The 230,686-nt window shown below is 71.9% G+C and carries 166 protein-coding genes, 1 tRNA gene and 6 pseudogenes (1 of these 173 only partly in view); 101 read left to right on the top strand and 72 right to left on the bottom strand.

All coding sequences use genetic code 11. The features are described 5' to 3' along the window. A protein-coding gene (kstD, locus tag ACZ61C_RS32120; protein WP_465311608.1) for a 3-oxosteroid 1-dehydrogenase crosses the window boundary here: on the top strand, positions 1–1,476 show its 3' portion. The gene continues 246 nt to the left of window position 1, outside the view; 1,476 of the gene's 1,722 nt are visible here — the last part of the coding sequence; its start codon lies off the left edge, out of view; it ends in the stop codon at positions 1,474–1,476. Here kstD and ACZ61C_RS32115 read toward each other — a convergent pair. From ACZ61C_RS32115 to ACZ61C_RS32105, 3 genes are all read right to left on the bottom strand, one after another. Further along, positions 1,473–2,501, bottom strand: a complete 1,029-nt coding sequence (locus ACZ61C_RS32115) for an LLM class flavin-dependent oxidoreductase (RefSeq protein WP_465311607.1) — start codon at positions 2,499–2,501, stop codon at positions 1,473–1,475. The genes kstD and ACZ61C_RS32115 overlap by 4 nt on opposite strands. An 11-nt stretch (positions 2,502–2,512) precedes the next feature. Next, complete coding sequence (locus ACZ61C_RS32110) at positions 2,513–3,646, bottom strand: Glu/Leu/Phe/Val dehydrogenase dimerization domain-containing protein (RefSeq protein ID WP_465311606.1); 1,134 nt, start codon at positions 3,644–3,646, stop codon at positions 2,513–2,515. Positions 3,647–4,341: 695 nt separating this feature from the next. Beyond that, entirely contained in the window at positions 4,342–6,045 is a 1,704-nt protein-coding gene (locus tag ACZ61C_RS32105; RefSeq protein WP_465311605.1) for a TIGR03086 family metal-binding protein, read from the bottom strand. Positions 6,046–6,129: 84 nt separating this feature from the next. Here ACZ61C_RS32105 and ACZ61C_RS32100 point away from each other — a divergent pair, with 84 nt between their 5' ends. Both ACZ61C_RS32100 and ACZ61C_RS32095 read left to right on the top strand, forming a co-directional pair. Further along, a complete protein-coding gene (locus tag ACZ61C_RS32100) occupies positions 6,130–6,759 on the top strand; it encodes a TetR/AcrR family transcriptional regulator (protein WP_465311604.1) in 630 nt (209 codons plus the stop codon). Positions 6,760–6,935: 176 nt separating this feature from the next. Continuing rightward, positions 6,936–7,760: a hypothetical protein gene (locus ACZ61C_RS32095; RefSeq protein WP_465311603.1), complete on the top strand. Its 825-nt coding sequence runs from the start codon at positions 6,936–6,938 to the stop codon at positions 7,758–7,760. Positions 7,761–7,823: 63 nt separating this feature from the next. On the opposite strand, the gene ACZ61C_RS32090 is transcribed toward ACZ61C_RS32095, so the two are convergent. Both ACZ61C_RS32090 and ACZ61C_RS32085 read right to left on the bottom strand, forming a co-directional pair. Next, entirely contained in the window at positions 7,824–8,576 is a 753-nt protein-coding gene (locus ACZ61C_RS32090; protein ID WP_465311602.1) for a trypsin-like serine peptidase, read from the bottom strand. A 324-nt stretch (positions 8,577–8,900) separates the two neighbouring features. Beyond that, a complete protein-coding gene (locus ACZ61C_RS32085) occupies positions 8,901–9,545 on the bottom strand; it encodes a rhomboid family intramembrane serine protease (protein ID WP_465311601.1) in 645 nt (214 codons plus the stop codon). Positions 9,546–9,724: 179 nt separating this feature from the next. On the opposite strand from ACZ61C_RS32085, the gene ACZ61C_RS32080 reads away from it, so the two are divergent. The 3 genes from ACZ61C_RS32080 to ACZ61C_RS32070 are packed head-to-tail and all read left to right on the top strand — an operon-like array spanning position 9,725 to position 12,599. After that, positions 9,725–10,852 carry a hypothetical protein gene (locus ACZ61C_RS32080; protein WP_465311600.1) on the top strand — a complete coding sequence of 376 codons (1,128 nt, stop codon included), beginning with the start codon at positions 9,725–9,727 and terminating at the stop codon, positions 10,850–10,852. Then, positions 10,849–11,760: an ABC transporter ATP-binding protein gene (locus ACZ61C_RS32075; RefSeq protein WP_465311599.1), complete on the top strand. Its 912-nt coding sequence runs from the start codon at positions 10,849–10,851 to the stop codon at positions 11,758–11,760. Before ACZ61C_RS32080 ends, ACZ61C_RS32075 begins: the two co-directional genes overlap by 4 nt. Beyond that, on the top strand, positions 11,757–12,599 hold the full coding sequence (locus ACZ61C_RS32070) for an ABC transporter permease (RefSeq protein ID WP_465311598.1): 843 nt from the start codon (positions 11,757–11,759) through the stop codon (positions 12,597–12,599). The genes ACZ61C_RS32075 and ACZ61C_RS32070 overlap by 4 nt, the downstream gene beginning before the upstream one ends. Here ACZ61C_RS32070 and ACZ61C_RS32065 read toward each other — a convergent pair. From ACZ61C_RS32065 to ACZ61C_RS32055, 3 genes are read right to left on the bottom strand one after another with little or no spacing between them, the layout of a single operon-like run. Next, the gene (locus ACZ61C_RS32065) at positions 12,589–13,395 is read right to left on the bottom strand and encodes an esterase/lipase family protein (RefSeq protein ID WP_465311596.1); all 807 of its coding nucleotides are present in this window, start codon (positions 13,393–13,395) and stop codon (positions 12,589–12,591) included. The two genes, ACZ61C_RS32070 and ACZ61C_RS32065, sit on opposite strands and share 11 nt — an antisense overlap. A gap of 40 nt (positions 13,396–13,435) precedes the next feature. Beyond that, complete coding sequence (locus tag ACZ61C_RS32060; RefSeq protein ID WP_465311595.1) at positions 13,436–13,879, bottom strand: hypothetical protein; 444 nt, start codon at positions 13,877–13,879, stop codon at positions 13,436–13,438. Further along, positions 13,876–14,436: an RNA polymerase sigma factor gene (locus tag ACZ61C_RS32055; protein WP_465311594.1), complete on the bottom strand. Its 561-nt coding sequence runs from the start codon at positions 14,434–14,436 to the stop codon at positions 13,876–13,878. Before ACZ61C_RS32055 ends, ACZ61C_RS32060 begins: the two co-directional genes overlap by 4 nt. Before the next feature lie 205 nt (positions 14,437–14,641). On the opposite strand from ACZ61C_RS32055, the gene ACZ61C_RS32050 reads away from it, so the two are divergent. Continuing rightward, complete coding sequence (locus ACZ61C_RS32050) at positions 14,642–14,821, top strand: hypothetical protein (RefSeq protein WP_465311593.1); 180 nt, start codon at positions 14,642–14,644, stop codon at positions 14,819–14,821. Positions 14,822–14,877: 56 nt separating this feature from the next. On the opposite strand, the pseudogene ACZ61C_RS32045 reads toward ACZ61C_RS32050, so the two are convergent. The 4 genes and pseudogenes from ACZ61C_RS32045 to ACZ61C_RS32030 all read right to left on the bottom strand — a co-directional run. Further along, positions 14,878–15,602: pseudogene (locus ACZ61C_RS32045) on the bottom strand (leucine zipper domain-containing protein); the annotation flags it as partial. A 23-nt stretch (positions 15,603–15,625) separates the two neighbouring features. Continuing rightward, positions 15,626–16,252 (bottom strand): hypothetical protein, encoded by a 627-nt coding sequence (locus ACZ61C_RS32040; RefSeq protein WP_465311592.1) that lies wholly within the window; start codon positions 16,250–16,252, stop codon positions 15,626–15,628. A 103-nt stretch (positions 16,253–16,355) separates the two neighbouring features. Beyond that, a complete protein-coding gene (locus tag ACZ61C_RS32035) occupies positions 16,356–17,543 on the bottom strand; it encodes a glycoside hydrolase family 64 protein (protein ID WP_465311591.1) in 1,188 nt (395 codons plus the stop codon). A 37-nt stretch (positions 17,544–17,580) separates the two neighbouring features. Beyond that, complete coding sequence (locus tag ACZ61C_RS32030; protein ID WP_465311590.1) at positions 17,581–18,489, bottom strand: EamA family transporter; 909 nt, start codon at positions 18,487–18,489, stop codon at positions 17,581–17,583. Positions 18,490–18,563: 74 nt separating this feature from the next. Between ACZ61C_RS32030 and ACZ61C_RS32025 the strand changes: the two genes are divergently transcribed. Continuing rightward, positions 18,564–19,061 (top strand): MarR family winged helix-turn-helix transcriptional regulator, encoded by a 498-nt coding sequence (locus ACZ61C_RS32025; protein WP_465311589.1) that lies wholly within the window; start codon positions 18,564–18,566, stop codon positions 19,059–19,061. Here ACZ61C_RS32025 and ACZ61C_RS32020 read toward each other — a convergent pair. From ACZ61C_RS32020 to ACZ61C_RS32010, 3 genes are all read right to left on the bottom strand, one after another. Beyond that, entirely contained in the window at positions 19,058–20,002 is a 945-nt protein-coding gene (locus ACZ61C_RS32020) for an MBL fold metallo-hydrolase (protein WP_465311588.1), read from the bottom strand. The two genes, ACZ61C_RS32025 and ACZ61C_RS32020, sit on opposite strands and share 4 nt — an antisense overlap. 72 nt (positions 20,003–20,074) lie before the next feature. After that, on the bottom strand, positions 20,075–20,248 hold the full coding sequence (locus ACZ61C_RS32015; RefSeq protein ID WP_465311587.1) for an RICIN domain-containing protein: 174 nt from the start codon (positions 20,246–20,248) through the stop codon (positions 20,075–20,077). Between the two features lie 327 nt (positions 20,249–20,575). Next, complete coding sequence (locus tag ACZ61C_RS32010; RefSeq protein WP_465311586.1) at positions 20,576–20,923, bottom strand: hypothetical protein; 348 nt, start codon at positions 20,921–20,923, stop codon at positions 20,576–20,578. A 407-nt stretch (positions 20,924–21,330) separates the two neighbouring features. Here ACZ61C_RS32010 and ACZ61C_RS32005 point away from each other — a divergent pair, with 407 nt between their 5' ends. The 4 genes from ACZ61C_RS32005 to ACZ61C_RS31990 are packed head-to-tail and all read left to right on the top strand — an operon-like array spanning position 21,331 to position 25,150. After that, complete coding sequence (locus ACZ61C_RS32005) at positions 21,331–21,807, top strand: PTS sugar transporter subunit IIB (RefSeq protein ID WP_465311585.1); 477 nt, start codon at positions 21,331–21,333, stop codon at positions 21,805–21,807. A 6-nt stretch (positions 21,808–21,813) separates the two neighbouring features. Continuing rightward, entirely contained in the window at positions 21,814–23,427 is a 1,614-nt protein-coding gene (locus ACZ61C_RS32000; protein ID WP_465311584.1) for a PTS system mannose/fructose/sorbose family transporter subunit IID, read from the top strand. A gap of 11 nt (positions 23,428–23,438) precedes the next feature. Further along, positions 23,439–23,828 carry a PTS sugar transporter subunit IIA gene (locus tag ACZ61C_RS31995; RefSeq protein ID WP_465311583.1) on the top strand — a complete coding sequence of 130 codons (390 nt, stop codon included), beginning with the start codon at positions 23,439–23,441 and terminating at the stop codon, positions 23,826–23,828. After that, a complete protein-coding gene (locus ACZ61C_RS31990) occupies positions 23,825–25,150 on the top strand; it encodes a hypothetical protein (RefSeq protein WP_465311582.1) in 1,326 nt (441 codons plus the stop codon). The genes ACZ61C_RS31995 and ACZ61C_RS31990 overlap by 4 nt, the downstream gene beginning before the upstream one ends. Here the strand turns inward: ACZ61C_RS31990 and ACZ61C_RS31985 are convergent. Together ACZ61C_RS31985 and ACZ61C_RS31980 are read right to left on the bottom strand one after the other, a co-directional pair. Further along, positions 25,122–25,889, bottom strand: coding sequence for a GntR family transcriptional regulator (locus tag ACZ61C_RS31985; RefSeq protein ID WP_465311581.1), 768 nt, complete (start codon positions 25,887–25,889; stop codon positions 25,122–25,124). The genes ACZ61C_RS31990 and ACZ61C_RS31985 overlap by 29 nt on opposite strands. 364 nt (positions 25,890–26,253) lie before the next feature. Then, complete coding sequence (locus ACZ61C_RS31980) at positions 26,254–29,334, bottom strand: AfsR/SARP family transcriptional regulator (protein WP_465311580.1); 3,081 nt, start codon at positions 29,332–29,334, stop codon at positions 26,254–26,256. 86 nt (positions 29,335–29,420) lie between these two features. Between ACZ61C_RS31980 and ACZ61C_RS31975 the strand changes: the two genes are divergently transcribed. Further along, a complete protein-coding gene (locus tag ACZ61C_RS31975) occupies positions 29,421–30,050 on the top strand; it encodes a thioesterase II family protein (RefSeq protein ID WP_465311579.1) in 630 nt (209 codons plus the stop codon). On the opposite strand, the gene ACZ61C_RS31970 is transcribed toward ACZ61C_RS31975, so the two are convergent. After that, the gene (locus ACZ61C_RS31970; protein ID WP_465311578.1) at positions 29,984–30,181 is read right to left on the bottom strand and encodes a hypothetical protein; all 198 of its coding nucleotides are present in this window, start codon (positions 30,179–30,181) and stop codon (positions 29,984–29,986) included. The two genes, ACZ61C_RS31975 and ACZ61C_RS31970, sit on opposite strands and share 67 nt — an antisense overlap. Positions 30,182–30,339: 158 nt before the next feature. Here ACZ61C_RS31970 and ACZ61C_RS31965 point away from each other — a divergent pair, with 158 nt between their 5' ends. The 3 genes from ACZ61C_RS31965 to ACZ61C_RS31955 all read left to right on the top strand — a co-directional run bounded on the left by ACZ61C_RS31965 (position 30,340) and on the right by ACZ61C_RS31955 (position 32,160). Then, a complete protein-coding gene (locus ACZ61C_RS31965; protein ID WP_465311577.1) occupies positions 30,340–31,308 on the top strand; it encodes a methyltransferase in 969 nt (322 codons plus the stop codon). A 228-nt stretch (positions 31,309–31,536) separates the two neighbouring features. Then, positions 31,537–31,878 carry a hypothetical protein gene (locus ACZ61C_RS31960; RefSeq protein ID WP_465311576.1) on the top strand — a complete coding sequence of 114 codons (342 nt, stop codon included), beginning with the start codon at positions 31,537–31,539 and terminating at the stop codon, positions 31,876–31,878. A gap of 12 nt (positions 31,879–31,890) precedes the next feature. Then, on the top strand, positions 31,891–32,160 hold the full coding sequence (locus ACZ61C_RS31955) for an SH3 domain-containing protein (protein ID WP_465311575.1): 270 nt from the start codon (positions 31,891–31,893) through the stop codon (positions 32,158–32,160). Positions 32,161–32,194: 34 nt separating this feature from the next. Here the strand turns inward: ACZ61C_RS31955 and ACZ61C_RS31950 are convergent, their stop codons facing one another. Then, positions 32,195–33,106 (bottom strand): Kelch repeat-containing protein, encoded by a 912-nt coding sequence (locus ACZ61C_RS31950; RefSeq protein WP_465311574.1) that lies wholly within the window; start codon positions 33,104–33,106, stop codon positions 32,195–32,197. Between the two features lie 366 nt (positions 33,107–33,472). Between ACZ61C_RS31950 and ACZ61C_RS31945 the strand changes: the two genes are divergently transcribed. The 7 genes from ACZ61C_RS31945 to ACZ61C_RS31915 all read left to right on the top strand — a co-directional run bounded on the left by ACZ61C_RS31945 (position 33,473) and on the right by ACZ61C_RS31915 (position 40,052). After that, positions 33,473–34,453, top strand: coding sequence for an ABC transporter substrate-binding protein (locus tag ACZ61C_RS31945; RefSeq protein WP_465311573.1), 981 nt, complete (start codon positions 33,473–33,475; stop codon positions 34,451–34,453). 215 nt (positions 34,454–34,668) lie between these two features. Next, the gene (locus ACZ61C_RS31940; RefSeq protein WP_465311572.1) at positions 34,669–35,478 is read left to right on the top strand and encodes an ABC transporter ATP-binding protein; all 810 of its coding nucleotides are present in this window, start codon (positions 34,669–34,671) and stop codon (positions 35,476–35,478) included. Next, positions 35,471–36,178 (top strand): ABC transporter ATP-binding protein, encoded by a 708-nt coding sequence (locus ACZ61C_RS31935; RefSeq protein WP_465311571.1) that lies wholly within the window; start codon positions 35,471–35,473, stop codon positions 36,176–36,178. Before ACZ61C_RS31940 ends, ACZ61C_RS31935 begins: the two co-directional genes overlap by 8 nt. A gap of 28 nt (positions 36,179–36,206) precedes the next feature. Continuing rightward, positions 36,207–37,058: a branched-chain amino acid ABC transporter permease gene (locus tag ACZ61C_RS31930; protein WP_465311570.1), complete on the top strand. Its 852-nt coding sequence runs from the start codon at positions 36,207–36,209 to the stop codon at positions 37,056–37,058. Continuing rightward, entirely contained in the window at positions 37,055–38,125 is a 1,071-nt protein-coding gene (locus ACZ61C_RS31925; protein WP_465311569.1) for a branched-chain amino acid ABC transporter permease, read from the top strand. The genes ACZ61C_RS31930 and ACZ61C_RS31925 overlap by 4 nt, the downstream gene beginning before the upstream one ends. After that, positions 38,112–39,425, top strand: a complete 1,314-nt coding sequence (locus ACZ61C_RS31920) for an ABC transporter substrate-binding protein (protein WP_465311568.1) — start codon at positions 38,112–38,114, stop codon at positions 39,423–39,425. Before ACZ61C_RS31925 ends, ACZ61C_RS31920 begins: the two co-directional genes overlap by 14 nt. Before the next feature lie 60 nt (positions 39,426–39,485). Next, a complete protein-coding gene (locus tag ACZ61C_RS31915; RefSeq protein WP_465311567.1) occupies positions 39,486–40,052 on the top strand; it encodes a TetR/AcrR family transcriptional regulator in 567 nt (188 codons plus the stop codon). Here the strand turns inward: ACZ61C_RS31915 and ACZ61C_RS31910 are convergent. Then, entirely contained in the window at positions 40,049–40,642 is a 594-nt protein-coding gene (locus tag ACZ61C_RS31910; protein WP_465311754.1) for a DUF5753 domain-containing protein, read from the bottom strand. The two genes, ACZ61C_RS31915 and ACZ61C_RS31910, sit on opposite strands and share 4 nt — an antisense overlap. A gap of 33 nt (positions 40,643–40,675) precedes the next feature. Then, positions 40,676–40,942: pseudogene (locus ACZ61C_RS31905) on the bottom strand (helix-turn-helix transcriptional regulator); the annotation flags it as partial. Between the two features lie 247 nt (positions 40,943–41,189). On the opposite strand from ACZ61C_RS31905, the gene ACZ61C_RS31900 reads away from it, so the two are divergent. The 5 genes from ACZ61C_RS31900 (at position 41,190) to ACZ61C_RS31880 (ending at position 45,291) form a co-directional block, all read left to right on the top strand. After that, positions 41,190–42,080 (top strand): helix-turn-helix domain-containing protein, encoded by an 891-nt coding sequence (locus tag ACZ61C_RS31900; protein WP_465311566.1) that lies wholly within the window; start codon positions 41,190–41,192, stop codon positions 42,078–42,080. A gap of 20 nt (positions 42,081–42,100) precedes the next feature. Continuing rightward, positions 42,101–42,670 carry a hypothetical protein gene (locus ACZ61C_RS31895; RefSeq protein WP_465311565.1) on the top strand — a complete coding sequence of 190 codons (570 nt, stop codon included), beginning with the start codon at positions 42,101–42,103 and terminating at the stop codon, positions 42,668–42,670. A 14-nt stretch (positions 42,671–42,684) separates the two neighbouring features. Beyond that, positions 42,685–43,050 (top strand): hypothetical protein, encoded by a 366-nt coding sequence (locus ACZ61C_RS31890; protein ID WP_465311564.1) that lies wholly within the window; start codon positions 42,685–42,687, stop codon positions 43,048–43,050. 49 nt (positions 43,051–43,099) lie between these two features. Next, the gene (locus ACZ61C_RS31885) at positions 43,100–44,041 is read left to right on the top strand and encodes a GlxA family transcriptional regulator (RefSeq protein WP_465311563.1); all 942 of its coding nucleotides are present in this window, start codon (positions 43,100–43,102) and stop codon (positions 44,039–44,041) included. Between the two features lie 155 nt (positions 44,042–44,196). Next, positions 44,197–45,291 (top strand): Cmx/CmrA family chloramphenicol efflux MFS transporter, encoded by a 1,095-nt coding sequence (locus tag ACZ61C_RS31880; protein ID WP_465311562.1) that lies wholly within the window; start codon positions 44,197–44,199, stop codon positions 45,289–45,291. On the opposite strand, the gene ACZ61C_RS31875 is transcribed toward ACZ61C_RS31880, so the two are convergent. The 3 genes from ACZ61C_RS31875 to ACZ61C_RS31865 form a co-directional block, all read right to left on the bottom strand. Further along, a complete protein-coding gene (locus ACZ61C_RS31875) occupies positions 45,267–45,461 on the bottom strand; it encodes a hypothetical protein (protein ID WP_465311561.1) in 195 nt (64 codons plus the stop codon). The genes ACZ61C_RS31880 and ACZ61C_RS31875 overlap by 25 nt on opposite strands. Positions 45,462–45,532: 71 nt before the next feature. After that, positions 45,533–46,186, bottom strand: coding sequence for a response regulator (locus ACZ61C_RS31870; protein ID WP_465311560.1), 654 nt, complete (start codon positions 46,184–46,186; stop codon positions 45,533–45,535). Continuing rightward, on the bottom strand, positions 46,174–47,373 hold the full coding sequence (locus ACZ61C_RS31865; RefSeq protein ID WP_465311559.1) for a sensor histidine kinase: 1,200 nt from the start codon (positions 47,371–47,373) through the stop codon (positions 46,174–46,176). The genes ACZ61C_RS31870 and ACZ61C_RS31865 overlap by 13 nt, the downstream gene beginning before the upstream one ends. A gap of 125 nt (positions 47,374–47,498) precedes the next feature. Here ACZ61C_RS31865 and ACZ61C_RS31860 point away from each other — a divergent pair, with 125 nt between their 5' ends. Together ACZ61C_RS31860 and ACZ61C_RS31855 are read left to right on the top strand one after the other, a co-directional pair. Continuing rightward, the gene (locus tag ACZ61C_RS31860; RefSeq protein WP_465311558.1) at positions 47,499–48,233 is read left to right on the top strand and encodes an ABC transporter ATP-binding protein; all 735 of its coding nucleotides are present in this window, start codon (positions 47,499–47,501) and stop codon (positions 48,231–48,233) included. Then, positions 48,227–50,761, top strand: a complete 2,535-nt coding sequence (locus tag ACZ61C_RS31855; RefSeq protein ID WP_465311557.1) for an FtsX-like permease family protein — start codon at positions 48,227–48,229, stop codon at positions 50,759–50,761. Before ACZ61C_RS31860 ends, ACZ61C_RS31855 begins: the two co-directional genes overlap by 7 nt. Before the next feature lie 82 nt (positions 50,762–50,843). Here ACZ61C_RS31855 and ACZ61C_RS31850 read toward each other — a convergent pair whose 3' ends face one another. Continuing rightward, positions 50,844–53,693 (bottom strand): AfsR/SARP family transcriptional regulator, encoded by a 2,850-nt coding sequence (locus tag ACZ61C_RS31850; protein ID WP_465311556.1) that lies wholly within the window; start codon positions 53,691–53,693, stop codon positions 50,844–50,846. Positions 53,694–54,052: 359 nt separating this feature from the next. Between ACZ61C_RS31850 and ACZ61C_RS31845 the strand changes: the two genes are divergently transcribed. Continuing rightward, a complete protein-coding gene (locus tag ACZ61C_RS31845; RefSeq protein WP_465311555.1) occupies positions 54,053–54,595 on the top strand; it encodes a hypothetical protein in 543 nt (180 codons plus the stop codon). Between the two features lie 47 nt (positions 54,596–54,642). On the opposite strand, the gene ACZ61C_RS31840 is transcribed toward ACZ61C_RS31845, so the two are convergent. Continuing rightward, positions 54,643–54,873 (bottom strand): DUF397 domain-containing protein, encoded by a 231-nt coding sequence (locus ACZ61C_RS31840; RefSeq protein ID WP_465311554.1) that lies wholly within the window; start codon positions 54,871–54,873, stop codon positions 54,643–54,645. After that, positions 54,873–55,739 carry a Scr1 family TA system antitoxin-like transcriptional regulator gene (locus ACZ61C_RS31835; RefSeq protein ID WP_465311553.1) on the bottom strand — a complete coding sequence of 289 codons (867 nt, stop codon included), beginning with the start codon at positions 55,737–55,739 and terminating at the stop codon, positions 54,873–54,875. The genes ACZ61C_RS31840 and ACZ61C_RS31835 overlap by 1 nt, the downstream gene beginning before the upstream one ends. 138 nt (positions 55,740–55,877) lie before the next feature. Between ACZ61C_RS31835 and ACZ61C_RS31830 the strand changes: the two genes are divergently transcribed. From ACZ61C_RS31830 to ACZ61C_RS31820, 3 genes are all read left to right on the top strand, one after another. Then, positions 55,878–56,636 carry a hypothetical protein gene (locus tag ACZ61C_RS31830; RefSeq protein WP_465311552.1) on the top strand — a complete coding sequence of 253 codons (759 nt, stop codon included), beginning with the start codon at positions 55,878–55,880 and terminating at the stop codon, positions 56,634–56,636. 107 nt (positions 56,637–56,743) lie between these two features. Beyond that, complete coding sequence (locus ACZ61C_RS31825; protein WP_465311551.1) at positions 56,744–57,394, top strand: glycoside hydrolase family 11 protein; 651 nt, start codon at positions 56,744–56,746, stop codon at positions 57,392–57,394. Between the two features lie 57 nt (positions 57,395–57,451). After that, the gene (locus ACZ61C_RS31820) at positions 57,452–58,057 is read left to right on the top strand and encodes a polysaccharide deacetylase family protein (protein ID WP_465311550.1); all 606 of its coding nucleotides are present in this window, start codon (positions 57,452–57,454) and stop codon (positions 58,055–58,057) included. 42 nt (positions 58,058–58,099) lie between these two features. On the opposite strand, the gene ACZ61C_RS31815 is transcribed toward ACZ61C_RS31820, so the two are convergent. The 6 genes and pseudogenes from ACZ61C_RS31815 to ACZ61C_RS31790 form a co-directional block, all read right to left on the bottom strand. Further along, on the bottom strand, positions 58,100–58,768 hold the full coding sequence (locus ACZ61C_RS31815) for a hypothetical protein (RefSeq protein WP_465311549.1): 669 nt from the start codon (positions 58,766–58,768) through the stop codon (positions 58,100–58,102). A 13-nt stretch (positions 58,769–58,781) separates the two neighbouring features. Further along, positions 58,782–58,982, bottom strand: coding sequence for a hypothetical protein (locus ACZ61C_RS31810; protein WP_465311548.1), 201 nt, complete (start codon positions 58,980–58,982; stop codon positions 58,782–58,784). Position 58,983: 1 nt separating this feature from the next. Continuing rightward, positions 58,984–59,124: pseudogene (locus tag ACZ61C_RS31805) on the bottom strand (RNA polymerase subunit sigma-70); the annotation flags it as partial. A 6-nt stretch (positions 59,125–59,130) separates the two neighbouring features. Continuing rightward, entirely contained in the window at positions 59,131–59,715 is a 585-nt protein-coding gene (locus ACZ61C_RS31800; protein ID WP_465311547.1) for an LLM class flavin-dependent oxidoreductase, read from the bottom strand. A 73-nt stretch (positions 59,716–59,788) separates the two neighbouring features. Continuing rightward, a pseudogene (locus ACZ61C_RS31795) lies at positions 59,789–60,028 on the bottom strand (LLM class flavin-dependent oxidoreductase); the annotation flags it as partial. A gap of 45 nt (positions 60,029–60,073) precedes the next feature. Beyond that, complete coding sequence (locus ACZ61C_RS31790; protein ID WP_465311546.1) at positions 60,074–60,838, bottom strand: carbon-nitrogen hydrolase family protein; 765 nt, start codon at positions 60,836–60,838, stop codon at positions 60,074–60,076. 95 nt (positions 60,839–60,933) lie between these two features. On the opposite strand from ACZ61C_RS31790, the gene ACZ61C_RS31785 reads away from it, so the two are divergent. Beyond that, a complete protein-coding gene (locus ACZ61C_RS31785) occupies positions 60,934–62,094 on the top strand; it encodes a sensor histidine kinase (RefSeq protein WP_465311545.1) in 1,161 nt (386 codons plus the stop codon). Then, positions 62,087–62,782: a response regulator gene (locus ACZ61C_RS31780; RefSeq protein WP_465311544.1), complete on the top strand. Its 696-nt coding sequence runs from the start codon at positions 62,087–62,089 to the stop codon at positions 62,780–62,782. The genes ACZ61C_RS31785 and ACZ61C_RS31780 overlap by 8 nt, the downstream gene beginning before the upstream one ends. A gap of 28 nt (positions 62,783–62,810) precedes the next feature. Here the strand turns inward: ACZ61C_RS31780 and ACZ61C_RS31775 are convergent, their stop codons facing one another. Next, a complete protein-coding gene (locus ACZ61C_RS31775; protein ID WP_465311543.1) occupies positions 62,811–63,719 on the bottom strand; it encodes an ACP S-malonyltransferase in 909 nt (302 codons plus the stop codon). Further along, the gene (locus tag ACZ61C_RS31770) at positions 63,716–65,128 is read right to left on the bottom strand and encodes a class I adenylate-forming enzyme family protein (protein WP_465311542.1); all 1,413 of its coding nucleotides are present in this window, start codon (positions 65,126–65,128) and stop codon (positions 63,716–63,718) included. The genes ACZ61C_RS31775 and ACZ61C_RS31770 overlap by 4 nt, the downstream gene beginning before the upstream one ends. A 261-nt stretch (positions 65,129–65,389) precedes the next feature. Between ACZ61C_RS31770 and ACZ61C_RS31765 the strand changes: the two genes are divergently transcribed. The 9 genes and pseudogenes from ACZ61C_RS31765 (at position 65,390) to ACZ61C_RS31725 (ending at position 116,079) form a co-directional block, all read left to right on the top strand. Continuing rightward, positions 65,390–76,642 carry an SDR family NAD(P)-dependent oxidoreductase gene (locus ACZ61C_RS31765; protein ID WP_465311753.1) on the top strand — a complete coding sequence of 3,751 codons (11,253 nt, stop codon included), beginning with the start codon at positions 65,390–65,392 and terminating at the stop codon, positions 76,640–76,642. Beyond that, positions 76,639–82,731 carry an SDR family NAD(P)-dependent oxidoreductase gene (locus tag ACZ61C_RS31760; protein ID WP_465311541.1) on the top strand — a complete coding sequence of 2,031 codons (6,093 nt, stop codon included), beginning with the start codon at positions 76,639–76,641 and terminating at the stop codon, positions 82,729–82,731. The genes ACZ61C_RS31765 and ACZ61C_RS31760 overlap by 4 nt, the downstream gene beginning before the upstream one ends. 3 nt (positions 82,732–82,734) lie before the next feature. Next, complete coding sequence (locus ACZ61C_RS31755; protein WP_465311540.1) at positions 82,735–87,399, top strand: type I polyketide synthase; 4,665 nt, start codon at positions 82,735–82,737, stop codon at positions 87,397–87,399. A 139-nt stretch (positions 87,400–87,538) separates the two neighbouring features. Next, a pseudogene (locus ACZ61C_RS31750) lies at positions 87,539–90,136 on the top strand (type I polyketide synthase); the annotation flags it as partial. A gap of 60 nt (positions 90,137–90,196) precedes the next feature. Next, positions 90,197–93,037, top strand: coding sequence for a type I polyketide synthase (locus ACZ61C_RS31745; RefSeq protein ID WP_465311752.1), 2,841 nt, complete (start codon positions 90,197–90,199; stop codon positions 93,035–93,037). Between the two features lie 25 nt (positions 93,038–93,062). Continuing rightward, positions 93,063–98,444, top strand: a complete 5,382-nt coding sequence (locus ACZ61C_RS31740; RefSeq protein ID WP_465311539.1) for a type I polyketide synthase — start codon at positions 93,063–93,065, stop codon at positions 98,442–98,444. Between the two features lie 33 nt (positions 98,445–98,477). Then, positions 98,478–108,920, top strand: a pseudogene (locus tag ACZ61C_RS31735) (SDR family NAD(P)-dependent oxidoreductase); the annotation flags it as partial. Continuing rightward, positions 108,920–114,799: a type I polyketide synthase gene (locus ACZ61C_RS31730; protein WP_465311538.1), complete on the top strand. Its 5,880-nt coding sequence runs from the start codon at positions 108,920–108,922 to the stop codon at positions 114,797–114,799. The pseudogene ACZ61C_RS31735 and the gene ACZ61C_RS31730, both read left to right, overlap by 1 nt. A gap of 53 nt (positions 114,800–114,852) precedes the next feature. Then, a complete protein-coding gene (locus ACZ61C_RS31725; RefSeq protein WP_465311537.1) occupies positions 114,853–116,079 on the top strand; it encodes an HNH endonuclease signature motif containing protein in 1,227 nt (408 codons plus the stop codon). 1,080 nt (positions 116,080–117,159) lie between these two features. Here the strand turns inward: ACZ61C_RS31725 and ACZ61C_RS31720 are convergent. The 9 genes from ACZ61C_RS31720 to ACZ61C_RS31680 form a co-directional block, all read right to left on the bottom strand. Next, complete coding sequence (locus ACZ61C_RS31720; protein WP_465311536.1) at positions 117,160–119,889, bottom strand: helix-turn-helix transcriptional regulator; 2,730 nt, start codon at positions 119,887–119,889, stop codon at positions 117,160–117,162. A 1,150-nt stretch (positions 119,890–121,039) separates the two neighbouring features. Continuing rightward, the gene (locus ACZ61C_RS31715; RefSeq protein ID WP_465311535.1) at positions 121,040–122,287 is read right to left on the bottom strand and encodes a nucleotide sugar dehydrogenase; all 1,248 of its coding nucleotides are present in this window, start codon (positions 122,285–122,287) and stop codon (positions 121,040–121,042) included. A 49-nt stretch (positions 122,288–122,336) separates the two neighbouring features. Continuing rightward, entirely contained in the window at positions 122,337–123,059 is a 723-nt protein-coding gene (locus ACZ61C_RS31710) for a PIG-L deacetylase family protein (protein WP_465311534.1), read from the bottom strand. Between the two features lie 189 nt (positions 123,060–123,248). Continuing rightward, the gene (locus ACZ61C_RS31705) at positions 123,249–123,917 is read right to left on the bottom strand and encodes a response regulator (RefSeq protein WP_465311533.1); all 669 of its coding nucleotides are present in this window, start codon (positions 123,915–123,917) and stop codon (positions 123,249–123,251) included. After that, on the bottom strand, positions 123,914–125,083 hold the full coding sequence (locus ACZ61C_RS31700; RefSeq protein WP_465311532.1) for a sensor histidine kinase: 1,170 nt from the start codon (positions 125,081–125,083) through the stop codon (positions 123,914–123,916). Before ACZ61C_RS31700 ends, ACZ61C_RS31705 begins: the two co-directional genes overlap by 4 nt. 5 nt (positions 125,084–125,088) lie before the next feature. Then, positions 125,089–125,235, bottom strand: a complete 147-nt coding sequence (locus ACZ61C_RS31695) for a GGIII-like transmembrane region-containing protein (protein WP_465311531.1) — start codon at positions 125,233–125,235, stop codon at positions 125,089–125,091. A 35-nt stretch (positions 125,236–125,270) separates the two neighbouring features. Then, positions 125,271–125,513 (bottom strand): hypothetical protein, encoded by a 243-nt coding sequence (locus ACZ61C_RS31690; protein WP_465311530.1) that lies wholly within the window; start codon positions 125,511–125,513, stop codon positions 125,271–125,273. A gap of 336 nt (positions 125,514–125,849) precedes the next feature. After that, complete coding sequence (locus tag ACZ61C_RS31685) at positions 125,850–127,541, bottom strand: flavin monoamine oxidase family protein (protein WP_465311529.1); 1,692 nt, start codon at positions 127,539–127,541, stop codon at positions 125,850–125,852. A gap of 147 nt (positions 127,542–127,688) precedes the next feature. Continuing rightward, the gene (locus tag ACZ61C_RS31680; RefSeq protein ID WP_465311528.1) at positions 127,689–127,901 is read right to left on the bottom strand and encodes a DUF5988 family protein; all 213 of its coding nucleotides are present in this window, start codon (positions 127,899–127,901) and stop codon (positions 127,689–127,691) included. Positions 127,902–128,120: 219 nt separating this feature from the next. On the opposite strand from ACZ61C_RS31680, the gene ACZ61C_RS31675 reads away from it, so the two are divergent. The 5 genes from ACZ61C_RS31675 to ACZ61C_RS31655 all read left to right on the top strand — a co-directional run bounded on the left by ACZ61C_RS31675 (position 128,121) and on the right by ACZ61C_RS31655 (position 132,146). Continuing rightward, complete coding sequence (locus tag ACZ61C_RS31675) at positions 128,121–128,870, top strand: thioesterase II family protein (RefSeq protein ID WP_465311527.1); 750 nt, start codon at positions 128,121–128,123, stop codon at positions 128,868–128,870. Positions 128,871–128,958: 88 nt separating this feature from the next. Then, positions 128,959–130,155: a glycosyltransferase gene (locus ACZ61C_RS31670; protein WP_465311526.1), complete on the top strand. Its 1,197-nt coding sequence runs from the start codon at positions 128,959–128,961 to the stop codon at positions 130,153–130,155. Next, on the top strand, positions 130,152–131,126 hold the full coding sequence (locus ACZ61C_RS31665; RefSeq protein WP_465311525.1) for an ATP-binding cassette domain-containing protein: 975 nt from the start codon (positions 130,152–130,154) through the stop codon (positions 131,124–131,126). Before ACZ61C_RS31670 ends, ACZ61C_RS31665 begins: the two co-directional genes overlap by 4 nt. Next, positions 131,123–131,965 (top strand): ABC transporter permease, encoded by an 843-nt coding sequence (locus ACZ61C_RS31660; RefSeq protein ID WP_465311524.1) that lies wholly within the window; start codon positions 131,123–131,125, stop codon positions 131,963–131,965. Before ACZ61C_RS31665 ends, ACZ61C_RS31660 begins: the two co-directional genes overlap by 4 nt. 55 nt (positions 131,966–132,020) lie before the next feature. Then, on the top strand, positions 132,021–132,146 hold the full coding sequence (locus ACZ61C_RS31655) for a hypothetical protein (protein ID WP_465311523.1): 126 nt from the start codon (positions 132,021–132,023) through the stop codon (positions 132,144–132,146). 5 nt (positions 132,147–132,151) lie between these two features. Here ACZ61C_RS31655 and ACZ61C_RS31650 read toward each other — a convergent pair whose 3' ends face one another. From ACZ61C_RS31650 to ACZ61C_RS31620, 7 genes are all read right to left on the bottom strand, one after another. Then, positions 132,152–133,765 carry a helix-turn-helix domain-containing protein gene (locus ACZ61C_RS31650; RefSeq protein ID WP_465311522.1) on the bottom strand — a complete coding sequence of 538 codons (1,614 nt, stop codon included), beginning with the start codon at positions 133,763–133,765 and terminating at the stop codon, positions 132,152–132,154. After that, on the bottom strand, positions 133,765–135,150 hold the full coding sequence (locus tag ACZ61C_RS31645) for a carboxylesterase/lipase family protein (RefSeq protein WP_465311521.1): 1,386 nt from the start codon (positions 135,148–135,150) through the stop codon (positions 133,765–133,767). The genes ACZ61C_RS31650 and ACZ61C_RS31645 overlap by 1 nt, the downstream gene beginning before the upstream one ends. Continuing rightward, the gene (locus ACZ61C_RS31640; RefSeq protein ID WP_465311520.1) at positions 135,147–136,529 is read right to left on the bottom strand and encodes an FAD-binding oxidoreductase; all 1,383 of its coding nucleotides are present in this window, start codon (positions 136,527–136,529) and stop codon (positions 135,147–135,149) included. The genes ACZ61C_RS31645 and ACZ61C_RS31640 overlap by 4 nt, the downstream gene beginning before the upstream one ends. A 229-nt stretch (positions 136,530–136,758) precedes the next feature. Beyond that, positions 136,759–137,136 carry a nuclear transport factor 2 family protein gene (locus ACZ61C_RS31635; protein ID WP_465311519.1) on the bottom strand — a complete coding sequence of 126 codons (378 nt, stop codon included), beginning with the start codon at positions 137,134–137,136 and terminating at the stop codon, positions 136,759–136,761. Beyond that, entirely contained in the window at positions 137,133–137,582 is a 450-nt protein-coding gene (locus ACZ61C_RS31630; RefSeq protein WP_465311518.1) for a cupin domain-containing protein, read from the bottom strand. Before ACZ61C_RS31630 ends, ACZ61C_RS31635 begins: the two co-directional genes overlap by 4 nt. Before the next feature lie 16 nt (positions 137,583–137,598). Beyond that, complete coding sequence (locus tag ACZ61C_RS31625) at positions 137,599–139,089, bottom strand: flavin-containing monooxygenase (protein ID WP_465311517.1); 1,491 nt, start codon at positions 139,087–139,089, stop codon at positions 137,599–137,601. Between the two features lie 97 nt (positions 139,090–139,186). Next, positions 139,187–139,993, bottom strand: coding sequence for an IclR family transcriptional regulator (locus ACZ61C_RS31620; RefSeq protein ID WP_465311516.1), 807 nt, complete (start codon positions 139,991–139,993; stop codon positions 139,187–139,189). A 41-nt stretch (positions 139,994–140,034) separates the two neighbouring features. Here ACZ61C_RS31620 and ACZ61C_RS31615 point away from each other — a divergent pair, with 41 nt between their 5' ends. The 4 genes from ACZ61C_RS31615 to ACZ61C_RS31600 are packed head-to-tail and all read left to right on the top strand — an operon-like array spanning position 140,035 to position 143,169. After that, positions 140,035–140,811 (top strand): SDR family oxidoreductase, encoded by a 777-nt coding sequence (locus ACZ61C_RS31615; protein WP_465311515.1) that lies wholly within the window; start codon positions 140,035–140,037, stop codon positions 140,809–140,811. Positions 140,812–140,825: 14 nt separating this feature from the next. Next, on the top strand, positions 140,826–141,332 hold the full coding sequence (locus ACZ61C_RS31610) for a cupin domain-containing protein (protein ID WP_465311514.1): 507 nt from the start codon (positions 140,826–140,828) through the stop codon (positions 141,330–141,332). Then, entirely contained in the window at positions 141,329–142,240 is a 912-nt protein-coding gene (locus tag ACZ61C_RS31605; protein ID WP_465311513.1) for an alpha/beta fold hydrolase, read from the top strand. Before ACZ61C_RS31610 ends, ACZ61C_RS31605 begins: the two co-directional genes overlap by 4 nt. Beyond that, complete coding sequence (locus tag ACZ61C_RS31600; protein ID WP_465311512.1) at positions 142,240–143,169, top strand: DODA-type extradiol aromatic ring-opening family dioxygenase; 930 nt, start codon at positions 142,240–142,242, stop codon at positions 143,167–143,169. Before ACZ61C_RS31605 ends, ACZ61C_RS31600 begins: the two co-directional genes overlap by 1 nt. A gap of 11 nt (positions 143,170–143,180) precedes the next feature. Here ACZ61C_RS31600 and ACZ61C_RS31595 read toward each other — a convergent pair whose 3' ends face one another. The 5 genes from ACZ61C_RS31595 to ACZ61C_RS31575 all read right to left on the bottom strand — a co-directional run bounded on the left by ACZ61C_RS31595 (position 143,181) and on the right by ACZ61C_RS31575 (position 150,689). Further along, positions 143,181–144,545 (bottom strand): lamin tail domain-containing protein, encoded by a 1,365-nt coding sequence (locus ACZ61C_RS31595; RefSeq protein WP_465311511.1) that lies wholly within the window; start codon positions 144,543–144,545, stop codon positions 143,181–143,183. Positions 144,546–144,677: 132 nt separating this feature from the next. Beyond that, positions 144,678–145,292 (bottom strand): LysE family translocator, encoded by a 615-nt coding sequence (locus ACZ61C_RS31590; RefSeq protein ID WP_465311751.1) that lies wholly within the window; start codon positions 145,290–145,292, stop codon positions 144,678–144,680. 2 nt (positions 145,293–145,294) lie between these two features. Next, positions 145,295–146,056, bottom strand: coding sequence for a thioesterase II family protein (locus tag ACZ61C_RS31585; protein ID WP_465311510.1), 762 nt, complete (start codon positions 146,054–146,056; stop codon positions 145,295–145,297). Further along, a complete protein-coding gene (locus ACZ61C_RS31580; RefSeq protein ID WP_465311509.1) occupies positions 146,053–146,316 on the bottom strand; it encodes an acyl carrier protein in 264 nt (87 codons plus the stop codon). The genes ACZ61C_RS31585 and ACZ61C_RS31580 overlap by 4 nt, the downstream gene beginning before the upstream one ends. Further along, on the bottom strand, positions 146,313–150,689 hold the full coding sequence (locus ACZ61C_RS31575) for a non-ribosomal peptide synthetase (RefSeq protein ID WP_465311508.1): 4,377 nt from the start codon (positions 150,687–150,689) through the stop codon (positions 146,313–146,315). Before ACZ61C_RS31575 ends, ACZ61C_RS31580 begins: the two co-directional genes overlap by 4 nt. A 145-nt stretch (positions 150,690–150,834) precedes the next feature. Here ACZ61C_RS31575 and ACZ61C_RS31570 point away from each other — a divergent pair, with 145 nt between their 5' ends. The 3 genes from ACZ61C_RS31570 to ACZ61C_RS31560 are packed head-to-tail and all read left to right on the top strand — an operon-like array spanning position 150,835 to position 153,682. Continuing rightward, a complete protein-coding gene (locus ACZ61C_RS31570; protein WP_465311507.1) occupies positions 150,835–152,037 on the top strand; it encodes a MalY/PatB family protein in 1,203 nt (400 codons plus the stop codon). 11 nt (positions 152,038–152,048) lie between these two features. Next, the gene (locus tag ACZ61C_RS31565; protein ID WP_465311506.1) at positions 152,049–152,696 is read left to right on the top strand and encodes a winged helix-turn-helix transcriptional regulator; all 648 of its coding nucleotides are present in this window, start codon (positions 152,049–152,051) and stop codon (positions 152,694–152,696) included. Then, a complete protein-coding gene (locus ACZ61C_RS31560) occupies positions 152,693–153,682 on the top strand; it encodes a PLP-dependent cysteine synthase family protein (RefSeq protein ID WP_465311505.1) in 990 nt (329 codons plus the stop codon). The genes ACZ61C_RS31565 and ACZ61C_RS31560 overlap by 4 nt, the downstream gene beginning before the upstream one ends. On the opposite strand, the gene ACZ61C_RS31555 is transcribed toward ACZ61C_RS31560, so the two are convergent. Beyond that, a complete protein-coding gene (locus ACZ61C_RS31555) occupies positions 153,679–155,547 on the bottom strand; it encodes a HEAT repeat domain-containing protein (RefSeq protein ID WP_465311504.1) in 1,869 nt (622 codons plus the stop codon). The two genes, ACZ61C_RS31560 and ACZ61C_RS31555, sit on opposite strands and share 4 nt — an antisense overlap. Positions 155,548–155,620: 73 nt before the next feature. Between ACZ61C_RS31555 and ACZ61C_RS31550 the strand changes: the two genes are divergently transcribed. Together ACZ61C_RS31550 and ACZ61C_RS31545 are read left to right on the top strand one after the other, a co-directional pair. Then, complete coding sequence (locus ACZ61C_RS31550) at positions 155,621–156,742, top strand: serine hydrolase domain-containing protein (protein WP_465311503.1); 1,122 nt, start codon at positions 155,621–155,623, stop codon at positions 156,740–156,742. Beyond that, entirely contained in the window at positions 156,739–157,956 is a 1,218-nt protein-coding gene (locus ACZ61C_RS31545) for a GNAT family N-acetyltransferase (protein ID WP_465311502.1), read from the top strand. Before ACZ61C_RS31550 ends, ACZ61C_RS31545 begins: the two co-directional genes overlap by 4 nt. 9 nt (positions 157,957–157,965) lie before the next feature. Here ACZ61C_RS31545 and ACZ61C_RS31540 read toward each other — a convergent pair whose 3' ends face one another. Further along, entirely contained in the window at positions 157,966–158,448 is a 483-nt protein-coding gene (locus tag ACZ61C_RS31540; RefSeq protein ID WP_465311501.1) for a M15 family metallopeptidase, read from the bottom strand. A gap of 88 nt (positions 158,449–158,536) precedes the next feature. Between ACZ61C_RS31540 and ACZ61C_RS31535 the strand changes: the two genes are divergently transcribed. Both ACZ61C_RS31535 and ACZ61C_RS31530 read left to right on the top strand, forming a co-directional pair. After that, a complete protein-coding gene (locus tag ACZ61C_RS31535; RefSeq protein ID WP_465311500.1) occupies positions 158,537–159,220 on the top strand; it encodes a response regulator transcription factor in 684 nt (227 codons plus the stop codon). A gap of 10 nt (positions 159,221–159,230) precedes the next feature. After that, entirely contained in the window at positions 159,231–160,310 is a 1,080-nt protein-coding gene (locus tag ACZ61C_RS31530) for a sensor histidine kinase (protein ID WP_465311499.1), read from the top strand. A gap of 3 nt (positions 160,311–160,313) precedes the next feature. Here ACZ61C_RS31530 and vanX read toward each other — a convergent pair whose 3' ends face one another. Genes vanX through ACZ61C_RS31515 form a run of 3 tightly spaced genes read right to left on the bottom strand, consistent with a single transcriptional unit; the run spans position 160,314 to position 162,948 of the window. After that, positions 160,314–160,922 (bottom strand): D-Ala-D-Ala dipeptidase VanX, encoded by a 609-nt coding sequence (gene vanX, locus ACZ61C_RS31525; RefSeq protein ID WP_465311498.1) that lies wholly within the window; start codon positions 160,920–160,922, stop codon positions 160,314–160,316. After that, a complete protein-coding gene (gene vanA, locus ACZ61C_RS31520; protein ID WP_465311497.1) occupies positions 160,919–161,947 on the bottom strand; it encodes a D-alanine--(R)-lactate ligase in 1,029 nt (342 codons plus the stop codon). Before vanA ends, vanX begins: the two co-directional genes overlap by 4 nt. After that, positions 161,944–162,948, bottom strand: coding sequence for a D-isomer specific 2-hydroxyacid dehydrogenase family protein (locus ACZ61C_RS31515; RefSeq protein ID WP_465311496.1), 1,005 nt, complete (start codon positions 162,946–162,948; stop codon positions 161,944–161,946). Before ACZ61C_RS31515 ends, vanA begins: the two co-directional genes overlap by 4 nt. A 498-nt stretch (positions 162,949–163,446) precedes the next feature. Between ACZ61C_RS31515 and ACZ61C_RS31510 the strand changes: the two genes are divergently transcribed. The 9 genes from ACZ61C_RS31510 to ACZ61C_RS31470 all read left to right on the top strand — a co-directional run bounded on the left by ACZ61C_RS31510 (position 163,447) and on the right by ACZ61C_RS31470 (position 181,159). After that, positions 163,447–167,712: a LamG-like jellyroll fold domain-containing protein gene (locus ACZ61C_RS31510; RefSeq protein WP_465311495.1), complete on the top strand. Its 4,266-nt coding sequence runs from the start codon at positions 163,447–163,449 to the stop codon at positions 167,710–167,712. 53 nt (positions 167,713–167,765) lie between these two features. Further along, positions 167,766–174,716: a polymorphic toxin-type HINT domain-containing protein gene (locus ACZ61C_RS31505; RefSeq protein ID WP_465311494.1), complete on the top strand. Its 6,951-nt coding sequence runs from the start codon at positions 167,766–167,768 to the stop codon at positions 174,714–174,716. Between the two features lie 37 nt (positions 174,717–174,753). Continuing rightward, a complete protein-coding gene (locus ACZ61C_RS31500; protein ID WP_465311493.1) occupies positions 174,754–175,206 on the top strand; it encodes a hypothetical protein in 453 nt (150 codons plus the stop codon). A 70-nt stretch (positions 175,207–175,276) separates the two neighbouring features. Further along, positions 175,277–176,668, top strand: a complete 1,392-nt coding sequence (locus ACZ61C_RS31495; protein ID WP_465311492.1) for a hypothetical protein — start codon at positions 175,277–175,279, stop codon at positions 176,666–176,668. Positions 176,669–176,757: 89 nt separating this feature from the next. Beyond that, entirely contained in the window at positions 176,758–177,156 is a 399-nt protein-coding gene (locus tag ACZ61C_RS31490; RefSeq protein ID WP_465311491.1) for an ATP-binding protein, read from the top strand. 47 nt (positions 177,157–177,203) lie between these two features. Further along, complete coding sequence (locus tag ACZ61C_RS31485) at positions 177,204–178,412, top strand: L,D-transpeptidase (RefSeq protein ID WP_465311490.1); 1,209 nt, start codon at positions 177,204–177,206, stop codon at positions 178,410–178,412. A 4-nt stretch (positions 178,413–178,416) separates the two neighbouring features. Continuing rightward, positions 178,417–179,451 (top strand): EcsC family protein, encoded by a 1,035-nt coding sequence (locus tag ACZ61C_RS31480; RefSeq protein ID WP_465311489.1) that lies wholly within the window; start codon positions 178,417–178,419, stop codon positions 179,449–179,451. Positions 179,452–179,546: 95 nt separating this feature from the next. Then, positions 179,547–180,101 (top strand): RNA polymerase sigma factor, encoded by a 555-nt coding sequence (locus tag ACZ61C_RS31475; protein ID WP_465311488.1) that lies wholly within the window; start codon positions 179,547–179,549, stop codon positions 180,099–180,101. Positions 180,102–180,112: 11 nt separating this feature from the next. Next, entirely contained in the window at positions 180,113–181,159 is a 1,047-nt protein-coding gene (locus tag ACZ61C_RS31470) for a hypothetical protein (protein ID WP_465311487.1), read from the top strand. Positions 181,160–181,346: 187 nt separating this feature from the next. Here the strand turns inward: ACZ61C_RS31470 and ACZ61C_RS31465 are convergent, their stop codons facing one another. After that, the gene (locus ACZ61C_RS31465) at positions 181,347–181,577 is read right to left on the bottom strand and encodes a hypothetical protein (RefSeq protein ID WP_465311486.1); all 231 of its coding nucleotides are present in this window, start codon (positions 181,575–181,577) and stop codon (positions 181,347–181,349) included. A 112-nt stretch (positions 181,578–181,689) separates the two neighbouring features. Here ACZ61C_RS31465 and ACZ61C_RS31460 point away from each other — a divergent pair, with 112 nt between their 5' ends. Further along, on the top strand, positions 181,690–183,393 hold the full coding sequence (locus tag ACZ61C_RS31460; RefSeq protein ID WP_465311485.1) for a hypothetical protein: 1,704 nt from the start codon (positions 181,690–181,692) through the stop codon (positions 183,391–183,393). A gap of 343 nt (positions 183,394–183,736) precedes the next feature. On the opposite strand, the gene ACZ61C_RS31455 is transcribed toward ACZ61C_RS31460, so the two are convergent. Beyond that, positions 183,737–183,809 (bottom strand) — tRNA-Ala (locus tag ACZ61C_RS31455). A 273-nt stretch (positions 183,810–184,082) separates the two neighbouring features. Between ACZ61C_RS31455 and ACZ61C_RS31450 the strand changes: the two genes are divergently transcribed. From ACZ61C_RS31450 to ACZ61C_RS31385, 14 genes are all read left to right on the top strand, one after another. After that, positions 184,083–186,281, top strand: a complete 2,199-nt coding sequence (locus ACZ61C_RS31450; RefSeq protein ID WP_465311484.1) for an RICIN domain-containing protein — start codon at positions 184,083–184,085, stop codon at positions 186,279–186,281. Between the two features lie 227 nt (positions 186,282–186,508). Then, positions 186,509–187,642 (top strand): ABC transporter substrate-binding protein, encoded by a 1,134-nt coding sequence (locus ACZ61C_RS31445; protein WP_465311483.1) that lies wholly within the window; start codon positions 186,509–186,511, stop codon positions 187,640–187,642. Between the two features lies 1 nt (position 187,643). Beyond that, complete coding sequence (locus tag ACZ61C_RS31440; RefSeq protein WP_465311482.1) at positions 187,644–188,573, top strand: ABC transporter permease; 930 nt, start codon at positions 187,644–187,646, stop codon at positions 188,571–188,573. After that, positions 188,570–189,340 (top strand): ABC transporter permease, encoded by a 771-nt coding sequence (locus ACZ61C_RS31435; RefSeq protein ID WP_465311481.1) that lies wholly within the window; start codon positions 188,570–188,572, stop codon positions 189,338–189,340. Before ACZ61C_RS31440 ends, ACZ61C_RS31435 begins: the two co-directional genes overlap by 4 nt. Continuing rightward, entirely contained in the window at positions 189,340–190,404 is a 1,065-nt protein-coding gene (locus tag ACZ61C_RS31430; protein WP_465311480.1) for an ABC transporter ATP-binding protein, read from the top strand. The genes ACZ61C_RS31435 and ACZ61C_RS31430 overlap by 1 nt, the downstream gene beginning before the upstream one ends. 108 nt (positions 190,405–190,512) lie before the next feature. Then, a complete protein-coding gene (locus ACZ61C_RS31425) occupies positions 190,513–191,082 on the top strand; it encodes an HdeD family acid-resistance protein (protein ID WP_465311479.1) in 570 nt (189 codons plus the stop codon). A gap of 13 nt (positions 191,083–191,095) precedes the next feature. Then, the gene (locus tag ACZ61C_RS31420; protein ID WP_465311478.1) at positions 191,096–192,022 is read left to right on the top strand and encodes a ribonuclease Z; all 927 of its coding nucleotides are present in this window, start codon (positions 191,096–191,098) and stop codon (positions 192,020–192,022) included. A gap of 10 nt (positions 192,023–192,032) precedes the next feature. Continuing rightward, entirely contained in the window at positions 192,033–193,685 is a 1,653-nt protein-coding gene (locus tag ACZ61C_RS31415) for an FAD-dependent oxidoreductase (RefSeq protein WP_465311477.1), read from the top strand. Further along, entirely contained in the window at positions 193,682–195,103 is a 1,422-nt protein-coding gene (locus tag ACZ61C_RS31410; protein WP_465311476.1) for an ATP-binding protein, read from the top strand. Before ACZ61C_RS31415 ends, ACZ61C_RS31410 begins: the two co-directional genes overlap by 4 nt. Beyond that, positions 195,103–196,596 (top strand): carboxylesterase/lipase family protein, encoded by a 1,494-nt coding sequence (locus tag ACZ61C_RS31405; protein ID WP_465311475.1) that lies wholly within the window; start codon positions 195,103–195,105, stop codon positions 196,594–196,596. Before ACZ61C_RS31410 ends, ACZ61C_RS31405 begins: the two co-directional genes overlap by 1 nt. A gap of 92 nt (positions 196,597–196,688) precedes the next feature. Next, positions 196,689–197,768 carry a hypothetical protein gene (locus ACZ61C_RS31400; protein ID WP_465311474.1) on the top strand — a complete coding sequence of 360 codons (1,080 nt, stop codon included), beginning with the start codon at positions 196,689–196,691 and terminating at the stop codon, positions 197,766–197,768. 1 nt (position 197,769) lies between these two features. Continuing rightward, complete coding sequence (locus ACZ61C_RS31395) at positions 197,770–198,903, top strand: toxic anion resistance protein (protein ID WP_465311473.1); 1,134 nt, start codon at positions 197,770–197,772, stop codon at positions 198,901–198,903. Next, the gene (locus ACZ61C_RS31390) at positions 198,900–200,516 is read left to right on the top strand and encodes a substrate-binding domain-containing protein (RefSeq protein ID WP_465311472.1); all 1,617 of its coding nucleotides are present in this window, start codon (positions 198,900–198,902) and stop codon (positions 200,514–200,516) included. The genes ACZ61C_RS31395 and ACZ61C_RS31390 overlap by 4 nt, the downstream gene beginning before the upstream one ends. Continuing rightward, complete coding sequence (locus tag ACZ61C_RS31385) at positions 200,513–201,079, top strand: hypothetical protein (protein WP_465311471.1); 567 nt, start codon at positions 200,513–200,515, stop codon at positions 201,077–201,079. Before ACZ61C_RS31390 ends, ACZ61C_RS31385 begins: the two co-directional genes overlap by 4 nt. An 83-nt stretch (positions 201,080–201,162) precedes the next feature. On the opposite strand, the gene ACZ61C_RS31380 is transcribed toward ACZ61C_RS31385, so the two are convergent. The 3 genes from ACZ61C_RS31380 to ACZ61C_RS31370 all read right to left on the bottom strand — a co-directional run bounded on the left by ACZ61C_RS31380 (position 201,163) and on the right by ACZ61C_RS31370 (position 204,673). Continuing rightward, complete coding sequence (locus tag ACZ61C_RS31380; protein WP_465311470.1) at positions 201,163–201,975, bottom strand: LmeA family phospholipid-binding protein; 813 nt, start codon at positions 201,973–201,975, stop codon at positions 201,163–201,165. A 674-nt stretch (positions 201,976–202,649) separates the two neighbouring features. Further along, positions 202,650–202,904: a hypothetical protein gene (locus tag ACZ61C_RS31375; protein WP_465311469.1), complete on the bottom strand. Its 255-nt coding sequence runs from the start codon at positions 202,902–202,904 to the stop codon at positions 202,650–202,652. An 869-nt stretch (positions 202,905–203,773) separates the two neighbouring features. Next, a complete protein-coding gene (locus ACZ61C_RS31370) occupies positions 203,774–204,673 on the bottom strand; it encodes an ornithine cyclodeaminase family protein (protein ID WP_465311468.1) in 900 nt (299 codons plus the stop codon). A 46-nt stretch (positions 204,674–204,719) separates the two neighbouring features. On the opposite strand from ACZ61C_RS31370, the gene ACZ61C_RS31365 reads away from it, so the two are divergent. Genes ACZ61C_RS31365 through ACZ61C_RS31355 form a run of 3 tightly spaced genes read left to right on the top strand, consistent with a single transcriptional unit; the run spans position 204,720 to position 206,670 of the window. Continuing rightward, entirely contained in the window at positions 204,720–205,328 is a 609-nt protein-coding gene (locus ACZ61C_RS31365; RefSeq protein WP_465311467.1) for a pentapeptide repeat-containing protein, read from the top strand. A 29-nt stretch (positions 205,329–205,357) separates the two neighbouring features. Beyond that, positions 205,358–205,957 carry a sulfite oxidase-like oxidoreductase gene (locus ACZ61C_RS31360; protein ID WP_465311466.1) on the top strand — a complete coding sequence of 200 codons (600 nt, stop codon included), beginning with the start codon at positions 205,358–205,360 and terminating at the stop codon, positions 205,955–205,957. Beyond that, positions 205,927–206,670, top strand: coding sequence for a ferredoxin reductase (locus tag ACZ61C_RS31355; protein ID WP_465311465.1), 744 nt, complete (start codon positions 205,927–205,929; stop codon positions 206,668–206,670). Before ACZ61C_RS31360 ends, ACZ61C_RS31355 begins: the two co-directional genes overlap by 31 nt. Before the next feature lie 6 nt (positions 206,671–206,676). Here the strand turns inward: ACZ61C_RS31355 and ACZ61C_RS31350 are convergent, their stop codons facing one another. Together ACZ61C_RS31350 and ACZ61C_RS31345 are read right to left on the bottom strand one after the other, a co-directional pair. Then, a complete protein-coding gene (locus tag ACZ61C_RS31350; RefSeq protein ID WP_465311464.1) occupies positions 206,677–209,331 on the bottom strand; it encodes a helix-turn-helix transcriptional regulator in 2,655 nt (884 codons plus the stop codon). After that, positions 209,328–210,455: an Hsp70 family protein gene (locus ACZ61C_RS31345; RefSeq protein ID WP_465311463.1), complete on the bottom strand. Its 1,128-nt coding sequence runs from the start codon at positions 210,453–210,455 to the stop codon at positions 209,328–209,330. The genes ACZ61C_RS31350 and ACZ61C_RS31345 overlap by 4 nt, the downstream gene beginning before the upstream one ends. Positions 210,456–210,757: 302 nt before the next feature. Here ACZ61C_RS31345 and ACZ61C_RS31340 point away from each other — a divergent pair, with 302 nt between their 5' ends. The 3 genes from ACZ61C_RS31340 (at position 210,758) to ACZ61C_RS31330 (ending at position 214,829) form a co-directional block, all read left to right on the top strand. After that, positions 210,758–211,750: an IniB N-terminal domain-containing protein gene (locus tag ACZ61C_RS31340; RefSeq protein ID WP_465311462.1), complete on the top strand. Its 993-nt coding sequence runs from the start codon at positions 210,758–210,760 to the stop codon at positions 211,748–211,750. 101 nt (positions 211,751–211,851) lie between these two features. After that, a complete protein-coding gene (locus tag ACZ61C_RS31335; RefSeq protein WP_465311461.1) occupies positions 211,852–213,630 on the top strand; it encodes a P-loop NTPase family protein in 1,779 nt (592 codons plus the stop codon). Continuing rightward, positions 213,627–214,829, top strand: a complete 1,203-nt coding sequence (locus ACZ61C_RS31330; RefSeq protein ID WP_465311460.1) for a GTPase — start codon at positions 213,627–213,629, stop codon at positions 214,827–214,829. Before ACZ61C_RS31335 ends, ACZ61C_RS31330 begins: the two co-directional genes overlap by 4 nt. Here ACZ61C_RS31330 and ACZ61C_RS31325 read toward each other — a convergent pair. Further along, positions 214,826–216,220 carry a glycoside hydrolase family 28 protein gene (locus ACZ61C_RS31325; protein ID WP_465311459.1) on the bottom strand — a complete coding sequence of 465 codons (1,395 nt, stop codon included), beginning with the start codon at positions 216,218–216,220 and terminating at the stop codon, positions 214,826–214,828. The two genes, ACZ61C_RS31330 and ACZ61C_RS31325, sit on opposite strands and share 4 nt — an antisense overlap. Before the next feature lie 158 nt (positions 216,221–216,378). On the opposite strand from ACZ61C_RS31325, the gene ACZ61C_RS31320 reads away from it, so the two are divergent. After that, the gene (locus ACZ61C_RS31320) at positions 216,379–217,932 is read left to right on the top strand and encodes an acyl-CoA synthetase (protein ID WP_465311458.1); all 1,554 of its coding nucleotides are present in this window, start codon (positions 216,379–216,381) and stop codon (positions 217,930–217,932) included. Continuing rightward, positions 217,932–218,474, top strand: a complete 543-nt coding sequence (locus tag ACZ61C_RS31315) for a TetR/AcrR family transcriptional regulator (protein ID WP_465311457.1) — start codon at positions 217,932–217,934, stop codon at positions 218,472–218,474. Before ACZ61C_RS31320 ends, ACZ61C_RS31315 begins: the two co-directional genes overlap by 1 nt. A 32-nt stretch (positions 218,475–218,506) precedes the next feature. Here ACZ61C_RS31315 and ACZ61C_RS31310 read toward each other — a convergent pair whose 3' ends face one another. After that, the gene (locus ACZ61C_RS31310; RefSeq protein ID WP_465311456.1) at positions 218,507–218,920 is read right to left on the bottom strand and encodes a PPOX class F420-dependent oxidoreductase; all 414 of its coding nucleotides are present in this window, start codon (positions 218,918–218,920) and stop codon (positions 218,507–218,509) included. A 156-nt stretch (positions 218,921–219,076) separates the two neighbouring features. Between ACZ61C_RS31310 and ACZ61C_RS31305 the strand changes: the two genes are divergently transcribed. Further along, positions 219,077–220,282 carry a glycosyl hydrolase family 8 gene (locus ACZ61C_RS31305; RefSeq protein WP_465311455.1) on the top strand — a complete coding sequence of 402 codons (1,206 nt, stop codon included), beginning with the start codon at positions 219,077–219,079 and terminating at the stop codon, positions 220,280–220,282. Between the two features lie 192 nt (positions 220,283–220,474). On the opposite strand, the gene ACZ61C_RS31300 is transcribed toward ACZ61C_RS31305, so the two are convergent. Beyond that, on the bottom strand, positions 220,475–221,461 hold the full coding sequence (locus tag ACZ61C_RS31300) for a Gfo/Idh/MocA family protein (protein WP_465311454.1): 987 nt from the start codon (positions 221,459–221,461) through the stop codon (positions 220,475–220,477). Positions 221,462–221,557: 96 nt separating this feature from the next. Between ACZ61C_RS31300 and ACZ61C_RS31295 the strand changes: the two genes are divergently transcribed. The 6 genes from ACZ61C_RS31295 (at position 221,558) to ACZ61C_RS31270 (ending at position 227,477) form a co-directional block, all read left to right on the top strand. Then, on the top strand, positions 221,558–222,508 hold the full coding sequence (locus ACZ61C_RS31295; RefSeq protein ID WP_465311453.1) for an ABC transporter substrate-binding protein: 951 nt from the start codon (positions 221,558–221,560) through the stop codon (positions 222,506–222,508). Then, the gene (locus ACZ61C_RS31290; protein WP_465311452.1) at positions 222,495–223,373 is read left to right on the top strand and encodes an amino acid ABC transporter permease; all 879 of its coding nucleotides are present in this window, start codon (positions 222,495–222,497) and stop codon (positions 223,371–223,373) included. The genes ACZ61C_RS31295 and ACZ61C_RS31290 overlap by 14 nt, the downstream gene beginning before the upstream one ends. Further along, on the top strand, positions 223,366–224,133 hold the full coding sequence (locus ACZ61C_RS31285; RefSeq protein ID WP_465311451.1) for an amino acid ABC transporter ATP-binding protein: 768 nt from the start codon (positions 223,366–223,368) through the stop codon (positions 224,131–224,133). Before ACZ61C_RS31290 ends, ACZ61C_RS31285 begins: the two co-directional genes overlap by 8 nt. Next, complete coding sequence (locus ACZ61C_RS31280; protein WP_465311450.1) at positions 224,130–225,848, top strand: aminotransferase class V-fold PLP-dependent enzyme; 1,719 nt, start codon at positions 224,130–224,132, stop codon at positions 225,846–225,848. Before ACZ61C_RS31285 ends, ACZ61C_RS31280 begins: the two co-directional genes overlap by 4 nt. Before the next feature lie 53 nt (positions 225,849–225,901). Next, the gene (locus ACZ61C_RS31275) at positions 225,902–226,276 is read left to right on the top strand and encodes an effector-associated constant component EACC1 (RefSeq protein WP_465311449.1); all 375 of its coding nucleotides are present in this window, start codon (positions 225,902–225,904) and stop codon (positions 226,274–226,276) included. A gap of 220 nt (positions 226,277–226,496) precedes the next feature. Continuing rightward, complete coding sequence (locus tag ACZ61C_RS31270) at positions 226,497–227,477, top strand: hypothetical protein (protein WP_465311448.1); 981 nt, start codon at positions 226,497–226,499, stop codon at positions 227,475–227,477. Here the strand turns inward: ACZ61C_RS31270 and ACZ61C_RS31265 are convergent. Continuing rightward, positions 227,465–228,637 (bottom strand): macrolide family glycosyltransferase, encoded by a 1,173-nt coding sequence (locus tag ACZ61C_RS31265; RefSeq protein ID WP_465311447.1) that lies wholly within the window; start codon positions 228,635–228,637, stop codon positions 227,465–227,467. The genes ACZ61C_RS31270 and ACZ61C_RS31265 overlap by 13 nt on opposite strands. Before the next feature lie 297 nt (positions 228,638–228,934). Between ACZ61C_RS31265 and ACZ61C_RS31260 the strand changes: the two genes are divergently transcribed. Further along, positions 228,935–230,485 carry an alpha/beta hydrolase gene (locus ACZ61C_RS31260; RefSeq protein ID WP_465311750.1) on the top strand — a complete coding sequence of 517 codons (1,551 nt, stop codon included), beginning with the start codon at positions 228,935–228,937 and terminating at the stop codon, positions 230,483–230,485. Positions 230,486–230,686 lie beyond the last annotated feature (201 nt).

Here is a 230,686-nt window from a genome sequence, read left to right as displayed (position 1 = left end):
GGCGCCGGCATCTGGATCCCGAACAACCCCGTGCTGCTCGCCGCCGGGGTGCCGGACACCCCGGCGAAGGCCGCGCAGTACCTCGCCGCCGTGGTCGGCCCGAACGTCCCCGCCGCGCGCCAGGAAGCCTTCCTGCGCAACGGTCCCGCGATGATCGCGTCCGTGATGGCGAACAGCCCGCTGCGCTTCCGCTGGATGGAGGGCTACAGCGACTACTACCCGGAGCTGCCGGGCGGCCTGCCGAACGGGCGGTCCATCGAGCCCGACCAGTTCGACGGGAACCTGCTCGGCGCCGAGCTGGCGAACCTCAACCCGGCCTACCTCGCGACGCCGCCCGGGCTCGTCGTCTTCAGCGCCGACTACAAGTGGCTGAACCTGGCCGCGGTGAACGCCAAGGGCGCCGCGGTCGCCGCCACCTGCCTCGCGCGCGGCACGGCCGCCGCGCTCGCCGGGCAGAAGCCGCTCACCATGGGCCAGGCGCTGGCCGCCGGGCTGCGGGCCGGGCTGCAACGCGCGAACGTGCCGGTGTGGCTGAACACGCCGTTGCTCGACCTGAACGTCGAAAACGGCGCGGTGACCGGGGTTCTGGTGCCGCAGGGGCTCGTGCGCGCCCGGCGCGGGGTGATCGTCGGCTCGGGCGGCTTCGAGCACAACGCCGCGATGCGCGCGCAGTACCAGCGGCAGCCGATCGGCACCGGCTGGACGGTCGGGGCCAAGGAGAACACCGGTGACGGCCACCGGGCCGGCCAGCGCGCGGGCGCGGCGCTCGACCTCATGGACGACGCCTGGTGGGGCCCGGCGATCCCGACCCCGGGCGACCCGTACTTCTGCCTCGCCGAGCGCACTCTGCCCGGCGGCCTGATCGTGAACCAGGCCGGGCAGCGGTTCGTCAACGAAGCCGCGCCCTACAGCGACGTCGTGCACACGATGTACGACAAGAACGACATCCCGGCGTGGCTGGTCGTCGACCAGAACTACCGGAACAAGTACCTGTTCCGCGACATCCTGCCGCTGCTGCCGTTCCCGGACGCCTGGTACGCGGCCGGCGCCGTCTTCAAGGCGTCGAGCATCCACGACCTGGGCACGAAGATCGGCGTGCCGCCTGCCGCGCTGAAGTCCACTGTGGACCGGTTCAACGGCTTTGCCTGGACCGGAACCGACCGCGACTACCGGCGCGGCGCGAGCGCGTACGACCACTACTACACGGATCCGTTGGTACTGCCCAACTCCTGCCTGGCGCCGCTGTGGGCGCCGCCGTTCCACGCGTTCAAGATCGTCCCCGGCGACCTCGGCACGAAGGGCGGCATGCGCACGGACGCCCGGGCGCGCGTGCTGCGCCCGGACGGTTCGGTGATCCCCGGCCTGTACGCGGCCGGCAACGCGAGCGCGGCGGTGATGGGCCACAGCTACGCCGGCGCCGGCTCGACCATCGGCCCGGCGATGACGTTCGGCTACATCGCCGCGAACGACGTCTAGAACTCCTTTTCCACCAGCGGGAGCACCTCGGTGCCGAGCAGCTCGATGGCCCGCATGACGTCCTTGTGCGGCACACCCGACCAGTCCATCTGCAGCGCGTACCGGTCGGCGCCGGTGAGCTTGCCGACGGTGACCAGCCGTTCGGCGATCTCCTGCGGGCTGCCGACGAACAGCGCCTGCGCGCCGTGGGTGTACTGGTCGTACTCCGCGCGGGTCGGGATCGCCCAGCCGCGGGCCTTCGCGCCGTACTTCATCGTTTCGAGCCAGTACGGGTAGAACTTCTCCTTCGCGTCCTGGGAGTTCTCGGCGAGGAACCCGATGGCGCCCATGGTGACGTGGAGGTCTTCCTTGGTGTGCTCGCCGGCTTCGCCCGCCTGGCGGTAGAGGTCGACCAGCGGGGCGAAGCGCTCGGGACGTCCGCCGATCACGGCGTACACCACCGGCAGGCCCAGCAGCCCGGCGCGGATCGACGACTCGGGGTTGCCGCCGGTGCCGATCGAGATGCGCAGCCGCCGGTGGTAGGGCCGGGGCAGAATCCGCGCGTTCTCCAGCGGCGGCCGGAACTTGCCGGACCAGGTCAGCGGGTCTTCGCGGTCGATGCGCAGCAGCAGGGCGAGCTTCTCTTCGAACAGCTCGTCGTAGTCGCCGAGGTCGTTGCCGAAGAGCGGGAACGACTCGGTGAACGAGCCGCGCCCGGCGAGCAGCTCGGCGCGGCCGTGGCTGAGCTGGTCGAGCGTGGTGAACTGCTGGTAGACGCGGACGGGGTCCTCGGTGCTCAGCACGGTGACGGCGGAGCTGAGCGTGATCCGGCTGGTCAGGCTCGCAGCGGCGGCCAGCACCGTGCCCGGGCTGGAGATCGCGTACTGGTCGAGGTGGTGCTCGCCGAGGCCGTAGAAGGACAGGCCGAGCTCGTCGGCGAGCTTGATGCGTTCGAGGGTGTTGGACAGGGTCGTGGCGACGCTGGGTTGCTCGCCGGTGCGCGGGTCCGGCGCGCGGTCGCCGAAGCTGTAGATGCCGAGTTTCATAGAGCGTTCAACTATCTTGGTCGCCGGTTCGTTCCCCGTACCGGTCCTGGATGGCTTCGAGGTTCTGCTCCGAGAGCCTCAGGGCAGCGGCCCAGAGGCTGACGTTGTCGCGGGTGGCGTGGTCGAACATGTCGCTGACCAGGTCTTTCATCCGGTCTCGGACCTTGGCGAAGGCCTCGTCGGCGTCCGCTCCGACGTCCCCGAAGAGCGTCCACCACCACCAGGAGTTGGGCGCCGAGTTGGCGACGAAGTCCGGCACGACCCGGATGCCCCGGGCGTCGAGCAGCTCCTCGGCCTCCGCGGTCGGCGTCGACGCAGTAGGAGATGGCGGCGGGCACGAGCACCTCGGCCTCGACGTCGAGCCAGGCTTCCGGCGGGAGCAGCTCGTCGCCGGGCTTGAGGTTGTCGCGGTCGATGCCGCCGAAGCGGTCGCGGTGCCGGAGCAGGTTCTCGACGTCCAGGCCGGCCGGGTTGGTGACGACACCACGGACGTCCGAGACCCCGACGACCTTCAGCCCGGCCTCGGCGAGGAACCGGGCGGTGGCGCCGCCCATCGAGCCGAAGCCCTGGACGACAACCCTGTTCTCGCTGCTCAGGCCGAGTTGTTCGAGGCCGGTGAGGGTGGCTTGCGCGACGCCGAGGCCGCCGACCAGCTCGTCGAGCCCCAGGCCGCCGACCTCGATCCGGAAGGCGTCGGCGAGCCGTCCGGTCGCTTCTTCGCGGTCTTCGAGCAGCGGGTAGACGGCCTGGACGGAGCTGAGCAGGCCGATTTCGGTGATGATGCCGTCGATGACGTCCTGGCGCAGGCCGAGGTCCTCGCCCATGGTCCAGTACCGCTCGATCAGCGGCCGCATGGCATGAAGGAACCGTGCGACCACATCCCGGGCGCGGTCGTCGTAGGGGTCGAAGTCGATGCCGCCCTTCGCGCCGCCGAGGGGGATGTAGCGGCCGTGGGGGTCGTAGTTGAGGGCTTCCTTGAGGGTCATGCCGCGGGCGAGGCCGCGGACTTCGAAGAGCGTGCAGCCGCGGCGCATCCGGAGGCCGCCGCTGGCGACCCCGCGGACCAGGCGGTCGATCACGAGGTAACCGCGGCAGGCGGTGACCGGGTCGGTCCAGGCGATCTCGAGGAAGGCTGGTTCGGTCATCGCTGCTCCTGGGCGGGTTGGTTGGTGGGGGACCGCCTTTCGTGTCATGCGGGACACCGTACCTAGGGCGTCGGTCTGGGGGTGGGTTGTCCACAGTGGATCGTGCGGGGCGGGGCTGGTGGGTCGAGTGCCGGTGCTATCGCGAGAGCCGGGAGGCCGCGAGGGCGGCTTCCGGCGGTGGGATCGGGCGGAGAGATCCCGACGGCAAGCGTGGGCGAGGTAAGCCCAGGCGGGAGGGTGCTGGTGGAAGACTCGGGCCGAGAGACTGCGGCGGAGCGGCTCGAGGGGGGAGAGAGGCCGGTGAAGCAAGCCCGGTGGAGAAACCCGGCGGAGAGAAACCCGCGGGGCTTGCTCCACCGGGCCTCTCCGCCGGGGCAGGCCCGGTGCCGCAACCAGGAGGGCGCGCCCGGGCGGGGAGCCCCGCGTGGGCTTGCCCGGCAGAGCAGCCTGGCGGAGAGAACCCCGGCGAGGAACCCGGTGGTACGAACCCACGGGAGAGAACCCCGGCGAGGAGCCTGGTGGGAGCGGGCCCGGTGGTGCGAACCCACGGGAGAGAACTCCGGAGGGAAACCCCGGCGAGGAACCCCGTGGGAGCGGGCCCGGTGGTACGAACCCACGGGAGAGAACCCGGCGGGTAACCCCGGGGGCCCGGTGGTGCGAACCCCACGGGGAAGCCCCCGGCGAAACACCAGACCTCAAGCCGTCCACTGGGGGTTGCGGCCCAAGTACCGCAGCAGCGTCGAGACCGCGCTGTCCTCGGCCGGGCCCTCCAACGCCGCCGCGTAGGCGAAGCCGCGCAGCGGCTCGGCCAGCTCCCTTGCCACCGGGAGCAGCTCCGCCGCCATCTCCTCCGTCAGCGGGGAAACCTGGCCCGTCGCCACCGCGATGTCCCAAGCGTGGACCGCCGCGTCCAACGCCGCCGCTCCTACCGCCACCTCGGCCGGGAGGGCTCCTTGGGGCAGCGGCGTCGGGACCTCCGTTGCCGACCGTGACACCGTTGCGAAAGCCGCTGCCGACGCCGTCAAAGTCGGCTCCAGGAACGCCGATGCCGAGACCTCGAGGGCGCCCGACGGGGAGAACGGGTCGAAGTCGGGGCCGCCCGAGCCCGTGATGAATGCCGCGTAGCCCAGCTGGTCGCCTGCCGCGTGCTGGAGGACCTGGGTCACGTTCCACGCGTCGCACGGGGTGGGTGCCGTCCAGTCCTGGACCCCGGCCACCGCTGTGCGCAAGGCCGCGTGGGCCGACGCCAGCAGCGGCCACGTCGGCGCGCTCAGGCTCGCGAAGAACCCTCGGATGTCCGCCACCAGGATCTTCGGGGCCTCGTGCGCCGCGTAGTGGCCCGCCGCGTCGCGGGGGCCGGCCGAGCCCGCTCCCGCTTCATACGCGTTCCAGCTGACGATGTTCGTGTGGTCGCGGTCGGCGAACCGGCGGATCGACTGGAAGTCGCCCTTGAACATCGCCAGGGCCGTCGGGACCGTGGTCGGCTCCGCCGGGTGGGTCGCCGTGTGCGCGTCCTCGTAGTAGAAGCGGATCGACGAGCCCGCCGTGCCCGTCAGCCAGTACAGCGCCACGTTCGCCAGGACGAAGTCCGCGTCCAGGTGCTCGCCGAACAGCTGCGCGTTCCACGCCAGCAGGCCCAGCGGCGAGTCGGCCAGCGCGAACGCCAGCGTGTGCGGCTGCTGGCTGTGCAGCTGGTTGAACGAGAACATGTTCTCGTAGAACCACTGCAGGTGCGCGAGCGCCGCCTGGTCGGCCTCGCTCAGGTCCGCCATCTCGGCCGGGTCGCCGGACGGGAACGAGAACAGCTGCGTCACGTGCACCCCGACGACCTTCTCCGGCGCGATCCGGCCGAGCTCGGGCGAGATCATCGACCCCGCGTCGTTGCCGACCGCGCCGTACGACTCGTAACCCAGCCGGCTCATCAGCTCGGCCCACGCCGCCGCCGTGCGGTACTTGTCCCAGCCCGCCGACTTCGTCGGGCCCGAGAACCCGAAGCCCGGCAGCGACGGGACGACCAGGTGGAACGCCGGCGCCTCGGCCGACTCCGGCTCGGTCAGCGGGCCGATCACGTCGAGGTACTCCGCCACCGACCCCGGCCAGCCGTGCGTCAGCACCAGCGGCGTCGCGTCCGGCCGCGACGAGCGGACGTGCAGGAAGTGGATGGTCTCGCCGTCGATCTCCGTGACGAACTGCGGGTACGCGTTCAGCCGCGCCTCGAAGGCCCGCCAGTCGAACTTCTCCAGCCAGTACTCGGCCAGCGCGCGGACCCGCTCGTTCGTCACGCCGTACGCGGCGGGCAGGTCGTCCGGCCAGAGGGCGCGCTCGAGGCGGCCGCGCAGGTCGTCGAGAGCGGACTGGGGGACCTCGGCGCGGAACGGGCGGAGGGCGGGGACCGTCATGATGAGCTCCTCGGGCTGGAACGGAATGCTTCGTTCCGAACTGTAGCAGAGCGGAACGATCCGTTCCAGTGGTAATCTCCGCCCATGCCCGAGACAGCCCTGCCCGGCCGCCGCGGCCAGGCCGCCCGCAACGACGTCGTCATCCTCGACGCCGCCCGCGAGGTCTTCCTCGTCGACCCGAAGGCCCCGATCTCGCACGTCGCCGAGCGCGCGGGGGTCGGGATCAGCGCGCTCTACCGCCGCTACCCGAGCAAGGAGTTCCTGCTCTGCCGGCTCTGCCACGACGGGCTCCGCAAGTACATCGCCGAAGCCGAGGGCGCCGCCGAGGAGCCGGACGGCTGGACGGCGCTGACCGGGTTCCTCCGCCGGGTCGTCGACGCCGACGTGCACTCCCTGACCGTCCACCTCGCCGGCACGTTCACCCCGACGGCCGAGATGGGCGACGACGCCCGCCACGCCGGCGAGCTGTCCGCGCGCCTCTTCGCGCGGGCGCAGGAATCCGGCCGGCTGCGCGCGGACGCCGTCACCGAAGACCTCGGCATGATCCTCGAGTGCTGCGCGGCGATCCGCGTCGACGACCCGGAGCGCACCGCGCAGCTGCGGCGCCGCTACCTCGCCCTGCTCCTCGAAGGCCTGGCCGCGGGAAAAGGTGAAGAACTGCCGGGTCCGCCGCCGCGCCCGGGTGAGATGAACGGCCGCTGGCGTCCGTCCTGACGGCGGTTCCGCGGCACCGCCGGATGGCGGTAACGAATTCCGGGAGCGCGACGACTGATCAACGTCGGCTGTGCAACGAGACAAACGGAACATCTGTCAGAGCGCCATTCCCCGGACGGAACAGCGAGATCACGACTATGCAACGAAGCTGGCGACGGACCACGATCCTGTCTTCGGTGGCCGCGATGGCCACGGCTTTCCTCGCGGTGGCGCCCGCCGCGGAGGCGGCCCCGCCTCCCAGTTCGGTCGAGGTCAGCGCCACCACGGTGCTGCCCGGCCAGACCTTCACGGTCACCGAAACCCTTTACAACGAACTCGATTACGCGGTCGAAGGCGGGAAAGCGGCGATCTCCGCGAGACCGACCCCGCTCACCGACCTCGCCGACCTGGTGGAGTGCGTCGACACGACGGCGGACTGCTACACCTACGACGGCAGCTACCGCGCGCCGGTCGGCAACGTCGAGCCGGGCGGGACCAGGACGGCCACGTTCACCTTGCGGGTCAAGGAAACCGCGGCGCCGGGGCAGTTCACGCTGCGCCACCAGTTCGTCGGTGACAACTACGCCTACACGAGCACCGACGGCCCGGTGATCACCATCGGCCAGTCGACCACGGCCGCCGACGTCAAGGTCGCCCTCGGCGCCGTCGGGCACGGCGGGCTGAACGCGCGGTTCGACTACACGCTCACCGTGACGAACAACGGCCCGTCCGCGGCCGGCGGGATCCGTGTCGTGGCAACGTATCCGTCGGGTCTGTCGTTCGGCAGCGCGACCGGCTGCACCCGCGTGGGCAGCACCCGGACGCTGAACTGCGACGTCGCTTCGCTGGCGAGCGGGGCTTCGGCCACGGCCAAGTTCTCCCTCAACGGCGGCCTGCTCGCCGTGGGCTCGTACGTCACTTCGGTGCAGCGGACGGCCAGCACGCCGGCGGATCCCACCAGTGCCAACGACAACGCTTCGAAGAAGTGCTCGGCGTTCACCGGGCTCATCGTGTCCTGCTGAGGGTTCGCGAGAGGTGAACCGGGCCCGTGTCCTCCGCCAGGGACGCGGGCCCGGTTCGCGTTTTCAGCCGTTGACGGACGTGTACAGCTTCGCGATGTCGTCGTCGAAGTAGGCGCTGTAGGAGACGTCCGGGGTGTCGCCGCCGAGCTCGTAACCGCCGATGACCCCGACGACCGCGCCGTCGGTGACCCACGGGCCGCCGCTGGTGCCGTCGGGGAACCCGGGGCAGGCGACGCGTTGCTGGAACGTGTCGGACTGCGTGGTGTCCCCTTGGCAGACCACCGGTTTGTCGGTGGTGTCGGGGTAGCCCGTCAGGGTGATGCGGTGCGTGAACCCGCGGCCGGTGCCGAGCACGTTCGCGCCGGTGAGGCTTTCCACCGAAGCCGGGTTTCCGGGCTGCTGAACGGTGAGGAACGCAAAATCCAGGTCGGGATCGGCCGAAGCCGTCCACCCGGGAGCGACGGCGACGTCGGTGACCGTCCACATTCCATAAGGCGCGACGCCGTCGTGATATCCCGGCGCGAAAGCCATCCCGTCTTTGACGCAGTGGGCCGCGGTCAACACCAGATCACCGGTTCCGGAATGGACGACGCTCGCCGTGCAGAAATGGCTCCCGTTCGCGAACAACGCGCCGACCGGGGTGGCGATTTTCGCACCCGCGGCCGGCGCGGGCGAAGGGGCCGGAGTGGCCGGAGCGGGCGCGCCCGCGGCGTAGGCGTCGTCGGCCGTGGTGTTCGTGCCCAGGACGAGGCCGGCCGTCACCACCAGCACGCCCGTCGCGGCCGCGAGCGCGGGCCGCCAGTACTTGATCGCCACCCCTCCAGAGCACCACAACGGCGGCGTCCCGGCAGCGTGTGGAGCCGGATCCACAGAGACCTCACAGCGGCTGTGCGGGAGCTGGGTTCGACGCATGTCGCGCACGGTCAGGTCGCCGGACGGGACGGTTGCCGGGTTCGAGACGGCGGGATCCGGCCCGCCGCCGGACGCGCGCTCCTGCGGGAGGTGCTGCTCTTCGCCGCGAACGACGAGGTGATGCGGGCGACCCCGGTCCGGCCGGGATCACGTTCGCGTCCACCGGCGTCCGGCGCACGGACCCCGGGCTGGGATGACCCCGGCGAGCTGACGCGGAGCTCGAACCGCCTAGGTGAGGTCCTTGGGCAGCAGGGGGGTCGCCGCGTCGGGGGCGGCGACCGCCTTCGGCCGCCGGTCGCGGAACACCCAGCCGCCGACGATGCCGCCCACGAAGCCGAACATGTGGCCTTGCCAGCTGACCCGCTCGTCGCCCGGCAGCAGCGACGAGAACTGGTAGGCGAAGCACAACGCCATCACCAGCCCGATCACGATGTCGATCGGGTGCCGGTCGAACAGCCCGCGCACGATGATGTAGCCGAAGTAGCCGAACACCAGGCCGCTCGCCCCGACGGTGACCGAGGTCGACGGCGAGACGAACCAGACGCCCAGCCCGCTCGTGACGACGATCAGCAGGCTCACGCCCAGCCACTTCTTCACACCGCGGTAGGCCGCGAGGAAGCCGAAGACGAACAGCGGGCCGGAGTTGGCTTCGAGGTGGTCCCAGCCGAGGTGCAGGAACGGCGCGCTGAAGATCTCCGGCAGCGACGCCGGGTCGCGCGCCTCGATGCCGAACCGGCCGCTGATTCCGTACCCGTCGAGGGCGTTGACGATCTGGACCGCCCACAGCACCGCCAGCAGGCCCACCATCACCCAGAGGGCTTTCTTGGCCTCGGCGATCATTTCCTCGGCTTGGTTACGGGGCTCTTCGGTCACCGCGCCTCTCCCTCTTCGGCTGCGGTGAGGATAACCGGGGGCCGGCCCGGTCCGTGGTGTTCCGGACCGAGCCGTGACCTGGCGATCGGCCCGGCCGGGCCGATCGAGCCGGGAACGGGAGTCCGTCGTAGCGCCGGGGCCGGTGCCATGGCGTACAAAGGACGCAGAGGTGATGCCGGATGACGCCCTCGGTGGTGCGGCACGAAAAGCGGCGCCGGTGGGCGGTCGTCGCCGTCGTGGCCGCCGTGCTCGTGGCCGTGCCGTCCGTCGTTGCCGCGCTCTCGCCTGTCGGGGGCGCCGTCGACCCGGGGCGGCTGCGGGCTCTCGTGCTGACCTCCGGCGGGCAGCCCTACCAGGGTTACGCCGAAAGCGCCGGGTCGCTGGCCCTGCCGGAGCTGCCGAACCTCGCCCCGGTCACCGCGCTCTTCTCCGGCCGGACGCCGATGCGCGCGTGGTACGCCGGCCCGGACCGCTACCGCGTCGACATCCTCGGCACCGCCGGGGAGCACGACGTCTACCGGCTGCCCGATGGCGAGTACACCTGGGACTACGGCGACAACACCCTGACCAGGCTGATCGGCGACCCGACCGTGCGGCTGCCGCGGGCCGCCGACCTGCTGCCGCCCGCGCTCGCGCTGCGGATCTTCCAGGCGGCGAAGGACGACCCGGTGAGCACGCTGCCCGGGCGGAACGTCGCCGGCGTCGCCGCGTCCGGGCTGCGGCTCACCCCCGCCGACCCGGACACGACGATCGGGCAGGTGGACGTCTGGGCCGACCCGGTGACCGGGCTGCCGGTGCGGGTCGAGGTGACCGCCCGCGGGCAGCACGCGCCGATCCTGGTCAGCGAGTTCCAGCAGCTCGAGCAGACAACACCGGTCGTCGAGGCCCCGCGGCCCGTGCTCGGCTCCGGGTTCACCGTGGCGAGCGCCCCGGACATCTCGGACACGCTCGGCGCGTTCAGCCAGGTTCCTCTGCCTGGGACGCTGCTCGGCCGGTCCGTCGCGTCGTCGGACTTCGGCGGGATCGTCGGCGCCGCGCTGTACGGCGCCGGGCTGGCGTCCTTCGTGGTGGTCGCCGTGCCGCGCAACGTGGCGATCGCGGCGGCCGACGCCGCCGGGAAGGCCGGTGGCACGCAGGTCAGGCTGCCCGGCGGGACCGTGGTGCAGCTGTCGATCACCCCGCTGTCGCTCGCGATCGTCCGCTCGACCGTTTCGCGCCGCTCGTACCTGCTGGCCGGGTCGGTGACGGCGGACGTGCTGCGGTCGGCCGCGGACGAGCTCTCCCGGCTGCGCCGGAGCGGCCGATGATCGTCACGCGCGGCTTGACCAAGCGGTACGGCGCGACCGTCGCCGTCGACGCGGTCGACCTTGAGGTCCGCGAAGGCGACCGCTACGGCTTCCTCGGCCCCAACGGCTCCGGCAAGACCACGCTGGTCCGGATGCTGCTCGGGCTCGTCTACGCCACCAGCGGCGAGATCGAGGTGCTCGGCAAACCGGTGCCGAAGCGGGTCGCCGAGGTGCTGCCGGAGGTCGGCGCGCTCGTCGAAGGGCCGGCCGCGTACCCGCACCTGTCCGGGCGGCGCAACCTGACGCTGCTCGACGCCGCCGGGCGCGGCGGCGCCCGGCGGACCCGGCGGCAGCGGATCGAAGGGGTGCTGGAGCAGGTCGGCCTCGGCGGGGTCGACCAGCGGCCGGTGAAGGCGTACTCGCTCGGCATGCGGCAGCGGCTCGGGCTCGCCGGCGCGCTGCTGCGGCGGCCGCGGCTGCTGATCCTGGACGAGCCGACCAACGGCCTCGACCCGCAAGGCATCAAGGAGATCCGCGAGCTGCTGGTCGAGCTGAACGCGGGCGGCACGACGGTGTTCCTCTCCAGCCACCTGCTGGCCGAGGTGGAGCAGCTGTGCACGCGCGTCGGCGTGGTCGACCGCGGCCGGCTCGTGCTGGAGGAGGACCTCGCGACACTGCGGGCGGCGACCGGCCGGGTGCTGGTCGGCACGCCGGACCCGGCGGCGGCCGCGGCGGTCCTCGACGGCCAGCTCGAGTCCCGCGACGGCGACCGCCTGGTGATCCGGCACGGCGACCCGGCGGCGCTCAACGCGTTGCTCGTCGAAGCGGGGGTGCGCGTGACGTCGATCCACGCCGAACAGCGGACGCTCGAACAGGTCGTCCTCGACGTGACGGGTCCGGGCTCGGACCGGTTCGGAGCGGCCGGGTGATCGGCGTCGAGCTGCGGAAGCTGGTGCTGCGGCCGCGGGTGTGGTTCAGCGTGCTGCTGCTGTGCCTGCTGCCCGCGATCGTCGGGGTCTTCCTGGCGACGGCCGACTTCGCGCCGCCACCGGGGCAGGGCGGGGCGTTCCTCTCGGCGGTGGTGAACGACGGCGCGCTGTACCCGGCCGCGGCGCTCGCGCTGGTGCTGCCGCTGTTCCTGCCGATCGCGGTCGCCGTAGCAGCGGGCGACTCGATCGCCGGCGAGGCGTCCACCGGGACCCTGCGCTACCTGCTGGTGCGCCCGGTCGGCCGGACCCGGTTGCTGGGCGCGAAGATGGTGGCGCTGGCGGTGTACGTGACCGCGGCGATCGTGATCGTCGTGCTGACGTCCCTGGTGCTCGGCGTGATCCTGTTCGGCACCGGCGGGACCCCGGGGGTCGCCGGGCCGGGCGGCCAGCCGACCGGGGTGACGTCGCTGTCGGGGCAGTCGCTCAGCTCGTCCGCGCTCGGCCTGCGGCTGCTGGGCGCGGTGAGCTACATCGTGGTGTCGATGCTCGGGTTCGCCGCGATCACGGTGTTCCTGTCCACGGTGTCCGACTCGGCACTCGGTGCCGCGCTGGGCGGGCTGGCCGTGCTGATCACGAGCTCGGTGCTGGAGACCCTGGACGCGGCCGCGTCCGTGAAGCCCTACCTGCCGACGCACTACTGGCTGTCGTGGATCGACTTCTTCCGGGATCCCGTGCTGTGGCGCAACATCGACCACGGGCTGCTGCTGCAGGCCGGTTACATCGTGGTGTTCTTCGGCGCGGCGTGGGCGAACTTCGCGACGAAGGACGTCACGAGCTGACGCAGTCCGACGGAGCTTCGAGCGGGTTGGTGCCGAGGGCCTGCAGCACGAGCTCGGTGACGGCGGGATCGGTCGGCAGGTCGCCGTGCGCGGCCTGGTTCCCGGGGCAGATCTGCTGCAGCGAGACGTTGACGGCGCCGTCGAGCCGCGCCGACTCCGGCGGGGTGACCGTCTCGTCCTGCTCGGTCCAGACCGACAGCCACGGCAGTGTTGACGGGATCGGCTCGCGGTCGAGCTCCCGCAGCAGCGCGCTGCCCGGGGCCAGCTGGACGCAGGCGGTCGGGCACGCGCCGGGGACGAGCGCGCCGCCCGCGGCGGCCAGGCCGGTGCCGTGCAGCGGCGCGCCGAGCGTGACGACCCGGCGGGCCTGGTGGTCACCGCCGTCCCGGCTGACCCACAGCCGCGCCACGACCCCACCCGCGGAGTAGCCGACGACGTCGACCGATGGCGCTCCGCCCGCGTACGCCCGCTCGACGGCGTCGGCGAGGACGGCGGCCTGTTCGACCAGGTCACCGGTGCCGTCGCCGGCCAGGGTGAGCACCTCGGCGGTGCGGCCGGTGGACTGCCGGATCCGCTCGGCGAGGGCGTTGAGCGCGCCCTGGCCGCCGCCGTACCCGGGGACGAGCAGCACCGGGCCCGGCCGGGCCTGGTTCGGGGTGCCGCTGCGGGGCGCCGCGCTGCCGCCGGAGGTCGCGACGGCCGTCGCGGCCACCACGACCACGGCCGCCACCGCGACCCCGCCCATCAGGAGGCGCCGCCGTGGACTGATACCGCGCCACCAGGCCGTGATCCGCACAGCTCCATGATGACGGCGGCGGCGCTCGGCCGCCGTGTGCTCAGAGCCCGGCCCAGCCCGTGGTCACCGTGGTGCCGTCCGGCGCGGTGACCCGGACCCGCGTCGCGCCGCGGGGCAGGCCGGTCGCGGTGAACCAGCCGTCCTCGTCGATCGGCTGCTCGTGCCGTTCGCCCGGCGCCTCGATCACCGCGGCGCCGACCGCGCCGGTCACCAGCCCGCGCAGCACCACCCGGCCGTCGGCGTACTCCACCTGCAGCTCCAGCGACACCCGCGGCGACTCGAACGACAGCAGCCGGACGTCGTCCCCGTCCGCCCGGACCGCGCCCGCCTCGGCCAGGTCGGAGTCGAACGCGAGGTCGGCGAGCTCGGCGTCGAGGTCGCGGGTGACGAGCGCCGCGCGGGCCTGGCGCAGCACGAGGTCCGGCACCGGGTCGGCCTGGGCGGCGGCCGCGCGCAGCCGGTCGAGCAGCTCGTCGTCGTTCACGCGCCGTCCTCCGTCCCGAGCCCGGCGTGGCCGGCCCGCTCCCGCAGCCGGCCCAGGCACCGCTGCCGCGTCGGGCCGATGCTCCCGACGGGCATGTCGAGGGCGGCGGACACCTCCGCGTACGACGGCGGGGGAGTGGCCATGAGCACGCGCAGCAGCCGACGGCACTGCTCGGACAGCGTCGCCAGCGCTCGCCACAGCGTCGCGTCGCGCTCGTCGAGCAGCAGCGCGGCGTCGACGCCCGGGCCCGGCGCGGGCTCGGACTGCCAGGTTTCGTCGTCGACCGGGCGTTCCCGGTCGGCCCGGCGGATCTGGCGGAGGCACTCGTGCCGGGCGGTGGTGGCCAGCCACCCGGCCAGCCGGTCGGGCTCCTTGATCCGGCCGAAGTTCTCGACCAGCTTCAGCCAGGTCGTCTGGACGACGTCGGCGGCGTCGGCGTCGGAAAGCCGGTGGCCGCGGGCGATCGACCAGAGCAGGCTCGCGTACTGGTCGACAAGGGCGTCCCAAGCCGCCTGATCCCCGCCGGCGGCCTTTTCGAACAGCGTCGTGGTGTCCACTTCACCTCCGCTTGACCCGCTCAGCCTAACCAAGAGCGGCCCTTCGGACCTGTACGCCATCGGGGGACTCCTTCGCCGTATTTCCCCCCTTTCACCGATCCCCGAGACGGCCGGGAAATACACCCGTTCGCCCTGAACCGGCTCGCGACGGGTGCCGTGTGCCCGGTTGGGAGTGTGGAGAACTCAAAAACGGGGTGAGCCGATCATGCGGATGCGGATTACTGCGCTCGTCGTGCCGTTGCTGGTGTGGGAGGTGGCCGCCTGCGGCCAACCGGCGGTCATCGTGAAGACCGGCACGGCGGTGCCGGTGCCGGTGTACGCCGGGGAACCGGGGTGCGCGTGGCTGGGGGACACCCCGGTGGTGCCGGACAGGGTGAAGCTCTAGGTGTGATGTCCGGGGAGGTTGGTCAGCCGGGTGACCGGCGGCTTGCCGCCGGTTGAGCTGTGGTAGGCCGACCCCTTGTCCGACAGCACTCGTTCGACACTCACGCCGCGGGCGGCGAACCAGGCCATCGCCCGGCGCAGCACCGCGGTAGCGGTGACCGCGGTTTCGTCGGTGTGGATTTCGGCGTAGGCAACGCGGGAATGGTCGTCGATCACGGTGTGGACGAACGCGGTGCCGGTGCGGGGCTTGCGGTCGGCGCCGCGTGGCAGGCCGGGGTGGCTCGTTTGTTGCGGGCTCCCTGCTGCCGGCCGAGGTATCGGTGGCCGCCGCCGTCGGGAATGTTGCCGAACTTGGTGACATCGACGTGGATCAGCGACCCGGGGTGGTCGTGTTCGTAGCGGCGCAAGGGTTCGCCGGTGACCCGGTCGATCCGGGACAAGCGGTTGATTCGGCAGCGCACCAGGACCGCGTGCACGGCCGAGGACGGCAGGGTGAGCCGGCCGGCGATCTGGGCCGGGCCCAGCCGATGACGCCACCGCAGCCGCACGATCGCCCGGACCAGGTGTTCGGGGGTGCGAGTCGGGCTGCGATGCGGGCGTGAGCTGCGGTCAGCCATCCCGGCCGGGCCTTCGGTGCGGTAGCGGTCGGCCCACTTGCGGGCGGTTTTGGTGGCGACCATGAACATCTTCGCCGCTTGGGTGCAGGTCCAGCCGTGTTCGACGATCAGGCGAGCGAGTCGCAGTCGGGTGCGTGGGGTGAGGGTGGCGTCAGGGTGGGACACGAAGGCGTCCCTGGACATCACATCTAGGACGGCGTCGAGCGGGTGACGTAGTCGATCAGATCCACGACGGCGGTGGCGTTTTCGGCGTAGGCGATGGCGCCGCCCAGGTCGACCTGGGCGTTTCCGTGTGCGACCTCGTTGCGCATCCGGCGCATGCGCTGGATGCTGTCGACCGCGTCGGCCGGCAGGTGGTCGGCCAGCTCGGTCACCTTGCGCTGGGCGGTCGCCGGTTCGGCCGCCCGGTCGGCGCCGAACACCTTCCGGTACAGGCTGTCGAGCGCCGCTTCGATCCTGATCCAGGACTGCATGACCAGCCCGGTGGGCTGCGCCCCGACGAGCAGGGATCCGGCAACGTGCGGCTTCGGCACGGATTCTTCTTCGACGTCTTCGTCCGCCGGTTCTTCTTCGCGCTCGTCGGCGGGCGGGCTCGGCGTCTTGCCGTTGCGAGTGGCGTCGATCGCGGCTTCCGCGCTGCTTTCGGCGGCCTTGAGCTCGGCGCCGAAGTCGAACTTCTGGCCCGCGACCTCGGCCCGGGTGAGGCGGCTCAGCAGAGCGCGGATGGAGGGCCGGAACACGAGCAGGAAAACGACGAACGTGCCCGGCCACGCGAGCGAGGCGATGAAGTCGAGGACGACTTTTAACCACTCCACAAAAAAGCTCCGGGCTCGCAGGGGCGAAGGAGGGCAGGGTATCCCGCTCCGCCAAAGCAACCGGCCCCGGGACCGGTGAGCGGTCCCAGGGCCGGTTCGCCCTCTAGTTGAACGGATCCAACGTCAGATAAGCCGTCCCCGGGTTCCCGTCGTTGACCAGCGATTCGTAGTGACCCACGTCGTCGAAGGCGAACGCGTACGCCTTGCCGTCCGCCATCTGCGCGTGGATCTTGCGCGCGTATTGGTTCGTGACGCTGTCCAGGTAGAACCCCGCCGGACTGCTGTCGGGCTGGTTGGCGTTCGTCAGCAGCGTCGAGCGGTTGAAGCCCGCGCAGAGCGTGCGTGAGATCTGGCCGCGGACGTCGTTCGGGGCGTCGAGGTTCTTGTAACAGCCGAAAACGCTGTCGGAGTCGGGTTTCTGGAACGCCGTCACGAAGCCGCCGGAGGTGTTCGTGAAGTTCATGACGTTGCCCGAGACCCGCCCGAAGTACTTGACGCTCGGCTGGTCCGCCACCGGTGTCACCGTCAGCGTCGACGAGCTGTACTTCGTCCAGACGCGGTTTACGTAGTCCTGCAAAACGTTCGAGGGCAGCGCGCCGGCTTCGATGCCGTGGCTCGGGGCGAGCGCGCGCAGGACCGTGCCGTCGGACCGGGTGCGGATCAGGTTGGCCCAGCCGCCCGGCTGGCCGCGCAGGGCGTTCAGGAAACCGTTGTACCCGCCCGCTTTCAGGTGGCCGGTGGACCTCGTCGTGCCGCCCACCGGCTGCACGCCGACCGCGTACGGCGCCGAGAACATGTCGACCTGCGTGCTGTTGAGCCAGAGGCCGCCGTCGTTGAGCGTGTACTCCGACCAGTTGAAGAGGATGTTCACGTTCGGGTCGGACGGGTTCTGGACCGCCGGCTGCACCAGGCCGCCGGTGGCGAGCTTGAACACGAGCTTCTGCCCGTAGGAGAAGTAGATCCGGCCGGAGAACTTGGGGATCCGGATGGTGATCGACTGGCCGTTGGCCGGGCCGGGGATCGACGCGTCCGGCGCCGGGACCGGCGGCACCGAGCCGCCGGGCCACGCGTGGAACGTGCCGTTGGCGTCGGCCCAGCCCTGCTGGCCCGTCGCCAGGTTGGTGCCGAGGTCGTAGAGGTAGACCTGGTCGCCGCGGCCGGAGTTGTTGGTGATCTTCAAAGGGATCGTGGCGGGGACCGCGTCGGCGACGGCGGTCGTGAGGCCGGCGGTGACGGCGACCGCCGCGGCCAGCACCCCCAGCCGCCGCCGGAAGGGAGTTCTCGTGCGCACGGGCGCCTCCTCGTCGAGGCCGATGATCGCAAGTTGTTCAGACCATTTCAGAGTCGGTGCCCCGGTGAGCGGTTGTCAAAGGCTGATACTTATCAGCCCCCGTCCGGCCCAACGCCCGGCGCTGCCCGAAGACGACGGCGGTGAGCACGACCGCGGCGCCCAGCAGCTGCCACGCCGTCAGCCGCTGGCCGAGCACGAGCCAGCCGAGCAGGGTCGCGACGACCGGGCTCAGCAGCCCGAGGAACGTCACCTGCGTCGCGGACAGCGCGCGGATTCCGCGGAACCACAACGTGTACGAGAGCGCGGCGCCGATCAACGCGAGGTAGCCGTAGCCCGCCAGGTTCGCGCCGGTGAGCACGGCGGGCGGCGGCCCTTCGACGGCCAGCGCGACCGGCACGAGCACCAGCCCGCCCGCGACGAGCTGCCAACCGGTCGTCGCCAGCAGCGGCGCGGGGGACGTCCAGCGCTTGCTGAGCACGACGCCGGTGGCCATCACGACCGCGCCGCCGGCCGCGGCGGCGACCCCGAGCGCGTCGAGCCGCGCGTCCGCCTGCAGGACCAGGAGGCTGACCCCGGCCACCCCCGCGACGCCGGCGAGGACGACGCGCCGCGTCAGGCGTTCGCCGAGCAGGCCGGTGGACAGGCCCGCGACGAGCAGCGGCTGCAGCGCGCCGAGCGTGGCGGCGACACCGCCGGGCAGCCGGTACGCGGCGACGAACAGCAGCGCGAGGAACGCGCCGATGTTCAGCGTGCCGAGCACGAGCGAACGCCACCACCAGCCGCCCTTCGGCAGGCGCCGGGTGAGCGCGACGAGCAGCAGCCCGGCGGGCAGGGCGCGGACGACCGCGGCGAGCAGCGGGCGGTCGGGCGGCAGGAGCTCGGTCGTGACGAGGTAGGTGGTGCCCCAGATCGCCGGGGCGAGGGCGGTGAGCAGTTTGGTGAGCACTAAGACAGATTACCTCAGCGCTAAGGTAAATGACACTACTCACTTACCGCTAAGGTTTCGGTTACGCTGGGCCGATGCCCGACCACGTGGACCGCGTCCTGGAGCAGTGGCAGGCCGAGCGCCCCGACCTCGACGTCTCCCCGATGGCGGTGATCGGCCGGCTGTCCCGCCTGGCCGCGCTGGTCGACACCGAGCTGCGCCGGACGTTCGCCCGCCACGGCCTGGACCGCGCGACCTTCGACGTCCTCGCGACCCTCCGTCGCAGCGGCCCGCCGTACCGCCTGACCCCGACGGAGCTGATGCGTTCGGCGATGGTGACGTCGGGGGCGATCACCCAGCGTCTCGACAAGATGGAGGCCCGCGGCCTGGTCGAGCGTACGCCGAACGAAACGGACGGCCGCGGAGTCCGCGTGCGGCTGACGGAGGCGGGTGGCGAGCTGATCGACCGGGCCCTGCCGGACCACGTCGAGACCGAACACCGGATCCTGGCGACGCTCGGCGCCGAGGAGCGTGAGGAGCTGGCCGCGACGCTGCGGAAGCTGCTGGAAAGCGTGGGTGGCGCGGGTTCCTAGGAAATCCGGCGGACCGGTTCGCCGTCCAGCAGGTAGTCGAGGTCGATCCGGCCGCCCGCCGCGGCTAGGACCGCGTCGATCGCCAGGTCGACGTCCAGCTTGCGGTGGTGCTGGTCGGCGTACGCGCGCATCAGGTTGCCGATGTGACGCTCCGGGTTGCGCCACGTCGGCCAGCGCAGGGCCGCCTGCTGCGCCAGCTTCGTGAAGTCGGACTGGCGGCCCGTCACCTCCAGGAGCCACTCGAGGTAGACGCGCATGCCGTGCACCGCCGGGTGGCCCGGCGTCGCCACCGGGCCGTGGCCGGGGACCACCGTGCGGGGGCGGAACGTGTCCTGGAGCCAGTCGAGCGCCTCGAGCCAGCCCGGGACCGAGCCGTGCACCGCCATCGGCGTGCTGCCGACGAACACCAGGTCGCCGGTGAACAGCGTGCCCGACCGCGGCTCGTGCACCACCAGGTCACCCGCCGTGTGCGCGACGCCGGGCACCGCCACGACGTCCGCCGCCGCGCCGCCGAGGTCGAGGCGCCGCCAGCCGGGCACCGGGCGGACCGCGTCCGGCTCCGGCGGCTCGAGCACGCCCCACCGCGTGTAGGTGAAGACGTTGCCGTACGTCTGCGGTCCGGCCTTCACGGCCTCGACGCTGCCCGGCGCGGCCAGCGCCGTCCCGCCTTCGCGCAGCGCGACGCCGAGCCCGTTGTGGCGCTCGCCGTGCGCGTGCGTGATGACGACCGTGAGCTCCTGCTCACCCGCGTACTTGCGGACGTCGCGCAGCAGCTCCAGCGTCGCCTGCTCGGTCCCGCAGGTGTCGACGAGCACGACGCCGTCGCTGCCCTGGATCCAGCCGCTGTTGGCGACGAACCAGTCGGCCGGGCTCTTCACGTACGCCACCACGCCCGGCCGGGCGTGCCGGAGCGGGACGATGTTCGCTGTGACGGCCGACATGCCTTCCCTCCCTCATGCGACGATGCGTTAACGACGGTGACCCGGCCAGGTTGCGGGGGATTTCCGAATTGGTCAGGCCGGCGTCGCCCACCGCTGGTTCGCGGTGGCTGCGCAGGTCCGGATCTGCAGGCGGGTGCCGTCGGCCGAGACGTTGCCGGTCGCGTCGAGGCACTTGCCCGACTGCGCTGACGTCGACGCACTTGCCGCCGAGCCCGGTGATCGGGCCGGCCGGGTAGGGCGTGCCACTCGCGATCAGGTACGCGCTCGTCGCGACGTTCCAGTGGGTCGCGAGGTAGCTGCCCGGCGTGGGGTCGGTGTTGAAGTAGTCGTCGCCGAGGCAGTCGAGCTGGTTCTCGGGCGCGCCGGGGCAGACTTTCACCAGGCCGCCCGGCGGGTTGGGCAGGCCGCCGTCGTCGTGCTGCGCCATTTGTCGGCAATCCGGCCACAGCCACGGCCATCCAGCTGCGCTGCGACCGTCACGTGCCGCTCGATGCCGGCCTGCTTTTGGCCGGATTGCCAACAGATGATGTCTTCGTCGTCCCAGCAGTGGCCGAAGGCGCTGGAGTGTGGTGATCACGTTTCCACCGTGGTCCGGCAGCCGGAATCGGTGACGTACCGGACGGCTTCGACGAACGCGTCGTCGATCTGGCTCGCGAACGTCTGGAACTGAGCGACGAACTGGCCGTGGCGGTCGGCCTGGCCGGCTCCGCGGACGTATAGCGCTTGGACGCGCTTTCCGCTGGTGTCGTCGCCGTCGCCGTCGCAGATGGTGGACAGCGGGACGGCGGCCGCGGTCCGCGTCCGGAGGTGGTCGGGGAGCTGCTCGGTCCCGTCGCCCGCGGCGGCGGCCGACGGGACCAGCGCGGTGGCGAACACGAGGGCGGTGCTGGGCGCGGCGAGGCGCCAGGATCCGGTGGTCATGGGGGAGTTCCGCCTTTCCCGGTGCGGCAGGGGGCGAGAAGTGCGGTCTAGACCACTGGGAATGATAGGAGCGGGTCCGGCAGCTGTCACTGACAAGAACGGACAGCCTGGAGTGAATCGCTCACGGAGGGCGTTCGCCGTATTTCGGTCGGCCGACCGGCCGATGATCTTTCCGGCCCGCTGAGCGGGACAGGTCTTGACAGTCGATCACGACGGTCCATACTGGTATATACCTTTATGGGAGGGTCCGGGGTACCCGAGGGGCTTCGCGCTCGCGGGCCGACGGAAGGTCTGAGGGGTCCTTCCGTCGGCCGCGCGAAGTCGTCGGCGAGAGACCGGTCACAGCCAGTGTTGACACGGCTACTGGGGCTGACCAAGGATGTCTCCTGCCGTCCGGGAGGAGAAACATGGCGGGGGCACACGTCCGGATCGACAACCGGCTGATCCACGGGCAGGTCACCGTCGCGTGGACCCGGCGGCTCGGCATCCGGCGGCTGGTCGTCTGCAACGACGACGTCGCCGCCGACGACCTGCAGCGGATGCTGCTCCCGCAGGCCGCGCGCGGCCTGCCCACCGACGTCTTCACCGTCGCCGACACGCTCACCGCACCCGCCGAGACCGGTGTCATGATCATCACCAAGGATCCCGCGGACGCCTTCCGCCTCGTCGAGGGCGGGCTGCGGCCCGACGTCGTCAACGTCGGCAACGTCGCGCCGCGGCCGGGCACCGCCTACACCATGGTCACCCGCTCGATCGCCGTCACCGCCGACGAAGCCGACGCCTACCGCAAGCTGGCCGCGACCGGCGTCCCGCTGGTCACGCAGCTGATGCCGCAGGACAAGCCGGCCGAGTTCGTCCCGTTGCTCGACCGGAAAGGGCTCTAGCCCCGCATGCTCGTCGCGCTGGCCCTGACCATCTGGGCGATCTACTGCACCTACGACGGGCTCGGCCCGTTCCTCATCTACGCCCAGCGCCCGCTCATCGCCGGCTCGGTGGCCGGGCTGATCACCGGGCACCCGCTGCTCGGCCTGCTGATCGGCGCGACGCTGGAGCTGGCCGCGCTCGGCGTCTACACCTACGGCGGCGCGACGATCCCGGACTACCAGACCGGCGCGATCGTCGGCACCGCGCTGGCCGCGGGCGCCGCCGGGGACGTGTCCGCGCAGGTCGCGGTGGGTATCGGCGTCGGGCTGCCGGCGGCGATCCTGCTCTCCGCGCTCGACCCCGTCGGCAAGATGGTCACCACCGCGCTGGTGCACCGGGCCGACTCCTACGCCGCCGACGGCAACGCGCGCGGTCTGGCGACGATCCACTGGGTCAGCCTCGTGCCGTGGGCGGCGGTGCGCGCGATCCCGACGTTCCTGGCCGCGCTCGCCGCGTCCGGCGGGCTGGTCAAGGACATCACCGCGAGCATCCCCGCTGGGTTCGTGCAGGGCATGACGCTCGCCGGGTCGCTGCTGCCGGCCGTCGGCTTCGCGCTGCTGCTCGGCATGATGGAGCTCTCGCGCTACTGGTACCTGCTGCTGATCGGGTTCGTCGGGTTCGCCTACCTGCACCTGCCGGTGCTGGGGATCGCGCTGATCGGCGTCGCCGTCGCGATGCTGTTCGTGACGCTCAAGCGCGACGAGCCGGCCATCACCGTCCCCGACTCCGCCGAGGAGTCCACCATGGACCCCCGGTTGACCAGGCAGGACCTGAAACGGGTGTACCGCCGGTACTTCTGGGCGAGCCAGATCTCCTGGAACTACGAACGGATGCAGGCGCTCGGGTTCGCGTACGCGATGGAACCGGCGCTGCGCCGGCTCTACCCGGAGAAGGCCGACTACGTCGCCGGCCTGCAGCGGCACATGCAGTTCTTCAACACCTCCGTGCTGGTCGGCGGCCCGCTGATCCTCGGCTCGACGGTCGCGCTGGAGGAGGCGGGCACGCCGAAGTCGGCCGCGAGCACGAAGGTCGCGCTGATGGGGCCGATGGCCGGCATCGGCGACACCGTCGTCTTCGCGCTGTACAACAGCATCGTCTTCACCATGGGCGCGTCGTGGGCGTTGCAGGGCAACTGGCTCGGCCCGGCGTTCGCCGCCGTGATGGTGCTCGTGCCCTACGCGCTGGTGCGGCGCTGGCAGTTCGGGTTCGCCTACCGCGAGGGGAAACGGCTGGCCGGCCACCTCGCCGCGGGCGCGCTCGCGCGGGTCGCGCAGGGGGCGACCGTGCTCGGGTTCGTCGTGCTCGGCGGGTTCGTCCCTTCGATCGTCAAGGTCGTCACCACGCTGACCTACCGGCAGACCACCACGGTCCAGGGGCAGCCGGTGACCCAGGCCGTGGCGATCCAGGACCGGCTCGACGAGCTGGTCCCGTTCCTGCTGCCGGTGCTGGTCACCGCCGGGGTGTACCTGCTCACCGCGAAGGCCCGGCTGCGGCCGGTCTGGGTCATTGCCATCGTTGTCGTCGCCGGGGTGGTTCTGGGGTGGCTCGGCTGGTTCGCGCCGGCCCCGGCGAAGAGTTGAGGGAGACCGTCATGACCGTCCCGATCGTCCTCGCCGGGCACGGAAGCCTGCCTTCCGGAGTCGGCGAGGCCGCCGAAATGATCCTCGGCCCGCAGTCGCGGCTGAAGGTCTGCGAGCTGCGCCCGCACGACAGCCCGGAGGAGTTCGGCGTCCGCGTGCACGAGCTGGCCGGCGACGCGCCCGCGGTGCTCGTGCTCGCCGACCTGCACGGCGGCTCGCCGTTCAACGCCGTGCGCGCGCTCGCCGCCACGCGGCCCGGCGTCGAGCTCGTGTCCGGGCTCAACCTGCCGATGCTGCTGGAAGTCCTGCTGCACACCAGCGGCGACGTCACCGAGCTCGCCGGGGTCGCTCGCGCCGCCGGCCGCGACGGCGTGGTCGACGTCCTGGAATCGACCTGGTGACCGGCGCGCTGCTGCTGTCCGCGCAGGACGTCCGGATCACCCCGGGGCCCGGGCACCCGCTCGGCGGGTACCTGGCCAGGGACGGCGTCGCGACGGGGACGCACGACGAGCTCGAGGCGTCGCTGATCTGGCTGTCGACCGAGGACGACCCGGGTGTGCTGTGGCTGGCCCTGGACGCGCTCGCGGCCGACGCCGGGCTCACCCGCACCCTGGCCGACGCCGTCGCGGCCGCGGTGGGCATCGACCCGGCGCGGGTGCTCGTCTGCGCGTCGCACACCCACTCCGGGCCCGAAGGCTGGACCGGCCCGCTGCACCCGGGGCTGCCCGGACGGCGCGACGCCGGGCTGGTCGGCCGGATGGCGGAACAGGTCACCGGGGCCGCGCTGCGGCTGCGCGCCGGCCGCGGCCGGGTGCGGGCGTGCTGGCACGCGGGCGAGACCGAAGCCGTCGGCGGCAACCGCTACCGGCCGGACGGGCCGCACGACACGTCGTTCGGCGTGCTCGAACTGCGCCGCGAGGACGACACGCCGGCCGCGCTGCTCTTCGACTACGCGAGCCACCCGACGGTGCTCGGCCCCGACAACCTGAGCTGGTCGGCGGACTGGCCGGGCGCGACCCGCCGCGAGCTGGCCGCGCTGATCGGGCGGCCGGTCGCGGCGTTCCTGCAGGGCGCGGCGGGCGACGCGAGCTCACGCTTCGTGCGGCGCGGCCGTGGCCACGACGAGGTCCGCACGCTCGGCGGCCATCTCGCGACGTCGATCTCCCGGACGCTCGCCGCGGCGGTCCCGGCGCCCGCGGCCACCGGCCCGGTCCGGCTGTCGCGGTCTTCGCTGTTCCTGCCCTACCGCGACGTGCCGTCCATCGAGGACAGCCTGGAGCTGCGGGAGGCGGCCGAACGGGAGTGGCAGCGCGAGCTGGCCGGCCACGGCGAGGACCACCCGGCGGTGCGGATCGCGCAGACGCGGTACGAGGGCTGCGCGATGCTGGCCGCGATGGCGGCCAGCGACCGGCCCACCGGCTGCGCGGAGGTGCCGGTCAGCGTGGTGTCGCTGGGGGAGATCGCCTGGCTGCACACGCCGTTCGAGCTGTTCGCGTCGCTGGGGCTGCGCATCCGGCGGGGCAGCCCGTTCCACCACACTCGCGTGATCGGCTACACCGACGGGTATCTGGGGTACCTGCCCGACGCCGAGGGGCACCGCGACGGGATCTACGAGTCGTACGTGACGCTGTTCGGCCCGGACGCCGCCGAGGTGCTGGTGGAGCACTGCCTGAAGCTGCTCCGGGCGCACCACCTCAGCTGGTGCTCCGCCGAGCCTGCGTGAAGACGGTGTAGCGGTCGGCCCGGTACAGCGACCGGCCCGCCTCGATGACACCGCCGCTCTGGTCGTGCAGCGTGCCTTCGATGATGAGGCACGGCTGGCTGGCTTCGATGCCGAGCAGGGCGGCGTCGTGGGTGTTGGGGAGGACCGCGGAGATCGCCGTGTCGTTCCATTCGGCGTGCACGCCCCAGCGCTCCTCGAGGGTGCGGTGCAGCGACTGCGTCTCCCAGTCGAAGAGCTCGATGTCCGGGAACCGGTCGACGGACAGGTTGGTGCGCTCGACCGCGAACGGCTCGTCTTCGACGTAGCGAAGCCGCTCCAGCCGGAAGACCTTCGCGCCCGGCGGCACGTTCAGCCGCCCGGCGATCCGCGGGCCGGCGCTTTCGACCTCGGCGTGGAGGACCTTGGTCTTGGGGACGACACCGCGGGCCTTCATGTCCTCGGTGAAGGAGGTCAGCATGTCGATGTGCGCGGCCTGCCGTTGCGCGGTGAAGGTGGCGGTGCCGTGCTGGCGGTAGAGGACACCGTCGGCGACCAGGCGGTTGATCTCCTGCCGCACGGTGCCCCGGGCGACCTGGAAGTGCTCGGCGAGGAACCGTTCGGACGGCATCAGCCGCCCGGGCCCGGCCTCGGTGGCGACGCTTTCGAGGATTTCGCGGAGCTGGTCACCCTTCGGCCGCCCCGGCTGCAGCGCGTCCGGGAGCCGGAGATCGCTCGCGGGGACGTGTTTGGGACGGGGCATGTGGTCATTATCCCGTGCGGGTCCGATGCGGGCGCGGCGGGCGAGCGCGCTGGGCCGCCTGCCGGGCACCCGGCCGGGGTGCGGGTTGGGCCGAAGAGCGGCTGGTGAGTTCCAGCGCTCCCCGCCGCTCGGCGGGGGATGCGGCCTCGCAGCCGGGGGTCAGCGGCCCAGCTTTGGTGCGCGGGGTGGGCGGAAGCGGGCGGGTCTGAGGAAGCTGCTCAGCCGGTGGCTTGGCAGCTCAGGTCGCGCGGGGACGCTCGGCCGGTGGCCCGGTGGCCCGGTGGCCCGGTGGCCGGTGGCCCGGTGGCCCGGACGCGCGGGAGTGCTCAGCCGGTGGCCCGGCCACCCACGTCGCGCAGGTCGCTCAGCCTGTCGCCCTGCCACCCAGCTCGCGCAAGAAACCCTCCGCCAGCGCCTCGCCCGTCACATGCCCGACCGCCCGGTACAACGCCCGAGCCTCCCGAGCCGTCCCATCCGCCAGCATCGAACGGCCCGCCGCGGCCTCCACCGCGGCCAATCCCAGCATCGCGTCCGCCTCCACCACGCGGAACCCGCCCGCCCGGGCCGCGTCCAACGCCGCTCTCGCGTGCTCGCCCGCCTCACTCACCCGGCCGCCCGCCGCCAGCACCCGCGCCAAAGTCGCCGAGGCCTCGGCCTGCTGGCCCCGCAGACCCGACTCCGCCGTCAGCTCGCTCGCCTCGCGCAGGACGCGCTCCGCCGTCGTCAGGTCGCCGCCCTCTGTTGCTCGGCCGAGGGCGATCAACGCCGCCGTCTCCACCTGGCGGTCTCCGTCGCGGCGGACGCACTCCAGGGCCGCCGTTGCCGTCGCGGCCGCCGTTTCCGCGTCGCCGCGGGAAAGCTGCAACGCACTGATCGCCGTGAGCGCCGTTGCCTCGCCGAAGCTCGAGCCGACCTCGCGGAACGCTCGGAGCGCTTCGTCCAGGACCTCGTCCGCCTCCGCCGGGCGGCCGGTGGCCAGCAGCACCCAGCCGAGGTCGGCGAGGTTCGCCGCCGCCCAGAACGCCAGGTCCTCCTTGCGGGCCAGTGCGACCGCCTCGACCAGGCAGTCCTCGGCCTGCTCCAGCCGGCCCAGCTGCCGGTAGTGGCAGCTCAGCGAGTTGAGCGCCAGCGCCTCACCCGACCGCTTGCCCAGCTCGCGGAACAGCTGGATCGCACGACGGCTGTGCTCGACCGCCTCCGACAGCCGGCCGGTCCACTCCAGCATCGAGCCCAGGTTCGCGACCGCCGTCGCCTCGCACTCGCGCCAGCCGCACGCCCGGCTGGCGAGCACCGCCTTCTCCGAGTGCCGGATGCCTGCCTCGTGATGCCCTTCGCGGAAGTACGCGCCGCCGATGGACAGGTGGACGAGCGCCTCGGCCGGCTGGGCGCCGTGGTCCTGCGCCGCCCGCAGCACGATCGGCGCCAGCTCCAGCCACTCCGCCCGGCGGCCGTGGTCGTGGAAGAACCGCCGCAACGCGTCGGCGAGGTACCACGCGCCGGGGTACGGCCCGCGTGTCGCCGCCTGCCGCAGGGCCGCCGACAGGTTCGGGACCTCGACGTCCAGCCACGCCACGGCTTCGGCGGCGTCGGCGAAGGCGACCGGGCTCGGCGCGGCCGGCGCGTCTTCGCGGGGCAGTGACACGATCCGCGCGCCGAGCAGTGCGACGGCGGCGTCCGCGGCCGCGCAGTAACCGGTGAACAGCCGCTCCCACGCCCGCTCGCGCGACGACTCGTCTTCGTCGGCGCGTACGCACTGCTCGGCGTACCGCCGGGCCAGGTCGTGGAAGCGGAACCGGCGGGGCGCGTGCGCCTCGAGCAGGTTCGCCGCGGCCAGCCCGCGCAGCCGGCGGCTCGCTTCCCCGGCCGGCACGTCCAGCAGGGCCGCCGCCGCGACCGCCGTGAAGTCGGCTCCCGGCACCAGCGCCAGGAGCCGGAACGCCTGCCGCAACCCGGCCGGAAGTGCCTGGTAGGACAGCGAAAACGCCTTCGCGACGGCGCTCTCCTCGGCGCCGTCGAAGCCGAGCCGGGCCAGCGGGTCGCCGCGCAGCTCCTCGACCAGCTCGCCGATGCTGGCGCCGCCGGTGTTCGCCGCGGCGATCCGCAGCGCGAGCGGGTGGTGGCCGCAGAGCCGGGCCAGCTCGGCCGCGGCTTCCGGCTCGGCGACGGCCCGCTCGCCGAGCAGCGCGCTCAGCAACGCCCGCGAGTCGGCTTCCCGCAGCTGGGCCAGGCCCAGCGACCGCGCGCCGGTGCGGGCGACGAGCTCGTCGAGCCGGTGGCGGCTGGTCACCAGCACCCGCCCCGACGACGGCAGCAGCGGCAGCACCTGCGCGGCGTCCCGCGCGTTGTCGAGCACCACCAGCGCCTGCCGGTCCGCCAGCAGCGACCGGTAGAGCTTGCTCTGGTCGTCGAGGCCCGGCGGCACGTCGCGCAGGTCGACGCCGAGGGTGCGCAGCAGCTGCGCGAGCGCCGCGGCGGGCGTGAGCGGCTCGTCGTCGGCGTCGAAGCCGCGCAGGTTCACGTACAGCTGGCCGTCCGGGTAGCGCGCCCGCGCGGTGTGCGCCCAGTGCACGGCCAGCGCGGTCTTGCCGACACCGGCGGTCCCGGTGATCACCCAGACGTCGCCCGGTTCGCCGAGCGCGGCCAGCTCCGGCGCCCGGCCGGCGAACCCGCGGACGTCCAGTGGCAGCTCGGCGGGCCGCGGCGCGACCGGGACCACGGCCGGCGCCGGCTCGCCCTCACCCCGCAGGAGCCGCAGCTGCAGGTCCTTCAGCGCCTGGCCGGGTTCGATGCCCAGCTCGTCGACCAGCAGCTCGTGCGCCCGCGCGTACGTCTCGAGGGCTTCCGGGGTGCGGCCGCAGCGGTGCAGCACGAGCATCAAAGCGGCCCGCAGCCGTTCGCGGAACGGGTGTTCCTCGACGAGCTGCCGCAGCTCCCCGACGACCTCGCTGTGCCGTCCCGACACGAGCTCCTGCTCGTACAGCTCTTCCAGCACGACGAGCCGGCGTTCGGCCAGCGCCGGGCCCTGCTGGTCGGCCAGCGCCTCGCTCACCCCGCCGAGCGGGGTGCCGTCCCACAGCGCGAGCGCGGCCCGCAGGTGCGTGACGGCTTCCGGGCCGGACGTCGCCCGGGCGCGGGCGACCTCGTCGTCGAACACGTCGAGGTCCCGCTCACCGGGCGCGACCTCGATCACATAACCCGGCGCACGCCGGAGGATGACGTCGCGGCCGAGCAGCTTCCGCAGTTCCGAGATGTGCACCTGGAGCCGGCCGCGCACGCTCGGCGGCGCGTTTTCGCCCCAGGTGAGGTCGATCAGGCGGTCTTCGGCGACCACGCGGTTCGGGTTCAGCAGCAGCGCGGCCAGCACGGACGTCTGTTTCTGGCCGCCCGGCCGGACCTCGCCCGCGTCGTCGAGGACCGTGACCGGCCCGAGCAGGCGGTAGCGCACGTGTTGCCCCCAGAAGGCGGACCGAAGCGGAACGGAAGTGCCGTGGTCGACCCTAATGCCGGGCTGGGAGGAACTGGAGGCCGCCGGTGGAGACCGCTGACCCGGATCGCACGCTGTTCGTCTGCTTCCCGGACGTCGGCGAGGCGGCCGGCCGCTATCGCGCGTGGCGCGATCCGCGGATCGCGGTGCACGTCGTCGAGCTGCCCGGCCGGGGGGAACGGCGGGACGAGCACCCGTACCGGGACATGTGGCTGCTGGTCGAGTCACTGGCGGGGGAACTGGCCGGGGTGCTCGCCCGGCCGCACGTGCTGTTCGGCGCCGGGCTCGGCGCGCTGGTCGCCTACCGGCTGGCGCAACGACGGGTTTCCGCGGGACTGGGGGTCTCGCGGGCACTCGTCGTGGCGCACCAGGCGCCACCGGCCCGGGCGGCACGGGCGGTGCCGGCCCGGGCGGAGCGCGCCGACGTCAGCCTGCAGGCGAGCGACGCGCACCTGCCGGTGGCGCCGCCGCTGCCGTGCCCGATCCGCGGGTTCGGCGAGCCGCACGTGATGGCGGGCTGGGGTGAGCACACCAGCGCGGGGTTCGTGCTCACCCCGGCCCGGGCGCAGGACAGCGCCGCCCTGTTGCGCGACGCGGTCCTGCGCGCGGCCTACCTGATCTCGGCGCTCGCCGTGCCGGCGCCGGGCGGGGCCGGCTTGGGCACGTCGCCGATGTAGGGGCCGCTCCCGACTCCGCCCACCGGCGAGGGGTCGGTGGGCGGACCCCCGGCCGCCGCCGCGGCGGGGGCGAAGACGACGATCCCCAGCAGGGCCGTGCCGATGACGGCCTGGATTGCACCGGCTCTCATGAGCTCTCCTCTTGCGTTCGGTTACCACCGACTTTGCCCGAACCGGCTTCCAAAGTGCTTCCCCTTGCTGCTGGTGCCCGCGTGGTCACGCACTGTCCCTTGTGGAGCCCGGCTTTTCCCGCGGGACAACGGGTCCGCCCGGCTGCCATGATCGGCCCATGGGGAACGACATCCTTCGGCTGGCCTCACTGGCGACACCCATGGCGATCCGGGTGGCGGTGACGCTGGGCCTGCCGGACCGGTTGCGCGCCACGAGTGCCACCGCCGACGACCTCGCGGCCGAGCTCGGTGCCGCGCCCGTTCCGCTCGGGCTGCTGCTGGGGCACCTCACGACCCTGGGCTTCTTCGAGCACACCTCCGGCGGTTACCGCACCACCGAGTACGGCGCCGAGCTCTGCGGTGACGGCTTCACGAACCTCCTCCTGCGCCTGGACACCGCGGGCGGGCGCGCCGAGCTGGCGTTCGTCGAGCTCCTGCACAGCGTCACCACCGGCGAAGGCGGTTACGCGCGCCGGTACGGGCAGGACTTCTGGGCCGACCTCGCCGCGCACCCACCGCTGCGCGAGTCGTTCGACCGGCAGATGGAGCTGCGGTTGGGCGACCAGGTGCCGGGCATCGTCGCCGGGCACGACTGGGCGCGGTTCCCCACGCTCGTCGACGTCGGCGGCGGCACCGGGGAGCTGCTGGCCGCGATCCTCACGGCCTGCCCGGGGACGCGGGGCACGCTGGTCGACCTCGGTCCGGCCGCGGCCGGGGCCGCGCGCACCCTCGAAGCGTTCGGCGACCGGGCCGAGGTCGTCGCGGGCAGCTTCTTCGACCCGCTGCCGCCGGGGGCGGACGCCTACCTGCTGAGCGACATCCTGCACGACTGGGACGACGAGCACGCCCACCGGATCCTGGCCCGCTGCGTCGAAGCCGCGGCGCCGGGCGGGCGGGTCCTGGTCGTCGAGCCGGTCGGGGGCCGGCGGGCGGACACTGGGTCGGACCTGGCGATGCTGGTGATCTTCGGCGGCCGCGAGCGCGGGGTCGGGGAGTTCCGCGCGCTGGCCGCGGCACACGGGCTGGCGCTCGACGCGGTCGTGGATCTGACAGCGGGCCGGTGCCTGCTGGAGTTCAAGATCGGATAAGCGCTGTTGTGGGGCTTGCCGCCCGGATGACGCCGGTGTCGGTTTTCTCGGGGACGATCACGTGGCTGCCGCGGCCGTCCGAAGCCGCGGGGAAGATCACCTGAGCGGGAGCGGGTGCACGGGCAGACCCGAACTGTGCACGCCCGGTCATCCCGTGGGCTTCCGCCCGACCGGCGGACTCGGTAGTTCTTTTCCGTACGGCACAACAGCCGTCCGGAAAGGACCAAAATGTTGTTCACCACGGTGAAACGCGCGTGCGCGGTGGCCCTGCTGGCCGTCGCGGCGGGCGGCCTCGCGGTCGCGCCCGCCGAAGCGACCGTCCAAAGTGGAAGCGGGACCATCAGCGACCCGTGGGTGCCGACGCGCGCCGCGCACATCACCTGCGCCAGCGCCACGCTCTTCGGCAACTACACCCCCGGCCAGGGCCACTCCGACCCGATCGCGACGCTCGTGCAGGGCAACTACATCGGCGTCCGCTACATCACCTCGGACCAGAACTCGGCCGACGTCTTCTGGCACGGCACGAGCAAATGGGGCTTCCTGCTCCGCAGCTGCTTCTCCCTCAACTGACCAGGAGCTCCCATGACCACCGCACGCAGCACGGCGGCCGCGGCCCTCGCGGCCGCCGCCGCGCTCACCTTCGCCCCGGCCGCTTCGGCCGGCACCGTGCACGAAATCTGCGCCCAGGACCTCTACGTCCGGACGCAGCCGGCCGGCGTCATCATCGGCACCCTCTACCGCGGTGACCACTTCGAGCTGTCGCGGTACTCGCCCAGCGGCGACTGGGCCGAGGGGTACGCGATGGGGCACGTGAACCAGCGGGGCTGGATCCAGGCCGGCTGGTTCTGCTGACCGGCGGGGGCCGTCGCCGCCGGGTGGCGGCCCCTCACGGGATCTTCAGCGAAAGCACGTCGGGCACGGTGATCAGCCGGCCGAACAGCCCCGCGCCGCCGCCGATCGCGAGCACCCGGTTCGCCGACCGCGGCGCGCAGACGAGCGAAGGCCGGCCCTGCGGCAGGAGCCCGCTCACCAGCCGCCACTCCTGCGTGGCCAGGTCGTAGACCTCCGTCGTCCGGTCCCCGGTGGTCGCGTCCCGGCCCGGCACGGGACCACCGCCGGCCACCACGATCCGGGTCCGGCCGTCCCCGGTCAGCACGGCCGCGCCCGGGAGCCCGCGCCGTTTGTGCATCGGCGGCACGGTTTCCCACGTGTCCGACGCCGGGTCGTACCGCTCCACGGAGTCGAGCGCGTCCTGCCGTCGGCCGGGCAGGCCGCCGAGCGCGTAGAGGTGTCCTCCCGCGGCGACCAGCCGGAAGGCGGCCCGCGGTGTGCGCATCGGGGCCACCGGAACCCAGTGCGGGCGCGGATCTGCCGGGTCGAGCATGAGCATCGCGTCTGTGGCTTCTTCGGCAAAACCGCCTGCCACGTAGACCTTCCCGGCGAACCCGGCGCCCGCGGCCGAGTCCAGTGGCCCGGGTAGCGGCGGGCCCGCGGCCCACTGGTCGCCCGCCGGGTCGTAGACCTCCACGACGTCCGTGGCCCGGTCGTCGGCGGTGCGGCCGCCCGCGGTGTGGACCAGTCCGCCGGCGACACCCACCGCGAGGCCCGCCCGCGCCGTCGGCATCGGGCTCACGAAGCGCCATTCCCCGTCGCCCGCCACCCGGCGGGTCTCCACCGAGCCGAAGTCCCCGGCCCCCTCGGCGCCGCCGAAGACGAAGATGCCGCCCCCGGCGGTCACGGCTTCGTGGCCGGACCGCCGAGCGAGCATCGGTGGCCGGTACTTCCAGGATTCGGTCATCTTCCCACCCTTTTTGCGCCAGAGTCTCCGGTCCGCCCGGGTTCGTTACGGCTGATCCACTTTTCACAATTCGCCGCGGTGCGAGTGATCGGTTTTGTGATCGGTCGGGGCCGGTGGCACGCGGCTGCGCTCATCCGCCGTAGTGGGTTCGGCCGGATGGCGGCCGACGATCACGCTGTGTGCCGGTTTCTCGTGGGTTTCTTTCCCTTGGTGAGCACCGTCCTGTGTGTGCTTACCTGCTTTCCGAGGGCTCGCGCATTTCTCGGCACCACAATTGCGGACCCGGAAATCGTCATCTACAGTCCGGCGAATCATGGCTCGTCGAGCCGGATTCCGGGCTCTCAAGATTCTTTTGCAAGGAGTGGCATGCCCCCACGCGCCACGACACGACGGCTCGCCGTGCTCGCACTCGTGCTCACCCTGCTGGCCGCCGGGTGCAGCCAGCGAAGCGGATCGGGCAGCGGCGGCGCCGTCGAAAAGCCGTCGATCAAAGTTGCCATCTTCGCCTCGGTGGACCTCGCCAGCCTGTGGCTGGCCCAGGAAGGGGGCTACTTCAAGGCCGAGGGGCTCGACGTCCAGACCGACCTGGGCGCCAGCGGCCAAGACGCGCTGAACCGGATGGCCGGCGGCCAGGACGACCTCGCGCTGTCCACCTACACCCTGTTCTTCCTGGCCAAGAGCAGCGGCACCGCGGACCTCCGGCTGATCGCCGACGCGACGTCGGCCAGCCCGCGCAGCAACGAGATCGTCACCGTGCCGAACTCGCCGGTGAAGACCGTGAACGACCTCGGCGGCAAGCGGATCGCCATCAGCTCGAAGAACGCGGCCTCCGACGTGCTGACCCGGTCCGTGATGCGCGACCACGGGGTCGACGCCACCAAGGTGCAGTGGGTCCCGATGCCGCTGCCGGAGATGGGGTCCGCGCTGGCGCAGGGCCGGGTCGACGCCGCCTACCAGCCGGAACCGTTCCTCACGCAGTCCGCCAAGACGGCCGGCGCCTTCCCGGTCATCGACGCCGCCAGCGGCAGCACGGAGGGCTTCCCGCTCACCGGCTTCGGCGCCACGGCCAAGTGGGTCCAGGACAACCCGAAGACGATGCGCGCGTTCCAGCGCGCGATGCTCAACGCCACGCGCGCCGCGGTGGACCGGGCCCGGATCGAGCCGCTCGTCGTCCGCAACGCCAAGGTGGACCAGGACATCGCGAGCCTGATGGTGATGCCGGCCTTCGGGTCCTCCTTGGACGCTCGCCGCATCCAGCGGGTGCCGGACCTGTTGCAGCAGCTGGGTGTCGTCCAGACGAAGATCGACGCCTCCTCGATGCTCGCGCCGCAAGCCGGCACGGGCTGACCGGGAGCCGGACGGCGAAGGGCGGGTGCGCGGACCAGCGCACCCGCCCTTCGCCGTTTGTGGCGTAAGGACTTCCCTCGGCGGGCTCGCTTCCCGAAATTTTCGGACCGTCCGCCAAGATCCCGTCGCACCTTGACACGACCGGCGTCGCGCCCCACCCTCTTCATACCGACCGCGCGGTACGGGCTGGTCCACCTGGTGAGACAGGAGCGTCGATGACGACACGGCTTGGCGAGGCACTGCCCGGCGAGGACCTGCTCGTGGTCGACGGCCTCACCGTGCGCTTCGGCGGCCTCACCGCGCTGCACGACGTCCGGCTGAGCGTCGACGCGGGCACGGTCGTCGGGGTCATCGGGCCCAACGGCGCCGGCAAGACCACGCTGTTCAACGTCGTCTGCGGCTTCGTCCGGCCGCAGTCCGGCCGGGTGCTGTGGCGCGGGGAGCCGCTGGTCCGGCACCGTCCCGAGCACCTCGCCGGGCTCGGCATCGTCCGGACGCTGCAAGGGCTCGGCCTCTTCGCCGGGCTGACCGTGCTCGAGAACGTGATGGCCGGCGCGGGCAGGCACGCCCGGACCGGCCTGCTCCCGGCGCTCGTCGGCGCGGGCCGCTCGGCGCGCGACGAAGGCGACCTGGCGGCCCGCGCCCGGGAGACGCTCGGCGAGCTGGGGATCGCCGACCTCGCCGATCGGCTGCCCGGGGTTCTGCCTTACGGGGTGCGCAAACGCGTCGCCCTCGCCCGCGCGCTGGTGGCCGAGCCCGACCTGCTGCTGCTCGACGAACCCGCGAGCGGGCTCTCGGCCGCGGAGCTCGTCGAGCTCGCGACGCTGATCCTCTCGCTGCGCCGGCACATGGCGGTCGTGCTCGTCGAACACCACATGGACCTGGTCATGCAGGTCTGCGACCGCGTGGTGGTGCTCAACTTCGGCGAGGTGATCGCCGAGGGCACGCCGGCCGAGATCCAGGCCGACCCCCGCGTGGCCGAGGCCTACCTCGGTGACCCCGCCGAGGAGGCGCCCGGTGCTTGAGATCAGCGAGCTTTCCGTGGCCTACGGCGCCGTCCGCGCGCTCGACGGCGTCGAGCTGAAGGTCGAGCGCGGCGGGATCACCGCGGTGCTCGGCGCGAACGGCGCGGGCAAGACGACGCTGCTGCGCACGATCAGCGGCCTGCAGCCGGCCCGCGGCGGCCGGATCACCTGGGACGGCACGGACCTGACCGGCCGCGCGCCGGACCGCATCGCCCGCGGCGGGGTCGCGCACGTGCCCGAGGGCGGCGGTGTGATCACCGAGCTGACCGTCGAGGAGAACCTCCGGCTGGGCGCGCTGTGGCGGCGTGACCGCGCCGACCGCGCGGCCGCCAAACGCGAGGTGTACGAGCTTTTCCCACCGCTGGAAGAACGTTCGGCGAAACCCGCGTCGACGCTGTCCGGCGGTGAGCGGCAGATGCTGGCCATCGGCCGCGCCCTGATGAGCCGGCCCGAGCTGCTGCTGCTCGACGAGCCGTCGCTCGGCCTCGCGCCGCTGATCACCGCGCGGATCATGGCGATCCTGCGGGACCTGCGGACCTCGACCGGGCTCACCGTGGTGCTCGTCGAGCAGAACGCGCACAGCGCGCTGTCCATCGCGGACAACGGGTACGTCCTCGCGCTCGGCAGCGTGGTGGCCGTCGACACCGCGGCGGAGCTGCTGGCCGACGACGGCCTCCGCCACGCCTACCTCGGTTTCTGAACGTCTACTTGGAGGTGACGGGCCCGGTATGCAGGACTTCTTCGACCTGACCCTCGGCGGGATCTCCGCCGGCGCGGTGTACGCGGCGCTGGGGCTCGCGCTGGTCATCATCTACCGGGCCACGAGGGTGGTGAACTTCGCGCAACCCGCCCTCGCCCTGATCTCGACGTACCTCGCGTACTCGGTGACGAAGGCGACCGGCAGCTACTGGCTCGGCTTCGCCGTCGCGATCGTCGCCGGGACGCTGCTGGGCGTCGCCACCGAACGGCTGCTGATCCGGCCGCTGCGGCACCGCTCGGAGCTGAGCTCGATCATCGTCACCCTGGGGCTTTTGCTGGTCCTGCAGGCGATCGCGGGCATGATCTGGTCCAACGAGCCGCTGGCCTTCCCGTACGCGTTCGACTTCGTCGGCCGGTTCTCCGCCAACGACCTGTTCGTCGTGCTGACCGTGCTCGCCATCGCCGCGCTCGTCCTGGTGGTGTTCAAGTACACGCCGCTGGGCCTGCGGATGCGCGCCGCCGCGTTCGCCCCGGACGTGGCGCGCACGCTCGGGGTGCGCGTCGGGCTGATGCTCACCGTCGGCTGGGGGCTCGCCGCGGCCGTCGGGTCGCTGGCCGGGCTGCTGGCCACCCCGCCGTTCCTCTTCCCGAACGTGCTGGACGGCGTGTTCGTCTACGCCCTCACCGCGGCCGTGCTCGGCGGGCTCGACAACCCGCTGGGCACCATCGTCGGCGGGTTCGTGCTCGGGATCGGACTGTCCTATGTGTCCGGCTACCTGGGACCGGAGATGGTGACGATCGCCGCGCTGGCGATCCTCGTCGTCGTGCTGATCGTGCGGCCGAGCGGGTTGTTCGGCCGCGCGAAGGTGAGGCGGGTATGACGGTGCGCACGAGTCTTCCGGAAACCCCCGTGAAGACGGTGACGAAGAAGCGGACGCTGCCGCCGTTCGTCGTCCACGTCCTGTACGCGCTGGCCGCGTTCGCCGTCGTCGTGGTGCTGACCCTGGTCACCGACGAGTTCACCAACCTCCGGATCGCGACGATCGGCTACTACCTGGTCGCGGTGGCGGGGCTGACGCTGCTCACCGGTCTCACCGGCCAGGTTTCCCTCGGCCACGGCGCGTTCATGTTCATCGGCGCCTACACGGTCGCGCTGCTGGTGCGGCGGGTGCCGTCGTTCCCGCTGTGGGCCGACCTGCTGCTGGCCTCGGCGGCCGGCGGGCTCGCCGGGCTGCTGGCCGGGGCCGCCGCGGCCCGGTTGCGCGGGCCGTACCTCGCCGGGGCGACGCTCGCGCTGGCCGTCGGGCTGCCCGCGCTGACCCGCCGGTTCCAGGACTTCCTGGGCGGCAGCAACGGCCTGAGCTTCACCGTCCACAGCAGACCGTCCGGGGTGGCCGTTCCCGAGCTGCGCTGGCAGACCTGGGTCGTCTGGCTCAGCGTGCTCATCGCGCTGGTGCTGGTGCTGAACATCGTCCGCGGGCGGCTCGGCCGCGACTTCCGCGCCGTGCGGGACGACGAGGTCGCCGCGTCGCTGGGCGGGATCGCCGTCGGCCGCACGAAGATCCTCGCGTTCCTCATCAGTGCCGTCTGCGGCGGGCTCGCCGGTGGCCTGCAGGCGTTCCTGCTCGGCACGGCCGCCCCCGGCTCGTTCACCCCCGCGCTGTCGCTGAGCCTGCTGGCGGCCGTGGTGCTGGGCGGGCTCGGGTCGCTGTGGGGAGCGCTGTGGGGCGCGGTCGCGCTCGTGTACTTCCAGGCCTGGTCCGAGGACCTCGCCGACGTCCTGCACCTGAACACCGACGTGGCCAACAACCTCCCGCTCGCGGTGTACGGCGTGATCCTCATCGTCGTCGTGCTCGCCTTCCCCCGCGGCATCCAGGGCGGTTTCCACCGGCTGCGCGGACTTCTCCGTCGACCCGCCGAAAAGAAGGAGAACCATGAGAACCACTAGAACCGTCGCGGGAATCGCGGTGCTGGCGCTCGCGCTCAGCGCGTGCGGCGGTGCGGGGGAGAGCGACGGCGGTGGCCGGCAGGCCGCCGACTCGGCCGTCGGTGTCACGAAGGACTCCGTCGTCATCGGCACCCACCAGCCGCTCACCGGCCCGGCCGCGCCCGGGTACAGCAAGATCTCCGTCGGCGCCCGCGCGGTGTACCAGTCGATCAACGACGCCGGCGGGATCAACGGCCGCAAGATCGACTACAAGGTCGAGGACGACGGCTACAACCCGACCAAGACCGTCGAGGTCGTCAAGAAGCTCGTCCTGCAGGACAAGGTGTTCGCGATCGTCGGCGGCCTGGGCACGCCGACGCACTCGAAGGTCGTCGACTACCTGAACACCGAAGGCGTGCCGGACCTGCTGGTGTCTTCGGGCGCGCTCGCGTGGGACAACCCGCAGAAGGCGCCGATGACCTTCGGGTACCAGGTGGACTACACGCGTGAGGGCAAGATCCAGGGCAAGTACATCAAGGACACCTTCGCGGGCAAGAAGATCGGCTACTTCACGCAGAACGACGACGTCGGCCGCGACACCCAGGCCGGGCTCGACCAGTTCGTCAAGGACCAGACCGTCGCGCGGCAGGGCTACGACAGCGCGAACACCGACGTGACGCCGCAGCTGTCCGCGCTCAAGGCCGCGGGCGCCGAGGTCGTGGTGTGCGAGTGCATCCCGGCCTTCACCGCGCTGTCGATCCTGGCCGCGGCGAAGATCGGGTACAAGCCGCAGTTCGTGGTCAGCAGCATCGGCGCGGACCCGGCGACGCTGTCCGGGCTGCTGCAGGACTTCGCCAAGCGCGGCGGGGCCAGCGTGTCGAGCGCGCAGCTGCTCAACGGCCTGATCGGCACCGGCTACCTGCCCGACGTCGCGCAGACGTCCGACCCGTGGGTCGCCTACTTCAAGGGCATCCACGACAAGTACATCCCGAAGGAGCCGCTCACCAACACGCTGTTCTACGGGATGGTGCAGGCGTACACGTTCGGCCAGGCGCTGAAGGCCGCCGGGCCGGACCCGACACGGCAGAAGATCGTCGACGCCATGAGTTCGGGCGCCCTCAAGGGGCCGGGCCTGACGCCGTTCGGGTTCTCGAAGGACTCGCACTCCGGGTACACCGGCGCGTACGTGTTCAAGATCAACCCGGACACCACGACGACGGTGATCCAGCCACCGTCGGTCACCGACCGGGGCACCGGGGCCATCACGCCGTACACCGGTGAACGCGCCACTCCGGACCAGGTGAACCTGCTGGGTAAGTGATGGGCGGGCCGGTCCGTGGCGCCGTGCGGACCGGCTCGTCCGCTCACCTAGGGTGGTCTCATGAACGTGCGGGACAAGGTCGTGCGGGCGGCGGTGCGCCTGTTCGCGGAGAAGGGGTTCGAGGCGACCACGGTCCGTGAGATCGTCGAAGAGGCTGGCGTCACCAAGGGCGGGCTCTACCACTACTTCGAGTCGAAGGACGACCTGCTCTTCGAGATCTACACGGCGATGCTGCGGATGCAGACACGCCGGATGACGACGATCGCCGAGTCGGACCTGCCGCTGCCGGAACGCCTGCACGCGATCATCGCCGACGTCGTCGTGACGAGCATCGCCGACCTCGACGCGGCGACCGTGTTCTTCCTCTCGTTCCCGCTGCTGGAGAAGTCCAAGCAGGTCCAGGTGCGGGCGGAGCGGCGCACCTACCACGAGCGCGTGCGCGGCCTGGTGGAGGAAGGGCAGCGGACCGGCGTCTTCCGCGCCGACGTCCCGGCCGACCTGGTGATCAACTACCACTACGGCGCGATCCACCGGCTCGGCATGTGGTACCACGCCGAGGGGGAGCTGTCGGGGGAGCAGGTGGGGGAGCACTTCGCGAACCTGATGCTGCGCAGTCTCCGTCCTTAATGGGCGTTCTGACTGTGGATGCTGCGCAGGAACTCGAGTGAGTCCGGCTCGTCGAGCGCCGCGCGCGTCAGATCGCCGATCGTTTGGCGGTAGCGCGTCACCAGTGGTGAACTTGTGAGGTACGAAGTGCTGTGGTGATGCGGCAGCACGACAGTTGCGCGTCGGTGTTCGTCCTCGAAAACCGTGAACGGGTGGAGCGGGACAGGCGGAGTTCCGCTCGCAGGCACGATTCTCACGTGGATGTGTTCTCGGTTGCCGGCTGATTCGATGTGGCGTGCCTGCTCTCGCCCCATATGCAGCAGGGCGGCTTCGCCGATGAGGAACGTGTAGCGGTGGCTGCTGCTTTCGGCCAACGTCCCCTGTCGGACATGTCGTTCGAAGCTCTCCACGTCGAGCGCGTCCTGATCGGCAGGGTCACGGGGGAGCGTGCCGAGAGATTGGTCGGAGGTCCGCAGCAAATCCGGAATGATCGTCGGTGACCATTCGAAGATCCGGTGTGAGAGACGTTCGTAAGCCCACAACAGAGGCTCTGCGCCGGGATCGTTGTGTTCGAGGAAGTCGCTCGCATTGGCGTGGCTGACGAGCCTCATGATCCGCTGATGTTCTTCGCAGCTTGCCTGGAGCAGGCCCAGGATCCATGCCGCAGAGCTCTCGGACGGCGCTCGATGGCCGGTCTCCCAGAGCGAAAGTAACTGTGGGCTGACGCCCAGCCTTCTCGCGAGCTGACGAAGACTGATCTTCCGTCGGATGCGAGCGTCTCGCAAGCTGCTGCCGGCCGCCAGAAGAGCTGGTGATCGAGTCCCTGAACTCAAGATTTCTCCTCGTTCGGTGGGCTGGCAGGGGGACAGATTCGTGTCTCTGCGTCTTGCTTCGCGTGCGCTACGGCGCACCGGATGACGGCCTGTTCCAGATCACGTACCTGTTGGTCCGTCAGGTACGCCGGAACTCGCAGGTAGCCGTAAGCCGGAGGTAGGGTCGCGGATGCCATGCGTTCACCCTGCTCCACCGCCCGGCTGAAGATCATGACGAAGTGGCTCTCGCAGGTATGCGCCGGGTGCATGGAAACCAGGCGTGAGAGCGCATAGAGTGATCGGTGTCATACCGACTGTGCGACCGGATCCGACGAGGCAGCACCGCATGAGCGTTCGCCCCCGCGCCCGTTACTGCCGTTGTGGTGCCCGGCTGGCCCAGGACAACCCGGCGGCGCTGTGCGGACCGTGTGGTCGCCGGGCCGGAAATGCCCTGGTCAGCGCTCCGGAAGTGCCGCCGAACTTCTGGGAGACGGACGAACTGCGGGACGCTCTCGGTGCTCGCCACATGGGCCGTGTCGTGCACGCGTACCGACGGAACCCGTGGCACGGGCGGCCGCTTTCGCAGAGCGTGGTGGCCGGGTGGGCCGGTCTCGACCAGGCTCAGCTCAGCCGCATCGAGACAGGCGCACCGCCACAAGACCTGACCAAGCTCATACAGTGGGCTCGTGTCCTTCGCATCCCCGCTCGAACGTTGTGGTTCGCCCTCCCAGATGACACACCCGACTGCGGCGGCGATCCGGTCGGCCAACCGGAGGTGCCCGCCGACCTCACCCGATCGGCAGCCGACGTGAACCGGCGTGAACTCCTGCGTCTCGTCTCCATGACCGGGGCGCTTCTGGCGGTGCCTGCGCTGGACGAGCAAGTGGACATCGACCGCCTCCAGCACGCCGCGACGACGAGCCGCGTCGACTTGGCCGCCGCGGCCGAGTACGACCGCCTGAACACCCAGCTTTGGCAGGTCTTCTCCCGGTCGAAGTCCAAGCAGCTGGCGCTCCCGGTCGTGCGCAGACAGCTCGATGTCCTGACCTCGGCGTTGCGTCAGCCGCAAACGTCAGCCGTTCGGCGGCACCTGTGCGCCTCGGCCGCAGATCTGTTCCAGCTGTGCGGGGAGATTTCTTCGATTCGGACCGGTACACCGATGCTGCCCAGTGTTACGCGCTGGCGGCAGCCGCGGGCAAGGAAGCTGTTGCCTACGACCTGTGGGCTTGTGCAATGACAAGGCACGCTTTTCTCGGGGTGTACGAACGCCGGTTCGATCAGTCCGCGCCGCTGCTGGAAGGTGCCGCTGTCGTCGCTCGGCGCGGAAACCCGGAGTTGTCCACTCGTCACTGGGTGGCAGCCGTCCAAGCCCAGACGCATGCAGGCCTCGGCAGTCTGGCGTCCTGCGAACGGTCGCTCGCCGTGGCTGAAGAGGTCACGGCACTGAGTGGCCCGGTGCACACCGGCGGTTGGCTTCGTTTCGAAGGCTCTCGAGTCGCGGAAGAACGCGGCGCTTGTTACGTCGAACTCGGCCGCCCGGACCTCGCCGAAGCGACCTTGACGAACGCTCTCTACCAGGACATTTCCCCGCGCCGCCGGGGCAGTGTCCTGACGGACCTCGCCACGATCGGTGTGCAGCGACGTGATACTCACCAGCTCGTCACTTACGGCAATGCGGCTCTCGACGTCGCCCGGCAGACCGGCTCCGCCGGATACGTGGGGCGGAAACTGGCGGTCCTCCGTCCTCAGCTGGCTCCGTTCCGGTCCGACAGTCATGTTCGTCACCTCGAGCAAGAGATCGCCCGTCTCAAAGCTGTTCCCGCGTAACCAAGGAGAGTGTGTTGTCCGACGACAACGGCCGTATCTTTCGCGAAGCCTGGATTGCCGGTGTGAAGAAGCATTACCCCAGCGAGCCCAAGCCGAGCTACATCGCGCCGTGGGAAGAGACGCCTGACTGGGAGCGCGAAAGTGCGAGCGCTGTCTACGAGCAGGTGGCAGCCTTCATCCGGACGACGGCTGGAGCCGCCACAAGGCTGACACGTGAGCAGAAGGGCCAGTTTGTCGGTCTTTGCTGGATCGGCCAGATCTACAAGCACATTCCGGAACCCAAACCCGCCTACGTCGCCGGCTGGGACGACCTGCCGGACTGGCAGAAGGTGACGGACATGGAGATCTTCGAGCGGATCGAGCAGGCGACGACCGCCTGAGGTGATGCTGCGCAGCCTCCGTCCATAGTGGACGATCTATCGTGGGGGCATGCACATCGTGGCCGTCCTCGCGCTGGACACGGTCGTCCCGTTCGACCTGGCGACGCCCATCGAAGTCTTCTCGCGGACGCTCCTGGGCGGCTCGCCGGCCTACGAGGTCCGGATCTGCGGCACCGGGGGTGAGCTCGACGCCGGCGCGTTCACGCTGCGCCCGCCGTGGGACCTCGGCGGGCTCGCGGACGCCGACACGATCATCCTGCCCGGCCGCGCCGAGGACCCGCCGCCGGTGCCCCCGGACGTCGTGGCCGCGGTGCGCGCGGCCGCGGCCCGGGGCACCCGCATCGCGTCGATCTGCTCGGGCGCGTTCGTCCTGGCCGAGACCGGCCTGCTCGACGGCCGCCGCGCGACCACCCACTGGGCCGCGGCGGCCGAGCTGGCCCGCCGCCACCCGGCGGTGACGGTCGACCCGGACGTGCTCTACGTCGACGAAGGCCAGTTCCTGAGCTCGGCGGGCGCGGCGGCCGGCCTGGACCTGTGCCTGCACCTGATCCGCCGTGACCACGGCTCCGCGGTGGCGGCCGCGGCGGCCCGGCTGTCGGTGATGCCGTTGGAGCGCGAGGGCGGCCAGGCCCAGTTCATCGTCCACGACCCCCCGCCGACCCCGCGCGGCTCCGAGCTGGAGCCCGTGCTGCGGTGGCTGGAGGAGAACTGCGCGGCCGAGCTGACGCTGTCCGGCATCGCGGGACACGCGGGGATGAGCGCCCGCACGCTGAACCGCCGCTTCCGGGAGCAGACCGGGACAACGCCACTGCAATGGCTGCTGCGGGCCCGGGTCCGGCGCGCGCAGCACCTGCTGGAGGCGACGGGCGACCCGGTGGACCGCATCGCGGGCGACGTCGGGTTCGGCTCGCCGACGGCGTTCCGGGAGCGGTTCAAGCGGGTGGTCGGCACCAGCCCGCAGGCCTACCGGGCGAGCTTCCGGGGCGGGTGAGGGGACCGGTGCCGTAGGCTCGGGCCCATGTCGAGCCCCGAAGCGTCCAGGGCGGGGCTGCCGGTCACTCCGGCGGCCCGGTAACTCCCGCTTTCCCGGGCTTCCCGGGTGACCACGAAGTCGGCTGCCGATCTCGTGTTCCCTGGAGTCTCGCTGTGCCTTTTTCCGTGTACTTCCTCGCCCTGGCCGTGTTCGCCACGGGCACGTCCGAGTTCATGCTCGCCGGGCTGGTGCCCGGCATCGCCGACAGCTTCGGCGTCTCACTCGCGCAGGCGGGGTACCTGACGTCCGCCTTCGCCGTCGGCATGGTCGCCGGCGCGCCGCTGATGGCCGCGCTCGCGCGGGCGTGGCCACGGCGGACCGCCCTGCTCGGCTTCTTGGCCGTCTTCGTCGTGATGCACGTCGTGGGCGGGGTGACGTCGTCGTTCGGCGTCCTGCTCGTGACGCGGCTGGTCGCCGCCGTCGCCAACGCGGGCTTCCTCGCCGTCGCGCTGACCGCCGCGGCCGGGCTCGTGCCGCCGGACCGGCAGGGCCGCGCGCTCGCCGTCCTGCTCGGCGGCACCACGGTGGCGTGTGTGGCCGGGGTCCCCGGCGGCGCGCTGCTCGGCTGGCGGGCGGCGTTCTGGGTGGTCGCCGCGCTGTGCCTGCCGGCCTTCGCCGGTGTCTGGCGGATCGCCGACACGCCCGCGGCCACCGTGCCGGTGGACCTGCGTGCCGAGCTCGCCGAACTCCGTCCGCTGGCCGGGGTGCTCCTGCTGGGCGCGCTGGTCAACGCGGCGACGTTCGGCGTGTTCACCTACCTGGCGCCGGTGGCCGCCGGGGTCGCGCCGGTGCCGGTGGTGCTGGCCGCGTTCGGCGTCGGGTGCTTCGCCGGTGTCACGGCGGCGGGCCGGCTCGCCGACCGGTGGCCTTCGCGGGTCATCACGCTCGGAGGTGGGCTGCTTCTCGCGGGGTGGGTCGTCTTGGCCGTCACCGCGGAGGTGCCCGCGGCGCTGGTCGGCCTCGCGTTCACGCAGGGAGCGTTGTCGTTCCTGGTCGGCGGCACGGTGATCACGCGGATCCTGCACCTGGCCACCGGCGCCCCGACGATGGGCGGGTCCTACGCGACCGCGGCGTTGAACATCGGGGCGACGGCGGGGCCGCTGCTGGCGGGCGCGGTCCTCGGTGCGGGCCGCACCGCGCCGATCTGGACCGCGGCCCTACTGGTGGTGCTGGTGTTGGCGGTTCAGGCCTTCCGGCCCCGGACGTAGTAGGTGACCAGTCCGGCGCCGGCGGCGAGCACCACGCCGCCGGCGATCATCCGGATCGTGAAGTCGAGGCCGACGAGGGGGCCGCCGGCGTTGACGGCGGCGCTGACGAGGAGGACCAGCCAGAGGAGGACGGGCGTCGCGGTCCGGGCGGGGGCGTTGGTGTTGGTCATGGCGGAAACGTTAGAAGCGCGCCGCGGGCGAAACGATGCCGCGCGCACCCGGATCGGGGGTGGTGCCGGCGCTACCCCGCGTCGCGGCCGAGGTAGGCGAGCACCGCCAGCACCCGGCGGTGCCCGCCCTCGTCGGACGGCAGTCCGAGCTTCGCGAAGATGTTCCGGATGTGCTTGAGCACGGCGCCGTCACTCACCACGAGCAGCTCCGCGATCGTGCCGTTGTTGTAGCCCTCGGCCATCAGCGCCAGCACCTCGCGCTCCCGCGTGGTCAACGCCGCCAGCGGATCGGCCGCGCGGCGGCGGGCCATCAGCCGGCCGATCACTTCGGAGTCCATCGCCGTGCCGCCCTTCGCGACCCGCTCGAGGGCGTCGAGGAACCGCTCGACCTTGCCGACCCGCTCCTTCAGCAGGTACCCGACCCCGCCGACGCCGTCCGCGAGGAGCTCGACCGCGTAGCTCGTCTCGACGTGGGCGGAGAGCACCAGCACCGGCAGCGCCGGGTGGATCTCGCGGGCCCGCACGGCCGCGCGCAGGCCCTCGTCCGTGTGCGTCGGCGGCATCCGGACGTCCATCACGACGGCGTCGGGCCGGTCGGTTTCGAGGTAGGCGAGGAAGTCCTCCGCGTTGTCGAACGCCGTGGGCACCTCGATGCCCGCCGTCTTCAGCAGCAGCGACAGGCCTTCGCGCAGCAAAGCGTCGTCTTCGGCGATCACGACCCGCATGGCAGCTCCACTTTCAGCACGGTCGGCCCACCGGGTGGGCTGGTCAGGGTGAGGGTTCCGTCGAAGGCCTCGGCGCGCCGCCGGATCCCGGCCAGGCCGCTGCCGCGGGACTCGTCGGCGCCGCCGCGGCCGTCGTCGCGGACCACCAGCCGCAGGACACCGGCGGTGCCGCCGAGCGTGATGTCCACCCGGGACGCGTCGGCGTGCTTGGTGACGTTGGCCAGCGTCTCGGCCACGACGAAGTACGCGGCGGCCTCGACCGCGGCCGGGCGGCCGGCTTCGTACTCGACGTCCACCACGACCGGCACCGGAGAGCGTTCGCCGAGCGCGCGGACCGCCCCGGCCAAGCCGCGCTCGGTCAGCAGCGGCGGGTGGATGCTGCGGACGACCGTGCGCAGCTCGGCGAGCGCGTCGGTGGCCGTGTCCTGGGCCTTGACCAGCAGGTCGCGCACCGTTGCCGGGTCGCGGTCGTAGAGCTGTCCCGCGATGCCCAGCTGCAGCACGACCGCCGCGATCCGTGCCTGGGTGCCGTCGTGCAGGTCACGCTCGATGCGGCGCAGCTCGGCGCCGTGCGCCTCCAGCGCGGCCGCGCGCGTCGCGGTCAGCTCGGCGACGCGGTCGGCCAGGACGACCCCGGGAGCGGGAGCGAGCAGCCGCCGCGCGGTGCGGGCCTGCCAGCGCGCGAGCCGTGGCAGCAGCAACGTCAACGCGGCGTAGGCGGCGCCGATCAGCAGCGTCAGCCCGGCCCGCGGCCAGGAGTTCACGACGAGCCCGACCGACCCCTCGATCCCGCCGGGCACCGCCGGCCCCACGAACGCCGTGACGACCTGCTGAACCGCACCCAGCGGCAGCCCGATCGCCAAGGCGCCGAGGAACATCCCGGTCGCCGCGTGGATCGCGAGCCACGCGGCGTCGCGGCGGGTCGCCGGGTCCTTCAGCGGGGAGCCGTCCCGGTAGGGCTCCGGAACGGGCTCGCCGAGCCGGCGCGCGGCGCGGCGGCGGTCGATCCCGACGGGCCGGCGCGCCAGCCGGATCGCCGGGGCCGGCGACGGGATCCCGACGCCGAACGGGCACAGCAGCAGCACGGCGAACAGCCCGGCGAGGGCGAAGACCGACAGCAGCGAGGTGCCGGCGCCGACCAGGAGGAACCGGGCCGCCGACCAGCACTCGCGCAGCCGGGTCGTCACGACGGGAGTGTCCCACCCCACCACCGTGGTGGTGCTGGCGCTACCCCCGATCCACCTCCCCACAGGATCGATCGGCGGCCGCCGCGAACCTAGTTTTTCCTTCAGGCACAACGAAGGGGACCAAGATGACCACAGCGTATGCGCTGGAGCTGGCCGAGGTGCGGAAGGTGTACGGCTCCGGCGACGGCGCCGTGACCGCGCTCGACGGCGTGTCGGCGGGTGTCGCGCGGGGGACGTTCACCGCCGTGATGGGGCCTTCCGGCTCCGGCAAGAGCACCTTCCTGCACTGCGCGGCCGGCCTGGACCGGCCGACGTCGGGGCGGGTGCTGCTCGGCGGCACCGAGATCGGCCGGCTGAAGGAAGGCGAGCTGACGCGGCTGCGGCGCACCCGGATCGGGTTCGTCTTCCAGGCCTACAACCTGCTGCCGTCGCTGAACGTGCTGCAGAACATCACGCTGCCGATGCGGCTGGCCGGCACCAAGCCGGACCCGCGGTGGCTGCGGGAGATCGTCGAAGGCGTCGGGATCGCGAAGCGGCTCGAACACCGCCCGGCGGAGCTGTCCGGCGGGCAGCAGCAGCGCGTCGCGATCGCGCGGGCGCTCGTCACCCGCCCCGACGTCGTGCTCGCCGACGAGCCGACCGGCGCCCTCGACACCCGCACCGCGCGGCAGGTGCTGGACCTGCTCCGCGACGTCGTCGAGGGAATGGGGCAGACCGTGCTGATGGTGACCCACGACCCGGTCGCGGCCTCGGCGGCGCACGGGGCGCTGTTCCTGGCCGACGGCCGGCTGGCCGGGCACCTCGCGCACCCCACGCCCGAGCGGGTGGCGGAGCGCATGACGCACCTCGGGGAGTGGTGACCGTGCTGACCCTCGCCTGGCAGACGATCCGGACCCGGCTCGGCGGTTTCGCCGGCGCGTTCATCGCGATCCTGTGCGGCACCGCGCTGGTGGCGGCCTGCGGGATCCTCATGGAGTCCGGCCTGCGCGCCGGTGTCCCCACCGAGCGGTACGCCGGCGCGGCGGTCGTCGTCGGTGGTGAGCGGAGCGTGCAGCCGCCCGGCGCCGACGCGCTGTCCGCCGAGCAGGTGGCGGAAGAACCGCCGGTCCCGGCGGCGCTGGCCGGCCGGATCGCCTCAGTTCCCGGCGTCCGCGCCGCGGTGGCGGAGCAGAGCTTTCCCGCGCACGTCGTCACCGCCGACGGGCAGGTGCTCGGCCGGCCGTTGTCGCTGGGCCACAACTGGGACGCGGCCGTGCTGGCGCCGTTCCGGCTGAGCGCGGGCCGGGCGCCCGCGACGCCGGACGAAGTCGTGCTGGACGCCACGGTGGCGAGCCAGGCCGGGGTCGGTGTCGGCGGGCAGGTGCGCGTCACGACCCGGTCGGCGCCGGTGGTGTTCCAGGTGAGCGGCATGGTTGACAGCCTTTCGCGGCAGTCGGCGCTGTTCTTCACGCCGGAGCGCGCCGCGGACCTGGCCGGGCGGCCGGGCCAGGCGCACGCGATCGGCGTGCTGGCCGACCCCGGGGTGGCGCCGGACGCGCTGGCCGAGCGGGTGCGCGCGGCCGTGGACCACGTCGAGGTCAGCACCGGGGTCGAGCGCAGCAGCGTCGAGTTCCTCGACGTGAGCCAGACGCGGACGATGCTGCTGGCGATCGCCGGCTCGTTCGGCGGTTTTGCTTTGCTGGTGGCGGTTTTTGTGGTCGCGAGCACCCTGGCGCTGACGATCAACCAGCGCCGGCGGGAGTTCGCGCTGCTGCGCGCGGTCGCGGCGACGCCGAAGCAGATCCGCAAGCTCATCGGCATCGAGACGACATTGGTGGCGCTGGCCGCCGGGGTGCTCGGCAGCGCGCTGGGGCTGGCGGTGGCGTCCGGGCTGCGCGCCGCGTTCGCCGCGATCGGTGTCATCCCGGCGGACTTCGGGCTGGCGATCAGCCCGCTGCCGCTGGTCGCGGCCCTGCTGCTCGGCCTGGGCGCGGCCCGGCTGGCCGCTGGGGCGGCCTCGCGGCGGCCGTCGTCGATCCGGCCGGTGGAAGCGCTCGGGGAGGCGTCGGTGGAACGGCGTGCGCTCGGCCGCGTCCGGTCGGCCACCGGCTGGGGCCTGGTGCTGGCCGGGTTGGGCGGCGCGCTGGTGCCGCTGTTCGTGCACGGCCAGGTGGCGACCGCGATCTCGACGATGGCGGCGCTGGTGGTCGTGATCGGGCTGGCGGTGGTGGGGCCGCAGGTGACCGGGCTGGTCGTGCGGGTGCTGGCGCCGGTGCTCGCGCGGGCCTGGCGGATCAGCGGCTACCTGGCGGGCGCGAACACGCGGGCGAACACGCGGCGCGTCGCGGCGGCGGTGACCCCGCTGATGCTGGCGGTGGCGTTCGCGCTGGCGACGTTCTACAGCCAGACGTCCAGCACGGCGGCCGCGGCGGAGCAGTCGGCGCGGTCGACGACGGCCGACTACGTGATCAGCGGCCCGGCCGGAGTCTCCCCGGAGGTGGCTTCGCTGGTGGCCCGCGTGCCGGGCGTGGCGGCGGCGACGCCGGTGGTGCGGACGTCGGTGCTCACGGCGACCCCGATGGGCGATGACCTCGACGTCCAGCGCAAGCCCGCGCAAGGGCTGGCGGGCGACCAGGTCCGGGGCACGCTCGACCTGGGCGTCGACGCGGGCCGGCTGACGGACCTGACCGGCGAGACGGTGGCGCTGAGCCGTTCGGAAGCGGACTGGCTGGACAAGAAGATCGGCGACGAGGTCGAGTTCTACTACGGCGACGGCGTCCCGGCGAAGCTGCGCCTGGTGGCGACGTACACACACGACATGGCGTTCGGTGACTTCGTGCTGCCGGTTTCCCTGGCCCGCCAGCACATCGGCGGCCGCCCGGACGATTCCCTGCTGGTCCGCCGAGCCCTGGACGCGGACCCGGCGGCGGTTTCCACGGCCGTGCGTTCGGTGCTGTACCCGGGTCTGGCGCTCGCGCCCGCGGTGGTGGCGACGGCGTCGGACGGCAGTGAGGCCCAGTTCTACCTGAATCTGGTGGCGGTGGGCGTGATCGTCGGCTACTTGGCGATTTCGGTGGCCAACACGCTGGTCCTGACGACGGCGCAGCGGAGCCGCGAGTTCGCGTTGCTGCGGCTGGTGGGGACAACCCGCCGCCAGGTGACCCGCATGATGCGCCTGGAGGCCGTGGCGACGGTGGGGATCGCGGTGGTCGCGGGGACGCTGGTGGCGTTGGTGCCGCTGGGTTTGCTGAACGTGGGGCTGCGGGGGAGCCCGTTGCCGTCGGGGCCGTGGTCCGTCTATTTCGGAATCATCGGCGGAGCGGTGTTGCTGGGGATGGCGGCGATCGGGCTGTCGACGTCGGTGGCGTTGCGGGCCCGGCCGGTGGAGGCGATCGGGCTGAGGGAGTGAGGAACCGGGCGCCGTCCCCCTCGGCCGGCGCCCGGGTTTCGGCACGCTAGCCCGGGCTGATGAAATCCCGGTGAAACCGGACTCAGGGGCGGACCGCCGGCCACAGGCCGAGCCGGGTGAACTGCTCGCGGACGTGGTCGTGCACCGGGTCGTCGGCCTCCGTGGCCAGGGCGATCGTCTGGCGGGACTCGTTCCACGCCTCCGCCTGCCGACCCGTTGCCGCCAAGGAACGGACCAATGCCACCAGGGCACGGACCACCCACCTGTGGTCGGTCGGCGACCGGGAAATCCCCAGCGCCTTGCGCGCGTTCAGCAGGACCTCCGTGTGCTCATCGGCGTCACACCCGGCCTCGCTCAGCTCGACCAGCGCCGTCAGCGTCTGGTGGTGGCCTGCCGGGTGCTGGTCGTGCAGGGTGACGGCTTCGGTGAGGAACCCGACCGCTTCGCCCGTCCGGCCCGACCGGCGGCTCAGCAGACCGAGCTCCAGCGCCATGGCCGCGTGTCGCCGGTGGTCGCCCAGCTCCTCGTAGAGCATCTTCGCCTGGCTCAGGTGTTCCGCGGCCTCCTCGAGACGGCGGCCGCGCAGACGCAGGTGCGTGCCGAGCGCCCCGTGCGCCGCCGCGGACTGCGACGGCTCGTTCAAGCTGGCCTGGGTCGCCAGCGCTTCGCGCAGGCACGACTCGGCGTGCGCCGGGTCTTCCGCGTGCCGGGCGAGCAGCAGGAGCACCTCCGACCGGTCGCGATGGTTGCCGGTGTTGCCGAAGATCGTGTCCGCCAGCCGCAGCGCCTCCTCGATCTTGACGGGGTCGTCGTGGATCCGGGCCAGCGCCGTCCAGGCCTGCCCTTCCGCATCGAGGTTCCCGGCCGCCCGGGCCGCGAGCAAGACGGCTTCGGCGGTCTCGCGCCATTCGGGACCGAGGTGTGGCCGTAGCAACCGAAGCAAGGTCACCGCCCGGGACGAGGACGCGCCACGGCGGATCACGGCCCGCAGGCTCGCGGCCTCGTCCTCGAGAAACGCTTGGGCAGCAGCAAAATCCGGCAGCCGCCCGGCCTGGGGCAGCTCGGCGGTGCGACGCAAGGCCGGCGCCAGCACCTCGGCGGCGTCCGACACCCGCGCGATGTACCAGTCGAGCAGCCGCTCCTCGGCCTCCCGGCGGACGTCGGGCGGGTCGTGCGCGAGCGCGAGCCGCGCCCCGGCCGCGCGCGTGAGGTCGTCCAGCACGAACCGGCCGACGCGCCGGCCGACCAGGTACAGCGCGCCGAGCCCGGCGAGCGCGCCGCGGGTCGTCTCCTCGTCGGTGCCGTCGAGCGCGCACACCGCGGGCAGCGTGAGGCCGGGCGAGCCGTGGAGCGCCAGCGACCGGAACAGGCGGGCGGCCGCCGGGCGGAGCGCGTGGTACGACCACAGCAGCGACGTCAGGATCGTGCCCGACGCCAGCTCGCCGGCCAGCAGCAGCTCGGCCGGGCCGGGCAGTTCTTCGCCGCCCGAAAGGAGTTCGGCGAGCGTGCGGATGGCCTGCGGGGTGCCGCCGGTGAGCGCGACCGCCGTCGCCGGATCGGGGAGCTCGGCCACGGAGTCGCGGAGCAGGCCGCCGAGCAGCTGCTCGGTCTCGGCCGCGCCGAAGCGGCCGACGTCCAGCCGGTACGCGCCGTGACCGGTGACGAGGTCGCTGAGCCGGTACCGGCTGGTGACCACGACGACGCACTGCGCGCTGCCCGGCAGCAACGGCACGACCTGCCCGGAATCCCGGGCGTTGTCGAGGAAGAACAGCATCCGGCGGTCGTCGAGGAGGGTGCGCAGCAATGCGGTCCGGGCGCTCAGGCTCGCGGGCAACGCCGTCGCGGAGACACCCAGCGCGTCGAGGAACTCCGCCAGCACGTCGGCGGGGTCGCGGGGCGCGCCGCTGCCGTACCCGGCGAGGTCCGCGTGCAGCTGGCCGTGGGGGAACTGCTCCCGGACGTGGTGCGCCCAGTGCAGCCCCAGTTCCGTCTTGCCGACCCCGGCCGGCCCGGTGACGGCGACGATGAGCGTCGACGGCGAGCCGCCGACCCGGGAGCGGAGGAACAGGTCGTCGAGGCGCACGAGGTCGGCGGAGCGGTCGACGAACTCGCTGACCGTCGAGGGCAGCTGCGCGGGCGGCAACGCGCGAAGGGCGGCCTGCGTGCGGTGCTCGTCGGCCGGCGCGAGCAGGTCCCGCGACTGCAGCAGCCGCCGGTGCAGCTCCTGCAGCTCCCGCGCGGGCCCGGTCCCGAACGAGCGGGCGCTGCGGTCGTAAACCTGTTTCCAGTAGGCGTCGAACTCTTCGTAGTGCCCGAGCCCGTCGAGCGCGGCGAGCCGCTGGGCGATGTACTGGGTGTCGAACTCGTGCTCGACCATGGCGACGTCGAGGATCTGCAGCACCTCACGGTGGTTGCCGCGTTCGAGCTCGACGGCGCACAGGGCCTGGTACCCGGCGACGCGGTCGTAGAGGTCGAGGTCCTCGCGCTTCTGCTCCATCCAGACGGTGCCGAGATCTTCGACGGCGGGCCCGCGCCAGAGGTCCATGGCTTCCCGGAGGGCGGCCGCGGCGTCGTCGAGCCGGCCCGCCCGCCGCGCGGTGCCGCTGTCGCGGACGAGGGACTTGAACCGCGCGTAGTCGAGCTCTTCGTCCTCGGGCAGGAACTCGTACCCGGCGCGCCGGGTGACGATCCGCGCGGAAACCCCGGAGTCCCGCAGCGACGCGCGCAGCCGGCTGACGTAGGCCTGGAGGTCCTTCCGGGCGTGCTCGGGCGGGTTGTCGTCCCAGAGCGCCTCGATGACGGTCCGGACGTGGACGACCTTGCCGTGGTGGAGCATGAGGACACCGAGCAGCGATCGCTCCTTCGCCCGCCCGAGCGTCGCCTTCCGGTCACCGAGCCGGAGCTCGACGGGCCCCAGGATCCGGAACTCCATCAGGTTTCCTCGTCCACCCCCGCTCCCCGCTGGCACCGTAGCTCGCCGGCGGCGCGGTTTCGGCGCAGGTCAAGCGGCTGTCAAGAATTTGTCCAGCAACCGGCAACCGAAGTGTCAACCAGCCGCGGTCACGATCGTCCCGGAGGACCGGCCCGGCTGGAGGTGGCCCGATGCCGTGGACAGAACGGGAGCGCTACCCGAGCGAAACGAGTGCCGGTTCCGGCTTTCTGTGGCGGTTGCTGCAGTTGCTGGCACCCGATCCCGTCGACGGGCGTCCGGCGGAGCGCCACGCGGATCCGGTCCACCACACGATTCTCGCAGTGGGAATGGAGAGGTACTCGGCGTTCGACCGGACCACCATGCACCGGCTGGTGCTGCGCGCGGGGTTGTACCGCGCCTTCGAGGAGGCGTTGGCCGAAAGCGGAGTGGCCTGGGACCACTGCTATCGCGTGGACCTCGGTTACGGGATCCTCGTCCTGGCTCCCGCGGCCTACCCGAAAGCGGTGTTCAGCGAACTGGTCCCGGGTGCGCTCACGGAATCGCTGGCCGGCCACAACCGCTCGCACCGGCCGCCCGAACGGATTCGCCTTCGGCTGGCGCTGCACGCCGGCGAAGTCAGCTATGACACTTACGGCACGACCGGCTCCGCGATCGTGCACACCTTCCGGCTGCTCAATTCGGCGGCGCTGACGGAGATCCTGGCCTGTTCGGAAGATGATCTCGCGGTGATCGCTTCGGCCTGGTTCCACGAAGAGATCATCCGGCACAGCCCGTTGAGCCGTCCCGGCCGCTATCGGCCGGTGTCCGTTCAGGAGAAGGAAACCACCACGCGCGCGTGGATCCGGGTCGTCGGATCGGACGAGTCCGGGGAGCCGGGGCTCGAGGAGTGTGCTTTGGGGTGAAGGCGCGCCCTGCACGTGCACGCCCTCAGCCGCTCACTGGTCTGACACTAAAGATCTTCCGGCGTCACGATGTGCAGGAAGGTTGTCCAAGCGGCGGGCGAAAACTCGATGACGGGCTGGTCGGCGCGACGATCCTTGCTGTCGCGCACGAGAGCGGCGCCGGACGTCAGCAGGGTTTCGACACAGCTGCCACCGGCGTTCGAATAGCTGCTCTTGAACCATCCGTCGCGACGGGATGCGGGCGACGGCGGGAACACTTCGGTCGAGCTTTGTTTCATCAGGTTTCCTCGATGTAATCACGGACCATGTGCAGGCTCTGATCTCGAGGAAGTGCGCGCCGGAATGCGTCCTCGTAATACGTCGTGGTGATGTTCCGGACCTGCACCGGGTCGTCGATGACGCCCCAGGCGGTCACGGTTTCCTGCCACGCCAGGGTGGGGAGCCGCGGGTTGCCGAACTCCAGGAGGTGGACCGTCGCCGCGCCGAAGAGCCCGCAGGCGGTGGCCGTGAACGGGATGACGCGGACGTCGAGCTTCGCGGGGTGGCGCTCGATCAGCTCGGCCAGGTGCACGAGCTGCCCCCGGAGCACGTCCCGGCCGCCGATCTGCTGCCGCAGAGCCGCTTCGCTGAGGATGGCGGTCAGCGTGAACGGATCGTCCGGGTCCGCGAGTCTCGCCTGCCGCCGCAGCCGGGCGTCGACGCGCTGGTCGACTTCGACCTGTGGCAGCGTGACCGCGGGAGTCATGATCGCGCGGATGTAGTCGGCGGTCTGGAGCAGGCCCGGGATGAGCAAGCTTTCGTAGTCGCGGATGGCCCTGGCACCCTGTTCCAGACCGAACAGGCGCTGGACGTCGGCATCGAACAAAGCCGAGTAGTTCGACCACCATCCGCGTTGCTTGGCGGTGGTGCGCAAGGCCAGTAGCTCGGCCTTCTCCTCGTCGTCGAACTCGAAGAGCTCGGCGACCCGCGCAAGCGCTTCCGGGGAGAGGATCTTGCGCTCGTTCTCGACGGCGGACCAGTAGTTGCGGGTGAACCCGAGCGCCTCGGTGATCACCTTGACCTCGATGCCCAACCGCTCGCGTTGCTTCTTGAGCCGGAGTGCGAGTTCCCAGGATGCGACCACAGGTGACTGCGGCGCGGTCATCTTGGTCAGCCTCCGGACGTGGTTACGGTAACCAAACGATGTGTGGGTACACGTGCGTAGAGGTCACTCGGTTCATCTAACCTGGTGGAGTCACCTCCTGTCGAGCCGGAAGTTTCACTCGAACGGATATTTCGGCCCATGGAAAAACCTCAGTTGGAACGACCGGCCGGCCGAACCCGCGGCCGGGTCCGCTCGCCGGCCGAGGTTGCACCGGGGGCGTTCGGAGTCATCCCGCCGCAGCGGCTCGCCGGGGAAGTCGATTGGCGCGGGCGCGTGGAGCTCAACACGGCGCACTGCACGATCGTTGTCGTGGACGTGGCGGGATTCGGGCGTCACAGCCGGACCACGCCCAACAAGCTCCGTGTCCGCCGCGGTCTGTATCAGGGCCTCGAACGGGCTTTCGCCACCTCTGGCATCCCGTGGAGTGCCTGCCGGTATTCGGACCTCGGCGACGGGGTGCTCGTGCTCGAACCGGCGGGCGTCCCCAAGGCTCCCTTCGCCGATTTGCTCCCGGGCGCGCTCGCCGACGAGCTGGCAGCCCACAATGCGATGCACCCACCCGAGGAGCACATCCGGCTGCGGCTGGCGTTGCACGCCGGCGAGGTGACTTACGACGAGCACGGAGTCACCGGTTCGTCGATCCTGCACGCGCATCGACTGGTGGACGCGCCTGAACTCAAGCAAGCGCTGGCGGACACCGACGCGGTCCTCGCCGTGATCGCTTCTTCCTGGTTCTTCGAAGAAGTCGTCCGGCAAAGTGAGGGGAGCAGTGCCGGCGAATATCACCCGGCCGAGGTCATGGGTGGACGCGCTCCCGCTTGGATCCGGCTGCTCGCCGCGCGACCGGCCGGCCGCTCGCGGACGCTGGTCCGGCCCCGGCGGCGGTACCGGGCCTGATCATCGGGAAACCCTTCCGTACTCCCGAAACTTTCCGAAAGTTATTGCCCAATACGCTCCCGCGATCGCATGCTTTCGCCATCCTGCAGCCTCGACGAGGAGGAAGCATGCTCACCAGGAACCGGTTCAAGGTGTGCGCCGCCCTGGCGCTGGCCGCCGCCTTGGTGCCCGGGGTTGCCCGGGCCGACACCGTCGTCACCACCAACCAGACCGGGACCAACAACGGTTACTACTACTCGTTCTGGACCGATGGTGGTGGCTCCACCGCCATGACGCTCGGCGCCGGTGGCAACTACCGGATGAACTGGAGCAACACCGGGAACTTCGTCGCCGGCAAGGGATGGAGCAACGGGAGTCGGCGGAACGTCACCTACTCCGGCAGTTTCAACCCCTCCGGCAACGGCTATCTCGCGCTCTACGGCTGGACGTCCAACCCGCTCGTCGAGTACTACGTCGTCGACAACTGGGGCACCTACCGGCCCACCGGCACCTACAAGGGCACCGTCACCAGTGACGGCGGCACTTACGACGTCTACCAGACCACCCGCTACAACGCGCCGTCCGTCGAAGGGACCAAGACCTTCAACCAGTACTGGTCCGTGCGGCAGCAGAAGAAGACCGGGGGCACCATCACCACCGGCAACCACTTCGACGCCTGGGCGCGGTACGGCATGCGGCTGGGGAACTTCTCCTACTACATGATCCTCGCGACCGAGGGGTACCAGAGCAGCGGCAACTCGAACCTGACGGTGGGCTGACCCGTGCGGCCATGGATCACGGCGCTGGTCACCGCCCTCGCCGTCGCAGGGAGCGTCATGGGAACCGAAGCGCACGCCGCGGCCTGCAACGGCTACGTCGGTCTCACCTTCGACGACGGACCGTCCACTGCGAACACGCCGGCGTTGCTCAACGCGCTGCGCCAGAACGGGTTGCGGGCCACCATGTTCAACGAGGGCCAGTACGCCGCCGCGTATCCGGCTCAGGTGCGGGCGCAGGTGAGCGCCGGGATGTGGGTCGGCAACCACAGCTACACCCACCCGCACCTCACCCAGCAGAGCCAGTCCCAAATGGACTCCGAGATCTCCCGGACGCAGCAGGCGATCGCGGCCGCGGGCGGCGGCACCCCCAAGCTGTTCCGCCCGCCGTACGGGGAAACCAACGGGACACTGCAGGCGATCGAAGCGAAATACGGCCTCCGCCAGATCATCTGGGACGTCGATTCGCAGGACTGGAACGGCGCGAGCGTGGACGCCATCGTCCAGGCCAACGCCCGGCTCACCAACGGCCAGGTCATCCTGATGCACGAGTGGCCCGCCAACACCCGGGCGGCCATCCCGCGGATCGCGCAGGTCTTGGCGAGCCGCGGGCTGTGCGCGGGCATGATCTCGCCGCAGACCGGGCGGGCGGTCGCCCCGGGGTGAGCGGGGCCGGGGCGCGGCGGGGTCCGGCCGCCGCGCCCCGGCTCAGTTCACGTACCACTCCACGCGGACGGCGTCCGGCGCCAGGGTGGTCAGCCGGGCGCAGACCTCGTGGCTGACCACGAGCCCGTTCGTCCGGCAGATGTCGGTGCGCTCCGGGTCGGCCGGCGGGGTGAAGTTCGCGGCCGCGAGGTGCTCGCGCATGACGTCCGGGGCGCGTTCGCCGGTCGCCGTCAGGACCCGCCAGCAGCCGCCGGAACCGCAGTAGTAGTCCTCCTGGATCCGCAGCTGCGCGGGCGCGGGCAGGACACCTTCGTCCCCGGCCGCCGCCTCCAGGCCGACGAACCAGGCGGCACCGGTCAGGAAGAACCCGGCGCCCACCAGCAGCGCCAGCCGGGCGCCGCCACGCCGTGCGCCGATCGCGCAGACCACCGCCGCCAGGATCGGGTGGAGCCAGAAGATCTCCCGTCCGGCCGGCCACGGCCCCGCGAGGTTCAATGCGCGCGGCACCACGAACCACGCCAGCAGCGCGAGCAGGACCAGCCCGACGATGATGCCGATCCGCCGCGACGGCGCGAGCCCGCACCACACCAGGATCGGCACCACGCCGAACACGCCGCCGACCGGGCTCGGCGAGAACGCCGCCACGACCACCGCCGCCACCACAAGAGCTGCACGCCACCAGTGGGTCTTCACTCTTTCGGGGGTCAGCACGCGGTCATTCTGCTCAAGTCAGGCCGAGCGCCGCGATGCGGGCCGGGTCGGCCACGATGGTGATCTCCACGATGCGGCCGCCGCGAACCGGCGGGCCGAACACCGCCACCGGCCGCCCGTCCGCGGCCGCGAGCAGCCCGGCCTGGCCGTTGACGACCACGGGCCGCGCGAGCGTGCCACTCCCGCTCGCGAACAGCAGTGCCTGGGCGGCCACCGTCCGGCACGTGCGTCTCGAGCGGCTCCTCCCGGCGGGTCCGGCGGGAGCGCAGCACGTCCGGGCAGATCCGGCCGGTCACAGTGGTCAGCCAGCCACCGAGGTTCGCCACCGCGGTGGTGTCGGTGCGGGCGAGCCGCAGGACGAATCAGGCCGTCCCGATGTGACGCGCGAGAAGCTCGTACGACCGCCGCCGGTCGGGGTGGCCGTGCATCGGGGTGGTCACCATCAGCTCGTCGGCGCCCGTCTCGGCGACGACGGCCCGCAGCTGGTCCAGCACCGTTGACGGCGAGCCCGCGAAGAGCCGGTCGGCGAGGTCGGCGGGCTCGTGGGCCGCGGCTTCCTCGGGGCTCGGCAACAGGATGCGTTCACCGCGAAGCCGCCGAAGGACTTTCACCCGGGTCGGCCGGGCGAGCCGGTCGGCGCGAGCGTCGGTCTCGGCCGCGATCGCGGACACGCTGACCAGCGTCACCGGCGCCGGGATGCGAGCCGGTCGGAACGCCGAGCGGTACGTCTCCGTCGCCTCGGCCGCGTCGTCCGGGTTGAGGTGGTGGGCGTAGGCGTAGGCCAGCCCGAGCTCCCCGGCGAGCCGCGCACTGGCCGCGGACGTTCCGAGCAGCCAGACGTCCGGGGCGTTCCCGGCCGCCGGGCCCAGCCGGTCGAAGTACCCGAGCAGCTCCTCGACCTGCGCGCGGAAGGCCGGCGTGGCGCGGCCGCCGCGGACGAGGTCCACCGCGGCCTCCGGGACCGCCGGGCGCCCGGCCGAGGCCGAGGTCGACCCGGCCGGGGTGGAACGCCGTCAGCGTGCCGAACTGCTCCGCCACCACGATCGGCGGGTGGTTCGGCAGCAGCACGCCGCCCGCGCCGACCCGGATGCGGTGCGTTGCGGCCGCGAGCCGGCCGGCGACGACGGCGGGCGCGCAGCTCGCCACCCCGCGCATCCCGTGGTGCTCCGGCACCCAGTAGCGGTGGTACCCCAGCTCGTCGGCCGGCACGGCGAGGTCGACGGTGTTCGCGAGGGCCTCGCGGGCGCTCGAACCGGCCACGATCGGCGAAGTGTCCAGAACGGACAGCCGGACGTCCACAGTGGACTATCCGGCGAACAGGTCCGGCCGGCGGTCGGCCAGGTAGGGGCTGAGCTCGCGGGTCTTCGGGATCTCGCCCAGGTCGATTTCGGCGATCCGCAGCTCGCCGGCGCCGCTGAGCACGCGCCCGTCCGGGCCGACGACCCGGCTGAGCCCGCAGTAGGTGAGGCCCTGCCCGCGTCCGGTCCAGTTGGCGTAGGCGATGAACAGCTGGTTTTCGAACGCTCGGGCGGGCACGAGCCCGGTCGCGACGAACTCGCACGGCTCCATCAGCGCGGTCGGCACGAGCAGCAGCTGCGTCCCGGCCAGCGCGTGCCCGCGCACCGCTTCGGGGAATTCGACGTCGTAGCAGATCAGCACGCCCAGCGTGAGGCCCTCGAACTCCGCTTGGACCACACCGTCGTCGCCGGGGTCGAACGCGGCGCGCTCGACCGGGCCGTAGAGGTGGCTCTTGCGGTAGCTCAGCAGGGTCTCACCGGCACGCCCCACGAGCCGGGCGGTGTTGTACACGCGGTCGCCGTCGGCTTCGGGCCAGCCGTGCACGATCGCGATCCCGGTTTCGGCGGCGATCGCGGAGACTTCCGCGCAGTACGGCCCGCCGAGCGGTTCGGCGAGGGAACGCAGGCGCCGCGCGTCGGTCAGGTACCCGGTGCCGGACAGCTCGGGCGTGACGAGCACCGCCGCACCGGCTGCCGCGGCCCGCTCGGCGGCGGCGCGCAGCCGGGAAGGTGAGACGCCGTCCGGCACGGCCTCCCAGCAGGCGATCTTCACCGCCCAAGGGTAAGCGCGGCGCCGAAAAACCGGCAACCCCTACTCTGCCCCACCACGGGGGGCCCGGCGGCCGGTGATGCGGCAGACTGCTGGTCATGGACAAGGTGCTCCGCGGCCTCAGGCTCCCCGAGAACGTGGCGCCGGGCTGGCTGGTGGTGCAGCTGCTGGGATCCGTCGTGATCCTGGCGACGCTGCTGACCACCGGGGAGACCCAGTCGTTCGTGTGGGCGGCCTACGGCGCGGCCGCCGCGTGCTGGGTGGGCTTCGTGCTCGCCCACGACCGGCTGCCGCGGACGGCCGCGGCGCTGCTCGCCGCGGGAGCCACCGTCGTGGCGCCGGTGATCAGCCTGGCTTCGGACACCTCCGCACTGGTCATCGGCGTGGTGATGCTCGGCCGGTTCGCCGCGCTGACCACCCTGCGCGTCCGGGTGATCGTCGCGACCGGGTGCGCCGACATCGCGTTGTGCGTGCTGGGCGGCCTGCTCGCCGACGTCGGGGCCGGCGAGACGCTCGGCAACCCGCTCGGCCTGGTGATCATCCTGCTGTTCGGGCTCAACCGCCGGCAGTACCGGCTCCACCTGGCCCAGACCCGGGCGCTGCTGGAGCAGACGACCCGCGCGCAGGCCGAGCAGGCGCGCGCCGCGGCGCTGGACGAGCGCACCCGGATCGCCCGTGAGATCCACGACGTGCTGGCGAACTCCCTTGGCGCGCTTGTCGTGCAGCTCGAGCTCGCCGAGGCGCTGATGGAGAAGAACGAGGACGGCCAGGCGCTGGAACGGATCCTGGTCTCGCGGCGGCTGGCCGTGGACGGTCTCGCCGAGGCGCGCAACGCCGTCGCCGCGCTGCGCGCCGACGTCCCGCCGCTCGACCGGGCGCTGGCGGATCTCGCGCAGCGGCACAGCAAGATGAACGCGGCCGAAGTGTCCTTTCGCACCGAAGGCGACCTCCGGGCGCCCGCTTTCGCGGTGGTAGCCTGCCTCGTGGCGACGGCCCGGGAAGCGCTGACGAACGCCGCGAAACACGCGCCCGGCGCGCCGGTGACCGTCGTGCTGGGGTGCGAACCGGGGTCGATCCGCCTCACCGTCCGCAACCCGCTGTCCGGCGAACCGCGTGCGGGGAAGGGTTTCGGCGTGACCGGGATGCGGGAACGGCTCGCCCAGGTGGGGGGCCGGCTCAGCGCCGGGGCCGAACCGGGGGCGTGGCAGGTGGTCGCGGAAGTTCCGGAACCCGCGCACAACGGAGGGGATCATGGGTGAGCCGCAGACGATCAAGGTGATCGTGGTCGACGACCAGCAGGTCGTGCGGGAAGGCCTGGTCGCGCTGATGAGCCTGCTCGACGACGTCGAGGTGGTCGGTTCGGCGGCGAATGGCGCGGAGGCGCTCGACCTGGTCGGCCGGCTCGAGCGGCTCGACGTCGTGCTGATGGACCTGAACATGCCGGTGCTGAGCGGGGTCGAGGCGACCAAGCGCATCACCCAGGAGCACCCGGACGTCGCCGTGGTCGTGCTGACGACCTATTCGGACGACGAGTCGATCGCCGGCGCGCTCGCCGCCGGCGCGCGCGGGTACCTGACGAAGGAAGCCGGCCGCGGCGAGATCGGGTCCGCGCTGCGGTCCGTCGTCGCGGGCCAGCTGACGTTCGGCGCTGACGTCTCGCGCCAGGTCGTCAGCGCGCTGTTCGACTCCGGCGGCCAGGGCGCGCCGAAAGCCGTGCCGCACAAGGAAGGCCTGCCCGACGGGCTCACCGCGCGCGAGGCCGAGGTGCTCGGCCTGATCGCCGCGGGGCTGAGCAACGGGAAGATCGCCGCCGAGCTGTTCATCGGCGAGGCGACGGTGAAGACGCACATCAACAACGCGTTCGCGAAGATCGGCGTCCGCAACCGCGTCGAGGCGGTGCGGTACGCCGTGCAGCACGGGCTGGAGCGGGAACCGCGGGCGCGGTGACGTCGGGGGAGCCACCGCGACCGGGTGCTCAGCCGGCGGGAACGGCTTCCCGGCGGGGCTTCAGCGCCAGCTTCGGGTTGTGCGCCACGACCTTGAACGCCTTGGTGCGGGGCACCCGGCTGAAGAGGTTGTCGGTGCCGCAGAAGTGCAGCTCGGTGACGTCGAGCCGGTGCAGCGACGCGGTGACCGACGGCCAGTCGATCGGCCGGTCGAAGGTGTCCAGCAGCATCGTGCGCACCTCGGCGGCCGTGCGGACGACGGCGCCGTCCTGGTCGGTCACCAGCGGGATCTCCGGGTCGCGCAGCGGGCAGCCGTCGAACGCGGCCGCGGCGGCCCGGCGGCGCAGCTCGCCGAACGCGGGCGCGTGCACCGGGGGCCGCATCGTGTACAGCGAATAACCGCCCACCGCGCCGATCCGGCGGATGAACTCGTCGAGCTCGCCTTCGCGCAGCGAGACCATGAGGAAGCCGTCGTCGACGACTCCCGAGACCTCGTGCCACGACAGCTCGCCGAGCACCGTCCGCCGGCCCTCGTCGGGAACGCGCATCACCGTGTGCGTGACGACGTCTTGGTGCTGGGAAGCGAAATACTCCGCCTCGCAGTCCGCCTGGATCGCGGTCAGGCGCACCGCGTCGGCGAAGGACAGCGCGCCGGAGTGGACCGCGGCGGCCTTCTGCCCGAAGCTCACGCCGGTGACGACGTCGGGCCGGAAGGCGAGCGAGTCCGCGAGGGCGACGCAGCTGACCAGGAACGCCAGCTGTGCCGCGGGGGAGTAGTCGTCGTCCGCTTCGGCATAGGCGTCCAAAATGGAGTATCCGACGACCTCGTCGGCCTCCGCGACCCGGCGGCGGGCGTCGGCGTTGATCACGAGGAACTTGGTCAGCTCCGCGAACTTGCCCGGCGCCATGCCGGGGAAGACGAGTGCGGTGCCGCTCATGCCCCCGCACCGGCCTCGGCGAGCTCTTCCATCCGCTTCTTGTCCGGCTTCCCGTTGCGGTTGACCGGGAACCGGTCGACGACGACCACGCGGTTCGGCTGCTCGTAGGCGGGCAGCACCTCGGCGATCTTGTCGCGCCAGTAACCGCTTTCGCGCTGGTCCGGGTCGGCGACGAAGAACACGAGCTGGGCGCCCTTGCGCTCGTCGGGCAGCGAGATGATGCGGGTGCTGCAGCCGTGCGCGGCGACCTTCCGCTCGATGATCTCCGGGTGCAGCGTGTACCCCATGCGGTGCACGGCCGCCTTGCGGCCCGCGATGAACAGGTTCCGGTGCTCGTCGAGGTGCCCGAAGTCGCCGGTGGGGTACCAGCCCTGCTCGACCGGGGTGATCGTCCCGTCGGCGCCGAGCAGCGACGTCAGCATGTCGGGGCAGTCGATGACCACCTCGCCGATCTCCCCGGCGGCGACCTCGCGGCCGTCGTCGTCGACGACCTTGACGCCGATGCCGGCCATCACCTGGCCGGTGCCGACCGGGTTGTCCAGCGTCGCGAAGGCGAGGTTGCCCAGTTCGGTGCTGCCGTAGCTGTCCAGCAGGGTCATCCCGAACTCGGCCTCGTACTCGGCGACGACGGGGGAGTCGAGCGGCGCGGCGCCGCTGCAGAACATCCGGACCTTCGCCAGGGCGGCCCGGGCCTCGGGGCGCTTGCGCACGATGTTCAGCATGCTCTGGTAGGTGGTCGGGGCGGCGTCCACGACGGTCGCGCCGCACTGGCCCGCCATCCGCAGCGCGCGGTCGAGCCGGCGGTAGGGGGCGATCACCAGCGAACAGCGCGTCAGCCACGCGATCATCACCATCGAGATGCCGTACTGGTGCGAAAACGGCAGCAGCGGCAGCAGGACGTCGTCCGGCCGGTGCCCGACCTGGTCGGCGTTGCGCTGCATGTTCTTGAGGAACCGGGCGCCGTTCTTGACGATGCCCTTCGGTGAGCCAGTGGAGCCGGACGACCACATGATGATGCTGTCCGGTTGCTCGCACCAGCGGTCGAAGGACAGCCGTTCGCCGGGCTGCGCCGGCACGGCGTCGGCGAGGAGCTCGTAGAGGTAGACGGGGTGCTGCCCGTCCGGCAGCGGGGCGTCGTCGTCCACGATGGACAGCCGGACGTCCGCGCGGTCGAGGATCTCCTGGGTCTGCTGCGGTTTCTCCTGCGGGTCGACCAGCACGATCGACGCGCCGAGGTGCATCAGCGCGAACAGCGTGGTGACGTACCCGGCGGAGTTGCCGGCCTTGAGCATCACGCGGTGCCCGGGCAGCAGTCCCCGCGCGCCCAGCGCGTCGGCCACGCCCAGTGCGCGCAGCTCGAACTCGTCGAGGGTCTGCACCGAGTCCGCGGCAAAGAGTTTCGCCGGCATCGGCCCGTCCTTTCGGTGGAATGGGAAGGCGCCAAGATGGTCCGAATATAGGAATGGCCGGTCGGCGGCGGCCACCCCTAACCCCGGATAGGGGTGGGCGGAGGGCCTCATCAGCAGGTCCAGCCCCTCATCGGACCGGCGCAGGCTAGGGGCGCTTAGGGGTGGGGACGGCCCTCGGGCCTCGGTAGCCTCCCGAGAGGGTGCGGGAATTCCCGCCAATTCCCGTCGGGAAAACGATCGCTGGAGAACGAGGGAAAAATGGTGAACCCCATCCGGGACCTCGGAGACCTTTCCGCCTACGACCGTTCCCGTGTCCTCGGTGAATTCGTCCGGGAGCACTTGGCCGCGGTGCTGGCGGACTGGCCGGACGGCGGCGCGGACGAGCACCGCTCCTTCCTGGAGCTCGGCCTGGACTCGGTCGCGGCGGTCGCGCTGCACGCGCGGCTCGTCGAGGCGACCGGGCTGGCCCTGCCGGTGACGCTCGCCTTCGACCACCCGACGCCGGCGCGCCTCGCCGAGTACCTGCGGGACCGGCTGCTGGGCTCGGCCCCGGCGCCGGTGACCGAGCTGCCGTCGTGGGAGGGCGAGCCGATCGCGATCGTCGGCATGAGCTGCCGGTTCCCCGGGGGTGTGCGCACGCCCGAGGAGTTCTGGCGGCTGCTGTCCGACGGCGGCGACGCGACGTCTTCTTTCCCGGCCGACCGCGGCTGGGACCTCGACGCGCTTTACGACGCCGACCCGGACCGCCCCGGCACGACGTACACGCGTCGAGGGGGGTTCCTGCACGACGCCGCCGACTTCGACGCGGCGTTCTTCGGCATCAACCCGCGGGAAGCCGTCGCGATGGACCCGCAGCAGCGGCTGCTGCTGGAGACCAGCTGGCACGCGCTCGAAGACGCGGGCATCAACCCCCAGCGGCTGCGCGGCAGCCGCACCGGTGTGTACGTCGGCGCCGAGGCGCAGGACTACGGCCCCCGCCTCGAGGACGCCGACGGCGCCGAGGGGTACCTCGACATCGGCACCGCCGGGAGTGTCGCGTCCGGCCGGGTCGCCTACACGCTCGGCCTGGAAGGGCCCGCGATCACGGTGGACACGGCGTGTTCGTCTTCGCTGGTGGCGCTGCACCTCGCCGTGCAGGCGCTGCGGCGGGGCGAGTGCGGGCTGGCGCTGGCGTCGGGGGTCGCGGTGCTGTCGAGCCCGGGCGGGTTCCTGTCGTTCAGCCGTCAGCGAGCTTTGTCGGAGGACGGCCGGTGCCGGGCCTTCGCCGCCGACGCGGGTGGCACGGGCTGGGCCGAGGGCGTCGCGACGGTGGTGCTGCAGCCGTTGTCGGAGGCGCGTGCGCAGGGCAACCGCGTGCTGGCGGTGGTGAGCGGCACCGCGGTCAACCAAGACGGCGCGAGCAATGGTTTGACGGCCCCCAGCGGCCCGGCCCAGCAGAAGGTGATCGAGCAGGCCCTGGCCGACGCGGGCCTGCCGGCGGCGGAGGTCGACGCGGTCGAGGCCCACGGCACGGCGACGCTGCTGGGCGACCCGATCGAGGCCCAGGCCCTGCAGGCGGTTTACGGCGCGGGCCGGTCGCCGGAGCAGCCGCTGTGGCTGGGTTCGGTGAAGTCCAACATCGGCCACACCCAGGCAGCGGCCGGGCTGGCCGGGGTGGTCAAGATGGTGCTGGCGATGCGGGCGGGGACGTTGCCGCGGACGCTGCACGTCGAGGAGCCGACGCCGCACGTGAACTGGGCGGGTGGCGGGGTTTCGCTGCTGACGGGCGAGCGCGCGTGGCCGGAGACGGGCCGTCCCCGGCGGGCGGGGGTGTCGTCGTTCGGGATGAGCGGGACGAACGCCCACGTGATCCTGGAGGGAGCGCCGGAGGACTCGGTATTCGCACCTGACCAGCCCGCCGGGCCCTTCCTCCTCCCGATCTCCGCCAAAACCCCGGCAGCCCTGCGCGGCCAAGCCGAAGCCCTCCTCGACCACCTCGACCGCCACCCCCTGGCCGACCTCGGCGCGGCCCTCGGCACCACCCGTGCCGCCCTCAAACACCGCGCCGTCCTCGTCGCCGCCGACCCGGCCGAAGCGCGCGCCCAGCTCGAAGCCCTCATCGCCGGCGAAGACACCCCCGGCCTGGTCCGCGGCAAGACCACCGATGGCGGCCTCGCCGTCCTGCTGAAGGGCGAACTGCCGCCCAACGTCCGCGACCTCTGCCGCACCTACCCCATGTTCGCCGAGGCTCTCGCCGACGCCTGCGGCCACCTGAACCTGCACCTCGGCACCCCCCTGCTCGGCGCGTTGCTGTCCGCGGCGCCCGAGCTCGCGCGGCCCGAGTACGCCGTCTCCGCGGCCTTCGCCGTGGACGTCGCGCGCTACCGGCTGTTCGAGTCCTGGGGCCTGCCCGGCGACCTGGTCGCCGGGCTCGGGATCGGCGAGGTCGCCGCGGCGCACGGCGCCGGGGTGCTTTCGCTTGCGGACGCCTGCGCGCTGGCCGGGACCCTGGCCCGCGGCGCGGGAGAAGACGAGCTGCGGAGGCTCGTTCGAGCACTGACCTTCGATCCCCAGCGAAGGCCGGTGCTCGACGTCGTGACCGGTGACCCGGTGGAGGCGACCGAACTCGCCACCGCCGGGCACTGGACGCGGCTCGCGGAGCCGGTCCAGCCGGAAGCCGGCTGGCTGGACCGGCACGGCGTGCGCGCCGTGCTCGAACTCGGCGGGACCACCGATCCCGCCGAAGCACTCGCGACGCTCGCCGCCCACGGCGCGGACGTCGACTGGCGCGCCTTCTACCTGGACCGTGACGTCCGGCACGTAAGGCTGCCGGGTTACGCCTTCCAGCGTGAACGCTTCTGGCTCGACGCCACCCGCCGCGACACCGGGCTGGTCGAGACCGTGCTCACCCACGCCGCCAAGGACGAGGTGACGCTCACCGGCCGGCTCGCGCTGACCACCCACCCCTGGCTCGGCGACCACCGCGTCCACGGCGCCGTCGTCCTGCCCGGCACCGCGTTCCTCGAGCTGGCCGTCCAGGCCGGCACCCACGCGGGCTGCCGCACCGTGGCCGAGCTGACCCTGCACGCGCCCCTCGTCCTGCCGGACGACGCCGGGGTCGACGTCCAGGTCACCGTCGGTGAGCCGGACGCCCAGGGCACCCGGCCCTTCACCGTCCACTCGCGACACGAGGGCCCCTGGACGCACCACGCTTCCGGCGCGCTCGCCGTCGCGCCGGTCGCCGCGAAGAACAACGTCCCCCGGCCCGAAACCGGAGCCGTCGATATCGGCGACGTCTACCCGAGGCTCGCCGAGACCGGGCTCGGTTACGGTCCCGCCTTCCGCGGCCTGGCCGCCGCCTGGCTCGCCGGAGACGACGTCGTCGCCGAAGTTGTGCTGCCCGAAGGGGTTCCAGGCGGCTTCGCGCTGCACCCGGCGCTGTCGGACGCCGCCCTGCACGCCCTCGAGCTGTTCGAAGGCGCCTTCGGTGGTGACGGCCGCGCCTGGCTGCCGTTCTCGTGGAGCGGCGTCACCGTGCACGCGACCGGCGCCACCCGCGCCCGTGTCCGGCTGACCCGGACCGGCGACGACACCGTCGCCCTGACCATCGCCGACCTCGAAGGCACTCCGATCGCGACCGTCGAGGCGCTGACCCTGCGTCCGGCCTCCGCGGTGGCCGACTCGCTGTTCACCACCCACTGGGTCCCGTTGACGGCCGACGCGGCCACCGGCACCTGGGCGGTGCTCGGCGAGCCCGCGCACCCGGACCTGCCCGCGCTGCTGCTGTCCGAGCTCCCGGACTTCGTGCTCGCCCCGGTCACCTCGACCGGAACTGCAGCCGCGGCCGCCCACGCCACCACCGCCGACGTCCTGGCCCTGCTCACCACCTGGCTCGGCACCACCGCGGCCGCCCGCCTGGTCGTGCAGACCACCGGCGCGCTCGCCGTCGCGGGCGGGGACGCCGTGCCCGGACTCGCGCAGGCGACCGTCCCGGGTCTCGTGCGGTCGGCGCAGGACGAGGAGGCCGGCCGGATCGTGCTCGTCGACACCGACGGCACCCCCGCGAGCCGGACCGCGTTGCCCGCCGCCGTCGCGGCCGCCGTGGCCGCGGGGGAGACCGAACTCGCCCTGCGTGACGGCGTCGCCTTGGTGCCCCGGCTCGGCATGACGTCCACAATGGACACGGTCACCCTCGACCCCGAGGGCACCGTGCTCATCACCGGCGGCACCGGTGTGCTCGGCGGCCTGGTCGCCCGGCACCTCGTGCGCCGCCACGGCGTCCGGCGCCTGGTCCTGCTTTCCCGCTCAGGCAAAGCGGACCTGACCGGTCTCGACGCCGACGTCACCGTGGTCGCCTGCGACGCCGCCGACCGTGACGCCCTCGCCGCCGTCCTCGACGGCATCCCGCGGCTCACCGCCGTGATCCACGCCGCCGGGGTGCTCGACGACGGCGTGCTCGGTTCGCTCACCGCCGAGCGGGTGGCGAAGGTGCTCACCCCGAAGGTCGACGCCGCTGTCCACCTCCACGAGCTGACCCTCGACCGGCCGCTCGACGCGTTTGTGCTGTTCTCCTCCTCCGCCGCTCTGTTCGGCGGCGCGGGCCAGGCGAACTACGCCGCGGCCAACACCTTCCTGGACGCGCTCGCCCAGCACCGGCACGCGACCGGGCTGCCCGCGCTGTCCCTGCAGTGGGGCCTCTGGGAAGAAGCCAGTGGCCTGACCGCAAAGCTCAGCGAAGCCGACCACGCGCGTCTACGCCGCTCGGGGATCGCCCCGCTGCCCACGGACCGTGCGCTGATGATGCTCGACGCCGCCCTCGCCACGGCGGAACCCGTGGTGGCGCCGGTGATCCTGGACTACCCGGCGCTCCGGGCCAAGGACGACGTCGTCCCGCTGCTGCGCGGGCTGGTGCGGCCCACGCCGAAGCTCGCGCCGGTCGCCGCGGCGCCGGCCGCGGACCTCACCGGCCTGGTGCGGGAGCACGTCGCCGCGGTGCTGGGCCACTCCGCGCCGGACGCCGTCGAGGTCGACCAGGCCTTCACCGAGCTCGGGTTCGACTCGCTGACCGCCGTCGAGCTGCGCAACCGCCTCGGCACGGCCCTCGGCCGCCGGCTGCCCGCGACGCTGATCTTCGACTACCCGACCCCCGCCGCGCTGGCCGCCCACCTCGCCGAGGGGAGCCGCGCGGTGGCCGCGCCCGTGTCGGCGAAGGTCGTGGACGAGCCGGTCGCGATCGTCGGCATCGGCTGCCGGTACCCCGGCGGGGTCACCGACGCGGACGGCCTGTGGCGGCTGGTCTCGGAGGGCGCCGACGCGATCGGCGACTTCCCCGACGACCGCGGCTGGGACCTCGACGCGCTCTACGACCCCGACCCGGCCGCGCCCGGCAAGATGTACGTGCGCCACGGCGCCTTCCTCCCGCACGCGCTGGAGTTCGACGCCGGGTTCTTCGGCATCTCGCCGCGCGAGGCCCTCGCCATGGACCCGCAGCAGCGCCAGCTGATGGAGGTCGCCTGGGAGGCCCTCGAAAACGCGGGCATCGACCCGGGCAGCCTCAAGGGCAGCCGCACCGGCGTCTTCGCCGGGATCATGTACCACGACCACGCCGCGCGGCTGCGTGAAGTGCCCGAGGAGCTGGAAGGTTTCCTCGGCAACGGCAGCGCCGCCAGTGTGCTCACCGGCCGCATCGCCTACACACTCGGTCTCGAAGGGCCCGCGATGTCGGTCGACACCGCGTGCTCGTCTTCGCTGGTCTCGCTGCACCTCGCCGCCCAGGCGCTGCGCCGCGGGGAATGCACGATGGCCCTCGCCGGTGGCGTGACCGTGCTGTCGACGCCTGAGGTCTTCGTCGACTTCAGCCGGCAGCGCGGCCTCGCCCCGGACGGCCGTTGCCGCGCGTTCTCGGACGACGCCGACGGCACCGGCTGGGCCGAGGGTGTCGGCATGCTGGTGCTGGAACGGCTTTCCGACGCGCAGCGCAACGGGCACCCGATCCTCGCCGTGCTGCGGGGTTCCGCGGTCAACTCCGACGGCGCGTCGAACGGCATGACCGCGCCGAACGGCCCGTCCCAGCAGCGGGTCATCACCGCCGCGCTGGCGGACGCCGGGCTCGGCGCCGCCGACGTCGACCTCGTCGAGGCGCACGGCACCGGCACCGCGCTGGGCGACCCGATCGAGGTCCAGGCGCTGCAGGCGACCTACGGCGCCGGGCGCGCCGAGGACCGGCCGCTGTGGCTGGGCTCGCTGAAGTCGAACCTCGGGCACGCCCAGGCCGCCGCCGGGGTCGGCGGGGTGATCAAGGTCGTGCAGGCGCTGCGGGCCAAGACGATGCCGCGCACGCTGCACGCGAGAACGCCGTCGTCGAAGATCGAATGGGACGGCGGCGGTGTCGAGCTGCTGCAGGATTCGCGCCCCTGGACGTCGGACCAGCCGCGTCGCGCGGGCGTGTCGTCCTTCGGGATCAGCGGGACGAACGCCCACATCATCCTCGAGGAGGCGCCGGCGTCCGACATCCCCGAGCGAGACGGCGGGACGGCGGGCCCGCTTCCGGTCGTCGTGCACGCGAAGACCCCGGAAGCGTTGCGGGACCAGGCTTCCCGGCTGCGGGAGCACGTCCTGGCGCACCCGGAGTTCTCCGTCGCCGACATCGGCTACTCCCTGGCCACCGGCCGGACCGGGTTCGCGCACCGCGGCGCGGTCGTCGCCGCGGACCGGGACGCGCTCCTGAGTGGACTCGCGGAACTGGCCTCCGGTGCGGAGTCCGCGGTGACCGGTTCCGGCTCGGCCGACGCGCGGGTGCTGATGGTGTTCCCGGGTCAAGGTTCTCAGTGGGTCCACATGGGACTGGAGCTGGCGGAGCACGAGCCGGTGTTCGCCGAACGCCTCCGCGAATGTGACGCGGCCCTGTCGGAGTTCGTCGACTGGTCGTTGTTCGACAAGCTCGCCGACGAGTCCGCGCTGGGTCAGGTCGACGTCGTCCAGCCGCTGTTGTGGGCGATGATGGTGTCGCTCGCGGCCCTCTGGCGGTCTTACGGTGTCGAGCCGGCCGGGGTGGTGGGTCACTCCCAGGGTGAGATCGCCGCCGCCACCGTCTCGGGTGCGCTCTCTCTCCAAGACGGCGCACGGGTGGTCGCCCTCCGGGCCCGGGCGCTCATCGCCCTGGAAGGCATCGGCGGGATGTCGTCGATCCTCGTGTCCGCCGAACGCGCCGCCGAGCTGATCAAGCCGTGGGGTGACAAGCTCGCCGTCGCGGCGGTGAACGGCCCGGCGCAGGTGATCGTGTCCGGTGACGTCACCGCGCTCGACGAACTCGCGACGCGCTGTGAGAAGGAAGGCGCGCACTACCGCCGGATCGGCGTTTCGTACGCGTCGCACCACCCGCAGGTCGGGCAGCTCGCCGACGTCATCCTCGGCGACCTCGCCCCCGTGACCCCGACGACGACCGAGATCCCCTTCTACTCCACGGTTTCCGGTGAAGCGATCGACACCACGGCGCTGACCGGCGAGTACTGGCTGGAGAACCTGAAGAGCCAGGTCCGGTTCTTCCCGACCGTCGTCGAAGCGCTCAAGAACGGCTTCACGCACGTGCTGGAGATCAGCCCGCACCCGGTGCTCGGCGCACCCCTGGAAGAAGCGGCGCAGGGCATTCCGGTGCTCTCGACGCTGCGCCGTGGTGACGGCGGGCCGAGCCGGTTCCTGACGTCGGTGGCCGAGTTCACCGTCGGCCAGGGCAGCCTCGACTGGACCGAGCTGTACCTCGACGCCGGCGCGCGGCGGGTGCCGCTGCCGACGTACGCCTTCCAGCACGAGCGCTACTGGCTGGAGGCCCGTCAAGGCGCCCAGGACGTCGGCACGGTCGGGTTGAGCCCGGCCGGGCACGGGCTGCTCGGCGCGGTCATGCACGCCGCCGGCGACGGCACGGTCTACCTCAGCGGGCGGCTGTCCCTGGCCGCTCAGCCGTGGCTGGCCGACCACGCGCTCGGTGACACGCCGCTGCTGCCCGGCGCGGCGATGGTCGACATGGCCGTGCACGCCGGGGACCAGATCGGCTGCCCGCACCTGGAGGAGCTCACCCACCACGCGCCGCTCCTGCTGCCGCGCGCGGGATCCGTGGTCGTCCAGCTGATGGTGACCGCTCCCGACGACGACGGCCGCTGCGGCCTGACCCTGCACTCGCGTCCCGAAGAGGACGGCGAGTGGGAACTGCACGCGTCCGGCCTGCTGTGCCGTGAGACGCCGGAACGGCCGCAGGCCCCGGCCACCTGGCCGCCGGAAGGCGCGAAGCGGATCGAGACCGAGAACGCGTATCACGTCCTCGCCGGCCAGGGATACGCCTACGGGACGCTGTTCCAGGGCCTCGAAGCCGCGTGGCGCGACGGCGACGCGCTGTACGCCGAAGTCAGCCTGGCGGAAAGCCTGGAGGAGGACGGTTTCCTGCTCCACCCGGCGCTGCTCGACGCCTCGCTGCACGTCATCAGCCTGGCGAACCCCGGTGACGACACCGCGATCCCGTTCTCCTGGCAGGGCGTCACCGTGCACGCGAGCGGCGCCCGGCGGCTGCGGGTCCGCATCACCGGCGGCGCGGACGACACCGTCACCATCAGCGCGTTCGACGGCGCTGGCGCCCCGGTGCTCGACGTCCGCGCGCTGGTCTCGCGGGCCCTGCCGCCGCAGGCGCTGTCGCAGTTCGTCAACATCCGCGACAGCCTGTTCCAGCTCGACTGGCCGGAGTGGACGGCCGAGAGCGGGTCGACGACGGTTGTCGACAAGCCGGCTTTCGGGGTGCTCGACGACACGAGCGGCCTGCGGTCCTGGTTCGCCGAGGCCGGGTGCGAGCCCGTGCTCTACCGCGGCTGGGACGAGGTCGCCGTCACGCGCGAGACGCCGGACCTGGTGCTGTGGGACACCGCGTCGCTGCTTCGCCGTCCCGTCGACCTCGACGACGGCCCGGCGCTCGCCGACACCGCGGGCCGGCTGGTCGAAGCGGTCCTGATGCGCCTGAAGCGGTGGCTCGCGCTGCCGCAGTCCGAGCGCACCCGGCTGGTCGTGGTGTGCTGGGGCGGCCTGGCCGTCGCCGGCATCGGCGGCCTGATCCGGTCGATGACCATGGAGTTCCCGGACCGCCTGGTGCTGCTCGACGTCCGGGGCAAGGGCACGGTCGACGTCGCGGCGCTGATGGCGGTGCTGGCCACCGACGAGAACGTGGTGGGTGTGCGTGACGGCGTCGTCCGCGTGCCGCGCCTCGAGCGGACGATCTCGGAGCTGGCCATCCCGGACGGCGAAGCCTGGTCCGTCGCCTCCGACGGGCGCGGCACGCTCGACGGTGTCGGCCTGGTGCCGTCCGACGCGGCCACGGCCGAGCTCGGGCCGAACGAGGTCCGCGTCGCCGTGCGCGCCGCCGGGGTCAACTTCCGGGACGTGCTGATCAGCCTGGGCATGTACCCCGACGCGGGCGCGATGATGGGCAGCGAGGCCGCCGGCCTGGTGCTGGAAGTCGGCGCGGACGTGCGCTCGGTCGAACCCGGCGACGCCGTGATGGGCCTGTTCACCGAATGCTCCGGTTTCGGCTCGCACGCGGTGACCGACGCGCGGATGGTCGTCCCGGTGCCCGAAGGCTGGTCGTTCGAGCAGGCGGGCGCGGCCCCGGTCGTGTTCCTGACCGCCTTCTACGCGCTCCACGACCTCGGCAAGCTCGCCACCGGCAAGCGGATCCTGATCCACACCGCGACCGGCGGTGTCGGCATGGCGGCGTTGCAGCTGGCCCAGTACTGGGGCGCGGAAGTGTTCACGACCGCCCACCCGGGCAAGTGGCCGGTGCTGCGCACACTCGGCGTTCCGCGGGAGCGGATGGCCAGCTCGCGGACCGCGGACTTCGAGGCGGAGTTCCTCGCGGCCACGCGCGGCGCGGGCATGGACGTCGTGCTGAACTCGCTGGCCAACGAGCAGACCGACGCGTCGCTGCGGCTGCTGCCGCGCGGCGGCCGGTTCGTCGACATGGGCAAGACCGACGTCCGCGACCCGGACGTCGTCGCGAAGGAGCACCGGGGTGTCCGGTACCGGGCGTTCGACCTGATCGAAGCCGGGCCCGACCGGATCCACGACATCCTCACCGCGTTGCACGAGCTGTTCACCGCGCGGGTGCTGCTGCCGCTGCCGGTCAAGGCGTGGCCGATGCAGCAGGCCCGGCGCGCGCTGCGGTTCGTGCGGGAGGCGCGCCAGATCGGCAAGGTCGTGCTGACCCTGCCGGAGGAGCTCGACCCGGACCGCCCGGTGCTGGTCACCGGCGGCACCGGCACTCTCGGCGGGCTGCTGGCCCGGCACCTCGTCACCGAGTACGGCGTGCGGGACCTGGTGCTCACCTCACGCCGGGGCCTCGGCGCGGTCGGCGCCGCGGACCTGCGTGACGAGCTCCTGGCGGCCGGCGCGGAGTCGGTCGCCGTGGTCGCCTGCGACGTCGCCGACCGCGAGTCGCTGGCCGGGCTGTTCGAGCAGACCGGGCCGGTCGGGGCGGTGTTCCACACGGCCGGGGTGCTCGACGACGGCCTGTCGGTGAACCTCGGGCCCGAGCAGGTCCGCCGGGTGCTGGCGCCGAAGGTCCAGGCGGCGACCTACCTGCACGAGCTGACCCTGGACATGGGGCTGTCGCACTTCGTGCTGTTCTCCTCGGCCGCCGGTGTCCTCGGGGACGCCGGGCAGGCCAACTACGCGGCGGCCAACACCTACCTCGACGAGCTGGCCGCGGAACGCCGGGCGCTCGGCCTGCCGGCGCTGTCGCTGTCGTGGGGCCTGTGGGCGGACGAGTCCGGGATGACCGGGCACCTCAGCGGGGTCGACCACGACCGGATGGCCGCGAACGGCATGCGGGCGCTTTCGGCCGACCACGCGCTGGGGCTCCTGGACGTCGCGATGACGTCGACACACCCGCACTACGTCCCGATCTCGCTGAGCGTCGGGACGCAGCGCGAGCCGATCTTCCGGGCGCTGGTGCAGCCGAAACGGGCCCAGGCCCGCGCGGGGACCGCCGTCGCGGACGACGGGCTCGCCGACCGGCTGGCGGTGCTCAACCCCGAACAGCAGCTGCGGCTGCTGGAGAAGCTGGTGGCCGCGCAGGTCAACCTCGTGCTCGGGCACGTCGAGGAGCACCCGGTCGACCCGGACCAGCCGTTCACCGTGCAGGGCTTCGACTCGCTGACGGCGGTCGAGCTGCGCAACCGGCTCACCACCCAGACCGGGGCGCACCTGCCGGCGACGCTGATCTACGACCACCCGACCCCGCGGCACATCACGCAGCTGCTGCACCGGACGCTCGCGCCGGAGCAGGAGCCGCTGTCGGCCGACGACGAGGACAAGCGGCGGCTGCAGGAGATCCTCGCCGCCGTGCCGGTGTCCCGGATCCGGGAGATCGGGCTCTTCGACGCGCTGCTCAGCCTGGCCGAGGAGCCGGACGGCGGTTTCACCACCACAACGGCGAACGTGGACGACATGGACACCGACGCACTCATCGCGTTGGCGATGGAGGGATCCGAGAACTCATGACTGCACCTCAGGAGAAGGTCGTCGCCGCACTCCGGGCGTCGGTCAAGGAGACCGAACGGCTGCGGCAGCAGAACCAGCAGCTCCGCTCCGCCGCGCACGAGCCGGTGGCGATCGTCGGGATGGGCTGCCGGTTCCCGGGCGGCGTCGGGTCCGCGGCGGACCTCTGGCGCCTGGTCGCCGACGGCGCGGACGTCATCGGCGAGTTCCCCGCCGACCGCGGCTGGGACGCGGACGCGCTGTACGACCCCGACCCCGAGGCGGCCGGGAAGTCCTACGTCAAGACCGGCGGGTTCCTCCACGGCTCCAACGGCTTCGACGCCGGGTTCTTCGGGATCTCACCTCGGGAAGCCCTGGCCATGGACCCGCAGCAGCGGCAGCTCCTGGAGGTCGCCTGGGAGACCCTCGAGAACGCCGGGCTCGACCCGGTCGCGCTCAAGGGCAGCCCCACCGGCGTGTACGTCGGCGTGATCCACAGCTCCTACGCCGACCGGCTGCCGTCGGTGCCGGGTGAGCTGGAAAGCTATGTGGACAACGGGAACCTGAGCAGTGTCGCGTCCGGCCGGATCTCCTACACCCTCGGCCTGGAAGGGCCCGCGGTGTCGGTCGACACGGCGTGCTCGTCGTCGCTGGTGGCGCTGAACCTCGCCGTGCGCGCCCTGCGCAACCGCGACTGCACGCTCGCCCTGGCCGGCGGGGCCACGGTCATGGCGAGCGAAAGCTCGTTCGTGAACTTCAGCCGTCAGCGCGCGGTCGCGCCCGACGGCCGCAGCAAGGCGTTCGCCGAGGCCGCCGACGGCTTCGGGGTGGCCGAAGGCGCCGGTTTCCTCTTGCTGGAACGGCTTTCCGACGCCGTCCGCAACGGCCGGGAGATCCTCGCGGTGGTCCGCGGCTCGGCGGTGAACCAAGACGGCGCGTCCAACGGGCTCTCCGCCCCGAACGGCCCTTCGCAGCAGCGTGTCATCACTGCGGCGCTCGAAGACGCGCGGCTGTCGCCCGCCGACGTCGACCTCGTGGAGGCGCACGGCACGGGCACCGCCCTGGGTGACCCGATCGAAGTCCAGGCGCTGCAAGCGACCTACGGTGCCGAGCGTGCGGCCGACCGTCCACTGTGGCTCGGGTCGCTGAAGTCGAACATCGGCCACTCCCAGGCCGCCGCGGGCATGGGTGGCGTGATCAAGGTGGTGCAGGCGTTGCGGGCCGGGGTCATGCCCCGGACGCTGCACGCGTCGACGCCGTCGTCCAAGATCGAGTGGGACGGCGGTGGTGTCGAGCTGCTGCAGGAGGCCCGCCCGTGGGAGTCCGACGGTCCCCGGCGCGCCGGGGTGTCGTCGTTCGGCATCAGCGGGACGAACGCGCACGTGATCCTGGAGCAGGCGCCCCCGGCCGAGGTCGAGCGGTCCGAGGTGCCGGGTCCGCTGCCGTTCCTGGTGCACGCCAAGACGCCGGAGGCGTTGCGGGAGCAGGCTTCGCGGCTGCGTGAGCACGTCCTGGCCCACCCGGAGGTGGCGCTGGGTGACCTCGGGTTCTCCCTGGCCGGCCGCAGCAGGTTCGCCCACCGCGGGGCCGTGCTTGCCGCGGACCGCGACGAGCTGCTGTCCGGGTTGGCCGACCTCTCGCTGACCGGCTCCGGCTCAGGCGGGCCGAGCCGGGTGCTGATGGTGTTTCCCGGCCAGGGCTCGCAGTGGGTCCACATGGGACTGGAGCTGGCGTCGCGCGAGCCGGTTTTCGCCGAGCGTCTGCGTGAGTGTGACGCGGCGCTGTCGGAGTTCGTCGAGTGGTCGTTGTTCGACAAGCTGGCCGAGGAGACCAGCCAGGTCGACGTCGTGCAGCCGCTGTTGTGGGCGGTGATGGTGTCGCTCGCCGCACTCTGGCGGTCCTATGGTGTCGAGCCGGCCGGGGTGGTGGGCCATTCGCAGGGTGAGATCGCCGCGGCGACTGTTTCAGGTGCGTTATCGCTTAGCGATGGCGCTAGGGTCGTTGCTCTTCGTGCCAGGGCGTTGCGGGCGTTAGAGGGTCTAGGTGGGATGGCGTCGCTGCGAGTGACGGCGGAGGAGGCCGCGGAGCTGATCGACGAGCGGCTGGCGGTGGCGGCGGTGAACGGCCCGGCCCAGGTGATCGTGTCCGGTGAGGTGTCCGCTTTGGACGAACTGGCCGCGACCTGTGAGAGCTATCGGCGCATCGACGTTTCTTATGCCTCGCACCATCCGCAGGTCGGACAGCTCGCCGAGGTGATCTTGGCCGATCTCAAGCCGGTGTCGCCGGAGAGCACCGAGATCCCGTTCTTCTCGACGGTGTCCGGTGAGGAAGCCGATACGGCGACCCTCACCGGCGAGTACTGGCTGGAGAATCTCAAGAGCCAGGTGAAGTTCTTCCCGACCGTGGTGGCGGCGCTGAAGCAGGGCTTCACGCACGTCTTGGAGGTCAGCCCGCACCCGGTGCTCGGTGGCCCGCTGGAGGAAGCGGCGCAAGGGATTCCGGTGCTGTCGACTCTGCGCCGCGAAGGCGGTCAGCCTCGGTTCCGGACCGCGCTGGCCGAGCTGCACGTCCACGGCGGTGACGTCGACTGGACGCGGGTGTTCGACGGCGCCCGCCGGGTTCCGCTGCCCACCTACGCCTTCCAGCACGAGCGGTACTGGCTGGAAGGCGAAGCCGTTCAGGACATGACCGCTGTCGGCCTGCGCCCCGCCGGGCACGGCCTGCTCGGCGCCGTCCTGCACGCCGCCGACTCCGGCGCGATCTACCTGACCGGACGGCTCTCGACGGCCGCGCAGCCGTGGCTGGCCGACCACGTCGTCGGCGACAGCGTGCTCCTGCCGGGCGCGGCGATGCTGGAGATGGCGGTCCACGCCGGGGACCAGCTGGGCTGCCCGCACGTCGAGGAGCTGACCCACCACGCGCCGCTGGTGCTGCCCGCCCAGGTGCAGGTCACCGTCCGCGAGCCGGACGAGACCGGCCGCTGCGCCTTCGCCCTGCACTCCCGGACCGACGACGAGTGGGTCCAGAACGCGGAAGGCACCCTGGTCAAGGGCACCGCGGCCGCCGACACCGGCCTCACCGAGTGGCCGCCGCGAGACGCCCAGCCGGTGGACGTGACGCAGTTCTACCCCACGCTGGCCGAAGCCGGGCTCGGTTACGGGCCGGTGTTCCAGGGCCTGCGGCGGGCGTGGCGGCGCGGTGACGAGCTGTTCGCCGACGTCGTCCTGCCCGACGGTCAGGCCGCCGACCGGTTCGTCGTGCACCCGGCGCTGCTCGACGCGGCCGTCCAGGTCGCCGAGCTGGACGGCGACGGCACCACGCGGCTGCCGTTCTCCTGGCGCGGGTTCTCGGTGTTCGCCACCGGCGCCCGCGCGCTGCGGGTACGCGTGGCTCCGACCGGTGAGGACGGCGTCACCATCACCGCCGCCGACCCCACCGGCGCCCCGGTCGCCCAGGTCGACGAGCTGGTCTCCCGGCCCGCCCAGGCGGCCGGCCCCGCGGTGCGGCTGCGCGACACGATGTACCGCGTCGACTGGCAGGACTGGACTCCCGCGCCGGCTTCGGCGTCCGCCGAGATCGTGCGGTGGCCGGTTCCCAGTGGGTTGACCGCGAGCGAGGTCATCGAGACGACGTTGCGGCGCATCCAGGAGTGGCTGGCCGAGCCGGGCGAGGCGCGTCTGGTCGTCGAAGGCGCCGACACGCTCGAAAACGCGGGCCTGCCGGGGCTGGTCCGCACGGTCGCCGCCGAGTTCCCGGGCCGGGTCTCGCTGCTGGTCACCGACGGGTCCGAAGTGGACGAAGCCGTCCTCGCCGCCGACGAGCCCGTCGCCGGGGTCTTCGACGGGACAACCCGGGTGCCCCGCCTCGGCCGTGTCGGCGCCGAGCTCACTCTTCCCGACGGCGGCTGGAGGATCGGCAACAACGCCGAACCGGTGCCCTACGACGTCGGCACCGCGCCGCTGGATCCCGGGCACGTCCGGGTCCGGGTGCGCGCGGCGGGCGTCAACTTCCGGGACGTCCTGGTGGGCCTGGGCATGTACCCGGACCCGGACGCGGTGCTGGGCAGCGAAGCCGCCGGTGTGGTGGTCGAGGTCGGCCCCGGTGTGGACGGGGTCCGCGTCGGCGACGCCGTGATGGGCATGTTCACCGAGTGCGCCACCTTCGGCGCCCTCGCCGTCACCGACGCGCGGCTGGTCGTCCCCGTCCCCGACGGCTGGACGTTCGAGCAGGCCGGCGCGACCCCGGTCGTGTTCCTCACGGCGTTCTACGCCCTGGCCGACCTCGCCAAGCTGACGGCGGGGGAGCAGGTGCTGATCCACACCGCGACCGGCGGGGTCGGCATGGCCGCGCTGCAGCTGGCCCGGCACTGGGGCGCGGAGGTGTTCACCACGGCGTCCCCGGCGAAGTGGGAGACCCTGCGTGCCCTCGACGTCCCTCTCGACCGGATCGCCAGTTCGCGGGCCCTCGACTTCGAAGCCGACTTCCGTGAGGTGGCCGGCGGTCTCGACGTCGTCCTGAACTCCCTCGCGCACGAGCACACCGACGCGTCGCTGCGGCTTTTGCGGTCCGGCGGCCGGTTCGTCGACATGGGCAAGACCGACGTCCGCGACCCGGAAACCGTCGCCGCCGACCACAACGGCGTGTCCTACCGGGCGTTCGACCTCATCGAGGCCGGGCCGGACCGGCTCCACGAGATCCTGACCGAGTTGCACACGCTGTTCAGCACCGGAGTGCTCACGCCGTTGCCGGTGAAGACGTGGCCCATGCAGCAGGCACGGCAGGCGCTGCGGTTCGTGCAGGCGGCCCGGCACGTCGGCAAGGTCGCGCTGACCCTGCCCGAGCCGCTCGACCCGGCCCGTCCGGTGCTGGTCACCGGCGGCACCGGCACGCTCGGCGCGCTACTGGCCCGGCACCTCGTCACGCGGCACGGCGTGCAGCACCTGGTCCTCACCTCGCGTCGCGGGTCGGAAGCCGCCGCGGGACTCGAGGGTGAGCTTCTTTCACTGGGCGCCGAGTTCGTCGACATCGTCGCGTGTGACGTCGCCGAGCGGGCCGCCGTCGACACGCTCGTCGCCCGGTACCCGCGGCTGGGCGCGGTGTTCCACACGGCCGGGGTCCTCGACGACGCACTGTCGGTCAACCTCACGCCCGAGCAGGTGACGAAGGTGCTGCGCCCCAAGGTGGTCGCGGGCACCCACCTGCACGAGGCGACGCGAGACCTCGGGCTGTCGCACTTCGTGCTGTTCTCCTCCGCGGCCGGGGTGCTGGGTGACGCCGGACAGGCCAACTACGCGGCCGCCAACACCTTCCTGGACGAGCTGGCCCGCCGACGCCGTGAGGAGGGCCTGCCGGGGCTTTCGCTGTCCTGGGGGTTGTGGGACAACGCGTCCGGCATGACCGGGCACCTCAGCGAAGGCGAGCGATCGAGGATGGCTGCCGACGGCATGCGCCCGCTGTCGGCCGAACACGCCCTCGGCCTGCTGGACGCGGCGATGACCTCGACGCACCCGCACTACGTGCCGATCGCGCTGACCGTCGGCGCTCAGCCGGAGCCACTGTTCCGCGCGCTGACCAAGGCGGCGCGGTCCAGCGCGCACACCGCCGTGACGACGACCGGTCTGGACGGGCAGCTCGCCGCGCTCACCGCGGAGCAGCAGCTGCACCTGCTGGAGACGATCGTGGCGGCGCAGGTCAACCACGTGCTGGGGCACGCCGAGGAGCACGCGGCCGACCTCGACCAGCCGTTCAAGACCCAGGGGTTCGACTCGCTCACCGCGGTCGAGCTGCGGAACCGGCTGAACACGCGGACCGGCGTGCGGCTGCCCGCGACCTTGATCTACGACCACCCGACCCCGCGGCACGTCGCCCGGCTGCTCCACACCGAGCTGGCGCCGGACCAGGCCGCGGGCGGTTCGCCGGTGCTGGCCCGGCTCGACGCGCTCGAAGCCGCGCTGGGCGGCGCCGCCGACGAGGACCGCGAGGAGATCACCACGCGGCTGCGGGCGCTGCTCGACCGCTGGGCCGGCAGCACCGAGGAGACCGGGGACGACGTCGACGACGCCTCGGCCGACGAACTGCTCGACATCATCGCCAAGGAATTCGGAAGGTCCTGACCCATGCCGAACGACGAGAAGCTCCTCAAGGAACTGAAGTGGATGACCACCGAGCTGCGGCGCAGCCGCCGTCGGCTGGTCGAGGTCGAGGACGCGGCGCACGAGCCGATCGCGATCGTCGGCACGGGCTGCCGCTTCCCCGGCGGCGTCACGTCGGCCGAGGACCTGTGGCGCGTGGTGACCGAAGGCGCCGACGTGATCGGCGAGTTCCCCGCGGACCGCGGCTGGGACACGGACGAGCTGTTCGACGCGGACCCCGACGCGGCCGGGAAGACCTACGTGCGCTCCGGCGGGTTCCTGCGGGATTCGAACGGCTTCGACGCGGAGTTCTTCGGGATTTCGCCGCGTGAGGCGCTGGCCATGGACCCGCAGCAGCGGCAGCTGCTGGAGGTCGCCTGGGAGACCCTCGAGGACGCCGGCATCAACCCGGACTCCCTGAAGGGCAGCCTGACCGGCGTTTTCGCCGGGGTGCTGCAGAGTGACTACTCGACGCGGCTCGACTCCGTGCCCGCCGACCTCGAGGGCTACCTCGACAACGGCAACATGGCCAGCACCGCCACCGGCCGCATCGCCTACACCCTCGGCCTGGAAGGGCCGACGATGGCGGTAGACACGGCGTGCTCGTCGTCGCTGGTCGCGATCGACCTGGCGGTGCGGTCGCTGCGGAACCAGGACTGCTCGCTGGCGCTGGCCGGCGGGGTCACGGTCATGTGCACCCCGGCGACGTTCACCAGCCTCAGCCGTCAGCGCGCGCTCGCCCCGGACGGCCGCTGCAAGGCCTTCTCGGACGACGCGAACGGCTTCGGCGCGGCCGAGGGCATCGGGTTCCTGCTCCTGGAACGGCTTTCCGACGCCGTCCGCAACGGCCACCAGGTCCTCGCCGTGGTCCGCGGCTCGGCGGTGAACTCCGACGGCGCGTCCAACGGCCTGACGGCCCCGAACGGCCCGTCGCAGCAGCGCGTGATCCAGGCGGCCCTGCGGAACGCGCGGCTCGGCGCCGCCGACGTCGACCTCGTCGAGGCGCACGGCACCGGCACCGCGCTCGGCGACCCGATCGAAGTCCAGGCGCTGCAAGCGGTTTACGGCGTCGACCGGCCGGCCGACCGTCCACTGTGGCTGGGTTCGCTGAAGTCGAACATCGGGCACGCCCAGGCCGCCGCCGGGGTGGGCGGGGTCATCAAGATGGTGCAGGCGCTGCGGGCCGGGGTCATGCCGCGGACGCTGCACGCGTCGACGCCGTCGTCCAAGATCGAGTGGGACGGCGGTGGTGTCGAGCTGCTGCAGGAAGCTCGTCCGTGGGCCTCGGACACCCCTCGCCGCGCCGGTGTTTCGTCGTTCGGGATCAGCGGGACGAACGCGCACGTGATCCTGGAACAGGCGCCCGCGGTCGAGGTCGAGCGGTCCGAGGTGCCGGGCGCCGTGCCGGTGCTGCTGTCCGGCCGCACGCCGGACGCGTTGCGGGACCAGGCCGCGCGCCTGCGTGAGCACGTGCTGGCGCACCCGGCGTTGTCCCTGGGAGACCTCGGGTTCTCGCTGGCCACGGGCCGGGCGAACTTCGCCCACCGCGGTGCGGTCGTCGCCGCCGACCGGGAGGAGCTGCTCGCCGGGCTGACGGACCTTTCGCTGACCGGTTCGGGGTCCGGTGGGCCGAGCCGGGTGCTGATGGTGTTCCCGGGGCAGGGTTCGCAGTGGGTCCGGATGGGACTGGAACTTGCTGAGCGCGAGCCGGTTTTCGCCGATCGCCTGCGTGAGTGTGACGCGGCGTTGTCGGAGTTCGTGGACTGGTCGGTGTTCGACAAGCTGGCGGAAGAGACGAGCCAGGTCGACATCGTGCAGCCGCTGTTGTGGGCGGTGATGGTGTCGCTCGCGGACCTGTGGCGTTCGTACGGTGTTGAGCCGGCCGGGGTGGTGGGTCACTCCCAGGGTGAGATCGCCGCGGCGACCGTCTCAGGTGCGTTATCGCTTAGTGATGGCGCTAGGGTGGTTGCTCTTCGTGCGAGGGCGTTGCGGGCGTTAGAGGGTCTAGGCGGAATGGCGTCGCTGCGAGTGTCTGCCGAGGAGGCCGCGAAGCTGATCGACGAGCGGCTCGCGGTGGCGGCGGTGAACGGCCCGGCGCAGGTGATCGTGTCGGGTGATGTTTCCGCTTTGGACGAGCTGGCCGCGGCCTGTGAGAGCTATCGGCGGATCGACGTTTCCTACGCTTCGCACCATCCGCAGGTCGGGCAGCTCGCCGACGTGATCCTGCACGACCTGGCGCCGGTGTCGCCGGTGAGCACCGAGATCCCGTTCTACTCCACGGTTTCCGGTGCGCAGGCCGACACGGTGACGCTCACCGGCGAGTACTGGCTGGAGAACCTGAAGAGCCAGGTGAAGTTCTTCCCGACCGTCGTCGAGGCTCTCAAGCACGGCTTCACGCACGTCCTGGAGGTCAGCCCGCACCCTGTCCTCGGCGCGCCCCTGGAGGAGGCCGCGCAAGGTCTCCCGGTGCTCTCGACTCTGCGCCGCGAAGGCGGTCAGCCTCGGTTTCGGACCGCGCTGGCCGAGCTGCACGTCCGCCACGGCCGGGTCGACTGGACACCGCTCTTCGAGGGCGCGCACCGGGTTCCGTTGCCTACCTACGCTTTCCAGCACGAAAGGTTCTGGCTCGACGCGCCCAAGTCGAAGGGGTCCACGGACGCCGCCGAAGCCGCCTTCTGGACCGCCGTCCGCGATGAGGACGTTGACGAGGTCGCGAAGACCCTCGGTGTCGAAAGCGACTCGCTCGGCACGGTGCTCCCGGCGCTGTCCGGCTGGCAGCGCCGCCGCGAGGAGCGGGCGAGCCAGGACGCCCTCCGCTACCGGGTCGCCTGGACCCCGCTGTCCCGGCCCGCCGCGGCGCGGCTCACCGGCCGCTGGCTGGTCCTGACCCCGCCCGGCGTCGAAGCACCGCGGCTCGAAGACCGTGGCGCCGAGGTGGTCCACGTCGGTGTCGAGGCCGGCACGGACCGCGCGGCGTTCGCGGAGCTGCTCACCGGCGAGCCGTTCACCGGGGTGCTTTCGCTGCTCGACCTCGTCGGGATCCTGCACCTGACCCAGGCCATGGGCGACGTCGAATCGGCGGCACGCCTGTGGTGCGTCACCCGCGGCGCGGTCTCGCCGACCCGCGAGCCGGGCGCCGTCGACCCGGTGCAGGCCCAGCTCTGGGGCTTCGGCCGGGTGGCCGGCATCGAGGCCCCGCAGCGCTGGGGCGGCCTGGTGGACCTGCCCGCCGGCGCGGACGAGACCCTGCTGGTCGCCGCGCTTTCCGGCACCGAGACCGAGGTCGCGGTCCGCGACGGCGAGCTGTTCGGCCGCCGTCTGGTCCGCAGCCCGGTCGGCGGAGCCGCCGGGGAGCCGTACCGGCCGCGCGGCACTGTGCTGGTCACCGGCGGCACCGGGGCGCTCGGCGCGCACGTCGCGCGCTGGCTCGCCGGGAACGGCGCCGAGCACGTGGTCCTCACCAGCCGTCGCGGGGAAGCCGCGGAAGGCGCCGCCGAATTGGCGGAGGAGCTGCGGGCGTGCGGCACCGGCGTCACCGTCGCGGCCTGCGACACCGCCGACCGCGACGCGCTCGGCGGGCTCCTGGACGGCGTCGGGCCGCTCAGCGCCGTGTTCCACGCGGCCGGCGTCCTCGACGACGGCGCGCTCGACTCGCTCACCCCGGACCGCTTCACCACCGTGCTGCGGCCGAAGGTCGACGCGGCCCGGAACCTGCACGAGCTGACCCGCGACCTGGACGCGTTTGTGCTGTTCTCGTCGTTCGCCAGCGTCATCGGCAACGCGGGCCAGGCCAACTACGCCGCCGCCAACGCCCACCTGGACGCGCTCGCCGAACAGCGCCGCGCGGCCGGGCTCCCGGCAACGTCGGTGGCCTGGGGCGCGTGGGGCGGCACCGGCCTCGCCGCGGACGAGACGATCGCCGAACGCCTCGGCAAGGAAGGCGTCTCGCCGATGGCCGCGGCCGCCGGGGTCACCGCGCTCGGCCTCGCTCTGGACCACCAGGACGTCGCCGTCGGGGTCGCCGACGTCGACTGGCCGCGCCTGGTCGAGCGGCACGGGCCCCGGGCCCTGCTCGACCAGCTGCCCGAGGCGGTCGTGCCGGCCTCGGCGCCCGCCGCGGCCGTCGCCACAGCGGACGCGGGGGCGGCCCTGCGGCAGCGGCTGGCCGACACCGCGCCGGCGGACCGCGAGGGTGTCCTGCTGGACCTGGTGCGCGCCCAGGCCGCCGCGGTGCTCGGGCACGCGTCGCCCGCCGCGATCGACCCCGGCCGCGGGTTCACCGAGCTCGGGTTCGACTCGCTCACCGCGGTCGAAACGCGCAACCGGCTGAACACGCTCACCGGCCTGCAGCTGCCGACGGCGCTCACGTTCGACTACCCGACCCCGGCCGTCCTGGCCCGCTACCTCGCCGGCCGGCTCGTCCCGGAAGACACCACGACGGCGGCTTCGGTGCTCGCCGAGCTGGACAAGCTCGGCCGCGCCTTCACCGAGACGGCCCCCGACGGCATCACGCGGGCGCAGCTGAAGGTCGGCCTGCAGTCGTTCCTGGCCGGCTGGATCGACGGGGAATCCGGTTCTTCCGGCGATTCTTTCGATTTCGGAACCGACGAAGAATTGTTCGAGTTCATCGACAACGGACTGACTGCCTGACCCGTACCGCCCCTCCTGCGCCCCCGGCGAGCTTCCCCAGCTCGGCGGGGGCGCAGGGGTGTCTAGGGGAGAGGTAGGGGTTGTCGGCGCGAGGGCCGGTCCATAGCGTGGAAATTGGAATTCGCGGTCGTCGAACCGCCTGCCTGCGCCGAATGAGGTCGAAGCTGAAATGGCTGATGTCGAGAAGCTCCGCGAATACCTCCGCCTGGTCACCGCTGATCTGCGGCAGACCCGTCAGCGCGTGCGTGAGCTCGAGGACCACGATCCGATCGCCGTGGTCGGCATGGGCTGCCGCTACCCCGGCGGGGTGGACGGCCCGGACGCGCTCTGGCGGCTCGTCACCGACGAGGCCGACGCCATCGGCGGCTTCCCCGAGGACCGCGGCTGGGACCACGAAGCGATCTTCGACCCCGAGCCCGCCAAGCCCGGCAAGACCTACGTCCGCTCCGGCGGTTACCTGCGTGGCGCCGACCAGTTCGACGCCGAGTTCTTCGGCATCTCGCCGCGCGAAGCCGTCGTCATGGACCCGCAGCAGCGGCAGCTGCTGGAAGTGTCGTGGGAGGCCATCGAGCACGCCGGCATCAACCCGCGCTCGCTGCGCGGCAGCCGGACCGGGGTGTTCATCGGCGGCTGGTCCGACGACTACACCGCGGCGGCCCGCGGGGTGTCCGAAGAGTACGAGGGCTACCTGTTCACCGGCAGCGCGGCCAGCGTCATCTCCGGCCGGGTCGCCTACACGTTCGGCCTGGAAGGGCCCGCGGTCACCGTCGACACCGCCTGCTCGTCCTCGCTCGTCTCCCTGCACCTCGCGGCCCGCGCCCTGCGCAGCGGCGAGTGCACCCTCGCGCTCGCGGGCGGCGTCACCATCATGTCGACCCCGCAGGGGCAGATCGAGATCAGCCAGCAGCGCGCGCTGGCCCCGGACGGCCGCTGCAAGGCGTTCGGCGACGGCGCCGACGGCTTCGGCGCGTCCGAAGGGGTCGGCGTCGTGGTCCTGGAGCGGCTTTCCGAGGCCCGCCGCAACGGCCACGAGGTGCTCGCGGTCGTCCGCGGCTCCGCGACCAACCAGGACGGCGCGAGCAGCGGCCTGAGCGCCCCCAACGGCCCGTCGCAGCAACGCGTGATCCTCGCCGCGCTCCAGGACGCGCGGCTGTCCGCCGCCGACGTCGACGTGGTCGAGGCGCACGGCACCGGCACCTCGCTGGGCGACCCGATCGAGGCCGACGCGCTGATCGCCGTGTACGGCAAGGACCGCGCCGCCGGCCGGCCGCTGTGGCTGGGGTCGCTGAAGTCCAACATCGGGCACTCCGCCGCGGCCGCGGGTGTCGGCGGCGTGATCAAGATGGTGCAGGCTCTGCGCGCGGGCGTGCTGCCCAAGACGCTCCACGCTTCGACGCCGTCGTCCCGGATCGCCTGGGACGGCAGCGGGGTCGAGCTGCTGCAGGAAGCCCGTCCGTGGGAGTCCGGCGCGCCTCGCCGCGCGGGCGTCTCGTCGTTCGGGATCAGCGGCACCAACGCCCACGTCATCCTGGAGCAGGCGCCGGAAGCCGACGGCGGGGAGCGTGCCGGGGTACCGGCCGGCGCGGTCCCGGTCGTGCTGTCCGGCCGCACCCCGGAAGCGGTGCGGGACCAGGCTTCCCGGCTGCGTGCGCACGTGCTGGCGCACCCGGAGCTGCCCCTCGCCGACCTCGGGTTCTCCCTGCTCGGCCGCACGGGGTTCGCGCACCGCGGCGCGGTGGTCGCGAGCGACCGTGACGAGCTGCTGGCCGGGCTGGCGGACCTGCCGCTGACCGGTTCGGGCTCCGGTGGGCCGAGCCGGGTGCTGATGGTGTTTCCCGGCCAGGGCTCGCAGTGGGTCCACATGGGACTCGAGCTCGCCGTGCTGGAACCGGTGTTCGCCGCGCGACTGCGGGAGTGTGACGCGGCTTTGTCGGAGTTCGTCGACTGGTCGTTGTTCGACAAGCTGGCCCACGAGTCCGCGCTGGGTCAGGTCGACGTGGTGCAGCCGCTGTTGTGGGCGGTCATGGTGTCGCTCGCCGCGCTCTGGCGTTCGTACGGTGTCGAGCCTGCCGGTGTGGTGGGGCACTCCCAGGGTGAGATCGCTGCGGCGACCGTCTCAGGTGCGTTATCGCTTAGCGATGGCGCTAGGGTCGTTGCTCTTCGTGCCAGGGCGTTGCGGGCGTTAGAGGGTCTAGGCGGGATGTCGTCGATCCTCGTGCCGGCCGAACGCGCGGCCGAGCTGATCGAGCCGTGGGGTGACAAGCTGGCCGTCGCGGCGGTGAACGGCCCGGCGCAGGTCATCGTGTCCGGCGACGTCACCGCGCTCGACGAACTGGCCGTCGTCTGCGAGAACGAGGGCGCCCACTACCGCCGGATCGGCGTCTCCTACGCCTCGCACCACCCGCAGGTGGGGCAGCTGGCCGGCGTCATCCTCGAAGACCTGGAGCCGGTCGCGCCGACCGCCACCACGATTCCCTTCTACTCCACGGTTTCCGGCGCGAAGATCACCACCACGACGCTGACCGGCGACTACTGGCTGGAGAACCTCCGCAGCCAGGTCAAGTTCTTCCCGACGGTCGTCGAAGCGCTCAAGGACGGCTTCACGCACGTCCTCGAGGTCAGCCCGCACCCGGTGCTGGGCGCGCCGCTCGACGAGGCCGCCGACGGCCGGCCGGTGCTGTCCACCCTGCGCCGCGACACCGGGCAGAAGCGGTTCCGGACCGCGCTGGCCGAGCTGCACCTGCACCACGGCCACGTCGACTGGACACCGGTCTTCGCCGGCGCCCGCCGGGTTTCCGTGCCCACCTATGCCTTCCAGCACCAGCGTTACTGGCTGGAGCCGCGCCAGGGCAGCCAGGACGTCGCCACCGTCGGCCTGCGCCCGGCCGAGCACGGCCTGCTCGGCGCGGTCCTGCACGCCGCCGACACCGGCGCGACCTACCTCTCGGGACGCCTTTCGCTCGCCGCCCAGCCCTGGCTCGCCGACCACGCCCTCGGCGACACCGTGGTGCTGGCCGGTTCGGCGATGCTGGAGATGGCCGTGCACACCGGAAGCCGCCTCGGCTGCCCGTGGGTGGACGAGCTGACCCACCACGCGCCGCTGGTCGTCCCGGGTGCCGGCGCGGTGGTCGTCCAGGTCACCGTCAACGCCCCCGACGAGCGCGACGCCCGCGCGTTCACCCTCGCCTCCCGCACCGAGGACGAGGAGGAGTGGGTGGTCCACGCGACCGGCCGGCTCGCCCCGGCCGGGACCGAGGAGGACTCCGGCGAGCTCGCGGTCTGGCCGCCGCAGAACGCGGAAACCCTGTCCCTCGACGACTTCTACGAGACCATGGCGGACGTCGGGGTCCACGCGGGCCCGGCCTTCCAGTGCGTCGGCGCGGCCTGGCGCCGCGGGGACGACGTCTTCACGGAGCTGGCGCTGCCGCCGGACCTGCACCGCGAGGCCGGTTCCTACGTGCTGCACCCCGCGTTGCTCGACGGCGCGCTGCAGGGTGCGTGGTTCGGCGTGCTCGGTGACCCCGGGCAGGGGCGCGGCCCGTTCAGCTGGAGCGGGGTGAGCCTGCGCCGCCCGGCCGGGACCACACTGCGCGCCCGGGTCCGCGCCGCCGGACCGGACGCGCTGTCGGTCCTGGTCGGCGACGAAACCGGCGCCGAGGTCGCCGCCGTGCGCTCGCTGGTCATGCGCCCGGTCGGGGACGGCTCCGCGCCGGTCGAACCGCCGCTGCGGGTCGACTGGGTCGAGCACCCGGCGGTCACGCCCACGACGTCCGGGACGTTCGCGCTGCTGGGTGCCGACGAGCTCAAGGTCACCGCCGCCCTCGAAGCCGCGGGCGCGCAGGGCGAGCGGCACGCCGACCTCGCCGCGCTGGCTGCCGGACCCGCTCCCGCATACGTCTTCCTGTCCCTGCCGCCGCAGCGCGCGGCGACGTCGGCACTGCTGGCCGAGCAGGCGCGCACCGCGACCACGACGATGCTCAAGACCGTGCAGGACTGGCTCGCCGAGCCGAACCTGCGGCACACTCGCCTCGTCGTCGTGACCTCCGGCGCGGTCCGGATCGGCGAGCAGGAGGACGTCGACCTCACGCACGTCCCGGTCTGGGGGCTGTTGCGGTCCGCGCAGGCCGAGAACCCCGAGCGGTTCGTGCTGGTGGACACCGACGGCAGCCCCGAGTCCACGGCGGTGCTGATCAAAACGCTGCTGGGCGGCGAGAACCAGTTCGCGCTCCGCGAGGGCCACGCCTCGGTGCCGCGGCTGACCCGGCTTTCCCCGCAGCAACAGGGCGAAGCCCCGAAGTGGGACCGAGGCACGGTGCTCGTCACCGGCGGCCTCAAGGGCGTCGGCTCGCTGATCGCCAAGCACCTGGTCACCACCCACGGCGTCCGGCGGCTGGTGCTGCTCGGCCGCCGTGGCCTGGAGACCCCCGGTGCCGAAGCGTTGGTGGCCGAACTGGCCGGACTCGGCGCCGAAGCGCAGGTCTGCGCGTGTGACGGCGCCGACCGGGACGCGCTGTCGGCGGCGCTCGCCACCATCCCCGGCGAGTACCCGCTGACGGCCGTCGTCCACTCCGCCGGGGTGTTCGACGACGGGCTGATCCCGGACCTGACCGCCGGCCAGGTCGAGCGGGTGTTCGCGCCGAAGGTCGACATGGCGCTCAACCTCCACGAGCTGACCGCCGGGCTCGACCTCGACGCCTTTGTCCTGTTCTCGTCGTTCGCCGGGACCTTCGGCGGCGCGGGCCAGGGTCCGTACGCCGCGGCCAACCTGTTCCTCGACGCCTTCGCCGCGCACCGGGTCGCTCGCGGCCTCCCGGCGACGTCCCTGGCGTGGGGGCTGTGGGAGGAGCGCAGCGGCATGGCCGGCGCGCTCGGTGACGCGCAGCTGCAGCGCCTGGAGGGCGGCGGGCTCGTCCCGATGACCGCCGAGCACGGCGCCGCGCTGTTCGACGCCGCGTGCGCGTCCGGCGAGACCGCGCTGGTCCCGGTGCCGTTCGACCGGGCCCGGCTGCGGGCCGACGCCAAGGCGGGCGCGCTCCCGGCGATCCTGTCCGGGCTGGTGCCGGCCCCGGCACGGGCGAACGGCGAGCCCCGGACCGTCGACGCGTCCCGCTTCCGCGCCGAGCTGGCCGCACTGTCCACAGAGGACCGCGAGAAGCGGCTGCTGGAGCTGGTCCGCACGACGGCCGCGTCCGTGCTCGGGCACGCCGGGGCCGCCGAGGTCGGCGCCGAACGCGCGTTCGGCGCGCTGGGCATCGACTCGCTGACCGCGCTGGAGCTGCGCAACCGGCTCACCGCCGCGACCGGGCTGCCGCTGCCGGCGGCGCTGGTCTTCGACTACCCGAACCCGCTGGCCGTGGCCCGGCTCCTGACCGGTGAGCTGGGGGAGCCGGCCGTCGAGACCGCCGTGCCGCTGCTCGCCGAGCTGGACCGGCTGGAGGCCGCGCTCACCGCGCTCACGCCCGACTCGCTGGCCGCGCTCGTCCCCGACGAGTCCGCGCTCGCCCGGATCACCCACCGGGTGCAGGCCCTGCGCCCGCTGTGGGACCAGGCGCGCGGCGCGACCGCGGTGTCGCTGACCGCCGCGGCCACCGACGACGACCTGCTCGACCTGCTGGGCGACCGCTTCGGCACGGCCTGACCGCCCCCCCCCCGCTTCGAACGAGGTGCAACGCATGGACAACGAGGACAAGCTCCGCCGCTACCTCAAGCGCGCGGTGGCCGAGCTGGACGACGCCCAGGCGCGGCTCGCCGACGCCGAGCGGCGCGCGAGCGAGCCGATCGCGATCGTCGGCCTCGGCTGCCGTTTCCCCGGCGGCGCGGACACCCCGGAGCGGTTCTGGGACCTGCTGGCCGGAGGGGTCGACACCGTCGCCGAGGTGCCCGCCGACCGCGGCTGGGACATGGACCGCCTGTACGACCCGGAGCTGAGCCGCCCGGGCACCAGCTACGTCCGCACCGGCGCGTTCCTCGACGCGGCGGGCGACTTCGACGCGGGCTTCTTCGGGGTCTCCCCGAAGGAAGCGCTGACGATGGACCCGCAGCAGCGCGTACTGCTCGAGACGTCGTGGGAAGCCATCGAGCGGGCCGGGATCGACCCGGCGTCGCTGCGCGGTGAGCGGGTCGGCGTCTTCGCGGGCACCAACGGCCAGGACTACGGAAACGTGCTGCTGCAGGCTCCCGAGGGGGAGGGTTACCTGTCCACCGGCTCGGCGGCGAGCGTCGTCTCCGGCCGGATCTCCTACACGCTCGGGCTCGAAGGGCCGTCCGTCACCGTCGACACCGCGTGCTCGTCTTCGCTGGTCACGCTGCACCTCGCCGCCCAGGCGCTGCGCTCCGGCGAGTGCTCGCTGGCGCTGGCCGGCGGCGCGACGGTCGTCTGCACCACCGACCTGTTCGCCGAGTTCAGCAAGCAGGGCGGGCTGTCCCGCGACGGCCGCTGCAAGCCGTTCTCCGCGGCCGCCGACGGCTTCGGCATCGCCGAGGGCGCCGGGATGCTGCTGGTGGAACGGCTTTCCGACGCCCGGCGGCTCGGCCACCCGGTGCTCGCGGTCGTCCGCGGCTCCGCGGTCAACTCCGACGGCGCGTCCAACGGCCTCACCGCTCCCAACGGCCCGTCCCAGCAACGCGTGATCCGGCAGGCCCTCGAAGCCGCCGGACTGTCCACTTCGGACGTCGACGCGGTGGAGGCGCACGGCACCGGCACGTCGCTCGGCGACCCGATCGAGGCCGACGCGCTCCTGGCCACCTACGGCCGGGGCCGCGACACCGACCGGCCGCTGCACCTGGGCTCGGTGAAGTCGAACGTCGGTCACACCCAGGCCGCGGCCGGGGTCGCCGGAGTGATCAAGATGGTCCTGGCCCTGCGCAACGACCTGCTGCCGGCCACCCTGCACGCCGGCGAGCCGACCCCGCACGTCGAGTGGGCTTCCGGCGCCGTCTCGCTGCTGACGGAGGCCCGGCCCTGGCCGGAAGCCGGCCGCCCGCGGCGCGCGGCGGTGTCGTCGTTCGGCATCAGCGGCACCAACGCGCACGTCATCCTCGAGCAGGCGCCCGCGGCGGAGGTCCCCGCGGCCGACGTCCCGGGTCCGCTGCCGCTGTCCGCCCGGTCCCCGGAAGCGCTGCGGGCCCAGGCCGGACAGGTGCTTTCGGCGCTGCGGGGCGCGCGGCCCGGCGACGTCGGGTTCACGCTGGCGCGCAGCCGCGCCGGGCACGAGCACCGCGCCGTGGTGCTCGCCGATCCCGAGAACGCGCTGGCCGCGCTCGCCGCCGGGGAGCCGGACGCGAACGTCGTCACCGGGTCCACTGTGGACGGAAAGCTGGCCTTCCTCTTCTCGGGCCAGGGCGCCCAGCGGCTGGGCATGGGGCGTGAGCTGTACGCGTCTTCGGAGGTCTTCGCGACGGCGTTCGACGCGGTCCTCGCCGAGCTCGACCCCGGCCTGCGTGACGTCGTCTGGGGAGACGACGCCGCCGCGCTCAACCGGACCGGGAACACCCAGCCGGCGTTGTTCGCGATCGAGGTCGCGCTGTTCCGGCTGGCCGAGTCGCGGGGGGTCCGGCCGGACTTCGTCGCCGGGCACTCGATCGGCGAGATCGCCGCGGCCCACGTCGCCGGGGTGCTGTCCCTGGCCGACGCGGCCCGGCTGGTCACCGCCCGCGGGCGGCTGATGGCGGCGCTGCCCGAGGGCGGCGCGATGATCGCGCTGCAGGCCACCGAGGCCGAGGTGGTCCCGCTGCTCACCGACGGCGTGTCGATCGCCGCGGTCAACGGCCCGGAAGCCGTGGTGGTGTCCGGCGCCGAGGACGCGGTGACGGCGATCGCCGCGCAGTTCGTGGCGAAGGCGCGCAAGACCAAGCGGCTGCCGGTGTCGCACGCGTTCCACTCGCCGCTCATGGACCCGATGCTGGCCGAGTTCCGCGCGGTGGTGTCCGGGCTCGCCTTCGCCCGGCCCACGATCCCGGTCGTCTCCACCCTGACCGGCGGTGACGCCGACCTCACCGAGCCGGAGTACTGGGTGCGGCACGTGCGTGACGCCGTCCGGTTCGCGGACGGGGTCGCGGCGTTGCGCGAGGCCGGCGTCCGGACGTTCCTGGAGCTGGGCCCGGACGGCGCGCTGTCGTCGCTGGTCGAGGGCGCGGTTCCGCTGCTGCGCAAGAACCTCGACGAGCCGCGCGCGGTGCTGTCGGCGCTGGCGCGCCTGCACGTGACCGGCACCCGGGTGGACTGGGACTCGTTCTTCCCCGGCGCCCGGCTGGTGGAGCTGCCGACGTACCCGTTCGAGCACCAGCACTTCTGGCTCACGCCGGGTGAGCCGGCCGGCGACGCGAGCGCGTTCGGCCAGGGCGTGGGAGCGCACCCGCTGCTGAGCGCAACCCTGACCCTGCCCGACGGCGCTTCGGTGGCCACGGGACGGCTGTCGCTGCACAGCCACCCGTGGCTGGCCGACCACGTGGTCCTGGGCACGGTGATCCTCCCGGCAACGGCGTACATCGACATGGCGCTGCACACGGGCGGCGGCGCGGAGCTGGCCGAGCTGACGCTGGCGGCGCCGCTGGTGATCCCGGAGCAGGGTGCGGTGGCGGTGCGGCTGCACGTCGGTCCGCCGGAGGAGGACGGCCGCCGCGCGTTGAGGCTGGACTCCCGCCCGGCCGACGGTGAGGACGAATGGACCGCGCACGCGAGCGGGTTCCTCGGCGCGGAAGCGGGCGAGTCGGCCGAGCGCGGCTTCGACGCGAGCGAGCCCGCTGCGATCGGATCGGCCTCCGCCGCCCCCACATCCCTCGCCGAGTGGCCGCCCCCAGGCGCCGAACCCGTCGCCCTCGACGGGATCTACGACCGCATCGCCGACAGCGGCCTCACCTACGGCCCCGCCTTCCGCGGCCTCCGCCAAGCCTGGCGCCGCACCGAGGGCGACCGCACCGAGATCTTCGCCGAGGTCGCTCTCCCCGAGCACGTCCGCGCCGACGCCCCCCGCTTCGGCCTGCACCCCGCCCTGCTCGACGCCGCCCTGCACCCCGCCGTCGGCATTCCCGGGCTGCTCGCCGACGCCGCCGACGCGGGCCTGCCCTTCTCCTGGACCGGCGTCCGCCTGCACCTCGCCGGCGCCGACGCCCTCCGCGTCCGCCTGGGCGCCACCGGCACCCGAGGCCTCACCGTCCAGGTCGCCGACAGCGAAGGCAACCCCGTCGCCAAGGCCGAGTCGCTCGTCTCGCGGCCGCTGTCGCCCGAACTCCTCGCCGGCGCCCCCTCCGAGAAGGACGCGCTCTTCACCCTCGACTGGCTCCCGGTCCCGAGCGCGCCCGCCCCTCGCGGCCGCGTCGCCCTGGCCACCGCCGACGACGACCCGGCCTGCGCCTTCGCCGACCTGGGCTCGTTCCCCGACCTCGCCGCCCTGCAGGCCGAGCTGGACGGCCTCCCTGCCCCCAGCATGGTCTTCACCTCCTTTCCGGTCGACGGCACCGACGCCGCCGCGGCGCACCAGGCCGCCGAGCAGGCGCTCCACCTCGTCCAGGCCTGGCTCGCCGACCCCCGGCTCGCCGACGCGCAGCTCGTCTTCGTCACCACCGGCGCGGTGAGCACGGCCCCCGGCGAAGACGTCCCGGACCGGGCCCACTCGACGGTCTGGGGCCTGGTCCGCGCCGCCCAGTCCGAGAACCCGGGCCGGTTCGTCCTCGTGGACACCGACGGCTCCGCCGCCGAGCTCGCCACGGACGAGCCGCAGCTCGCCCTCCGCGCGTCCCGGCTCCTGGCCCCGCGCCTCGCGAAGGCCACCGCGGAGCCATCCGATGTGGACGGTCTGACCGGCACGATCCTGGTCACCGGCGGCACCGGCGGCCTCGGCTCGCTCGTCGTCCGCCACCTCGTCGCGAAGGCCGATCGCCTGGTTGTCGCGTCGCGCCGGGGTCCGGACGCCCCGGGCGCGGCCGAGCTGACCGAGCTCGGCGCCGAGGTCGTGGCCTGCGACGTCGCCGACCGCGCCGCCGTCGAGAACCTCGTCGAGAACACGAAGTTCACGGCCGTTGTGCACACCGCAGGCGTCCTCGACGACGGCCTGGTGACCAACCTGTCACCCGAGCAGCTCCACCGGGTCCTCGCGGCCAAGGTCGACGCGGTCGAGAACCTGCACGACCTCGTCGGCGACGTCGACGCGTTTGTCCTGTTCTCCTCGGCTTCCGGTGTCCTCGGCAGCCCCGGCCAGGCCAACTACGCGGCCGCCAACGCCTACGTCGACGCCCTGGCCCAACACCGCCGCGCGACCGGCAAGCCCGCCCACTCGCTGGCCTGGGGCTCGTGGGAGCACACCGGCGGCGGCATGACCGGCACCCTCGACGACGACGGCCGCGGCCGCATCACCCGCAGCGGTGTCCTCCCGCTGTCGGTCGAAGACGGCTTGGCGCTGCTGGACTCCAGTGTCCACAGTGCACTCCCGCTGCTCGTCCCGATGCGGCTCGACCTGCCGGCCCTGCGGGCGAAGGCCGGTGATGGCGTCCCCGCCCTGCTGCGCGGCCTGATCCGCGCGCCGCGGAAGACCACCGTGGCCCAGCCGCAGCCGGTCACCCAGCGGCTGGCCGGGCTGTCCGGTGAAGAGCGTTCGAAGGCGCTGCTGGACCTCGTCCGCACGCAGGCCGCGCTCGCGCTCGGCCACAGCGGGCCGGCGGACATCGGCGCCGAGCGCGGGTTCCTCGACCTCGGCTTCGACTCGCTCACCGCGGTCGAGCTGCGCAACCAGCTCGACACGGCCACCGGGCTGCGGCTGCCGGCGACGCTGATCTTCGACTACCCGAACCCGGCCGCGCTGGCGAAGTTCCTCGACACCGAGCTGCCCAGCGCCGAGGCCGAGGCCGGCGGGGCGTTGCGGACCGCGTTGGCCGGCCTCGAAGGCCTGCTGACGGCGGTCGACGCCGAGGAAGCCCAGCGGGCGGCCGCCCGGTTGCGGGCGCTCGCCGCCGAATGTGTCGCCCGCGTCTCCGGCGACGGCGGGAGCGAGCTGGACTCGGCGACCGCGGAAGAACTTTTCGACCTGCTCGACAACGAGCTGGAAAGCTAGGAGCTCGCGGTGGCGAACGAAGACAAGTACCTCGAATACCTCAAGCGCGCCACGGCGGACCTGCGCGAAACCCGGCGCCGCCTGCGCGAGGTCGAGGAGGCGAGCCGCGAGCCGATCGCGATCGTCGGGATGGCCTGCCGCTTCCCCGGCGGCGTGCGCACGCCCGAGCAGCTCTGGCGGATCGTCGCCGACGGCGTCGACGCGGTCGGCGAGTTCCCCGCCGACCGCGGCTGGGACCTCGCCGAGCTCCACGACCCGACGATGACCCGGCCGGGCACGAGCTACCTCAAGACCGGCGGTTTCCTCGACGACGTCGCCGACTTCGACCCGGCGCTGTTCGGCATCTCGCCGCGCGAGGCGCTGGCGATGGACCCGCAGCAGCGGCTGCTGCTGGAGACGTCGTGGGAGGCCTTCGAGCGCGCCGGGATCGACCCGACGTCGTTGCGCGGCAGCCGGACCGGCGTGTTCGCCGGGATGATGTACCACGACTACCACACGCGGCTCGGCCGGCTGTCCGAGGAGCTGGAGAACTTCCTCGGCAACGGCAACTCCGGCGCGGTCGCCGCCGGGCGCGTCTCCTACACCTTCGGGCTGGAGGGCCCGGCGCTGACCGCGGACACCGCGTGCTCGTCGTCGCTGGTGACGCTGCACCTGGCCGTCCAGGCCCTGCGCAACGGCGAGTGCTCGCTGGCCCTGGCCGGTGGTGTCGCGATGATGGCCATCCCCGAGCCGTACATCCAGTTCAGCCGCCAGCGCGCGCTCGCCGAGGACGGCCGCTGCAAGGCGTTCGCGGACGCCGCCGACGGCACCGGCCTGTCCGAGGGCGCCGGGATGCTGCTGGTGGAGAAGCTGTCCGACGCGCAGCGCAACGGCCACCCGGTGCTCGCGGTCATCCGCGGCTCCGCGGTCAACCAGGACGGTGCGAGCAGTGGCCTCACCGCCCCGAACGGCCCGTCGCAGCAGCGGGTCATCCGGCAGGCGCTGGCCAGTGCCGGACTGTCCACTTCGGACGTCGACACCGTCGAGGGCCACGGCACCGGCACCTCGCTGGGCGACCCGATCGAGGCGCAGGCGCTGCTCGCCACCTACGGCCGCGACCGCGAGGAGCCGCTGTACCTCGGCTCGCTCAAGTCGAACCTCGGGCACACCCAGGCCGCGGCCGGGGTCGGCGGGATCATCAAGATGGTCCTCGCGATGCGCCACGACGTCCTGCCGGCCACCCTGCACGTCGACGCGCCGTCGTCCAAAGTGGACTGGACGGCGGGCGCCGTCGAGCTGCTCACCGAGGCGCGCGAGTGGCCACGCGGGGAGAAGCCGCGGCGCGCCGGGATCTCGTCCTTCGGCATCAGCGGGACGAACGCGCACGTCATCATCGAAGAGCCGCCCGCCGCGGAACCCGTCGAACGTGCGGCGCAGACACATCCCCACACGCCGTGGGTGCTCTCCGGTAAGACCGCCGACGCCTTGCGCGCCCAGGCCCGCCGGCTCGCCGACCACCTCAGCCCGGACGTCGACCCGGCCGCGGCCGCCGCGACGTTGTTCACCGGCCGCGCCCGGCTCGAACACCGCGCGGTGGTGCTCGCCGAGGCCGGTTCGCTGCCGCTCGACGCGCTGGCCGCGATCGCCGAGGGCGCCCAGTCGCCGGACGTCGTGACCGGCACCGGCACGGACGGCGCCCTTGCCGTCCTGTTCTCCGGCCAGGGTTCGCAGCGCCCGGGCATGGGCCGCGAGCTGTACGGCACGTTCGAGGTCTTCACGAAGGCCTTCGACGAGACCTGCGCGGCGCTGGACGAACACACCCGGATCCCGGTCGAGTCCCTGGTGTTCGCCGAGCCGGACAGCCCGGAAGCCGAGCTGCTGTACCAGACCGAGCACACCCAGCCCGCACTGTTCGCCATCGAGGTCGCCCTCTACCGGCTCCTGGAGTCCTTCGGGGTCCGCCCGGACTTCCTGGTCGGCCACTCGATCGGCGAGCTGACCGCCGCGCACGTCGCCGGGGTGCTCACACTGGCCGACGCGGCCGGGCTGGTCGTCAAGCGTGCCCAGCTCATGCAGACCCTCCCGGCCACCGGCGCGATGGCGACGCTCGCGGCGACGCCGGAGGAGCTCGGGCAGCTGCCCGAAGGTGTCTCCGTCGCCGCGGTCAACAGCCCGGACTCGCTCGTGGTCTCCGGGGACCGCGACGCCGTCACCACGATCGTCGAGGAGTGGCAGGCCCGCGGGCGCAAGGCCAAGGCGCTCAAGGTCAGCCACGCCTTCCACTCGCCGCACACCGAGGCGATCCTGCCCGCGTTCCGCGAGTACGCGGCCACGCTGACCTTCCACGAGCCGCGCGTCCCGATCGTCTCCGACGTCACCGGGCAGCTCGCCACGGCCGAGCAGCTGGCCGACCCGGAGTACTGGACGCGGCACATCCGTGAGGCCGTCCGGTTCGGGCCCGCGGTCGAGACGCTGGCCGCGCACGGGGTCACCGGGTACCTCGAGGTCGGCCCCGACACCACCCTCACGACGCTCGCCGGGCACACCCTCGGCGCCGGCGACCACGCGGCCGCGGCGCTGCTGCACCCCGGCAAGCCCGAGGAACGCAGTGTGCTCGCCGCACTGTCCACTTTGTACGCGCGCACCGCGGTCAAGCCCGACCTGAGTGCCTGGCTCCCGGCCCGGGACACGGCCGCGCTGCCGACGTATGCCTTCCAGCACAAGCGCTTCTGGCTGGACGCGACGGACACGAGCGGCAACGTCGCGACCGCCGGGCTCGGCGCCGCCGGGCACCCGCTGCTCGGCGCGGCCACCGGGCTCGCGGGCGGGGACGGTTTCCTGTTCACCGGCCGCCTCTCGACGGCGACGTCACCCTGGCTCGCCGAGCACGTGGTGCTGGGCAGCGTCCTGCTCCCGGCGACGGCGTACGTCGACATCGCGCTGCACACCGGTTCCCACGTCGGCGCGGACCAGCTCGCCGAGCTGACCCTCGCCGCGCCGCTGGTGGTCCCGGCCGACGGCGCGGTGCGGCTGCAGGTGTTCGCCGGCCCGGCCGACGACCAGGGCCGCCGCGAGCTGACCGTGCACTCCCGCGACGAGCGCGCGGACGACGACGAGCCGTGGCAGCTGCACGCCACCGGCCTGCTCACCACCGGCGTCCCGGCCCAGCCGGAAACCCTGGTGTGGCCGCCGGAGGGCGCCACCGCCGTCGACGTCTCCGAGCTGTACGCCGGGCTCTCCGGCGCCGGGCTCGACTACGGGCCCGCGTTCAGCACCGTGCGCGCCGCGTGGCGCCGCGGTGACGAGATCTTCACCGAGGTCACCCTGCCCGAGGACCACCACGACGAGGCCGCGGCGTTCGGCCTGCACCCGGCGTTGCTCGACGCCGCCCTGCACGGCATCGCGCTCTTCGCCGAAGACGGTGCCGCGCCGGAGCTGCCGTTCGCCTGGCAGACCGTCGCCCTGCACGCCGTCGGCGCCACCGAACTGCGCGTGCGCCTGGTCCGCGGAGACGGCACAGTGGCCGTCGAGGTCTTCGACGGCGCCGGCACGCCGGTGCTGGCCGCGGAGTCCCTGCGGACGCGTGCCGCGGAACGGCCCCAGGCCCGCGCGGAGTCGGTGTACCAGGTCGACTGGACCGTCCTCGACCCCGCCGAGGCGCCGAAGCCGGAGCGGATCGGTGTTCTCGGCGCCGACCAGATCGGCCTGCCCGCGGCCGTGCGCTACCTCGACGTCTCGGCCGTGGCCGCCGCGCAGGAGCTGCCGGAGGTCGTGTTCGCCGCGCTGTGCCAGCACGGTTCCGGTGACCTCGCGGCCGACACGCACACCGCGGCCGAGCAGGCGCTGACCCTGGTGCGGTCGTGGCTGGCGGACGCCCGCCTCGAAGCCGTCACGCTCGTCCTGGTCACCCGCGGCGCGGTCGCGACCGGCGACGAGGACGTGCCCGACCTCGCGCACGCCCCGGTCTGGGGCCTGGTGCGGTCCGCGCAGTCGGAGCACCCCGGCCGGTTCGTGCTGCTGGACACCGACGGGCCCGTCGCGGCGGACCCGGTGTTCGCCGCGCTGGCCGCGGGCGAACCGCAGCTGGCCCTGCGCGGCGACCGCGTGCTCGCCCCGCGCCTGACCACCGCGCCCCTGTCCACTGTGGACGCGCCGGTGTTCTCCCCGGACAGCACGGTCCTGATCACCGGCGGCACCGGCGGGCTCGGCTCGGCCGTGGCCCGGCACGTGGCGGCGTCCGGAGCCCGTCTCGTCCTGCTGTCCCGCCGTGGCCTCGACGCTCCCGGTGCGGCGGAGCTGCGGGACGAGCTGGGCGCCGACGTCGTCGCCGCCGACGTCACCGACCGCGCCGCCCTGGCGGACGTCCTGAGCCGTTTCGCCGTCACCGGGGTCGTCCACACGGCCGGGGTGCTCGAAGACGGCCTCGTCGACAGCCTGACCCCCGAGCAGCTCCACCGGGTCCTGGCCGCCAAGGTCGACGCCGCCACGCACCTGCACGAGCTGACGGCGGACCTCGAGCAGTTCGTGCTGTTCTCTTCGGCGTCCGGCGTGCTCGGCAGCCCCGGCCAGGCCAACTACGCAGCGGCCAACACCTTCCTCGACGCCCTCGCGCAGCATCGCCGCGCGAACGGCCAGGCCGCGCACTCGCTGGCCTGGGGCTCCTGGGAGCACACCGCGGCCGGCATGACCACCGAGCTGACCGACGCCGACCGCGAGCGGCTCCATCGCTCCGGCGTCACCGAGCTGAGTGTCACCGAAGGCCTGCGGTTGTTCGACCTGACCTGCGCCACTGATCGCGCGGTGCTGGTGCCGATCCGCCTGGACCGCGCCGCGCTGGCCGCGGTGCCGGACCTGCCGCCGCTGCTGCGCGGAGTGGTGCGCACGCCGCGCCGTCGTGCCGCGCAGGCCGTTCCCCAGACCGCGACCGGCGGGTTCACCTCGGTCGACGAGCTGTCCGAGCTGGTCCGCGGCCAGGTCGCGGCCGTGCTCGGCCACGACTCGGCCGCCGACGTCGAAGAGCACAGCGCGTTCAGCGAGCTCGGCTTCGACTCGCTCACCGCGGTCGAGCTGCGCAACCAGCTCGCCGCCGCGACCGGCCTGCGGCTGCCGGCCACGCTGATCTTCGACTACCCGAACCCGAAGGTCCTGGCCGCGCACCTCGCGGCCGAGCTGCTCGGCGCCGACGCCGCCGTGAGCGCGGTGACCGGCACGAAGGCGGCCACCGACGACCCGATCGCCGTCGTCTCGATGGCCTGCCGGTTCCCCGGCGGGGTCAGCTCGCCCGAAGGGCTGTGGGACCTGGTCAGCTCCGGCGCCGACGCGATCGGCGACTTCCCGGCCGACCGCGGCTGGGACCTCGACGGCCTCTACGACCCGGACCCCGACCGCTCGGGCAAGCTCTACACCACCCGCGGCGGTTTCCTGTACGACGCCGGGGACTTCGACGCCGAGTTCTTCGGCATCTCCCCGCGTGAGGCACTGGCGACCGACCCGCAGCAGCGCCTGCTGCTGGAGACGTCGTGGGAGGCCATCGAGCGCGCGGGCATCAACCCGCGGTCCCTGCGCGGCAGCCAGACCGGCGTGTTCGCCGGGGTCATGGGCGCCACCTACGGCACCGGCATCGGCGACATCCCCGACGAGGTCGAAGGCCACCTGAGCACGGGCGCGGCGGGAAGTGTCGTGTCCGGGCGCGTCTCCTACACGTTCGGTCTCGAAGGCCCGTCGATGAGCATCGACACGGCGTGTTCGTCGTCGCTGGTCGCGCTGCACCTCGCCGCCCAGGCCCTGAGCTCGGGGGAGTGCTCGCTCGCGCTGGCCGCCGGGGTGCACGTCACGCCGACCCCGGACGCGTTCGTGTTCTTCAGCCGGCAGCGCGCGCTCGCCGCCGACGGCCGCTGCAAGGCGTTCTCCGAAGACGCCGACGGGTTCGGCGCCGCGGAAGGCGTCGGCGTGGTGGTGCTCGAACGGCTTTCCGAGGCGCGACGGCACGGGCACCCCGTGCTCGCGGTGCTGCGCGGCTCGGCGGTCAACCAGGACGGCGCGTCGAACGGGCTCTCCGCGCCCAACGGGCCCTCGCAGCAGCGAGTGATCCGCCAGGCGCTGGCCAACGCCGGACTGGCCGCTTCGGACGTCGACACCGTCGAGGCGCACGGCACCGGCACCCCGCTGGGCGACCCGATCGAGGTCCAGGCACTGCAAGCCACCTACGGCGCCGGTCGCTCCGACGACCGGCCGCTGTGGCTGGGCTCGCTGAAGTCGAACATCGGCCACGCCCAGGGCGCGGCCGGTATCGGTGGCGTGATCAAGATGGTGCAGGCGCTGCGCACCGGCGTCCTGCCGAAGACGCTGCACGCCGGGACGCCGTCGGAGAAGATCGAGTGGGCCGGCGGTGGCGTGCGGCTGCTGCAGGAGTCCCAGCCATGGCCGGAAACCGGTGCGCCGCGCCGGGCCGCCGTGTCGTCGTTCGGGATCAGCGGCACCAACGCGCACGTCGTCCTGGAGCAGGCTCCGGAAGCCGCTGTTGCCGCGGCCGGGGACGCGCCGGTCGTGCCCGTGCTGCTCTCCGGCAAGACGCCGGAAGCCTTGCGGGGGCAGGCTTCCCGGCTGCACGACCAGGCCCTGGCCGCCCCAGAGCTGGCCTTGGCGGACCTCGGCCACTCCCTGGTGGCGGGCCGCACGGCGTTCACCCACCGGGGCGCGGTGGTCGCCGCGGACCGCGACGAGCTCCTCGCCGGCCTGGCCGGGCTGGCCGCGGGCGAGGACGAGAACGTCGTCGTCGGCAGCGGTTCGGGGTCGGACCGGGTGCTCATGGTCTTCCCGGGGCAGGGTGCGCAGTGGGTCCACATGGGACTCGACCTCGCCGGGCAGGAACCGGTTTTCGCCGCCCGGCTGCGGGAGTGCGACCAGGCGCTGAGCGAGTTCGTCGACTGGTCGCTGTTCGACGTGCTCGCCGACGAGGCCGCGCTCGAGCGGATGGACGTCGTGCAGCCGGCGCTGTGGGCCGTGATGGTCTCCCTGGCCGAGCTGTGGCGCTCCTACGGCGTGGTCCCGGCCGGGGTGGTCGGCCACTCGCAGGGGGAGATCGCCGCGGCCACCGTGTCGGGCGCGCTCTCGCTGCAGGACGGCGCCCGTGTCGTCGCCCTTCGCGCCAAGGCGTTGCTTTCGCTGGAAGGTGTCGGCGGAATGGCTTCGGTGCTGTTGACGCCGGAACAGGCCGCGGCGGCGATCGAGCCGTGGGGCCTGACGGTCGCCGTGGTCAACGGCCCGTCCCAGGTCATCGTCGCCGGTGACACCGAGGCGCTGGACGGCTTCGGCGCGGCCTGCGAGCGGGATGGTGTCCGCTACCGCCGGGTCAACGTCGGTTTTGCGTCCCACCACCCGAGTGTTGGGCAGTGCGAAGCCGAGATCACCGAGGCGCTGCGGCCGGTCCGTCCGGTGGGCACCGACCTCCCGTTCTTCTCCTCGACCCGCGGTGAGGCGATCGACACCACGCTGCTCACCGGGGACTACTGGTTCGAGAACACCCTCAACCCGGTCCAGTTCCACACCACGGTGCTCGCCGCGCTGGCCCAGGGCTTCACGCACCTGGTGGAGGTCAGCCCGCACCCGGTGCTCGGCGGCCCGCTGGAAGACGCGGCGGCCACGGCCGGGCGTCCGGTGCCGGTGCTGGGCACCCTGCACCGCGACGGCGGCCAGCGCCGGTTCCTCACCTCGGCGGCCGAACTGCACGCCCACCACGGTTCGGTCGACTGGTCGGCGTTCTTCACCCGCAGCGGCGCGCGGCAGATCCCCCTGCCCACCTACGCCTTCCAGCGTCGCCGCTACTGGCTGACGCCGGCGCCGGGCCAGGGCGCCGGCCACACCGCCGGGCTCAACCGCAGCGGCCACCCGATCCTGACCGGCGTCACCGACCTGCCCGAGAGCGGCACCCACCTGTTCACCGGGCAGCTCTCGCTCGGCAGCCACCCGTGGCTGGCCGACCACGCGGTCAACGGCGATCCGCTGCTGCCGGGCACGGCCCTGCTCGACCTCGCGCTGCACGCGGGTTCGCGCACCGGCCGCCCGCACGTCGCCGAGCTGACGCTGCAGAGCCCGCTGATGCTGCCCGCCCGCGGTGCGGTCCAGCTGCAGGTGACCGTCGGCGCGGGCGGCGAGCTCGACATCCACTCCCGCGGCGCCGACGAGGACAGCCAGGGCCCGTGGCTGCGGCACGCGACCGGCCTGCTCACCGAGACGGCTCCCGCGGCGGACTTCACGCTCACGGCGTGGCCGCCCGCGGGCGCCGAGGAGATCGACCTCGACGGCCTCTACGAGGAGCTCGCCGGGAGCGGGTTCACCTACGGCCCGGCGTTCCAGGGCCTGCGGGCCGCCTGGCGCGACGGCGACGACGTCTACGCCGAGGTCGAGCTGCCCGAGCCGGTCAGTGAAGGCGCCGCAGGCTTCGGCGTGCACCCGGCCCTGCTGGACGCCGTGCTGCACGCGATGTCGCTCGGCGAGTTCGTCACCCCGAGCGAGGACCCGGACGTGATCCGGCTGCCGTTCTCGTGGGGCGGGGTGAGCCTGCACGCGACCGGCGCGACCACCCTGCGCGCCCGGCTTTCCCCGGCGGCGAAGAACATCGTCGCGGTGCACCTCGCCGACCCGGCCGGGGCGCCGGTCGCCGCGATCGAGGCCGTCGAGTCCGCGGAAGTCGACACCCGGCAGCTCGGCGCGTCCGCGGTCACCGCGAACGACACGCTGTTCGGCCTGGACTGGACGCCGGTCGGCCTGCCCGCCGCGGCCGCCGAGGGCGTCGCCCTGCTCGGGGTGGACCACCACGGCGCCGGCGGGGTCTTCCCCTCGGCCGGCGATTGCGCCGAGGTCGTCCTGGCCGCGCCACAGTCCGTCGGCGCGGCTCTGGATCTCCTGCAGAGCTGGCTCGCCGACGACCGCGAGGAGCGGCTGGTGCTGCTGACCGCCCTGGCCGCCGGCCCGGACGTCACCGACCTCACGACCGCGGGGATCTGGGGCCTGACGCGGTCCGCGCTGTCCGAGCACGGCGACCGGTTCGCGCTGGTCGACCTGGACGGCAGCGCGGAGTCCCTGGCCGCGCTGCCCGCGGCGATCCGCAGCAGCGAGCCGGAACTGCTGCTGCGCAAGGGTTCCGCGCTGGCTCCGCGTCTGACGCGGACGCCGGAAGCGGTCGCGGCGCCGCGGACGTTCGATCCCGACGGCACCGTGCTGGTCACCGGCGGCACCGGCGTCCTCGGCTCGCTCGTCGCCCGGCACCTGGTGGCTTCGGGCGCCCGGCACCTGCTGCTCACCTCCCGGTCCGGGGCCACTGCGCCGGGCGCGGAGGAGCTGCGGGCCGAGCTGACCGCGCTCGGGGCGTCGGTGACGCTGGCCGCGTGCGACACCGCCGACCGCGACGCGCTGTCGGCGGTGCTGGACGGGGTGCCCGGCGACCACCCGCTGACCGCGGTGATCCACACCGCCGGGGTGCGAGACGACGCCGTCGTCACCAACCTGACCCACGAGCAGCTCGAGCGTGTCCTGCGCCCGAAGGCCGCCGCGGCCTGGAACCTGCACGAGCTGACGAAGGACGCCGACCTGGCCGAGTTCGTCCTGTTCTCCTCGGCCGGCGGGGTCTTCGGCGCGCCCGGCCAGGCGAACTACGCGGCGGCCAACACCTACCTCGACGCGCTCGCGCAGTACCGCGTCGCGCAGGGGCTGCCGGCCTGCTCGCTGGCGTGGGGCCTCTGGGCGGACACGAGTGTGCTCACCGAGGACCTCAGCGCCGCCGACCGCGCGCGGCTGGGCGCCGGGCTGAGCGCGTCGGAAGGGGTCGCGCTGTTCGACACGGCCCGCGCCCACGGCGCGGCGGTGCTGGTGCCGGCCAAGCTCGACCTGGCCGGGCTGCGTGCCCGGTCCGCCGAGGTCCCGCCGCTGCTGCGCGGGGTCGTCCGCTCGACGACGTCCCTGCGGACGGCCGCGGCGGCGTCGGCGGCTTCCGCGGACGCGCTGCGGCAGCGGCTCACGCCGATGACCGGCGCCGAGCGCGAGCAGGTCCTGCGTGACCTGGTGCTCACCGAGGTCGGCAAGGTGCTCGGCTTCGCGGCCGGCACGCCGGTCGACCCGGCCCGGGCGTTCACCGAGCTCGGGTTCGACTCGCTGACCGCGGTGGACCTGCGCAACCGCCTCGGCGCGGCGACCGGCATCCGCCTGCCCGCGACGCTCGTCTTCGACTACCCGACGGCGAACGCGCTGGTCGAATACCTCGACGGCGAGCTGGCCCCGGCCGAGCCCGCGGCGCCGCCGGTGCTCGCCGAGCTCGACCGGCTGGAGGCCACGCTCACCGGGGTCGAGGGCGACGTGCGCGAGCAGGTCCGCGACCGGCTGGCCGCGCTGCTCGGCGCCTGGGACGAGGACCGGCCCGGTGACGACGTCGCCGACCGGATCTCCGCGGCCAGCGACGACGAAATGTTCGAGTTCATCGGCAAGGAACTGGGGATCTCCTGATGACCACGACCGAGGACAAGCTCCGGCACTTCCTCAAGCAGGTGACCACCGAGCTGCACCAGACCCGGCAGCGGCTGGCCAAGGCCGAGGAGGAGGCCGCCGACCCGGTGGTGATCGTCGGGATGGCCTGCCGGTTCCCCGGCGGGGTCGACTCGCCGGAAGGGTTGTGGCGGCTGGTTTCCGACGGTGTCGACGCGGTGGGGGAGTTCCCCGCCGACCGCGGCTGGGACCTCGAGAGCCTCTACGACCCGGACGGCGCCGACGCGTCGTACACGCGGCACGGCGGGTTCCTCGACGGCGCGGCGGAGTTCGACGCGGGGCTGTTCGGCATCTCGCCGCACGAGGCGCTGGGCATGGACCCGCAGCAGCGGCTGCTGCTGGAGACGTCGTGGGAAGCGCTGGAGCACGGCGGCATCAACCCGCTGTCGCTGCGGCGCGCCAAGGTCGGCGTGTTCGTCGGGCTGATGAACAGCAGCTACGCCAGCGGCGCCACGGAGATCCCGGCGGAGACCGAAGCGCACGCGGCGCTCGGCAACTCCACCAGCATCGCGTCGGGCCGCATCTCCTACACCTTCGGCCTCGAAGGGCCTTCGGTCAGCGTCGACACGGCGTGCTCGTCGTCGCTGGTCACGCTGCACCTCGCCGCGCAGGCGCTGCGCAACGGCGAGTGCTCGCTGGCGCTGGCCGGCGGCGCCACCGTCGTCGCCCAGCCGGACGCCTTCATCAGCTTCAGTCAGCAGAAAGCCCTGTCCCGCGATGGCCGGTGCCGCGCGTTCGCCGAGGAGGCCGACGGGTTCGGCATGGCCGAAGGTGCGGGGATGCTAGTGCTGGAACGGCTTTCCGAGGCGCGGCGGCTCGGGCACCCGGTGCTCGCCGTGGTCCGCGGCTCGGCGGTGAACTCCGACGGCGCGTCCAACGGGCTGACCGCGCCGAACGGCCCCTCACAGCAGCGGGTGATCCGGGAGGCTCTCGCCGCCGCCGGACTGTCCACTTCGGACGTCGACGCGGTGGAGGCGCACGGCACCGGGACGTCGCTCGGCGACCCGATCGAGGCGCAGGCGCTGTTCGCCACCTACGGCCGGGATCGTCCGGCCGACCGGCCGCTGCTGCTCGGCTCGCTGAAGTCGAACATCGGGCACTCCCAGGCCGCGGCCGGCGTCGGCGGGATCATCAAGATGGTGCAGGCGCTGCGGGCCGGGGTGGTGCCGCGGACGCTGCACTCCGCGAACCCGTCGTCCCATGTGGACTGGAGCTCGGGCGCGGTCGCGCTGGTGCCGGAGAACGTGCCGTGGCCGGAGACCGGCCGCCCGCGGCGCGCGGCCGTGTCGTCGTTCGGGATCAGCGGCACGAACGCGCACGTCATCCTGGAGCAGGCCGAGCCTTTTGCCGTGGAGTCGCCGGAAGGCGCGTTCCCGCTGGTCCTGTCGGGCAAGACGGCGTCCGCGCTGCGGGACCAGGCCGCCGCCCTGCGTGATTCGCTCGCGTCGGGGTTCAACCGGACCGACGTCGCCCGCACTCTCGCTTCCGGCCGCGCCGCGCTCGCCCACCGCGCCGCCGTGGTCGGCTCGGACGTCCTCGCCGGCCTCGGCGCGCTGGCCGAGGACCGGCCGAGCGACCTGGTCGTCACCGGGGTGACCCGGTCACCGGGCAAGGTGGCGTTCGTCTTCCCCGGCCAAGGTTCGCAGTGGCCGGCGATGGCTCGTGCGCTGCTCGAGTCGGCTCCCGCGTTCGCCGACGCGGCCGAGGAGTGCGCGAAGGCGTTCGACGCGCACCTCGACTGGTCCGTGCTGGCGGTGCTGCGCGAAGAACCCGGCGCGCCCGAGCTGAACCGCATCGACGTGATCCAGCCGGTGCTGTTCACGGTGATGGTGTCGCTGGCGGAGCTGTGGCGCGCCCACGGTGTCCAGCCGGCGGCGGTCGTCGGGCACTCGCAGGGCGAGGTCGCCGCCGCGTACGTCGCCGGTGGCCTGGACCTCGACGACGCGGCGCTGATCGTCGCGGCGCGCAGCAAGGTCTCGGCGCGGCTGTCCGGCCACGGCGCGATGGCGACGGTGGCGCTCAGCCAGGAGCAGCTGACCCCACGCCTTTCGCCGTGGGGCGACCGGCTGTCGGTCGCGACGGTCAACAGCGCGTCCTCCTGCGGCGTCTCCGGCGAGCCCGAGGCGCTGACCGAGTTCCTCACGGCGTGCGAAACTGACGGCGTCTGGGCGAAGCGCGTGCCGGGCCTGGACACCGCGGCGCACTCCGCGCAGGTCGACGCCCTGCGTGAGGACCTGCTGCGCGACCTGGCGGGGATCAAGCCCCGCCGGTCGACGATCCCGATGTACTCGACGGTGACCGGTTCGGTGCAGGACACCGCGGGCTTCGACGCCGAGTACTGGTACCGGAACCTGCGCCAGCCTGTGCTGTACCAACCGGCGGTCGCGGCGCTGGCCGAAGACCGGCACACGGTGTTCGTCGAGTGCAGCCCGCACCCGGTGATCGTGCTACCGACCCGCCAGACCCTGGAAGGCACGGACGCGGCGGTGGTCGGTTCGTTGCGCCGTTCCGACGGCGGCCTGCCGCGGTTCTTCGCCGCACTCGCCGAGGCGCACGTGCACGGCGCGGTGGTGGACTGGGCGGGCGTGATCGGCGGCGGCTTCACCGACCTCCCGACGTACCGCTTCCAGCGACAGCGCTACTGGCTGGACACGCTCCGCACGGCGTCGGGCGACGTCTCGGTGGCCGGCCTCACGGCGACGGGCCACCCGCTGCTGGGCGCGGCGGTGCCGCTCCCGGAGTCGGACGCGGTGCGGTACACGGGCCGCGTCTCCCTGGCGACGCACCCGTGGCTGGCGGACCACGCGGCGATGGACGCGGTGCTCCTGCCGGGCACGGCGTTTGTCGAGATGGCTGTGTCCGCCGGCGCCGAGTGGGGTTACGGGACGCTGGCCGACCTCACTTTGGCGGCGCCGCTGCCGCTGTCGGCTTCCGTGCAGCTGCACCTCGCGCTGGGCCCTGCGGGGGACACGCGCTCGGTGGACGTCTATTCGCGGACCGACGAGGGTTCGTGGACGTTGCACGCGACGGGTTCGCTGGCTCCGACGTCTCCGCCGGTGGTTTCGGTGGGACCGTGGCCGCCCGCGGACGCCACGCCGGTGGATCTCGAGCACATCTATGCGGAGCTGTCGGCGATCGGGCTGGTTTACGGACCTTCGTTCCAGGGCCTGCGTGCGGCTTGGCGGCGGGGCGAGGAGGTTTTTGCCGAGGTCGAGCTGGAGTCCGGTCCGGACGGGTTCACGCTGAGCCCGGCGTTGATGGACGCTTCGTTGCACGGGGCGTTGCTGGGCGGGTTGCTGGGTAACGGACGCCCGGGTCTGCCGTTTTCCTTCACGGGGGCGCGGGTGACGGCGTCTTCGGCGACTTCGTTGCGGGTGCGGCTCTCGCCGGGCTCGTCGGGGATGCGGCTGGAGGCGGCGGATTCCGCCGGCGAGCCGGTGTTCTCGGTGGACGCGGTGCAGACGCGGGACCTGCCGTCGGCGGGTCTTGAGCCGCTGTACCGGGTCGATTGGACGCCGGTTGTGGTGGCGGAGTCTGCTGTGGATGTTGCGCTGCTGGGGCCGGACCGGTTCGGCCTCGACCTCCCAGTCATCGAGTCCCCGGCCTCCGCTCCCGCCGTCGTCCTGACCACAGTGGACGATTCCGGCCCGGACCTCCCCACAGCAGCCGGAAACGCGGCTCGCTCGGCGCTGGACCTCATCCAACGCTGGCTGGCCGAATCCCCCACCACCAGCAAACTGGTCGTCGCAACCCGCGGGGTCGCCGCCGCAACCGCGCGCGGCCTGCTGCGCTCGGCGTCCGCGGAAGAACCCGGCCGCTTCGCCCTCATCGACCTCGACAAAACCCCCGAATCCCTCGCCCTCCTCCCGGCCGCCCTGGCCACCGGCGAACCCGAGCTGGCCCTGCGCGAAGGCGTCGCCCTCGCACCCCGCCTGGCAAAAAACCCGCCGCCCGAAGGAATCCGCCCCCTCGACCCCGAAGGCACGGTCCTGATCACCGGCGGCACAGGCGCGGTGGGCGCGCTGCTGGCCCGTCACCTCGTCACGGCGTACGGCATCCGCAACCTCCTCCTGCTCAGCCGCCGCGGCCCCGAGGCCCCGGGCGCCGACGCCCTCGCGGCCGACCTCGCCGAGCTCGGCGCCACGGTCACGATCGCCGCCTGCGACACCGCCGACCGCACCCGCCTCGCCGAAGTCCTGCGCACGATCCCGGCGGCGCACCCGCTCACCGCCGTGGTGCACTCCGCGGTCGTCCTCGACGACGGCCTGGTCAGCAGCCTCACCCCGGACCGGCTCGAGCGCGTGCTGCGAGCGAAGGTCGACGCGGCGGTGGCCCTCCACGACCTGACCGCCGACCTGGATCTGGCGGCGTTCGTGCTGTTCTCGTCCGCGGCGGGCGTCTTCGGCAACCCCGGCCAGGGCGCGTACGCGGCGGCGAACGTCTTTCTCGACGCCTTCGCCGAACACCGCCGCGCCCAAGGACTTCCGGCGCACTCGATGGCGTGGGGCCTGTGGGAGGAACGCGGCGAGTCGACGGCCACGGTGTCCGGCGGCGGTCTGTCCACCGAGTCGGGCCTCGCGTTGTTCGACGCGGCACTCGCCGGCGACGAGGTCCTCACGGTGCCGATCCGCCTGGACGTCCCCGCCGTCCTGCGCGCCCAGGACGGTGACGTGCCGCCCCTGCTGCGTGGCCTCGTGCGCGCGCCCGCTCGGCGCAAGACGAGCTCCGCGTCGCAGTTCCGCACGCGAATCGCCGCTGCGGACCCGGTGGAGGCCGAGAAGCTCCTGGTCGACCTGGTGCGCGGCCACCTCGCCGACGTCCTCGGCCACGAAGACGCCACCGACATCGCGGCGGCCGCGCGGTTCCTCGAGCTGGGCGTCGACTCGCTGACCGGCGTCGAACTGCGCAACCGCATCAACAGCGCCACCGGGCTCACGTTGCCCGCGACGCTGGTGTTCGAGCAGCCGACCGTCCTCGACGTCGCCCAGGCGGTGGCGTCGGCGCTGAGCGACACCCCGCAGCCGGCTCCCGAACCGGCGGGCCTGTTCGGCCCGATGCTGGCGGAGGCGGGCCGGACAGGCCGCTTCGGCGAGTTCGTCGAGCTCCTGGCGCGTGCGGCCCGGTTCCGCCCGACGTTCGAGGAGGGCGCGCGCCCCGACGGCGTCGACGTCGTGCGCCTGGCCAAGGGCGGCGCGGGGACCGAGCTGATCTGCGTGCCGTCGGTGCTGGCGATGTCCGGGCCGCAGGAGTACGCGCGGTTCGCGGCGGCACTGCGCGACTTGCGGGACACGTCGGTCCTGACGCTGCCCGGTTACCACGCGGGCGAGCTGCTGCCGACGTCCATCCCGGCGCTGGTGTCGGTCTTGGCCGAAGTGGTGCTGCGGCACACGGAAGGCCGTCCGTTCGCGTTGGCGGCGCATTCGTCGGGCGGCCCGGTGGCGCACGAACTGGCGCGCTTGCTGGCGTCTCGCGGCGCGGCGCCGCGGGGAGTGGCGCTTCTGGACACGTATCTGCAGAGCGCGGACGTCCTGGCCGACGTCCAGGGTGAGCTGGCGGGGGAGATGTCCGGTGCTTCGGTCGGCGACGCCCGCCTGACGGCGATGGGCGGCTACCTGGAGATCTTCGACGGCTGGGTGCCATCTTCGCTCTCGACGCCGACTCTCCTGCTGCGAGCGTCATCCCCGTTGCCCTCATGGTCCGACCGCCCGGACTGGCAGGCGACGTGGGAGCTCCGATCGTCTACTGTGGACACTCCGGGCGACCACTTCTCGATGATGCGCGAGCACGCCTCTTCCACGGCTCGGAGCGTGCACGACTGGCTGGCGGATCTCCAGCCCTGACTTCACCTGATCGAGTGGTGAACTTGTGTTCGAAGCTCGGTAACGTCGAAGCCATGGACAGACAGCTGTGGCAAGCCGACGCGGAGGCCCTCGCCGACCGCGTCGGCTCGCTGCTGTCCCGAATTCGCGCCACGGAAGCGGAACTCGGGGCGGTGCTGACGGAGATCGCGGACCGCGGTGTCATGGAGTTGTACGGATACCGTTCCCTGACCCGCTGGCTCGAGCACAGGGCCGACATCCCCCGCCGCGCGGCGGACAAACTCGTCAAGCGCGCGCAGGTCCTGAACCCGTCACACCACCTCGACGGCACGGTTGAGCCGGCATTGGCCCCAGCGACGGGCGAAGCAGCCCGCGCGGGCAAACTGAGCGACGCGACAATCGACGCGATCACCGAGACGTTGCGCCAGATCCCGCCCGAGGAACGCGAGCAGGCGGAGCACCAGCTCCTGGACCTGGCGGACCAGGCCGGCCCGGCCCAGGTCGCGGCGGCCGGCCACCGCATCATCGCCCACCTGGAACCGGACGGCCCGGAACCGGACGTCACCGAGCCATCCACGCCCGACCGCGAGTTGACGTTGCGCCGCAAGAGAACCGGAGTGTGGGAGCTCAAGGGCAGGTTCGACGACGAGACCGGCACCCGAGCCAACGCACTGCTGGATTCCCTGTCCGAGCGCCGCACCTCCGACGACGGCCCCGACCTCCGCAGCCCAGCCGAGCGACTGGGCGACGCATTCTCCGACGCGGTGGACCTGGCCCTGAACTCACCGGCGCTGCCCACCCAGGCAGGCGAGCGAGCGCACGTGATGGTCGCGGTGTCCTTGGAGAACCTGAAATCCGCTACAGGCAAGGCAACCTTAGGCGACACAGCGGAGATCACGGCGGCGGAGGCAAGAGTCCACGCATGCGACGCAATGGTGATCCCAGCAGTATTGGGCGGCAAGAACGAGCCGCTGAGCCTGGGCCGCCTACGCCGCCTGATCTCCGCGGGCTTGCGCCGGGCGTTGTACCTCCGAGACCGCGGCTGCGCTTTCCCGGGATGCCACCGCCCGCCCCGCCACTGCCAGGGCCACCACATAAAGCACTGGTCCGAAGGCGGCCCAACGGACCTGACAAACACGGTCCTCCTGTGCGGCCACCACCACCGCTTGCTGCATCGCTCGGGCTGGAAGGTCCGTCTGGCACCAGACGGCCGGCCGGAGTTCATCCCACCGCAGTACCTAGACCCAAGCCGAAGACCCAGGCGCAACAACCTGCACCCACCACTACCCTTCGCCGCGTAAACAGGGGACACCCACGGTCCAACCCCCCACGACGGCAGGAGGCCACTTCCGCCTCCCCACCGCGCCGGCCACCCGCCCCGACGCGGGGTAGCCCTCAGACCCGCGGCCACGTCTCAACCGCCGCGCCACAGCGCTGGGAAGGGCCACCCACGATCCAACCGGAACCCTTGCCCCGATGTGGAGTAGCCGCCGGATCCGCAGCCAGCGCGGCTGCGCGCCAGCCGCGATGCCCACGGTGGCAGGAGAGCTGAAGATGCAACCGGAACCCTGCCCCGCCGTGAATTGGCCGCCGGATCCGCAGCGAGCGCGGCTGCGTGCCAGCCGCTATGCCGACGGTGGCGGGAGAGCCGAAGATGCAACCGGAACTCTTGCCCCGATGTGGAGTAGCCGCCGGACCCGCAGTCAGCGCGGCTGTGCGGCACCCGTTATGCCTACGGTGGCAGGAGAGCCGGCGATGCAACCGGAACCCTTGCCCCGCCGGGGAGTGGTCGCCGGACTCGCAGCCAGCGCGGCTGCGCGCCAGCCCCACACTTACAGCGCCGGGAGAGCCGGGCACCCCAGGATGCGACCGACATCCCAGCACCGGCACGGGTAGCTCTCGGACCCGCAGTCATGGCGTGCCTGGCCGCGGCTCCCTGCGGAACCGGCTCGCAGCTGAACCCACGGGCAGCCACCCCGGCGCCGCTCGTCCCGGTTCTGGCCCAGCGTAGGCGGAATTACGCGAGTTTGTTCCGCACGCCCACCAGCCGGGGCCGCCGATAGCAAAGCGGCAGCCCTCAAGGAACCCGCCGCATCCCTTCGCAGCAGGAAGCTGCCTCGCGCCGCTCGAGGTGTGGCGTGGCCGGACCGCGTGGCTCGTTCCACACAGGCCCGCCAGCCGCGTCGCGGGTGGCGAGTCGACAGCAAAGCGGCGGTCCCAACGGAACCGCCGCTTCACCCCTCACTAAGCAAGCAACCTGCCCCTGCTCGGTCCGAGGCAAGCCACAGCCCCAGGAAACCCGCCACAGGAAGCGACCGCACCCGAGCGGCAGAAGCCGCGGCCCCCGACAAACCGAGAACCGCGACCCCGCCAACACCGACCTACCAGGAAGCCACCTCGTGCCGCGGCATCTGCTCCATGTCCCCGGCATGCGACAGCCACCGATGCCCGCTCGGCAGCTCAGTCCGCCGATTGATGTTCAGCTTCCGGTACACCCGGGTCAAATGCTGCTCCACGGTCGAAACAGTGATGTACAGCTTCCGCCCGATCTCCCGGTTCGTGTGCCCCAGCGAGGCCAGCGAAGCCACCCGCTGCTCCGCCGCACTCAACGTCGACGGGCTCAGCTCCTCCGCCACCTGCTCGGTCACCGCCGGCGCCCCGGCCGGCGTCAAACTCCGCCACAACGGGTCCGCGCCGCACGACTTCGCCAGCTGGACCGCTCGGCGCTGCGCCGTGCGGGCCCGGTTGTAGTCGCCCAACATCTGCGCGCACTCGCTGAGCGCCGCGAACACGTGGGCCAGCTCGTACCGGTCGTCGCACGTCTGGAGCTGCTCGGCCGCCCTGCGGAGCATCGGGAGGCGCTCCTTGAACTCGCTCACCTCCGCCAGCGCGCGCAGGCACACCGCGTGCGCACGGACGCGCTCGTCGCCACACCGCTCGAGCTGGTCGCGCAGGAGCTTGCGGGCCTGGTCCGCGTGGCCGAGGCGGGCGTGCGCCTTGGCCGCGCTCAGGCGCCACGGCACCAGCTCCGGGTGGTCGATCTCCCAGCGGACGGCCAACGTCCGGACCGTCGCGAAGTCCTCGAGCGCCGCGTGCAGGCGGTCCGTGGCCAGGTAGTGGTTGCCGCGGGCCATCAGGTACTGGAGCCAGAACGCCGTGCGGCGCAGGCCCGGCGGGATGTCCCGCTTGAGCTCGGCCGCCGCCTCTTCGTACCGGCCCATCCGGGTCAGCGCGTCCACCAGGTGCGCCAGCGGCAGGCCGATCAGCGTGCCCCAGCTCTGGGCCGGGAGGATCGTCAACGCCTCCCGTGCGCACCGCTCCGCCGCGTGCAGGTCGCCGAGGCGCAGGGCGACTCCCGCCTTCACGTCGGTGATCACCGCGCGCAGGGTCGGGGACGTCTGCACCGCCTTCATCCGCAGGAGCTCTTCGCACCAGCGGTCCGCGCGGTGCGGCTCGCCGGCCAGGAGCAGCGCCTGCAGGGCCGCGACGACCTCCTCCAGCTGCGGGACTTCGATCAGCCAGCAGCTCTCCAGCACCTGCTCGGCCGCCGCCAGTGCCTCGTCGCGGTACTTCGACGACAGCGCGAGCGTGAGCGCCTGGCCCGAGCACGCGCCGTCGTACGCGGTCGTGCCGCGGTCGCGACGGCGTTCGCCCGCCACCTCCGGGTACCACACCCGCACCCACTGGCTGTCCGCGAAGCACTCCGCCTCGGGCCGGCCCAGCACCGTCGCGGCGCGGTCGAGCCGGCCGTGCCAGAGCAGCGAGTAGACGTAGTCGGCCGTGTGCTGCGTGCTCAGGTGCCCCTGGTCGAACGAGTCGCCGAGGGGGCCGAGCCGCATCGCCGCCGCCGCGGGGTTGGTCCGGTTCTGGATCTGGACCAGCCGGGCGGTGAACGCGGCCGCCTCGCGCGGGCCCATGACCTCCTGCTTCGGCAGCGTCAGGCACGCCACCGCGACCTCGGCCCGGTTCTCCCGCAGGGCTTCCTGCGCCGCGTTCCACAGCACTGGCAGCGCCCACGGCTCGGCCGCTCCGCCGCGCAGCAGGTAGTCCGCGACGACGGCGTCGGGCTTGCCCTGCTGGTGCAGCCGCCGGGCGACCTCGAGGTTCAACGCCCGCGCGTCCGCCTCGGGCAGCTCGGCCCGGATGGCCTTCGCGGCCCGCTCGTGGCGGAACCGGTGGTGCTCGATCAGGCCGCTGTGCTCCAGCATGGCCAGCGCCGCGGCCACCTTGGCCTGGTCGAGCCGCAGGACCTGCGCGAGGTCCTCCTCATCGCCGTGGCCGTCGAGGACCGCGACCGCCCGGGCCGTCCGCACGAGGTGCGCGGGGCTGCGGTGCAGGCAGCTCAGCACCGCGTGCTCGTACGCGATGCCGATCGTCGGGTCCGCCGCGCCCGCCGACTCGCAGTCGTCGGCCAGTGCGTGCGTGAGCAGCGGGTTGCCACCGGTGAGGCGGTGGCACGCCGCGGCCAGCCGGCCGGCCGCCGCCGCGTCCAGCCGCTCCGCCAGCACCTGCGCGACCCCGCCGACCGACAGCGGCGGCACGGTCAGGTGCCGCGCGTGCGGCTGCCGGATGATCTCCGAGTGCAGCCGCGACCGCGCCGGCCGGGCACTCGCGCTCTCGGCCAGGATCATCAGGACGCGGGAGACGCCGATGCGGTGCTGGATGTAGAGCAGCGTGCGCAGCGACGCCCGGTCGGCGAACTGCATGTCGTCGACCACGATCACCAGCGGCCGCTCCTTGGACAGCTCCAGCAGCGCCACGCAGATGCCGTGCGCGATCCGCGCGTCGAAGCGCAGGCCGTTGTTCGTGTCCGCGTCCGCCGCGGAGCCCATGATCCGGTGGGCCTGCGTGACGGTCTCGGGCGGGAGCAGCGGGTTGCCGAACAGCTGGTCCAGCATCCCCAGGTGCACGTCTTCTTCCGCGAACGAGCCGCAGGCGCTCAGCACGAGCGCCCCCGAGTCGCCGGCCCGCTCGGAGAACCGGCGCAGCAGGCTGGTCTTGCCGCTGGCCACGCCGCCGGTCAGGAGCGCGACGACCCCGTTGCCGCGACGGCTTTCGTCGAGGAGCTCGATCAGACTGTCTAGTACCTTTTCCCGTTCCACCAAAGCCATGTGCCTATCACCCCAGTGATGTTCCCCGCCGAAGGTGTGTGACCACCCCAGTGACAACCTTCGGCGTAGCTTGCTATCCCCAGTTACTTGCTGTGACGAAGAGCATCTCACCATCAAGGAAGAACTCTTCGACAAAAACAAACGTAGTCGCCTCGGCACGGGTTGACCAGCGCAGGTGGAGGCGGGGGTGTGTTCGGTCCATCACCGTCGGAGGTGGCTTTACCCAGGATGAAAAGCGTTCGTTTTTCGCTGTTCCCAGCGAGCCGATCGCTCCCCTCAATCACCCGAACGAGTGAAAAAGTGGCTTCGGGGCGTCAGTTGGGCCCGATTTTTGACCGTTGGTGGCAGCGCTGTCACGCAGGGATGCGAAACGCATGACCGGGGCAGGGCGGATGAATGGGGTAAATCGGGCGCGCCGTCGGAATCGATCGAGGGTCTAACTCGTTCGGCCTAAACTGACGCGCTCCGTGGTCGAAGGATCTGTCGAACACTACCCAGAGTGTCTGCGACCAAAGGGGGAGACGCGGCGGCCACCACGGCTCAGGCCGGTTTTTGGAGATGATCTCCAGGTCGGAGCGACTCCGGGAGGTCACGGTCGGGGACAGAACCTTGACCGGGAGTGAGATGCCGTCACCCGATCGGACTAGAACTGGGCTCCACCTCGCGTCGCGGCCGCCTTCCGGGGTCTCCACCCCGGACAACCTTGATCCCGGTGACCCGGATCCCCGGCCGAACCGCGGCAGTAGGGGTCGAGTAGGGGTGTCGGCCCGCACGGGCACCCCTGAACCGGGCAAAACGACCGGTGGGGCGCGACGGTGGATTTTGGCTCTCCACCCCGGGAGAAGGGGGAGTGGCGGCCTTTTCGGTGACGACTGTCCCCGCGGTGTCACGGCCGGAGCCGGAAACGAGAACAGCGGGGAAAGGGTGCGGGAATTCGGCGCGGCCCACTGATCGGGAACACGTCTACCTGCCGCCCGACAGAAACTTCACACGGGCGTGGCCGGCGGCGGCGTACCACGACGTCAATCGTCCTGGGGCCACAATTTCGCCGCCGGTTGAACAACCAGGGGGCGGAAAACACGCACCCGGGAACGCGAAAAGCCGCCTTGGACAGCGTCGGACGCTGTCAAGGCGGCTCTCGGGAGGGGAACTACAGGCTGGTCACCGTCGTGACGCCGGTGGCGGCCCCGGTCGTGTCGAAGAGCCGGGCCGCGCCGCCCAGCACCTCGGCGGTGTACTCGCGGTGCGGCTGGAGCAGCACGACCAGGTCGGCGGCGGCCAGCGCGGCGTCCAGCTCCGGCACGCACTGCAGGCCGCCGAAGACGTCGATGTACGGGTCGTGGAACGCCACGTCGGCGCCGCGGTCCAGGAACTGCTGGATGATCGGAGCGGCCGGCGTCTCCCGGGTGTCGGCGACGTCCGGCTTGTAGGTGACCCCCAGTACCAGGACCTTCGCCCCGTCGACAGCGATGGAGTTGTCCTCGAGGTGCTTGCAGACGCGGTCGGCCACCCACAGCGGCATGCCCTTGTTCACGTCGTTCGCCGTCTCCGCCATCTTGAACCGCAGCCCGAGCGTGGTGGCGTGGTGCACCAGGTACAGCGGGTCGGCCGGGATGCAGTGGCCGCCGACCCCCGGGCCCGGCCAGAACACCTTGAAGCCGTAGGGCTTCGTGGCCGCCGCGCGGATCGTGTCCCAGACGTCGAGCTCCATGCTGTGGCACAGCTGCGCGAACTCGTTCACCAGTGCGATGTTCACCTGGCGGAACGTGTTCTCCAGGATCTTGGCCGCCTCCGCCTCGCGCATGCCCTTGGTCAGGTGCACGAGGGTGACACCCCGGTAGAAGTCCGCCGCGCGGTCGCGCGAGGCGTCGGTCAGGCCGCCGACGAGCCGGGGGGTGTTGCTCAGGTCGAACTTGGCGTTGCCCGGGTCGATCCGCTCGGGCGAGTAAGCGAGGTCGAAGTCGACGCCGGCCAGCAGGCCCGACTCCTCCAGGATGGGCAGCAGCAGCGCGTCGGTGGTGCCCGGGTAGGTCGTGGACTCCACGATCACCAGCTGGCCCGGCTTCAGGTGGTCCCGCACGGTGGCGACCGCGGACTCCAGCGGCACCAGGTCGGGCTGGTCATCCTCGCGGACCGGGGTCGGGGCGCACACGACGACGACGTCGGCCTCGGCGAGCACGGACGGGTCGAGCGTGGCGCTGAGGTTCCCGGCCACCTCGGCCAGGTCGCTGTCGAGCACCGTGTCGACCGGCGACCGCAGCGCGTTGACGGCTTCGACGCGCTCGGCGCTGATGTCGAAACCGACAACCTGACGGCCGAGGCGCGCCTGCGCGACGGCCAAGGGGAGACCGGTGTACCCGATCCCCAGAATTACGATATGCCGATCGGTGTCAGCCATGGCGATATCCTCGGATTCTCAGTTGGTTTTGTTTCGGCGGGCGGGCGGATTACCAGGACATCCGGTACGGCACGAACGATTCGCCGTATTCCCAGCAGTGCGACCCGCCGGTGGCGGCGTCGATGGTCCGGACGTGGTTCAGGGACCGGGGCTGGTTTCCCGGCCGCATCTGGGTGCCGTAGGCGCGCAGCGCTTCTTCTTTGTCGGCCCAGTGCGCGGAGGTGTCGATGTGAACCCACCACGGCTCCGAGTCGGCGGACCAGCGGTCTTCGACCCCGCGGTAGCCGAGCACCATCTTCGGCGTCGGCTTGAGGCCGGGGCCCTGGATCCGGGCGGCGGCGAAAGCGGCGCGGAACACCGCCTGGTGGTCCTGGTGGTACCCGCCGGCCGCGGGGATGATCAGTGCCTCCGGCCGCACCGCCGAGAGTGAGCACTCCTCGTGCTTCTCGATGAGGTTGACCAGGTCACGCTGCTTCGTGGTGATGTCGAGGTCGCCGGTCTCGTCGACCCAGGCGATCGTCTGGGTCGTGGTGCCCAGTGCCTTGCAGGCGGTTTCGAACTCGGCGAGCCGGGTGTTCGGATCGCTGTGCGAGCCCCACATCTTCGCGGCCCGCACGGTCACGCACAGCACGTGCACGCCGATGCCGGCGGCGGCCAGCCGGGCGGCCGTGCCGCCGGGGCCGATCGTCTCGTCGTCCGGGTGCGGGGCGACGACGAGCACCTGGTCGCCCGTCGACAGCCCGAACGGGTGTCGTGAACTCTCGTTGGTCATCAGCGCCGGCTCTTTCGTCGTCGGCCCGCCGGATTTCCCGGAAATGAGCTCGGGACGCGGGCGGTGCGATTTCCCGGAATTCCGGGAACGAACGAAAGGCTAGTCAGCGCTGCGATTACCGGACAACCCCTGCCGGGATTCGACGACCCCTAGCCGGCCCCTGACTCGGGACGGGTGGAATAGGGGGTGCTAGTCCCCGAGTCCGTGCTGGTAGACGTACCGTACCGCCTCGCTGCGGTTGCGGACGCCGATTTTCATGAAAACATTGTTGGCGTGCGTTTTCACGGTCGCTTCACCGATCAGCATGGCGGTGGCGATCTCGGCGTTGCTCAAGCCGCGGGCGATGTGCGAGAGCACTTCGGACTCCCGGGTGGTCAACCCGGGAATACCCGTCCGCGTCGGCGGTGCGGTCACCGTCGTGGTCCCGGAGTGGTTGAACGCCGCGACCAGCCGTTGCGACACCGCGGCGTCGAAGGTGATCTGGCCCGCGGCGGCGGCGCGCAACGCGGCCGCGATCTGCTCCCGGCCGGCGTCCTTGGTCACGTAGCCCCGCGCCCCGGCGTGCAGCGCGGCGGCGATCGACTCGTCGTCGACGTAGGTGGTGAGCACGAGCACCGCGATGCCCGGGTGCTCGGCGGCGATGCGCCGGGTGGTCTCGATGCCGTCGAGCACCGGCATGCGCAGGTCCATCAGGACCGCGTCGGGCGGGTCTTCGGCGATCACGCGCAGCGCTTCTTCGCCGTTGCCGACGTTGCCGATGACCTCGATGCCGTCCATCAGGTCGAGCAACGCGACGAGGCCTTCCCGCATGATCTGCTGGTCGTCCGCGACGATCACGCGGATCGCCGGGTCGCTCATTCCGGCACCTCGGCCGTGACCAGCCAGCCGCCGCGGGCCGGGTCCGCCGGCCGGGCGACGAGCGAACCGCTGACCAGCGCCAGCCGTTCGCCCATGCCCACGAGGCCGTAGCCCGACGACTGCGTCTCGGCCGACGGCTGGACCGGCACCCGCACGGGTTCGTTGTGCACCCGCAGCGTGACCTTCTCGTCGGAGAAGTCCAGCACCATCCCGATGGGCGCGCCCGGCGCGTGCTTCGCCGCGTTGGTCAGCGCCTCGCGTCCCGCGCGCAGCAAGGAGATCGCGGTCTCGGGCCGGATGGGCCGCGCGGTGCCGGTGGTCTCGAAGGTCACCGGCACACCGTGGTCGGCTTCGTGCTCGGCGGCCAGCTCCCGCAGCGAGGCGGGCAACGGCGGCGAGTTGTGCCGCAACGCCGCGACGGCGCGCCGGGCTTCGTTCAGGCCTTCGTTCGCCAGGCGCCGGGACCGGCGCAGCCGTTCCAGCGCGGCCTCGCGGTCGCCTTTGACGCTCAGCAGTCCTTCGGCGAGATCCAGCTGCACACTCAAGGCGCCGAGCGAATGTGCCAGCACGTCGTGGATCTCCCTCGCGATGCGTGTGCGCTCTTGCAGCGCCGCGGCTTTGGCGTGTTCGTCGTGCATCAGGCGCGTCTGCTCGAGCAGCAGTTCCGCCTGGTGCGCCTGGACCTGGTACTGCCGCCGGTTCAGCCCGAACAGCGTCGAAATCAGCATCACGATCGCGTAGCCGAGCATCGTCACCCACGACTGGTGGGCGAGCGCGCAGCCGGCCACGACCACGCCGACTTCGAAGCCGGCGAAGGCGATGATGAGGTTCGCGCTGACCCCGGCCAGCGCGGCGAACACCCCGAGCGGGACGCCGGCCATCAGCATCGCCGTGCCGTCCGTGCTCCACCCGACCACCAGCGTGGGCAGGAACGAGCACAGGGCGAGCGCGGCGGTCGAGGTCCGCGGCCACGTCCGGTCGGACAGCGCGAAAAGCAGCCAGCACAGGAAACTGACGCCGCAGACCGTCCACACCAGCGGGGACGCCCGCGCCGTCAGCAACGCGCCGAGCAGCAGCAGCGTGCTGATGACCTGGACGACGAGCCACCCCGGCGCGACCCGTTCGGCCAGCCCCAGTTCGGTGTCCTCGTCGCCGGAGCCCTGCATGGTCCTTAGCTCTTCTTCTTGAACATCAGGACGATGACGCCCAGGAGCAGGATCGCGAGCAACGCGACGCCGCCGATGATCAGGTACCGCTCGAACATGAGGTCCATGACGTCGCTCATGCTGGTGTCCGCGAGGACGGTGGTGGTGTCCATGGTGGTTCCTCCCCGTCAGCCGTTCGACGGCTGGGTCAGTCGATTTCCTTGTGCTTGACGTTGCCCTGCTTTTCGCGCTCGCTCAGGTAGTCGAGTGCCTTGGTGCCGAGCGCGCCCTTGTACCCCTGGCTCTTGCTCAGCTTGTTGCGCACGACCGGCTCCACCATCGACTTCGCCTGGTCGAACCGGCCGGTCTTCTTCAGCGCGAACACGACAACGCCGATGAGCAGCAGGAGCAGGATGATTCCGCCGCCGATCATGGCGAAACGGAGAAGCATGAAACCGATAACTTCACCCATGGCAGATTTCCTCCGTGTGAGTCTGTTCCCGCACCCGTTTCCGGATGCTTTCCTCCGCCGGTTCCGACTGCTTCCGACACGTTGGACACTACTGCTCCACCCGGGTGGAGCAGGACCTCCGCACGGTGGAGATCCGGGTGGAGGTCCGGCGGCCGGCGCGGGAGGAGCCGGCCCCCGCCATGCGGGGGACCCGGGCCGCAAAACCGGCCTTGAGCTGCATAAACAGCAGCCGGGCACGCGGTTCGCGTGCCCGGCTGCTGTCATGACCCCGAGGTCGGGCGCCGGGGGAGTAGCGCCTGCTCCGGGGTGGCGTGCTCAGTCCATCGGGAGGTCCACCGGGGCCAGTTCGGAAAAGAGGTCACCCGGTCCCGGATTGCCCGGAACCGTGGTGCCGCCGAGGTGGTTCAGTACGCCCCAGACCGCATTCAACGCCGTTGTCACCGCGCCTTCCGCGAAACCGCCTGTCCACGATATGTCATCTCCGGCGAGAAAGAAACCCCGCTGTCCGGGCGGCATCTCCTGCTGCATGAAATGGGTGTACAACCGCCGTTGGTAGCGGTAGTGGCCCGGCAGGTTCGCCTTGAACGCGCCGTTGAAGTTCGGCTCGTTCTCCCACGTGACGGTGATCGGCGGGCCGGCCAGGCGCGCGCGGATGTCGACCCCGGGGTAGATGCGTTCCAGCGTGGCCAGGATGCTGTCCATCCGCTCGCCGTCGTCCAGCGTGGCCAGCTTCGCCGAGTCGTCGTTCCAGGTGTAGGACAGGCACATCACGCCGGGGCGGTCCGGGCCGTCGTCCATCAGGTAGACGCTGCGCGGCCCGCGGTCGGTGAGCGTCATGCTCAGCGTGTCGCGGCCGGTGCCCGGGTCGAGGTCGCGCCAGAACGGCCGGTCGGTGAGCACGAAGACCTTGGACGAGCCCATGTAGTGCGTGCGCTCCACCGCTGTCCACAGTGGACGCGAAAGCAGGCTCTCGTCGGTGCGGATCCGGGTCGTCAGCAGCCGCACGTGCGGGGTGAAGACCACCGCCGGGTACGTCCGCGCGTCCCCGCAGCTGTCCCGCACGGTGATCAGGTCGCCGGCGCGCTCGATGCGCGCCACTCCGGGCCGGGGCTGCCCTCCGTGCAGGTCGGCCAGCGACGTGCCGTCCGGCCAGTGGGCGGCGCCGTGGTGGCGGTGCGTCCAGAGCCGCTCCGGCAGCTGCTGGCAGCCGCCGATGATGCTGCGCTGCTCGTCATCGGCGCCGCTGAACACGACCCGCAGGATCTCCAGGATCGAGTTCGGGAAGTCGGTGTCCCAGCCGCCGGTGCCAAACCCGACCTGACCGAAGATCTCGCGGTGGCGGAAGGAGGAGAACGACGTCGAGTTCGCGATGAACTCGTAGAACGACTGGTCGTCGAGCCGCGAGACGAGGTTGTTCCAGATCGCCTTGATGCTGCCGACGTCGCGGCGGCGGATGGCGTCCTCGATCGCCGAGCGCTCGGCGTTCTCCTGCAGGGCCTTGTCCCAGGCGTCGGACACCTGCTGGTAGACCGACGGCAGGTCGGCGGCGGTGCGCGCCCAGGTGGTGCGGCCCTCCAGGTCGATCACCGTGCTCGGGGTGGCCGGGTCGAGCGGGTTCGGGAACGCCTTCGTGTCCAGGCCCGCTTCGGTGATGTAGTGGTATAGCGCGGTGGCCGACACGGGGAACCGCATGGCGCCGAGCTCGGCGACCGAGTCCGGGTGGCCGTCGAAGGCCGCCGAGCGCATCCGGCCGCCGAGCTGCTGCTCCGCCTCGTAGACGACCGGGCGCAGGCCCAGCCGGAGGAGCTCGTGCGCGGCGACGAGACCCGCGACCCCGCCGCCGACCACGGCCACCTCGGTGCCGTGGACGGCCGCGGGCAGCGTGCCGAGGCCACCGGGGTGGCCGATCCAGTCGTCGTAGGCGAACGGGAAGTCCGGCCCGAACATCGTGAGCGGTCCGGAAAGCGTCCCGTTCTCCCGCGGACGCTCGAGGGGGAAGGTAGTCATGAGCGATCGTGCCTTTCTCCGGGCCGGATCGAATGCGGTGGCCGAGCACGGGAAAAAAGGGAAACGAAGAGGGATGGGTACATCGTGCCCGTGCCGAAGGTATTCGCGGCCGCGCCCGCCCGGATACCCCTGGCCACCCCTAGCCGATCACTCGGCGACCCGGGTGCGGCCACACCAGGTGAACACCGGCACCTGCGCGCCCCCGGTGCTCGTGGTGAACTCCCCCTCGTGGGTGAAGTGCTCGTAGCCGGCGCCGTAGCTGACCTTCGCGACGTCGCCGATGCTGCCGACCGTCCACTCGCGGTGGCGCTCGATCAGCTCGGCGGGACCGCCGGAAAGCGTGACCGTGATTTTCGACATGGTTCGTCCTCCGTGGGTTCGGTTTCGAGTGGGGAAGAATGCAGAGAATGTGTTCTGCGTCTCCCGAGGATGCAGGCTCGCCGAACGAGGTGTCAAGGTGATCGGCTCCTATTCGTGAATGGCGCCGATCAGGGGTGACGCGGTATTCGGTAGGGGTTGTCCCCGGTCCGCGTGCGCTGCGAACCTGGTGTGAAAAGCCACGTCGAGAAGGGGAGTGCCGTGCACGAGAGCAGCTGGATCCGGAGTTTCCACCGCCGGCCCGGGCCCGGGCACCGGCTGGTGTGCTTCCCGCACGCCGGCGGCTCGGCCAGTTACTTCTACCGGATGGCGAAGGCGTTCGCGACCGGTCCGGACGGCCCGGCCGAGGTGGTCGCCGTGCAGTACCCCGGCCGCCAGGACCGGCGCGCCGAACCGTTCGCGGCCGGCATCGGGGAGCTGGCCGAGAAGATCGCCGCGGTGCTGGCCGGCGCCGGCGACCGGCCGCTGACCCTGCTGGGCCACAGCATGGGCGCCACCGTCGCGTTCGAAGTCGCGCTGCGGTTGCGGTCCGCGGTGACCGGGCTCGTCGTGTCCGGCCGCGCGGCCCCGTCGGCCCACCGCGGCGGCACGTCCCACCTGCTCGGTGACGACCAGCTCATCCGCGAGGTCCGGGCGCTGGCCGGCACGGACGCCGCCCTGTTCGGCGACGACGAGCTGCTGCGGATGGTGCTGCCGGCGATCCGGAACGACTACCGCGCGGTCGAGACGTACGAACCCACGCCCGGCGCGGCGGTGGACGTCCCGATCACCGCGCTGACCGGCTCCGAGGACCCGCGCGTGACCGCCGCGGAGATCGCCGCCTGGGAAGGGCACACACGCGGCGCGTTCACGCTGCACACCTTCCGCGGCGGGCACTTCTACCTCGACCACCACCTGCCCGAGATCGTCGGGCTCCTGCGTCTCCAGCTGCGGGAACGCGCCGCCGTCTAGGGGTGGGTAAGGGTGTCGCTGAGGCCCGCGGCCGACCTACTGTCGCAGGCAAAGCTGCTTCCCGCGTCCACAATGGAAGGTGTCGACCGTGCGAGTTCTGTGCACTGTGACCGGCTCGCCCTCGCACGCCAGGGCGATGCTCCCGATCGCCAGGGGCCTGGCGGAGGCGGGGCACGAGATTCTCGTGGCCACCTCCGGCTACCTGGTGCCGACCTACGACGGCGAACCGGTGGACGTCCGGGTCACCATGCCCGACCTCGGCGAGCTCATCATGAACATCCGCGAGTACTCCGCGAAGCACAACGGCGGCGTGCCCGACGAGCGGCTGGACATGATCTCGTTCGCCGGGGAGAAGCACGTCACCAGCGCCTTCGAGAAGACCTTCCCGCTGGCCAAGGAGTTCGCGCCGGACCTCGTCCTGCGGGACGGCTCCGAGCTGTCGGGCTGCCTGGTCGCCGAAGCGCTGGACGTGCCGCTGCTGTCCGTGCCGTCGGGTGCGGGCAACACCCTCGACCCGGACGGCCTGCTGCCGCTGCTGAACGAGCGCCGTCGTGAGGTCGGCCTGCCGGCGAGCGACGACCGCAACGCGATCTACCGCAACGGCCGCATCGACTGCATGCCGCACGAGTACTCGTTCGCCGACTACGCACCGCCGCGGGCGTTCGCCTACCGGCAGCCGCTGGACGTCAAGCGCAACCTGCGCCTCCCCGCTGAGGTCGCCGCGCTCTCCGGGGACAAGCCCCTGGTGATCGCCTCGATCGGCACCACCCTCGGCATGGTGAAGACGATCCGCGAGCAGGGGGTGGCCGCCGACGAGCACTCGCCGGAGGCCGCGACCCCGCTCGCCGCCATCGTGAGCGGACTGTCCGAAGTGGACTGTCACGCCGTGGTCGCGACCGGCGGTTACCCCGTCGAGGTCCCGGTGGGCGACAACGTCCACCTCTACGACTGGATCCCGCAGCCGCTGCTGCTGCAGTGCGCGCAGGCGTTCCTGACCCACTGCGGGTACAACAGCACCCGCGAGGCGGTCGGCGCCGGCGTCCCGATGGCCGGGCTGCCGCTCATGGGCGACCAGGAGTACCACGCCACGCGGGCCGAGAAGATGGGCCTGGGCCGGAAGGTGCCCGAGGAGAGCGGCGCCGCGATCGCCGAGACCGTGACGGCGCTGCTCGCCGACGACGGCGTGCGGGCCGAGGTGCGCCGCGCGCACCGGGAGATGCTCGCGCTGCCGGGGGTCGACGGAGTGGTCGAGCACCTCGAGCACGTGGTGGCGCAGGCGCGATGAGCGGCGAGTTCGCCATCGAGGCGGCGGGGCTGACCAAGACGTTCGGGAAGTCCCGCGCGGTGGACGGGGTGGACCTGCGGGTCCGCACCGGCGGGGTCTACGCGATCCTCGGCCCGAACGGCGCCGGCAAGACCACCACCGTCCGGATGCTGTCCACGCTGCTGCCCCCGGACGGCGGCGCCGCGCGGGTGCTTGGCCACGATGTCGTGACAGAAGCCGACCAGGTGCGCGGGCGGATCAGCCTCACCGGGCAGTTCGCCTCGCTCGACCAGGACCTGACCGGGCGCGAGAACCTCGTGCTGCTCGGCCGGCTCTTCGGGTTCCGCGGCCGCGAGGCGCAGGAACGCGCGGACGAGCTTCTGGAAGTCTTCGAGCTCACCGAAGCCGCGGCACGCCCGGTGAAGACGTACTCCGGCGGTATGCGGCGACGCGCCGACATCGCCGCCGGGCTGGTGGTCGCGCCGGACCTGATGTTCCTCGACGAGCCCACGACCGGGCTCGACCCCCGCAGCCGCAACCAGGTCTGGAACATCGTCCGCGCGCTGGTCGCCGCGGGCACCACGGTGCTGCTGACCACGCAGTACCTCGACGAGGCCGACCAGCTCGCCGACCGGATCGCGGTGATTGACCACGGCCGCGTCATCGCGGAGGGGACGTCGGGGGAGCTGAAGGCGTCGGTCGGCTCGGCCGCGCTGCGCCTGCGGCTCACCGACCCGGCCGACCGCGAACGGGCCCACGGGGTGCTCGCCGGCGAGCTGCGGGTCCCGGTGCACTCCGGCGCGGAGTCGGGAACGCTGACCGCGCAGGTCACCGACCGGCCGGCCGACCAGGCGTCCGCCGCCCTGAGCGGGCTGTCCCGCGCGGGCATCGGCATCGCCGACTTCGGCCTCACCCACCCGAGCCTCGACGAGGTCTTCCTGACCCTGACCGGCAAGCCGGTCGCGGACGCGGAGAAAGGCGTGCTGACATGACGCAGGTCCAGGCTCCGCCGGCGGAGGAGCTCGCACTGGCGCACCTGCGCGGGGTGCTCACCTCGCGCCCCCGGCCGCCGCGGCCGGGGCCGCTCACGACGTCGCTGGTGTTCGGCGGGCGGACGCTGCTCAAGCTCAAGCACCTGCCCGAGCAGCTGATCGACGTGACGGCGTTCCCGGTCATGCTGACGCTGATGTTCACCTACCTGTTCGGCGGCGCGATCGCCGGCTCGACCGGGAACTACCTGCAGTACCTGCAACCGGGGATCCTGGTGCAGACGATCGTGATGATCACGATGACCACCGGCAGCGCGCTCAACGCCGACCGCGTGTCCGGGGTGTTCGACCGCTTCCGCTCGCTGTCGATCTGGCGGCCGTCAGCGCTGGTCGGCGCGCTCCTCGGCGACGGCGCGCGGTACCTGCTCGGCTGCGTGGTCGTCCTGGTGCTGAGCCTGGTCCTCGGGTTCCGGCCGGCGGGCGGGTTCGGCGGGGTGCTCGCCGGGGTCGCGCTGGTGCTGGTGTTCTCGTTCAGCCTCGGCTGGTTGTGGACGACGCTCGGCCTGCTGCTGCGCACCCCGCAGGCGGTGACGTCGCTGAGCATGTTCGTGATGCTGCCGCTCACCTTCGCCAGCAACATCTTCGTCGACCCGAAGACGATGCCGGGCTGGCTGGCGTCGGTGGTGGGCCTCAACCCGATCACCCACCTGACCACCGCGGTCCGGGCCGCGATGGACGGCACGCTGACGTCCGGGCAGACCGGCCTGGTGCTGTTGTGGTGCGCGGGGCTGGTCGGGGTGTTCGCGCCGGTGACCATGCACCTGTATCGGACCAGGCACTGAGCGTGAACTTTTGGTACGCTGAAATCGAAGATCCACAACTGGGAGGAATCGGATAATGGGCTTGTTCTCGAAGGTCGCCGGCATGCTGGGCGGCAAGAAGGGCATCGACCGCGAGCGCCACAACCGGGACAAGGACCTGGAGAAGGAGCGCCGCCGCGACAAGAACGGCAACCGTCGCTAGTCCTCTTAGGACAGTTCGGCCGCCAGGCGGTGGATGCGCAGGGCCAGCTGGACGTCCAGGGCCCGGTCGCCGTCCTGCCAGTCGTCGCCCAGCAGGGCGGTGATCCGGTCCAGGCGCTGGTAGAGCGTGTTCGGGTGGATCGTCAGCTCGTCGGCCGCCGTGGCCTTGCGGCGGCCGCACCGCAGGAACACCTCCGCGGTGCGGACGAGGTCCGTGCCGCGTTCCTCGTCGTGGGCCAGCAGCGGCGCGAGCGTGCGGGTGACAAACGTGCTCGCGTCCGCGCGCCCGGCCCGGCCGAGCAGGTAGCGGTACGGGCCGAGGTCCGCGGGTGACGCCGTGGAACCGGTGCGGCCCAAGGCTTCCAGGGCCTGGACGCACGCCGCGGCGTCGTCGTGCGCGTCGGCCAGTGCGGTGGCTCCGGTCACCGGCCCGGCCAAGCCGGTGGTTCCCAGCTTCAGCGCGCGCGCCGGAGTCTCGTCGGTGCGGACCAGCGCGACCAGCCGGTCGTCCACCGCGGCCGCGAGACCGCCGTGGCGCGTGGCGAACTCCCGCAACCGTGGCAGGGCTTCGAGGTTCGGCGTCACCACGGCGAGGTGCGGGCGGCGCAGGTCCAGGCCGAGCGCACGCGCGCGGCGGGCGAACGCCGGCTCGTCGCGCACCCGCCGGGTGACCAGCTGCTCCAGCAGGTCCGCCGCCGTCCGGCGCTCGGCGTCCGCCACCGCGCGCTCGACGGACGCCACCAGCGCGACGGTCAGCGCCGAGCGTTCCAGCAGCCGGACGTCCGCGTCGTCGAGCGGTTCGGCCGGAACCACTTGCAGCGCCCCGAAATACGCGTTCGCCGACGCGACCGGGACGGTCACCTTCCGCTCGCCGACTTCGGTGCGCCGCGTGGCCGGGTCCGCGAACCACGCCGAGGGTTTGCCCTCGAGCGGCGCGTCGACCGGGACGCCGTCGCGGGCTGCAGCACGGACTTCGTCGTGCTCGTCGGCGACGAGCACCAGACCGGGCACCAGCTTCGACAGCGGGACGACCACGTCTTCGGGAACGGCCACCTCCGAAAGCTCGTCGTGCAACCGCACGGCGCGTTCCAGCCGGTTGTTCGCCGCCGCGAGCGCGGTGACCAGCTTCGCGTTCTCGATGGCGATCGCGGCGAACGAACCGAGCGAGGTCAGCAGCGACGACTCCGCCGCGGTGAACCGCCGGACGTCCCGCTGCGAGACCATCAGCACCCCGGCCACCTTGCCGCGCAACCGCAACGGCACCCCGAGGATCGTGCGCAGGCCCTCGTCCTCGGCGACGCGGTCGACGTCGCCGAGGTGCGTGAGCCCGCTGTCTCCGAGGTAGTCGGCGCTCTGCACGGGCTCGCCGGTGCCGGCCACGCGCCCGGCCAGCCCGCTGTGCGGCGGCAGCACGACCCCGCGCAGCCGCGGGCCCAGCGAGCCGTCGGTGACGCGGATGACGAGCGAGCCGTCCGGTTCGGCCAGCGCCAGGTAGGCGACGTCGACCCCGAGCAGCCGCCGCGCGTGGTCGACGACCTCCTGCACCAGCGCGTCGAGGTCGTGCACCGCCGACAGCCGCAGCACGAGGTCGTAGAGCTCGCGCAGCCCGTGGGTGTCCATCAGCCCAGGCGCGCCGTGGATCCTTCGGCCCAGCCCGGGTCGCCGGTGGCGGCGAAGGAGTACCACGCGGCGTTGAGCTCTTTGGCCAGCTCGGCCGGGGCGTGGTCACCGACCAGGCTGCGAGCCGCGTCGAGCGCGTCGAACACGAACGGCAGCTCCATCCCGTGGCACGCGCCGAACACCGGGGCGCGCCACTCGAACTCGTACCGGTAGGACCGGCCCTGGTGGTTCTCGACGAGCTCCTTGACGCCGTCGCGGAACACGAGGTCCGTCATCGCCTCGACGAACACCTCACCCGCCTTGCGGCCGTCGCCCAGGCCGTAGCGCTTGAGCACGCCCGCGGCGTCCGGGTGCGACGCCGACAGCATCACGACCGCCTGCTCGTCGGTCAGCACGTCCGCCAGCCCGGTCGGGCCGAAGTACAGCAACATCTCTTCTCGGCACGTCCCCGCGATCAGGTCGACGTCGGCACTCGCGCCGTCGCGGATCGCTTCGCCCGGGTGCCGCGGGAGGACGTCGTCGCCGACCAGCGGGAGGAACGGGCTGAGGCCGTAACTGCGGTCGAGGCCGTTCTCGTCTCGCAGGTCCGGGCCCTTGCCGGGCTGCAGGACCGCGTCCTGCGCGGTGAGCAGCTGCTCGGTCGTCAGCGTCCGGAAGGCGGCGGCGGTGGGCTCGACACCCAGGCCGTCGGCGACGACCTTGGTCAGCCGCTCCAGCTCTCCGCGCCCGCGCACCATGTTCGCGTGTCCACTTTGGACAACGGCGCGGCGGAAGAGTCCCGTCGAGAGCGGGGAACCGAGCAGGCAGGCGACGCTGATCGCGCCCGCGGACTCGCCGGACAGCGTCACGTTGCCGGGGTCGCCGCCGAACGCCGTGATGTTGTCCTGGACCCAGCGCAGCGCGGCGAGCTGGTCGCGGAGGCCGAGGTTGGTCGTGTCGCCGTCGAGCGGGAGGAAACCGTCGATCCCGAGGCGGTACTGCAGGGTCACCAGCACCGCGCCGGCGCGGGTGAACGCCGTGCCGTCGTAGACGTCGGCGGACCCGGTGCCGCCGATGAACGCGCCGCCGTGCACGAACACCAGCACCGGCAGGCCTTGCGCGCCCGGGTCCGGCGTCCAGACGTCGACCGTCAGGTAGTCCGGGCCCGCCGGCCCGGGGCGGCCGACCAGCGGCGAGAGGTCGAGGCCCGCGATCTCGCGGTGGCGCTGCGGCGCCGTCGGCCCGGCTTCCGTGGTGTCGCGGACGCCGTCCCACGCCGGCGCCGGGACGGGTGGCGCGAACCGCAGCTCGCCTTCCGGCGCGGCGGCGTAGGGGATACCGCGGAACCGGACACCGGTGGCGGTCGGCGTGCCGCGGACTTCGCCGGCGGTGGTGCGGACGATCATGCGGGTGTCCCTTCGGGGAAGACCTTGCCGGGGTTGAGGATGTGGTGCGGGTCGAGGGCGTTCTTGACGGCGTGGTGCAGGGCCAGGACGCCGGGCCCGAGCTCGCGCGCGAGGCCGGGCTGCTTGAGCAGGCCGACGCCGTGCTCGCCGGTGACGGTGCCGCCGAGGTCGAGGGCGCCGGTGATGATGTCGTCGAAGGCGGCCTGGGCGTTCTTCTTCGCCGTCTCGTCGCCGGCGGGCGTGACGAGCAGCGGGTGCAGGTTGCCGTCCCCGATGTGGGCGACGTTGGCGATGAGGACACCGTGCCCCCGCGCCGCGGCGTCGATGCGGGCGAGCATCTCGGGCACGGCCTGCGTCGGGACGCAGACGTCCTCGGTGAGCACCGGGCCGAGCCGTTCCAACGCGGGGTAGGCCAGGCGGCGGGCGGCGAACAGCGCGTCGGCCTCGGCCTGGTCGGTCGACTGGGCGGCCCAGGTCGCGCCGGCCCCCTCGAAGCAGCCGAGGATTTCGGCGGCTTCGTGCTCGCCGAGCGTGCCGGGGGCGTCGGTGCGGGCGAGGAGCACGACGTCGGCATCGGCGCTCAGGCCCATGTTCTTCCACTGGTCCACGGCGGCGAGGCAGTGCCGGTCGACCAGCTCGAGCGCCGACGGCAGCACCCCCCGGGCAGCGACGGCGGCGGCCGCCCGCCCGGCGTCGACGGTCGTGTCGAAGTACCCGGCGACGGTCCGTTCCGCGGCACGGGCGGGCCGCAGCCGGACGGTGACCTCGGTGACCACCCCGAGCGTGCCCTCGGACCCGACCATCAGCCCGGTCAGGTCGTACCCGGCAACCCCCTTCGCGGTGCGGCGGCCGAGCCGGACGAGCTCCCCGGTGCCGGTGACGACCTGCAGGCCCAGGACGTAGTCCCGGGTGACGCCGTACTTGACGCAACAGATCCCGCCGGCGTTGGTGGCGACGTTCCCACCGAGCGTCGACCACGGCGAGCTGGCCGGATCGGGCGGGTACCAGAGGCCGTGTTCGGCGCAGGCGGCCCGCAGGTCGTCGTTGACCACGCCGGGCTCGACGACGGCGTACCGCTCGTGGGTGTTGATCTCCTTGATGGTCGTGAGCCGGTCGGTGACCAGGACCACGCAGCCGTCTCCGGCGTTGGCCCCGCCGGAGAGCCCGGTCCCGGCCCCGCGGGTGACGAGCGGGGTCCGGTGGCGGATGCAGGCTTTGACGACGGTTCGGACCTCTTCGGCGGAGTGTGGCCGGACGACCACGGCGGGCAGCGCGTAGGGCGCCCATTCGGCTTCGTCGTGGGCGAAGCCGGGCAGAACGTCCGGATCCCGCACCAGCCGGTCAGCCGGCAGCGCGGCGGCCAGGTCGTCGATCACCATCCGCGGGAACCTCCTCGTCACCGGCCTCCCACGCTAGGGCGGCGTGCGAGGTCTGGCTATGGGGAAAGTCCCCACCGGGTGACGCCGGCGACGTGCAGACCGCACAGCGGAGGCTTGGGCCCGGGGGCAGGAGTCGCCTCCTCGAGCTCGGGCAGGGCTCGTCTCCCCGAGCGGGCAAGGCTCGGGCCCGGGTCATTCGCGACAGCCCGGCGCTCGTCCCAGCCACGCCCTACCGCGAGTAAGCCTCCCGAGCCAACGCCGGCGTGAGGTCCATATGGACCCGGTACTCCGACACCAGCTCCCCGTCCAGCCACATCACCGTCACGCACGGCAGCGCCAACATCCGGCCGTCCGGAGCCGCCGTGGTGATCGTGAACCGGCAGAACAGCTGGTCACCCACCACGGCGACCTGGTCCACCACATGCCGGACCCACGGCAACGCACCCGCCGCACCGGCCGTCGCCGCCGCGATCGCGGTGCGGCCGGTCAACGGCTCGCCGTTGGCGAACACGTACGTCGCGTCTTCGGTGAACCACGCGGCGAACGCCGTCGCGTCGCCCGCGTCGACCGCCGCGCACATCTCCTCGACCATGCGCTCGTGGTTCACTTCTGCAGCGCCAAGCCGTACCGCGTCATGACTTCCGCCACCAGCTTCATGTCGCGCCCGGGTGGCAGCTCGGACAGCTCCTTGTAGTAGTTCTCCAGCCCCGGCGGGGAAACCACCGCGATGATGCGCGTCTCCTCGTCGAACGGGTTGCGGAACACGTGCGGCACCCCGCGCGGCATGAGCAGCGAGTCACCTTCGCCGAGGACGTGCCGGACGCCGTCGAGCTCCACCTCCACCCGGCCGCGGACGCAGGTGAACAGCTCGTCCTCACGGCTGTGGATGTGGGTCGGCGGGCCGCCGAGGCCCGGCGGGACGACGTATTCGAACAGCGAGTACGCGCCGTTCGTGTCGGCGCCGGTCAGCCGGGCGTGGATGCCCAGGCCGATCGCGCCCAGGTTGGTGCCGTCGCCCGGGTGGCTGACGTGGTGGCCGGTCGCGGTGCTCATCGGGGTCCTCCTCGGGTCAGAGCGGGGCTTTTTCGGGTTCGGGGGTCTCCGCCAGCCGGGTCAGCACGGCGGGGGTGAGCGCCCGGTACGCCGCGGGCGCGACCGGGTTCAGCCAGTGCGTGAAGCGGGTGAAGCGGCCGATCTGGACGCCGAGGTCCCCGAGCACCTCGTCGACGTTGTGGATCGAGAACGGGATGATCTTCGTGCCGCGGCAGTGGTGCGCGCCCGTCGCGGTGTCGAGGAAGGCGAGCTGGGCGACGACTTCCGCGCGCCGCGCCGCCTCGGCCGGCAGGGTCAGCGCGCCCGCGAGGTCGGCCGCGATCCACAGCGCCGCCATCTCGGCGTTGAGCGGGCTGAAGAACGACGAGTTGTAGCCGTTGAAGTACAGACCGGGCGCGGCCAGTGGCTGGATCTGCCGGTACAGCAGGAAGTTCCCGCGCTCGTCGAACAGTCCCTTTTGGATGGTTTCCGGCAGGAACGGGACACCCTGGGTGAACCCGGTCGCGCAGACGACCAGGTCGGCCGGCCGCACCGTGCCGTCGGCCAGTTCCGCGCACGGGCGGCCTTCGGACGCGAACAGCCGCGTGATCACCTGGTCGCGGCGCACGCGGATCGAGCCGTCGGCGACACCTTCGAAGAACCCTTCGGTCGCCAGGCCGATCGCGTTCTTGACGATGTCCTCCATCCGGCCGCGCGGCACCAGGTCGTGGCGGGCCAGCCCGAACTGCCGCACCGACACCGTCCCGATGGAGTTCAGCATCGCGCGTCGGAGCCGGTTTCCCGGGCCGTGCAGGAACTTCTCGAACCCGCGCAGCCACCGGTAGCGGAACAGCGCCTCGCCCATCCGCGTCAGCAGCAGCATCTTGAAGTTGAGCACCCCGGCGATCTTGCGCGGCACCTTCCACAGCAGCTGCCGCGCGATCACGTCGGTGCTCGCGGCGACGGCGCTGATCGCGACGGTCACGTCGCAGGCGGACTTCCCGTACCCGACCACGAGCACGTGCTTGTCCCGCGCCTCGGCTACGTCGTGGAGCTCCGAACCGGCCAGCAGCCGCCCGCCCGCCGCCTCGAACTCCGCGCGGCCGGGGTAGTCCGGCACCGCGGGCTCGCAGAAGACGCCGTTCGCGACGACCACCCGGTCGACCACCGACGCCCCCTGCGCGCCGGTGGTCACCACCCAGCGCGCGCCGTCGGGGACCACGGACCCGACCGGGGTGCCCAGCCGCAGGTGCGGGGTGACGCCGTAGGTGTCGGCGTACGCCGCGAGGTACTCCTGGATCTGGGCGCCCGTGGGCCACTCCGGGAACTCCCGGGGCATCGGGAAGTCCGAAAAGGAGTACTGGGCCTTCGGGCTCTGCGTGGTCAGCCCGGGGTAGCGGCGGGTCCGGCTCCACACGCCGCCGACGTCCGGCGCCTTGTCGAAGACCTCGACGTCGTGGCCGGCCTGCAGCAGCACCTTGGCCGTGGTGAGCCCGGCGAGCCCGGCCCCGATGATCGCGACGCGCATGCCTGGTCCTCCTCGTCCGGCAGCCTGCCGGGAGCCCGGCTCGGCGTGCGCCACAGCGTGGAACAGCCCTCGCCGCCGGGCCAACCGGGAGTCCTATTCACTGGGACGGCAGGTCCGGCCGCGGTGACGCCCAGCGCCGGGCGGAGTACGCCCGGCTGGCCGCCGCGGCCGCCATCCGCACCGCCGGCCCGATCCGGTCGGGCACCACCGCCGCACTCGGCCCGGTGACCGACAGCGCGGCCGTCACGTTGCCGGTGAAGTCGAAGATCGGGGCCGCGACGCAGCTGATGCCGGTGATGCCCTCCTCGCGGTCGTAGGCCCAGCCCTGCTCGTGCACGACGGCCAGCTCGCGCTCCAGCGCCTCGGCGGTGCCGATCGTGCGCGCCGTGCGCCGGGTGAGCCCGGCGGCGACCACCGCGCCGACCGTTTCGGCGTCCGACCAGGCGAGGATGGCCCGGCCGAGCCCCGAACAGTGGGCCGGGACGAACCCGCCGACCTGGTCGAGCATCGGCAGCTGGCGGTGTCCGCTGATCTTGTCGACGACCAGCACCCGCGTGCCCTCGAGCACGCCGAGCTGCACGGTCGTCTTGGCCGCGGCGTAGAGGTCCTGCAAGTACGGCAGCACCGCTTCACGCAGCTCGTGCCGCACCGGGACCAGCCCGGACAGCTCGAACAGGCGTCGCCCGATCCGGTACTTCTCGCCGGGCTTGTCCAGCCAGCCGAGCTCGATCATCCGGGACGCCGTGCGGTGCACGGTCGAGCGGGGCAGCCCCGAACGTTCGACGAGCCGGGCGAGGGGGAGCTCGCGGTGCGTCGCGTCGAAGGCGTCCAGCAGGGCGGCGGCGCGTTCGAGGGCACCGGACGCCGCGTTGTCGTCACCCGGGTCCCGGGCAGTGGGACTCATCCTTGGCCGCCGGAGGTCATGGCCCGAATGTAGGACACATCATGGAGACCAACCAGACCCGCGTCGCCCTCGTCGGCGGCGGAGCCGGGGGCATCGGCTCGGCCTGCGCCACCGCGCTGCTCGCGAGCGGGCACCGCGTGGTGCTCGCCGGCCGGACGGAGAAGACCCTCGCGGAAACCGCGTCGGCGCTGGGCCCGGGGGTCGGGCACCTCGTGTGCGACCTCGCCGTCCCGGCCGCGGCGGCCGACGCCGTGCGCCGCGTCCGCGAGCGGTACGGCTCGCTCGACGTCGTGGTGGCCAACGCCGGCGGCCCGGCGCCGGGCCGGGTGTTCGACGTCCCCGCCGAGCAGTGGCACCACGACCTCGACCTGCTGGTCCTCGGTCCGCTGGCGCTGCTGGGCGCCGCGCTGCCGGGCATGGCCGAGCGCGGGTTCGGCCGGGTGGTCGTGGTCAGCTCGACGGCGGTCCGGCAGCCGCAGCCGGGGCTCGCCGCGTCGACCGTGCTGCGGTCGGCGACGACGTCGGCGGCGAAGCTGGCCGCCCTCGAGTACGCCGACCGGGGTGTCACGGTCAACTGCGTCGCCGTCGGCGCCACGCTCACCCCGCGGCGCCTGGAGATCGTCCGCAGCCGGGCGGGCGCGGCGGGCGTCGACGTCGCGACCGCGATGGCCGAGGACGTCGCGGCCATCCCGGCCGGCCGGGCCGCGGCGCCCGGCGAGGTCGCGGCCGCGGTGGCGTTCCTGGCCTCGGCCGAAGCAGGGTATGTCAACGGAACCGTGCTGGCCGTCGACGGCGGCCGCACGGAATGTCCCGCCTGAACGGAAGGTGTGCCATGACCACGACCGGACCCGGCTTCACGATGACCGACTTCCTCGGCAGCATCGCCCACACCGTCCGCCCCGGAGGCGCGCTGCCGCTGGTCGTGCACGACGAGGAGCTGGCCGAGATCCCCGCGGGCGCCGTCCCGAACCCGACGTCCCTGCGGGTCGCCGGGACGCTGCCGACCACGACGTTCGAGCTGTTCCGCCAGGTCATCCCGGCCGGGGAGAGCTCGGACATGCAGCGCCACCACCACGAGACCGTCCACTTCGTCCTGACCGGCGACGGCCACAGCGAGATCGAGGACGAGACCGTGCGCTGGACGACCGGGTCGTTCGTCTACACCCCGCCGTGGACCTGGCACCGGCACCACAACGGCTCGGCCGAGCACCCGGTCGAGTTCCTGACCATCGAGAACTCGCGGCTGCTGGGCCTGTTCGGCCTCGGCTGCCGCCAGAGCGCGGGCCTGGCGACGATGGCCGAGGCCCGCGCCCGCTTCGACCACCGGGAGGACCAGTGACGACCACCGACCGCGGCGCCCCGCCGATCCCCGACCACGTCGGCATCTGGGGGGAGCTGGGCGAGCTCGAACACACCCTGCGTTACGTCTACGTGCCATTGGAAGGCCGTTCGGTGCGCACACGCGTGCTTCAGGCGGGCACCGGCCCGGACCTGGTGCTGCTGCACGGCACCGGCGGGCACCTCGAGGCCTACGCCCGCGACCTGGCCGGCCTCGCCCGCGACTTCCGCGTCACGGTGTACGACATGGTCGGGCACGGCTGGTCGGACCTGCCGGACCGGCCGTACACGATCGACGTCCTCGCCGGGCACCTGGTGTCCCTTTTGGACGTTCTCGGCATCGGCCGCGCGCACCTGTCCGGCGAGTCCCTCGGCGGCTGGGTGGTCGCGTGGACCGCCGCGCACCACCCGGACCGCGTCGACCGGCTCGTGCTGAACACCCCGGGCAACATCGCCAACAAACCCGAGGTGATGGCGCGGATGCGCGACAGCACGATGGCGGCGGTGCTCGACCCCAGCGACGAGACCGTGCGGCGACGGGTCGAATTCCTGTTCCACCACAAGGAGATGGTCACCGACGAGCTGGTCAACCTGCGCCGCCGCATCTACTCCCGGCCGGGGTTCGTCACCGCCATCGGCAACACGCTCGTGCTGCAGGACCCCGAGGTGCGCAAGGACTTCGCGTGGGACCCGTCGTGGGTGTCGCTGGTGAAGGCGCCGACGTTGCTGCTGTGGACGAGCCACGACCCGACCGGTGGGCTCGACGAGGCCGAGCTGCTGCTCGGCTGGCTGCCCGACGCGCGGCTGCACGTGATCGACGACGCCGGGCACTGGCCGCAGTGGGAGAAGGTCACCGAGTTCCTCGACGTCCACCGCGCCTGGCTCCGGTCCGGAACGGACCCGTCCTGATGGCCGGGATCGCCGGGTTCGCCGGCATGTCCCACAGTCCTTTCGCGACACTGCTGCCGCCGCCGTCCGAGGGCGGGCCGGGCGCGAAGTTCCTCGCGGACGCCGCCCGCGTCCGCCGCGCGGTCGAGATGCTCGCACCGGACGCGGTCGTCGTGATCGGGCCGGACCACTTCCACGGCAACTTCTACGACGTGATGCCGCCCTTCGTGCTGGGGGTCGAGCACGCCATGGGGTTCGGGGACTTCGGCAGCACCGAAGGTCCGCTGCCGGTGGCGGGCCCGCTGGCGTGGTCGGTCCACAACGGACTGACCGAGGCCGGGTTCGACGTGTCGCTGTCCTATTCGCTCACCGTCGACCACGGCATCGTGCAGAGCTACGAGATGGTCACCGGTGGCATCTCGCTGCCGATGGTGCCGCTGGTCGTCAACACGGCCGCGCCGCCGTTGCCGTCGCTGCGGCGTTGTGTCGCATTAGGACAGGCGCTCGGTGCGGCCCTGCGCTCGGCCGACTTCCCCGGCCGGGTGCTGGTGGTGGCGAGCGGCGGGCTGTCGCACTGGCTGCCGTCGAACGACCCCCGCGAGGTCGTGGGCGACCGCCGTGACTCGCTGATCCACGGCCGTTCCGACGTCCACGCGTTCGCGGCGGCGCGCGAACCCCGCGTTCGCGCGATGGGCGGTGACCCGGGAGCCCGGGTGAACACCGAGTGGGACAACTGGTTCCTCACCCGGCTCGCCGAAGGGGACCCGGAAGCGGTGGCGCGGCTGGGCCACGAAGGCCTGGAGGAGTCGGCGGGCACGGGCGGCCACGAGGTGCGCTGCTGGCTGATCGGCCAGGTCGCGGCCGCCGCGCCACTGGTCTGGACCAGCTATGAGCCGGTGCCGGAGTGGATCACCGGCATGGGCATCGGCACGACGTTCCCGGTCGCCTGAGGGGCGGCCGGTCAGCAGCTGATGCTGCCCTTGCGCAGCGCGTGGCCGCCGTCGTTGCTGTCGTCGGACCAGTACACCGGCTTGCTGCCCCCGGCGCACTCGCTCGCCGGCGCCACCGAGAAGCCCTCGTTGTTGTAGTCGCCCATGCCGCTCGGCCGGTCGTAGACGGCGGTGGTCGTGAAGGCGCCGGCGGAGCCGATCTTCAGCGTGCGGTGCCGGCCGTGGCAGGTGTCGTCGCAGACGGCCCACAAGCGCGACGCCTGCGGCTCCCACTGCAGCTCCATGACCCCGCTCATCCCGCTGGTGAAGGAAGCGACACGGGTGAACGCGCCGGAGTCCTGCAGGACGTAGCCGTGGATCATGCCGGTGCCTTCGACCCCGACGAAGAACACCCCGCCGGCGTGCGCGCCGTAGTGCGCGGGGTCGTAGGCCGCGCCGGTCGAGGCGTCGGCGAACCCGGCGGCGGTCAGGGTGGTGTCGGGCACCCAGGTGATGCCCTCGAAACCGAGGTTCGCGCCCACCGGCGGCAGGTCGGCGGTCAGGTTCCACTCCCGCGTGGCGGTCAGCGTCGAGCCGGTCCCGCCGACGTCGTAGCGCAGCACCGACGTGCGGCTGCTGCCGGAGCCGTTGCGCTCACTGGCGACGTAAACGCCGGTGCCGGTGACGGTCACGCCTTCGCTGTCGGGAGTGCCGGAGCCGCCGGGGAAGCGCAGCGCCTTGCCGGACGTCCAGCCGGACGCCGTGTCGGGCTTCCAGCCGCCGGAGCCGTTGGGTAGCAGGCGCCACAGCTTCCCGGAGTTCTGCGCGGCCCACAGCACACCGCCGTCCTGGAAGAGGCCGCTGAGGTCCTCGCCGAAGACGTTGGCGGCGTCCGCCGTGGTCACCGAGCTGCCGCCCGGCCAGGCCGTGGGCGCCGCACTGCAGCTGTTCGGGCCGCCGAGGGTGACGGCGGCCGGGGCGAAGGAGCCGGTCGCGTCGGGGCAGCGTGACCACGACGGGTCGGAGTGCTTGCTCCAGGCGAAGCCGTCGACGAGGGTGCGGCCGTCGGCCTGGAAGAGGCGGGCCTGGTCCTCGGAGCCGAGCCCGAAGGCGTTGTGGACGTCGAAGGCCCGGAACCCACCGGCGGCGAGGGTGGTCCCGGCGGGGATCGTGAACTTCGAGCTGTCCTTGTCGTCCTTGAGAACCCACCCGGAGACGTCGACGGCGACGGCGCCGGGGTTGACGAGCTCGATGGAGTCGTCGACGGCGCCGGTGGTCACGACCTCGTTGATCCGGACGGTCCCGGCCGCGTCGGCGGGGCCCGCGAGGGTGACGGCGGCCAGCACCGGCCCGGCGATGAGGCAGAAGGCCCGGCGGCGCGCACGTGATGAGATCAAGGAGTCCGTCCTCGGAGGGTCGTGGGGGACACGGCCCTCCGAGGCTTCCGGCCCGGGCCGAACGGCGGCGCTCGCGGAGATGGGTTCCCCCTGAACTCCGGCCGAACTCCGGTGGTGGACCCGCGTGGCTCCCTACGGAATCCCCTGAATGGCCAGCCCCACTCCGAACCCGAGCAACAACACACCGGTGCTGTACTCGATCCCCGACCGCACCTTCGGCCGCCGCAGCACCGCGCCGATGCGGTCCACCGTGAAGACGTACAAGCTGAACCACGTCAAGTACAACGCCGCGAACACGCCGCAGTACGTCAGCGCCTTACCCAGCACCGGCCCGTCGGTCGGCAGGAACTGCGGCAGGAACGTCAGGAAGAACACCGCCAGCTTCGGGTTCAGCGCGTTGGTCAAGAACCCCTTCCGCAGGCAGCGCAACGGCTTCCGGTCGGTCGGCTCGCCCGTCGGCTGGCTGGTCGCCGCGCGGCGGGCGATGCGGACCGTCTGGACGCCCATCCACACCAGGTAGATCGCGCCGACCACCTTCAGGACCGTGAACGCCACCGGGGACGCCACCAGGATCGCCGTCAGGCCGAGGGACGCCGCCGCGGCGTGGACCGACAGGCCCGTCGCCCCGCCCAGCGTCGTCATGAAGCCCGACCCCTTGCCGCGGACCAGGGCCTGGCGGGTGATGAGCGCCTGGTCCGGGCCCGGGATGATGATGATGACCAGCGCGGCCGCGATGAAGACCCACATGGTCACGCCGCCCTGTCCGCGGGAACGGTCGTCCGGACGACCGCCGCCAGTGCGCGCAGGACCACCGCCGGGTTCTGCCGGAAGTAGAAGTGGTCGCCGGCGAACTGCCGCACCGTGATCGGCTCCGTCACGTGGTCGCGCCACGCGCGCAGCTCGTCCTCGCCGATCGAGTCGTCCCGGCCGCCGAACACCGTCAGCGGCACCGGCAACGGCGCCTCGGGACGCCACCGGTAGGTCTCCAGCACCTGGTAGTCGGCGCGCAGGTACCGGGCGACCATCGTCTTCAGCTCCGGGTCGGTGAGGATCTCGCCGGGCAGGCCGCCGTGGCGGCGGCCCACCTCCGCGACCAGCTCGTCGTCGGGCAGGCCGTGCACCGGCGGCTCGGTCCGCTTCGTCGACGGCGCCGGGAAACCGGAGACGACCAGGCGGTCCGGCAGCCGGCGCCCGGTGCGCCGCAGCTCGCGGGTGACCTCGTAGGCCACCAGCGCGCCGAGGCTGTGCCCGAACACCGAGTACGGCGCGGTCGTCGGCATGACGTCGACCACCGCCGCCACCAGCCCGTCCATGGTGGACAGCACCGGCTCGGACAGCCGCGACCCGCGCCCGGGCAGCTGGACGGCGCTGAGCTCGACCCCGGTCAGCTGGCGCGACCACCGGACGAACTCCGCGGCCGACCCGCCGCCGTGCGGGAAGCAGAACAGCTGGGGCCGCCCGGGCCGCGCCTGGCCCCGGACGAACCACCGGCCGGTGGCGCGTGGTTTCACGGTCGTTCGCCTCCCACCGCTTCGACGGTCACCAGGTGCTCGACGACCGCGTCGATCGTCGGGTTGCTCAGCACCTCGATCGGCTGCACGGTCCGGCCGAGCACCACCGACAGGTCGGCGACGAGCACCAGCGTCATCGCCGAGTCGACCCCGAGCGACTCCCACGGCGCGCCCGGGTCGACCTCCTCCGGGCCGATGTCGAGGACGTCGGCGACGAACGTCGTCAGCCACGCCCGCAGGTCCTCCTCGTGCGCGTTCACGCCACGACCTCCGCAACGTCGGGAAGCAGCTCGGAGGCGCCGAGGATCTGCTCCAGGTAACCGTCGAGGAGTTCGACGGTCGGGTACTCCAGCACGGTGGCGACGGCGACCGTGGTGCCGAACGCCGAGGAGATGGTGGCGACGAGCCGGGCCGCGAGCAGCGAGTCGCCGCCGGCTTCCAGGAAGTCGTCACCGAGGTCGGCGTGGCTCAGGCCGAGCACCGTGCACCAGATCTCGACGAGCTTGCGCTGCCGCTCGGTGCGCGGCGGCTTGGCGGGCCGCCCGGCCGCCGACGCCCGGCCGCGCGCCTTGGCCAGCGTCGCGCGGTCGACCTTGCCGGTGCTGGTCAGCGGGAGCTCGTCGATGGCGTGGATCGTGCTGGGCACCATGTGCTTCGGCAGGTGCAGCCCCAGGAACGACCGCAGCCGCTCGCCGTCGAACCGGCTGCTCTCGTCCGGCGCGCGCCCGGCGATCACGTCGAAGCCGACCGACGCCATGCCACTGCCCTCGGGCGTCAGCACGGCCGAGTCCGCGAACCCGGCTTCGGCCAGCTCGGAGCGCCAGGTGGCCGCGTCCAGCAGCGGGTGCGCCGAACGCAGGTCCGTGTCCTCGTAGCCGTCGAAACCCTGCTGCAGCCCCATCGTCAGGTCGAACCAGTCGTGGAACGCGGTCTGCTCGACCAGCAGCAGCATCCCGCCCGGCGCGAGCACCGACCGCAGGTTGCGCACGGCCCGCCGGATCAGCTTGGCGTCGTGCAGCATGCTGCCCGCGATGACCAGGTCGAACGCCCGGCCGTCGAACCCCTGGATGTCGGCGGGCTTGTCGACGTCGAAGAGGTCGAAGCCGATGTTCGGGTAGTCCGCGTACTGCTCCCGCGCCCGCTCGGTGAAGTAGGTCGAGATGTCGGTGAAGGTGTACTCGGCGTGCTCCGGCAGCTCCGGCACGACGTGCTTGGTCAGCGTGCCGTAGCCCGCGCCGACCTCCAGGATCCGCAGCGGCTTGTCCTCGGGCCACGCCGCGGTGACACGCCGGATCGCTTCGGTCGCGGCCAGGTGCACCGGGCCGAAGAGGTGCTCGTACACCGCGGGTGTGCGGTCGTTCGCGTACAGCTCGGCGGAGTGCATGCTCTGGGTGAGCACGCCCTCGACGTTCGCCGCGATGGTCATCAGCCAGTCGGTGAGGTCGGCGGGGACCCCGAGCTTGTCGCCGAGCACGCGGTGCGTGGCGGCGACCAGCTCGTCCGGGATGGCCGTCGGCAGGGCGCCCGGCAGCATGCCCCGCTCGGTCAGGTTCGCCGAGGCGCGGTGCAGCCATCTCTCGTACCGCGCGGCCACCCCGCCCGAGCGCAGCAGCGCCGGGACGTCGACCTCGCCGGTCACGCCGAGCGAGGTCAGGGCCATCGCCGCGGCGTGGGCGTAGACGTTGTTGAGCTGCGTCCAGGCCGCGGCCAGCTCGGTGGCCGACGGGCCGGGGGCGGGCAGCGCGCCGTCGCACAGCGCGCGCCACGTCCGCTCCGACTCGGCCGGGTCGACGGTTTCCCTGCTGTACAAGGACTCCGGCCCGTCCACGGCGTCGCGGCCGGGGATGACGTAACCGACCAGCCGCGCGCCGGCGCCGTCGTCTTCGGCCTTGACGGCGACCGCGCGGTCGACCCCGGCGTGCTGCGCGAGCACGGCCTCGATCTCGCCGAGCTCGATCCGGTGCCCGCGGATCTTGACCTGCCCGTCCCGGCGGCCGAGGAACTCGATGATGCCGCCGGGCAGGTACCGGCCGTAGTCGCCGGTGCGGTAGAGCCGGACGCCGGTGACCGGGTGGCGCAGGAAGCCGGCGTCGGTCTTGGCCGGGTCGCGCCAGTACCCGCGGGCCAGGCCGGCGCCCTCGATGTACAGCTCGCCCGGCACCCAGTCCGGGCAGGGCCGCAGGCCGCCGTCGAGCACGTGGAACCGCTGGTTCCGCAGCGGGACGCCGTAGGGGATGCTGCGCGTGCCTTCGGGCACCTCGTCGACCTGGTGGTAGTTGGACCAGATCGACGCCTCGGTCGCGCCGCCCATGCTGATCACGGTGGCGTCCGGCCAGAGTTCGTGGATGCGGCCGGGCAGGTCGACCGGGATCCAGTCGCCGCTCAGCATCACCAGGCGCAGGCCCTCGGGGACGTCGCCGACGGCCTCGATGTGGTCGACGAGCATCTGCATCTGCGCCGGCACCGAGTTCCACACGGTCACGCCGTGCTCGCTCATCAGCTCGGCCCAGTGCGCGGGCTCGCTCGTCTGGTCCGGGTCGGGCAGCACGAGCGCAGCGCCGGTGCCGAGCGCGCCGAACAGGTCGTACACGGAGAGGTCGAAGCTCAGCTCGGCCAGCCCGAAGACCCGGTCGCCGGCGGTCACGCCGAACCGCTCGGTGATGTCGGCGACGGTGTTCAGCGCCGACCGGTGCTCGATCATCACGCCCTTGGGCCGTCCGGTCGAGCCGGACGTGAACAGCACGTAGGCCAGGTCGGACGGTTCGGCGGTGCTCGACGGCGGGGCGTCGGGCGCGGTGAGCCGGTCGATCGGCACCAGCGTGGTCGCGCAGCCGGTCCAGTCGAGCTGGTCGGCCAGCCGGGACGTCGTGACGACCGTCGACGCCTGGCCGTCGGTGAGGATCCCGTTGCGCCGCTGCGCGGGCAGCCCGGCGCCGGCCGGGAGATAAGCCGCGCCGGCGAGCAGGACGCCGTACGCGGCCGCGACCTGGTCGGCGCCCTTGTCCAGGCTGATGCCGACCAGCCGGTCGCGCACCGGGGAGCCGTCACCCGAGCGGAGGATGGCGTCGGCCACCGCGCCGGCCCGGCCGGCGAGCTCGCCGTAGGTGACGGTGCCGGCGCTGGTGATGACGGCGGGGGAGTCCGGGTGCTCGGCGGCCGCGGCCAGGAACGGCTCGTGCAGCAGGCCGTCGGGCAGCGGGCCCGCGGTGCGGTTCACCTCGTCGCGCTCGGTGAGCTGGTACTGCGGCGGGCTGACCCGCAGTTCGCCCTCCCAGCAGGCGCTTTCGGCGGCGAGCCGCTCCACCAGGCCGGTGTAGGCGGCGAACATGTCGTCGAGCAGGGTGCCCGGGAACAGCTCCTCGACGACGTCCCACGTCAGGTCGAGCGAGCCGGTGAAGTCGACGACCTGGTGGTCGAACCACACCTGCGGGGTCTGGCTGATCCGGTAGGTGATGTCGCCGAAGAAGTCCCGCGGGCCGGTGACGTCGGCGACCGTGCCCAGGCCGCTGGTGAACACGACCGGCATGGTGCCGAACGCGGTGTCCAGCCCGAGCCGGCGGCGTTCGCGCAACGTGTGCAGCGCGCTGACGTGCCGGTGGCGCAGGTCCTGCTGGAGCTGGCGCTGGGTCCGGCGCACGCGCTCCTCGAACGTGCCCTCGGCGGTGTCGACCTCCAGCAGGCAGATCGAGGTGAAGTCGCCGACCACCCGGCGCAGGTGCGGGTGCAGGATCCGGTGGCCTTCGCCGTCTTCGGCGAGCAGCAGTGGGAGCCGGTTGAACAGGGTCAGGTTGAGCGTGAACTTCAGCGTCCCGCTCCACGCGGCGAGGACCTCGGAGAAGGCGGTCGCCAGCACGGTCGTCGGGGTCAGCCCCTTCGCCTCGGACCGGTCGCGCAGGCGCTTCCAGGCGTCCGGGTCGAGCTGGAACTCGCGGTGGGTGAACCGCGGCTTGTGCACCGAGACCGGCGACGCGGCCAGCGGCAGGTCCGGCGGCGGCGCGAGCGTCGCGGCGCGGGACGTCCAGTACTCCAGCGCCCGCTGGGTGCGTGGGGAGTCGGCGTTGCGTTCGAGCGCGAGCACGTAGTCGCGGAAGGAGACGTCGATCGGCGGGAGCTCGTGCGCCGGGTTCTCGCACAGCAGCTGCCATTCGCTGAACAGCACCGTGACGCTGGCCAGGTCGACCATCAGCAGGTCGAGGCTGATGTGCAGGCGGTCGGCGTCGGACAGGCGGGTGATACGCACGTCGAACAGCGGCCACTGCGACGCGTCGTACACGCGGTGCGACATCGCCGACCGGATCTCTTCGAGCTTGCCCTCGACCTCGCCGGCCGGCGCGTCCCGCAGGTCGACGACGTCGATCACGAACTCGGGCGTTTCGGGCAGCACGCGCTGGCTGCCGTCGGTGCCGACGACCGCCCGCAGCATGGGATGCCGGGCGATGAGGCGGTTCCACGCAGTGGTCAGCGCGCCGGGGTCGAGCCGGCGGCCTTCGAGCTCGAAGTAGGCGTGCGGCGCGACGTTGCCCAGCACGAAGTTCGGACCGCGGCCGACCCAGTACGCGTACTGGATTTCGGTCAGCGGAAAGGGGCTGTCGCCGTTAACCTCGGCGGGTTCGCTCGGTTGTTGCGCGGCCATCCGGATCGCGTTCCTCTCCGTCTCCGACACAGGTCACTGCAGGCCAGCATGCTGTGTCCAACCAGTGGGACGCACCTCCGGGCGTGCTATCGGGCTGAGCACCTCCGAAGATGACATTTCCCTGCCACCACGGTGTTCTTGAGCCATGCGCGCATCGCAAGGGGCCCGGTACCTGATCTTCGACCGGCTCGACGAGCGGACCCTGCGGTTCCGTCCCGGGGTGAAGTGGGGCGCGCCCGCGCCGGACGTGCTCCCCGCGTCCATCGCGGACATGGACTTCCCGGTGGCGGAGCAGGTTTTGGCTTCCCTGCGCGGTTATCTCGACCTCGGTGACCTCGGGTATCCTAATTGGACGGACAACGCGAGCCCGTTGCGCGAGGCCTTCGCGCAGCGGATGTCCGCCCGGTACGGCTGGTTTCCCGCTCCCGAGCACGTCCGCGAGTTCACCGACGTGACGCACGCCGTGCGGACGGCGCTGGAGCTGAGCACCCGGCCCGGCGACGGCGTCGCGATCCACACCCCGGCGTTCGGGCCGTTCCCGGCGATGATCCGGCAGCTGGGCCTGCGCCTGGTGCCGATCCCGATGCTCGACACCCCGCGCGGCTGGGGGTTCGACGCCGACGACTTCGCCCGGCGCGCCGCCGCTGAGGGGTGCCGGGTGCTGATCCTGGTCAACCCGCACAACCCGACCGGGCGCGTGTTCACCCGGGCCGAGCTGACCGCGCTCGGCGAGGTCGCCGAACGCCACGACCTGACGGTGGTTTCGGACGACCTGCACGCCGACCTCACCTACGCGCCCCACCGGCACCTGCCGTTCGCATCGCTCGATCCGGCGCTCGAAGCCCGGACCGTGACGCTCTACGGCGCGAGCAAGGCGTACAACCTCGCCGGCATGCGCTGCGCGGTCGGGCACGTGGGACCGGTGGCGCTGCGGGAAAAGCTCGCCGCGCTGCCGGCCGGGCCGAACGTCAACGTGCTCGGCATGCGTGCGAGCCTCGCCGCCTGGACCGAGGCCTCCGACTGGCTGGACACCGTGGTCGGCTACCTCGACGACAACCGGCGGCTGATCGGCGACCTGCTCGCCGAACGGCTGCCGGAGGTCCGCTACCACCAGCCCGAAGCGACCTACCTGGCTTGGCTGGACTGCCGGGCCCTCACCGGCTGCGGCGCCGACCCGGCCGGCTACTTCCTCGAGCGGGCCCGGGTCGAGCTGGCCGCCGGCACCAAGTACAACCCCGGCGGTGACGGCTTCGTGCGGCTCAACTTCGGCACCGCGACCCCGGTGCTGCGCGCGATCCTCGACCGGATGACCGAGTCCGTCGCGGTGCCGCGACGGCTGGCGAGCTGAAGGGAACCGGCATGGCAGACCGACCGCTCGGCCAGTACTGCGGCCTGGCGCGGGCATTCGAGATCATCGGTTCGCGGTGGTCGGTGCTCGTCGTCCGGGACCTGCTCCTGGGCCCGAAGCTGTTCGCCGAGCTGCACGAGACGCTGCCCCGGGCGTCCGCGGAGATCCTGGCCCGCCGGCTGGCCGACCTCGTCGAGGCCGGCGTGGTCCGGCTCGGCGCGTCCGGCGCCTACGAGCTGACCGGCTACGGCCGCGCGCTGGAGCCGGTCCTGCTGGAGCTCGGCCTCTGGGGCGCGCGCTCGCTCGGCGACCCGAGCCCGGGCGACCTCTACTCGATCGACATCGCGATCCTCGCGTTGCGCTCGACGTTCCGGCCGGACCGCGCCCGCGGCGTCCGGGCGAGCTTCGAGGTGCGCTTCGGCGGCCTGGTCGTCGGCGCCCGCGTCGACGACGGTGTGCTTACCGTCGAGGAAGGCCCGCTGCCCGGCGCCGACCTCGTCATCGAGTCACCGCTGCTCAAGCACCTGATGGCCGGCGAACTGAGCCCGACCGACGCGTTGTGGCTCGGCCTGGTCGAGGCGAAGGGTGATCCGAGCATGATCACGACCTTCGTCCGGCTGTTCCCCATTCCCGCGGCTCCCGAAAGGATTGTCTCGTGATCGAGGACTGGAACGGCATCGAAGACCCGCGCCGCGTCGCGGAGAGGATGCTCGAGGGCTTCGCCGACCTCCCGGTGCTCGACTGCGGCCCGATCGCCGACGGCCGCGGCCGGCTGCGCGCGATCTACGGCATGACCACCACGGAGTCCAGCTTCAAGTCGATCCTCGGGTTCGGGATCCTGCTGCTCGCCTACGAAGCCGGGCTGCTGAAGCCCGGCCAGACGGTGATCGAGTCGACGTCGGGCTCGCTCGGCGTGAGCCTCGCGCTGGCCGGCAAGATCCTCGGCAACCCGATCGAGCTCGTCACCGACCCGAACATCCCGGCGGTCACCCGGCGCAAGATCGAGCTGCTCGGCGCCAAGCTCCACATCGTCAGCGGCCCGCACCCGACCGGCGGCACGCAGCAGTCCCGCGTGGAGCTCCTGGAGGCGCTGCTGGCGGAGCGGCCCCGCATGCACTGGACGAACCAGAACAACTCCGACCTCAACCCGGCGGTGTACCGCCGCTGGCTGGTCCCGAGCGTCGAGCCCAAGCTCGACCTGGACTGGATCGACGCGGCGATCTTCGTGGTCGGCACCGGCGGCCACTTCGTCGGCCTCTCGGAAATGCTGCGCGCCAAGGGAATCCCGTGTTACGTGGCGGACCGCGTGGGCTCGGCGACGTTCGGCCTGGAGCCCGGCCCGAGCGTCCTGCGCGGCATCGGCAACATGAACTGCGTGCCCGAGGTGATCGGCTCCAACATGCACCTGGTCGAGGACGTGTACTACTCGACGGACGAGGAAGCGGCGGAGGGTGTGCGCGAGCTGGCGGGCCGCGGTGTCTACGCGGGCGGCACGTCGGGAATCGCGCTGCAGGGCGCGAGGAAACTGGTGGAGGCGACGGGAGCGCGCAACATCCTGACGTTTTTCCCGGACCGCGGAGATCTGTATGGCGACCAGTTCCTCGGCGCGTCGCCGGTGACCGAGCTGGTGAAGGTCGCCGCTTAGAGCCGCGCGGCGGCGGCCCGGATCTCCTCGTCCTCGGTGAACGTGCGCCAGCCGCCGCACCACGCGATCCGGCGCGGGAAACCGAGGATCGCGTTCTTGAGCGCCGGGGCCGGGCCCGTCGCGGCGAGGTGGCGCAGTGCCGCGACGCGGACCGGGAGGCAGTCACCCCGGCCCAGCGGATCGGCGAACTCCCTCAGGATCGCCGCCGGCACCTCCGGGTCGCCGGTGACCCGCCGCAGGGCGTGGGCGGCCTCGACCCGTGTCCAGTCGTCTTCGGCCTGGGTCAGCTCGGCGAGCCGGCCGGCGGAGGCGACCGCGTCCGGACCGAGGTCCGCGACCAGCGTGATGACCTGGTGCTGCGGGCTCGCGGTGAGGTGGCGGGTCAGCGCGTCGAGCCCGAGGTCCGGATCCGCGCCGGTGCGCCACAACGCCCAGGCCGCGACGGGCTCCGATGTCCTGCGCCGCAACGCTTTCGCGGCTTCCGCCGCAGCGGGACCGACGGCGCCGAGCACCCGGGCGGCGTGGGCGAGGAGCGTCTCGTCGTCCAGCAGCTCGACGACGACCGGGAGCGCGGGCGCGGCCTTCGGGCCCCACGCCGCGAGGACCTCGCACAGGACGGCGGCGAGCGCGCGGTCGCGACGGAGCCGTTCGACGAGCGGCGGGAGCAGGGCGTCGGCGTGGCGGTGCAGGGGGATCAGCACTTCGTGGATGCCGGGCTGCGGCAGCCATCGCGAGTCGCGGCCGGTGAACGCGGACATCGTCGCGAAGCCGAGCCGGTCACCGGAAAGCCGTTCCACGAGCCCGGGCGCACATCGTCGATCGTCCTGCCGGGCGAGGGCCCACACCGCGGCGTCGCCGACCGTGGTGTGCGTCCGGGAGTCGCGTCGCGCCGGGTCGGTGGTGAGCCCGGCCAGCCGGTCGGCGTGCGGGTTCGCCTCGCTGCCCAGACAAGCGAGCAGGGCGGCCGCCCGGTAGCGGACTTCAGGCGCATCGTCGTCGAGCTGCCGGGCGAGGAACGGCAGCAGCGGCGGGCCGGCGGAGCGCCACTCGGCGAGCACGTGCTGGGCGTGGTCCAGCGCGGCGACCCGGTGTCCGCCGCTCGTTCCGAGAGCGAAGGCCGTGGCGGCGTCCTGGTCGTCCATCAGCAGGTCACCCGTGGTGCGGACGAGCGTTCCGCCGAGCCACGCCGACTCCCGCCACAGCGCCGCGTCGGGGTGGGTGGTGGCCCGCACCAGCAGACCGGTGTGCCGGGACGCGACGGTGGGGTCGGTCCGGGCGAGCGCGTGCACGGCGGCCAGCCGGAGCTGGAGGTCGCCGTTGTCCAGGAGCGCGGTCAGCTCGGCGTGCGCCGACGCGTCCGCCGTGGCTCCGAGCGCCAGCACGACGTCGCACCGGGTCACGCGGTCCGTCTCGACGGCCAGGCGGCGGCGCAGCGCCGCGACCGAATCGGCGTGCCGGACGCCGTTCCCGGCCAGGAGTGCCGCCTCCCGGCGGACCCGCGGATCCGGATCACCGAGCAGCGCGAGCAACCGCGGCCGGACGGCGTCCAGGGCGGACGGCCACGCGGGGTCGACGAACCGGGGCGCCACGATGTGCGCGTCGTGAGCCAGCGCGCCGATCAGCTGCACCACCTCGTGCCGGTGGTGCGTGGCTCCGCCGGCGGCGAGGTCGGCCAGGTGCGGCAAGGCGGCCGGCGCGGCCGAGCTGACCCAGCCACCTTGGTGGCGGAGCCGGTCGGACAACACGGAGAGCGCGTCTCCGGCCGTTTCGGCGTCGGTGTTCGCGCACCCGCGCAGCAGGTCCGGGACGTCGGCCGCGCTGCCGAAGTGGTGTTCGAGCCCGGCCCAGTCGGGTGACGGTGACATCCCCGCATTGTCCCGGAGCGGCCGCCCGGTAATTCGGTACGCCCCTTCCGCCGGACCGTCTACATTCGGCGACATGGCCGTCGAGGGGTTCGTCCACGAGGGGTTCGCCGCCGTCGAGGGGGCGTTCGCGGCCAACCTGGCCGACGGGACGGATCTCGGCGCCGCGCTGTGCGTGACCGTCGAGGGGGAGACCGTCGTCGACCTCTGGGGTGGCTTTGCCGACGCCGCCGGGGCGCGGTTGTGGGAGCGCGACACCATCGTCAACGTCTACTCGACCACCAAGACCGTCACCGCGCTGACCGCGTTGCTGCTCGCCGACCGCGGTGAGCTCGACCTCGACGCGGCCGTGGCCCGCTACTGGCCCGAGTTCGCCGCGAACGGCAAGGAACACGTCACGGTCAGCCACGTCCTGAGCCACTCCGCCGGCCTGCCCGGCTGGCGGCAGCCGATGCGCACCGAGGACCTCTACGACTGGGAAAAGGCCACCTCGCTGCTGGCCGCCCAGGAGCTCGACTGGGAACCCGGCACCGCGTGCGGCTACCACGCGCTGACCCAGGGCTACCTCGTCGGCGAGGTCGTGCGGCGCGTCACCGGGCGCTCGCTGGGCGCCGTCCTCCGCGACGAGATCACCGGGCCGCTGGGGGCCGACTTCCACATCGGGCTGCCGGCGTCCGAGGAGCCGCGCGTCGCCGAGCTGGTGCCGCCGCCGGACGGGCCGCCGCCCGAGCTCGCCGGCACCGAGCTGCAGAGACGGGTGGGCGGCAACCCGGGCCCCGAGGTCGCCGAGGTCAACTCCCGCGCCTGGCGCGCCGCCGAGATCCCGGCCGGGGGCGGCACCGGCAACGCCCGGTCCGTCGCGCTGGTGCACACCATGCTCGCCAACGGCGGAGTCGCCGACGGCCGCCGCTTCCTGTCCGAGGCCGGCTGCCGGCGCGCCCTCGACGTGCAGGTCTCCGGACGCGACCTCGTCCTCGGCATGCCGCTGCGGTTCGGCCTGGGCTTCGCCGTCGGCGACCAGGTGATGCCCAACCCGCACACCCTGTACTGGGGCGGGTACGGCGGTTCGCTCACCATCGTCGACCTCGACGCGCGAACCACGTTTTGCTACGTCATGAACCGGATGTCCGGCACGGTCGGCGACCTGCGGGGCGTCGGCCTCGCGATGGTCATGTGGGAAGCCATGGGAATCCTGTGACAGCACCAGAAGTCCGCACGACGACCGGCGACGACCTCGAGGTCTTCGTCGACACCTTCCACGCCGCTTTGGGGCGGTTCCCCGAAAAGCCGGCCGACGGCACCGGGGTCTGGTGGTCCGCGCTCGAGATGGACCGCAACCTGCTCGCCCTGACCGCCGACGGCCGGCCCGTCGGCACCGCCGGCGCGTACTCCTTCGAGCTCACGCTGCCCGGCGAAGTGGTCGCCCCCGCCGCCGGCGTGACCGCGGTCGGCGTCCTGCCCTCGCACCGGCGCCGCGGGGTGCTCAGCGCGATGATGCGGCACCAGCTCACCGAGCTGCGGGCGCGCGGGGAGTTCCTCGCCGTGCTGCTGGCGTCGGAAGCCCTGATCTACCGCCGGTTCGGGTACGGCCCGGCGACCGCCACCTCGCGGCTGACGGTCCCGCGGCACAAGGCCGCTTTCGCGATCCCGCGGGCGGGCGAGACGGCGGACCCCGGTTCGATCGAGCTGCTGCCGCGGGACAAATGTGTAGACGTCCTGGAAGAGGTCTACGACCGCTACCGCCGCGGCCGGCCCGGCGCGCTGTCCCGGCCGCACCGCTGGTGGGCCACCGGCGCGGGGAAACCCCCGATCGCCCCGGCGTCGCGGTACGTCGCCGTCCACCGGGACGCCGACGGCGTGGCGGACGGCTACGCCACCTACTCACTCGAGTCCACCACGCTGGTCGTCGACGAGACCATCACGGCCGACCCCGCCGTCGCCACGGCCCTGGCCCGGTTCGTCCTCGGCCACGACCTGGTCACCGAGGTCGTCCTGAAGCACCGCCCGCCCGGCGACCCGCTGCGCTGGCAGCTCGCGGACTTCCGCGCCGGCCAGGTCACCGACGACACCGACTGGCTCTGGGTCCGGCTGCTGGACGTCCCCCGGGCGCTGACCACGCGCGGCTGGTTCGCCGACGGCGAGCTGGTCCTCGAGGTGGACGACCCGTTCGGCGGCGAGCACGGCCGCCACCTGCTGACCGTCCGGGACGGCAAGGCCGAGTGCGTCCCGACCCGCCGGGATGCCGATCTGTCCCTGGACGTCAGCGACCTGGGCTCGCTTTACCTCGGCGGAACCGCCCCGAGCACGCTGGTGCGCGCCGGTCACATCCGCGCCCACCACCCGGACGCGGCCGCCCTCGCCGACCGGCTCTTCCGCGTCGAGCGCGCTCCGCACTGCGTGCACTGGTTCTGACCGGGCCGGTCACCGCATCCTCGGATCGTGCGAAGGGTCGGCGTACATCGGCGGGCAGCCGTGCTCGACGGCTTCGGGCCGCAGCTCGTAGTGCCACGGCTCGTTACGGTAAATCTGGCACAGCCCGTACCGAGCGCCGTGCTGGGCAAGCCAGGCCCGGGCCTCCGCGGGCCCGATGTCGACAGCCTGCCCCGACACGTGCGCGGACCGGTCCGGGGTGGTCACCCACCGCGCCGCCGCCTCCTCCGAGCCGTACTTCGCGACCGCGTCACGGCGCAGGCGCTCCTGGTACCGCGGGGAGCGCCAGCCGCCGTTGACGCGGAACCCGACGCCGACCCGGGCCGCGTCGGCCGCCGCTCGGCGCAGGGCCGCGAGCAGGCCGGGCTCGAGGTTGGCCACGGCCGGGACCGCGTCGTCGAAGACGGTCGTGCCGGCGGGGAGGGCGCCCTCCGCCGTGCCGAGCAGGGTTCGTGCCGGTTCGCTGGAGACCATGGCTCCAGGCAAGACACCACGGGGTTGCCGGCCCGTATGCGGTTTCGGATACGCCGGCGATATGCCCCGGTCTCGTAGCATCGGAAGCATGCGCGTGCTGATCGTCGAGGACGAGCCCCACCTGGCGGAGGCCATCCGCGACGGCCTGCGCCTGGAGGCGATCGCCGCCGACATCGCCGGGGACGGCGACACCGCGCTGGAGCTGCTGAGCGTCAACACCTACGACCTCGCCGTCCTCGACCGGGACATCCCGGGCCCGTCGGGGGACGAGGTCGCCAAGCGCATCGTCACCTCCGGCAGCGGCATGCCGATCCTCATGCTCACCGCCGCCGACCGGCTCGACGACAAGGCGTCCGGCTTCGAGCTGGGCGCCGACGACTACCTGACGAAGCCGTTCGCGCTCCAGGAGCTCGTGCTCCGGCTCCGGGCGCTGGACCGCCGGCGCGCCCACAACCGGCCGCCGGTGCGGGAGATCGCGGGCCTGCGGCTCGATCCGTTCCGCCGTGAGGTCTACCGAGACGGCCGGTACGTGGCGCTCACCCGGAAGCAGTTCGCCGTGCTCGAAGTGCTCGTCGCCGCCGAGGGCGGGGTCATCAGCGCCGAGGAGCTCCTCGAACGGGCGTGGGACGAGAACGCCGACCCGTTCACCAACGCCGTGCGCATCACGGTTTCGGCCCTGCGCAAGCGCCTCGGCGAACCGTGGGTCATCACCACGGTGCCGGGCGTCGGCTACCGCATCGACACCCCGCCGGAGGGCGAAGACCGTGGATAGGGCGCCCGGGATGAGCGTTCGGCTCAAGCTCACCCTCAGCTACGCCGGGATCGTCATGGTCTCGGGCACCTTGCTGCTCGCCGCCGTGACGGTGTTCCTGCTGGGCTACCAGCGGCTGGCCCAGGAGACCATGGGCGTGGTGATCGCGCCCCCGGGCCGGTTCCTCCTGCGCGCCTTCGCGCCGTCGGCCGCCGCGGTGATGGTGTTCCTGCTGGTGTTCGGCCTGGCGGGCGGCTGGGTGCTCGCCGGCCGGATGCTCGCGCCGTTGACCCGCATCACGCAGGCCACCCGCATGGCCACCAGCGGGTCGCTGTCCCACCGCGTCCGGCTCGCGGGCCGCAAGGACGAGTTCCGCGAGCTCGCCGACGCCTTCGACGCCATGCTCGCCCGGCTCGAAGCGCACGTCGCCGGGCAGCAGCGGTTCGCGGCCAACGCGTCCCACGAGCTGCGGACCCCGCTGGCGATCACGCAGACCCTGCTCGACGTCGCCCGCACCGACCCGGACCGCGACCGCGCCGACCTCGACGACCGCCTCCGCGCCGCCAACGCCCGGGCCATCGAGCTCACCGAAGCCCTGCTCCTGCTCAGCCGCGCCGACCAACGGTCGTTCCACGGCGAGGACGTCGACCTGTCGCTGATCGCGGAAGAGGCCGCCGAGACGCTCCTGCCGCTGGCGGAGAAGCACGGCGTCACCATCGAAACGTCCGGCGACCTGACCTCCAGCATCGGCTCGCCGGTGCTCTTGCTGCAGCTGACGACGAACCTGCTGCACAACGCGATCGTCCACAACCTGCCGGACAACGGCTCCGTGCAGATCGACACGGCCGTCCGGTCCGGGTTTGTCATGCTCACGGTGGAGAACACCGGCGAGAAGCTCAGCCCCCAGCTGGTCTCGACGCTGACCGAGCCGTTCCAGCGCGGCACCGAGCGCATCCGCAGCGGCGACCACGCGGGGGTCGGCCTCGGCCTGGCCATCGTCCGGAGCATCACCCGGGCCCACGACGGAATCCTGAACCTGACCCCCCGGCCGGCCGGCGGGCTCCGGGTGACGGTGCAGCTCCCGGTGCTGACCTCACCCACCGCCCTCTGACGGTCAGGTGACGGGGAAGTCGAAGTACGTGTCCGGATAGGGCTCGTCCTTGAGCGTGTAGTGCCACCACTCGTGGTCGTACCGCGCGAACCCGCAGGCCTCCATGACGGCGCAGAGGTCGCGCCGGTTCTGCGTTGCGACCGGCGTGATCCCCGCGGCCCCGTGGTGGGAGACCGGATCCATCAGGTCGTGTCCGCCACCCATGGCCGCGAGCTCACCGGTGGCCAGGAGGCACAGCGTCAGGTCGACGGTGCTGCCCCGGCTGTGGCCCGACCGGGCGGCGACGTAGCCCTTCTCGAACATCTCGGACCGGCGGATGTTCGGGTAGTGCCGCGCTTTCGTCCGCCCGTCCTCCGGCTCCTTCGACCACTGCCGGAACCGGTCGACGGCGCGCTGCGGGCGGTAGCCGTCCCACAGCACCAGGCCGAAGCCGAGGGATTCGGCCTTCTCCTGCGCCGTTTCGAGTGCCGCGCACAACGCCCGCGTGCCGACGATCCGGTTGGCCAGGTAACCGTCGACCGGTCGACCGGTGAAGTTGTCCGAGGTGGCGTACTTGGCGTCCCACCGCACGCCGGGCACGAGCTCGTCCACGGGGACGAAGTCGTCCTTCATCGGAGTTTTCCGTTCAAGGCCAACGAAACGAGCCGGTCGACGACGTCTCCGAGGGACAGCCCGGCGGCGGCCATCATCCGCGGGTAACGGCTGTAGGAAGTAAGCCCGGGCAGGGTGTTGACCTCGTTGAGCACCACCGAGCCGTCTTCGGTGAGGAACATGTCGACCCGGGCGATCCCGCGGCAGCCCAGGGCCTGGTAGATGGCCTTCGCCGTCTCCTGGACGAGCGCACGCGTCTCGGCCGGGACGTCGGCGGGCACGATCGCCACCGAGTTGTCGGACCCGGTTTCGGGCGTGCTTTCCTGGTGGATCCGGAAGAACCCGTGGGACAGCGCGATCCGGTCCACCTCACCGACGACCAGGTCCGTGTCGTTCCCCAGGATCGCGCAGCCCACTTCGCTGCCGGCAACGGCGGCTTCGACCAGCACCTTCGAGTCGTACTGCCGCGCGGTTTCCACCGCGCCGGGCAGGTCTTCCTGCTGCGTCACCTTGCTGACCCCGAAGGACGACCCCGACCGGGCCGGCTTGACAAAAACGGGGTAGGTGAGCGAATCGGGGTCGAGCTTCTCGTCCGCCGCGACGATCCAGAAGTCCGGCGTCGCGATCCCCGCGGCGCGGGCGATGGTGTAGGCGAGCGACTTGTCCATGCACAGCGCGGAACTCCGGATGTCGCAGCCGATGTACGGGATGCCGGAAAGCTCCAGCAGGCCCTGCGTGGCGCCGTCTTCCCCGAGCTTGCCGTGGAGCACGGGGAACACGACGTCCAGCCTGATCGTCTCGCAACGGCCGTCCTCCAGGACGAGCAGCCCGCGCACCCCGCGGTCCGGGACCAGCACGGCAGGCCGGGAGCCGTCGAACTCGGGCCCGGCACAAAGCCGGTGGGCGCCGCTTTCGGTGATCCCGATCCAGACCGGCTCGTACTTCCCGGTGTCGAGGTTCTTCGCGACCTCCCGGGCGGACTTGAGGGAGATGGGGTGCTCCTCGGAGACGCCCCCGAACAGAATTCCGATCTTCACCCTGGTCATGCTTTCCCGCTTTCGAAGTTCAGGCAGTTGACGATGGAGTTTTCGACGGTGTCGCTCAGCGCGTGGTCGGTGTAGTAGGCCGTGTGCGGGCTGATCAGCACGTTCGGCAGTTCCTGTAGCCGCAGCAGTGTGTTGCTTTCCAGGGTTTTGCCCCGGCAGTCGGCGTAGAAGATTCCCTCTTCGCCTTCGACGACGTCCAGCGCGGCACCGCCCAGCCGTCCGCTTTCCAGCGCCGAAAGGAGGGCTTCGGTGTCCAGAAGCGGACCGCGTCCGGTGTTGACGACAAACGCGCCGGGCTTCATCCGCTCGATGCGCCGGCGGTCGAGGAGGTGGTGCGTGTCCGCGGTGAGCGGCGTGTGCAGCGTGACGATGTCGCTCTGCCGCACCAGCTCGTCGAGCGGGACGAGCCCGGCCGCGGGCCGCAGGTCGTGTGCCAGGAGCCGGCAGCCGAACCCCCGCAGCCGCTCCATGACGGCGGCGCCGATGCGGCCGGTCCCGACCACCCCGACGGTCAGGTCACGCAGTTCCTTCCCGCGCACGTCGTGCAGCCGGTAGTCGTGCACGTCGGCCCGCCGGACGACGGATTTCGCGTGGCGCAAGGACATCAGCATGAGCATCACGGTGTAGTCGGCCACGCTGTCCGGCGAATAGGCGACGTTCCCGACGGTGATCCCGACGCTTTCCGCGTACTCGACGTCGATGTGGTCGAACCCGATGCTCCTGGTCGAGATGTATTCGACACCGGCCCGGCTGAGGGCGAGCAGCGTCGAGTTCCCGACCGGGGTCTTGTGCCCGACACTGACACACCGATGCCCGAAGGCCAGCCCGGCGGTGGTCTCGGACAGGGCCGCCTCGGTGACGGCGGGGATCACGCCGAGGCGAGGCGCGAGCTCCCGGAACAGCGCGGCCTCATCCGGCCCGCACCCGAAAACGGCGATCCCGGTGTCGGACCGCCTGGAGGTGACCACGCGGCCGCGTTGTGCTGCATCGCTGTGAGGCATGCGCCCCAGTCAAGGCAGCCCGCTGTTGCCGGCCCGTATGCGGTTTTGGATACACGGACGATAGGTCCTCTCGATCACCCGCGCGGGTGATCTTCGGGTGTGTTGTCAAATTTCCGCACGCCGTCCCGGTTTGGCACTTGCGCACCGGATGGGCTTTTGTGCACTTCTCGTCCGGACGGTTTCCGTGGGGCGTTCGCCTGGGACTGGTGCCGGAACGGATGACCACCCGCGCCGGAGTTGGCCGAGATGTCTGGAGTGGGAGTTTTGGCAAATGGCGATATATGTCTGTTTTGCCGTCTCTTCATTCACCACCGCGATAGTGCGCCGAATCGGCGTCCGGCCACGACTGCGCTGATCGGCCTATTTCGGATCTTCGCCGGGTTTGGCATCGTGATCGCGGGTTCGTCGGGGGCTCAGCAACGGCTGGTTGCTTTTGACGAGGGGGATCTCGTGCGTTCTTCCGGTGCGCGTTGGCGCGCTCTTTTGCTCTGCGCCGCGATGGGTTCCGCAACCGTGGTGACGGTCACACCGGCGCACGCCGCACCGGCCGTGGTGGTGCCGGATTCGGCGCCGGACGAGGTCACGGCCACGTCCTACGCGCGTGAAGGCGGCAAGCAGGTCGAGGTGTCGTCGGAGACCACCGAGACGTCGCGGACGCTGGCCAACCCGGACGGCTCGTGGACGATGACGCAGTACGTCCACCCGGTCCGGGTCAAGCAGGGCGCCACGTGGGCACCGGTCGACACGACCCTGGTGCGACGCGCGGACGGCTCGCTCGGGCCGAAGGCGATCACCGTCGACGTCAAGCTCAACCCGGGAGGCGCCGGCTCGGCCGCCGAGCCCGTCGTGAAGGCGGGGGAGGACGGGAAAGAGGTCGGGCTGAAGTGGATCGCCGACCTGCCGGTCCCGGCGCTGGCCGGCGACACGGCCGTCTACGCCGAGGTGCTGCCCGGGGTGGACCTGACCGTGAAGGCGGTGGCCGCGGGCTTCACCGAGAACCTGGTCATCAAGACGCCGGAGGCGGCGAAGAACCCGAAGCTGCGGGAGATCCCCTTCGGGCTGCACACCCGCAACACGACCGTCGAGGTCGCGGAAGGCGAAGGTCGCGGCACACCGGCGCAGCCCGCGCCGACCGACGGGCTCGAGGTCAAGGACACCGCCGGCCAGGTGGTGTTCTCCGGTGACGCGTCCCGGATGTGGGACTCCTCCGGCGCCGGTTCGCCCGCCGAGCAGCAGCTCGGCGAGGGCGGCGGACGGCGGGAGGCGGTGATGGACGTCGCGCTCACCCGGGACAAGGTCACCATCACGCCGGACCAGGCGTTCCTGACCGACCCGGCGACCCGGTACCCGGTCTCGCTGGACCCGGACAGCTGGTGCGACTCGTGCGGGATCCAGTCGCACGTCGTGGTCCAGTCCGGCTACCCCGGTGCGAAGAACTGGAACGCCTCGACCGGGGACCTGTCGAACCTCAAGGCCGGCTACGAGAACTACGACAGCGCCGGCACGTCGAGGTCCTACATCCAGATGAACAGCGCCCGGCTGGCCGGGACCGTGGTGCACAGCGCGTCGCTCAACACCACGATCCAGCACAGCTACTCGTGCTCCCCGGCGCCGACCGGCCTGTGGCTGGCGAACCCGGCCACGCCCGACACCACGTGGAACGCGCAACCGGGCTGGGTGTACCAGGTTTCGACGATGAACGTCGCGAACTGCCACGACGCCGGGGGCGTGACGGGGCAGTTCGACGCCACCCGCGCGGCCAAGGACGCGGCCGCGAACCGGTGGCAGAACACGTGGTTCGCGCTGGCGGCCGCCAACGAAGGTGACGGGATGGCCGCCTGGCGGCGGTTCGACCTGAACCCGTACTTCGCGGTGAACTACGACTCCTACCCGAACCCGCCGGCGAGCCTGACGATGCAGAACGGCCAGCTGCCGTGCACCTCGGGGGCGAACCGGCCGTGGGTCTACACGAAGACCCCGCAGATCGCGGGCCGGGTGTCCGACCCGGACGGTGGCACCGTCTACGGCAAGTTCGCGCTGGCCTACGGCGCGCTCGGCCACAACGTCTACATCCACGAGAACGCCGCGAACCTCGTCCCGGTCGGCACCGCGGGCCCCAACCAGCAGGCGACCGCGCAGCTCGCCGCGGTCCCGCCCGGCTGGATCAACGAGGACGGCGTCTACAACTGGTCGATGCAGGCCTACGACGGTGAGCTCTGGTCGAACTGGGTCGGCAACTGCGAGTTCACCGTGGACACCAAGGTCCCGCTGCCGCCGAACGTGGCGATGGCCTCCTGGACCGATCCGAAGGTGCAGGGGGACGCGGCCGACTTCAGCGTGTGGACCTACCTGGCCACCGACGGTCTCTACGACATCGACCACTTCATCTACACGACGGACGGCTCCGAGCCGCAGCCGCAGGGATCACCCACCGCGCCCGCGGTCCAGAGCACCGACGCCAACGGGAAGACGATCGCCACCGCGAGCCTGAAGACGGCCGCGGTGAACGGCAACCAGAACCTGATCAGGGTCAAGTCGGTGAACAAGGCGGGCATGCCCAGCCCCAACGCGACCTGCGTGGTCATCCCGGACTCCAACCCGGCGCTGGACGGGCCGTCCTGCTCCTACCACGTCCAGCCGCTGACGCCGGCGAAGAACCTGGTCGCGGCGTGGGGCGCGGACGAGCCGTCGGGAACGTCCCTTGTGGACAGTGCCGCCGCGACGCCGGGAAACACCGGTCTCGCCGCGCACCCGGCGACGTTGTCCGGTGGGGCGACCCGGCAGCCGGGTTACAACCACGGGACCACCTGGACCCACCCCGACACCAGCGGGTACAGCGAGGGCGCGAAGGGCGCGATCGAGCTGGACGGCACGAGCGGCTACGCCCAGACGCCGGACCGGGTCCTCGACCCGGCGAAGTCGTTCACGGTGGCCGCTTGGGCGAGGCTCGCCGACACCGCGCACTCGCAGACCGTCCTCGCCCAGGACGGCACGCAGTCGGCGCCGTTCATCCTGCAGTACAACAAGGAACGCAACGCGTGGGCGCTGCGCGTCACGGCCGGGGACCAGGCCGCGCCGGGTGACGTCCGGGTGGTGGCGAGCGGGCCACCGCAGGTCGGGGTGTGGACGCACCTGGCCGCGACCTACGACGCCGCGACCGGCGCCGCCACGCTGTACGTCGACGGGGCCAAGCAGGGCACGCAGATCGCCCGCCCGTGGACCGCGACCGGCCCGGCCGTGCTGGGCGCCGGCAAGTGGGCCGGGGCCCGCACCGACTTCTTCCACGGCCGGCTCGACGACCTGCAGGTCTGGCAGCGCACCCTGTCCGGCCAGGACGTGCACGACCTGGCCGGGACGGCGGTCCCGCTCGCGAACTACGGGCTGGCCGAGGGGTGCGGCCCGGAGCTGGTCTCGGCGACCTCGCGGGTGCCGTCCCTGCAGGCGAGCTGGGCGCTCGGGCAGACCAGCGGCAACGCCGCCACGGACGACACCGGCTACGGCAACGACCTCACGATCACGGGCGGCCACACCTGGGTGCCCGGCCACGACGGCGGCGGTCTGCAGCTCGACGGCGTCAACGGTTACGGCGCCACCCCCGGTCCGGTGGTGGATACGGCCAGCTCGTTCACCGTGTCGGCGTGGGTGAACCCGGCCGATCTGAATGCCGGTTACACCGTCCTGTCGCAGGCGGGGGCGCACACGGCGAACTTCGTGCTGCGCTACGACAAGCCGGCCAACCGCTGGGCGTTCGGGGTGTCCCCGGCCGACGACGCCGCGGCGTCGATGACCTGGGCGACGGGAACCTCCATACCCCAGGCGGGGAAGTGGACACTGCTGACGGCGGTGTTCGACCGGGCGGCGACGCGCATCCGGCTCTCGGTGAACGGCGTCCGCGAGGCCGACGCGCCCGTGCCGACGGCTTGGACGGCGAACGGGCCGCTGCTGCTCGGCGCGGAACCGGGCGGGAGCAACCCGTTCAAGGGCCTCCTCGACCAGGGCCGGGTCTGGGCGCACAGCCTCACCGACGACCAGATCGCCGCGACGAACAGCCTGAGCTACTACGACTCGGTCGCGAAGTCCACCGGCACGCCGTCGGGTGGGGTCTCGCTGGGCATGGAGACGGATGCTTCGGGCTCTCCGGTGGCCTGCGCCGCGAAGTTCACCGTCAACGGTGGCGAGGTCGCGACGACCAAGCCGGCCGCGCTGCGGACCGACAAGTCGTTCACGGTCGAAGCCTGGGTCAAGCACTCGTGGACCGCTTCGGACGCCACCGTGAACGGCCCGGTCGACCCGTCGCCCCGCGCCGTCGTCAGCACCGCCGACACGCAGTTTTCGCCGCTGCTGCTGGGCTACCGGCCGTGGGCCGACACGTCGGGCAAGCTGCGTCCCCGGTGGAGCTTCCTGCTGTCCCCGTCCGCGACCGGGAACGACAGCCGGATCGTGTTGAGCGATGCCGAGGCGGCCGACAACACCTGGACTCACCTGGCCGCCACCTACGACGCCGCGACCGGCTACATGGCGCTCTACGTCAACGGGGCGAAGCAGAGCTTCTACGTCAACACTCCCGACGGCGGCGGAGTCACGGCTCGCGACTCAAGCGGTGGTCTCTTCCTCGGCCACGGCGTGTGGACCGGACAGCGCAGCGACACCTGGTACGGCGATCTGGCCGGCGTGCGCGTCTACTCCGGCCTGCGCGGCGCCGACGCGATCACCACCGACAAGCGGGCCGACGACCCCGGCACCCTCTTCGACGTCACCCACTAGCCCAGCACCGGCTTCCGGCGCGTCGAGCGCCAACCACACTTAGGCAGGCTGACATGACTCTCGCGCGCTTCACCCGGAGCAGAAGGGCACTGGCCCTCGGTCTCGCCGTCGTGCTGCTGGGTTCGGCCCAGACCGCGGCGGCGGAAGCCGCGGCCGGCGGCTGGCACGGACTGGGCTGGGACCTGCCCCCGTTGCAGCAGACGCGCTCCGTGGCCGGTGTCGACGGCGGTTTCCGGGCCGCCCCGGCCGCCGCCGCGGCGTCGGTCACGCCGGCGAAGGTGAGCTGGCCGGCGGCCGGGTCGGTCGACGTCGACCTCGCCACGGCGGCGAAAGCGCCTGCCGGGCAGGCGGTCGGCGTCGCGCGGGCGGCGGCCACCGCGCGCCGGGGCGCGGGCAAGGTCCGGATCAGCACCGTCGACCAGGCCACGAGCGCCAAGACCGGGGTCAAGGGGGTGCTGGTCAGGGTAGAGCCGGTGGCCGGCGACACCAGCGGGCCGGTGACCGTCGACGTCGACTACCACACTTTCGGTGACGCGTACGGCGGTGACTTCGGCGGCCGGCTGCACCTCGTGCAGTACCCGCCCTGCCTGCTGAGCACCCCGGACAAGCCCGAGTGCCGCGTGGGCACCCCGCTGAGCTCGGACAACAACACCAAGACCCGGCACGTCGCCGCCGACGTCACGCTGCCGGCGGCCCCGGCCGGAGCGCGGCAGACCGCCGCGGCCCCCTCGATGCTGGTGGCCGCGGAAGCCGACACCAAGGGCGGCGGCGGTGACTTCGGCGCGACCGACCTGAAGCCGGCCGGCTCCTGGTCGGCCGGCGGCTCGGCGGCGGACTTCGACTACTCGTACCCGATCGGCACCCCCGCCGCGCTCGGCGGCACCGGTCCCTCGGTCAGCCTGAACTACTCCTCGGGCTCGGCGGACGGCCTCACCTCCGCCACGAACAACCAGGCTTCGGGGATCGGCGACGGCTGGAGCCTCTCCGGCGGCGGCTTCATCGAACGCCGGTACAAGAGCTGCAGCCAGGACCTCGGCGGCAACAACAACCAGACGAAGACCGGCGACCTGTGCTGGTACAAGGACAACGCGACGATCTCCTTCGCCGGCGCGAACGGTGATCTCGTCTTCGACAAGAACACCGGCACCTGGCACCCGCAGGACGACGACGGCACCCGGGTCGAGCGGCTCACCGGTGGCGCCAACGGCGACAAGTTCGGCGAGTACTGGAAGGTCACCACACCGGACGGCGTCCAGTACTTCTTCGGCCTGAACCACCTGCCGGGCTGGGCGTCGGGCAAGGCGGAGACCCAGTCGACGTGGACCGTGCCGGTGTTCGGGAACAACGCCAACGAGCCCTGCAACGCCACCACCTACGCCGCGTCCTGGTGCAACCGCGCCTGGCGGTGGAACCTCGACTACGTCGTCGACCCGCACGGGAACGCCGTTTCGTACTACTACCAGCCCGAAACCAACTACTACGGTCTCAACCGCAACGCGTCCACGGCGAACAACCCCGGCACTGTGTACACCCGCAGCGGGTACCTGCAGAAGATCGAATACGGGTTCAACACCCACGTCGCCGACACGTTCGGCCACGCGCCCGCCCAGGTCCTGTTCGACACGGCCGAACGGTGCCTCCCGAGCGGCACGATCACCTGCGACCCCGGCCAGCTGAACACGGGGACCGCGACGTCGTGGCCGGACGTGCCTTCGGAGACGATCTGCAACCAGGGCGCCGTCTGCGTCTACAACTCGCCGTCGTTCTTCTCCCGCAAGCGCTACACCAAGATCACGACCCAGGTCAGCGACGGCGGCACGGGGTGGAAGCCGGTCCGCGAGTGGGCGCTCAAGCAGTCCTACCCGCCCACCACCGACGGCAACAAGCCCGCGCTGTGGCTGGATTCGATCACCGAAACCGGGAAGATCGCGAGCCCGAACACCGTGGGCGCGGCGATCACGCTGCCCGCGACGACGTTCCACCCGAAGCCGATGGCCAACCGAGTGGACCCCGCCAGCCAGTACACGGCGCTGACCCGCAACCGGATCGACGCCATCACCACGCCCCAGGGCGGGCTCACCACGATCAAGTACGCGGACGCCGAGTGCAGACCCGGCGGGCCGATGCCCGATCCGGTGAACCTGAAGAACAACACGCTGTCGTGCTACCCGGTGTACTGGAGCCCGCCCGGCGCGACCGACCCGGTCCTGGACTACTTCACCAAGTTCCGGGTCAGCGACGTCATCGAAGACGCGAACACCACCCAGCAGCCGCAGAAGAAGGTCACCCACTACGACTACCTCGGCGGCGGCGCCTGGCACTACGACGACGACCCGTTCAGCGACCCGAAGTACCGGACGTGGTCGCAGTGGCGAGGGTACGGCGACGTCAAGACGACCACCGGGCTCGGCGTCGAGGGCGGTGACCCGTCCGGTCCGCCGGTGACGACCGAGACGTACTACCTGCGGGGCATGGAAGGCGCGACGGTCACCAGCCCGAACTGGCACGAGTCGGTCACCGACCGCAAGGAGGTCGCCGGCTTCACCCGGGAGACGGTCACCTACCGGGACGGGCAGGTCGTCGGCGGCACGCTGGCCGAACCGTGGGTCTCGGACGCCACGGCGACCGACGCCGACGGCCGGACCGCGGCCTACACCGACACCGACACCAGCCGGGCCCGCACCTGGCTCGACACCACGGGCACCTGGCGGGTGTCGCGGACGCACACCACCCACGGGAAGTACGGGCTCGTGACCGCGGTGCAGTCCGAAGGGGACACGAGCGACCCGAAGCAGACCAGCTGCACCCTCACGACGTACCTGGAGAACACCGCCGGCTGGCTGCTGAACTTCTCGAGCCAGGTGCGGAAGATCTCCGGGGTCTGCGACGACCGGACGAACCCGCCCGGACCGGGCAACATCATCAGCGACAGCCGGACCTCCTACGACAACCAGGCTTTCGGCGTCGCGCCCACGACCGGGATCATCACCCGGATCGACAGCCTCGACGACTGGCCGGCGGGCGGCGCCGAGAAGATCAAGTCGCCGGCGGCGACCACGGTGTACGACGACTACGGCCGGGTGGTGAGCGCGACCGACGCCCTCGGCCTGACCAGCACGACGGCCTACACCCCGGCCAAGGGCGGTCCGGTCACCCAGGTCGACACGACCACACCACCGGTCACCGGGGTGGCGGGCGCGCCCAAGTTCACGTCCACCAAGTACCTGGACCCGGTCTCCGGCGCGACGGTCGCGAGCAAGGACGCCTCCGGGCTGCGGACCGACGCCACCCAGGACGCCCTCGGGCGTGTCCTCTCGGTGTGGAAACCCGGGCACAGCAAGGCCTCGAACGCGCCGGCGGACGTCACCTACGCCTACAGCGTCAACAACGTGGGCGGCGTCAGCAACGTCGCGACGAAGAGCCTGCTCGCCAACGGGCAGTACGCCACCTCGTACACGCTGATCGACGGACTCGGCCGCACGATCCAGACGCAGGCGCCGCGCATCGACGACGGCCCCGGCCGGATCATCACCGACACCTTCTACGACTCCCAGGGCCGCACGTACAAGACCCACAACGCCTACTGGAACAGCGCGGCCCCCTCGGCGACGCTGTACGTCGCCGACGACGCCTCGGTCCCGAACACGACGCTGGCCACCTTCGACAGCGCGGGCAGCCCCCGCAGCAGCGCCTACCTGCTCAACGCCGTGGAACAGTGGCGGTCGACGACCATCCCGGACGGCGACCGCACGACGACGATCCCGCCGAACGGCGGCACGGCGTCGACCACGGTCACGAACGGGCTCGGGCAGACCGTCCAGCTCCTGCAGTACAAGGACCCCGCGAAGCACGTCGCCGGCTCGCCCGCCGACACGACGACCTACACCTACACCCGCAGCGGCAAGCAGGCCACGGTCACCGACACGACCGGCAAGAACGTCTGGTCGTTCGAGTACGACCTGAAGGACCGCAAGACCTCGTCGACCGACCCGGACACGGGCAAGACGACCTACACCTACGACGCGGCCGGCCGGCTGCTGACCACGACGGACGCCCGCAACCGGCTGGTCAGCTACACCTACGACAACCTCGGCCGCAAGACCGCCGAGTTCGACGGGCCCGCGGCGACCGGCGCCAAGATCGCCGGGTGGACCTACGACACACTGCTCGCCGGGCAGCCCACGAGCTCGACGCGCTACGTTGGGACCAAGGCGTACACGAAGGAAACCACCGGCTACGACACCGCCGGCCGGCCCACCGGCAGCAAGGTCACCATCCCGGCCGGGGACAAGGGCCTTTCGGGCAGCTACCAGTTCGGCGTCACCTACGAGCCGAACACCGGCGCGGTGCAGACCACGAACACGCCCGAGAAGGGCGGCCTGCCGGCGGAGGAGCTGTCGTTCGGCTACTACGCCAACGGCGCGCCGAAGACCATGCTGGCGGCCAACTCCTCGGGCGGCGGCACCAAGCTGGTCTCGCTCACCGAGTACAACCCGCTCGGCCAGGTGCTGCGGACCGGCTTCAACAACGACGACAGCCCGGACCAGGTCGCGGTCACCAACACCTACACCAACGGCACCAACCGGCTCGAATCCGTCCAGGCGCAGCGTTCGACGTCGTCCGACTATGCGATCGCGAACCGCGCCTACACCTACGACCAGGCCGGCAACCTCACGAAGGTCGCCGACACCCCGCAGGGCGCGAAGGCCGACGTCCAGTGCTTCCGCCAGGACTACCTGCAGCGGCTCACGGAAGCGTGGACGCCGACGTCGGGCGACTGCGCCCCGCAACCCGCCACGGCCGGCATCGGTGGTGCGGCGCCGTACTGGACGTCTTGGACCTTCGACGACACGGGCAACCGCAAGACGCAGGTCCAGCACACCGCCGCGGGCGACATCACGACCGGCTCGACGTACCCGGCGCCCGGCGAGACCCGCCCGCACGCGGTGGAAGCCGTCACGACCACGGGGCCGGGCGGCACGACCGCGACGAGCTACGACTACACGGAGACCGGCAGCACGAAGACCCGCGGACCGGCCGGCGCGGCGCAGACGTTCACGTATGACGCCGAAGGCCGCGTCGCGACCGCGAAGGAGGCCAACGGCGCCGACAGCAGCTACCTCTACGACGCCGACGGCGGCGTCCTGATCACGAAGGACCCGAGCGGGGCGACGCTTTCGATCGGGGACATGGAGTTGTTCGTCCCCACCGGCGGCAGCTTCGCGTCGGGCACCCGCTTCTACAGCTACAACGGCCAGGTGATCGCGTCCCGCACGTCGTCGACCGGCCTGAGCTGGAAGCTGACCGACCACCAGGGGACCACGTACGCCACGGTCGACGCGGCCAACCTGACGGTCTCGAAGCGCTGGCAGGACCCGTACGGCGCGAACCGCGGAACACCCCCGCCGAGCTGGGCGGACAAGCACGGTTTCCTGGGTGGCTACCAGAACACGACGGGTCTGACCCACCTGGGAGCCCGGGACTACGACCCGCTCTCCGGCCGCTTCCTGACGGCGGACCCGATGCTGGACACGGGCAACCCGCAGGCGCTGAACGCGTACACCTACAGCAACAACAGCCCGGTTTCGTTCAGCGACCCGACCGGCCGGATGTGGGGAGCCGAGTGCGGCCCGGACGGCGTCCTGTGCGGCACCGGCGAGGCGATGTCGGACCCGAACTACGTCGACAACCGCGCGTATTTCATGAAGCAGCGCGGCTACAGCCAGCAGTCGATCGACAGCTTCCGCAAGATCGCGGCGAACAGCGGTTGCAAGCGCGGGTCCGCGTGCAGCAAGCAGCGGGAGGTCGTCCGCGGACACGTCAAGAAGTACTCGCCGATCACCAACGACCCCCAGCGCTTGATCAGCCTCTGGTCTTCGCTGGCCATGCAGATCGACGGCCCACGGCCGTTCTGGAGCACGGCCACCGGCACCGGCGACGAAATGGCGTGCTACGGCCAGCGTGGTTGCCACGAGGCCTGGGTCTACCTCCAGGGTCACGGCGACGACGTCGCCGGCGCGAAGGTGATCGCGGCCTTGTACTGCGTGGAGCACTACGAGGAATGTCAGGGCGAGAAGCAGTTCGACGACATGGTCATGGAAGACCTGAGCAGCTTGCTGATGCTCGGCGCGATGGGACTCGGGTCGGGCGCGGGAGCGGCGGCGGAGGACACGGCCGGCGCGGCGACCGCCGCCGAAGGCGGTGCGATGCGGTCGCCGCTGGCTTCGCGCGTCGGCTGCCCGAACAGCTTCGCCGGCGACACGCCGGTGCTGATGGCGGACGGGACGCAAAAGCCCATCGACGAAGTGCGGGTGGGCGACGTGGTCTTGGCGGCGGACCCGGAATCGGCGCAGGTCGCGCCGGAGACGGTCACCGCGTTGCACACGACGGGCGAAGACCGCGACTTCGTGGACGTGTCGGTCGCCGGCTTCGAACCCGGCAAGAAGATCACAACGACGGCGTGGCACCGCTTCTGGAGCGTCACGGCGCGCGACTGGGTGGCCGCCGGGGCACTCCGGCCAGGTGATCGCTTGGCGATGCCGGACGGCCGCAACGCGGTGGTGCGGGCGATCCACCGGTACACCGGCGCGATCCGCACTTTCAACTTGACGGTCCGCTCGCTGCACACGTTCTTCGTCACCGCCGGGAACGTGCCGGTGCTCGTGCACAACACCGGATTGTGTCCGCACGTGGATCTGTCCGGCGTTCCGGAAGAACTGCGGCCCTTCGCCGAAAACGTGATCCGTCAGGTGGACAAGGACGGCACGCTCCCGCCAGGGGTCAAACAGGGCGGAACGCGGAAGCAGCCGGGAATCTACGGCGGCGAGGGCCTTCCGCCGGAGAGCCCGTTGTACTACACCGAAAGCGACATCATGCCCACACTGCCCGGAGAAACCCGGCCGGAGTCCGGTCGCTTGGTTTTCGGTGCCCGCGGAGAGGTATATTACACAGGGCACTACAAGGATGGATTCGTTCAACTGAGAGGCCCGAACTGTGGATGCTGAAAGCCCTCGGGTACCGCTGAGGAGTCAGCAGCCCGACTTGTCGCGGCCCTGGTTCGACGTTTCCTCGGCGTTACCCGATCTCGTTCGGCGCCCCTATCTGGTTGCGCCCGGCCGGACCGAGGAATTGGCCGCCGCGCTCACCGGGCTGGGATTCCGGGTGGTCAGTGTTTCGGGTGACGAGGAGTCGCCGGATTTCGCGGACGACTTGTTGACGAAGCTGACGCGAGCCCTCGGCTTCTCGGAGGTGGGCGCGGGCAGCTGGGCGGCGTTCGACGACCGGCTTTGGGATCTGCTGACGGCACCGGATCCCCAACCGGTCGCCCTGGTCGTCCACGGCCTCGACTCCCTGGTCGATCGGGACCTGCACACGTTGCTGGTGTGCGTGCACAACCTCTTGTCGATGACCGAAGGTGTGGGGCTCCAGGAGGCGAGCGCCAGCAGGCAGGTCGAATACTTCTTCGTGGGCACTTGGCCCGGCCTGCGGCACTAGAGAATCGCCTGGTGGTGGGCCCCTCGCCTGCTCTGGATTTGCTGCCACAACCCAAAGGGGGAAGAAAACCATGCCTACTGGCAGATTCACGCGGTCGGCCTCCGTGCTGACCGCGGCACTCGTGATGGCCGGACTGGCCGCCACGCCCGCGTCGGCCGTTTCCGGGGCGAACCTCGAAGTCACCGTCGTCGCCGAGCAGGGCCGGTGGCTCTCCGGGGACACCGTCGGGCTCGACGTGACGGTGACCAACATCGGGGACTCCGTCGCCTTCGGTGCGTTCGGCACCGCCTACTCCGAGTCCGGGACGCCCTTCTGGGGCAACCGGAACCAGTGGGGAGACCTCTCGGACGGCGGCACCGGCGCGACCATCGCGCAGGGGGAGACCCGGACCGTGCACCTCACCGGGCAGCTCGGGACGTTCGACGGCGACTCCGTGGTGCACGTCGAGGTCTACGGCGGGCAAGACGTCGACAACAGCGACAACATCCAGCGCGTCACCCTGCCGATGGCGCGCGGCACCGAGCGCGTCGCCGGTGTGCTGTACGGGGACGCGAACGGCGACGGCAAGCTGTCCCCGGGCGAGAGCCTGGCCGGCGCCGAGGCGCACTTCATCGGGGTCGGGACGACGTCGGACATGGTCGCCGTCACCGACTCGACGGGCCACTTCTCCTTCGACGGCGTGCCGTTGAGCCGGACGGCCTACCTGTCCTTCCAGAAGATCCCCGGCGGCTGGGTCGACCAGCCCGTGGGCGAGCTGCGGCTCGACGGCCGAGGCGCCTACACGGCGCTCGAGGTGCGGGCCGTGCGGCCGTTGTCCGACGTGCTGCACGAAACCCTCACGCTCGACAAGGCGAGCTACGCGCCCGGCGACACCGGCACGGTCACGGTCACGTTGACGAACTCCGGCAGCACCCCGCTGACCGGCCTCTTCCTCAGCTGCGACGCGGGCGGCTTCGGTTCGGAGCTGACGGTCACCGACGACCAGTGGGGCGCGTTCGACTTCCGGCGCCGCGATGGCGCGTTGGCCGCAGGCGGGCGGATCGTGCTCACCGCGCACGGCAAGGTGCCCGACAAGGCGGCCTACACCGGCCTGACCGGGCTCGACTGCTCGGCGTCCGACGGCCACACCGGCGGCGCCCCGTACGTCAGCACCCTGGCCAAGGTCCCCGGCATGCACGCCGACTCCCACGGGCAGGTCTGGCTCGACAAGAACGGCAACAACCAGCCCGACGCCGGTGAAGGCGTGGCGAAGCGGAACGTCGTGCTGCTCGAGAACGGCGTCATCCGGGCGATCACGAAGACCGACGCCAACGGCTTCGCGACGTTCAAGAACGTCCCGGTGGGCAACTACCAGCTGCGGGTCCTGGGGCCGTGGAAGCCGGCCCCGTTCTACGGCGAGCTCGCCGTCCACGCCCCGCCGTACGGCGGCGGCGACTGGAGTGAGCAGGTCGTCGCGGGCTGACCGCGCGCACGTTCGGCTTCCGCACAAGCGGGGTATTCCCCGCTTGTGCGGCGCACCGGCCGCGCCACCGTGGTGAGAGGCGACTGCCGATGACGACGTACCAGCTCCCCCAGACGGACGAGCAGCTCCGCGTCGTCGCGCTGGAGATCGCCGACGACCTCAGCGAAGTGCCCGCGGTCCGCGCCTGGGCCGAGCGTGTTCTGGGCGACCTGCCGGGACACCAGCGGCGTGTTGCGCTCTTCGTCATCGAGGAACTGGTGACCAACGCGCTGCGCCACGGGGAGCCACCCCGCCAGGTCCGGCTGCTGCGCCGTCCCGGCTGGTTGTGCGTCGAGGTCGACGACGGCTGCCTCGACACGGCCTGCGTCCGCCGCGCGGGAGACGGCGGCGGGAGCGGGCTGCGCGCGGTCGCCCAGGTGAGCGTGTCCTGGGGGCAGTGGCAGCGCAGCACCGGGAAGACCGTGTGGGCCGAGATCGTCCTCGGTTGACCGGATCGTTACACAACTTGGGCCGGGGTTGGCGCGTCTAGTGGATCGTGAGAACGATCCGCATCGCCGGGCTCGGCCTGGTGGCCCTCCTGCTGGCCGCATGCAGTGGACAGACCGACGGGACCGCGCAGCCGGTCGGCGCGGCCGGACCGGCCGGGACGTCGACGGCGCCCGGCGTGCCGGCCGCACTGGTGGCGTTCGAGGGCGGGGACCAGCTGAGCCCCAAGGACCCGATCGTCGTCCGGGCGTCGAGTGGCACGTTGCAGACGGTCACGGTGACCAACCCGCAGACCGGCAACGGCGTCAAGGGTGAGCTGTCGCCGGACAAGAAGACGTGGACCAGCAACGACCACCTCCGGTACGCGGCCACCTACCAGGTGGTCGCCACGGCCGTGAACGAGGCGGGCGCGGCGACCGAGCAGCGCGGGGAAGTGCACACGATCAAGCCGGCCGGCGTCGCCACGCCGTCGCTGTTCCAGTCTGCGTCGGGTGACTTCGGCGTGGGCCTGGTCATCGGCCTGAAGTTCGACCACGACATCACCGACAAGGCGACGGTGGAGAAGTCGCTCAAGGTGACGTCGTCGCCGGCCCAGGACGGCGGCTGGTACTGGGTGGGCAAGCGCGAGGTGCACTTCCGGCCGAAGGACTACTGGAAGGCCGGCTCGACGGTGAAGCTCGAGACCGCGAACTTCGGCACGCCGATCGGCGGCGGGCTGTACGGCGGCCAGGACGTCTCGGCCACCTACAAGGTGCACGACTCCTGGGTGGCCAAGGCGGACGGCAAGACGCACCAGATCCAGGCGTTCCACAACGGGCAGCTGGTGAAGACCGCGCCGACCAGCATGGGCAAGACCGCCGACACCCCGCCGCGGGGGCCGACGCCGACCTTCAACGGCACCCACACGGTGCTGGGGAAGGAAGAGCACAAGATCATGGACTCCTGCAGCTACGGCGTCTGCGAGGGCGACCCCGGCTACTACAGCGCGCCGGAGAACTGGAACGTCCGGATCTCCAACGACGGCGAGTACCTGCACGAGAACCTGAAGACGGTCGGCGTGCAGGGCCGGGACAACGTCTCCAACGGCTGCCTCAACATGAACACCGAGAACGCCAAGTGGTTCTTCGACAACTTCAACGTCGGCGACGTCGTCGAGATCACCAACACGGGCGGCCCCCAGCTGTCCATCAACAACGGCCACGGCGACTGGGCGATCAGCTGGAGCGCTTGGCAGGCGGGCAGCGCCCTGCGAGGCTGAGGGTGTGGGCGTCGAGCGGATGAGCCCGTACGAGCGGGCGGCGTGGCAGGACATCGAGCGCTGGCGTGAGGAGCGGCTGGCGGTCAACGAACGCCGTCTCGTGCCGCAGGGCGTCCGTGAGCGCGTGGCCAAGGGCGGCCGGCTCGCCCGGGGACGGCTCGAGCAGGTGCCGGGCGCGGAACAGCTGACCGCGGTCGTCCACAACTCGATCGACGGACTGCTGACGCTGGTGAACAAGGCCAGCGAAGCGACGTTGCGGCGGAAGGCGGTCGTCGCGGCGTACGCCAAGCGCGGGCACGCCGTCAGCGAGCTGAGCGACATCCACCGGCTCGATCTGGCCGACATCGACAAGGCCAAGCCGCGCCTGGGCCTGAGCTACACGACGTTCAGCGCGGTCGAGGGCGCGGGCGCCGGCCTGGCGGTCTCCGGCGGCGAGCTGCTCGCATCAGCGGGCGGCATCCTCGGCGCGGGGGCCGGCGCGGCACCCGGAGCGGGCACGGTAGCCGCGGCGATCGCGGCCGACGCGGTGCTGGTCCTGGGCGCGATGACGAGGGCGATCGCCCACACCGCCGCGTACTACGGGTACGACACCGAGCTGCCCCAGGAGCGGGTCTTCGCGCTCGCCGTCCTCAGCTTCGGGATGGCCCAGCAGACCGGCAAGAGCATGGCGTACGTCGAGCTGAACAAGCTCGTGAACGACCTCGCCCGCCGGGCGGCGTGGGACCAGCTGAACCGCAACGGCGTCACCCGGATCATCAGGGCGTTCTACGAGCGGTTCGCGATGCGGCTGACGAGGCAGAAGCTCGGCCAGGCCGTACCGGTGGTCGGGATCATGATCGGCGCCGGACTCAACGCGCGGCTGCTGCACAACCTCACCGAGGACGCTGAGCATCTTTACCGCGAGCGGTTCCTGCGCGAGAAGCACAGCCTGGAGACGGCCGAGGTGGCCGCGGAGAAGGCCGACGTGGACGACGACACGATCCTGATCGCGGAGATCGTCGAGGAAGCGACCGCGGACGACCAGGACAGCCGGTCCTGACCAGCGATTTTCCTCATCGGGTGACCTGACCTGAACGCTTTGCGCGGGCGTTGGCAACTACGGGTGTCAGGGCGAAGCGAAACCCGAGGAGCTTCATGTCGTCAGACGCGGAACTGATCGGTAGGTCGCTGCGCGGAGACACCGACGCCTTCGTGGAAGTGATCGGCCGGCACGAGACCGCGCTCGGGAACTACCTGGCGCGCAGAGCGGGGCGGCAGGCCGCCGAGGACCTGCTCGGCGATGTGTGGGTGGCGGCTTACGAGTCCCGTGCCAACTATGACCTTTCGTATCCCGAAGCCAGGCCTTGGTTGTACGGCGTCGCGCTGAACAGGCTGCGCCGACACTGGCGGTCCGCGCCGGCCGAGGCGCCGGCGCCGGACCTGACCGGCGTGGCGAATGACTGGGATCCCTGGCCGGCGGTGGACGTCCGCGTGGACACGCAGGCACTGCTGAGCAGGGCACTGGCTCGGCTCAAACCGGAAGAGCGGGAAGTGCTGGGCCTGGTCGCCTGGGAGGACCTGACCGTCGCCGAGGCCGGACGGGTGCTCGACATCCCGGCCGGCACGGCCCGCCGCCTGTTGCACCAGGCGCGCAAAGCGTTGCGTGAAGCCCCCGAAGTGGTCGCGCTGCTGAAAGTCCCGACAACGTGAAAGACAGCCCCATGGACGAAATGGATCTCATGAAGAAGCTGCGTGACGTGCCGTCCTCCGGTCCCGAGGCCTATGACCGTGCCCGCGCGGCACTGCGGACGGCGATGGCGGAACCCGCGGCCACGGTCGTGCGGCCGAAGCGCTGGTTCTCCTGGCCCAAAGCCGGTGTCGCCGCCGCGGGCGCGGCAGCCGTCGCGGCGGCTGTGGTGCTGGGTACGTCCGGCGGCAGCGTCCCGGCCGGGCCGGCCGGCCCCGCCCCGCGGGCGGTCGAGGCCCCGCCCGCGGTCGAGGCGCCGCTGGTGAAGCTGGCCTCTGCGGTCAAGGCAGCCGGCACGCAGCCGGGAGACGCGTCGCTGATCGTCAACACGAAGTTCACGCCGGACGGCAAACCGGACCTCTCCTACACCCTGTACACCGACAAGGGCCTGCAGTTCACGGGCGATTCGATGAAGACCCTGGCGCACGCGGTCGCCAAGGGCAACGCCGAGCCTGCTCAGCCGTACGACGGGAACGTGATGGCGGCGGCCCGCCTCGCCGCGAACGGCGACGTCGAAAAGGCCAGGATCGCGATGATCACCGCGTCCGGCAACGCTCTCGGAGTCGGCCTGAGCCCCGCCGAGGCCGACAAGGCCTGGGCGGCCGCCCAAGCGGAGACCGCGGAGCTGTTCCGCAAGATCGGCAAGCCGGTTCCCGCTCCCCGGCCACGTCCGACGGGCAAGGACCTGGAAAACCTGATCAACAACCACCTGTGGAGCAACAACGAGCACGCGCTGTTCGCCAACGCGGCCGACGCGGAGGTACGCGCGGGCGTGCTGAAGCTGTACGCGACCATCCCGGACATGATCGTCGGCAAGACCACCGTCGACGGCCAGGCCGCGCTGACCCTCACCGCGCCCCCCGCCATCCTGGACGGCAGTACGGACGTCCTCATCATCAACGCCGGCAACGGCCTGCCGATCCGCGAGGAGATCACCACGACGGAACCGTCCAAGCACTACGTGGTGAACTACAAGTCCTCCCGCGTGACCCTCGCCGACGTGGCCGCGGGCAAGATCTGATCCCGGACGGCCGGTCAGCGTCGGTCGGCGAGGGAGTGGCTGCGCCGGGAGTTGACGGGGATCGCCCGCCGGCTCGAGCTCGACGACGTACGCGCGGTGTCCACCACCCTGGCGCCCAAGCCCGCGGCGAGCTCACCCTCGCGCTCCCCGGCCAGGACGCGGCCGCCATGGCCATCGGTCCGATGTACTACCGCAGCACCATCGAGCGCGCCCCGATCGACGCCACCTTCATCGAAGCTGTCGTCGCCGGCCTGGGCACCTGGTCTACCGGCCAGTGAGCGTCCGGAGTGGACTCAACGCGGTCGCGGAGCCGCGGGCCGTCGACGAGACGGCGGTCGACGCGGGACCGCTGACGTTCGTCCGGAAGCCGCGTCGACGGGGTGCCGCTGTAGCCGAGCGCGTCGGCGGAACCCGGCACTCGCACCACCTTCGGCATCGACGAACACCGGCCGCCGCCGGATGTATCGAGGCTGTACCGGCTCGACCTAGCATCGCCGCACCTGACATTTCGGACCACCGAGGGGCGCATGATGCGGGATACCAGGGTCGACCTACGCCGGGTGCTGGGCCACGCCGCGGCGGGCGGGTTCATCACCGTCGCCTTCGGGCTCATCGGGGCGGGCGCGGCGCACGCCGGGCCGCGGATCGCCATTCCCGGCGACGACGACGGCACGGCCGGTGCGGCCACGGTCCCGGGGATGATCGGCACACCCCAGCCGGTGGCGAGCCCGAAACAGAACGACGACGGCAAAGCGAACTCCGCGGCTTTCAAAGGCGCCGACGAGGGCGGCGCCCGCGAGGTCGTGCTCGGCAACGCGGGCGCCAAGGACAAGGGTTCCGACGACTCCGGAAAGAAGAACGACGGCGGCGAAAGGAAGTCCACGGGCTTCAAGGGCGCTGACGAGGGCGGCGCCCGCGAGGTCGTGCTCGGCAACGCGGGTAAGAAGGACGATGAGGACGACTCCGGCGACCGGAACTCGAAGCACGACGACGGCCGCGTCCGCGACCACATCGATTCCCCTGCCGCCATCCTCTCGGACGACGAGGACGAACCACCGCTGAGCAGCCCCGCCGCCATCCTGCGCGATCGTTCCGATCGCGACAACCCGGAAGACGCCACCCGAGCCCCGTCGAGCACGGAACGTTTCGGCGGCGACGCGGGCGCCCTCGTCCACCGCCTCACCGGCGGCCCTGTCGACTACGGCGCGCCCGCCGCCTACGACGTCGACCACGTCGAGGACGTGCTGGCCGCTAACCCGGAGAACAAGTTCCCGCTTTACGGCAAGGAACCGGCCACCACCCACTACGCGACGAGCACCCACGAGGAACCCGCGCCCGACGACGTCCACGACATGCTGGACTACCTGGGTCTGGTCCCGGTGGTCGGCGAGGCCGCCGACGCGGCGAACTCGGGGATCTACCTGGCCGAGGGCGACCCCGGCGCCGCCCTGCTGACGATGCCCGTGGTGGGCAAGGCCAAGGCCGTGGTCAAGGTGGCGCAGGGTGTCGGCGACGCGATCGCGGGTGCGGAACCCGAGATGGTGGTCGTCGAGGACGGCACGGTCCGCTACCGGCTGCCGGTGGTGACGACCCCGCTGCCCCCACCGACCGCGGCCGAGGTGGAACAGGAGGCCGGCGACTACGAGGCGAGCCGGCTCAAGCCCGGGAGCTCGCCTTACCTGCCGGGCACCCGGCCACCCGCCAACGTCACGCCGGAGCAGTTCGAGAAATACCTGGACGACTGGGTGGACCTGCGCCCGGCCCCGGAGAACTTCAAGGGCGGGCCCGTGGTGTGGCGGCGGATCCAGGCCGGGAACCTGTTCAACTGGCTGCGCAGCGAATCCTACGACTACAGCGAGGTCCGGACCGAACGCCGGAAGTACATCGATTCCTACGACCCGGGCGACAAGATCGTCGAGCGGAAGTACACCAACATCCAGAACGTTCTGCCGTCGACGGTGAACGGTTACCTCGGCGCCACCGCGAGCAAGTACCAGATCGGCGACATCGTCAGCGCCACCGAGGCGAACAAGGCCAAGGAACGCCGGAACGCCACCACGGCCACCCCGAAACCGATCGTCGGCCGGCCGATCGGCGGCACGCACGTCCTGGAGGTGCCGGAACAGGACCTGACCAAGGTGCCCAAGGTGGTGCGCGACCGGGCGCGGTTCCTGCACATCGACATCTGCGATACCGGCGGCGAATGCTTGTACGCGGTCCCGAAACCGCAATGAACCGTGCGACCCGGACCGGCGGATCCGGTCCGGGCCGGGCCCCCTCGGCCCCTCACGGCGCCCGGTACGTGTCCTGAGCCGGGGAGACCCGATGTCCCGCATCGCTCGCCGGTCGGGTAGCGGGAGCGCGGCACGAAGATCACCTTGTGATCTCCCGCGGTGCGCGACTGCGCGGACTCCGGAAGAGGTGAGGGCGGGTCCGGTGACCTCCGGGAGCAGGCTTCCTCGCGCGAGGGCACCCGCCGGAGGCGGGACGTCGACTTCCCGAAACCCCAAGTTCGGCGGCACGAAAAAACCGCCCACCCTGGAACTTTCTGTTCCGGTGAGCGGTCTTCGTGTGAAGTGGAGCTAAGGGGACTCGAACCCCTGACCCCCTCACTGCCAGTGAGGTGCGCTACCAGCTGCGCCATAGCCCCGGAGCGAAGGTGAACTCCGCATCTCGTGTGTCCATACACTACACGGCGCTCCGCAGGCCTCGACGCGGGGGTGCCCACCGGACCGGCAAGCCTCCGACCTGCAGCTTTATACCTTATTTTTAGTCGTGTATTGACTCCGGGTGTGGCCGCCGTTACATTTTGCGCGGTTGTGACGCCGAGGTCCCCGCCCGTTACGCCGCGTCTTCAAGACCGGGCACGCCTCTGTCGTTTCCTGCTCGAAGGACGCCGCGCGTGCGGCGGAGGAGGTTTCGAATGAAGACGAGACGGCGGGTGATGACGCTGCTCTCCGCAGCGTTCGTCCTGGTCGGAAGCGCGGTCGCGGTGGCGGCTCCGGCGGCGCAGGCCGCGATCACCCCGGACGGGTGGTACACGGTCGCCGCCGTGAACAGCGGGAAGTGCGTGGATGCGCGGGCTGCCGGGACCGGGAACGGGACCGTTGTGCAGCAGTACTCCTGCAACCAGACCGCTTCGCAGGAGTGGCAGTTCCAGTCGACCGGAGACGGCTACTACCGGGTGAACACCCGGGGCAACCCGGCCGCGGCCTGGGACGTCAGCAACGTCTCCACCGCCGACGGCGGCCTGATCCAGCTGTGGACCTACTCGAACGGCGCCAACCAGCAGTGGCAGGCCGTCGACGAGGGGACCGGCCGGTACCACTTCGTCAGCCGCAACAGCGGTAAGTGCCTCGACGTCCCGGGGGCCTCCGTCGCCGACTCCGTGCAACTCCAGCAGTATGCCTGTAACGGCACGACCGCCCAGTCCTTCACACTGAACCCCGTGGGTGGCACAACTCCGCCGACCTCCGGGCAACCGGACCTCGGCCCGAACGTCGTGATCTTCGACCCTTCGATGTCCAGCTCGAGCATCCAGAGCCGGCTCAACAGCATCTTCAGCCAGCAGGAAACCAACCAGTTCGGCAGCCAGCGCTACGCCGTGATGTTCAAGCCGGGCACGTACTCCAACGACGTGAACGTCGGCTTCTACACGCAGGTCCTCGGTCTCGGGCTCAGCCCGGACGCCGTGACGATCAACGGCGCCGTGCACGTCGAGGCCGACTGGTTCCCGCCGCAGAACGCGACGCAGAACTTCTGGCGCAGCGCCGAGAACCTTTCGGTCAACCCGACCGGCGGCACCGACCGCTGGGCGGTCAGCCAGGCCGCGCCGTACCGCCGCATGCACGTCCGCGGCAACCTGCAGCTCGACGACGGCGGCTGGGCCAGCGGCGGCTGGATCTCCGACTCCAAGATCGACGGCCAGGTCCGCTCCGGCTCGCAGCAGCAGTGGATCTCTCGCAACTCGCAGTTCGGCAGCTGGAACGGCTCGAACTGGAACATGGTCTTCGCCGGCGTGCAGGGCGCCCCGCAGAACACGTTCCCGTCGCCGCCGTACACGACCGTCAACACGACGCCGGTCACGCGTGAGAAGCCGTTCCTCTACATCGACAACGCCGGCAACTACCAGGTCTTCGTCCCGAGTGTGAAGACCAACGCCGCCGGCACGACCTGGGCGAACGGCGCCGCGCCCGGCAGCTCGATCCCGATCGACCAGTTCTACATCGCCAAGCCGGGCGCGAGCGCTGCGGACATGAACGCCGCGCTGGCCGCGGGCAAGAACCTGCTGGTCACGCCGGGTGTCTACCACCTGAACCAGGCGCTGCACGTCACCCGGCCGGACACCGTCGTGCTCGGGCTCGGCATCGCCACGCTGGTGCCGGACGGCGGGGTGACCGCGATGAACGTCGACGACGTCAACGGCGTCAAGGTCGCCGGTCTGCTGGTCGATGCGGGCACGACCAACTCGACCACGCTCATGCAGGTCGGCCAGGCCGGCTCGACCGCCGACCACTCGGCGGACCCGACGTCGCTGCACGACGTGTTCTTCCGGATCGGCGGCGCGACCGTCGGCAAGGCGACCACCAGCCTGGTGGTGAACAGCAACAACGTGATCGGCGACCACATGTGGATCTGGCGCGCCGACCACGGCAACGGCGGCACGGTCGGCTGGAACACCAACACCGCCGACACCGGGCTCACGGTCAACGGCAACAACGTGACGATGTACGGCCTGTTCGTCGAGCACTACCAGAAGACGCAGGTCGTCTGGAACGGCAACGGCGGCCGGACGTACTTCTTCCAGAACGAGATGCCCTACGACGTGCCGAACCAGGCCGGGTGGATGAACGGGTCCACCCAGGGTTACTCCGCGTACAAGGTGGGCCCGAACGTCACCAGTCACGAGGCGTGGGGGCTGGGCAGCTACTGCTTCTTCAGCACCAACCCCTCGGTCGTCGCCGCGCACGCGTTCGAGGCGCCGACCAACCCGAACGTCCGGTTCCACGACATGGTGACCGTCTCCCTGGGTACCCAGGGCCGGATCAACCACGTCATCAACAACAGCGGCGGCATCACCCCCGACGGCACCGCGCCGTCGAACCTGGTGAGCTACCCCTGATCAACCGGCGTGCGCCGTGGTGGCGGCCGCGGCGCACGCCGGTCCTCACGCTTTGTGAATTACTCCGCAGGAACCCGCTGGTCAGGGTAGTGGGCAACCGCCAACAGTGTGATCACGGAACGTGCATGCGTACGGATGTACGTATTCACGTGCCAGACCAAGATCGTTCACCTCGTTCGTGAACCGTTCGCTCCGGACACCCACCCGGGCAACGGAGGACGCAGCAAGTGAACAGACGTTTCGTGGCGCTCACCGCGGCGGTCGCCGCGGCCGCCCTCGTAGCCACCGCCTGCAGTGGCGCTTCCGGCGACACCAAGGACGCCGCGAGCGGGTCGGCGACGGCGAAGTCCGCCGCCGACCTCGGCGGCATGGACAAGCTGGTCGAGGCGGCCAAGAAGGAGGGCACGCTCAACGTCATCGCCCTCCCGCACGACTGGGCGAACTACGGCGAGCTCCTCGACGCCTTCAAGAAGAAGTACGGCATCAAGGTGACCGAGGCGAACCCCGAGGGGTCGAGCCAGGACGAGGTCAACGCCGTCAAGCAGCTCAAGGGCCAGGACCGCGCCCCCGACGTGCTCGACCTCGGCGGCGCCTTCGCGCTGACCGCGGCCCAGGACGGCCTGCTCGCGCCCTACCAGGTCGCGACCTTCGGCGACATCCCGGACAACCAGAAGGACGCCGACGGCCAGTGGGTCAACGACTACGGCGGCTACATCTCCATCGGCTACGACGCCAAGAAGGTGCCGAACCCGCCGAAGTCCTTCGCGGACCTGAAGAAGCCCGAGTACGCGGGCAAGATCGCCCTCAACGGCGACCCGACGAAGGCGGGCGCGGCGTTCGCCGGCGTCTACGCCGCGGCGCTGGGCAACGGCGGTTCGTTCGCCGACATCAAGCCCGGCATCACCTACTTCGGTGACCTCAAGAAGTCCGGCAACTTCATCCCGGTGCAGGCCAGCGCGGCCACCGTGGAGAGCGGCCAGACCCCGATCACGCTGGACTGGGACTACCTGCAGGCCGGCTACGCGAAGAAGCTCGAGGGCAAGGTCGACTGGAAGGTCGCGGTCCCGGCCGACGGCGTCTACTCGAACTTCTACTGCCAGGCCGTCAGCAAGACCGCCCCGCACCCGGCCGCCGCGCGGCTGTGGCAGGAGTTCCTGTTCTCCGACGAGGGCCAGAACCTCTTCCTGAAGGGCCTTTCGCGCCCGGCGCGGCTGCCCAAGATGGAGACGGCGGGCACCGCGGACAAGACGTCGCTCGCGGCCCTGCCGCAGATCCCGGGCGAGACGAAGTTCCCGACCAACGACCAGATCGACGCGGCCAAGAAGGTCGTCGCGGACGAGTGGGCGAAGGCCGTCGGCTGACGTGACGGCCGAAACCCTCACCACGGCGGCGGGCGCGACCACGCCCGCCGCCGTGCCCGTGCGCCCCGGGTTCGCGCGGCGCCTGCTCAAGTGGGTGACCGGCCACCTCGGCCTGGTCCCCTTCCTCGCCTACACCGGCGTTTTCCTCGGCGCGCCGGTCGTGATGGTCGCGGTCGGCGCGTTCCAGGACAACGACGGCGCGTTCACCACGGACAACCTCGGCGCGGCCTTCAAGGACCAGTTCGGCCGCTCGTTCGTGACGTCGATCGAGCTGTCCGCGCTGACCGCCGTCCTGGGCGCCGTGCTCGGCGCACTGCTCGCGCACGCCGTGCTCGGGTCCAAACCGGACGGTCTCCTGCGCAAGGTCGTCTCCAGCGCGGCGGGGGTGCTCGCCAACTTCGGCGGCGTGCCCCTGGCGTTCGCGTTCATCGCGACGCTCGGCAGCATCGGCATCGTCACGAAGGCGCTGACCGGCCTGGGTCTCGACCTCTACGCGTCCGGGTTCAGCCTGTTCAGCTTCAGCGGCATCGCCATCGTCTACGTCTACTTCCAGATCCCGCTGATGGTCATCGTGTTCACCCCGGCGCTGGAGGGCATGCGCGCGCAGTGGCGCGAGGCGGCGGAAAACCTCGGTGCGACGCGCGCGCAGTACTTCCGGCTCATCGCCGTCCCGGTGCTGCTGCCGCCGTTCCTGGCTTCGACGCTTCTGTTGTTCGCCAACGCGTTCAGCGCGTACGCCACCGCGTACGCGCTGACGACCGGCATCATCCCGCTGGTGCCGATCCAGATCGGCTCGCTGGTCTCCGGCAACGTCGTGGCGGATCAGCAGAACCTCGGGAAGGCGCTCGGCCTCGGCATGATCGTCGTGGTCGCGGTCGTGATGGCGTTCTACTCGTGGATGCAGCGGCGCGCGTCGAGGTGGCTCGGATGACGAACAAGTGGGGCCGCTGGAGCATTCTCACCCTGTTCGGGCTGTACTTCCTGGTGCCGATGGCGGCGTCGGCCGAGTTCAGCCTCCGCGACGTCAACGACACGCACAGCTTCGCCTCCTGGGGCAAGCTGCTCGACGAGCCGGGCCTGTTCGAGACGCTTGGGACGTCGTTGTGGGTCGCCGCCGGCACCGTCGCGCTGACGCTGCTGATCATGGTCCCGACGGTCAGCTGGGTGCACCTGCGCAAGCCGAAGCTGCGCCGGCTGATGGAGGGGATCAGCCTGCTGCCGCTGGTCATCCCGCCGATCGTGCTGGTCAACGGCGTCCTCGTGGTGTTCGCCGACGCACCCGAGGTGATCAACGGGACGCCGGTGATCCTCGTGCTGGAGTACGTCGTCCTGGCGCTGCCGTTCACCTACCGCACGCTCGACGCGGGCCTGCAGGCGATCGCGCTGCCGACGCTGGTCGAGGCCGCGCGCAGCCTCGGTGCGGGCTGGGGCACCGTGCTGCTGCGGGTGATCGTGCCCAACATCCGCAGCGCGGTGTTCGGTGCCGCGTTCCTCAACCTGGCGCTGGTGCTCGGCGAATACACCCTGGCCAGCATCCTGCTGATGGACACCTTTCCCGTGTGGACGGTCCAAACCGGACAGTCCGAGGCCGGGGTGTCGGTCGCGGTGTCGCTGTTCAGCCTGTTCGTCGCCTTCCTGTTGCTGTTCGTCCTGTCCGTGGTGGCGGGTCGCCGCCGGCTCGAGCGAGGAATCGCCTGATGATCGAAACCAAGACCGGCGCCTCCGTCGAGTTCCGGGGCCTGCGCCGCGAGTTCGGCGACGTCAAGGCGCTCGACGGCCTGGACCTGCTGATCCAGCCCGGCGAGCTGGTCGCCCTGCTCGGCCCGTCCGGCTGCGGCAAGACGACGGCGTTGCGCGTGCTCGCCGGGCTGGAGCAGGCCGACGCGGGCGAGGTGCTCGTCGACGGCTCCGACGTCGTCGACGTGCCGGCGAACAAGCGTGACATGGGCATGGTGTTCCAGGCCTACAGCCTGTTCCCGAACCTGACCGTGCTCGACAACGTCGCGTTCGGCCTGCGGCTGCGCGGCCAGGGCACGGCGACCCGGCAGAAGCGCGCGCAGGAGCTGCTGGAGCTGGTCGGGCTCGACACCCACGCCAAGCGCTACCCGCACCAGCTCTCCGGCGGCCAGCAGCAGCGCGTCGCGCTCGCCCGGGCGCTGGCCATCGAGCCGCGCGTGCTGCTGCTCGACGAGCCGCTCTCCGCACTCGACGCCCAGGTCCGCACCCAGCTCCGGGACGAGATCCGGCGGCTGCAGCTGAGGGTCGGCATCACCACGCTGTTCGTCACGCACGACCAGGAGGAGGCGCTGTCCATCGCGGACCGCGTCGGCGTGATGAAGTCCGGCCGGCTGGAGCAGTGCGACACCCCGGCCGCGTTGTACGCGCGCCCGGCGACGGCGTTCGTCGCGGAGTTCGTCGGCACGATGAACCACCTCGCGGGCACGGTCACCGGCGGCGGCGCCGAGGTCGACGTCGCCGGGCAGCGGCTGAAGCTGGCCGAGCCGGGGGAGCGGCCGGACGGCGCGGCCGTGCGTGTGCTCGTCCGCCCGGAGTCGGTGACGCTCGAAGCGGCCGTCGGCGGCCCGGCCCGGATCACCGACCACAGCTTCCGCGGCGCGGTCACCCGGCTCACCGCGGTGCTGCCGGACGGCACCGCCGTGCTCGCCGACCTGCCGAGCGTCGCGGCCGCGGACCTGCTTCCGGGCAGCGCGGCGGCCATCGGCTTCGGCCGCCGCCCGGTGCTGCTGGCGGCGGACGCCTGAGCCGTCCCGTTCGGGCCACAGTGGACCGTGGCCCGAACGGGTGGTGAACCGCGCCGACCGGGCCATATGTCGCGATACTGGGCTCCCCAACACCCAGAGGAGCGACTCATGACCTCCTTCACGGCCTTCTCCGTCGTCGAACCACGCCAGGCGTGGCCCCTCGCCGCCGTCCGCGGGGTGCTCGCCGTCCTGTTCGGGATCTTCGCCCTCATCTGGCCGGGCGCCACCGTGCTGGTGCTGGCCATCCTCTACGGCGTGTACGCGATCGTGGACGGCATCGGCGGGCTCATGCAGGCCTTCCGGCCGGGGGACGGCGCCCACCGCGCCGCCTACGGAATCCTCGGCGCGCTGGGCGTCATCGCCGGAGTCGTCGTCCTCGTGTGGCCGGGGCTGACGGTCCTGCTGCTGGCGCTCTTCGTCGGGTTCTGGGCGATCATCACCGGGGGCGCCGAGATCGTCGCCGCCATCCGGCTGCGCAAGCAGATCGAAGGCGAGGCGTTCCTCATCGCCGCCGGGGCGCTCTCCGTGATCGCCGGGATCCTCCTCGTGATCAACCCGATCGCCGGCGCGTACGGCATCGCGCTGCTCGTCGGGATCTACGCGCTCCTCTACGGGATCATGCTGCTCGTGCTGGCGTTCCGGCTGCGCAAACTCGGGGACACCACACCCGCCGCCTGAGTAGCGTGCGGGTGTGTCGACCCGCGAACTGGTGGTGCTGGGCACCGCGAGCCAGGTGCCCACGCGCCACCGCAACCAGAACGGTTATCTGCTGAGGTGGGACGGCGAAGGCATCCTCTTCGACCCCGGCGAAGGCACCCAGCGCCAGATGCTGCGGGCGGGCGTCGCCGCCACCGACGTCACCCGGATCTGCGTCACGCACTTCCACGGCGACCACAGCCTCGGCCTCTCCGGCGTGATCCAGCGCCTGTCGCTCGACAAAGTGAAGCACCCCGTCCACGCCCACTTCCCGGCGTCCGGCGCGCACTACTTCGAGCGGATGCGGCACGCGACGGCGTTCTACGAGACCGCCGACCTGCGGGAACACCCGATCGCCGAAGACGGCCCGATCGCCACCGGGAAGCTCACCCTCGAAGCGCGACGGCTGAGCCACCCCGTCGAGGCGTTCGGCTACCGGCTGACCGAGCCGGACGGCCGCACGATGCTGCCCGAGCGGCTGCGCGAGCACGGCATCACCGGGCCCGCCGTCGGCAAGCTCCAGCGAGACGGCCACCTCGGGCCGGTCGGCCTCGACGACGTCAGCGTGCCCCGGCGCGGCCAGCGGTTCGCGTTCGTGATGGACACCCGGCTGTGCGACGCGGTCTACGCCCTGAGCGAAAACGCCGACATGCTCGTGATCGAGTCGACGTTCCTCGCCGAGGACACGCACCTCGCGCGTGACTTCGGGCACTTGACCGCCCGGCAAGCGGCCCGCGTCGCCCGCGAATCCGGCGTCCGGCGGCTGGTCCTGACGCACTTCTCCCAGCGCTACCCCGAGCCGGCGCGGTTCGAAGAGGAAGCCCGGGCCGAGTTCGACGGGGAGATCGTGGTGGCCGCGGACCTGGAGCGGGTCCAGGTGCCGAAACGCCGGTCCTCCCCAGCCGGGCACCGATCGCCGTAGGCTGCATGTCGTGAGCCAGCCGATCCTGATGACCGTCGACGACGATCCCGCCGTGTCCCGCTCGGTCGCCCGAGACCTGCGCCGGCGCTACGGGAAGGACTACCGCGTCATCCGCGCCGACTCCGGCGCCGACGCCCTCGACGCCCTGCGCGAGATCAAGCTGCGCGGCGACGCCGTGGCCGCGATCCTCGCCGACTACCGGATGCCGCAGATGGACGGCATCGCCTTCCTCGAGAAGGCGATGGACCTGTTCCCGCACGCCCGCCGCGCCCTGCTGACCGCCTACGCCGACACCGACGCCGCGATCCAGGCGATCAACGTCGTCGACGTCGACCACTACCTGCTCAAGCCGTGGGACCCGCCGGAGGAGAAGCTCTACCCGGTGATCGACGCGCTGGTCGAGACCTGGAAAGCGGTCGGCGACCGGCCGGTTGAAGAGGTCAAGCTCATCGGCCACCGGTACAACTCGCCGTCGTTCCAGATGCGCGACTTCCTGGCGCGCAACGCCGTGCCGTACCGCTGGTTCTCCGTGGACGACGACGAAGGCGGCCGGATCCTGCAGGCCGCGGGCGCGACCGACGCCGACATCCCGGTGGTCGTCACGCCGGACGGCACCGTCCTCAAGAACCCCACCGGCAGCGAGATCGCCGACGCGGTCGGTTTGTCGACCCGGCCCGCGCAGGAGTTCTACGACCTCGTGGTGATCGGCGGCGGCCCGGCCGGGCTCGGCGCCGCGGTCTACGGCGCGTCCGAAGGCCTGCGAACCGTGCTCGTCGAGAAGAAGGCCACCGGCGGCCAGGCCGGCACCAGCTCGCGCATCGAGAACTACCTCGGCTTCCCCGACGGCGTTTCCGGCGCGCAGCTGACCGACCGGGCGCGGCGCCAGGCGCAGAAGTTCGGCGCCGAGGTGCTGACCGCGCGCGACGTCGTCGGCCTCGAAGCCCGCGGCTCTTCCCGGGTCGTCACTTTCGGCGACGGCAGCGAGATCGCGGCGCACTCGGTGATCCTGGCCAGCGGCGTCACCTACCGCGCGCTGCAGGCCGAAGGCATCGAGGAGCTGACCGGCCGCGGCGTCTACTACGGCTCGGCGGCGACCGAGGCGCCCGAGTGCAAGGGCGAGCACGTCTACATCGTCGGTGGCGCCAACTCGGCGGGCCAGGCGGCGGTGTTCTTCTCCCGGCACGCCAGCGACGTCACGATCCTGGTGCGCGGCGCCTCGCTGGAGTCCTCGATGTCGCACTACCTGATCGAGCAGATCGCGGGTATCGAGAACATCCACGTCCGCACGCACACCGAGGTCCGCCAGGCCCACGGCGACGAGCACCTCGAGCGGCTGACGCTGTGCGAGAACGGCGTCACCGAGACGGTGGACAGCGGCCACCTGTTCATCTTCATCGGCGCGGTCCCGCGCACGGACTGGCTGGGCGACTCGATCCACCGCGACGAGAACGGCTTCGTCTGCACCGGCCCGGACCTGGTGGCGGGCGGCCGGCGCCCGCCGGGCTGGACGCTCGACCGTGATCCGCACTACCTCGAGTCGTCGATCCCCGGCGTGTTCGTGGCCGGTGACGTGCGGGCGCAGTCGGTCAAGCGGGTGGCGTCGGCGGTCGGCGAGGGCGCGATGGCCGTGACGCTGGTACACCGGTACCTGGAGGAACAATGAGCGCACTGCCGCGGGAAGAGCTTCGCGGCCTCTTCCTGTTCGAACACCTTTCCGAGGCCCAGCTCGACTGGATCGCCGCCAACGCCGTGCTCGAAGAGTACGAGGGCGACACCGTCGTCATCCGCGAAGGCGACGAGGCCACCTGCTTCTACGTCCTGCTCACCGGCGCGATCCGGATGACGCGGCTGGTCAGCGGCACCGAGGTGGAGACCAACCGGTCCGACCAGCGCGGCGCCTACTTCGGCGCGACGCAGTTCTTCGTGCACCAAGACACCGACCACCGCTACGGCGCTTCGGTGCGCGCGCTGTCCGACGTCACGTTCCTGGCGCTGCCGTCGCAGGAGTTCTCCGTCGAGTTCCGCAAGTGGTTCCCGATGGCGACCCACCTGCTCGAGGGCATGTACCTCGGCTGGCGCAACAGCGACACGGTGATCGGTTCGCGTCGCCGTCTGCTGGCGCTCGGCGAGCTCTCGGCCGGCCTGACGCACGAGCTGAACAACCCGGCCGCGGCCGCCGTGCGGGCGACGTCCGCGCTGCGCGAACGCGTCGCCGGGATGCGGCACAAGCTCGCGTTTCTTGCCAAGAAGGACATCGACCCGGAGCTGCTCTACCAGCTCATCGACGTCCAGGAACGCCTGGTCAAGCGGGTCGTGGACGCGCCGAAGCTGACCGCGATGCAGCAGGCCGACCGTGAGGACGAGATCGGCGACTGGTTCGACGACCGCGACATCGACGGCGGCTGGGACATGGCCGACATCTACGTGCGCGCCGGGCTGACCTCGGCCGACCTGGACCACGTCCTGGAGCAGGTCGGCGACACGTTGATCGACGGCGCCGTCCGCTGGCTCGCCTACGCGCTCGAGACCGAGATGCTGATGGGCGAGATCGAGGACTCGACCACGCGCATCTCCGCGCTGGTCGGCAAGGCCAAGCAGTACTCCCAGATGGACCGCGCCCCGCACCAGTGGGTCGACGTTCACGACGGCCTCGACTCCACGCTCGTGATGCTCGCCGGCAAGATCGGCGACGGCGTCCGCGTCGTCAAGGAGTACGACCGCAGCCTGCCGAAGATCCCCGCGTACGCGGGCGAGCTGAACCAGGTGTGGACGAACATCATCGACAACGCCATCGGCGCGATGAAGGGCAAGGGCACGCTCACGCTGCGCACCTGGGGCCAGAACGACCAGGTGCGCGTCGAGATCGGCGACACCGGCCCCGGCATCCCGGACGAGATCAAGCCGCGGATCTTCGAGCCGTTCTTCACCACGAAGGCGGTCGGCGAGGGCACCGGGCTGGGCCTGGACATCTCGTTCAAGATCGTCGTCGAGCGGCACCAGGGTGACCTGCGGGTCGAGTCCGAGCCCGGGAACACCCGGTTCGAGGTCTGCCTGCCGACGGTCGAGCAGGCCTCGCTCTGATGGTTTCCGTCCCGACGGTCACGACCGAGCTCGGGGCGCTGGTGGGGCTGGCGGGGGACGGCGTCCGCGTCTGGCGCGGGATCCCGTACGCCCGCCCGCCGGTCGGCGAGCTGCGGTGGCGGGCACCTCAGCCGCCGTCGCTCTCGGGCGGGGTGCACGTCGCGACGGAGTACGGGCCGCACGCGATGCAGTCGCCGGACCCGATGAACCCGTCCGCGGTGTGTGACGAGGACTGCCTGTACCTCAACGTCTGCACCCCGGAAGGCCCGGCGCCCGAAGGCGGGTGGCCGGTGCTGTTCTGGCTGCACGGCGGCGGCTACCGCGTCGGCCACGGCGAGCAGCTCGGCGACGGCGAGGAGTTCGCGCGCGCCGGGATCGTCGTCGTCACGATCAACTACCGGCTCGGTTCGCTCGGCTTCCTGCACCTCGCCGGGATCTTCGGCGAGGCCGAGGCGGACGCCGGCGTGTGCGGCTTCCTCGACCAGGTCGAGGCCCTGAAGTGGGTGCGCCGCAACGTTTCCGCGTTCGGCGGTGATCCCACGCGGATCACCGTCTACGGCGTCTCGGCGGGCGCGAAGAGCATCGGGAACCTGATGGGCAGCCCGCTCGGCGCCGGGTTGTTCGCGCAGGCGATCAGCAGCAGCGGCGGCGCGGACCACGTCGCCACCCCGGAAGCGGGGACGGCGCTGGCGCGGAGGCTGCTGGACGAGGTCGGCTGTCACGAGGTCGAAGCGTTGCGCGCGCTGCCGGCGAAGGAGTTCGTCGAGGCCCAGGAACGGATCCTGAGCGGGTTCCAGGCGCTGTGGCTGTGGCGCCCGACGCTGCACCCCCGCGTGCTGCCGGAGGTGCCGATCGAGCCGATCCGGCGGGGGAGCGCGGCGGGAATCCCGCTGCTCGTCGGCTGCAACAGCAACGAAGGCAGCACTTACGCGATGATGCTCGGTGACGACGTCGCGACGGCGCCCGCGAGCGACGTCCTCGCTCGTATTCTTGGTGACCAGGGTTCTGCGCACCTTGTCGAGACGTACCTGCGCCGGGTGCCGGATCTCAAGTCGGCGAAGATCGCCGGAATGGGTGACGAGCGCTACGGCATCCCGACGCAGCGCCTCGCCGACGCGCAGTCCGCGCACGCGCCCGTCTACCGCTACCGCATCGACATCGCCGCACCCGGCGTGCCCGAACAGCTCGACGGCGGCCACGGCACCGAGACGACGATGGCGTGGAAGACGCCGTTGCCGCTCTACGCCGAGGCGACCGAGGTGAACCCGGCCCGCGAGCGCGCGGCGTTGCTGATCCACCGCTGCTGGGTGCGGTTCGTGCACGACGGCGTCGCGTCGGCGGACGGCCCGGAGTGGCCGCCCTACGGTCCGGAGCTGCGTCCGGTAATGGTTTTCCGGGAAGACACGGACCTGGTGCTCGACCCACGGGCCGAAGAGCGAAAGGCTTGGGGCGACACGGAATGGGTGTCGGGCACCTGGTTCCCCGTGGCGTGACACTGTTCATCCGCCGTTCACTTCGAACTGGCTCGTTCGCGCGTCAAACGAGTCGAAGGCCGTAGAAGATTTGGCCGTCGAGGGGAGTGACAGTGAAACGCCAGGTGTCCATCGGGTTGGCCGTGGTGCTGCTGCTGGCCGTCGTCGCCGTGATCATCTGGGGCCGCGGTGACGACTCCGCCCAGGGCGGCGACCTGACCACCGTGCGCGGGGTCATCGGCTCGGAGAAGCAAGCCTTCTTCACCGACCAGCGCGTCGTCGACGCCTTCGCCCGTCACGGCCTGAAGGTCGAGGTCGACACGGCCGGGTCGCGGCAGATCGCGACGGCCGTCGACCTCGGGAAGTACGCCTTCGCGTTCCCGTCGTCCTCGCCCGCGGCGCAGAAGATCCAGCGCGACCGCAAGGTCACCACCGTCTACACGCCGTTCCAGTCGCCGATGGCGATCGCCAGCTTCGAGCCGATCGTCGCGCTGCTGAAGGCGAACGGCGTGGTGCACAAGGGCGCCGGCGACTACGACGTCCTCGACATCACGAAGTACCTCGACCTTGCGAAGGCGGGCACGCGCTGGGACCAGCTGCCCGGCAACACCGCCTACCCGGCCCGCAAGAACGTCCTGGTCACGACCACCGACCCGCGCGAGTCGAACTCCGCGGCGATGTACCTGTCGATCGTTTCCTTCGTGGCCAACGGGAACACCGTCGTCAGCACGCCCGACCAGGAGGCGAAGGTGCTCCCGGCGGTGTCGAAGCTGTTCCTCGACCAGGGGTACACGCAGAACAGCACCGAGGGGCCGTTCGAGGACTACCTGTCCGCGGGCATGGGCAAGACGCCGCTCGCGCTGATCTACGAGTCGCAGTTCGTCGACCGGGTCGTGCGCGGCGACGGCTCGATCCGGCCGGACATGCGGATGCTCTACACCGCGCCGACCGTCTACTCCAAGCACACGCTCGTCCCGCTCTCGGGTGACGGCGACAAGGTCGGGCAGCTGCTCTCGACCGACCCCGAGCTCGGGAAGCTCGCCGCGACCTTCGGGTTCCGCACGAACGACCCGAAGCTGTTCGCCGACGTCGCCGCGAAGGCGCACGCGCCCGCCGACCTGGTGGACGCCGTCGAACCGCCGTCGTTCGAGACGCTCGAGCGGCTGCTCGACGCCGTCGGCAAGCAGTACTGACATGGACGAGTTCACCCTCACCCCGCCCGAGCCGGTCACCCCGATCCCTGCCGAGCGCGTGGCCGGGCTCATCACGCTCGGCGACGACACCCGGTCGGAAATCACCGCTCGCGCCGAGAAGTTCACAGCTCGCCTGGAAGCGCTGGACGTCAAGTCGCCGGAGTTCACCGACCTCCTCGACGAGCTGCTGGCCGTCGGCGAGGCCGACATGCGGGCCGCGGCCGGGGTCGCCGGCTCGATGCTGGACCGGACCAGCCGGGCGCTCACCGCGTCCCCGCAGGAACACGTCACGACGAGCCTGACCAGCCTGCGCCGCACGGTCGCCGAGCTGGACCCGGCGAAGCTGCCGCTGACCGGGCGGAAGCTGCTGGGGATGTTCCCGGTCGCGGCCGGCGCGAAGCGCGCGCTGGACCGCTACCGGGCGGCGAACGAGCCGGTCAACGCGCTGGTCGTCGACCTCCGGGGCCGTCAGGACGTGCTGCGCCGTGACAACGCCGCGATCAAGGGTGAGCGCGAGCGGCTGTGGAAGGTGATGGGGAAGCTCGCCGAGGCGGCCGCCTTCGCCGAGGCCGTCGACGGCGCCGTCGAGACCCAGGCCGGCGTCTTCGACTTCACGGATCCCGCGCGCGCCAACGCGTTGCGGGGTGACGTGCTGTACCCGATCCGGCAGCGGCACCAGGACCTGCTGACCCAGCTCGCGGTCAGCGCCCAGGGGTACCTCGCGCTGGACCTGGTGCGCAAGAACAACGACGAGCTGATCCGCGGGGTCGAGCGGGCGGTGTCGACCACCGTGTCCGCGTTGCGGGTCGCGCTGCTGGTCAGCGGGGCCTTGGCGAGCCAGCGAGACGTCCTCGACGAGGTCGCCGCCCTGCAGGCGACCACCGACGGGCTGATCCGCGCCAACACCGAGCTGCTCGACCTGCAGTCCGCGGAGATCCGCAAGGCGAGCAGCGACCCGGCCGTCGCGACCGAGACGATCCGCGCGTCGTTCGACCGGATCTACGCCTCGATCGACGCGATCGACGGCTTCCGCGCGGACGCCGTCCGCAGCATGGCGACCACGGTCGAGTCGCTGTCCGGCGAGATCCGCCGGGCCGAAGACCACCTGCGCCGTTCGCACGAGGGGGAACTGTGATCAAGAAGCTGGGGGCGTTCGTTGTCTGTGCCGTGCTGCTGGCCGGCTGTTCCGGCTCCGACGCGTCGGCGCCGCTGGGCGACCCCGAGCCGGGCACGCTCCGGATCCTCGCGGGCAGCGAGCTGGCGGACATGCAGCCGGTGCTCGACGAGGCCGAAAAGGCCACCGGGGTCAAGGTCAAGTTCACCTTCACCGGGACGCTGGAGGGCGCCGAGGCGCTGGCGAACGGCAGTGTCGACGGCAAGTACGACGCCGTCTGGTTCTCTTCGAACCGTTATCCCGCGGGCATTCCCGAAGCGGCGAAGCGGCTCGGGAACCAGGTCAAGATCATGAGCTCGCCGGTGGTGCTGGGGCTGGCTTCGTCCGTGGTGCAACGGCTCGGCTGGGCGGGGAAACCGGTCAGCTGGGGCGAGATCGCCGCGCAGGCGGGGAAGAAGGCGTTCAGCTACGGGATGACGGACCCGTCGGCGTCGAACTCCGGGTTCTCGGCGCTGGTCGGCGTCGCGTCGGCGCTCGCGGGGGCGGGCAACGCCATCGACGCGCAGCAGATCGCCGCGGTGACTCCGCAGCTGACGCAGTTCTTCAGCGCCCAGGCGCTTTCGGCGGGGTCGTCGGGCTGGCTGTCGGACGCGTACACGCGCCGCGCGACCGGCCAGGACCCGGGGCAGAAGGTCGACGGGCTGATCAACTACGAGTCCGTGCTGCTGTCGGCGAACGCGTCCGGGAAGCTGCCGGAACCGCTGAAGCTGGTCTACCCGAGCGACGGTGTCGTCACCGCGGACTACCCGCTGACCCTGCTCGCTTCCGCGGGGGACGACGCCCGCTCGGCGCACCAGCGGCTCTCCGACTACCTGCGCACACCCGACGTCCAGAAGAAGATCATGGACACCACGCAACGGCGGCCGGTGGTGCCCGGGGTGGCGCTGGGGGCGCAGTTCGCGCAGCGGGACCTCGTCGAGCTGCCGTTCCCGGGGACGCAGCAGGCCGTCGACGCGCTGCTTTCCGCGTACTTCGACAAGATCCGGCGGCCGTCGCGGACCTTGTACGTGCTCGACACGTCGGGTTCGATGGAGGGTGACCGGATCGACGCGCTGCGGACGGCGCTCGTCGGGCTGACCGGCGCGGACAACTCGCTCACCGGGCGGTACCGGCGGTTCCGGAGCCGGGAGGAGGTGACGATGCTGCCGTTCAACACGCACCCTTCGGCGGCGTCGACGTTCACCGTGCCGGAGCAGAACCCGCAGGGGGAGCTGGACAAGATCAAGGCGTTCGCCGAAGGGCTCGACGCGCGCGGCGGCACGGCGATCTACGACAGCCTCACCGAGGCCTACCGGGTGCTCGAACCGCTGGCGGCGCGCGACCCGGACCGGTTCACCTCGATCGTCCTGATGACCGACGGCGAGAACGCGAACGGCTCGGCGCTGCCGGACTTCCAGGCGTCGTTCGGCTCGCTGCCGGCGACGATGAAGCAGGTGCCGGTGTTCACCGTGCTGTTCGGCGAGGGCAGCAGCGACGAGCTGACGCAGGTCGCCACGCAGACCGGCGGCAAGGTGTTCGACGCGCGGAAGATCCAGCTGTCGAGCGTGTTCCAGGAGATCCGCGGGTACCAATGATGCTGCGTTATCTGGGGTCGACCAAGAACCTCGCCGGCTGCGTCGGCGGGCTGCTGGGTGTGGTGCTGTACCTGACCGGGGTGGTCGGGTGGTTCTGGCCGTTCGTCGTGGTGGCGTTGTACCTGGTGGGTGCGCTGCTCGCGCCGGGGGAGAAGGTCCGGCTGGTGCCGGACCGGTCGGTCGAGCTGCGGCAGTCCCTGGATGCCCTGGTGGCTTCGGTTTCCGCGCAGGCTTCGCGGATGCCGGCGTCCACTGTGGACACCGTACGGCGGATTGCCGAGGTGCTGGTGGATCTGCTTTCCCGGCCCGCGCGGCTCGCGGCCGACCCCGATCTGCAGCACTCCGTCACGCGGCTCGCCGGGACCGATCTGCCGCTGTCACTGGAAAGTTATCTGAACCTGCCGTGGTGGTTCGCGTCGCGGCGGGCGGGGGCCGGCGAGGAACTGGTGGCACAGCTGGGTTTGCTGGAGGCCGAGGCGCATCGGGTGGCCGAGCGGTTCTACTCCGCGGACGTCGATCGGCAGGCAGACCACACGCGGTATCTGCGGGACCGGGACGTCTGAAGTCGCTCTACCCTTGTGAGTGACGATGTTCGAACGCGCGTTCGAGTAGCGTGGTCGGTGTCCGGCTCACCAGGGAGGGGAAGTCATGAACGCGCACCGAGGTTCGGCAGGGTCAGGGTCATCGCGGCGGTGGTCAGCCAGCTCAGCAGGTCCGGCAGGGGGATGCGGGAAAGCCGTTCCGGCCATTCCTCTGCCACGGTGTGCAACACGAGCTCGTCGTGCCGTGGCTCGACCTTCGTCAGTTTTATGCCCGGCGGGAGCTCCGGCAGGGGCAGCACGATGGGCCGGAAGCGCTTCGGCGGGCGGAGCTCTCGCTGTCCGATGTGGAGGGTCCGGGGCACGAGCACCACGGCGTCGTCGGCCACCTGGGCTTCGAGGGTCAGGTAACCCCACTGCGGCCGCTTGGCCCAGTGGATCTGGAGCAGGCCGCTGTCCGCCGGAGCGGCCACGATCCCGGGGCGCACCTTCGCCACCCGTTCGCGCAGCACGTCCGCGGAGACCGTGATCCGCAGTTCGACACGAGCGGGCTTGGCGGCCGGCGTCGGCAGGGAGCGGAGCCGGACGTCTTCGGCGAGCACGGTGACCCGGCGCAGCGGAATGCTGCCACCATCGGGCTCGGGCCAGTCGACGTCCTCGGCGACGATCCGGACGTCACCGACCCGGCCGGTGGCCAGCCGGAGGCTGTCGGCGGGATAGTCGAGTTCGGTGAGGGTGAGGCCGACCTCGCGGTCGTCCACCTTCGCGGTAAGCCGCCGCCCGACAAGCTGCTCGGTGACGGTCCGCACCAAGGCGGCGGGCGTGACGGGAACGTTCGGAAAAAGCGAACGCCCGGCCGCGGCCAGCCCAGCCAGCTCAGGCCAGGGCGACCAGCCTTCGAACCACCTGCCGTCGCTCATCCGTCCAGTGTCGCCGAAAGCCACCCCCAACCGCGACGCCGGGTGTCCCGCGGTCAGTCGCCACCCAGCAAAGCGGGTGACGACCCAGCCGGAACGCTCCAGCCACGTGTCGAACCCACCTGCCCTCGCCGACCGGCGGGCTATCGCCGCAGAACACCGCGGATGGCCGTGACGGGTTGCCCGTCGTCGGTCACCGCCCAGCAAAGCGGGCGGCGGAGATGCGTCGACCACCCACCGTCGCCGACCGGCTGGGGTGTCGCTGCAGGACACCGCGGTTGGCCGCGGCGGGTTGTCCGTCGTCGGTCACCGCCCAGCGAAGCGGCCGGTAATGCGGGTGCCGACGAGTCGGAACGCTCCAGCCACGTGTCGAACCCACCTGCCGTCGCTGACCGGCAGGGCATCGCCGCAGAACACCGTGAATGGCCGCGACGAGTGGTCCGTCACCGGTCACCGCCCAGCGAAGCGGGCGGCGGACATGCATCGAACCACCTGCCGTCGCCGACCGGCTGGGTGTCGCTGCAGGACACCGCGGACGGCAACGGCAGGTGGTCTGTCACGACCAGCCAGAACACAACGGCCAGGGGCAACCGTGTGTCGGACCACCCGCCGTCGCCGACCGGCTGGGTGTCGCTGCGGGACACCGCGGACGGCAACGGCAGGTGGTCCGTCGTCGGTCACCGCCCGGCGAAGCGGGCGATGATGCCGGTCACGACCAGCCAGAACACCGCAGCCAGACCGAAGTCGAGGATGACGGCCAGGCTGGGGCTGTCCACCGGGAACAGGCCCGGCCAGAACAAGGCGAGAGGAACCGCAAGCGACTTGATGAAGGCGAAGAAGGCGTTGCCGGCGTTGGCACCGGCGAGCACCATGATCATGTAAAGGACTTCGATCCCCGCGAAGATCGCGCCGATCGCCGTGATGACCCGCACGGCCGTGTTCCGTCTGGTGGTGGTTCGCCAAGGAGACATGCCCGCAAAATTCCCGGATCGGGTGACCGATCAAACGCTTCAAGCCCGAGATTGCGCCGTTCGGCCGCTCCCCGTTGCTCTCCGCCACCCCTCCGCCACACCCCGCACCCCCTCCGTCACCCCTCCACACCCTCCCGCCCTCACCCGCCCACCATCCCCAAACCCGCGCAACCAGCCGTGTCGCCCCTCCAATCACGCGTGTCGACCTTTCAAACACGCGTGATGCCCCTCCAGTCACGCGAGATGCCCGCCTAATCACGGCTGGTGCCCTCCCGGCCACGCGTGATGCCCGCTCAGTCACGGTCGATGCCCACCTGATCCGGTGAGTTCCGGCTCCAATCACGCGAATCCCGGACCCAAGCACGCGAGTCGCGGCTCCGAACACGCGAGGTACGGCTTCAGTCACGCGATTTCCGACCTCAATCACGCGAGTCACGGCTTCAAACACGCGAACTCTGGCCCCCGATCACGCGAGCTCGGGTCTCGGCTGCGCGAGTTTCAAGCTCGACCGCGCGGATCGCCCCCCGCGAACCGGCGATCGCCACGCTCGCGGCACCGGCACCGGCACCGGCACCGGCACCGGCACCGGCACCGGCCGGCACCGGCAACAGGGCAACCGGGCAACCGGGCAACCGGGCAACCGGCCGAGCGAGCAGTCTGGCCCCGTGAGCGCGACCCCACCGCCGGAGGCCTGCCCGGCCGGACTCAACCAGCTCGCGCGGTCACGAGCGCAGCGAGACGGCTCCGGACCGGATCGCCCAATCGCGAGCCACAGCGAGCCACAGCGAGCAGCGGCATGAGCCGCCCCGCGAGACCCAACCGCCGACCACCTACCCGCCCACAGCCCCCAGCAACCGAGCCACAGCCCAGTCCTGCACCGCAAGCCCCACAGACTTGAACACCGTCCGCCCACTCACCTCCGGCGGCGCCCTCAGCGCATCACCAAGCTCAACCAAATCCCCCCGAGAAAGAAGCCCCGTATCCACCGCATGAATCACCTCACCGGCCTCCTCGAGCACCGCCCCCACCTGATCCACGCCCACACACCCAGCGGTAGCCAACAACTCCGCAGGAAGCTCCCGCATGGACGGCAGATAAGACCCGATCGCATTGACGTGAACCCGTTCAGGCAAAGCATCCACAGCAAAAAGAGGCACCGAAGACGACGTAGCACAACAAATGATCTCAGCATCCGACACGGCATCCGACGCGGAAGAAGCAACCCGCACCGCCAAAGCAGGAAACTCCGAACCCAACCGACCCGCGAAAGCCCGCGCCCGAGCCGAATCTCGTCCGTACACCGCCACCCGGTCCACCGGACGGACCGCCATCACCGCACGGACCTGGTCCGCCGCCTGGGCCCCAGTACCCAGCAGAGCGAGCCGATGCGCCTCCGGCGGTGCCAACAGATCCGTCGCGACGCCCGAAGCCGCGCCCGTGCGCAGTGTCGTCACCTCGATCGCGTCCGCGACGACCTGGCCCTCGGCCGTGTTCCACACCAGCGTGCCCAGGATCATCGGGGCACGACCGGGGACCAGGCTGAGGGTCTTGACGACCGTGGTCGACGTCGGGGTGTGGCAGGCGCTCATCACCAACGTCGTGCCGCCGCCGAAAGACAACCGTTGGGGCACCTCGAAACGGCCGGCGGCGAGGTCGACGAACGCCTCGCGCACCGCCTCGACCGCGGCGGACATCGGTACGGCGGCCCGGACGGCCTGGGCGTCGAGCATGCGCGGGGTCCCTTCCGGCTCGGGGATCTGCCGCTAGCCTGGCGGGGTGCCCGAAGCCACGCAAGATCCCGTCGAGGAGCAGCGGTTCGTCCGCGACGACCGGTACGGGGAGGAGATCACCGGGCGGCACTACGTGCGGTGCGAGTTCCTCGAGGTCGACTTCTCGGAGGCGGTCACCCGGAACTCCGTGTTCACCGACTGCACCTTCGGCAACGTCCGCTTCAACGCGTCCCGGCACGTGGACACGGCCTTCACCGACTGCTCCTTCAAACGGTGCAACTTCTTCGACGCCGAGTTCACCGGGTGCAAGCTCGTCGGCGCGACGTTCGGCGAGTGCGAGCTGCGTCCGCTGCGGGTCACCGGGGGCGACTGGTCGTTCGCCGGGCTGCCGGGCGCCGACCTGCGGGCGGCCGCCTTCCACCAGGTGCGGATGCGGGAGGCCGACCTCACCGGGGCGAACTGCGCCGACGCCGTGTTCGCCGACGTCGACCTGTCCGGGGCGATGCTGCACGCCGTCAAGCTGGCTCGTGCCGACCTGCGGGGCAGTGACCTTTCGGCGCTCGATCCGGTGAACGCCGACCTGGCCGGCGCCATCGTGTCACCCGAACAGGCTGCGGTGCTCGTCACGTCGCTCGGGCTGCACGTCCGGGCGTAGGCTGCCGCAGAAGGCAGTGAGGAGGCCGCATGGGCGTCGTGACACCGGGTTTCCGCGGCCGCGCCCGCAGCGGCGACCCGCGCCTGCCACCCGGGCAGTACCTGGCCGAGGACTTCCCCGTGCTCTCCGCGGGGCCGACGCCGCGCGTGCGCACCGAGACGTGGGAGTTCACCGTCACCACCGAGACCGGTGAAAAGCACACCTGGAGCTGGGCCGAGCTGATGGCCCTGCCGAGTGAGAAGCCCACTGTGGACATCCACTGCGTCACCCAGTGGTCCAAACTGGACACCCGGTGGCGCGGCGTCGCGGTGGACACGCTCGTCGGCGGGCTCGACACGATGGCCGACTACGTCATGGTGCACTCCTACGGCGGGTACACCACGAACCTGCCGCTGGCCGACCTGCTCGACGGCCAGGCCTGGATCGCCTACGAGTACGCGGGCAAGCCGCTGACACCCGAGCACGGCGGCCCGGCGCGGCTGCTCGTGCCGCACCTGTACTTCTGGAAGTCGGCGAAGTGGGTGCGCGGGCTCGAGCTGAAGTCCCGGGACGAGCCGGGTTTCTGGGAGAACGTCGGTTACCACGACTACGGGGATCCATGGCGCGAACAGCGGTATCAGGGCGACTAGCCTGGCGGGTCGCCCGCCTGGCCGGCATCCGCGACGAGACACCGACGGCCCGCACGCTCCTCTTCGACCTGCCCGGCTGGCCGGGGCACCTCGCGGGGCAGCACGTCGACGTCCGGCTCACCGCCGCCGACGGCTACCGCGCGCAGCGCAGCTACTCACTCGCCGCGCCCGCCGACGGTGACCGGGTCGAAATCACCGTGCAGCGCGTCGCCGACGGCGAAGTCTCCGAGCACCTCACCGGGCCGTACGCGGTCGGGGACCCGATCGAGATCCGCGGGCCGGTCGGCGGCTGGTTCGTCTGGCGGCCCACGGACCCGGCGCCGGTGCTGCTCGTCGCCGGCGGTTCGGGCATCGTGCCGCTGATGGCGATGGTCCGCGCCCGGCGCGCGGCCGGCGTCCGCACGCCGTTCAAGCTGATCTACTCGCTGCGCACCCCGGCCGAGCAGTACTACGCCGACGAGCTGCGGACGCCGGTCGCGGGCCTCGACGTCACGTACGTCTACACGCGCGAGCTGCCCGAAGGCCGGCCGGGCATCCCGCGACGCATCGACGTCGCCACGCTCAACACCGCGGGCTGGCCGGCCGAGTTCGGCGCGTCGTCCTTCGTCTGCGGCCCGACGGGTTTTGTCGAGACGGTCGCGGACATCCTGGTCGCCCTGGGCCACGACCCGCACCGCATTCGCACGGAACGGTTCGGGCCCAGCCGCGACTGACGGGGCCTACTGCGCCTCGGGCCGGGACAGGAGCTCGCGGAGCGTCGAGAGCAGTTCACGCCGGTCCGCTGCGCCGAGCTTGCCGCGGATGCGGGCCATGTGGTGCTCCACCGTCTTGCCCGAGATGAACAGCTTGCTGCCCGCCTGCTTGTAGGTCAGCCCGTCGACGACCAGCCGCGCCACTTCGAGCTCGCGCTCGCTCAGCGCCGCCAGCCCAGTGCCGGCCGCCGCGGGCTCGGTGGTGCCGGCGTCGCGGCGGGCGGCCGTGCCCTGGAACTGGCGGGCCGCCTCCAGGAGCTGGACCATCGCCTTGCGGTCGGACGTCCGGATCGCCGCCTGGCCCGCGAGCCTCGACGCGTCCCAGCGCAGCCCGAGCTCGTGCAGCTCCGCGGCCGCCGCGGAGATCGTGTCGGGGGCGAACGCGCCGCCTAGCACTGCCAGCCAGCCCTCGGCCGCCGTTGCCAGCGCGCTGGGGTGACGGCCGCAGTGAGCGTGCGTGGTCAACGTCGCCAGGTGCGCCTTCGCCGCTTCCGTGTCTTCGAGCGCGATCGCCGCGTGCAGCTCGTGCCAGACCAGCGAGACCGTCCACAGTGGAGGTTCGCCGAGGCGGGCCAGCAGGCCGTGAGCGCGTTCCAGCTGGCCGGCCAGCTTCGCGTACGCGCCGGTGCGGGCCGCCGCGATCACCAGCTCACCGAGCGGCAGCAGCGTGAAGAGGTCGACCTGCTGCCGCATCGACGCCTGGTAGGCGCGGTTCCACGACCGCTGCAGCCCGACGAGGTCACTGGCCCGCCGGGCGAGGCCGAGCTCCAGGGTCGCGAAGAACAGCTCGTCGCGCGCTTCGAGGCGGTGGCCGGCGACGGCGTCGCGGTGTTCGGCGGCCTTGGCGAGGTCGCCGGCGGTCATCGCGACCCAGCCGAGCAGCAGCCGGTGCCGCACGGCGAGCAGGTCCCCGCCGGTCCGCCCGGCCAAGGCCCGGCTCAGCACGGACTCGGCCAGCGCCAGTTCACCGGTGTGCACGGCGGCGAGCGCGGCCAGGGCGGCCGGGCTGTCGGGTAGCAGGGTGCCGCCGAGGGCGGGTTCCAGCATGGTGGCGGCGCCGAGCAGGGTGGACAACGTCTCGGTCGCGCAGCCGGCCACGGAGTCCGCGATGCCGCTGGCCATCCGGGTCGCCGCACCGGCGAACAAGGTCGGCGCGACGCCGGGGGCGGGCGAGTCGAGCAGCCGCCGGGCGCCGTCGAGGTCGCCGGTCCCGACGAGCGCGATGGCCGCGAAGGCATCGGCCCCGGCCCAGGTGGCCGCACCGATCCGCCCGGAGGCGGCACCGTCGGCGCCGCGGGACGCCCAGGTGGTCCCGCCGATCCGCCCGGGGGCGGCGCCGTCGGCGTTGCGGGAGCCCCAGGTGGCCTCGCCGATCCGGCCGGGCGCGGCACCGTCGGCGCCGCGGGAGTCCCAGGCCGCGCCGGTTTGGCCAGCGGCGACCCCGCCCGCGCCACCGAATGCGGCTCGGTCAGCGGCAGCGCCACCGCGAGCGGCACCGCCGCCGCCAACAGGGTCGATCGTGCGTGAAGCCCAGTGGTACAGCTCCGCACTCCGCGCCAGCTCCCCGCGGTGCGCCAGCACCGTCGCAGCGATCGCCGCTCCGGCCGCGCGGGTCTCCGCGTCCTCCGCGCCAAGCATTCCGTCGCCCAGCCGCAACGCCGTGTCGAGATCGCCGGACAACGCCGCCGCGCGGGCCCAGCCCGCAGTAACCACCGAAGACCGGTCGCCCGCCTCGGCCGCCGCTTCGAACAGCTGCGTCGCCAACCGCGCGTCGGTCGGCAATGCCTCTCCCGCTGCCGCGGCGAACGCGGCCGCCGCGGATGCGCCGGAACTTCCGGTCCCCAGCAGCGATCGCGCCAGGTCGAGCACCGGGAGCCCGTTCGCCAGCTGCAGCTCGACCAGCCGCTGCACCGTCGTCAACCGGCGCGCGGGCGGGCCGAAGTCGCGGACGGCCGCCTCGGCCAAGGGCAGCAGCGTGTCGTCCGGGGCGAGCAGGCCGGTCGCGCGGGCGCCGTCGACGATCGCGGGGAGCTCGTCGGGGCCGCGGTCCAGCAACGCGCACAGCAGGTCGAGGTTGCGGCCCGCGCCCGCCTCGGCCGCGATCAGGTAGCGCAGGACGTCGTCGTCCAGCTCGTCGAGCTCGGGCCGGAACTCCTCCAGCCGGCCGAGCAGCGCGCGTTCGGCCAGCCGGGGCACTCCGCCGCTGCGGGTGTGCAGCTCGGCCGCCGCCGCGGGGTCGGCGGGTGCGCCCGTCAGGGCCGCGCTCAGCTCGGCGATCTCGTCGACGCCGAGCGGGCCGAGCTGCAGCAGCGTCCAGCCGGGCGCGACCGCGGCCGGCCGGTGCGCGACGACGATCGGCCCGTCCGCGCCGGCGAGCAGCTCCTCGAGCTGGTCGGGGCCGAGCCGGTCGGCGTCGTCGACGAGCAGGGCGGGGACGCCGGCCTCGCGGAACCGGCGGTCGAGCGCGGCGAGCAGCACACTCTTGCCGTACCCGCCGGGCGCGACGACGGCGAGCCGCAGCGGCGCGGCCGGGTCGGCCGCGACCTGGTCGAGCAGCTGCCGGGCCGCCGGGTGCACGGGGACGGTGCGAAGCGCGGAGACCTGCGTGAGCAGTGTGTTCAACAGTGACCTTCACCGGAGGGGGCGCCGGGGGCGCAGTGGCTCGGGGCGGGGGAGGTGTCGGGGCCGGCGGTGGCTTCGCGGGCGGTGAGGGTGATCAGCACGGCCGAGACGGCCGCGGCGAGCACGAGGATCGCGGCGGCGAGGGGACGCCGCCGCCGGAACAGGTTCAGCGGGCTGGTGCGCTCGGGCAGCTCGAACGGCGTGATGTCGACCGGCGGCCGGGGCGGCCGGTCGCCGAGCTCACTGAGCGTGTCCAGCTGGGGGAGCAGGGTCGTCTCGACGGCCGGGGGCTCCTGCGGGGTGACGCGGTGGTCGGCGCGAAGCGCCGCGAGGGCGGCGGCGCCGAGCGCGGTGGTCGCCGGCGGAACCGGTCCCGCGAACATCGGGCACGGCGGCCGGGCCGGCAGCGCGTGCGGCGGGACGTCGCCGCAGAACACCACGCCGGCGAGCCCCTTCGGCGACGTCGACGCCGCGCCCGCGAGGGCGAACAGCGTGCTGAGCGCCGCGGCCGGGGCGACGCCTTCCGCGGTGGCGCCCGGCTGCCAGCCGCCCGCGCCGGCGGCCGTGGCCAGCGTGACGTGCACGCCGTCGGCGCCGAACTCGCAGACCCCGGCGAACTGCGCGCCGGGGCCGGGGACGGGCAGGTGCGCGCCGAGCGCGGCGATCGAGCCGGGGACCAGCGTCACCGCGGTGAACCCGGCGTCGGCCAGCGCCCGCCGCAGCACGTCACGGCGGTAGGTGCCCCAGTCCCCGGGGTGGGTCAGCACCAGGTGGCGCGGGGGGCCGTCGAACAGGTTCGCGGCGTGCTCGGCGATGCCTTCGACGAGCACGGTGGTCAGCGTCTCGGGCGGGAACGCCTCGCCTTCGACGAGCATCGGCACGTCGTCGCCGATCCGCCGGTGGAAGCCGGTGAGCAGCTGGGACGGCACCCGGGCGCCCGCCTGCACGGCCGCGTCGCCGGTGAGCAGGTACCCCTCGTCGTCGAGGAACAGCGCGGTCGCCGCGGCGGGGGACCGCTCACCCAGCCAGAGGGGTTCGGGGTCGCCCCAGCCGGGGCCGTGGCGGCGGCAGGTCGCGGCGTGGGTCCGCCCTTGTGCCACATCGATCCCGAGGACGTAGGACAACGGCGTTTCCTCCTCACCTCGCAGGGCCGATCAGGGGATTGAAATCCCCCTAGGGCTCGGGGCATCCTCACCCAAACGGGTTAGTCAAGCAAGGGGTTGGAAGGATTTAATCCAACTGAGTGCGTCTCGGATGAGCCCCTAACTCCCTAACGATGACATATCGATCCCCTATCGGCTGACCGGCCTGCGACTCGGAGTGATCCCCGATGTGCCTGGGGGGTCCGGCTCCCTAACTTGATGTCGGAGCACCGGTCCTTGCGGCCGATGCCGTCCCCCGAACCACCGGACCAGGAGAAAACCCCATGGACTCCGTGCAGACGTTGCACGACTTCGCCCTGAACCTGCTCAACGACCCGACCGCGCTCGCGGCCTTCGGGACGGACCCGCAGGGCGCCCTCGCTGCCGCCGGTCTCGGCGACGTCAGCGCCGCCGACGTGCACGAGGTCATCCCGCTGGTGCTCGACTTCGTGCCGGTCGACAGCCTCCCCGCCGTCGGTGGCCTCCCGGTCGTCGGCGACCTGTCCCCGGTGGGCACCGACGCCACCGGCATCCAGGGCGCGATCGACCAGCTCACCGCCCTCACCTCGGGCCTCGGCCTGCCGGCCACCACGCTGCCGGGTGTCGGCGACCTGGGCGTCGGCGAGCTCGGTGGCTCTCTGCCCGGCGTGGGCGGCTTCGGTCTGCCCGCGGTGGCCGGCCTGGGACACCCGCTTTCGAGCGTGACCGACATCACCAACAACGCCGCCAGCGTCACCACCATCGCCAGCGACGTCACGAACACCTTCGGGCTGGGCGGCGATCTCGCGCAGAGCATCGACGTCGCTTCGGTCGGCGGCCTCGGCAACGCCGTCACCGGCGCGGTCACCGGTGCCGTGGACGGTCACAACGTGGTCGGCGAGGTCGGGCACACGGTCACCAACGCGGTGAGCACCGTCGGCACCGGCGACCTGACCGGCGCGGTCACCGGCACCGCGGCGGCCGGCGACGTCACCAGCCACGTCGGCGACCTCGGCAGCACGCTGAAGCACGTCGGCGACCTCGACGTCAAGCACGTCGGCGGCGACCTGACCGGTGCGGTCCACAACACCGTCGGCGACATCACGCACAACACCGTCACCACGGTGACCGGCGCGGTCGGCGTCGACCACAACGCGGTCGGCGACATCGCCGGCAACAACGGTGTCGACGCGGTGCACGACGTCGTGTCGGGCGTCACCGACAACCTCAGCCACAACGCGCTGGGCAACCTCCACGTCGGCGACCTCGGTCACAACGACATCCACCTCGGGCACTGATCCCCGAACCGGTCACCGGTGCCCGTCCCGCGGTCTGGGTGCAGCCGCGGGACGGGCACCCGGTGTGCGCACGGGGAGTAAACCGGGGACACTCGTCCCTCGTGACCGCCCCGGCTTGGCTCGAAGTGCTCAACGAGACCCTGGACGCGTGCCGCACGCACGGCCGCGCCGATCTCGCCGAGCGCCTGCGCAGACGCCGCGACGCCCCCGTGGGGCAGGTCCGGCTCGGTGTGCTCGGCTTTCCCAAGCAGGGCAAGGGCTACCTGCTCAACGCCGTGCTGAACGCGCCGGTGTGCGCGGTCGGCGACGCCGCGACCCCCGCCGTGCCCACCGAGATCGCCTACTCCGCCGAACCCGCCGCCACGCTGGTCGGCCGTTCCCGCGAGCGGATCCCCGTCGCGGTCGAACGGCTCACCGGTGAGCTCGGCGCCCGGCCCGCCGGCACGCTCACCCGCGTCGAAGTCGGGGTGCCGCGGGAGCTGCTGTCCGCCGGGCTCGTGCTCATCGACACCCCGCCGGTCGGCGACCCGCGCTCACCGCGCACCGCCGCCGCCCTCGAGCTGCTCGACGAGGCGGACGCGGTGATCATCGTCTCCGACGCGACCGCGCCGCTGAGCGCCGCCGAGCTCGCGCTGGCGCGCCATGTGCGTACTTGGTGCCCGCATGTCGTGCTGGCGCTCACCAAGATCGACTCCTGCCCGGGGTGGCGCGCGGTCGCCGAACGCGATCGCGCGATGCTCGCCGAAGCCGGGATCGACGCGCCCGTTCTGCCGGTTTCGGCCGTGGTGCGCCAAGCCGCCGCGAAGGCGGGTGACGCGGATCTCAACGCCCGCTCGGGTTTCCCGGACCTGCTCACCTGGATCGCCGAGCAGGCCGCGCGGCCGCAGGAGCAGTCCCGCGCGCTGCTCGCCGCGGTGGGCGTGCGCGCCGCCGCCGCGGAGCTCGTGGAGTCGTTGCGCGACCGCGTCGAGTCGGCGGGGCAGGACGCCGGGCTCGGCCAGGCCGCGCTGCTGCAGCGGGCGCAACGCCGGGCGGACGACCTGCGCCGGCAGAACACCCGGTGGCAGAACCTGCTTTCCGACGAGGTCACCGACCTGCTGTCGGACGCCGAGTACGACCTGCGCGAGCGGACCCGCAAGATCGTCAACACCATCGACCAGACCTTCGACGAGGGCGACCCGGCGAAGGTCTGGGAAGACTTCTCGGCGTGGCTGGACGACTCGCTCGCCGACGCCGTCGAGACGAACTACTCGTGGCTGGCCGACCGGGCGGAGTGGATCGCGCAGGCCACCGCGGCGTGTTTCGGCGCCCAGTACGACCAGGCGCTGCCCGACCTGCGGCTCGACGGCTCGGGCGTGGAAAGCCTCGACGACGTCCGGCGGCCGAAGATCGAGAAGTTCAAGATCGGCCAGCAGGCGTTCACCGGGTTGCGCGGGTCCTACGGTGGCGTGCTGATGTTCGGCCTCGTCACCAGCCTCGCCGGGCTGCCGCTGATCAACCCGGTTTCGATCGGCGCGGGCGCGGCGTTCGCCTTCAAGACGATCAAGGACGAGGGCGGCATGCGGTTGCAGCGCCGCCAGGCCGTCGCCAAGCAGGCGGCGCAGCGGCACGTCGACGACGTCTTCATCCGGTTCAGCAAGGAATGCCGGGACGCGATCCGCGTGGTCCAGCGCCGGTTGCGCGACCACTTCACCGGGATGGCCGAAGAGCTCGCCGACGAGCTGACGCGCGAACGGGAGACGATCCTGGCCGGCACCGCCGAGCGCGAGCGCCGGACCGTCCACATCAGACGCGAGATCGACCGGCTCGCCGGCCTGCACCAGCGCGCGGGCGAGCTCGGCACCCTGGCGGGCCGGCAGCGCCGGGAGCTTTCGGCGTGACCCAGGACGTCCGCGACCTCCTCGCCGCCGCGGCCGGGCTTTACCGGGACGACCCGCGCGCTTCGGCCCTCCTGCACGACTGCATGGACCGGCTGGCGCAGCCGCTGCGCGTCGGGTTCACCGGGGCGCCGTCGTCCGGGAAGACGACGCTGGCCGCGGCGCTGGGCGAATGGCCGACCCGGGCGCTGCGCGACCTCGTGCTGCTGGACGACCCCGGCCCGGGGGACGACCTCCCGGACGCGACGGTCCGGCTGGTGCGCCACCTCGAACCCGACGAGCTCGCGGCGGCCCACCCGCCGGGCGGCTCGGCGTTCGCGCGCCAGAGCGCGGTCAACTCGGTGCTGGTGCTGTCGCGGGCCGACGAGGTCGGCGCGGGCCGCATCGACGCGTTGCTGACGGCGAAGCAGCTGGCGCGCCGGGCCTGGCGCGAAGACCCGCTGTGCACGGGTTTCCTCGGCGTGATCGCGGTCGCCGGGCAGCTGGCCTACGGCGGTCGGTCCCTGCGTGACGACGAGTTCGACCTCCTGGCGGCGTTCGCCGCGGTGCCGCGCGAAGAGCTGGAGCGGCACGTGCTTTCGGTGGACTCGTTCACCGATCCGGCGTTCCCCGGCCCGATCCCGGTCGAGACGCGGCGCTCGCTGGTGGTGCGCTTCGGGATGTTCGGCGTCCGGCTGGCGCTGACGCTGATCCGCACCGGCTGCGACGACCGTGTGAAGCTCTCGGCGGAGCTGGTCCGCCGCAGCGGTCTCGGCGAGCTGAGGGACACGCTCGCGGGTTGTTTCGTGGCACGGTCCGAGGCGTTGAAGGCCCGCACGGCGATCATCCGGCTGGAGGCGCTGCTGGCCGCTCAGCCCCGCCCGGGCGGCGACCGCCTGGTGTCCCGCGTCGAGCGGTTCGCGGCGGCCGCGCACGACTTTCGCGAGCTGCGCCTGATCGCCGACATCCGCGGCGGCCGCACGGCGCTGTCCGGCGACCCCGCGGAGGAGGCGGTCCGGCTGCTCGGCGCGCAGGGCACGGCCCCGGCCGACCGCCTGGGCCTGGAGCCGGACGCGGACCCGGGCGACATCTACGACGCGGGGCTGGACGCGCTGCGGCGGTGGCGGCACGAGGCGGAGCGCCCGGACCGCCCGCACGCCGAGCGGACCGCGGCGCACGTGGTGGTGCGCTCGGCGGAAGGGCTGCTGGCCCTGTTCGGCTAGACCGGCTCGCCGTTCACCGTGACATTCGTGAGCGTCACGTCCCGGGCGTTGCCGATCTGCGGCGCCGGGGTGTCGATGTTCGTGAACGTGCTGTCGCTCAACCGGAACCCGGTGAGCGGGCTCTCCGCCGCGCCGCTGATCTTCAGCGCGAACGGCGAGTCGTCGAGGTGGACGTCGCTGATCGTGATGTCGCGGATCACCGGCTGCACGATCGGGCCGTGGCCCGGGCCGGTGAGGCTGTAGTTCATGTCGACGAAGATGCCGCCGCGGTCGACCGGGCCGCCGGTCAGGCGGCGCACGTGGATGTCCGAAATGACCCCGCCGCGGCGCGGGTTCGTCTTGAGGTAGACACCGTAGAACGACTTGTACGACGACCCGGCGTGGATCCGGTTGTCCTGTGCGAAGACGTTGCGCACACCGCCGGACATTTCGCTGCCGACCGTGATCGCGCCCCAGCGGCCGTAGTAGTCGTTGTCCTCGATGACGATGTCCTCGCTCGGCGCGCCGACCCGGCGGCCGTCGGTGTCGCGGCCGGACTTGATCACCGTGCCGTCGTCGCCGGTGTCGAAGGAACAGCCGTGGACGTGCACGTCCGCGCTGCTCTCCGGGTCGACGCCGTCGACCATCGCGCCGCGCGAGTGGATCGTGACGTTCCGGACCGTGACGTTGCGGCACAGCACCGGGTGCACAGTCCACATCGCCGGGTTGCGCAGCGAGACGTCGGCCACCAGCACGTTGCGGCAGCGGTAGAACTGGATCATGTTCGGCTTGAGGAAGTGTTTGTCGCCGAACACCCGCCGCGCGGGCGGCATACCGTCGACCGCCTGCTGCTGCAGCACTTCCCAGTCCGGGCCGCGCCGGCCGTCGAAGTCGAACCACGGCCCGGCCGCGGCGTTGCCGTCGATGGTGCCCGGACCGGTGACCGCGACGTCGGTCTGGTCGATCGCGTAGATGAACGGCGAGTAGTTGAGGCATTCGATGCCCTGCCAGCGGGTGAACACCACCGGGAGGTAGGACGCCGCGTCGCTGCGGAACCGGATTGTCCCCACCACGTGCAACTCCACTTTGGACAGCAGGTGGATCTTGCCGGTGCGGAACGTCCCCGCGGGCACCAGCACCCGGCCGCCGCCGGCGGCGTGGCACGCGCTGATCGCCGCCTTGACCGCCGGGGTGCAGTCGGTGGTGTTGTCGCCGACGGCGCCGTACCTGCGGATGTCGAAGACGCGGCAGGGGAACACCGGGGGCCGGACCCGGCCCAGGATGACCGGCACCCGCGCCCACGGGTCGTCGGCGGCGCTCGCGCCCGCCGGGCCGAACACCGCGCCGGCGGCCAGCAGCCCGCCCGCCGCGCCCGCGACCTTCAGGAACTCACGCCGAGTGCTGCCCGTCATCCGAAGCCTCCTTGCACGCCGCCGTCATACATCATGTACAGCATGCGATATTCCGACACGACGGTCAAAAAGTGTGCCGGTGACCGGTGTTGACGCCCGGGGGAGCCCGGCGCACCATAGACCGGTCTATGGTCAGCGCCGGCCGAAGGGAACACGCCATGCCCGAAGACCTCCGCCCCCGGGTCCGGCTGTTCGGCGAGCTCCTGGCGCACTGGGCACGCGAACGCCCCGACGAGACCGCGCTGGTTTTCGGCGACCGGTCGTGGACCTGGACGGAGTTCGACGAGCGGGTCCGGCGGCTTTCGGGCGCCCTCGCGGCCGCCGGGGTCGGCCGGGGTGACCGCGTCGCGTTCGTCGACAAGAACCACCCCGCCTGCCTGGAGACGACCTTCGCGGTGGCCGGGATCGGCGCCGCCAACGCCGTGGTCAACTGGCGGCTCTCCGGCGACGAGCTCGCCTACGTGCTCGCCGACGCGGGCGCGAAGGTGGTCTTCGTCGGCGCCGAGCTGCGGCCGGCGCTCGACGCGGTCCGCGACCGGCTGCCCGCCTTGGAACGCGTGGTCGTCGTGGGCGGCGCCGCCGACGAGTACGAGCCGTTCCTGGCCGGCGCCGAGCCGCACACCGCGTCCGGTCTCGACGAGGACGACGGCGTGCTGGTCATGTACACCAGCGGCACCACCGGCTTCCCCAAGGGCGCGGTGCTGACCCACCGCAGTGTCCTCGCGCACGGGCTCGCCGCGGGCACGGCGTTCCCGATCGGCCGCGGCGACGTCAACCTGGTCGCGATGCCGCTGTTCCACGTCGGCGGCAGCTGCTACGCGGTTTCCGGGTTCCTCTACGGCGAACCGTCGTACCTGACGCGCGAGCCGGACGCGGCGTCGCTGTTCGCCGCGCTGCAGGCGGGGATCACGCACGCCTTCCTGGTGCCCGCGGTCGTCGCCGGGATCGCGCAGGCCGGCGAGGCGGCGCTCAAAGCGTTCTCCCGGCTGAAGTACCTCTGTTACGGCGCGTCGCCGATGCCACTGCCGTTGCTGCGCACGGTGCTCGCCGCCTGGCCGGACGTCCGGTTCGCGCAGGTCTACGGCATGACCGAGCTGTCCGGCGCGGTCACCGCGCTCGACCCGGAGGCGCACCGCGACGGCTCCCGGCCCGAGCGGCTGGCCTCGGCGGGGACCGCACTGTCCGGTGTGGACATCCGGATCGTCGACCCGGTGACGGCCGCGGACAGCGCGGTCGGCGAGGTCTGGATCCGCACCGAGCAGCGGATGGCCGGCTACCTCGGCAAACCCGAGGCGACCGCGGAGACCGTCGTGGACGGCTGGGTGCGCACCGGCGACGTCGGCCGCCTCGACGACGGCGGGTTCCTGTTCCTCGAGGACCGCGTCAAGGACATGATCATCACCGGCGGGGAGAACGTCTACTCGCCGGAGGTCGAGCGGATCGTCGCGGAGTACCCCGGGGTCGCCGAGGTGGCCGTCATCGGCGTGCCGGACGAGCGCTGGGGGGAGCAGGTCAAGGCCGTCGTCGCGCCGGCGCCCGGGGAGGAGCTCGACACGGACAAGCTCGTCGAGTTCTGCCGCGAACGGCTGGCCCACTACAAGTGCCCGCGCAGTGTCGACGTCCTCGAAGCCCTGCCGCGCAACGCGACCGGCAAGATCCTCAAGCGTTCGCTGCGTGAGCCGTACTGGCGGGACCGGGACCGGAACGTCTGATGCCCACGGCGAACCGGGAGGCCTACTTCGCCGGCGCGCTGGAAGTGCTGGCGGAGCACGGGTTCACCGAGCTGACCGTCGGCGCGCTCTGCCGCGGCCTCGGCGTCACGAGCGGCTCGTTCTACCACCACTTCGGCGGCTGGCCGGGGTTCGTGGAGCAGCTGCTGGAGCACTGGGAGAACCGGCAGGTGCTGATCCTGCGCGAGCGGAACTTCGGCGCCGGTGGCCCGGCCGCCGACTTCGCCGCGCTGATGGACCTGACGCTCGGCCTGCCGCACGAGGCCGAAGCGGCCATCCGCGCGTGGGCGATGAACGACGAAACCGTGCGGGCGGCGCAGAAACGCGTCGACGACGCCCGGCTGCGGACGGTCGGCAAGGCGGTCGAAGGCATCGTCGGCGACCGCGCGACGGCCCGGACGCTGACCTCGCTGGGGATGGCGATGCTCGTGGGGCATCAGCAGCTGGCTTCGGTGGGGGAGCACAGCGAGCTGGCAGCTCTGCTGGCGGAGTACACCCGGCTGGTGCACTCCCGCGTCTCGTGAGTGTTTTTTAGGGTTCTAACCCCAAAAAACACTCACGACCGGTTCTGAGCGTTGCCGAGCACCCGGTTCACGGTGATCTCCAGGACCACGCGTTGCGGGTTCGGCTTGGGCTGCCGGTAGCGGGCGGCGTAGCGGTTTTCCGCGTCGCGAACCGACTCCGGATCGTCGCGCAGCACCGCGCGTCCCTCCAAAGTGGACCACCGTGGGCCGTCGAGCTGGCAGACCGCGACCGGGATGCCGCCGTCCCCCGCGGCGCGCGCGAGCCGGGCCTTGACCGACGACGAGAACGTGATCACGCGCGCGACACCGGCCTCGAAGTCCACCGTGACACCGACCGCGACGACGTGCGGGGTGCCGTCCGGCCGGACCGTGGTGAGCGTGGCCAGGCGGCGCTCGGTCCAGAACGCGCGGAAGTCCGGGCCGCGGCCGTCGAGGGTGATCTTCATGCCCTCCACGCTAGTCCGTCCGGGTGGCGCGGGGGCCGTGAGACCACTCACGGTCATTGTAAGGAAAGTTTCCTAACAGTCTTGACCGAGTCTTGAATCTTCTGTCACGCTCTGATCGCCGTCGCCGCAGCCAACGATGTCCTTTACGGAGGAGCGATGAGAAAGATCGTCCGGGCGGTGGTGGCCACGGCCGCGCTGGCCGCCGGGCTGCTCAGCGTGCCCACGACCGCTTCTGCGGCCGGCACGCCCTACGTGCCGGGAACCCTGCGGCCGTCGGTTTCGCAGGCCACGCAGGACCAGGTGCTCCAGAAGTACTACGACTTCTGGAAGACGAACTTCCTGACGACGAAGTGCGGCAGCGGCACTTACGCCGTGCTGTCCAAGGACGCCGACCACTCCTTCGTCGCCGAGGGCGAGGGGTACGGCCTCACGATCTCGGCCATGATGGCCGACAAGGACCCGCAGGCCCGCGCGATCGTCGACGGGATCTTGAAGTTCGTGAAGGCCCACCCGTCGGTCAACAACAAGGACCTGCACGCGGCCGAGCAGGACTCGAAGTGCAAGAGCGTCAACGGCAGCGACTCCGCGACCGACGGCGACCTCGAAATCGCGTACGGCCTGCTGATCGCGGACAAGAAGTGGGGCAGCACGGGTTCGGTCGACTACAAGGCCGAGGCCGTCCGGATCATCAACGCGATCAAGAAGTCCGAGGTCAACAACAGCACGAAGTTCACGCTGCTCGGCGACTGGGGCAACGACGCGGAGTACAAGAACAGCTCACGCTCGTCGGACTGGATGCCGGGGCACCTGCGCGCGTTCGCGAAGGCGACCGGCGACAGCTTCTGGGACTCGGTCCGGACCCGCTCGGAGACGGCGGTGAGCCGGCTGCAGTCGTCCTACGCGCCGAACACGGGGCTGCTGCCGGACTTCGTGGTCAACACGAACTCGACGCCGAAGCCGGCGCCGGCGGACTTCCTCGAGGGCCCGTACGACGGCAAGTACAGCTGGAACGCCTGCCGTGACCCGTGGCGCCTCGGCGCGGACGCGATCTCGTTCTCCGGGAGCGCGGCCGCCGCGCAGGTCCGCAAGATGAACACGTGGATCAAGTCCACGACGGGCGGCGACCCGTCGAAGATCCAGAGCGGCTACTCGCTGTCGGGCTCGAAGACCGAAAGCGGCCAGCACCCGTGCTTCACGGCCCCGTTCGCGGTGGCGGCGATGACGGACGCGGGCAGCCAAGCCTGGCTCGACAAGCTGTGGACGTCGATCGCGTCGTTCTCCCCGGACTCGACGGACTACTACGGAACGGGCATCACGGTGCAGGTGCTGCTGATCCTGTCCGGTAACTACGTGGCTGCTTGACAGCCGGTTCGCCCCGCACCCGGAATTCGGGTGCGGGGCGGCCGGTTCGTCCGCGAGACTGGCGCCATGACCGGTCACCCGCGCAGCGTCGAGGAGCTGACCCGCGCCCTCGACGCGGGCCGACGGTTCAAGTAGCCGCGCGCTTGGCGAGGGCTCAACCTGCTCGGCTTCGCCCCTCGCCGATGTGCGCGCTCAGCTCGGTTCGCGCAGCGGCAGTCCCGCCGCCCGGTAGATCTCGTCGATCACCGTCATCGTCTCGACCGCGTCGGCCGCCGAGGTCTTCACCGGCTCGCCTCGCAGGACCGCCGCCGCGAACGCGTCCAGCTGGTACTCGTACGACGCCCGGCGGGGCAACTTCTCCGACCGCCGCACGCCGCCTACCTCGACCCGCATGCGGTGGAAAGCCTGCGGTGCCACCGGGTTCACGATCCGGATCGAACCGCGGGCGCCGACCACCTTCGCGCTGATCTTCAGCAGCGTCGACGACCACATCGAGCACTCCACCCGTCCGGTGTGGCCCGACGGGTACCGGAGTTCCGCCGTCATCGCCCGGTCGATGCACGAGTCCCGCAGCTTCGGGGAAGCCGACACCACCGACGGGGTTTCGCCGCCGCCGAAGGTCCGGGCCATGTGGACCGCGTAGCAGCCCGCGTCCATCGTCGCGCCGCCCGCGAGGTCGTAGTTGTAGCGGATGTCCGAGAACTTCGGCAGCGGGAAGCACAACGCCGTCTCGACGCGCTCGAGCGAACCCAGTTCGCCGGACGCCACGATCTCCTCCACCCGCAGCGCCAGCGGGTGGTAGCGGTAGTGGAACGCCTCCATCACGACCCGGTCGGACGCAGCGGCCAGGTCGGCGATCTCCCGCGCCTCCGCCGCGTTCGCCGTGAACGGCTTCTCACACAGCACGTGCTTCCCGGCCGCCAGGGCCGCCCGCGTCCACCGGCCGTGAAGGCCGTTCGGTAGCGGGTTGTAGACGGCGTCGACGTCCGGATCGGCGAGCAGGGCCTCGTACGACGAGTGCACCCGCGGGATGCCGTGCCGGGAGGCAAACGCTTGCGCCCGGTCGGCGGAGCGGGCGGCCACCGCGACGACGTCGACCTCGGAACTGGCTGAAGCGGGCTTGACCAGGGCGGTGGGCGCGATGCTCGCCGCGCCCAGGACGCCGATCCGCAGGCTCATGCGCGAAAGTTAGCACCGGCGTAGATTTCAACAGGCAGTTGACCTCTTCAACAACGAGTTGTACCGTTCCGGCCAGCCGAACAGTGGAGGTCCGTTATGTCCCGTTCACGTGCCGCTCAGGCGGTGTTGCTCGCGAGCCTGGCCGTGCTGGTGACGGCTTGCGGTGGCGGTCCGGACGGTGCGGGCGGGTCCTCGCAGGCCCCCGGCGCCCCCGCGTCCGGCATCCCGGACACCGCGGCGATCGTCCAGGGTGTGCAGAAGGACGCCCAGCTCAACGCGGCTTTGCCGGCGAACGTCAAGCAGGCGGGCGTGCTGCACCTGGCGTCGAACCTGCAGTCCGCGCCCAACAACTTCTACGCCGCCGACGGCAAGACCCCGATCGGCTACGAGGTCGACCTCGCCAAGGTGGTCGCGGCCAAGCTCGGCGTCACCGTGACCCACCAGGACATGGCGTTCGGCTCGCTCATCACCAGCCTCCAGTCCGGCCGCATCGACCTGACCATGGCCGGCATGAACGACACCAAGGCCCGCCAGGCGCAGATCGACTTCGTCGACTACTTCACCTCCGGCATCACGATCATGACCCGCAAGGGCAACCCGGACGGCATCACCGGCCCGGACACCCTCTGCGGCAAGAACGTCGCCGTGGTGCAGGGCACCAGCCACCAGAAGTTCGCCGAGGCGCAGACCGCCAAGTGCACGCAGGCCGGGAAGCCCGCGGTGAACGTCACGGCGACCGACAGCGACAACCAGAACCAGAACCAGCTGCGGACCGGCCGCGTCGCGGCGATCCTCAACGACCTGCCCAGCGCCGTCTACATCTCGCGGACGGCGGGCGACGGCAAGTTCTTCGAGGTCGTCCCGGGTGAGCCGATCGAAGGCGGGCCGTACGGCATCGGCGTCAACAAGCAGAACACGCCGCTGCGCGACTCCGTGCAGAAGGCGCTGCAGGCGCTGATCACCGACGGCACCTACGGCAAGATCCTGCAGGCCTGGGGTGTCGACCAGGGCGCCATCAAGGAGGCCGCGATCAATGGCGGCTCCTGAACCGCTCCCGATCGTCCGGCTCCGGCACTGGGGCCGCTGGGTCGCCGCGGTGGTCATCCTCGCGCTGCTCGTGCTGCTGGGCATCGCCCTCGGCAACGCGCAGATCGAGTGGGGTCAGGTCCCCGACTTCGTCTTCTTCAAGGTGATGGCGACCGGCCTGCTCAACACCGTGGTGCTGGCCGTGCTGTCCCAGGCCGTCGCGATCGTGCTCGGCATCGTCATCGCGCTGCTGCGCCGCAGCGCCAACCCGGTCGCCCGGTGGTTCGCCGCCGGCTACATCTGGCTTTTCCGCGGCCTCCCGGTGCTGCTGCAGATCCTGCTGTGGTACAACCTGGCGCTGGTTTTCCCGGTTATCGACATCCCGTTCCTGGTCCACGAGCAGACGAACGTGCTGATCAGCGCGTTCACCGCCGCGTTCCTCGGTCTGGCGCTCAACGAAAGCGCGTACATGGCCGAGATCGTCCGGGCGGGACTGAACAGTGTCGACAGTGGACAGACCGAGGCGGCGAAGTCGATCGGCATGACACCGGCCGCGACGCTGCGCCGGGTCGTGCTGCCCCAAGCCATGCGCGTGATCATCCCGCCGACCGGCAACGACTTCATCAACATGCTCAAGGGCACGTCGATGGCGTCGGTGATCGGCGTGACCGAGCTGATCCACGCGGCCAACAACATCTCGTCCAACAACCTGCTCGTGATGGAGACGCTGCTGGCCGCGGCCGTCTGGTACATGGTCGTGGTGACCGTCGCGGGCGTCGGGCAGCACTACCTGGAACGCTCGTTCGGGCAGGCCGACCGCGGGCCGCTGTCCCGTGCCGGCAAGGCGTTGCGCGGCGTGCCGCTGGTGAGGAGTGCCCGTGTCTGAGTCGCTGCTGCGCGCCGTCGGCGTCAAGAAGTCCTACGGTCACACCGAAGTCCTCGGTGGCATCGACCTCGAAGTCCACAAGGGACAGGTCGTCTGCCTGCTTGGGCCGTCCGGCGCCGGGAAGAGCACGTTCCTGCGCTGCATCAACCACCTGGAGACGATCGACGCCGGCCAGATCTGGGTCGACGGCGAGCCGATCGGCTACCGGCAGCGGGGCGGGAAGCTGTACGAGCTGCGCGAACGCGACGTCGCCCCCCAGCGGCGGGACATCGGCATGGTGTTCCAGCGGTTCAACCTGTTCGCGCACCGGACGGCGCTGGAGAACGTCGTCGAGGGGCCGATCCGGGTACTGGGCCTGAAAGCGGACGAGGCACGCAAGCAGGGCCTCGAGCTGCTCGACCGCGTCGGCCTCGCCCACCGCGGTGACGCCTACCCGGCGCAGCTGTCCGGCGGGCAGCAGCAGCGCGTCGCGATCGCGCGGTCGCTGGCGATGAAACCGAAGCTGATGCTGTTCGACGAGCCGACGTCGGCGCTCGACCCGGAGCTGGTCGGCGAGGTGCTCGAAGTGATGAGTACGTTGGCGGGGGAGGGGATGACGATGGTCGTCGTGACGCACGAGATGAGCTTCGCCGCGGAGGCCGCCGACGAGGTGGTGTTCCTGGCCGACGGCGCGGTGGTCGAGACCGGGCCTCCGTCGGAGGTCCTGAGCGCGCCGAAGCACGAACGCACCCGGCAGTTCCTGGCGAGGATCCTCGCGTGACGCGGATTTCGCCCCGGTACCTGCTCCAGTTCGACGAGCCCGCCGGTTACCTCGACTTCGCCCGGTTCGGCCCGCCGTCGCACGCGGTGCTCGACACGACGGCCGCGCTGCTCGACCAGGCCACCACGGCCGGTCCGTCCACTGTGGACGAACTGATGCGCCAGGAGGTCCGCGCCAAGGCCGCCGCCGCGCGGCTGTCCGGTTCGGACACCGACCACACCGTGCTGCTGCCGAACACGAGCCTCGGGCTGTTCCAGGCGGCGTTCCACAGCGCGGGTGAGGTGCTCGTGCCGGCCGCGGAGTTCCCGGCCAACACCTACCCGTGGGCCCGCGCCGAGCAGGCCGGGCGGCTGCGCGTCCGCCGTCTGACCAGCGGTTATGTCACGCCTGAGCGAGTCGCTGACGTGTTGACGCCGGAGATCACGACGGTCAGCGTCAGCGCCGTTGACTTCCGGACCGGCTACCGCGCCGACCTCGCGGCGCTGCGCGAGGTCGTGGGCGACCGGCTGCTGGTCGTCGACGGCATCCAGGGGTTCGGCGTGGTCGACGAGCCGTGGGAGGTCGCCGACGTCCTGGTCGTCGGTGGGCAGAAGTGGCTGCGCGCGGGCTGGGGCACGGGGTTCGCGGTGCTGTCGGACCGGGCGCTGGAGCGGATGGACCCGGTGCTGTCGGGCTGGACCGGCGCGCGCGACGCGGGACTGTTCGACAACGAGATCCACCCGCCGGACGGCACCGCGCAGGCCTGGTCGATCTCGAACCTCAGCCCGATCACGTCCGGCGCGTTCGCCGAGGCCCTGGAGCTGGTCGAAGACGCCGGGGTCGTCGCCATCGCGGCGCGGATCGCCGAGCGCCTGACGTCCTTCGAGGAGGTCTTGGCCTCGTGCGGCGCCGAGGTCGTCTCGGCGGTGGACCGGCGCGCCGGGATCCTGGCGTTCACGCTGCCCGGGCACCCGGCCGAGCAGGTCGGGGCGGCGCTGGCGAACGCGGGAATCGCGGCGACAGTGCGGCCCGAGCACGTCCGGTTGTCGCCGCACGCGTCGACGCCGGCGGCCGCCGCGGACCTGCTGCGTTCGGCCTTGGAGACGTTGACGGCGCCGCGGGAACCGCTGGTCGTCCCGGCCGCGGGCGCGACGACGCACGAGGTCCTGACCGCGCTGGTCCCGGCGATCCCGGGGCTCGCGGCGATGCTCGGGCCGGGCAACGAGGTGCTGCTGCACGACCTGAGCCGGCTGCCGGACTCGATCGTCGCGATCGCGGGTGACCTGACCGGCCGCAACGTCGGCGGCCCGATGACCGACCTGCTGCTCGGCCTGGTCCGCCGCGGGACGACGCAGGACCTGACGAACTACCGCACCCACGGCCCGGACGGCCGCGCGATCCGCTCGTCGACGCTGTTCCTGCGGGACGCGGACGGCGTGGCGGTCGGCTGCCTGTGCGTCAACAGCGTGGACACGGCCGCTTCGGCCGGCGGCAACGGCGAGCCGGAGACTTTCCCACCGGACGTCGACAGCCTGCAACGGTTCCTGGTCGACCGCGCGGTGACGAAGGCCGGGATCCCGGTGGACCTGATGAAGAAGCGCCACAAGGCGGCGGTGGTCCGCGAGCTCGACGAAGCCGGTTATTTCCTCATCAAGGACGCGGTCGACCACCTGGCCGGCCGCCTCGACGTCACGCGCTACACGATCTACAACTACCTCAACGAGATCCGCGCCTGACGCTGCCCGATCGGACCTTGTCGGCGGGGTCGGCGGGGCGGACGATGGCGCGCATGACCGAACCGGACACGCAGCGCGCGCTGGTGCGGCTCGAAGCCGAAGGCGACGACGAAGAAACCGACCGGCTCGCCCGGCGGCTGCGAGCCGAGCTGGGCGAGCTGGACGTCGACGTGCTGGCGGTGGCGGGCGAGGTCCCGCCCGGCGCGAAAGCCGCCGACCCTGTGACGATCGGGTCGCTGGTGGTGGCGTTCAGCGCGGCGGGAGGGGTGCTCCCGGGGCTCGTGGAGACACTGCGCGAATGGCTCGGCCGGCAGGCGGGACGCCACAAGATCAAGGTGACGGTGGACGGCGACACCGTCGAACTGGAGCGCGCGACGTCGGCGGAGCGGCAGCAGCTGATCGACGCGTTCGTGAAACGGCACGGCTAGCCGACGGCCCGGCACGCGTTGCTGATCGCGACCGAGACGTACGCCGACCCGGCACTGCGGCGGCTGACCGCGCCCGGCGGCGACGCACGGGAGCTGGCCTCGGTGCTGAGCGATCCCGCGGTCGCCGGGTTCGAGGTGACGACGCTGATCGACGAGCCGCACCACGTGGTGGGCGAGGCGATCGGCGAGTTCTGCCGCGGCCGTCGGCCTCTACTTGGCGATGGCCGACACGCGCCGGGACAGCCTGATGTTCACGGCGCTGGCGGCGGAGCTGCTCGACCGCGCGATGGCCGGCTGCGCGTCCCGGCAGAAGGTGCTGGTCCTGGACTGTTGTTACAGCGGCGCGTTTCCGGCCGGTCGCTTGGCGAAGGCAGGCACGGACGTCCACACGCTGGAGCGGTTCCAGGGCCGCGGCCGCGCGGTGCTGACGGCGTCGGACGCGACGCAGTACTCGTTCGAGGGCGACGCGGTGGTGGGCTCGGCGGCGAGGTCGGTGTTCACGCGGCACCTGGTCGCGGGCCTGCGAGACGGAAGCGCGGACCTGGACGGTGACGGGGACGTCACGGTGGACGAGCTGTACAGCTACGTCCACGAGCGCGTCGTGGCGGAGATGCCGCGGCAGCGGCCCAAGCACCAGTCCGATGTGGAGGGTCGCATCGTACTGGCGCGCAATCCCCGGTGGACGTTGCCGGAGTACCTGCGGCACGGGCTGGCCAGCCCGATCGCGCTGGACCGGATGAACGCGCTGGAGGGGTTGAAGCGGCTCAACCAGGTGGGCAACGAGCTGGTCCGCGAGCGGACGGCGGCCTCGATCCGCAGCTTGGTGGACGACGACAGCCGGACGGTGTCGAGCGCCGCGGCCGCCTGGGCGGCGGAAGAGGACGGCCCGCCCGAGCCGGTGGTGGTCGAGCGGGAGCCGGTGGCCGAGTCTGGGGTTGCGGCGGATCCGGTGGTCCGGGTCGAGCCGGAGCCGGAGCTGACGGCGGGACCGGTGGTGCAGGCCGAGCCGGGGCCGGTGGCCGAGCCGGTCGCCGAACCCGAGCCGACGGGCACCGCCGCGAAGAGGCTCACCCGGCGGGTGAAGATCATCCTCGCGGCGGTGGCCGTGGCCATCGTGGCCGGAATCGTCGTGCTGATCGTGGCACTGGCCGACAGCGGTACCGGCAGCGGCTCGAGCGGAGGCAGCAGCTACTCCAGATAGGACTCCACGGCGTCCGCGGCCACCGGAACCCCGCCGTGGCCCTGGATCTCCGCCTTCAGCGAAGCCAGCCGTGAGGCCACCGAAGCCGACGACGTCACCTCATCGACCGCTGCCCTCAGCGATGCAGCCGAAACCGAGTCGGCCGGCAAGTGACGCCCGACTCCCAACGCCTCCAGCTGAGCCGCGTTCCCGAACTGGTCCGCCGCCTGCGGAACGGCCACCGTCGGCACTCCGAACCACAATGACTCGGTCGCCCCGCCCATCCCCGCGTGCGTGATGAACGCCGACGCCGCCTCGAGAACCGCCAGTTGCGGCACCGAAGCGAACACCTCCACCGACGGCGGCAGCGGTCCGAGGGAAGCCGGCGACACGTGCTTCCCGATCGACATCACCACGTGCCAGTCCGCGGCGAATGCCTCGATACACGCGCGGTAGACCGGCAGCTGGTCGTTGAACGCCGTCCCGAACGACACCAGCAGCACCGGACGCCCCGACGATGGCGGCGTCCACGACCGGTCGGCCAGCCGGGCCGGATCCAGGCAGGGCCCGACGAACCGCACGTGCGAGCCGACCCGGTCCGCGTGGGGCTGCATCGCCCGCGGGATCAGCGACAGGACGTGCGCCGGGTGACCCAGCCACTCCCACGGGTCGGCTTCGATGCCGTTCGCGAGGAGCCACCGGGTGAACGTCTCCGCGTAGTCCACACCGGACGGTGACGCCTTGATCGGGTCCATGACGGGCGCCATGTCCTCGTCGTAGCCCTCCCACGCCACCAGCGTCGGCGACAGCTGGACCGCAGGGACGTCGTACCGGGCGGCCAGCACCGGCGCGCCCAGGCCGCCGATGTCGTACAGCAGCAGGTCGGGCCGGTCGTCGTCGAAGACCGACGTCAGCCGGGGATGGATGGTGATGGCCTCGTCGAGGAAGACGCGCATCGCGTCTGCCGGGTCGTCCGGCCACACCGCGGCCTCGCCCAGCGGGAACGACGTCGGGTGAGTGACCACGGAAGCGCCGGTCGGCGAGACCAGCGGGGCCAGTGGCTCGCCGACCACGTAGGACACCCGGTGGCCGCGGTGGACCAGCTCGGTGATGACACCCAGCGACGGGTAGACGTGGCTCGGCGCGGTGCAGCCGACCATGAGGATGTGTTTGCGCAGCATGAAGCTCCTTCAGAGGAAGAAAGAACCGACGGCGCGCAGATGAGGGGACCGGGCCCGGTGGGCGGGCGGTCCGGCGGTCACGCCGTCTCAGACGGAGCGGATCCGGATGAAGGAGATCATGTCCGGCACCGTAGGGGATCCCGGAACGACCGCGCCACCCGATTTCCACCTTTCGTAGGGCATTCGGGGCCGCCACCCCGTTCGCGGTCCCCGCGCGCCGGAAGCGGGTCTAGGGTTCACCCGCTTGAAGTCGGAGCCAAAAGGGAGAAAACAGTGAGACGTGCGTTTTTCGCCGCGGTGGCCGCCGCCGCGGTGGCGTCCGCGCTCGTGGCCGCGCCGGCCGCGACCGCCGCGCCCGCACCGGCAGCCGGGACCATCACCTGGGGGCCGTGCACCGATCCGACGCTGGTCGCCGCCGGCGCCGACTGCGGGTACCTGGGAGTCCCGCTCGACTACTCGAAGCCCCACGGGGAGCAGGTCCAGCTCGCCGTCAGCCGCGTCAAGCACAAGGTCGCCGACGCGCAGTACCAGGGCGTCATGCTGACCAACCCAGGCGGCCCCGGCGGCTCCGGCCTGCTGCTGGCCACCCGCGGCCCCAGGGTGCCCAACCACGCCGGTGACGCTTACGACTGGATCGGCTTCGACCCGCGTGGCGTCGGCGCCAGCAAGCCCGCGCTGAGCTGCGACGCGAACTACATGGACTACGACCGGCCCTCGTACCTGCCGATCACGCCGCAGCTCGAGCGGACCTGGCTCGACCGCGCCAAGGGGTACGCGCAGGCGTGCGCGAAGAACAACCCGAAGGCCCTGCTGGAGAACATGAAGACGACCGACACGGTCAAGGACATGGACTCCATCCGCAAGGCGCTCGGGCAGAAGCAGCTGAACTTCTACGGCTACTCCTACGGCACCTACCTCGGCCAGGTCTACGGCTCGCTGTTCCCCCAGAACGTGCGGCGGATGGTGCTCGACTCCACAGTCGACCCGCGGGGCGTCTGGTACGGCGACAACCTCAACCAGGACGTCGCGTTCGACAAGAACATCCTGATCTGGTTCGGCTGGCTGGCCCAGCACGACGACGTCTACCACCTCGGCAAGACGCAGTCGGCGGTCCAGCACGTGGTCAACGAGCAGCTGCTCAAGGCGTCGTTCAACCCGGCCGGCGGCGTGATCGGGCCGGACGAGATCCTCGACGTCATCCAGCAGGCTTCGTACTACCAGCTCCGGTGGACGCTCCTGGGTGACGCGCTGTCCCGGTTCGTCAACCAGGGTGACTGGCAGAACTGGAAGTCGCTGTTCGAGGCCTTCGGCGGCCGCGGCGACGACAACGGCTACGCGGTGTACCTCGCCGTCCAGTGCACGGACGTCCAGTGGCCGCAGAGCTGGAACCAGTGGAAGGCCGACAACTGGAAGACCTTCACGAAGGCGCCGTACTTCACCTGGCAGAACGCCTGGTTCAACGCGCCGTGCCTGTACTGGCCGGCGAAGGCGGGCAAGCCGGCCAAGATCGACGGTCGTGGCGTGCCGAGCGTGCTGATGATCGACGAGACCCTGGACGCGGCGACGCCGTTCCCGGGCAGCCTCGAGGTCCGCAGCCGCTTCCCGGGCGCGTCGCTGATCGCGGAGCCGGGTGGCACGAGCCACGCGATCACTCCGCGCGGCAACGCGTGTGTCGACAACAAGATCGCGGACTACCTGGCGACGGGCGCGCTCCCGGCCCGCAAGCCGGGCCGCACGGCCGACGTCGAGTGCGCGCCGCTGCCCCAGCCGACGCCACCCGCGCCGACGGCGGCGAAGGCCGACCTCGGCGCGACGCAGGGGTTGGTGGCCGGGCGGTTCACCGGCTGACCTGCGTGAACCCTGAGTGACGGGGTGTCGGGCCCAGTGCCCGGCACCCCGTTTTTGTGTGGTCATCCCCAAGCGCCCCAATGTGGCCTTCGGTGCGTTGAACGCACCCAAGGCCGCCTTGGGTGCGTTCAACGCACCCAAGGACACATTTGGGTGTGGGGGGAGAGCTCACCCCCGGCGGGCTGTAAACCCCGGGTTCCC

It is taken from the genome of Amycolatopsis sp. NPDC104587 (genome assembly GCF_055583645.1).
This window is presented reverse-complemented; position numbering and strand designations above follow the sequence as displayed.

Bases quoted from the DNA above. Each gene is read 5' to 3' on its own strand.
- ACZ61C_RS32115 (WP_465311607.1), bottom strand. From the start codon at position 2,501: ATGAAACTCGGCATCTACAGCTTCGGCGACCGCGCGCCGGACCCGCGC.
- ACZ61C_RS32110 (WP_465311606.1), bottom strand. From the start codon at position 3,646: ATGACCGAACCAGCCTTCCTCGAGATCGCCTGGACCGACCCGGTCACC.
- ACZ61C_RS32105 (WP_465311605.1), bottom strand. From the start codon at position 6,045: ATGACGGTCCCCGCCCTCCGCCCGTTCCGCGCCGAGGTCCCCCAGTCC.
- ACZ61C_RS32100 (WP_465311604.1), top strand. From the start codon at position 6,130: ATGCCCGAGACAGCCCTGCCCGGCCGCCGCGGCCAGGCCGCCCGCAAC.
- ACZ61C_RS32080 (WP_465311600.1), top strand. From the start codon at position 9,725: ATGACGCCCTCGGTGGTGCGGCACGAAAAGCGGCGCCGGTGGGCGGTC.
- ACZ61C_RS32075 (WP_465311599.1), top strand. From the start codon at position 10,849: ATGATCGTCACGCGCGGCTTGACCAAGCGGTACGGCGCGACCGTCGCC.
- ACZ61C_RS32050 (WP_465311593.1), top strand. From the start codon at position 14,642: ATGCGGATGCGGATTACTGCGCTCGTCGTGCCGTTGCTGGTGTGGGAG.
- ACZ61C_RS32025 (WP_465311589.1), top strand. From the start codon at position 18,564: ATGCCCGACCACGTGGACCGCGTCCTGGAGCAGTGGCAGGCCGAGCGC.
- ACZ61C_RS32020 (WP_465311588.1), bottom strand. From the start codon at position 20,002: ATGTCGGCCGTCACAGCGAACATCGTCCCGCTCCGGCACGCCCGGCCG.
- ACZ61C_RS32010 (WP_465311586.1), bottom strand. From the start codon at position 20,923: ATGACCACCGGATCCTGGCGCCTCGCCGCGCCCAGCACCGCCCTCGTG.
- ACZ61C_RS32005 (WP_465311585.1), top strand. From the start codon at position 21,331: ATGGCGGGGGCACACGTCCGGATCGACAACCGGCTGATCCACGGGCAG.
- ACZ61C_RS32000 (WP_465311584.1), top strand. From the start codon at position 21,814: ATGCTCGTCGCGCTGGCCCTGACCATCTGGGCGATCTACTGCACCTAC.
- ACZ61C_RS31995 (WP_465311583.1), top strand. From the start codon at position 23,439: ATGACCGTCCCGATCGTCCTCGCCGGGCACGGAAGCCTGCCTTCCGGA.
- ACZ61C_RS31985 (WP_465311581.1), bottom strand. From the start codon at position 25,889: ATGCCCCGTCCCAAACACGTCCCCGCGAGCGATCTCCGGCTCCCGGAC.
- ACZ61C_RS31970 (WP_465311578.1), bottom strand. From the start codon at position 30,181: ATGAGAGCCGGTGCAATCCAGGCCGTCATCGGCACGGCCCTGCTGGGG.
- ACZ61C_RS31965 (WP_465311577.1), top strand. From the start codon at position 30,340: ATGGGGAACGACATCCTTCGGCTGGCCTCACTGGCGACACCCATGGCG.
- ACZ61C_RS31960 (WP_465311576.1), top strand. From the start codon at position 31,537: ATGTTGTTCACCACGGTGAAACGCGCGTGCGCGGTGGCCCTGCTGGCC.
- ACZ61C_RS31955 (WP_465311575.1), top strand. From the start codon at position 31,891: ATGACCACCGCACGCAGCACGGCGGCCGCGGCCCTCGCGGCCGCCGCC.
- ACZ61C_RS31950 (WP_465311574.1), bottom strand. From the start codon at position 33,106: ATGACCGAATCCTGGAAGTACCGGCCACCGATGCTCGCTCGGCGGTCC.
- ACZ61C_RS31945 (WP_465311573.1), top strand. From the start codon at position 33,473: ATGCCCCCACGCGCCACGACACGACGGCTCGCCGTGCTCGCACTCGTG.
- ACZ61C_RS31940 (WP_465311572.1), top strand. From the start codon at position 34,669: ATGACGACACGGCTTGGCGAGGCACTGCCCGGCGAGGACCTGCTCGTG.
- ACZ61C_RS31930 (WP_465311570.1), top strand. From the start codon at position 36,207: ATGCAGGACTTCTTCGACCTGACCCTCGGCGGGATCTCCGCCGGCGCG.
- ACZ61C_RS31925 (WP_465311569.1), top strand. From the start codon at position 37,055: ATGACGGTGCGCACGAGTCTTCCGGAAACCCCCGTGAAGACGGTGACG.
- ACZ61C_RS31920 (WP_465311568.1), top strand. From the start codon at position 38,112: ATGAGAACCACTAGAACCGTCGCGGGAATCGCGGTGCTGGCGCTCGCG.
- ACZ61C_RS31915 (WP_465311567.1), top strand. From the start codon at position 39,486: ATGAACGTGCGGGACAAGGTCGTGCGGGCGGCGGTGCGCCTGTTCGCG.
- ACZ61C_RS31910 (WP_465311754.1), bottom strand. From the start codon at position 40,642: ATGAGGCTCGTCAGCCACGCCAATGCGAGCGACTTCCTCGAACACAAC.
- ACZ61C_RS31900 (WP_465311566.1), top strand. From the start codon at position 41,190: ATGAGCGTTCGCCCCCGCGCCCGTTACTGCCGTTGTGGTGCCCGGCTG.
- ACZ61C_RS31885 (WP_465311563.1), top strand. From the start codon at position 43,100: ATGCACATCGTGGCCGTCCTCGCGCTGGACACGGTCGTCCCGTTCGAC.
- ACZ61C_RS31875 (WP_465311561.1), bottom strand. From the start codon at position 45,461: ATGACCAACACCAACGCCCCCGCCCGGACCGCGACGCCCGTCCTCCTC.
- ACZ61C_RS31870 (WP_465311560.1), bottom strand. From the start codon at position 46,186: ATGCGGGTCGTGATCGCCGAAGACGACGCTTTGCTGCGCGAAGGCCTG.
- ACZ61C_RS31860 (WP_465311558.1), top strand. From the start codon at position 47,499: ATGACCACAGCGTATGCGCTGGAGCTGGCCGAGGTGCGGAAGGTGTAC.
- ACZ61C_RS31850 (WP_465311556.1), bottom strand. From the start codon at position 53,693: ATGGAGTTCCGGATCCTGGGGCCCGTCGAGCTCCGGCTCGGTGACCGG.
- ACZ61C_RS31845 (WP_465311555.1), top strand. From the start codon at position 54,053: ATGCACCGGCTGGTGCTGCGCGCGGGGTTGTACCGCGCCTTCGAGGAG.
- ACZ61C_RS31840 (WP_465311554.1), bottom strand. From the start codon at position 54,873: ATGAAACAAAGCTCGACCGAAGTGTTCCCGCCGTCGCCCGCATCCCGT.
- ACZ61C_RS31835 (WP_465311553.1), bottom strand. From the start codon at position 55,739: ATGACCGCGCCGCAGTCACCTGTGGTCGCATCCTGGGAACTCGCACTC.
- ACZ61C_RS31830 (WP_465311552.1), top strand. From the start codon at position 55,878: ATGGAAAAACCTCAGTTGGAACGACCGGCCGGCCGAACCCGCGGCCGG.
- ACZ61C_RS31825 (WP_465311551.1), top strand. From the start codon at position 56,744: ATGCTCACCAGGAACCGGTTCAAGGTGTGCGCCGCCCTGGCGCTGGCC.
- ACZ61C_RS31820 (WP_465311550.1), top strand. From the start codon at position 57,452: ATGGGAACCGAAGCGCACGCCGCGGCCTGCAACGGCTACGTCGGTCTC.
- ACZ61C_RS31785 (WP_465311545.1), top strand. From the start codon at position 60,934: ATGGACAAGGTGCTCCGCGGCCTCAGGCTCCCCGAGAACGTGGCGCCG.
- ACZ61C_RS31780 (WP_465311544.1), top strand. From the start codon at position 62,087: ATGGGTGAGCCGCAGACGATCAAGGTGATCGTGGTCGACGACCAGCAG.
- ACZ61C_RS31775 (WP_465311543.1), bottom strand. From the start codon at position 63,719: ATGAGCGGCACCGCACTCGTCTTCCCCGGCATGGCGCCGGGCAAGTTC.
- ACZ61C_RS31770 (WP_465311542.1), bottom strand. From the start codon at position 65,128: ATGCCGGCGAAACTCTTTGCCGCGGACTCGGTGCAGACCCTCGACGAG.
- ACZ61C_RS31760 (WP_465311541.1), top strand. From the start codon at position 76,639: ATGACTGCACCTCAGGAGAAGGTCGTCGCCGCACTCCGGGCGTCGGTC.
- ACZ61C_RS31755 (WP_465311540.1), top strand. From the start codon at position 82,735: ATGCCGAACGACGAGAAGCTCCTCAAGGAACTGAAGTGGATGACCACC.
- ACZ61C_RS31730 (WP_465311538.1), top strand. From the start codon at position 108,920: ATGACCACGACCGAGGACAAGCTCCGGCACTTCCTCAAGCAGGTGACC.
- ACZ61C_RS31725 (WP_465311537.1), top strand. From the start codon at position 114,853: ATGGACAGACAGCTGTGGCAAGCCGACGCGGAGGCCCTCGCCGACCGC.
- ACZ61C_RS31720 (WP_465311536.1), bottom strand. From the start codon at position 119,889: ATGGCTTTGGTGGAACGGGAAAAGGTACTAGACAGTCTGATCGAGCTC.
- ACZ61C_RS31715 (WP_465311535.1), bottom strand. From the start codon at position 122,287: ATGGCTGACACCGATCGGCATATCGTAATTCTGGGGATCGGGTACACC.
- ACZ61C_RS31710 (WP_465311534.1), bottom strand. From the start codon at position 123,059: ATGACCAACGAGAGTTCACGACACCCGTTCGGGCTGTCGACGGGCGAC.
- ACZ61C_RS31705 (WP_465311533.1), bottom strand. From the start codon at position 123,917: ATGAGCGACCCGGCGATCCGCGTGATCGTCGCGGACGACCAGCAGATC.
- ACZ61C_RS31700 (WP_465311532.1), bottom strand. From the start codon at position 125,083: ATGCAGGGCTCCGGCGACGAGGACACCGAACTGGGGCTGGCCGAACGG.
- ACZ61C_RS31695 (WP_465311531.1), bottom strand. From the start codon at position 125,235: ATGGACACCACCACCGTCCTCGCGGACACCAGCATGAGCGACGTCATG.
- ACZ61C_RS31690 (WP_465311530.1), bottom strand. From the start codon at position 125,513: ATGCTTCTCCGTTTCGCCATGATCGGCGGCGGAATCATCCTGCTCCTG.
- ACZ61C_RS31685 (WP_465311529.1), bottom strand. From the start codon at position 127,541: ATGACTACCTTCCCCCTCGAGCGTCCGCGGGAGAACGGGACGCTTTCC.
- ACZ61C_RS31680 (WP_465311528.1), bottom strand. From the start codon at position 127,901: ATGTCGAAAATCACGGTCACGCTTTCCGGCGGTCCCGCCGAGCTGATC.
- ACZ61C_RS31665 (WP_465311525.1), top strand. From the start codon at position 130,152: ATGAGCGGCGAGTTCGCCATCGAGGCGGCGGGGCTGACCAAGACGTTC.
- ACZ61C_RS31660 (WP_465311524.1), top strand. From the start codon at position 131,123: ATGACGCAGGTCCAGGCTCCGCCGGCGGAGGAGCTCGCACTGGCGCAC.
- ACZ61C_RS31655 (WP_465311523.1), top strand. From the start codon at position 132,021: ATGGGCTTGTTCTCGAAGGTCGCCGGCATGCTGGGCGGCAAGAAGGGC.
- ACZ61C_RS31650 (WP_465311522.1), bottom strand. From the start codon at position 133,765: ATGGACACCCACGGGCTGCGCGAGCTCTACGACCTCGTGCTGCGGCTG.
- ACZ61C_RS31645 (WP_465311521.1), bottom strand. From the start codon at position 135,150: ATGATCGTCCGCACCACCGCCGGCGAAGTCCGCGGCACGCCGACCGCC.
- ACZ61C_RS31640 (WP_465311520.1), bottom strand. From the start codon at position 136,529: ATGGTGATCGACGACCTGGCCGCCGCGCTGCCGGCTGACCGGCTGGTG.
- ACZ61C_RS31630 (WP_465311518.1), bottom strand. From the start codon at position 137,582: ATGAGCACCGCGACCGGCCACCACGTCAGCCACCCGGGCGACGGCACC.
- ACZ61C_RS31625 (WP_465311517.1), bottom strand. From the start codon at position 139,089: ATGCGCGTCGCGATCATCGGGGCCGGGCTCGCCGGGCTCACCACGGCC.
- ACZ61C_RS31620 (WP_465311516.1), bottom strand. From the start codon at position 139,993: ATGAGTCCCACTGCCCGGGACCCGGGTGACGACAACGCGGCGTCCGGT.
- ACZ61C_RS31615 (WP_465311515.1), top strand. From the start codon at position 140,035: ATGGAGACCAACCAGACCCGCGTCGCCCTCGTCGGCGGCGGAGCCGGG.
- ACZ61C_RS31610 (WP_465311514.1), top strand. From the start codon at position 140,826: ATGACCACGACCGGACCCGGCTTCACGATGACCGACTTCCTCGGCAGC.
- ACZ61C_RS31600 (WP_465311512.1), top strand. From the start codon at position 142,240: ATGGCCGGGATCGCCGGGTTCGCCGGCATGTCCCACAGTCCTTTCGCG.
- ACZ61C_RS31590 (WP_465311751.1), bottom strand. From the start codon at position 145,292: ATGTGGGTCTTCATCGCGGCCGCGCTGGTCATCATCATCATCCCGGGC.
- ACZ61C_RS31575 (WP_465311508.1), bottom strand. From the start codon at position 150,689: ATGGCCGCGCAACAACCGAGCGAACCCGCCGAGGTTAACGGCGACAGC.
- ACZ61C_RS31570 (WP_465311507.1), top strand. From the start codon at position 150,835: ATGCGCGCATCGCAAGGGGCCCGGTACCTGATCTTCGACCGGCTCGAC.
- ACZ61C_RS31565 (WP_465311506.1), top strand. From the start codon at position 152,049: ATGGCAGACCGACCGCTCGGCCAGTACTGCGGCCTGGCGCGGGCATTC.
- ACZ61C_RS31555 (WP_465311504.1), bottom strand. From the start codon at position 155,547: ATGTCACCGTCACCCGACTGGGCCGGGCTCGAACACCACTTCGGCAGC.
- ACZ61C_RS31550 (WP_465311503.1), top strand. From the start codon at position 155,621: ATGGCCGTCGAGGGGTTCGTCCACGAGGGGTTCGCCGCCGTCGAGGGG.
- ACZ61C_RS31540 (WP_465311501.1), bottom strand. From the start codon at position 158,448: ATGGTCTCCAGCGAACCGGCACGAACCCTGCTCGGCACGGCGGAGGGC.
- ACZ61C_RS31535 (WP_465311500.1), top strand. From the start codon at position 158,537: ATGCGCGTGCTGATCGTCGAGGACGAGCCCCACCTGGCGGAGGCCATC.
- ACZ61C_RS31530 (WP_465311499.1), top strand. From the start codon at position 159,231: ATGAGCGTTCGGCTCAAGCTCACCCTCAGCTACGCCGGGATCGTCATG.
- vanX (WP_465311498.1), bottom strand. From the start codon at position 160,922: ATGAAGGACGACTTCGTCCCCGTGGACGAGCTCGTGCCCGGCGTGCGG.
- vanA (WP_465311497.1), bottom strand. From the start codon at position 161,947: ATGACCAGGGTGAAGATCGGAATTCTGTTCGGGGGCGTCTCCGAGGAG.
- ACZ61C_RS31515 (WP_465311496.1), bottom strand. From the start codon at position 162,948: ATGCCTCACAGCGATGCAGCACAACGCGGCCGCGTGGTCACCTCCAGG.
- ACZ61C_RS31510 (WP_465311495.1), top strand. From the start codon at position 163,447: ATGGGTTCCGCAACCGTGGTGACGGTCACACCGGCGCACGCCGCACCG.
- ACZ61C_RS31505 (WP_465311494.1), top strand. From the start codon at position 167,766: ATGACTCTCGCGCGCTTCACCCGGAGCAGAAGGGCACTGGCCCTCGGT.
- ACZ61C_RS31495 (WP_465311492.1), top strand. From the start codon at position 175,277: ATGCCTACTGGCAGATTCACGCGGTCGGCCTCCGTGCTGACCGCGGCA.
- ACZ61C_RS31490 (WP_465311491.1), top strand. From the start codon at position 176,758: ATGACGACGTACCAGCTCCCCCAGACGGACGAGCAGCTCCGCGTCGTC.
- ACZ61C_RS31475 (WP_465311488.1), top strand. From the start codon at position 179,547: ATGTCGTCAGACGCGGAACTGATCGGTAGGTCGCTGCGCGGAGACACC.
- ACZ61C_RS31470 (WP_465311487.1), top strand. From the start codon at position 180,113: ATGGACGAAATGGATCTCATGAAGAAGCTGCGTGACGTGCCGTCCTCC.
- ACZ61C_RS31460 (WP_465311485.1), top strand. From the start codon at position 181,690: ATGCGGGATACCAGGGTCGACCTACGCCGGGTGCTGGGCCACGCCGCG.
- ACZ61C_RS31450 (WP_465311484.1), top strand. From the start codon at position 184,083: ATGAAGACGAGACGGCGGGTGATGACGCTGCTCTCCGCAGCGTTCGTC.
- ACZ61C_RS31435 (WP_465311481.1), top strand. From the start codon at position 188,570: ATGACGAACAAGTGGGGCCGCTGGAGCATTCTCACCCTGTTCGGGCTG.
- ACZ61C_RS31430 (WP_465311480.1), top strand. From the start codon at position 189,340: ATGATCGAAACCAAGACCGGCGCCTCCGTCGAGTTCCGGGGCCTGCGC.
- ACZ61C_RS31425 (WP_465311479.1), top strand. From the start codon at position 190,513: ATGACCTCCTTCACGGCCTTCTCCGTCGTCGAACCACGCCAGGCGTGG.
- ACZ61C_RS31410 (WP_465311476.1), top strand. From the start codon at position 193,682: ATGAGCGCACTGCCGCGGGAAGAGCTTCGCGGCCTCTTCCTGTTCGAA.
- ACZ61C_RS31405 (WP_465311475.1), top strand. From the start codon at position 195,103: ATGGTTTCCGTCCCGACGGTCACGACCGAGCTCGGGGCGCTGGTGGGG.
- ACZ61C_RS31395 (WP_465311473.1), top strand. From the start codon at position 197,770: ATGGACGAGTTCACCCTCACCCCGCCCGAGCCGGTCACCCCGATCCCT.
- ACZ61C_RS31385 (WP_465311471.1), top strand. From the start codon at position 200,513: ATGATGCTGCGTTATCTGGGGTCGACCAAGAACCTCGCCGGCTGCGTC.
- ACZ61C_RS31380 (WP_465311470.1), bottom strand. From the start codon at position 201,975: ATGAGCGACGGCAGGTGGTTCGAAGGCTGGTCGCCCTGGCCTGAGCTG.
- ACZ61C_RS31370 (WP_465311468.1), bottom strand. From the start codon at position 204,673: ATGCTCGACGCCCAGGCCGTCCGGGCCGCCGTACCGATGTCCGCCGCG.
- ACZ61C_RS31360 (WP_465311466.1), top strand. From the start codon at position 205,358: ATGGGCGTCGTGACACCGGGTTTCCGCGGCCGCGCCCGCAGCGGCGAC.
- ACZ61C_RS31355 (WP_465311465.1), top strand. From the start codon at position 205,927: ATGGCGCGAACAGCGGTATCAGGGCGACTAGCCTGGCGGGTCGCCCGC.
- ACZ61C_RS31340 (WP_465311462.1), top strand. From the start codon at position 210,758: ATGGACTCCGTGCAGACGTTGCACGACTTCGCCCTGAACCTGCTCAAC.
- ACZ61C_RS31325 (WP_465311459.1), bottom strand. From the start codon at position 216,220: ATGACGGGCAGCACTCGGCGTGAGTTCCTGAAGGTCGCGGGCGCGGCG.
- ACZ61C_RS31320 (WP_465311458.1), top strand. From the start codon at position 216,379: ATGCCCGAAGACCTCCGCCCCCGGGTCCGGCTGTTCGGCGAGCTCCTG.
- ACZ61C_RS31315 (WP_465311457.1), top strand. From the start codon at position 217,932: ATGCCCACGGCGAACCGGGAGGCCTACTTCGCCGGCGCGCTGGAAGTG.
- ACZ61C_RS31310 (WP_465311456.1), bottom strand. From the start codon at position 218,920: ATGAAGATCACCCTCGACGGCCGCGGCCCGGACTTCCGCGCGTTCTGG.
- ACZ61C_RS31305 (WP_465311455.1), top strand. From the start codon at position 219,077: ATGAGAAAGATCGTCCGGGCGGTGGTGGCCACGGCCGCGCTGGCCGCC.
- ACZ61C_RS31300 (WP_465311454.1), bottom strand. From the start codon at position 221,461: ATGAGCCTGCGGATCGGCGTCCTGGGCGCGGCGAGCATCGCGCCCACC.
- ACZ61C_RS31295 (WP_465311453.1), top strand. From the start codon at position 221,558: ATGTCCCGTTCACGTGCCGCTCAGGCGGTGTTGCTCGCGAGCCTGGCC.
- ACZ61C_RS31290 (WP_465311452.1), top strand. From the start codon at position 222,495: ATGGCGGCTCCTGAACCGCTCCCGATCGTCCGGCTCCGGCACTGGGGC.
- ACZ61C_RS31275 (WP_465311449.1), top strand. From the start codon at position 225,902: ATGACCGAACCGGACACGCAGCGCGCGCTGGTGCGGCTCGAAGCCGAA.
- ACZ61C_RS31270 (WP_465311448.1), top strand. From the start codon at position 226,497: ATGGCCGACACGCGCCGGGACAGCCTGATGTTCACGGCGCTGGCGGCG.
- ACZ61C_RS31265 (WP_465311447.1), bottom strand. From the start codon at position 228,637: ATGCTGCGCAAACACATCCTCATGGTCGGCTGCACCGCGCCGAGCCAC.